The 230,049-nt window shown below is 66.9% G+C and carries 214 protein-coding genes and 1 tRNA gene (2 of these 215 running past the window's edge); 53 read left to right on the top strand and 162 right to left on the bottom strand.

Annotation, left to right across the window (positions count from 1 at the left end; translation table 11 throughout):
• Positions 1-237 carry the start of an alpha/beta fold hydrolase gene (locus LO931_RS06265; RefSeq protein WP_229052421.1) on the bottom strand. It extends 660 nt beyond the left edge of the window, so 237 of the gene's 897 nt are visible here — the first part of the coding sequence; it begins with the start codon at positions 235-237; its stop codon lies off the left edge, out of view.
• A 61-nt stretch (positions 238-298) separates the two neighbouring features.
• Positions 299-1,936: an AMP-binding protein gene (locus LO931_RS06270; protein WP_229052422.1), complete on the bottom strand. Its 1,638-nt coding sequence runs from the start codon at positions 1,934-1,936 to the stop codon at positions 299-301.
• A 215-nt stretch (positions 1,937-2,151) separates the two neighbouring features.
• Here LO931_RS06270 and LO931_RS06275 point away from each other — a divergent pair, with 215 nt between their 5' ends.
• A complete protein-coding gene (locus LO931_RS06275; protein WP_229052423.1) occupies positions 2,152-2,850 on the top strand; it encodes a molybdopterin-dependent oxidoreductase in 699 nt (232 codons plus the stop codon).
• Positions 2,843-3,481, top strand: a complete 639-nt coding sequence (locus LO931_RS06280) for a cytochrome b/b6 domain-containing protein (RefSeq protein ID WP_229052424.1) — start codon at positions 2,843-2,845, stop codon at positions 3,479-3,481. Before LO931_RS06275 ends, LO931_RS06280 begins: the two co-directional genes overlap by 8 nt.
• A gap of 41 nt (positions 3,482-3,522) precedes the next feature.
• On the opposite strand, the gene LO931_RS06285 is transcribed toward LO931_RS06280, so the two are convergent.
• A complete protein-coding gene (locus LO931_RS06285) occupies positions 3,523-4,188 on the bottom strand; it encodes an MBL fold metallo-hydrolase (RefSeq protein ID WP_229052425.1) in 666 nt (221 codons plus the stop codon).
• A 99-nt stretch (positions 4,189-4,287) separates the two neighbouring features.
• On the bottom strand, positions 4,288-4,881 hold the full coding sequence (locus tag LO931_RS06290; RefSeq protein ID WP_229052426.1) for a TetR/AcrR family transcriptional regulator: 594 nt from the start codon (positions 4,879-4,881) through the stop codon (positions 4,288-4,290).
• 109 nt (positions 4,882-4,990) lie between these two features.
• Between LO931_RS06290 and LO931_RS06295 the strand changes: the two genes are divergently transcribed.
• The 6 genes from LO931_RS06295 to LO931_RS06320 are packed head-to-tail and all read left to right on the top strand — an operon-like array spanning position 4,991 to position 11,760.
• Positions 4,991-6,193, top strand: coding sequence for a cytochrome P450 (locus tag LO931_RS06295; RefSeq protein WP_229052427.1), 1,203 nt, complete (start codon positions 4,991-4,993; stop codon positions 6,191-6,193).
• Positions 6,190-7,137 carry an MBL fold metallo-hydrolase gene (locus tag LO931_RS06300; protein ID WP_229052428.1) on the top strand — a complete coding sequence of 316 codons (948 nt, stop codon included), beginning with the start codon at positions 6,190-6,192 and terminating at the stop codon, positions 7,135-7,137. The genes LO931_RS06295 and LO931_RS06300 overlap by 4 nt, the downstream gene beginning before the upstream one ends.
• Positions 7,134-8,123, top strand: coding sequence for a fumarylacetoacetate hydrolase family protein (locus LO931_RS06305; protein WP_229052429.1), 990 nt, complete (start codon positions 7,134-7,136; stop codon positions 8,121-8,123). The genes LO931_RS06300 and LO931_RS06305 overlap by 4 nt, the downstream gene beginning before the upstream one ends.
• Positions 8,113-10,023 (top strand): acetoacetate--CoA ligase, encoded by a 1,911-nt coding sequence (locus LO931_RS06310; RefSeq protein WP_229052430.1) that lies wholly within the window; start codon positions 8,113-8,115, stop codon positions 10,021-10,023. The genes LO931_RS06305 and LO931_RS06310 overlap by 11 nt, the downstream gene beginning before the upstream one ends.
• A 3-nt stretch (positions 10,024-10,026) precedes the next feature.
• Positions 10,027-10,989, top strand: coding sequence for a PDR/VanB family oxidoreductase (locus LO931_RS06315; RefSeq protein ID WP_229052431.1), 963 nt, complete (start codon positions 10,027-10,029; stop codon positions 10,987-10,989).
• A 36-nt stretch (positions 10,990-11,025) separates the two neighbouring features.
• Positions 11,026-11,760 carry an SDR family oxidoreductase gene (locus LO931_RS06320; RefSeq protein WP_229052432.1) on the top strand — a complete coding sequence of 245 codons (735 nt, stop codon included), beginning with the start codon at positions 11,026-11,028 and terminating at the stop codon, positions 11,758-11,760.
• Positions 11,761-11,779: 19 nt separating this feature from the next.
• Here the strand turns inward: LO931_RS06320 and LO931_RS06325 are convergent, their stop codons facing one another.
• The 9 genes from LO931_RS06325 to LO931_RS06365 all read right to left on the bottom strand — a co-directional run bounded on the left by LO931_RS06325 (position 11,780) and on the right by LO931_RS06365 (position 20,202).
• Positions 11,780-12,562, bottom strand: coding sequence for an SDR family NAD(P)-dependent oxidoreductase (locus tag LO931_RS06325; protein WP_229052433.1), 783 nt, complete (start codon positions 12,560-12,562; stop codon positions 11,780-11,782).
• Positions 12,559-13,266 carry an ABC transporter ATP-binding protein gene (locus tag LO931_RS06330; RefSeq protein WP_229052434.1) on the bottom strand — a complete coding sequence of 236 codons (708 nt, stop codon included), beginning with the start codon at positions 13,264-13,266 and terminating at the stop codon, positions 12,559-12,561. Before LO931_RS06330 ends, LO931_RS06325 begins: the two co-directional genes overlap by 4 nt.
• Positions 13,259-13,996: an ABC transporter ATP-binding protein gene (locus tag LO931_RS06335; protein WP_229052435.1), complete on the bottom strand. Its 738-nt coding sequence runs from the start codon at positions 13,994-13,996 to the stop codon at positions 13,259-13,261. Before LO931_RS06335 ends, LO931_RS06330 begins: the two co-directional genes overlap by 8 nt.
• On the bottom strand, positions 13,993-14,979 hold the full coding sequence (locus LO931_RS06340) for a branched-chain amino acid ABC transporter permease (RefSeq protein WP_229052436.1): 987 nt from the start codon (positions 14,977-14,979) through the stop codon (positions 13,993-13,995). The genes LO931_RS06335 and LO931_RS06340 overlap by 4 nt, the downstream gene beginning before the upstream one ends.
• The gene (locus LO931_RS06345; protein WP_229052437.1) at positions 14,963-15,874 is read right to left on the bottom strand and encodes a branched-chain amino acid ABC transporter permease; all 912 of its coding nucleotides are present in this window, start codon (positions 15,872-15,874) and stop codon (positions 14,963-14,965) included. The genes LO931_RS06340 and LO931_RS06345 overlap by 17 nt, the downstream gene beginning before the upstream one ends.
• Positions 15,875-15,945: 71 nt before the next feature.
• On the bottom strand, positions 15,946-17,178 hold the full coding sequence (locus tag LO931_RS06350) for an ABC transporter substrate-binding protein (protein ID WP_229052438.1): 1,233 nt from the start codon (positions 17,176-17,178) through the stop codon (positions 15,946-15,948).
• Between the two features lie 684 nt (positions 17,179-17,862).
• Positions 17,863-18,519 carry a helix-turn-helix domain-containing protein gene (locus LO931_RS06355; RefSeq protein ID WP_229052439.1) on the bottom strand — a complete coding sequence of 219 codons (657 nt, stop codon included), beginning with the start codon at positions 18,517-18,519 and terminating at the stop codon, positions 17,863-17,865.
• Between the two features lie 396 nt (positions 18,520-18,915).
• Positions 18,916-19,803, bottom strand: coding sequence for an aldo/keto reductase (locus LO931_RS06360; protein WP_229052440.1), 888 nt, complete (start codon positions 19,801-19,803; stop codon positions 18,916-18,918).
• Between the two features lie 63 nt (positions 19,804-19,866).
• Positions 19,867-20,202: a hypothetical protein gene (locus tag LO931_RS06365; protein ID WP_229052441.1), complete on the bottom strand. Its 336-nt coding sequence runs from the start codon at positions 20,200-20,202 to the stop codon at positions 19,867-19,869.
• Positions 20,203-20,303: 101 nt separating this feature from the next.
• Here LO931_RS06365 and LO931_RS06370 point away from each other — a divergent pair, with 101 nt between their 5' ends.
• Positions 20,304-20,921 carry a TetR family transcriptional regulator gene (locus tag LO931_RS06370; RefSeq protein ID WP_229052442.1) on the top strand — a complete coding sequence of 206 codons (618 nt, stop codon included), beginning with the start codon at positions 20,304-20,306 and terminating at the stop codon, positions 20,919-20,921.
• Between the two features lie 104 nt (positions 20,922-21,025).
• Here the strand turns inward: LO931_RS06370 and LO931_RS06375 are convergent, their stop codons facing one another.
• Together LO931_RS06375 and LO931_RS06380 are read right to left on the bottom strand one after the other, a co-directional pair.
• Entirely contained in the window at positions 21,026-21,994 is a 969-nt protein-coding gene (locus LO931_RS06375) for an oxidoreductase (protein ID WP_229052443.1), read from the bottom strand.
• Positions 21,991-23,265, bottom strand: a complete 1,275-nt coding sequence (locus LO931_RS06380; RefSeq protein ID WP_229052444.1) for an NAD(P)/FAD-dependent oxidoreductase — start codon at positions 23,263-23,265, stop codon at positions 21,991-21,993. The genes LO931_RS06375 and LO931_RS06380 overlap by 4 nt, the downstream gene beginning before the upstream one ends.
• A 342-nt stretch (positions 23,266-23,607) precedes the next feature.
• Between LO931_RS06380 and LO931_RS06385 the strand changes: the two genes are divergently transcribed.
• The 4 genes from LO931_RS06385 to LO931_RS06400 all read left to right on the top strand — a co-directional run bounded on the left by LO931_RS06385 (position 23,608) and on the right by LO931_RS06400 (position 26,793).
• Entirely contained in the window at positions 23,608-23,922 is a 315-nt protein-coding gene (locus tag LO931_RS06385; protein ID WP_229052445.1) for a 2Fe-2S iron-sulfur cluster-binding protein, read from the top strand.
• Positions 23,923-23,999: 77 nt separating this feature from the next.
• Positions 24,000-25,208 carry a cytochrome P450 gene (locus LO931_RS06390; protein ID WP_229052446.1) on the top strand — a complete coding sequence of 403 codons (1,209 nt, stop codon included), beginning with the start codon at positions 24,000-24,002 and terminating at the stop codon, positions 25,206-25,208.
• Between the two features lie 58 nt (positions 25,209-25,266).
• Positions 25,267-26,064 carry an SDR family NAD(P)-dependent oxidoreductase gene (locus LO931_RS06395; RefSeq protein WP_229052447.1) on the top strand — a complete coding sequence of 266 codons (798 nt, stop codon included), beginning with the start codon at positions 25,267-25,269 and terminating at the stop codon, positions 26,062-26,064.
• A gap of 51 nt (positions 26,065-26,115) precedes the next feature.
• Entirely contained in the window at positions 26,116-26,793 is a 678-nt protein-coding gene (locus LO931_RS06400; RefSeq protein WP_229052448.1) for a nitroreductase, read from the top strand.
• Positions 26,794-26,856: 63 nt separating this feature from the next.
• Here the strand turns inward: LO931_RS06400 and LO931_RS06405 are convergent, their stop codons facing one another.
• The 5 genes from LO931_RS06405 to LO931_RS06425 all read right to left on the bottom strand — a co-directional run bounded on the left by LO931_RS06405 (position 26,857) and on the right by LO931_RS06425 (position 32,295).
• Positions 26,857-27,942, bottom strand: coding sequence for a CaiB/BaiF CoA-transferase family protein (locus LO931_RS06405; protein ID WP_255657841.1), 1,086 nt, complete (start codon positions 27,940-27,942; stop codon positions 26,857-26,859).
• A 25-nt stretch (positions 27,943-27,967) separates the two neighbouring features.
• Complete coding sequence (locus LO931_RS06410) at positions 27,968-28,423, bottom strand: MaoC family dehydratase (protein WP_304523496.1); 456 nt, start codon at positions 28,421-28,423, stop codon at positions 27,968-27,970.
• 61 nt (positions 28,424-28,484) lie between these two features.
• Positions 28,485-29,549, bottom strand: a complete 1,065-nt coding sequence (locus LO931_RS06415; protein ID WP_229052451.1) for an ABC transporter permease — start codon at positions 29,547-29,549, stop codon at positions 28,485-28,487.
• Positions 29,542-31,128 carry a sugar ABC transporter ATP-binding protein gene (locus LO931_RS06420; protein WP_229052452.1) on the bottom strand — a complete coding sequence of 529 codons (1,587 nt, stop codon included), beginning with the start codon at positions 31,126-31,128 and terminating at the stop codon, positions 29,542-29,544. The genes LO931_RS06415 and LO931_RS06420 overlap by 8 nt, the downstream gene beginning before the upstream one ends.
• 24 nt (positions 31,129-31,152) lie before the next feature.
• Positions 31,153-32,295, bottom strand: coding sequence for a substrate-binding domain-containing protein (locus LO931_RS06425; protein WP_229052453.1), 1,143 nt, complete (start codon positions 32,293-32,295; stop codon positions 31,153-31,155).
• Positions 32,296-33,001: 706 nt separating this feature from the next.
• On the opposite strand from LO931_RS06425, the gene LO931_RS06430 reads away from it, so the two are divergent.
• Positions 33,002-34,270, top strand: coding sequence for an acetyl-CoA hydrolase/transferase family protein (locus LO931_RS06430; RefSeq protein ID WP_229052454.1), 1,269 nt, complete (start codon positions 33,002-33,004; stop codon positions 34,268-34,270).
• Positions 34,271-34,292: 22 nt separating this feature from the next.
• Positions 34,293-35,498: an acetyl-CoA C-acetyltransferase gene (locus LO931_RS06435; protein WP_229052455.1), complete on the top strand. Its 1,206-nt coding sequence runs from the start codon at positions 34,293-34,295 to the stop codon at positions 35,496-35,498.
• 177 nt (positions 35,499-35,675) lie between these two features.
• Here the strand turns inward: LO931_RS06435 and LO931_RS06440 are convergent, their stop codons facing one another.
• Both LO931_RS06440 and LO931_RS06445 read right to left on the bottom strand, forming a co-directional pair.
• Entirely contained in the window at positions 35,676-36,224 is a 549-nt protein-coding gene (locus tag LO931_RS06440; RefSeq protein ID WP_229052456.1) for a nuclear transport factor 2 family protein, read from the bottom strand.
• A 78-nt stretch (positions 36,225-36,302) separates the two neighbouring features.
• Positions 36,303-37,130 carry an alpha/beta fold hydrolase gene (locus LO931_RS06445; protein ID WP_229052457.1) on the bottom strand — a complete coding sequence of 276 codons (828 nt, stop codon included), beginning with the start codon at positions 37,128-37,130 and terminating at the stop codon, positions 36,303-36,305.
• Between the two features lie 466 nt (positions 37,131-37,596).
• Here LO931_RS06445 and LO931_RS06450 point away from each other — a divergent pair, with 466 nt between their 5' ends.
• Together LO931_RS06450 and LO931_RS06455 are read left to right on the top strand one after the other, a co-directional pair.
• Positions 37,597-38,151, top strand: coding sequence for a flavin reductase family protein (locus LO931_RS06450; RefSeq protein ID WP_229052458.1), 555 nt, complete (start codon positions 37,597-37,599; stop codon positions 38,149-38,151).
• A gap of 114 nt (positions 38,152-38,265) precedes the next feature.
• On the top strand, positions 38,266-39,612 hold the full coding sequence (locus tag LO931_RS06455; protein WP_229052459.1) for an LLM class flavin-dependent oxidoreductase: 1,347 nt from the start codon (positions 38,266-38,268) through the stop codon (positions 39,610-39,612).
• Positions 39,613-39,960: 348 nt separating this feature from the next.
• Here LO931_RS06455 and LO931_RS06460 read toward each other — a convergent pair whose 3' ends face one another.
• The 9 genes from LO931_RS06460 to LO931_RS06500 form a co-directional block, all read right to left on the bottom strand.
• Positions 39,961-40,941, bottom strand: coding sequence for a nitronate monooxygenase family protein (locus LO931_RS06460; RefSeq protein ID WP_229052460.1), 981 nt, complete (start codon positions 40,939-40,941; stop codon positions 39,961-39,963).
• A gap of 85 nt (positions 40,942-41,026) precedes the next feature.
• The gene (locus LO931_RS06465) at positions 41,027-42,178 is read right to left on the bottom strand and encodes an acyl-CoA dehydrogenase family protein (protein ID WP_229052461.1); all 1,152 of its coding nucleotides are present in this window, start codon (positions 42,176-42,178) and stop codon (positions 41,027-41,029) included.
• A gap of 45 nt (positions 42,179-42,223) precedes the next feature.
• Positions 42,224-43,402, bottom strand: coding sequence for a thiolase family protein (locus LO931_RS06470; RefSeq protein WP_229052462.1), 1,179 nt, complete (start codon positions 43,400-43,402; stop codon positions 42,224-42,226).
• 26 nt (positions 43,403-43,428) lie between these two features.
• Positions 43,429-44,193: an SDR family NAD(P)-dependent oxidoreductase gene (locus LO931_RS06475; protein ID WP_229052463.1), complete on the bottom strand. Its 765-nt coding sequence runs from the start codon at positions 44,191-44,193 to the stop codon at positions 43,429-43,431.
• 43 nt (positions 44,194-44,236) lie between these two features.
• Complete coding sequence (locus LO931_RS06480; protein WP_229052464.1) at positions 44,237-45,004, bottom strand: crotonase/enoyl-CoA hydratase family protein; 768 nt, start codon at positions 45,002-45,004, stop codon at positions 44,237-44,239.
• Positions 45,001-45,867, bottom strand: coding sequence for an enoyl-CoA hydratase/isomerase family protein (locus LO931_RS06485; RefSeq protein ID WP_229052465.1), 867 nt, complete (start codon positions 45,865-45,867; stop codon positions 45,001-45,003). The genes LO931_RS06480 and LO931_RS06485 overlap by 4 nt, the downstream gene beginning before the upstream one ends.
• A gap of 38 nt (positions 45,868-45,905) precedes the next feature.
• Positions 45,906-46,682: a 3-oxoacyl-ACP reductase FabG gene (gene fabG, locus LO931_RS06490; RefSeq protein ID WP_370636076.1), complete on the bottom strand. Its 777-nt coding sequence runs from the start codon at positions 46,680-46,682 to the stop codon at positions 45,906-45,908.
• A gap of 64 nt (positions 46,683-46,746) precedes the next feature.
• Positions 46,747-47,931, bottom strand: coding sequence for an iron-containing alcohol dehydrogenase (locus LO931_RS06495; RefSeq protein ID WP_229052467.1), 1,185 nt, complete (start codon positions 47,929-47,931; stop codon positions 46,747-46,749).
• A gap of 30 nt (positions 47,932-47,961) precedes the next feature.
• The gene (locus LO931_RS06500; protein ID WP_229052468.1) at positions 47,962-49,218 is read right to left on the bottom strand and encodes an acyl-CoA dehydrogenase family protein; all 1,257 of its coding nucleotides are present in this window, start codon (positions 49,216-49,218) and stop codon (positions 47,962-47,964) included.
• Positions 49,219-49,321: 103 nt separating this feature from the next.
• Here LO931_RS06500 and LO931_RS06505 point away from each other — a divergent pair, with 103 nt between their 5' ends.
• Together LO931_RS06505 and LO931_RS06510 are read left to right on the top strand one after the other, a co-directional pair.
• Positions 49,322-49,954, top strand: coding sequence for a TetR/AcrR family transcriptional regulator (locus LO931_RS06505; RefSeq protein WP_229052469.1), 633 nt, complete (start codon positions 49,322-49,324; stop codon positions 49,952-49,954).
• On the top strand, positions 49,951-51,357 hold the full coding sequence (locus tag LO931_RS06510; protein ID WP_229052470.1) for a phosphotransferase family protein: 1,407 nt from the start codon (positions 49,951-49,953) through the stop codon (positions 51,355-51,357). The genes LO931_RS06505 and LO931_RS06510 overlap by 4 nt, the downstream gene beginning before the upstream one ends.
• 274 nt (positions 51,358-51,631) lie before the next feature.
• Here the strand turns inward: LO931_RS06510 and LO931_RS06515 are convergent, their stop codons facing one another.
• From LO931_RS06515 to LO931_RS06540, 6 genes are all read right to left on the bottom strand, one after another.
• Positions 51,632-53,467, bottom strand: coding sequence for a TRAP transporter large permease subunit (locus tag LO931_RS06515; RefSeq protein ID WP_229052471.1), 1,836 nt, complete (start codon positions 53,465-53,467; stop codon positions 51,632-51,634).
• A gap of 128 nt (positions 53,468-53,595) precedes the next feature.
• On the bottom strand, positions 53,596-54,636 hold the full coding sequence (locus LO931_RS06520; protein WP_229052472.1) for a TRAP transporter substrate-binding protein: 1,041 nt from the start codon (positions 54,634-54,636) through the stop codon (positions 53,596-53,598).
• A gap of 455 nt (positions 54,637-55,091) precedes the next feature.
• Positions 55,092-56,747 (bottom strand): class I adenylate-forming enzyme family protein, encoded by a 1,656-nt coding sequence (locus LO931_RS06525; protein WP_229052473.1) that lies wholly within the window; start codon positions 56,745-56,747, stop codon positions 55,092-55,094.
• A 47-nt stretch (positions 56,748-56,794) separates the two neighbouring features.
• A complete protein-coding gene (locus LO931_RS06530; RefSeq protein WP_229052474.1) occupies positions 56,795-58,654 on the bottom strand; it encodes an NAD(P)/FAD-dependent oxidoreductase in 1,860 nt (619 codons plus the stop codon).
• A complete protein-coding gene (locus LO931_RS06535) occupies positions 58,645-59,781 on the bottom strand; it encodes a CaiB/BaiF CoA-transferase family protein (protein ID WP_229052475.1) in 1,137 nt (378 codons plus the stop codon). The genes LO931_RS06530 and LO931_RS06535 overlap by 10 nt, the downstream gene beginning before the upstream one ends.
• Positions 59,782-60,132: 351 nt before the next feature.
• Positions 60,133-60,948 carry an enoyl-CoA hydratase/isomerase family protein gene (locus tag LO931_RS06540; RefSeq protein WP_229052476.1) on the bottom strand — a complete coding sequence of 272 codons (816 nt, stop codon included), beginning with the start codon at positions 60,946-60,948 and terminating at the stop codon, positions 60,133-60,135.
• A 228-nt stretch (positions 60,949-61,176) separates the two neighbouring features.
• Between LO931_RS06540 and LO931_RS06545 the strand changes: the two genes are divergently transcribed.
• Positions 61,177-61,617 (top strand): SRPBCC family protein, encoded by a 441-nt coding sequence (locus LO931_RS06545; protein WP_229052477.1) that lies wholly within the window; start codon positions 61,177-61,179, stop codon positions 61,615-61,617.
• A gap of 52 nt (positions 61,618-61,669) precedes the next feature.
• Here LO931_RS06545 and LO931_RS06550 read toward each other — a convergent pair whose 3' ends face one another.
• Complete coding sequence (locus LO931_RS06550) at positions 61,670-62,476, bottom strand: CoA ester lyase (RefSeq protein ID WP_229052478.1); 807 nt, start codon at positions 62,474-62,476, stop codon at positions 61,670-61,672.
• A gap of 34 nt (positions 62,477-62,510) precedes the next feature.
• On the opposite strand from LO931_RS06550, the gene LO931_RS06555 reads away from it, so the two are divergent.
• Together LO931_RS06555 and LO931_RS06560 are read left to right on the top strand one after the other, a co-directional pair.
• Positions 62,511-63,743: a CaiB/BaiF CoA-transferase family protein gene (locus tag LO931_RS06555; RefSeq protein WP_229052479.1), complete on the top strand. Its 1,233-nt coding sequence runs from the start codon at positions 62,511-62,513 to the stop codon at positions 63,741-63,743.
• Between the two features lie 78 nt (positions 63,744-63,821).
• Positions 63,822-64,499 carry a GntR family transcriptional regulator gene (locus LO931_RS06560; protein WP_255657767.1) on the top strand — a complete coding sequence of 226 codons (678 nt, stop codon included), beginning with the start codon at positions 63,822-63,824 and terminating at the stop codon, positions 64,497-64,499.
• Between the two features lie 332 nt (positions 64,500-64,831).
• Here LO931_RS06560 and LO931_RS06565 read toward each other — a convergent pair whose 3' ends face one another.
• The 5 genes from LO931_RS06565 to LO931_RS06585 form a co-directional block, all read right to left on the bottom strand.
• Positions 64,832-65,458, bottom strand: coding sequence for a maleylpyruvate isomerase family mycothiol-dependent enzyme (locus LO931_RS06565; RefSeq protein WP_229052481.1), 627 nt, complete (start codon positions 65,456-65,458; stop codon positions 64,832-64,834).
• Between the two features lie 808 nt (positions 65,459-66,266).
• On the bottom strand, positions 66,267-67,550 hold the full coding sequence (locus tag LO931_RS06570; RefSeq protein ID WP_229052482.1) for an SAVED domain-containing protein: 1,284 nt from the start codon (positions 67,548-67,550) through the stop codon (positions 66,267-66,269).
• On the bottom strand, positions 67,547-68,029 hold the full coding sequence (locus tag LO931_RS06575; protein WP_229052483.1) for a Mov34/MPN/PAD-1 family protein: 483 nt from the start codon (positions 68,027-68,029) through the stop codon (positions 67,547-67,549). The genes LO931_RS06570 and LO931_RS06575 overlap by 4 nt, the downstream gene beginning before the upstream one ends.
• The gene (locus tag LO931_RS06580; RefSeq protein WP_229052484.1) at positions 68,026-69,444 is read right to left on the bottom strand and encodes a ThiF family adenylyltransferase; all 1,419 of its coding nucleotides are present in this window, start codon (positions 69,442-69,444) and stop codon (positions 68,026-68,028) included. The genes LO931_RS06575 and LO931_RS06580 overlap by 4 nt, the downstream gene beginning before the upstream one ends.
• A gap of 162 nt (positions 69,445-69,606) precedes the next feature.
• The gene (locus LO931_RS06585) at positions 69,607-70,653 is read right to left on the bottom strand and encodes a nucleotidyltransferase (RefSeq protein ID WP_229052485.1); all 1,047 of its coding nucleotides are present in this window, start codon (positions 70,651-70,653) and stop codon (positions 69,607-69,609) included.
• A 310-nt stretch (positions 70,654-70,963) separates the two neighbouring features.
• Between LO931_RS06585 and LO931_RS06590 the strand changes: the two genes are divergently transcribed.
• The 3 genes from LO931_RS06590 (at position 70,964) to LO931_RS06600 (ending at position 72,614) form a co-directional block, all read left to right on the top strand.
• A complete protein-coding gene (locus LO931_RS06590) occupies positions 70,964-71,377 on the top strand; it encodes a hypothetical protein (protein WP_229052486.1) in 414 nt (137 codons plus the stop codon).
• A gap of 87 nt (positions 71,378-71,464) precedes the next feature.
• Positions 71,465-72,013, top strand: coding sequence for an excisionase family DNA-binding protein (locus LO931_RS06595; RefSeq protein ID WP_229052487.1), 549 nt, complete (start codon positions 71,465-71,467; stop codon positions 72,011-72,013).
• A 25-nt stretch (positions 72,014-72,038) separates the two neighbouring features.
• The gene (locus tag LO931_RS06600) at positions 72,039-72,614 is read left to right on the top strand and encodes a PIN domain-containing protein (protein ID WP_229052488.1); all 576 of its coding nucleotides are present in this window, start codon (positions 72,039-72,041) and stop codon (positions 72,612-72,614) included.
• Positions 72,615-72,714: 100 nt separating this feature from the next.
• Here the strand turns inward: LO931_RS06600 and LO931_RS06605 are convergent, their stop codons facing one another.
• The 4 genes from LO931_RS06605 to LO931_RS06620 all read right to left on the bottom strand — a co-directional run bounded on the left by LO931_RS06605 (position 72,715) and on the right by LO931_RS06620 (position 78,482).
• Positions 72,715-73,395, bottom strand: coding sequence for a DUF6629 family protein (locus LO931_RS06605; RefSeq protein ID WP_370636077.1), 681 nt, complete (start codon positions 73,393-73,395; stop codon positions 72,715-72,717).
• A gap of 179 nt (positions 73,396-73,574) precedes the next feature.
• On the bottom strand, positions 73,575-74,927 hold the full coding sequence (locus LO931_RS06610) for a hypothetical protein (protein ID WP_229052490.1): 1,353 nt from the start codon (positions 74,925-74,927) through the stop codon (positions 73,575-73,577).
• A gap of 183 nt (positions 74,928-75,110) precedes the next feature.
• Complete coding sequence (locus tag LO931_RS06615; RefSeq protein ID WP_229052491.1) at positions 75,111-76,967, bottom strand: FAD-dependent oxidoreductase; 1,857 nt, start codon at positions 76,965-76,967, stop codon at positions 75,111-75,113.
• 90 nt (positions 76,968-77,057) lie between these two features.
• A complete protein-coding gene (locus LO931_RS06620) occupies positions 77,058-78,482 on the bottom strand; it encodes an aldehyde dehydrogenase family protein (protein ID WP_229052492.1) in 1,425 nt (474 codons plus the stop codon).
• A gap of 172 nt (positions 78,483-78,654) precedes the next feature.
• Between LO931_RS06620 and LO931_RS06625 the strand changes: the two genes are divergently transcribed.
• Positions 78,655-79,254, top strand: coding sequence for a TetR/AcrR family transcriptional regulator (locus LO931_RS06625; RefSeq protein ID WP_229052493.1), 600 nt, complete (start codon positions 78,655-78,657; stop codon positions 79,252-79,254).
• A gap of 707 nt (positions 79,255-79,961) precedes the next feature.
• Here LO931_RS06625 and LO931_RS06630 read toward each other — a convergent pair.
• The 4 genes from LO931_RS06630 to LO931_RS06645 are packed head-to-tail and all read right to left on the bottom strand — an operon-like array spanning position 79,962 to position 84,986.
• Entirely contained in the window at positions 79,962-81,335 is a 1,374-nt protein-coding gene (locus LO931_RS06630) for an FAD-dependent oxidoreductase (RefSeq protein ID WP_229052494.1), read from the bottom strand.
• A 36-nt stretch (positions 81,336-81,371) separates the two neighbouring features.
• Positions 81,372-82,757, bottom strand: coding sequence for an FAD-binding oxidoreductase (locus tag LO931_RS06635; protein ID WP_229052495.1), 1,386 nt, complete (start codon positions 82,755-82,757; stop codon positions 81,372-81,374).
• On the bottom strand, positions 82,754-83,473 hold the full coding sequence (locus LO931_RS06640; RefSeq protein WP_229052496.1) for a hypothetical protein: 720 nt from the start codon (positions 83,471-83,473) through the stop codon (positions 82,754-82,756). The genes LO931_RS06635 and LO931_RS06640 overlap by 4 nt, the downstream gene beginning before the upstream one ends.
• 46 nt (positions 83,474-83,519) lie before the next feature.
• Positions 83,520-84,986 (bottom strand): MFS transporter, encoded by a 1,467-nt coding sequence (locus LO931_RS06645; protein ID WP_229052497.1) that lies wholly within the window; start codon positions 84,984-84,986, stop codon positions 83,520-83,522.
• A 217-nt stretch (positions 84,987-85,203) separates the two neighbouring features.
• On the opposite strand from LO931_RS06645, the gene LO931_RS06650 reads away from it, so the two are divergent.
• The gene (locus LO931_RS06650) at positions 85,204-85,809 is read left to right on the top strand and encodes a TetR/AcrR family transcriptional regulator (RefSeq protein ID WP_229052498.1); all 606 of its coding nucleotides are present in this window, start codon (positions 85,204-85,206) and stop codon (positions 85,807-85,809) included.
• Positions 85,810-85,816: 7 nt separating this feature from the next.
• Here LO931_RS06650 and LO931_RS06655 read toward each other — a convergent pair whose 3' ends face one another.
• Genes LO931_RS06655 through LO931_RS06680 form a run of 6 tightly spaced genes read right to left on the bottom strand, consistent with a single transcriptional unit; the run spans position 85,817 to position 93,565 of the window.
• On the bottom strand, positions 85,817-87,280 hold the full coding sequence (locus LO931_RS06655) for an aldehyde dehydrogenase (RefSeq protein WP_255657768.1): 1,464 nt from the start codon (positions 87,278-87,280) through the stop codon (positions 85,817-85,819).
• A 21-nt stretch (positions 87,281-87,301) separates the two neighbouring features.
• A complete protein-coding gene (locus LO931_RS06660; protein ID WP_229052500.1) occupies positions 87,302-88,399 on the bottom strand; it encodes a zinc-binding dehydrogenase in 1,098 nt (365 codons plus the stop codon).
• Complete coding sequence (locus tag LO931_RS06665; protein ID WP_229052501.1) at positions 88,396-90,807, bottom strand: AMP-binding protein; 2,412 nt, start codon at positions 90,805-90,807, stop codon at positions 88,396-88,398. Before LO931_RS06665 ends, LO931_RS06660 begins: the two co-directional genes overlap by 4 nt.
• Positions 90,794-91,552, bottom strand: a complete 759-nt coding sequence (locus LO931_RS06670) for a gamma-glutamyl-gamma-aminobutyrate hydrolase family protein (protein ID WP_229052502.1) — start codon at positions 91,550-91,552, stop codon at positions 90,794-90,796. The genes LO931_RS06665 and LO931_RS06670 overlap by 14 nt, the downstream gene beginning before the upstream one ends.
• On the bottom strand, positions 91,549-92,919 hold the full coding sequence (locus LO931_RS06675; protein ID WP_229052503.1) for a glutamine synthetase family protein: 1,371 nt from the start codon (positions 92,917-92,919) through the stop codon (positions 91,549-91,551). The genes LO931_RS06670 and LO931_RS06675 overlap by 4 nt, the downstream gene beginning before the upstream one ends.
• A complete protein-coding gene (locus LO931_RS06680) occupies positions 92,909-93,565 on the bottom strand; it encodes a hypothetical protein (protein WP_229052504.1) in 657 nt (218 codons plus the stop codon). Before LO931_RS06680 ends, LO931_RS06675 begins: the two co-directional genes overlap by 11 nt.
• A 156-nt stretch (positions 93,566-93,721) precedes the next feature.
• Between LO931_RS06680 and LO931_RS06685 the strand changes: the two genes are divergently transcribed.
• The 3 genes from LO931_RS06685 (at position 93,722) to LO931_RS06695 (ending at position 97,850) form a co-directional block, all read left to right on the top strand.
• Positions 93,722-95,167 carry an APC family permease gene (locus tag LO931_RS06685; RefSeq protein ID WP_229052505.1) on the top strand — a complete coding sequence of 482 codons (1,446 nt, stop codon included), beginning with the start codon at positions 93,722-93,724 and terminating at the stop codon, positions 95,165-95,167.
• Between the two features lie 92 nt (positions 95,168-95,259).
• Positions 95,260-96,774, top strand: coding sequence for an NAD(P)/FAD-dependent oxidoreductase (locus LO931_RS06690; protein ID WP_229052506.1), 1,515 nt, complete (start codon positions 95,260-95,262; stop codon positions 96,772-96,774).
• Complete coding sequence (locus tag LO931_RS06695; RefSeq protein ID WP_229052507.1) at positions 96,771-97,850, top strand: alpha/beta hydrolase; 1,080 nt, start codon at positions 96,771-96,773, stop codon at positions 97,848-97,850. Before LO931_RS06690 ends, LO931_RS06695 begins: the two co-directional genes overlap by 4 nt.
• A gap of 624 nt (positions 97,851-98,474) precedes the next feature.
• On the opposite strand, the gene LO931_RS06700 is transcribed toward LO931_RS06695, so the two are convergent.
• From LO931_RS06700 to LO931_RS06735, 8 genes are all read right to left on the bottom strand, one after another.
• Positions 98,475-99,716 carry a helix-turn-helix domain-containing protein gene (locus LO931_RS06700; protein ID WP_229052508.1) on the bottom strand — a complete coding sequence of 414 codons (1,242 nt, stop codon included), beginning with the start codon at positions 99,714-99,716 and terminating at the stop codon, positions 98,475-98,477.
• Positions 99,717-99,782: 66 nt separating this feature from the next.
• Positions 99,783-99,971 carry a cold shock domain-containing protein gene (locus LO931_RS06705; RefSeq protein ID WP_229052509.1) on the bottom strand — a complete coding sequence of 63 codons (189 nt, stop codon included), beginning with the start codon at positions 99,969-99,971 and terminating at the stop codon, positions 99,783-99,785.
• A 22-nt stretch (positions 99,972-99,993) separates the two neighbouring features.
• On the bottom strand, positions 99,994-100,740 hold the full coding sequence (locus tag LO931_RS06710; RefSeq protein ID WP_304523497.1) for a 3-oxoacid CoA-transferase subunit B: 747 nt from the start codon (positions 100,738-100,740) through the stop codon (positions 99,994-99,996).
• Complete coding sequence (locus LO931_RS06715; RefSeq protein WP_229052510.1) at positions 100,737-101,435, bottom strand: 3-oxoacid CoA-transferase subunit A; 699 nt, start codon at positions 101,433-101,435, stop codon at positions 100,737-100,739. The genes LO931_RS06710 and LO931_RS06715 overlap by 4 nt, the downstream gene beginning before the upstream one ends.
• 14 nt (positions 101,436-101,449) lie before the next feature.
• Entirely contained in the window at positions 101,450-102,235 is a 786-nt protein-coding gene (locus LO931_RS06720; protein ID WP_229052511.1) for an enoyl-CoA hydratase, read from the bottom strand.
• Positions 102,232-103,224, bottom strand: a complete 993-nt coding sequence (locus tag LO931_RS06725) for a nitronate monooxygenase family protein (protein WP_229052512.1) — start codon at positions 103,222-103,224, stop codon at positions 102,232-102,234. The genes LO931_RS06720 and LO931_RS06725 overlap by 4 nt, the downstream gene beginning before the upstream one ends.
• Positions 103,218-104,138, bottom strand: coding sequence for a patatin-like phospholipase family protein (locus LO931_RS06730; RefSeq protein WP_255657770.1), 921 nt, complete (start codon positions 104,136-104,138; stop codon positions 103,218-103,220). Before LO931_RS06730 ends, LO931_RS06725 begins: the two co-directional genes overlap by 7 nt.
• 2 nt (positions 104,139-104,140) lie before the next feature.
• Positions 104,141-105,325, bottom strand: a complete 1,185-nt coding sequence (locus tag LO931_RS06735; RefSeq protein ID WP_229052514.1) for an LLM class flavin-dependent oxidoreductase — start codon at positions 105,323-105,325, stop codon at positions 104,141-104,143.
• Positions 105,326-105,612: 287 nt separating this feature from the next.
• Here LO931_RS06735 and LO931_RS06740 point away from each other — a divergent pair, with 287 nt between their 5' ends.
• The 3 genes from LO931_RS06740 to LO931_RS06750 all read left to right on the top strand — a co-directional run bounded on the left by LO931_RS06740 (position 105,613) and on the right by LO931_RS06750 (position 107,363).
• Positions 105,613-106,152, top strand: coding sequence for a flavin reductase family protein (locus LO931_RS06740; RefSeq protein WP_229052515.1), 540 nt, complete (start codon positions 105,613-105,615; stop codon positions 106,150-106,152).
• Positions 106,153-106,225: 73 nt separating this feature from the next.
• Positions 106,226-106,720: an FCD domain-containing protein gene (locus LO931_RS06745; protein ID WP_229052516.1), complete on the top strand. Its 495-nt coding sequence runs from the start codon at positions 106,226-106,228 to the stop codon at positions 106,718-106,720.
• 31 nt (positions 106,721-106,751) lie between these two features.
• On the top strand, positions 106,752-107,363 hold the full coding sequence (locus LO931_RS06750) for a TetR/AcrR family transcriptional regulator (RefSeq protein WP_229052517.1): 612 nt from the start codon (positions 106,752-106,754) through the stop codon (positions 107,361-107,363).
• 13 nt (positions 107,364-107,376) lie between these two features.
• Here LO931_RS06750 and LO931_RS06755 read toward each other — a convergent pair whose 3' ends face one another.
• The 21 genes from LO931_RS06755 to LO931_RS06855 form a co-directional block, all read right to left on the bottom strand.
• The gene (locus tag LO931_RS06755; protein WP_229052518.1) at positions 107,377-108,231 is read right to left on the bottom strand and encodes a 3-hydroxyacyl-CoA dehydrogenase family protein; all 855 of its coding nucleotides are present in this window, start codon (positions 108,229-108,231) and stop codon (positions 107,377-107,379) included.
• Between the two features lie 30 nt (positions 108,232-108,261).
• The gene (locus tag LO931_RS06760) at positions 108,262-109,446 is read right to left on the bottom strand and encodes a thiolase family protein (RefSeq protein ID WP_229052519.1); all 1,185 of its coding nucleotides are present in this window, start codon (positions 109,444-109,446) and stop codon (positions 108,262-108,264) included.
• Positions 109,443-109,925: a MaoC/PaaZ C-terminal domain-containing protein gene (locus LO931_RS06765; RefSeq protein WP_229052520.1), complete on the bottom strand. Its 483-nt coding sequence runs from the start codon at positions 109,923-109,925 to the stop codon at positions 109,443-109,445. The genes LO931_RS06760 and LO931_RS06765 overlap by 4 nt, the downstream gene beginning before the upstream one ends.
• Positions 109,922-110,701 (bottom strand): enoyl-CoA hydratase-related protein, encoded by a 780-nt coding sequence (locus LO931_RS06770; RefSeq protein WP_229052521.1) that lies wholly within the window; start codon positions 110,699-110,701, stop codon positions 109,922-109,924. Before LO931_RS06770 ends, LO931_RS06765 begins: the two co-directional genes overlap by 4 nt.
• Positions 110,698-111,567: a 3-hydroxyacyl-CoA dehydrogenase family protein gene (locus tag LO931_RS06775; RefSeq protein ID WP_229052522.1), complete on the bottom strand. Its 870-nt coding sequence runs from the start codon at positions 111,565-111,567 to the stop codon at positions 110,698-110,700. The genes LO931_RS06770 and LO931_RS06775 overlap by 4 nt, the downstream gene beginning before the upstream one ends.
• Positions 111,568-111,578: 11 nt before the next feature.
• Positions 111,579-112,457 (bottom strand): 3-hydroxyacyl-CoA dehydrogenase family protein, encoded by an 879-nt coding sequence (locus LO931_RS06780; protein ID WP_229052523.1) that lies wholly within the window; start codon positions 112,455-112,457, stop codon positions 111,579-111,581.
• 87 nt (positions 112,458-112,544) lie between these two features.
• Positions 112,545-113,369 (bottom strand): enoyl-CoA hydratase/isomerase family protein, encoded by an 825-nt coding sequence (locus LO931_RS06785; protein ID WP_229052524.1) that lies wholly within the window; start codon positions 113,367-113,369, stop codon positions 112,545-112,547.
• The gene (locus tag LO931_RS06790; RefSeq protein WP_255657771.1) at positions 113,366-114,601 is read right to left on the bottom strand and encodes a CaiB/BaiF CoA-transferase family protein; all 1,236 of its coding nucleotides are present in this window, start codon (positions 114,599-114,601) and stop codon (positions 113,366-113,368) included. Before LO931_RS06790 ends, LO931_RS06785 begins: the two co-directional genes overlap by 4 nt.
• Positions 114,602-114,756: 155 nt before the next feature.
• Positions 114,757-115,500, bottom strand: coding sequence for a FadR/GntR family transcriptional regulator (locus tag LO931_RS06795; protein WP_229052526.1), 744 nt, complete (start codon positions 115,498-115,500; stop codon positions 114,757-114,759).
• 135 nt (positions 115,501-115,635) lie between these two features.
• Positions 115,636-116,394, bottom strand: coding sequence for an SDR family NAD(P)-dependent oxidoreductase (locus LO931_RS06800; RefSeq protein ID WP_229052527.1), 759 nt, complete (start codon positions 116,392-116,394; stop codon positions 115,636-115,638).
• Between the two features lie 11 nt (positions 116,395-116,405).
• A complete protein-coding gene (locus tag LO931_RS06805) occupies positions 116,406-117,548 on the bottom strand; it encodes an acetyl-CoA C-acetyltransferase (RefSeq protein ID WP_229052528.1) in 1,143 nt (380 codons plus the stop codon).
• 59 nt (positions 117,549-117,607) lie between these two features.
• Positions 117,608-118,342 carry an SDR family NAD(P)-dependent oxidoreductase gene (locus tag LO931_RS06810; protein ID WP_229052529.1) on the bottom strand — a complete coding sequence of 245 codons (735 nt, stop codon included), beginning with the start codon at positions 118,340-118,342 and terminating at the stop codon, positions 117,608-117,610.
• Between the two features lie 44 nt (positions 118,343-118,386).
• The gene (locus LO931_RS06815) at positions 118,387-119,991 is read right to left on the bottom strand and encodes a long-chain-fatty-acid--CoA ligase (protein WP_229052530.1); all 1,605 of its coding nucleotides are present in this window, start codon (positions 119,989-119,991) and stop codon (positions 118,387-118,389) included.
• Between the two features lie 82 nt (positions 119,992-120,073).
• Positions 120,074-121,198 carry an acyl-CoA dehydrogenase family protein gene (locus tag LO931_RS06820; RefSeq protein WP_229052531.1) on the bottom strand — a complete coding sequence of 375 codons (1,125 nt, stop codon included), beginning with the start codon at positions 121,196-121,198 and terminating at the stop codon, positions 120,074-120,076.
• Between the two features lie 26 nt (positions 121,199-121,224).
• A complete protein-coding gene (locus tag LO931_RS06825) occupies positions 121,225-122,385 on the bottom strand; it encodes an acyl-CoA dehydrogenase family protein (protein ID WP_229052532.1) in 1,161 nt (386 codons plus the stop codon).
• Positions 122,386-122,546: 161 nt separating this feature from the next.
• A complete protein-coding gene (locus LO931_RS06830) occupies positions 122,547-123,368 on the bottom strand; it encodes an SDR family NAD(P)-dependent oxidoreductase (protein WP_229052533.1) in 822 nt (273 codons plus the stop codon).
• Between the two features lie 50 nt (positions 123,369-123,418).
• Entirely contained in the window at positions 123,419-124,477 is a 1,059-nt protein-coding gene (locus LO931_RS06835) for an ABC transporter ATP-binding protein (RefSeq protein ID WP_229052534.1), read from the bottom strand.
• Positions 124,474-125,475 (bottom strand): ABC transporter ATP-binding protein, encoded by a 1,002-nt coding sequence (locus LO931_RS06840; protein ID WP_229052535.1) that lies wholly within the window; start codon positions 125,473-125,475, stop codon positions 124,474-124,476. Before LO931_RS06840 ends, LO931_RS06835 begins: the two co-directional genes overlap by 4 nt.
• Positions 125,472-126,356 carry an ABC transporter permease gene (locus tag LO931_RS06845; RefSeq protein ID WP_229052536.1) on the bottom strand — a complete coding sequence of 295 codons (885 nt, stop codon included), beginning with the start codon at positions 126,354-126,356 and terminating at the stop codon, positions 125,472-125,474. Before LO931_RS06845 ends, LO931_RS06840 begins: the two co-directional genes overlap by 4 nt.
• Before the next feature lie 14 nt (positions 126,357-126,370).
• Positions 126,371-127,312: an ABC transporter permease gene (locus LO931_RS06850; protein ID WP_229052537.1), complete on the bottom strand. Its 942-nt coding sequence runs from the start codon at positions 127,310-127,312 to the stop codon at positions 126,371-126,373.
• 13 nt (positions 127,313-127,325) lie between these two features.
• A complete protein-coding gene (locus LO931_RS06855; protein WP_229052538.1) occupies positions 127,326-128,885 on the bottom strand; it encodes an ABC transporter substrate-binding protein in 1,560 nt (519 codons plus the stop codon).
• Between the two features lie 192 nt (positions 128,886-129,077).
• On the opposite strand from LO931_RS06855, the gene LO931_RS06860 reads away from it, so the two are divergent.
• From LO931_RS06860 to LO931_RS06870, 3 genes are read left to right on the top strand one after another with little or no spacing between them, the layout of a single operon-like run.
• Positions 129,078-130,085: an NAD(P)H-quinone oxidoreductase gene (locus LO931_RS06860; protein ID WP_229052539.1), complete on the top strand. Its 1,008-nt coding sequence runs from the start codon at positions 129,078-129,080 to the stop codon at positions 130,083-130,085.
• A gap of 15 nt (positions 130,086-130,100) precedes the next feature.
• Positions 130,101-130,553, top strand: coding sequence for a MaoC family dehydratase (locus LO931_RS06865; protein WP_229052540.1), 453 nt, complete (start codon positions 130,101-130,103; stop codon positions 130,551-130,553).
• A gap of 22 nt (positions 130,554-130,575) precedes the next feature.
• Positions 130,576-131,652, top strand: a complete 1,077-nt coding sequence (locus LO931_RS06870) for a helix-turn-helix domain-containing protein (protein ID WP_229052541.1) — start codon at positions 130,576-130,578, stop codon at positions 131,650-131,652.
• 116 nt (positions 131,653-131,768) lie between these two features.
• Here LO931_RS06870 and LO931_RS06875 read toward each other — a convergent pair whose 3' ends face one another.
• From LO931_RS06875 to LO931_RS06925, 11 genes are all read right to left on the bottom strand, one after another.
• Positions 131,769-133,034: an ABC transporter substrate-binding protein gene (locus LO931_RS06875; protein WP_229052542.1), complete on the bottom strand. Its 1,266-nt coding sequence runs from the start codon at positions 133,032-133,034 to the stop codon at positions 131,769-131,771.
• On the bottom strand, positions 133,031-134,230 hold the full coding sequence (locus LO931_RS06880) for a branched-chain amino acid ABC transporter permease (protein ID WP_229052543.1): 1,200 nt from the start codon (positions 134,228-134,230) through the stop codon (positions 133,031-133,033). Before LO931_RS06880 ends, LO931_RS06875 begins: the two co-directional genes overlap by 4 nt.
• Positions 134,230-135,177 carry a branched-chain amino acid ABC transporter permease gene (locus LO931_RS06885; protein WP_229052544.1) on the bottom strand — a complete coding sequence of 316 codons (948 nt, stop codon included), beginning with the start codon at positions 135,175-135,177 and terminating at the stop codon, positions 134,230-134,232. Before LO931_RS06885 ends, LO931_RS06880 begins: the two co-directional genes overlap by 1 nt.
• Positions 135,137-135,844 carry an ABC transporter ATP-binding protein gene (locus tag LO931_RS06890; RefSeq protein ID WP_229052545.1) on the bottom strand — a complete coding sequence of 236 codons (708 nt, stop codon included), beginning with the start codon at positions 135,842-135,844 and terminating at the stop codon, positions 135,137-135,139. The genes LO931_RS06885 and LO931_RS06890 overlap by 41 nt, the downstream gene beginning before the upstream one ends.
• On the bottom strand, positions 135,841-136,614 hold the full coding sequence (locus tag LO931_RS06895) for an ABC transporter ATP-binding protein (RefSeq protein WP_229052546.1): 774 nt from the start codon (positions 136,612-136,614) through the stop codon (positions 135,841-135,843). Before LO931_RS06895 ends, LO931_RS06890 begins: the two co-directional genes overlap by 4 nt.
• A gap of 136 nt (positions 136,615-136,750) precedes the next feature.
• Entirely contained in the window at positions 136,751-138,043 is a 1,293-nt protein-coding gene (locus LO931_RS06900) for a nitrate/nitrite transporter (protein WP_229052547.1), read from the bottom strand.
• Positions 138,044-138,106: 63 nt separating this feature from the next.
• Positions 138,107-139,582, bottom strand: a complete 1,476-nt coding sequence (locus LO931_RS06905) for an aldehyde dehydrogenase family protein (RefSeq protein WP_229052548.1) — start codon at positions 139,580-139,582, stop codon at positions 138,107-138,109.
• Between the two features lie 24 nt (positions 139,583-139,606).
• The gene (locus tag LO931_RS06910) at positions 139,607-140,752 is read right to left on the bottom strand and encodes a zinc-binding dehydrogenase (RefSeq protein ID WP_229052549.1); all 1,146 of its coding nucleotides are present in this window, start codon (positions 140,750-140,752) and stop codon (positions 139,607-139,609) included.
• Complete coding sequence (locus LO931_RS06915) at positions 140,749-142,407, bottom strand: NAD(P)/FAD-dependent oxidoreductase (RefSeq protein WP_229052550.1); 1,659 nt, start codon at positions 142,405-142,407, stop codon at positions 140,749-140,751. The genes LO931_RS06910 and LO931_RS06915 overlap by 4 nt, the downstream gene beginning before the upstream one ends.
• Positions 142,404-143,345 carry an alpha/beta hydrolase gene (locus LO931_RS06920; protein WP_229052551.1) on the bottom strand — a complete coding sequence of 314 codons (942 nt, stop codon included), beginning with the start codon at positions 143,343-143,345 and terminating at the stop codon, positions 142,404-142,406. Before LO931_RS06920 ends, LO931_RS06915 begins: the two co-directional genes overlap by 4 nt.
• Positions 143,346-143,520: 175 nt before the next feature.
• Positions 143,521-144,669, bottom strand: a complete 1,149-nt coding sequence (locus tag LO931_RS06925) for a serine hydrolase domain-containing protein (protein WP_229052552.1) — start codon at positions 144,667-144,669, stop codon at positions 143,521-143,523.
• Positions 144,670-144,777: 108 nt separating this feature from the next.
• On the opposite strand from LO931_RS06925, the gene LO931_RS06930 reads away from it, so the two are divergent.
• Positions 144,778-145,218 (top strand): NUDIX domain-containing protein, encoded by a 441-nt coding sequence (locus tag LO931_RS06930; protein WP_229052553.1) that lies wholly within the window; start codon positions 144,778-144,780, stop codon positions 145,216-145,218.
• A gap of 844 nt (positions 145,219-146,062) precedes the next feature.
• Here LO931_RS06930 and LO931_RS06935 read toward each other — a convergent pair.
• Genes LO931_RS06935 through LO931_RS06970 form a run of 8 tightly spaced genes read right to left on the bottom strand, consistent with a single transcriptional unit; the run spans position 146,063 to position 155,378 of the window.
• On the bottom strand, positions 146,063-148,231 hold the full coding sequence (locus LO931_RS06935) for an alpha/beta hydrolase fold domain-containing protein (RefSeq protein WP_229052554.1): 2,169 nt from the start codon (positions 148,229-148,231) through the stop codon (positions 146,063-146,065).
• Positions 148,232-148,288: 57 nt separating this feature from the next.
• Positions 148,289-149,302 carry an NADP-dependent oxidoreductase gene (locus tag LO931_RS06940; RefSeq protein WP_229053102.1) on the bottom strand — a complete coding sequence of 338 codons (1,014 nt, stop codon included), beginning with the start codon at positions 149,300-149,302 and terminating at the stop codon, positions 148,289-148,291.
• Positions 149,302-150,456 carry an ABC transporter substrate-binding protein gene (locus LO931_RS06945; RefSeq protein ID WP_229052555.1) on the bottom strand — a complete coding sequence of 385 codons (1,155 nt, stop codon included), beginning with the start codon at positions 150,454-150,456 and terminating at the stop codon, positions 149,302-149,304. Before LO931_RS06945 ends, LO931_RS06940 begins: the two co-directional genes overlap by 1 nt.
• Positions 150,457-150,486: 30 nt before the next feature.
• A complete protein-coding gene (locus tag LO931_RS06950; RefSeq protein ID WP_229052556.1) occupies positions 150,487-151,200 on the bottom strand; it encodes an ABC transporter ATP-binding protein in 714 nt (237 codons plus the stop codon).
• Between the two features lie 23 nt (positions 151,201-151,223).
• Positions 151,224-151,982 (bottom strand): ABC transporter ATP-binding protein, encoded by a 759-nt coding sequence (locus LO931_RS06955; RefSeq protein ID WP_229052557.1) that lies wholly within the window; start codon positions 151,980-151,982, stop codon positions 151,224-151,226.
• The gene (locus LO931_RS06960) at positions 151,979-152,914 is read right to left on the bottom strand and encodes a branched-chain amino acid ABC transporter permease (protein WP_229052558.1); all 936 of its coding nucleotides are present in this window, start codon (positions 152,912-152,914) and stop codon (positions 151,979-151,981) included. The genes LO931_RS06955 and LO931_RS06960 overlap by 4 nt, the downstream gene beginning before the upstream one ends.
• Positions 152,911-153,756: a branched-chain amino acid ABC transporter permease gene (locus LO931_RS06965; RefSeq protein WP_229052559.1), complete on the bottom strand. Its 846-nt coding sequence runs from the start codon at positions 153,754-153,756 to the stop codon at positions 152,911-152,913. The genes LO931_RS06960 and LO931_RS06965 overlap by 4 nt, the downstream gene beginning before the upstream one ends.
• On the bottom strand, positions 153,753-155,378 hold the full coding sequence (locus LO931_RS06970) for a class I adenylate-forming enzyme family protein (RefSeq protein ID WP_229052560.1): 1,626 nt from the start codon (positions 155,376-155,378) through the stop codon (positions 153,753-153,755). Before LO931_RS06970 ends, LO931_RS06965 begins: the two co-directional genes overlap by 4 nt.
• Positions 155,379-155,531: 153 nt before the next feature.
• Between LO931_RS06970 and LO931_RS06975 the strand changes: the two genes are divergently transcribed.
• On the top strand, positions 155,532-156,818 hold the full coding sequence (locus tag LO931_RS06975; RefSeq protein ID WP_229052561.1) for a CdaR family transcriptional regulator: 1,287 nt from the start codon (positions 155,532-155,534) through the stop codon (positions 156,816-156,818).
• A 359-nt stretch (positions 156,819-157,177) separates the two neighbouring features.
• On the opposite strand, the gene LO931_RS06980 is transcribed toward LO931_RS06975, so the two are convergent.
• The 3 genes from LO931_RS06980 to LO931_RS06990 all read right to left on the bottom strand — a co-directional run bounded on the left by LO931_RS06980 (position 157,178) and on the right by LO931_RS06990 (position 159,612).
• Positions 157,178-158,428, bottom strand: coding sequence for a hypothetical protein (locus tag LO931_RS06980; RefSeq protein WP_229052562.1), 1,251 nt, complete (start codon positions 158,426-158,428; stop codon positions 157,178-157,180).
• A gap of 19 nt (positions 158,429-158,447) precedes the next feature.
• Entirely contained in the window at positions 158,448-158,810 is a 363-nt protein-coding gene (locus LO931_RS06985) for a hypothetical protein (protein WP_229052563.1), read from the bottom strand.
• 145 nt (positions 158,811-158,955) lie between these two features.
• A complete protein-coding gene (locus LO931_RS06990; RefSeq protein ID WP_229052564.1) occupies positions 158,956-159,612 on the bottom strand; it encodes a hypothetical protein in 657 nt (218 codons plus the stop codon).
• A gap of 602 nt (positions 159,613-160,214) precedes the next feature.
• On the opposite strand from LO931_RS06990, the gene LO931_RS06995 reads away from it, so the two are divergent.
• The gene (locus LO931_RS06995; RefSeq protein ID WP_229052565.1) at positions 160,215-160,715 is read left to right on the top strand and encodes a thermonuclease family protein; all 501 of its coding nucleotides are present in this window, start codon (positions 160,215-160,217) and stop codon (positions 160,713-160,715) included.
• 60 nt (positions 160,716-160,775) lie between these two features.
• Here LO931_RS06995 and LO931_RS07000 read toward each other — a convergent pair whose 3' ends face one another.
• A complete protein-coding gene (locus LO931_RS07000) occupies positions 160,776-161,102 on the bottom strand; it encodes a hypothetical protein (RefSeq protein WP_229052566.1) in 327 nt (108 codons plus the stop codon).
• 259 nt (positions 161,103-161,361) lie between these two features.
• Here LO931_RS07000 and mobF point away from each other — a divergent pair, with 259 nt between their 5' ends.
• Entirely contained in the window at positions 161,362-167,049 is a 5,688-nt protein-coding gene (gene mobF / locus LO931_RS07005; protein WP_229052567.1) for a MobF family relaxase, read from the top strand.
• A gap of 17 nt (positions 167,050-167,066) precedes the next feature.
• On the opposite strand, the gene LO931_RS07010 is transcribed toward mobF, so the two are convergent.
• The 25 genes from LO931_RS07010 to LO931_RS07140 form a co-directional block, all read right to left on the bottom strand.
• Positions 167,067-170,708, bottom strand: a complete 3,642-nt coding sequence (locus LO931_RS07010) for a hypothetical protein (RefSeq protein WP_229052568.1) — start codon at positions 170,706-170,708, stop codon at positions 167,067-167,069.
• Between the two features lie 246 nt (positions 170,709-170,954).
• Positions 170,955-171,608: a hypothetical protein gene (locus LO931_RS07015; RefSeq protein ID WP_229052569.1), complete on the bottom strand. Its 654-nt coding sequence runs from the start codon at positions 171,606-171,608 to the stop codon at positions 170,955-170,957.
• On the bottom strand, positions 171,596-173,032 hold the full coding sequence (locus tag LO931_RS07020; protein ID WP_229052570.1) for a type IV secretory system conjugative DNA transfer family protein: 1,437 nt from the start codon (positions 173,030-173,032) through the stop codon (positions 171,596-171,598). The genes LO931_RS07015 and LO931_RS07020 overlap by 13 nt, the downstream gene beginning before the upstream one ends.
• Positions 173,029-173,439 carry a hypothetical protein gene (locus tag LO931_RS07025; protein WP_229052571.1) on the bottom strand — a complete coding sequence of 137 codons (411 nt, stop codon included), beginning with the start codon at positions 173,437-173,439 and terminating at the stop codon, positions 173,029-173,031. Before LO931_RS07025 ends, LO931_RS07020 begins: the two co-directional genes overlap by 4 nt.
• 111 nt (positions 173,440-173,550) lie before the next feature.
• A complete protein-coding gene (locus tag LO931_RS07030) occupies positions 173,551-175,086 on the bottom strand; it encodes a peptidoglycan DD-metalloendopeptidase family protein (RefSeq protein ID WP_370636078.1) in 1,536 nt (511 codons plus the stop codon).
• Positions 175,086-176,588, bottom strand: coding sequence for an ATP-binding protein (locus LO931_RS07035; RefSeq protein ID WP_229052572.1), 1,503 nt, complete (start codon positions 176,586-176,588; stop codon positions 175,086-175,088). Before LO931_RS07035 ends, LO931_RS07030 begins: the two co-directional genes overlap by 1 nt.
• Positions 176,588-178,096 carry an SCO6880 family protein gene (locus tag LO931_RS07040; RefSeq protein ID WP_229052573.1) on the bottom strand — a complete coding sequence of 503 codons (1,509 nt, stop codon included), beginning with the start codon at positions 178,094-178,096 and terminating at the stop codon, positions 176,588-176,590. Before LO931_RS07040 ends, LO931_RS07035 begins: the two co-directional genes overlap by 1 nt.
• 36 nt (positions 178,097-178,132) lie before the next feature.
• Positions 178,133-179,632, bottom strand: a complete 1,500-nt coding sequence (locus LO931_RS17575; RefSeq protein WP_304523498.1) for a type IV secretion system protein — start codon at positions 179,630-179,632, stop codon at positions 178,133-178,135.
• Between the two features lie 3 nt (positions 179,633-179,635).
• Positions 179,636-180,472, bottom strand: coding sequence for a hypothetical protein (locus tag LO931_RS07060; protein ID WP_229052576.1), 837 nt, complete (start codon positions 180,470-180,472; stop codon positions 179,636-179,638).
• Positions 180,473-180,475: 3 nt separating this feature from the next.
• Positions 180,476-180,769 carry a hypothetical protein gene (locus tag LO931_RS07065; protein WP_229052577.1) on the bottom strand — a complete coding sequence of 98 codons (294 nt, stop codon included), beginning with the start codon at positions 180,767-180,769 and terminating at the stop codon, positions 180,476-180,478.
• Positions 180,759-181,556, bottom strand: a complete 798-nt coding sequence (locus LO931_RS07070) for a hypothetical protein (protein WP_229052578.1) — start codon at positions 181,554-181,556, stop codon at positions 180,759-180,761. Before LO931_RS07070 ends, LO931_RS07065 begins: the two co-directional genes overlap by 11 nt.
• Positions 181,556-181,801, bottom strand: coding sequence for a hypothetical protein (locus LO931_RS07075; RefSeq protein WP_229052579.1), 246 nt, complete (start codon positions 181,799-181,801; stop codon positions 181,556-181,558). Before LO931_RS07075 ends, LO931_RS07070 begins: the two co-directional genes overlap by 1 nt.
• On the bottom strand, positions 181,798-182,631 hold the full coding sequence (locus LO931_RS07080; protein WP_229052580.1) for a hypothetical protein: 834 nt from the start codon (positions 182,629-182,631) through the stop codon (positions 181,798-181,800). The genes LO931_RS07075 and LO931_RS07080 overlap by 4 nt, the downstream gene beginning before the upstream one ends.
• Positions 182,632-182,833: 202 nt before the next feature.
• Positions 182,834-186,133: a LysM peptidoglycan-binding domain-containing protein gene (locus tag LO931_RS07085; protein ID WP_229052581.1), complete on the bottom strand. Its 3,300-nt coding sequence runs from the start codon at positions 186,131-186,133 to the stop codon at positions 182,834-182,836.
• A 9-nt stretch (positions 186,134-186,142) separates the two neighbouring features.
• Positions 186,143-186,565 carry a TadE/TadG family type IV pilus assembly protein gene (locus LO931_RS07090; protein WP_229052582.1) on the bottom strand — a complete coding sequence of 141 codons (423 nt, stop codon included), beginning with the start codon at positions 186,563-186,565 and terminating at the stop codon, positions 186,143-186,145.
• On the bottom strand, positions 186,562-186,981 hold the full coding sequence (locus LO931_RS07095; RefSeq protein WP_229052583.1) for a TadE/TadG family type IV pilus assembly protein: 420 nt from the start codon (positions 186,979-186,981) through the stop codon (positions 186,562-186,564). The genes LO931_RS07090 and LO931_RS07095 overlap by 4 nt, the downstream gene beginning before the upstream one ends.
• Positions 186,978-187,373 (bottom strand): TadE/TadG family type IV pilus assembly protein, encoded by a 396-nt coding sequence (locus LO931_RS07100; RefSeq protein WP_229052584.1) that lies wholly within the window; start codon positions 187,371-187,373, stop codon positions 186,978-186,980. Before LO931_RS07100 ends, LO931_RS07095 begins: the two co-directional genes overlap by 4 nt.
• A 64-nt stretch (positions 187,374-187,437) precedes the next feature.
• Positions 187,438-187,629 (bottom strand): hypothetical protein, encoded by a 192-nt coding sequence (locus LO931_RS07105; protein WP_229052585.1) that lies wholly within the window; start codon positions 187,627-187,629, stop codon positions 187,438-187,440.
• A 17-nt stretch (positions 187,630-187,646) separates the two neighbouring features.
• Positions 187,647-188,543 (bottom strand): type II secretion system F family protein, encoded by an 897-nt coding sequence (locus LO931_RS07110; protein WP_229052586.1) that lies wholly within the window; start codon positions 188,541-188,543, stop codon positions 187,647-187,649.
• Positions 188,540-189,358: a type II secretion system F family protein gene (locus LO931_RS07115; RefSeq protein ID WP_229052587.1), complete on the bottom strand. Its 819-nt coding sequence runs from the start codon at positions 189,356-189,358 to the stop codon at positions 188,540-188,542. The genes LO931_RS07110 and LO931_RS07115 overlap by 4 nt, the downstream gene beginning before the upstream one ends.
• Positions 189,359-189,402: 44 nt before the next feature.
• A complete protein-coding gene (locus tag LO931_RS07120) occupies positions 189,403-190,605 on the bottom strand; it encodes a CpaF family protein (RefSeq protein ID WP_229052588.1) in 1,203 nt (400 codons plus the stop codon).
• Between the two features lie 95 nt (positions 190,606-190,700).
• On the bottom strand, positions 190,701-191,450 hold the full coding sequence (locus LO931_RS07125) for a hypothetical protein (protein ID WP_229052589.1): 750 nt from the start codon (positions 191,448-191,450) through the stop codon (positions 190,701-190,703).
• 3 nt (positions 191,451-191,453) lie between these two features.
• Entirely contained in the window at positions 191,454-192,152 is a 699-nt protein-coding gene (locus tag LO931_RS07130; RefSeq protein ID WP_229052590.1) for an SAF domain-containing protein, read from the bottom strand.
• On the bottom strand, positions 192,149-192,793 hold the full coding sequence (locus LO931_RS07135) for a hypothetical protein (protein WP_229052591.1): 645 nt from the start codon (positions 192,791-192,793) through the stop codon (positions 192,149-192,151). Before LO931_RS07135 ends, LO931_RS07130 begins: the two co-directional genes overlap by 4 nt.
• Before the next feature lie 275 nt (positions 192,794-193,068).
• Positions 193,069-193,668: a hypothetical protein gene (locus LO931_RS07140; RefSeq protein ID WP_229052592.1), complete on the bottom strand. Its 600-nt coding sequence runs from the start codon at positions 193,666-193,668 to the stop codon at positions 193,069-193,071.
• A gap of 260 nt (positions 193,669-193,928) precedes the next feature.
• On the opposite strand from LO931_RS07140, the gene LO931_RS07145 reads away from it, so the two are divergent.
• Together LO931_RS07145 and LO931_RS07150 are read left to right on the top strand one after the other, a co-directional pair.
• A complete protein-coding gene (locus LO931_RS07145; RefSeq protein ID WP_229052593.1) occupies positions 193,929-194,129 on the top strand; it encodes an AlpA family transcriptional regulator in 201 nt (66 codons plus the stop codon).
• Positions 194,130-194,275: 146 nt separating this feature from the next.
• The gene (locus LO931_RS07150) at positions 194,276-195,367 is read left to right on the top strand and encodes a site-specific integrase (RefSeq protein ID WP_229052594.1); all 1,092 of its coding nucleotides are present in this window, start codon (positions 194,276-194,278) and stop codon (positions 195,365-195,367) included.
• A gap of 27 nt (positions 195,368-195,394) precedes the next feature.
• Here LO931_RS07150 and LO931_RS07155 read toward each other — a convergent pair whose 3' ends face one another.
• The 3 genes from LO931_RS07155 to LO931_RS07165 form a co-directional block, all read right to left on the bottom strand.
• Positions 195,395-195,925 carry a hypothetical protein gene (locus tag LO931_RS07155; protein WP_229052595.1) on the bottom strand — a complete coding sequence of 177 codons (531 nt, stop codon included), beginning with the start codon at positions 195,923-195,925 and terminating at the stop codon, positions 195,395-195,397.
• Between the two features lie 5 nt (positions 195,926-195,930).
• The gene (locus tag LO931_RS07160) at positions 195,931-197,058 is read right to left on the bottom strand and encodes an ImmA/IrrE family metallo-endopeptidase (protein ID WP_229052596.1); all 1,128 of its coding nucleotides are present in this window, start codon (positions 197,056-197,058) and stop codon (positions 195,931-195,933) included.
• A gap of 204 nt (positions 197,059-197,262) precedes the next feature.
• A tRNA-Ser gene (locus tag LO931_RS07165) sits at positions 197,263-197,349 on the bottom strand.
• A 131-nt stretch (positions 197,350-197,480) separates the two neighbouring features.
• On the opposite strand from LO931_RS07165, the gene LO931_RS07170 reads away from it, so the two are divergent.
• Complete coding sequence (locus tag LO931_RS07170) at positions 197,481-198,689, top strand: S1C family serine protease (protein WP_229052597.1); 1,209 nt, start codon at positions 197,481-197,483, stop codon at positions 198,687-198,689.
• A 17-nt stretch (positions 198,690-198,706) separates the two neighbouring features.
• On the opposite strand, the gene LO931_RS07175 is transcribed toward LO931_RS07170, so the two are convergent.
• The 8 genes from LO931_RS07175 to LO931_RS07210 form a co-directional block, all read right to left on the bottom strand.
• A complete protein-coding gene (locus tag LO931_RS07175) occupies positions 198,707-199,678 on the bottom strand; it encodes a permease prefix domain 1-containing protein (protein WP_229052598.1) in 972 nt (323 codons plus the stop codon).
• Positions 199,675-200,016 carry a PadR family transcriptional regulator gene (locus LO931_RS07180; protein WP_229052599.1) on the bottom strand — a complete coding sequence of 114 codons (342 nt, stop codon included), beginning with the start codon at positions 200,014-200,016 and terminating at the stop codon, positions 199,675-199,677. The genes LO931_RS07175 and LO931_RS07180 overlap by 4 nt, the downstream gene beginning before the upstream one ends.
• Before the next feature lie 144 nt (positions 200,017-200,160).
• Complete coding sequence (locus LO931_RS07185) at positions 200,161-201,147, bottom strand: DUF916 domain-containing protein (RefSeq protein WP_229052600.1); 987 nt, start codon at positions 201,145-201,147, stop codon at positions 200,161-200,163.
• A 103-nt stretch (positions 201,148-201,250) separates the two neighbouring features.
• Positions 201,251-203,134, bottom strand: a complete 1,884-nt coding sequence (locus LO931_RS07190; RefSeq protein WP_229052601.1) for an alkaline phosphatase — start codon at positions 203,132-203,134, stop codon at positions 201,251-201,253.
• Positions 203,135-203,344: 210 nt separating this feature from the next.
• Entirely contained in the window at positions 203,345-204,205 is an 861-nt protein-coding gene (locus tag LO931_RS07195; RefSeq protein WP_229052602.1) for an aldo/keto reductase, read from the bottom strand.
• A gap of 70 nt (positions 204,206-204,275) precedes the next feature.
• Positions 204,276-204,881, bottom strand: a complete 606-nt coding sequence (locus tag LO931_RS07200) for a CE1759 family FMN reductase (RefSeq protein ID WP_229052603.1) — start codon at positions 204,879-204,881, stop codon at positions 204,276-204,278.
• Positions 204,878-205,987, bottom strand: a complete 1,110-nt coding sequence (locus tag LO931_RS07205) for an LLM class flavin-dependent oxidoreductase (RefSeq protein ID WP_229053105.1) — start codon at positions 205,985-205,987, stop codon at positions 204,878-204,880. Before LO931_RS07205 ends, LO931_RS07200 begins: the two co-directional genes overlap by 4 nt.
• Before the next feature lie 92 nt (positions 205,988-206,079).
• Positions 206,080-207,147: a GNAT family N-acetyltransferase gene (locus LO931_RS07210; protein WP_229052604.1), complete on the bottom strand. Its 1,068-nt coding sequence runs from the start codon at positions 207,145-207,147 to the stop codon at positions 206,080-206,082.
• A gap of 213 nt (positions 207,148-207,360) precedes the next feature.
• Here LO931_RS07210 and LO931_RS07215 point away from each other — a divergent pair, with 213 nt between their 5' ends.
• Positions 207,361-207,750, top strand: coding sequence for a hypothetical protein (locus LO931_RS07215; protein WP_229052605.1), 390 nt, complete (start codon positions 207,361-207,363; stop codon positions 207,748-207,750).
• A gap of 3 nt (positions 207,751-207,753) precedes the next feature.
• On the opposite strand, the gene LO931_RS07220 is transcribed toward LO931_RS07215, so the two are convergent.
• Entirely contained in the window at positions 207,754-208,716 is a 963-nt protein-coding gene (locus LO931_RS07220; RefSeq protein WP_229052606.1) for an MsnO8 family LLM class oxidoreductase, read from the bottom strand.
• A gap of 36 nt (positions 208,717-208,752) precedes the next feature.
• Positions 208,753-209,202 carry a nucleoside deaminase gene (locus tag LO931_RS07225; RefSeq protein WP_255657779.1) on the bottom strand — a complete coding sequence of 150 codons (450 nt, stop codon included), beginning with the start codon at positions 209,200-209,202 and terminating at the stop codon, positions 208,753-208,755.
• Between the two features lie 101 nt (positions 209,203-209,303).
• On the opposite strand from LO931_RS07225, the gene upp reads away from it, so the two are divergent.
• Both upp and LO931_RS07235 read left to right on the top strand, forming a co-directional pair.
• On the top strand, positions 209,304-209,945 hold the full coding sequence (upp, locus tag LO931_RS07230) for a uracil phosphoribosyltransferase (protein ID WP_229052607.1): 642 nt from the start codon (positions 209,304-209,306) through the stop codon (positions 209,943-209,945).
• Positions 209,946-210,032: 87 nt separating this feature from the next.
• Positions 210,033-210,353, top strand: coding sequence for a putative quinol monooxygenase (locus LO931_RS07235; RefSeq protein ID WP_229052608.1), 321 nt, complete (start codon positions 210,033-210,035; stop codon positions 210,351-210,353).
• Positions 210,354-210,477: 124 nt separating this feature from the next.
• On the opposite strand, the gene pntB is transcribed toward LO931_RS07235, so the two are convergent.
• The 5 genes from pntB to LO931_RS07260 form a co-directional block, all read right to left on the bottom strand.
• Positions 210,478-211,866, bottom strand: coding sequence for a Re/Si-specific NAD(P)(+) transhydrogenase subunit beta (gene pntB, locus LO931_RS07240; protein WP_229052609.1), 1,389 nt, complete (start codon positions 211,864-211,866; stop codon positions 210,478-210,480).
• Positions 211,867-211,869: 3 nt separating this feature from the next.
• The gene (locus tag LO931_RS07245) at positions 211,870-213,486 is read right to left on the bottom strand and encodes a Re/Si-specific NAD(P)(+) transhydrogenase subunit alpha (RefSeq protein WP_229052610.1); all 1,617 of its coding nucleotides are present in this window, start codon (positions 213,484-213,486) and stop codon (positions 211,870-211,872) included.
• A gap of 183 nt (positions 213,487-213,669) precedes the next feature.
• Complete coding sequence (locus LO931_RS07250; RefSeq protein WP_229052611.1) at positions 213,670-214,038, bottom strand: STAS domain-containing protein; 369 nt, start codon at positions 214,036-214,038, stop codon at positions 213,670-213,672.
• Entirely contained in the window at positions 214,035-216,344 is a 2,310-nt protein-coding gene (locus LO931_RS07255; protein ID WP_255657781.1) for a SpoIIE family protein phosphatase, read from the bottom strand. Before LO931_RS07255 ends, LO931_RS07250 begins: the two co-directional genes overlap by 4 nt.
• A gap of 91 nt (positions 216,345-216,435) precedes the next feature.
• Positions 216,436-217,230, bottom strand: coding sequence for an SDR family NAD(P)-dependent oxidoreductase (locus tag LO931_RS07260; protein WP_229052613.1), 795 nt, complete (start codon positions 217,228-217,230; stop codon positions 216,436-216,438).
• Positions 217,231-217,298: 68 nt separating this feature from the next.
• Between LO931_RS07260 and LO931_RS07265 the strand changes: the two genes are divergently transcribed.
• Complete coding sequence (locus LO931_RS07265; protein WP_229052614.1) at positions 217,299-217,760, top strand: SRPBCC family protein; 462 nt, start codon at positions 217,299-217,301, stop codon at positions 217,758-217,760.
• Between the two features lie 10 nt (positions 217,761-217,770).
• Here LO931_RS07265 and LO931_RS07270 read toward each other — a convergent pair whose 3' ends face one another.
• Positions 217,771-218,658 carry an enoyl-CoA hydratase-related protein gene (locus tag LO931_RS07270; protein ID WP_229052615.1) on the bottom strand — a complete coding sequence of 296 codons (888 nt, stop codon included), beginning with the start codon at positions 218,656-218,658 and terminating at the stop codon, positions 217,771-217,773.
• 119 nt (positions 218,659-218,777) lie between these two features.
• Positions 218,778-219,419, bottom strand: coding sequence for a hypothetical protein (locus LO931_RS07275; protein WP_229052616.1), 642 nt, complete (start codon positions 219,417-219,419; stop codon positions 218,778-218,780).
• A 131-nt stretch (positions 219,420-219,550) separates the two neighbouring features.
• On the opposite strand from LO931_RS07275, the gene LO931_RS07280 reads away from it, so the two are divergent.
• Complete coding sequence (locus tag LO931_RS07280; RefSeq protein ID WP_229052617.1) at positions 219,551-219,970, top strand: hypothetical protein; 420 nt, start codon at positions 219,551-219,553, stop codon at positions 219,968-219,970.
• 13 nt (positions 219,971-219,983) lie between these two features.
• On the opposite strand, the gene LO931_RS07285 is transcribed toward LO931_RS07280, so the two are convergent.
• Together LO931_RS07285 and LO931_RS07290 are read right to left on the bottom strand one after the other, a co-directional pair.
• Complete coding sequence (locus LO931_RS07285) at positions 219,984-220,766, bottom strand: SHOCT domain-containing protein (protein WP_229052618.1); 783 nt, start codon at positions 220,764-220,766, stop codon at positions 219,984-219,986.
• Positions 220,767-220,822: 56 nt separating this feature from the next.
• On the bottom strand, positions 220,823-221,767 hold the full coding sequence (locus tag LO931_RS07290; protein ID WP_229052619.1) for a 1,4-dihydroxy-2-naphthoyl-CoA synthase: 945 nt from the start codon (positions 221,765-221,767) through the stop codon (positions 220,823-220,825).
• A 54-nt stretch (positions 221,768-221,821) separates the two neighbouring features.
• Between LO931_RS07290 and LO931_RS07295 the strand changes: the two genes are divergently transcribed.
• Genes LO931_RS07295 through LO931_RS07305 form a run of 3 tightly spaced genes read left to right on the top strand, consistent with a single transcriptional unit; the run spans position 221,822 to position 223,662 of the window.
• Positions 221,822-222,178, top strand: a complete 357-nt coding sequence (locus LO931_RS07295) for a metalloregulator ArsR/SmtB family transcription factor (RefSeq protein ID WP_229052620.1) — start codon at positions 221,822-221,824, stop codon at positions 222,176-222,178.
• Positions 222,175-222,717: an SRPBCC family protein gene (locus LO931_RS07300; protein ID WP_229052621.1), complete on the top strand. Its 543-nt coding sequence runs from the start codon at positions 222,175-222,177 to the stop codon at positions 222,715-222,717. The genes LO931_RS07295 and LO931_RS07300 overlap by 4 nt, the downstream gene beginning before the upstream one ends.
• A 57-nt stretch (positions 222,718-222,774) precedes the next feature.
• A complete protein-coding gene (locus LO931_RS07305; protein WP_229052622.1) occupies positions 222,775-223,662 on the top strand; it encodes an SDR family oxidoreductase in 888 nt (295 codons plus the stop codon).
• Between the two features lie 128 nt (positions 223,663-223,790).
• Here LO931_RS07305 and LO931_RS07310 read toward each other — a convergent pair whose 3' ends face one another.
• Positions 223,791-224,447 carry an amino acid-binding protein gene (locus LO931_RS07310; protein ID WP_229052623.1) on the bottom strand — a complete coding sequence of 219 codons (657 nt, stop codon included), beginning with the start codon at positions 224,445-224,447 and terminating at the stop codon, positions 223,791-223,793.
• A gap of 55 nt (positions 224,448-224,502) precedes the next feature.
• On the opposite strand from LO931_RS07310, the gene LO931_RS07315 reads away from it, so the two are divergent.
• Positions 224,503-224,877: a DUF3817 domain-containing protein gene (locus tag LO931_RS07315; protein ID WP_229052624.1), complete on the top strand. Its 375-nt coding sequence runs from the start codon at positions 224,503-224,505 to the stop codon at positions 224,875-224,877.
• Here the strand turns inward: LO931_RS07315 and LO931_RS07320 are convergent.
• The gene (locus tag LO931_RS07320; protein ID WP_229052625.1) at positions 224,825-226,072 is read right to left on the bottom strand and encodes an FAD-binding oxidoreductase; all 1,248 of its coding nucleotides are present in this window, start codon (positions 226,070-226,072) and stop codon (positions 224,825-224,827) included. The genes LO931_RS07315 and LO931_RS07320 overlap by 53 nt on opposite strands.
• Before the next feature lie 161 nt (positions 226,073-226,233).
• Between LO931_RS07320 and LO931_RS07325 the strand changes: the two genes are divergently transcribed.
• Positions 226,234-226,725, top strand: a complete 492-nt coding sequence (locus LO931_RS07325; protein WP_229052626.1) for a hypothetical protein — start codon at positions 226,234-226,236, stop codon at positions 226,723-226,725.
• Positions 226,726-226,796: 71 nt separating this feature from the next.
• Here LO931_RS07325 and LO931_RS07330 read toward each other — a convergent pair whose 3' ends face one another.
• From LO931_RS07330 to LO931_RS07345, 4 genes are all read right to left on the bottom strand, one after another.
• Positions 226,797-227,402, bottom strand: coding sequence for a hypothetical protein (locus LO931_RS07330; protein ID WP_229052627.1), 606 nt, complete (start codon positions 227,400-227,402; stop codon positions 226,797-226,799).
• A 149-nt stretch (positions 227,403-227,551) separates the two neighbouring features.
• Positions 227,552-228,295: a hypothetical protein gene (locus tag LO931_RS07335; protein ID WP_229052628.1), complete on the bottom strand. Its 744-nt coding sequence runs from the start codon at positions 228,293-228,295 to the stop codon at positions 227,552-227,554.
• Between the two features lie 56 nt (positions 228,296-228,351).
• Positions 228,352-229,683, bottom strand: coding sequence for a cell wall metabolism sensor histidine kinase WalK (locus tag LO931_RS07340; protein ID WP_229052629.1), 1,332 nt, complete (start codon positions 229,681-229,683; stop codon positions 228,352-228,354).
• A gap of 7 nt (positions 229,684-229,690) precedes the next feature.
• A protein-coding gene (locus LO931_RS07345; protein ID WP_229052630.1) for a response regulator transcription factor crosses the window boundary here: on the bottom strand, positions 229,691-230,049 show its 3' portion. The gene runs 316 nt beyond the window's last position; the window shows 359 of its 675 coding nt (coding positions 317-675); its start codon lies off the right edge, out of view; the stop codon is at positions 229,691-229,693.

Raw genomic sequence — 230,049 nt, forward strand, 5'->3', positions numbered from 1 at the left:
CGCACCGATGTGGAACGAGCCGTCGGGCGGGACGTCGGTCGGCGCGTATCCACGCGTCCACGGCGCCACCACGCGATATCCCTCGGAGACCAACGCCTCGGCCACGGCCGTCCACGAGTGCGGCGAGTCCGGATAGCCGTGCAGGAGCAGGGCCACCGGATCGGTGGCCCGCCCCCACGACAGCACCGCGAAGTCCAGGTCGTCGCCGTGGAGCGTGGAGGGCTCGGGGAGGTTCACCCGACGCACGCTAGCCGCACCTCCCCCGCGCTGCAGTCCGTGCACGAGACCTCTCCGGGGGTCAGTCCCGCGGCGGCTCTGCCTCAGTCGTGCCGAGGATCGCCGGTGCCGCTTCGCGCATCTCGACCTTCCGGACCTTGCCGGTGATGGTCATCGGGAAGTCGTCGACGCAGTGCACGTACCGAGGCGTCTTGAAGTGCGCGAGTCGCCCCGCGCAGAACTCCCGGATCGCCGCTGCATCCGGAGGCGTCGCCCCCTCCCGCACGCGGAGCCAGGCCATGAGCTCCTCGCCGTACTTCGCGTCAGGCACCCCGATCACCTGGACGTCGATGACGTCCGGGTGCTGGAGGAGGAACTCCTCGATCTCGCGGGGGTAGATGTTCTCGCCGCCACGGATGACCAGGTCCTTGATGCGGCCGGTGATGCTGACGTAGCCGTCGGCGTCCATCGTCCCGAGGTCGCCGGTGTGCATCCAGCCGTCACCGTCGACGGCCTCGGCGGTCTTCTCCGGCTCGCCCCAGTAGCCGATCATCACGGAGTAGCCGCGCGTGCACAGCTCACCCACCTCACCTCGCTCCAGCGTCGCGCCGGTGGTCGGATCGACGACCTTGACCTCCAGGTGCGGGCCGACCCGACCGACCGTCGAGACCCGCTGCTCCAACGAGTCGTGAGGACGGGTCTGCAACGAGACCGGCGACGTCTCGGTCATGCCGTAGCAGATCGACACCTCGGCCATCCCCATCCGCTCGATCACCTGCGTCATGGTCTCGACGGGGCACGGCGAACCGGCCATGATCCCGGTGCGGAGCGTGTCGAGACCGGCCGACGCGAGGCCCGGGTCGTTCAGCATCGCGATGAACATGGTGGGGACCCCGTAGAGCGAGGTGCAGCTCTCGTCCGTGACGGCGCGGAGCGTGGCGCCGGGATCGAATCCCGGCGCGGGGATCACGATCGTCGATCCGTGGCTGGTGCAGGCGAGGTTGCCCATCACCATCCCGAAGCAGTGGTAGAACGGCACGGGCACGCAGACCCGGTCGTGCTCCGTGTAGCCGAGCAGCTCCCCCACGAACCATCCGTTGTTCAGGATGTTGCGGTGCGAGAGCGTCGCGCCCTTGGGGAAGCCGGTGGTCCCGGACGTGTACTGGATGTTGATGGGGTCGGTGGCCGCGAGGCCCGACTCGATCAGGTCGAGGTCGTCGACTCCGTCGCGGCCACCGGCAACGAGGTCGTCCCACGAGGCCGTGCCGATGAGCACGACGTCCTCGAGCGACGGGTGCTCGACCTGCGCTTGCCCGATCATCTCGACGTAGTCGGCGCCCTTGAACTCCCCGACCGCGACGATCGTGCGCATCCCGGACTGCCCCACGACGTAGGCCAGCTCGTGTGCGCGATAGGCGGGATTGACGTTGACCAGGATCGCGCCGATCCGCGCCGTGGCGTACTGCAGCAGGACCCACTCCGGGCTGTTCGGGGCCCAGATCCCGACCCGGTCGCCGCGCTCGACCCCGCGCTGCAGGAGTCCTCGGGCGATGGCGTCGACGTCGCGCAGGAGCTCCTCGTAGGTCCACCGCCGACCACTGGGGACGTCGACCAGGGCCTCGCGGGTGGCGTGCCGTGCCACCGTCTCGCGCAGGTTGGTGCCGATCGTGGTCTCGAGCAGGGGGGCGGCGGTGTCGCCGACCGTGTGGCTGGTGGTCATCTGCGAGTCCTCTCGTTCCGAGCGCGACAGCGGGTCCCGGCGTGAGTCGGGCAGGCCCCGTGCCCTGAGTCGACGCTAACCCGCATGTGGCCCGTGCGGGGATCGCCCAGCCGATCACCCGGGGCCGACCTACGCTGGGAGGACGCAGCCGTTGGCGCCCGCGGACCCGCTCCGCCCGATTCCCGCCGCACGTCCGGACCACGCGAGGAGGCCCCATGCCGAACACGCCTGTGGCCGACGAGGGCGCACCGATCGGTCGACGCGCGGTGCTCGGCCTCCTGGGGCTCGGCGCCGTCGGCGTCGTGACGGGTAGCTCGGTGCAGAACCGCCTGAGCCAGATGCTGGCGTCGGTGCAGATGCGGGACCCCACGGGCCTGACCTCGCAGATCCCGCTCGGTGACACGTGGCGCTACTACTCCGTGACCGGAGCCGTCGAGCCGCGCACAAGAGGGGACTACAACCTGAAGATCTCCGGGCTCGTCGACCAGCCGACCTCCTACTCCTTCGCCGACCTCGAGGGGCTTCCGCAGACCGAGTTCGACGACACGTTCCAGTGCGTGACCGGGTGGTCGGTGCCCGACGTGCCGTGGCGCGGTGTCCGCGTGAGCGAGCTGCTGGAGGCCGCGGCGCCGACCGACGAGGCCGTGGGCGTGCGCTACAAGTCGTTCGACGGCACCTACACCGTCAACATGACGCTCGAGCAGGCCCGCGCCAAGGACGTCCTGGTGGTGCTCGCGATGTACGACGCCCCGGTCACGCACGACCACGGCGGACCCGTGCGGATCTACTCGGGCTCGATGTACGGCTACAAGAGCACCAAGTGGCTCTCGGAGATCGAGGTCACCTCGAACAACGCCCCGGGCTACTGGGAGGACCGCGGCTATCCGCTGGACGGGTTCATCGAGGATGAGTGAGCCCGTGATCGCGTCCGTCGACGTCGACCGCTTCGTGCTGGCCGAGCGCCTCGTGCACCGCGTCTTCGCCGTGCTGACGATCGTCTGCATCGTGACCGCGGCGATCCTCTACAACGGCGCTCTCATGATGGCGGTCGGCCACCGCCACGTGGTCGAGACGATCCACGTGTGGTGCGGGTTCGCCCTCCCCGTGCCGCTGGTGCTGGGCGCCGTGTCGAAGGCGTACCGCACCGACCTCGGGATCCTGAACCGCTTCACCCGGGCCGACTGGCAGTGGCTCCGTAGCCCGTCGCGCCGTGACGGCACGATCCCCGTCGGCAAGTTCAACGCCGGGCAGAAGGTCAACTCCTGGCTCGTGGCCGGGTCGACCGGCGTCCTGCTGGGCACCGGCGTGCTGCTGTACTGGCCCGACCTGGTGCGCCTGTCCTGGCGAGCCGGGGCCACCTTCGTCCACGACTGGTTCGCCCTCGGGCTCGGGCTGCTCATCGTCGGCCACGTGGCCTACGCGATGCGCGACCCCGAGGCCCGCCGTGGCATGCGCACGGGGCGCGTCTCGCGCACCTGGGCGAAGGCCGAGCACGAGGCGTGGGCCGACGAGGTCACCCGCCGGAGGTCCGACGACCCGAGCTGATCGCGGTGGGCCCACGGCCGGGATGATCGCGAGCGAGTGACTCAGCGGCTGCCGCCCGCCCGCACCCGGTCGATGATCATGTCGATCCTCGACCGGCGGTCGGCAGCTCCCTCAACCGTCGCGAAGGGCGGACCGTCATCCGTCGTGCCCCAAGGGACCAGCACGTCGAACTCGAGCTCACGCACGAGCGACAGACTGTCCACGTAGGCGTCTCTAAGCGCCGGATCCAGCACGACGGCTTTCCACTCCCCGTGCTCGATCCAAAGGAAGTCGCCGGTGAACAGGTAGCGACACGTGCCGTTGTCCCAGAGGAACGAGGTCGTCCCGGCCGTGTGTCCTGGGGTCGGAATGACCTCCAGGTCACGTCCGATCCGCTCGGGCATGGAGAAAGTGCCGGCAATGTCGAGGTCGGAGCCCACCGCGTCGACGTCGTCGCGATGGATCCAGACGGGCACGTCGAGAGTGGGCTGCCCGTACATCGACTCGTGCTCGTGGCTCATGAGGAGACGTTGGGTCGGTCCGAGATCCTGGATCGCAGCGGCCGCCTGGGTCACGCCGGGCGAGTTGTAGACGATCACGTTCCCCTCGGACCGCCGCAGCAGATACGAGCGGAGGAGGACGTTGCGCTGGTAGGGCAGTCGTGAGGTCGGAGCGGCCAGCAAGCCCTCCGCGATGTCCACCAGGTCGTGCTCGTCCGCGGCTGCCATCCGGTCCCCCAGTTCGTCGGTCGACTCCTGTCACGTCGACGTTAGAACCTCACGTGAGGTTGAGGTCAAGAGCACTGGTGCCCGGGTCGCAGCAGGCCCTCAGCGCGGAGACGTCACGGCGGCGAGCACCAGTGCGATGGCCGTGTCGACGCGTTCGTGGAGGACCGTCTCCGGCTCGCGCACCCACCGGAAGACCGCACCCTGCAGGACGTCACTGAGCGCTCGCGCCGCGACCGCGATGTCCACCGTCCCGGGGATCTGACCGTTCTGCTGGGCGTTTTCGAGAAACGGCGTGACGTCCGACAACAGTTGCGACTCGTAGAGCGCCGGACCCAGCGCGGCGGTCCAGCCGAGCATCATCTGCCGACTCAGCTCCGGCTGGGACTCCACGGCCTCGCTGATGACCCGAAAGTATCCGCGCACCCCCTCCACCAGGTCGTCGCGAGTGAGGCTCTCGACCTCGGCGATCGCATGATCCGCGATCTGCCGAACCCACATCATCGGGATGTCGCCCTTGTTGGGGAAGTGGTTGAACGCCGTCCGCCGCGACGCGCCCGCCTCTGCTGCGATGTCTGCCATCGTCGTCTCCTCGTACCCCTGCGAGACGAAGAGCTTCGCGGCGGCGTCGAATAGCGACTTCCGGGTGCGCAGGGCGCGGGGATTTGAGAGAGGTTGCGGCGGGGTCACCACCATCGAACTCGTCCTCCTCGGGATCGGCTTGACTCGTTCTGCACTCGAGTGCACAATGTGACTCAGACCACTATTGCACCGAGGTGCAATCGATCTCTCCAGGAGGAGTGACATGGCCAACCTAGCGTCCACGACGGACCACACGGATCTGGACCCGTACTCGGCACAGGCCCAGGCAGACCCCTTCCCGTACTACGACTCACTGCGTGATCTCGGTCCGACCGTGTACGTGCCCGGTCGCGACGTCTGGCTCGTCCCCGGTCACGCGGAAGCCGTCCAGGTGCTGCGCAACCACACCGACTTCGTGTCCGGCGACGGCGTCACGTTCGAGGTGCCGACGACCCGCACGGAGCGTTACCCGCTGATCGAGAACGACCCGCCGCTCCACAACGTCATCCGCCGATCGTTGCAGCCTTCGTTCACCAAGACAGCGATCGAGGCATTCAGGCCCGGCGTGGAGTCGGCGGCGACCGCGATCGTGGACCGAGCCGTCAGCCTCCGCGAGTTCGACGCCGTCCAGGTCCTGGCCCAGGAGATGCCTGACCAAGCCATGACCCTGCTGACGGGCATCACCCCGCCCAGCGCGCAGACGCTGGCCGACTGGAGCGACGCCACGAGCCGCGGCGAGGAACCCGCCGGCACCGAGGAGCACGCCGCCCTCGTCATGGAGTCGATCACCTGGCTGGTCAGCGAAGGCCTGCCGAACATGCCCGAGCACTGCCTGGGCCGGCTGATCGTCGAGTCCGGCGGCAACGACGGCAACATCGACGGAGAAGGTTCGCACCGGCTGATGTCCTTGGCGTCTCTGTGGCTCGCAGGGATCGACTCCACCGGCGCCCTGCTGGGCAACGCGATCAACGCCTTCATCGACCACCCCGACCAGTGGGACCTCTTGCGTCGTCGACCGGACCTCATCCCGAACGCCGCCGAGGAGCTCCTGCGCTACGGCGCTCCGTTCCGAGCCTTCTTCCGGCGAACCCGCGCCGCCGCCGACATCGGCGGCGTCGAGGTGCCGCCCGGCGCCCGTGTCGCCGTCATGCTGGCGGCCGCGAACCGCGACCCGCGACAGTTCCCTGACCCGCACCGGCTCGACGTGACCCGCGAGAACGCCAAGACGCACCTGGCGTTCGGCAACGCCCTTCACGTGTGCCTCGGCTCGCCCCTGGCGCGCATGGAGGTCACCTCGTTGCTGACCGAGCTCACCCGGCGCGTGGAGCGTTTCGAGCGCGCGGGCGAAGCAGTTCGTAGCCCCAGCCAGACCGTCCACAAGTTCGAGACGCTGCCTGTCAGCGTCGTCCTCGCAGAAGGAGCATGACCGTGCAGTACGACAAGGGCCCCCACGACCTCGGCGGAGGCTGCTTCGCCTTCCTGCTCCCCGACGGCCACTGGGGAGAGAGCAACACCGGGCTGATCCGCGGCGACGGCGAGTCCTTGCTGGTCGACACCCTCTACGACCTCGCCCACACGCAGGAGATGCTCGACGCGTACGCCCCGCTGACGGCCGACCACCCGATCCGGACCCTGGTCAACACCCACTCCGACGGAGACCACTGGTTCGGCAACCAGCTGGTCGCCGGTGAGGGCGTCGAGATCATCGCCTCCCAGGCGGCCGCCGACCTGATGACGGAGCACAACGTCGTCGAGATGGCCGCGCTGCACGACCGGCACGACCACGTCGGCGACTTCATCCGCCCCATCGCGGCCGCGTTCGACCTCTCGGGCATCATCCCGACCCCGCCGACCCACACCTTCAGCGGCCACCTCGACCTGGTCGTCGGCGGGCGCGAGGTCAGCCTCATCGAGGTCGGACCGGCCCACACCGACGGTGACGTGCTGATCCACGCCCCCGAGGCCGGCGTCGTGTGGACCGGTGACATCGTCTTCATCGGCGGAGCTCCCCTAGTCTGGACCGGACCCGTCTCGCGCTGCATCGCGGCGGTCGACCCGATCCTGGCGCTTGATCCGAAGGTCGTCGTGCCAGGTCACGGACCCCTGACCGACGGTGCGGGCGTCAAGCGGGTGCGTGACTACCTCGAGCACGTCGCCACCGAGGCGACGCGACGGTTCGAAGAGGGCCAGACGGTCGAGGAGGCCGTGAAGTCGATCGACATGAGTGCGTTCGCCGACCTCTCGGAGCAGGGGCGCATCGCCGCCAACGTCCTCAACGTGTACGAGGAGCTCGACGCCGCACGCCCGCGCGCCGACCGCCTGGAGCAGTTCAGTCGTATCGCGGCCTACGAGCTGGGGGTCGAGGCGTGAAGATCGCGCGCATCAGCCATGACGGCGGCACCCGCGTGGGCATCGTGGACGAGGATCGCGTCCAGCCCTTGGCAGCCGACCTGGGCCTCACGGATCTGCTCGCGGCCTCCCCCGCCGAGCGCGACGAGATCGTCGCGCGCACGGCGGACGGACCCGTCCTGCCCTTGTCGGACGTGCACCTCAAGGCCTCCATCGAGCCCACGACCCTCCGGGACTTCCTGACCTTCGAGGAGCACCTGGAGGGAAGCCTCAAGATCCTCCACCAGGCCGAGCCGCACCCGGTCTGGTACCAGATGCCGGTCTTCTTGTTCTACAACAGCAACCAGGCCCTCGGGCCCGGTGAGACCGTCGCCGTGCCGCCGGGCTGTGAGCTGCTGGACTTCGAGCTCGAGCTCGCCGTCGTGATCGGCAAGGCCGGCAAGGACCTGACCCCCGAGCAAGCCGGAGAGCACATCGCTGGCTACACCCTCTTCAACGACTGGTCGGCCCGCGATCTCATGGCGCCGGTGATCCCCTTCGGCATGGGTCCCATCAAGGGCAAGGACTTCGCCAACTCCTTCGGACCGTGGATCGTCACGGCTGACGAGCTCGAGCCGTACCGACGCGACGACAGGATCGCGCTGGACCTCCATGCGGAGCTCAACGGGGTGCCGCTGCCGGCCGGCGGTGACAACTCGGTCAACATGGCCTGGTCGTTCGAGGAGATGATCGCCTTCGCGTCACGCGGCACCGAGCTCAAGCCCGGCGACGTGCTCGCCTCCGGCACCTGCGGAGGCGGCTGCCTGCTCGAGTACTGGGCGCACCTCGACACCGACCAGGTACCACCGCTGAAGCCGGGCGACGTGGTGACGCTGGTCGGCGAGGGAATCGGCGCCCTGTCGAACACCATCGTGGCCGGCACCGAGCCCGTCTCGCTCGGACGAGCGCGCAAGGCTCCCGAGCGACGCCAGCGGCAGTGGGCACCCGTGGTGAGCCATGACGACTGAACCCGTCATCACGGCGTTCACCCGGTTCGCCGGACACTATGGCGGTCCCTCGCCCACGGCGTCCTACGACGAGCTCTGGCGGTGGTCCGTCGACGACTCCACCGGATTTTGGAACGCCGTGAGCACCTTCTGCGGCATCGCCTGGGACACCTCACCGGACACCGTCACCGACGGTGCCCCCATGCCGGGAACCCGCTGGTTCCCGGGCGGGCGGCTCAACTACGTGACCCAGGTCTTCGCACAGCCTCGCCGCGGTGTGGCGATCGTGGGACACGACGAGACCGGCGCGATGCGCACCATCTCGTGGCCCGAGCTCGAGCGGCAGGTGCAGTCGTTGGCCGCGAACCTGGCCGAGCTCGGCGTCGACGCGGGTGACCGTGTGGTCGGCTACCTGCCCGACCGCCCCGAGGCGATCGTGGCCTTCCTGGCCGCGGCCAGCCTCGGAGCGGTGTGGGCCGGATGCGGCGCTGACCTCGCCGGAGAGGCCGCGCTCAGCCGTCTGGCTCAGCTCGAGCCGACCTGCCTCGTGGCCGCCTCCGGCTACCACCACCGTGGCCGCTGGGTCGACCGCACCGCGGACGTCGAGACCGTGCGACGCGGCCTGCCGAGCCTGCGCGCGACCGTGCTGGTCGGTGACGGCCATGCCGCGGACGACGCCACGCTCGCGTGGGACGCCGCCATCGCCTCCTCCGTGCGGCGGACCCCACTCGCTGTCCCTTCCGGACACCCGTTGTGGGTCCTGTTCAGCTCGGGAACGACCGGCCCTCCCAAGGGGATCGTGCACGACCACGCCGGCGTCGTGGCCGAGCACCTGAAGACCCTCCGCCTCCTCCTCGACATGAAGCCCGGTGACCAGTTCTTCTGGTACACGACGCTGAACTGGATGATGTGGAACCTGCGCCTCAGCGGACTTCTCTGCGGTGCCACCGTCCACTGCTTCGATGGGGCACCCACCCCGCGTGCCCTCTGGGAGGTCGCCGAGCGCGGACGGATCACACACCTCGGCGTGAGCCCCGGCTACCTGTCTGCTGGCCGTGAGGCCGGCATCCACCCGGCGTCCGAGTACGACCTCGGGGCGCTCCGACTTCTGGGCTGCACGGGTTCGGTGCTGACCGAGACCGTTCACGAGTGGGCCGTCGAGGAGCTCGGTCCGAGTGTCATGGTGGCCTCCACCAGCGGTGGCACCGATGTCGTCAGTGGCTTCGCCGGCGGGGTCCCGACCGTGGCAGGCCGCCCCGGCGAGATCACGGCCCGCTGGCTCGGCGTCGACCTCCAAGCTTGGTCGGCCGACGGCACGCCGCTGACCGACGAGGTCGGCGAGCTCGTCGTCACCCAGCCGATGCCGTCGATGCCCGTCGGCTTCTGGAACGACCCGGACGGGGACCGCTACCGCAGCGCGTACTTCGAGGAGTTCCCCGGCGTCTGGCGCCACGGGGACTGGGTCACGGTGACTGACCGAGGTTCGGTGGTCATCCACGGCCGGTCGGACGCAACGCTCAACCGTCACGGCATCCGCATGGGCAGCGCCGACATCTGCCAGGCCATCGAGGACCTGCCGGAGGTCACCGAGGCCCTCGTGGTCGGTGTCGAGGAACCGGACGGCGGCTACTGGATGCCGGTGTTCGTGACACTCGCGGATGGTCACCACCTCGACGACGCCCTCGCTGCACGCATCCAGGCCGCCGTGCGCGACAAGGTGTCGGCGCGACACGTCCCCGACGAGGTCGTCGAGGCGCCGGGCATCCCGCACACCCTGACCGGCAAGAAGCTCGAGGTGCCCGTCAAGAACGTCCTCCGCGGCATGACCGCCCCGGCCCAGGTCACCGCGATCGACCGACCCGACCTCATGGCCTTCTACCAACAGGTGGGCGACGACCGTCGCTCCGTGACAGTGAGGTGACCCGTGCCCACGCCCGAAACGCTGGACCTCGTCGTGACTCGCAAGGAGCCCGTGGCGGTCGACGTCGTCAAGCTCACCCTGGCTCGCCGGGACGGCGGCCCCCTGCCGACCTGGGAGCCCGGCGCGCACCTCGACCTGCACCTGGGCGACGACCTCGCTGTGGTCCGGCAGTACTCGCTGTGCTCGCAACCCGCTGACCGCACGTGCTACGAGGTGGCGGTGCTGCGCGAGCCGGAAGGTCGCGGAGGGTCGGCCTACGTCGTTGACCGCCTCAACGTCGGTGACACCGTGCCGGTGAGCCTGCCGCGCAACCACTTCGCACTCGAGCCCTCTCCACGCTACGTGTTCGTGGCTGGCGGCATCGGGATCACCCCGATGCTGCCCATGATCGAGGCGGCCGAGGCAGGCGGCGCCGAGTGGACCCTGCTGTACGGAGGTCGCACGCGGTCGTCGATGGCCTTCGCTGACGATCTCGTCGCGAGATGGGGGACGAAGGTGACGGTGCAGCCCGCCGACGAGCACGGCCTGCTCGACCTGGCCGCGCTCCTCGACGCACCGTCACCGGGCACGGTGGTCTACTGCTGCGGACCCGAGCCCTTGCTCCACGCGATCGAGGCCGCTTGCTGGTCCTGGCCCGCGGGTTCCCTGCACATCGAGCGATTCGCTCCAGCCCCAACATCGGACTCCGGCGTCGAGGACACGGAGTTCGAGGTCGAGTTCGCCCAGTCGGGCGTCACACTCACGGTGCCGGCCGATCGGTCGATCATGGCCGTCGCCGACGAGGCGGACATCCCCATCGTCTACTCCTGCGAGGAGGGCACCTGCGGCTCGTGCGAGGTCGCGGTCCTCCTCGGCGAGCCCGACCACCGCGACTCGGTCCTGAGCGCACAGGAGCGCGAGGCCAGCGCGACGATGATGATCTGCGTCTCGCGTGCCCGCTCGGCCCGTCTCGTCCTCGACGTCTGACGAACCACCACCCCCAGCACGAGAAGAGACATCACCATGCCTGCACACCTGCGAGATCGCCACGTCGTCGTCGTGGGGGGCGGGTCCGGCATCGGCCACGCCGTGGCCCACGCCTGCCTCGAGCTGGGAGCCGAGGTGACGATCGCCTCGACCAGTGCCGACCGGGTCGCAGCAGCCGCCGCTCGCCTGGGTCACCGGGCACGGCCCGCCACGGTCGACGTCACCGACGAGGACGACGTCCGCCGCTTCTTCGACGGACTCGCCCCTGTCGATCACCTCGTGACGACCGCCGGGGACTGGGGCGGCCAGCGGAGCCAGACGCTCGCCGACCTCGATCTCGAGGCCGGGCGCGCCATGTTCGACGTGCGCTTCTGGGGCGCGCTGGCCCTGGCCAAGCACGGCGCTGACCGCATCACGGCCGACGGCTCGATCACCCTCACCAACGGGATGATCGGAGCCAACCCACGGAAGGGCTCGCTGGTGTCCACCGCGGTCGCAGGCAGCATCGAGCACGTGGCACGTGCCCTTTCCATCGAGGTCTCCCCCGTGCGGGTCAACGTCGTGTGCCCGGGTGTCACCAGCACCGGCGGCTGGGAGACCTTGGCCCCTGAGGATCGGGAGGCCCGACGCGGCGCGATCGCCCGCACCCACCTGATCCCGCGCCCCGCCGAGCCGGACGAGGTCGTGCAGGCCTACCTGTACCTGATGCTCGGCGGATACACGACGGGTCAGGTGATCAGGGTCGAGGGCGGAAGCACCCTGGGCGGGTGACCGCCGCGTAGGTGACAGCTCACGTGATCGTGAACCCGCCATCGACGACGATCGTCTGACCGGTGACGTAGCCCGCCGCCGGCGAGGCCAACCAGACCGCCGTCGCTGCGAGCTCCTGCGGGTCGCCCGCGCGGCCCAGGATCATCCGAGCATGCAGGCTCGCGGCGTAGTCCGCGTCATACTGCTCGGTCATCTCCGAGGCGAAGAAGCCAGGGGCGATGGCGTTGACCCGGATGCCCCGCCTGCTTCCCCACTGCTGGGCGAGATCCCGGGTCAGACCGCTGACTCCCGACTTGCTGGCGGAGTAGGCGGCCTGGGGCAGGCCGGCCGTGGTGATGCCGAGGACGCTGGAGATGTTGACGACCGCACTGCCCGGCAGCATCACCTGGCCGCATGCCTGGGCCATCCAGTACGAGCCGTTGAGATTGACGTCGATCACCCGCCGGAACTCCTCGGCGCTCTCGCGAAGTGCCGGAACTGCCGTGCCGACGCCGGCATTGTTGATCAGGATGTCGACCCGACCGAACTCCTCCATCGCAGCGTCGACGAGGGCGCGGCAGTCGTCAGGGTCGGCGACGTCGGTGGCGACCCTGACGGTCCGCGATCCGATCGCCTCCACCTGGGCCGCCGTCGCCTCCAGACCGTCGACCCGGCGTGCGCCCAGCACGAGGTCTGCACCGGCCTCGGCGAAGGCTGAGGCGAAGTGCACGCCAAGCCCCGACGAGGCGCCCGTGACCACGACGACCCTGCCGTCGAGGGAGAACCGGTCGAGCACCCCGCCGGGCCGGTTCTTGGTGGTCACCGCGCCCCCAGGTAGGCCTCGCGCACGCGGTCCGAGCGAAGCAGCTCGGCACCGGTGCCGGCCAGGACGACCCGACCGTCCGCGAGGACGTAGCCGTGGTCGGACAGCTCCAGCGACCGCTGCATGTTCTGCTCGGCGAGCAGGACCGTCACCCCGGCCGCGGTCACCCGCTCGATGGTGGCAAACACCTCGGCCACCACGATCGGCGCGAGCCCCAGCGAGGGTTCGTCGAGCACCAACAGGTCGGGGCGGGAGACCAGCGCCCGTGCGAGGGCGACCATCTGCTGCTCGCCCCCGGACATCGTTCCCGCGAGCTGCCGCGACCGACTCGACAGCACGGGAAACAGGTCGAGCACCTCGTCGATCGCGCCGGCGGCTCGCGCCCGCGCAGCGCGGTGATGAAGGCCGACGAGGATGTTGTCGCGCACCGACATGTCCTTGAAGAGGCGGCGCCCCTCGGGCACCAGGGCGATGCCCAGGGCCGGGCGCTCGGAGGCCGCAGCGTGCGTGATGTCTCGGCCGTCGAACGTGACGGTTCCGGAGCCGACGAGTTGCATGCCCATGAGGGCCTTCACCAGGGTGCTCTTTCCGGCACCGTTGGAGCCGATGAGCGAGACGACGGCTCCTCGCTCGACCCGCAGGTCGACCCCGCGCAGCGCGGCCGCCTCCCCGTAGCTCACGACCAGGTCCTTCACCTCAAGCATCGACCTCTCCTCCCAGGTAGGCAGCGACGACCGACGGATCAGCCAGGACGGCCTCGGGTGAGCCGTGGGCGAGATTGCGTCCCCGGTCGAGCACGTACATGCGGTCGGCCAAGCTCGCGACGGCTCGCACGTTGTGCTCGATGTAGACGACCGCGACCCCGCTGTCCCGCAGAGACGCGATGAGCGACATGCCCTCGGCGGCCTCGGCCGGGTTGAGCCCGCCGAGCACCTCGTCGAGGAGGATCAGCCGGGGATCGAGCGCGAGCGCCCTGGCGATCTCGAGGAACTTGCGCTCGTGGAGAGTCAGGACGCCGACGGCTCGGTCACGGTGGGCGTCCAGACCGACCCGTTCCAGGACGAGGTCGGCCCGGTCCAGTGCTGCGGTCCTCGCGACACGGTCGCGTCCGAACATCATCGACATGGCGACGTTCTCGACGACCGTGAAGGAGCCGAGCGGGCGTGGCACCTGGAACGTCCGGGCGATACCCGCGTGGGCGCGGCGGTGCGGAGCTGAGCGGGCGATGTCGTGACCGGCGAGCTCGATCGTCCCCGACGAAACGGAATGGGAGCCCGCGATGCAGCTCAGCAGGGTCGTCTTGCCCGAGCCGTTCGGGCCGACCAGGCCAATAATCTCGCCCTCGCCGACCTCCAGGTCCACGCCGTCAAGGGCTCGGATTCCGCCGAACCGTTTGCTGACGCCGGCGCACTTCAGCAGGGGCGTCCCTGTCATCGCGCCTCCTCCTTCGCGAGCTGGGGCTTGCGGACCTTGACGGCAACCCCCGAGAGTCCGTGCGGCATGACGGCGATGACGACCACCAGGCTCACGCCCACGATGATCTGCGCCACCTCCGCTGAACCCAGTCCGAGTAGCGCTTCGCGCAGGGCGACCACGACGGCGGCGCCGACGACTGGGCCCCACCACCGCGACATTCCGCCGAGGATCGCCATCATGATGACGAACAGGGGGATGTGCAGTGCGAACACGGCACCCACCTCGACGTAGCCGAGGAAGACCGCCTGTGGCGCTCCTGCAAGACCGGCGATGGCGCCACTGACCGCGAAGGCCACCACCTTGTAGCGGTAGGTCGGCACGCCCAGGGACTCGGCGACGGACTCGTCGTCGCGGATCGAGCGCAGGGCCGCGCCCCACCGGGTCACGGACGTCACCGCGGCGGTGATGGCGGCAAGCCCCGCGAGCAGCGCCCCGACGACGAAGAGATGACGCGTACTGGCGCCGATCCAGGTGCCGTCGGTGTGCTCACGGACGAACACGCCCGTTCCGCCGTCGAGGAAGGAGGTGTTCGACACGATCGTCATGACGATGAAGGCCATCGCCAGTGTCACGAGCCCGAACAGGTCGCCAGCGAAGCGTGGCGACGAGAACACCGCGACGCCCAGGACCAGCGCGAGCAGGCCTGCCACCAGCCCGGCCGCGAGCAAGGCGACCACGAAGGGCGCTTCGGTCGATCTGAACACCGCGGCAGCCACGTAGGTCCCGATGCCGAAGAACACGCCGTGCCCGAAGCTCGCGTACCCGGTGTTGCCGGAGAACAGGCTCCAGCTGAGGGCCAGGACGATCCAGATCAGGAACTGGAATCCGAAGGTGACCGCGAAGCCCGAGCCAAGCACGGGAAGAAGGGCCAAGGCCGCGGCCACTCCAGCGGCGATCATCACCAACGGACGACGGAGGGACGGGTCAAACGAGAGCTTCACGTGCGGCTCCTGACGAGAGGCGGTCGCGGACCAGCTGGACGACCGGCGAGAGGGCGAGGAAGAGGAACAGGAGTCCGAACGTGACGGCGGGCGACCACTGGGGCGGGAACCACAGCGACCACGCGTTCTGGATCATCAGCAGGGCGACGGCCGCCACGAGGGCCCCGACGGGTCGGCCGAGGCCGCCGAGCAGGCTCGCCACGACGACGATGCCGATCCAGTTCAACGGCAGCCCGGGCGAGAGCGGCATCTTCAGCGCCACCACCATGCCGGCGGCCGCTGCGCTCGCGCCGACCAAGCCGGAGACGACCAGAGAGATGGGCAGGAGGCGCACCCCGAAGGTCTCGGCCACTCCGGGGTCCTGACGCATGGCCTGCACCCCCCGACCCCAGCGCGTGTACCGGAGCATGGCCGCGGCGCTGCCGACGAGGAGGAACGCGACGACGAGGGCCACGACGTCGATGGGGGCGACAGAGATCGATCCGACCTTCATGGACTGGGTCAGGTCGTCGGTCAGCCACGGGCGGAGGCTGAGCAGGTCGGGGCTCCAGATCATCGAGACGACGCTCTCGGCGACGATGAACAGGGCGAACGTGATCAGCAGGCTCGTGAACGCCTCGGCCTTGATCACGTGCAGGAACCACTGCAACGCCACTCCCACGACGAAGAAGACCGGCACGGTCACGGCCAGGGTGAGGAACGGCGACCAGAGCAGCTCGGTCACGAGCGTGTAGGTGAGGTATCCACCGATGAGGGTGAGGGAGAGGTGGGAGAAGTCGGCGACACCGAGGTGGCCCCACTTCAGGCTGAGCCCGAGGGCGATGACACCGAACAGGCAACCGACGAAGACCCCGTTGAGGAGAGTCTGCGTCAGGGCGAGGGTCGAGACCGTCATGACGGTCCTTTCGCTAGGGGCGGCGTGGTGGGAACGACCCACCACGCCGCGCGTCTCGAAGGCCGGGTTGCTCAGGGCGCGAGGTCGATGGGCGCACCCGCGACGTCCTCGGGCCAGACCAGGACGCGCTTGCCGTCCTGCACCTGAGTGACCCGGTTGAAGTCCTCGCCGTAGTTGTTGAAACCGTCGAAGGAGATGTCGCCGACAACCGTGCTCACCTCGTTCGCGTTCAACCACTCGATGATGGCCGCGTTGTCGACCCCGACCTCGTTCACCGCGGTGAGCAGGATCTGCCACGCAGCGAAACCTCCGGCCGCCTGGGTCTCCACGAGGGGGAACAACCCGTCCGCCTCCGCCGCCTCGCTGAACGTCACCGCCAGGTATCGAGCGATGTCGGTGTCTCCCAGCGGCGCATGGTTCTCGTAGATCGAGGTCAGCAGGATGCCCTCGACCTGATCACCGAGGTTGGCGATCGAGGCCGGCGACGGCGCAGCCGCGTAGACGGCGCGGGGCTCGTAGCCGATGGCGTCGAAGGCCAGGTAGATGTTCGTGACGTCAGCGCCGATCGCCCCCAGGTAGACCAGGTCCGGGTCCTCGCTGGCGATGCGCGTCGCGATCGAGCTGAAGTCGGTGGTGCCGAGGTCGTACTCGACCGAGCCCACGATGTTCTTGCCGTCCTCCTCGAGGGCTGCCTCGGCAGCTGCACCGTAGCTGAGGGTCGTGGGGAACTTGGCGTTCGCGAAGAAGATCGTCTCGGGCGGGGTGTCGCTGGAGTTGAGCGCGCCGAGCAGTGTCTGTGCGTACGCGTCGAACATCTTCGTCGGATCGGTCACGCCCGCGCCGAACTGGTGGGCCGGGAAGTGGTTCTCGCCGATGAGCTGTCCCGGAGCCCCGTTCGTGGCGGTCGGATACGCATAGCCCGCGCGGCTGACCGGGCCGGCGCCGGCCAGCGTCGACGCGCCGCCGTACGGGCCCATCACCAGGTCGACGCCTTCAGCGAGGAGCCGCTCGTAGTTCGAGGCCGCCTGCGCCGGCGAGGACTGGTCGTCCAGCACCTTCCGCTCCAGCGGGCGACCGTCGATCCCACCGCACTCGTTGACCCACTCGACGACGATCTTGCCGATCTCGTCGTGGACAAGCGCCGTGGGGGCGAGTGGTCCGGTCAGGCTGAGCGAGCCCCCGACCACGATCGGCTCCCCCGTGGGCTCGGTACCGGGGTCGCATTCCATCCCTTCGACCGGCGCCACGATCTCGGCGTCGGCCAGGTCGGACGTGAGGTCCTGGGAGTCGGATGCGTCCTGCACGCCGCCGCATGCAGCAACGAGAGCGATGAAGGTCGCCGCTGCGACGAGCCGTACGCGACGAGTGGGGGTAGTAGTCACGATGGTGGTTCCTTGTCAGTTCGCGAGGAGATCGACGGCCCGCGGGGGACGAGCGTCGACACCGCGACCTGCACTGCAGTGCAGAGTGGTGTATGTCACAGTGTGCACTCAAGTGCAGTATGCGTCAACCGCCGCTCCGCCAGGGCGATTGCAGGGGCCCATCAGTCGGCTCAGATGTCGCCCGGAGTTCCCGGAGATGTGGGCAAAATGTGGGCACGAGACCGGAGTCCTGATAGGGACCTACCGTCGTTGATCCCTGGAATTGCAGCCCGATGCCGTAATCCCAACCCGCCGATGGCGGTGGGATTGCAGCCCAAATCCACAAACGAGAGAACCCCCGAAACAACTGCAATTGCAGTATATTTCGGGGGTTCTCGTCACGCGGTGGCGGTGGGATTTGAACTCGTTATCGGCAGTTCTCTGACCTGCAGCGATGCCCGATACGGTCTGGACTCGCAGTCATTCTGCCTCACGCCGACATCGCCGGGTTCACGTCAGATCACGGACAAATGTGGGCAAAATGTGGGCACGGATCAGGTGGCTAGGACCAGCGAACGACTCGACGTGACCGGCCGGCCGAACCCGTTGACGTGACATGAGCGCCGATCACCAGAGTCCATCCTCAAGCACCTCCCGGATCATTCGCTCCGCGGCATCGACCTCGCGCGGTCGACGATGGTCGGCGAGGTCAGCAGCAACCATGAGGCGTGGCACACGGTCACGTACCAAGTCGCTCACCCTCAATACAACCTCGCCTTGACCAGGGTCGGCGGTCACCAACCAGAACTCATCGACGAGTGCCTCCAGCTCTCCCGGTCGGACGTACCCCTCCACCAAGCCTCCCGAGGAGACCCGCGAGTCCAGACTCGAGACCCCGGAGAGCCGCACACGCTTCGCCAGCTCGGTCAGCGACTCGGCTTCCGCGTGCCACCACCCGACGACACCCCGCGACCACATCCAGGCCTGGACGCGAGCGACCTGGTCACGCGAATCGGTCAGGGAGGTCAGGCGCCTTCGGAGCCGAGACCGTTCACTGGACTCCAACCAACCGGCGGGATCCCCGTCTGCCATCGCCGCAGCCGCCCACGAGACTCGCTCGGCCATCGGTCGTGACGGCATGGCGGACCACCGGTTGACCTCGGCCTCGGCGATCGCCCACTGCGACCCGACTTTCTCGGCTCGCACTCGGCCGGCCACGGCAAGCTGGCGAGCCCTGGTGACGGAGATCCCCACCTCGGCCGCAAACTCCGGGACAGACAGCATGGCCCTAATCTAGCGTTGCCGCTATATAAGTGTCTGCCGAAGCTCGAGCGCCTCGACGCTCCCACAGGCCCACGATCGGATTCGCAGAGACTCGCATCGTTCGGCGTGACTACCTCGGAGTGAGAGAGACGCCTTCATCCTGGGACGACAGGTCAGTGGCGCTCAGGCTGTTCTCGACAATGGCGTCCCCGACGGCTCGCACGAAGCGGTCACCGCTGGCGATCAGGTCGCCGTAGACCGACCGCCAGTCGCACGACTGCTCTCGCCAGGGTGCGCCCCAGACATGCCCGCCGCATCGGCCCTCCCTGCACCCTGCTGCCGGACGGCGGGGTGTCGAACCCGAGGCCGCGCTGATTCCGACCTGATGCGGCCCGCTCGCCAGCCGGTCCACCTGGATCAGTCCGGGATCGGGAACCCGAAGTTCTTCAGGTTCAGGGTGTTGGAGTCAGGGCCACCTCGCTCGCCAGTGTCGAGTCGGTCGATATTCTCGACCTCCTCGGCAGTGAGCTCGAAGTCGAAGACATCGAAGTTCTCGGCGATGCGGTGTGCTTTGACGGACTTGGGGATTGCGGAGAACCCATGCTCGATGTGCCACCGGAGAGTGATCTGGGCAGCGGTCTTGCCGTACTTCTCCGCGAGACCGACGATGACCTTGTCCTCTAGTGGATTAGCGGTCACGTCGTCGTTGTAGGTGTACGAACCGCCGATCGGCGACCATGCTTGCGTCAAGATGCCGTGCCGATCGTTGGCTTCGCGCCACGCCGGCTGTGTGAAGTAGGGGTGTACCTCGATCTGGTTGACCGCGGGCACGACAGTCGTGCGAGTGACCAGCTCGTCGACCTGCTCGGGATTGAAGTTCGAGATGCCGATCGCGCGAACCCGACCATCGGCGAGAAGGGTCTCCAGCGCCGTGTAGGCCGCGATCGTCTTGTCGAACTCGTCCGCCAAGGGCTGGTGGAGGATCAGGAGATCGATCTGATCGACATCCAGCTTTCGTCGGCTCTTCTCGTACCCGCGAAGGGTTGCCTCGTATCCGTAGTCCGACATCCAGATCTTCGTCTCGAGAAACACCTCCTCCCGACTGATCTCAGATCGCTTGATCGCCTCGCCGACTTCTCGCTCGTTGAAGTAGGCAGCCGCAGTATCGACGTGGCGATACCCCACCTGAAGGGCGGTGACGACCGCCTCGATCGTTTCCTCGGGGCTGCTCTGGTACACCCCCAGTCCGACTGCGGGCATATCGACACCGTTGTTCAGGGTGAGGGTGGGTTGCGTAGAGCTCATGAGTGTCCTCTTTGTCATCAAGATGGGGTGATTAGGGCTGGTCCGGTCTGCGTCGACGCAGGCTCAGCGCTGAACGCTCCGAAACGGCAGAAACTGGGTCTCGATCCCGTACTGCTCTCGGAACTCGTCGCTGACCTCGCCGAGCATCACGGCTGAGAGCATCTCCGTGGAGGCAGCGAAGTCTTCCTGCCCGGAAGCCGTCAGCTTCATGTGCTGGTGGATTGCCGCTTCGTCCACGTACGTCTCGTGCTGGTAATAGACCCCTTCGGGGGACCTGAAGAGCTCGTACCCAAGGACGTAGGGCTCGTGCTGTTCCGTCGTGGGCAGGACTTCGTCGAGGTAGCGCTGGAACCGCGCCTCGTCGATCACGCGATAGCTGAAGATGGCGTCGACGGCCATGGTGTCTCCTTTGAGAGCGTGCCAAACCAAGTAGTTTGGTCAACACTAACGCCCGCTGGCGGAAAGTCAAACCAAACGGTTTGGCGCGCTAGGATGGACTCATGCCCGCCCCCGCCGACGGTCGAGCCACCGCGAACCACAGCGACGGAACGAGGGCGCGGATCGTGGCCGCAGCTCTGGAAGAGTTCTCGCAACACGGGATCGCCGGCGCGCGAATTGATCGGATCGCCAAGCGGGCCAGGACGAGCAAAGAACGTCTCTACGCCTACTTCAGGAGCAAGACGGACCTCTACCAGCAGACCGTCGATCGGGAGCTCGTGGTCCTCGCCGATGTAGCACCCATGAATCCGTCGGACCTGCCGGCCTATGCGGGCGCACTCTTCGACTACTTCTCCGACAATCCCGAGCGCTTCCGTCTCATCGCCTGGGGCCGGCTCGAATCGGATTTCTCCCTCCCGGGCGCCAGGGACTCGTTCAACACCGTCATCCAGAGCAAGATCGCCCGACTGGCACTGGCCCAACAGGACGGTGACCTCAGCAAGGATTGGGATCCGATCGACATCTTGGCTCTCGTCAATCAGCTTGCTGCGACCTGGGCGTCGCAACCAGACCTGCAGTTCGCCGCCACCTCGGCGGCCCGCAACGTCGACCGCGCGGCTCGACGAGCGGCGGTGATCAGCGCGGTGCAAGCGGTGTTCCCGGCTCGTGCGAGCGGGTAGTCCGGCCATCGAGACCTCAGTACCGGTGATGCACCATCGCCATGTCGATCGCCCGCGTACGCGACGCAAGTTCGAACAGGACGTCACGTCTGAAGGCGAGAGCGTCATGGCGAGTCGCCGAACCCGTCCACTCCCGTGAGCTCCGCGGACAGCGTCCAGAGTCGCGCCGCTTCGCCAGGGTCGACAGCCCAGGTCGACACACCTCCACGCGGCTCATCCGTCCAGGGGCCGGCGACATTGCAGTCCTCCAGGTACAACCCGCCTAGGTCGTCAAGAGATTTTGAAGTTGCAGCCCACACCTGGGTGGCGGCACCTTGCTCAGGCGTCTTCTCGCCGGCGATCCGCTGGCGGACCCCGGCGCTGGTCACGCCTGACGCCTCCAGTTCAGCAGCGCTCAGGTGACGCGCCAGACCCGTGTGAACCACCCCAGGATGCAGCGAGAAGCTCCGTACGCCGCGGTCGCGACCAAGGCGGTCGAGGTGGACGGCGAAGAGGGCGTTGGCGGTCTTCGACTGTCCGTAGGCGGCCCATTTGTCATACCCATGGTCGAACATGACATCGCCCCAACGCATGGGCGACCGCGAGTGCCCGGCGGAACTGACGCAGATCACCCGTGAGCCAGAGCGGAGCAGCGGCCTGATGTGATTGATCAGGGCGAAATGCCCCAGGTGATTGGTGGCGAACTGCGCCTCCCAGCCCGGACCGACACGGGTCTCCGGGCAAGCCATGACGGCCGCGGACGTGATGACCATGTCGATGGCGGCGCAGGACGCGAGCAACTCTTGGCCGCATCTCGCCACGTCGGCGAGCGAGGACAGGTCAAGCTGGATGACTCTCGTCTGGGGAAGGCGCTCGAGCACGCGATGTGCGCGACGCTCGTCTCTCGCGGGAACGATCACGGTCGCTCCAGCGCGGGAGAGGGCGCGAGTCGTCTCGAGGCCGAGGCCCGAGTACCCTCCAGTGACCAGTGCGGTCCGCCCTCGCAGGTCGACGCCCCGGAGAACTTCGTCCGCTGTCGACTGAGCCCCGAACGGGACCGGCAGCCGCGGTTGGTCGAACTGTCCGGGCGTCACCTCTCGACTCCCACTTGTCGGCCGGTCGCGCCGACGTCGCGACGTGACTTCATGTAGAGCGCCACTGAGCCGTCAAACTCGTTGAGCATCGACTCGGAGACGTGGAGCTTCTCGCTCAGCATCTTGCGAGCGGCCATGTGCTCAGCGGCAGAGTTGACCGATTCGACGCACACAAGGCGCCCCTCGTCCGCGAAGTGGAGGACGGAGAATCGGCCCTCTTCCACACTGCCAACTGTGCGACGGATCGAGCCGTGTCCCGGTAGCCCTGCCGTCTGGACCCGCACGTCGTACTGGTGCGTCCAGAACCAGGGAGGGGTGTCATAGGGTGCGGCGGTCTCGCCAAGCAGTCGTCTCGCCAGGTACTTGGCTTGGTCAACGGCATTCTGCACGGACTCGAGCCGGATGGAGCCGCCTTCCTCTGTCGTGCTCGGAAACCGCGCACAATCACCGATCGCCGAGACGTGCGGGTCGCTCGCGGAGAGGTACTCGTCCACGACGACGCCGTTCGAAAGCTTCAGCCCGCTCCCACGGAGCCAGTCCTCATTGACCAGCACTCCGATACCGGCGACGACCACGCTCGCCGGCAGCCGGGTTCCATCGACCAGGCGAACACCGTCACCGACATCGCCTGGCTCCGATCTGAAGGAGTCCACGCGCGCGCCGAGGAGGAGCTTCACACCGTGGGCTCGATGCTGCCCCTCTAAATAATCGGCAATCTCGCTGGAAGCGACCCTCGACATGGTGCGATCTTCTGCCTCGAGGACCGAGACGCGATGGTCATGTCGGACCGCCGTGGCGGCGAGCTCAAGACCGATGAAACCGCCGCCAACGATGACGACGTCAGTCGGTGGACGGCCCACGAGCGCCGCGCGCAATTCCAGAGCGTCATCGAGTGTGCGGAGGAGCGACGCATCCTCGGCAGGCTCGCCGCCTGTGGCCAAAGCTCGCGCCCTCACCCCGGTTGCGACGACGAGGTGGTCGTAGTCGAGCTCGCTACCGTCCACCAGCTCCACTCGCCGCTCAACACAGCGCACACCTTTCGCGCGCACACCGGTCAGGAGCGAGATCTCCTTCTCGGCGTAGAAGCGGATCGGGCGCAAGGCCAGTCCCTCAGCGCCCTTGGTTCCTGAGATGAATTCCTTTGACAGCGGGGGCCGTTGGTACGGCGTGTGAGGCTCGTCGCCCACGAGGACGATCTGACCCTCAAAACCGCTCGTTCTTAGAGAAATTGCCGCCTGAGTTCCGGCCTGACCCGCGCCGACGATGACCACCTTCGCGTCCCGACTCAGGCTCGCAGGTGCGGAATCACTAGCGGTCGACACGATTTTTCCTTGTCTTTGCAGGGCAACTAAGAGGGCAGACGCTAGTCCTCAGGTATGGCGGGAGTCAACGATTAGCACCGATTCGGATGTCTCATTCTTTGAGACTCTCGCCATTGGTTGAACGACTGTTCTAGACCTCTAGGTATGATGTGTATCACAAATAGAGGTTGGTGGCTCCGATCTCCACCGCCCCTGCCGAGGCGGTCAGTAGATCGGCGTGTGAGCGCTGAGGGGCTTCCACATCGCGAGTCATCGGGCCCGCGCTCCAGACGAAAGGAGTTGTCGTTTCACATGCGGATCACAGTGACCGCCCGTTCCGGGGACATTCACTCACTCGACGGCGAGGTCGGGCTGACGTTGATGGAGGTGTTGCGGGATGCCGGCGTCGATGACGAGATCGGAACCTGCGGAGGTTGCTGCTCCTGCGCGTCGTGCCACGTGTACATCGAGGCAGTCGACGGCTCGCAGCTCCCCGATGTGGCCGATGACGAGGACGACCTCTTGTCTTCACTCGACGCCCGGACCACACGGTCCCGGCTCGCTTGCCAGATCGACCTTCCGGCCGACCTCGAATCCATCGACGTATCGCTGGCGCCCGAGGCCTGACTCGAGATCTACAGGCGCATCTCTTGCGACACCAACATCGGCGAGCGGCTACGCCGCCAGGACCTAGAGGAGATCTGATGAGTACAGAGACAGAGTTCGACCTTCCCACCAACGTGCCGCCCTCACTGGTTCGAGACCTTGACATGTATCGACTCCCGGGCTGGGAGTCCGACCCGCAGCTGGGGTGGACGGAGTTCAGCAAGGGAGGCGAACCCATCGTGTACTCGCCGCACAACGGTGGGCACTGGGTCGCCACGGTCCCGGAAGACATCCTCGGCATCTATCGAGACCACAAGAACTGGTCCAACTTCGACATCTCCGCGCCGAAGCATCCGGGCCCGCGCATGCCTCCCCTGGAGTCGGACCCTCCTCTGCACAGCTTCTACCGCAAGTCGATCCAGCAGCTGTTCACGCCGATGGCACTGCGCGAGATCGAGCCGCTGATCCGCCAGCTCTCCGTCTCCTACATCGAGGAGTTCTTGCCGAAGGGCCGGTGCGAGTACGTCACCGAGTTCGGACTGCCGCTGCCGATCACCGTCTTCCTCGGGATCATGGGAATGCCGATCGAGGACGGGTCCCGCCTCAACAGCTACCTCAACGGCGCCCTCACCTCGACCGAGATGGACGAGAAGATGGGCTACTTCGCTCAGATCGCGGAGTATGTGCACGGCCATGTCGAGGATCGCATTGCCGACCCTCGAGCAGATGGGCTGACTCGAATCACCGAGAGCCAGGTCCAGGGCCGGCCCATGACGCCGGAGGAGGCCAAGGCCATTGCCACGATGACGACACAGGGCGGTCTCGATTCGGTGGGGATGTTGCTCAGCTTCATCACGCTTCACCTCGCCGAGAACCCCGACGATCGCGCCTACGTTGCCAACCACCTCGACGACCTCGACCACGTGGTTGCGGAGCTCTCGCGTCGCTACTTCATCCCCAACGAGATGCGCACAGTCCCGACCGACCGCGAGTTCCACGGAGTGACGCTGAAGGCCGGCGATCTCATCGCCGTCAATCCGGCGCAGTACAACTTCAATGAAGAGCTGTTCCCCGACCCCGCCAAGGTCGACTTCAGCCGACCGAAGCAGACTCACATCACTTTCGGCGCCGGAGCCCATGCCTGCCCTGGCGCGAACCTCGCGACTCTCGAGGTCAAGATCTTCCTCCAGGAGTGGCTCTCTCGTATCCCGGAGTTCGAGGTCGACCCCGATCGACCGGCGCCCGTGAAGCGCTGCGCGCAGCTGCATGGCATCAGCGATCTGAACCTGCGTTGGCCCACCGCGTGATGCCGGAGTCGAACCAGCGTTTGAGGCGAACCTGGGACAGTGCGGAGGTTGACGTCACGTGTTCGTCGACAAGGTAGCCGTCGTCATCGGCGGGTCGAGCGGGATCGGATGGTCTACCGCGCAATCGTTTTCACAGCAGGGGGCCACGGTGGTCATCGCCGCCGCCGAGTCCGAGTCCGCCCTGGAAGCACGAGTCCAAGCGCTCGACTCCCCTCACCGGGGATGGGCCATGTCCTGCGACGTCACCGACCGCCGAGCGGTGAGCGATCTCTTCGAACACGTGGGCAACCGCGCCGGCGGCGTGGACATCGTCGTCAACTGCGCGGGCTACCACGCGATGACACCAGTGTTCGAGACGAACTCGACCGAGACCGATCGGCTCATCGGGGTGAACCTCATCGGAGGCATCAACGTGATCCAAGGCGCAGTCCAGGCGATGCATGGTCGAGGAGGTGTGGTGGTCGCAGTGACGTCGACCCAATCGGTCCTCGGGGAACCAGGTCAGGCGGTGTACGCCGCGACGAAGGCCGCCATCGCCCACTACATCCGATCTGTGACACCGGAGCTGCGTCGCACCGGGATCCGTGTCGTCGGATTCGCCCCCGGAGCGGTCGACACCCCCATGGTCGAAAGCGTCAGCAGGCCGACAACTCCCGAGATGTCCGCTTGGAAGGAACGGCTGGAGACGTACGACAACAGCAGTCCCGACGGCCGGTTCTTCCTGCAGCCGCAGGAGGTGGCGTCGGCGATCACCTTCCTCGCCTCCGACGGCGCGAAGGCCTTTCACGGCGTCAATCTCGTCGGAGACCAAGGTCGGACCTCGGCCCTGTTCGGTCTCCCGGACATCGAAAGCTAGCCGCGTGGTTTCCTGGAGCGCTCTCGACCAGCGTGAACCGCGGCCCTCGACATGACCACCTCCGAGCTCGACGCGCTGAGAACTCTGCTGACGAGACGACACAGCGTGCGAGGATTTCGGCCCGATGCCGTTCCTTCGGAAGTGATCGAAGCCGTGTGGACAACCGCATCCCGCACGCCGTCGTGGTGCAACACGCAGCCGTGGGAAGTGGTGGTGACCTCCGGTGACGCGACTCAACGCTTGAGAAGGACGTTGTCGGCCGCATTCGTCGACGGGACACCAAACCCGGACCTCGAGTTCCCAACCGCGTATCACGGAATCTACCGAGGCCGCCGACTGGAATCGGCACTCCAGCTGTACGGTGCCGTCGGCGTCGAGCGAGGCGACAGAGCCGCGTCGGCTGCTCAAGCCGGGAAGAACTTCAGCTTCTTCGGCGCGCCCCACGTCGCAGTCATCACCACCGAAACCGAGCTGGGCGTCTACGGGGCCGTCGACTGCGGGTTGTTCCTCAGCAACGCCCTGCTCGCCTTCGAGGCGCAGGGGGTGGGCGCGATCCCGCAAGCGGCGCTTGCCACCTACTCAGACATCATTCGCGAGCACCTCGGCATCCCCGACACCCGGCAGGTCGTCGTCTGCGTCTCCTTCGGGTGGGAGGAGACCGACGACCCTGCCAACCAGTTCCGCACCGCTCGGGCGGAACCGTCGAGCTTCGTCACCTACGCCACTTGACGCGCGGCGTCAGGCTGACAACCAGGCTCGGACCCGCTGCGCACAGCGCCGCGGTCGGATCCTTCAGCTCCACACCGCGTCAATAGATAGTTCGAACCTCGCCGGCTCCGGAGACGGAGCGACGCTGCGTGAGAAGCGAGGCGCCGGGTGGTGCTGATCCGCACCGCCCAGGTTGACGACGGAGCCACGCTCCACGACATGCGGATGCCGAGTCGCTTCCTCGAAGCTGAGGACTGGAGTCACGCAAGCATCGGAGCCGTCGAACACGGCCGACCACTCGTCACGCGACTTGCCTCGGAACGTGTCGGTGAAGACGACCCGCAGTTCATCCCACCGGCTCCGGTCGTACTGCTCGGGGAGGTCCCCGCCGGCAAGGCCCATGAGTCGGATGAACTCGCGGTAGAACTGCGGCTCGAGCGCCCCGACAGCCATGAACAACCCGTCGGACGTCTCGTAGGTGTCGTAGAAGGGCGCACCCGTGTCGAGCAAGTTGGTGCCCCGCTCGTCGCTCCACCGACCTTGCGCACGGAAGTTCCAGATCAGGTGGGAGAGAGCAAAGACACCGTCGACCATGGCCGCATCGATGACCTGCCCCTGACCCGACGACTGCCGTTCGTACAGCGCCGCGAGCACGCCGAAGAGCAGGAACATCGACCCGCCACCGAAGTCGCCGACCAGGTTGAGGGGAGGGATCGGACGGGCACCCTGCCGACCGACGGCGTTCAGCACTCCCGTCAACGCGATGTAGTTGATGTCGTGTCCAGCTGTGCTGGCCAGTGGCCCGTCCTGGCCCCACCCGGTCATGCGCCCGTACACCAGTGCGGGATGACGTCCGAGCATCTCCGTCGGCCCGAGGCCAAGCCGCTCGACGACCCCTGGTCGAAAACCCTCGAGAAGAACGTCACTGCGAGCGATCAGTCGCTTCACCTGTTCGAGCTCCGCCGGGTTCTTCAGGTCCGCGGAGATGATGCGGCGACCTCTCAGAGTGTGGTCAGCCTGGATGTCCTTGGTCGCGTCTCGACGGCGCACGCAAACGACGTCCGCGCCCAAGTCGGACAAGAGCGTCCCCGCGTGCGGCACGGGACCGATGGCGGCGAGCTCGACCACGCGAAGTCCGGACAGCGGGCCGGCGCCTCCGGGCGACCACATGTGCGACCCGTCACCGCCCTCGGAATCAACCACTTGTCACGCCCTCCTGCGACTCCTCGAACGCGTAGCGAACGAGACTGTCAGCGACGCATGCCGGCTTGGGTCGCCCGTCCACGGAGACCACGGTCCGGTAGGTCGCCTGGATTCCATCGGGCACGTCGCGGACTGCCGCGAGGGTGACCTCACCGCGGATGCGATCACCGCAGCGGACCGGGGAGGGGAACCGCACTCGATCAAGGCCGTAGTTGACGGCAAGCCGTTCGCCGGAGATCTGGTACGTCTGGCGAGTCAGCACCGGAAGCAGGGACACGGTCAAGAACCCATGGGCGATCGTCGCCCCGAACGGACCGCTCTTGGCTCGTTCCGGGTCGACGTGGATCCACTGGTGGTCGCCCGTGGCGTCAGCGAAGAGGTCGATGCGTTCCTGCGTCACCTCCAGCCAGTCGCTGACCCCCAGCACCTGACCAACCTGAGCTCGCATGTCTTCGGCCGATGTAAAGACTTTCACGCAGAATGCCCTCCGTCGCGTCCATGCATGTCAATCACCCTTTCTCGGCCCGCCGACGTCCGGCGTAGGCGGCAATGGCGACGGACGCGATCAGTGTCACGCCCTGGATGAGGTCGGCGATCCACGGCAGATCCGGGTACCGCAGCTGTAGACCCTTGACAGCGGTCGCCAGCAGGTAGAGCGCGATCAGCGTTCCGAACACGTTGAATCTGCCTGGCTGCACCTGGGTCGATCCCAGGAACGCAGCTGCGAATGCCGGGAGCAGGTACGGGTCACCCGCACCGAAGGATGCCGCGCCGAGCTGCATCGTCAGGACGATTCCTGCGAGCGAGGCGAGCAGGCCCGACACGATCAGGGCGCTCCACTGGACTCGCACCACTCGAATGCCGGCCAGCCGTGACGCCTCAGCGTTGGCACCGATCGCTCGGAGATACCGGCCCCATGGGGTGTGCTCGATCGCGAACCACAGCAGCAGTGCAATAGCCGCCAAGTAGTACACCGGCAGGGGGATCGACAAGAACTGAGACTGGCCGAACGAAATGAAACCCGGCGAGATGCCATCGATGAACGTCTGCCCCTCAGCGATCCAGTATGCGACCGCTGCGAGGATCGCCGAACTGCCCAAGGTGGCGATGATCGGTTCAACCCGTAGGACCGTGACAGAGACGGCATTCAGAGCACCCACGGTCGCACCCGCCAGGAGCGTGAGCACGACTGCCACGAGGGGATGGAAACCCATCTCTGCTTGCAGCCAACCGACGAGACTGATCGACAGAGCCATGGTGGCCGCAATGGACACGTCGAACACGCCGCTGATCAGGGACACGACGAGGCCGAGCGTCAAGATTCCTGCGATTGCCTGGCTGGCCAAGATGACCCGATAGTTCTGCGGCGCGGCGAAGCGCTCGTCGGAGAGCGTGAACAGGACGAGCAGAGCGATCAGGACGTACAGCCCGGCCAGGCTGGACAGCCGCAGCGATCCGACGCTCCACCGCGCCGGTCGCCGCGTGATGCCGACGCCACGGTCGAGGGTGTCAGGACTTTCTGCCGGGTCGCTGTGCCATCCATCGATCTGCACAGTCTCGGTTTCCTCAGGCATGCTCATCTTCTTTCTGGTCTGACTTGTCGTCAGCGAGACATTCGAACGCGAGCTCGGAAGCCGTGATCTCGCCCCTTGCGAATTGGCGTGCTACTACCCCGTCACGCATCACGAGAATGCGATCGCACAGGCGTACGAGCTCCTCCTCGTCCGAGCCGGCGACCACGACCGCGACACCTGTTGTTGCGGCGTCGTCGACCAATCGGTGGATGTCGGCCTTGGCTGCCACATCGACGCCTTGTGTCGGCTCGTCGAGCAGGAGGACTCTGGGTCGGCGGCGGAGCCACCGCCCGATCACCACCTTTTGCTGATTGCCTCCGGAGAGGCTGGCCAGCGGGGCTTCCGGTCCAGACGCTTTGACCTTGAGATCGCGAAACAGGTCGGCGCATTCAGCGGACTCCCTGGAGCGGCGCACGACTCCGAATCGCGCCACGCTGCGGATATCTCCCAGCATCAGGTTCTCCCGAACTGACATCTCGGCGACGACTCCGTCATCAAGCCTGGTCGCCGAGACGAATCCGACTCCACTGGTGACGGCGTGCTGTGTGTTTCGACGTTTCAACGGCGTGCCCTCGATCAGCACCGTGCCGTCGTAGTCGGATCCGCCGTAGACCGTCCGACACAAGCGTTCTCTGCCCGATCCCGTGATCCCGGCGATGCCGAGGATCTCGCCGCCGCGGACGTCGAACGAGATGGGACCGGAGGATCCGAAGCTCAGGTCACGTACTTCGAGGACGACACCGGCGGTCGTGGTGCCTGCGGCCGCAGTTCGATCCTTGTTGACCGTGGAGCCCGTCATCATCGTGATGAGGTTCTCCTTGGTGACGGTCTGGATCTCGGCCGTGTCCACCTTCCGTCCGTCTCGAAGGACCGTCACCCGGTCCGCCAGCGACATGATCTCGTCGAGATGATGCGAGACGTAGAGGACTCCGATGCCCTCGCCGCTGACACGGCGAACGAGGTGATGAAGCCGCTCGACGTCGGCGCGCGGCATCGTGGCGGTGGGTTCGTCGAGCACCAGGAGCGAAAGGTTGTCGGCGCCATGCAGTGCTCGCGCGATCGCCAGAGCCGTACGTTCAACGGGAGCGAGGCGTTCCACCGGTACAGCGAGATCGAACTCATGCCCGAGGCGTCGCACGCCGTCGCGGACGATCTGTCGATGCTGGCGCCAGCGAATTCGCGAGAGCGCGCCCGTGGGGTATCCAATCCCCAGGGCAAAGTTCTCGAGCGAGCTCAGGCGTCCGACCAGGCCGAGGTCCTGGTGGACGAATCGGATCCCTCGCTGGTGCGCGGACCCCGGGTCCCCCAGCTCCAGCGCGACGTCAAGAACCGTCGCTCTGGAGCCGGGGTCCGGGTGATGAAATCCACTCAAGATCTTGATGAGGGTGGATTTACCCGAGCCGTTCTGTCCGATGAGGGCATGGACCTCTCCCTGCCGAACATTCAGACTGACATCACTGAGGACAGGCGTGCCGCTGAAGGACTTGCCAACGCCCTCCAGTCGGAGAGCCGATGGATCTTCATCGGAGCTCCCGCGGCGGACAGATCCACCATCGGGCTCGTAGGTTGACGTCGACATCCCGTCCTCTTCCGGTGGCACTTGCTACTTCACTCCCCAGACCTCGAGGAACTGCTCACGGAAGTCCTCCGGAATCGCGAGGCTGCTGTCTGCACCCTCCGGCAAGTTCTCCTTCGTCAGCACAGGAGTCGGGTACTCGATCGCCGCGACGGGCTCACCGGTGTCAAGGACTCGCAGGACGGTGTCGACCATGACGTACCCCACGAACGGAAGTGAATTAAGCATCCACATCGAGTTGGTGCCGTTCTTCAGCGCACTGTAGGCCTGCGCATCCGGAGTGATGCCGGTGATCTTCACATCGTTCAAGCCAGCCTGATCCAACGCCGCGCGCAGTCCCGTGGCGATCACGGAGTCCTGGACCACGACGTAGCCGATGGACGGGTCCGCCTGCACCGAGGAGACGATCGCGGTCGTGGCAGCGGGAGTACCGACCTGCGCCAGCGGGAGCTCCTGATACTCGGCGGTGCAGTCCGAGCACGTCTCTTCGTAGCTCGCAACGAAGGAATCACCCATGGTCTTCAAGATGGGGTACGGCAGACCGACCATCAGCGCATTGGTGCTGCAACCCGAGTCATTGAGGATCCAGGCCGACATCGCCCTCGCCTTCAGATCGAAGTTATTGGCCGCGTTGAAGGTGCCGGCGTATCCGGTTGTGCCCTGAGGCTCGACATCTCCCGAACCCACCGCGACGATGACTCCAGCTTCCTCGGCCTTGGCCAAAGACCCGCTGATCGAGTCGAGATTGGTCCCCTGCATCACGATCGCCGTCGGCTTCTCGTCAATGGCCTCCTGCAGCTTCTCGTTCACGTCCTCGACCGAGCCGTCGTGCGAGATCACCTTGCCGGTCCAGCCGATGGCTTCGGCGGCCTCGACCGCGGACTCTGCAGGTCCGACATCGTTCGGGAGACTGCCGACCGCCAGCGCGATGATCGAACCGTCTGCGGTGGGTGCGGCGCCGAGCGCCGTGAACCCCTCAGCGATCTTCGTCGGAAGCGACGCATACTCGGCGTTTTGCTCCGCGGCGGCATCGATGCAGGCCTGATCTCCTCCACCGGACCCGCCACTCGCGCTGTCGCTGCTCGACCCGCAGGCGCTGAGCGCGAGGGTTGCCGTCAGCGTCATCGCCAGCCATCGCCAGCCCGTCCTGTTCAGCGGCACTCGATTCATTCGGGTGTTCCTTTCGTCGTGCGCAGCACCTCTCGGCGCCTCGGATGAGGCACCAGCACCCCCTGATCACGAACGTGACTCGGGTCACGTTGATGAACAGTCGTTACACTAGCCAGCGGCCTCAGCATCGTCAACACAGACGCGTAAATTTGCTGAGCAGCACGTTTCAAACCGAGTCTCGTGATGTCACAATCTTCTGGAACCTCAGCACTAAACGCCCGGCTAGCTCCGCCGCGACCGCGTCTGGAGCGAGCACGACATGGATCCGGCGCCGCGCACTTGAGGATCATTTGTTCGTCACCCAGTGAGGAAGAGCTTCCATCAGGCCGACACCCGACTCGACCAAGTCCACCGGCAGGAGCCATGTTTCCGGGCAATTTCGGCGCATCACGGACCGCTGATGAGCTCGAGCAGAATTCGCGCCGGCGTGCCGTTACCGCTAGTCGCGCCCAGCAGACTTCGTACCGAATGTTCTGCATACATACACATGTGGTGACGATTCTCGTGCTCACGTGATACCAGCAGTATCCTGCAATGACGGATATTTTTGACGCTCAGATGTCGAGCGCAAGACTTTGTCCCGAAGAAGACAGTTGATTCGAACGATCGTTTATACGAGACTGCACCACTGAGAGCGCCCGCAACCGCGGACCGAGAACTCGTCCGACTGCCATCCATGGCACCCGGCATCCAGTGACAGGACCGCATGTTGATGACGACAGCATCCGACCGAGACTCGATCGAACTTTCCTCGTACATCCGCGCCGGCGACATGGTCACGTGGGGTCAAGCGGCAGCCGAGCCCTCGGCTCTGATCGAGATCCTGATGGCGCAGAGGCGTCAGCTCGGCGGCATCAGGTGCTTCATCGGCATCACGAGCTCCGAAGCCATCACTGCCGACTGTGCTGACCACATCGAGTTCTCGAGCTTCACCGGCGGTCATGGATCGGCACGAAGCCTGAGCGACCGCGGCCTGCTGCGTATCCATCCCGTTCCGTACTCCAGCGTTCCTCGCCTGCTGAGCCACGGGGAGTCGAAGGTCGATGTCCTGCTCCTCCAGCTCGCACGGACAGCCGAAGACGGCGTCTTCAGCATCTCGGCTGCGCAGGACTACCTGATCGCCGCGCTGTCATCGGCCCGAGTCGTGATCGGCCAGGTCAACGCCCGAGCCGCTGCCACGCACGGCGACCGCACGATCGCGGCATCCGAGCTCGCCGCGATCATCGAGGTGGACGATCCAATCCCGAGCAGCAAGCCGCAGCCACCGTCGACTGTCGATCGCGCGATCGCGGCCGAGGTCGCATCGTGGGTCGAAGACTTCTCCACCCTCCAGATCGGGATCGGCCGTATTCCGGACGCCGTTCTCGAGCTCTTGCGCGACAGGAACGACCTGTCCATCCACTCCGGGTTGTTCAGCGAAGCGATGGCGACCCTCGTCACCTCGGGCGCGGTGAGCAATGCCCACAAAGGACGTGACCACGGCGCAAGCGTGGCGAGCTTCCTGCACGGTGGCCAGGACCTGCTGGACTTCGCCCACGCCAACCCGAGTGTCCAGCTCCGGCGGATTGAGTACGTCTACGACCCGGCTGTCCTCGCGAGCCTGCCGCGATTCGTTGCCGTCAATTCAGCCCTCGAGGTAGACGTGACGGGCCAGGTCAATGCCGAGTCCGTGGCTGGCCGATACGTCGGAACCGTCGGCGGTGCCGGCGACTTCCTGAGAGCGGCAGCACACTCGGACGGCGGTGTACCCATCATCGCTCTGCCGTCTGCCACTCGCACCGGGTCTCGGATCGTTGCTGCGCTCGACGGTCCCACCAGCACCGCGAGGTGCGATGTGGGCGTGATCGTCACTGAGCACGGCAGCGCCGACCTGAGAGGACTCCCGATCCGGGAGCGGATCGAGCGCATGATCGCCATCGCTCATCCCGATCACCGAGACGCCCTTGCGGACCAAGCCCAAGGCCTGAGGACCTGACCAGAAGATCAAGAGATACGGAGTGAGTGCAGTGAAGCGTGCAGCGATTGTTTCCCCCTTGCGTACACCTGTCGGCAAGTTCGGAGGTGCCCTTCGGGACGTTCCCGTCGAAGACCTCGCCGGAACCCTGTTCAAGGAGGTCATCGCCAGAACTGGTATCGACCCCCAGCGAATCGACGACGTCGCCATGGCGCAGTCGTATCCGAACTCGGAGGCGCCGTGCATCGGCAGATGGGCAGCCCTCCACGCCGGACTCCCGATCGACATTCCCGGATTTCAGATCGATCGCCGATGCGGCAGTGGACTCCAGGCGATCGTCACCGCGGCGATGATGGTCCAGACTGGGGCTGCCGATGTCGTGCTGACGGGCGGCGTGGAGAGCATGTCGCGTATCGAGCACTACTCCCCGAACATTCGCTGGGGCCAGCGGTCCGGTGACGCCCATCTGTACGACCGCATCGTGCGCGGGCGTGAGAGGTCGCAGCCAGAGCACCGGTTCGGCTACATCTCCGGAATGCCCGAGACCGCAGAGAACCTTGCCATCCAGTACGACATCGGTCGGGAGGCGTCGGACGAGTTCGCTGCTCGTAGTCAGCAGCGTGCGGCCGCGGCGTGGGAGAACGGACTGTTCGCTGAGGAAGTCGTGCCGCTGAGCGTGCCCCAGCGTCGGGGTGACGACGTCGTCGTCGACCGCGATGAAGGCATCCGCGCAGACACCACGATCGAGACACTCGCGAAGCTGCCGGTAGTTCGACCTGGCGGGACCGTCACCGCTGGCAATGCCAGCCAGCAGAACGATGCCGCCGCGGCATGCCTGATCGTCGCGGAGGACAAGCTCGATGAGCTCGGCCTCGAGCCCATCGGATTCCTCGTCGACTGGGTCGCGGTCGGGTGCGAGCCGGCGACCATGGGTATCGGGCCTGCCCCTGCAGTCCGGAAGCTCTTCCAGCGCACTGGCGTCTCCTACGACGACCTCGACCTGATCGAGATCAACGAGGCGTTCGCCGTGCAGGTTCTCGCCGTGATGGCGGAGCTGGGCTGGGAGGACCCCTCGAACATCAACGTCAACGGCGGTGGAATCTCACTCGGTCACCCCATCGCCGCGACCGGCGCACGCATCATGACCACCTTGATGCACGAGATGAAGCGCCGGGATGCCCGCTACGGGCTCGAGACGATGTGCATCGGCGGCGGACAGGGTATGGCGGCACTCTTCGAGTCCGCATAGCCCCGAGCAGACACACGAATGCGTGATGCCCTTCTGAGATCTTCAGAAGGGCATCACGCATTCCTGGTGATGACTACGGGGGCGTGTCGCGGAGGGCCGCTTCCCATCGACGGGACCTCCATGATGGTTCGCGCCGGCCAGCGTTCCGCGTACCGCGTCACGATGGATCTCGGCGCTTCACCACTCCTGGTAGATCGGGTCGTCAGGCGCCCAGTCGCCGAACTGTCCCTCGCCCTCGCGCAGCCACGACCAGTCCGGATCTGCAGTGACCGGGCGCGACCAGTCCCACGTGACGGTCCGGCGGAGGATCTTCCATTCCGAGCCACGTCGCTCGTAGAGGTCCTTGTATCGGCCCGCCGTGTGGAGCTCGCCGTCTGGCGTGCCCTCCACCTCGCTCTTGAAGATGGCGATCCCCCGGAAGTAGAGCTCCACCTTGGCTCTCGGACCGTCGATGTCAGCAAGGAAATTCCCGACGATGTGGTGGGTCCTCACCAGGTTCGACCGCATGCCGCAGACGAATTCGCACCACTCCGGCCCCGTTCCCTGAAAGTTGCCGTGGTCATCGGTGGAGTCCGGCCAATAGGTCGACATCATCAGCTCGTAGTCGAGCCTGTCGACAGATTGCACGTACCGCACCGCGTTCTCGTGGATCTTCGCTCGATCGATGACGGCGTCGATCTCCCTTGCTCGAATCAGCTCTGAGCTCTCCGGATTCGAATCTGACATGGAACACACTTCCTCACTCGTTGTTCGTGGTTGCGGCGTACTGCAGAGAGTTGAGTGCCGAGCAGTCGGTCGACGTCCTCAGGCCTGACCGTCTCCGACTTCCTCGGCCTCGATCAGGAACGGCAGCACTCGCTCGGCCACGTCCGCCGGCGAGTTCTCGCAGTAGAACATTCCGAAGGTGTCGTCCACGTGGGAACGGCTTGACGGGACCAAGCTGTGCGAGCGCAAGTGCACGTCGAGGGACGCATCGAACTTCCCGATCAGGAAGAAAAGGGGCCGGGTGGCCGACACGAGCTTCGCCATGGCGTCGTCGGTGAACACCGCCCTGTAGGCCCAGCTCCAGTCCTCTCCGGACTTGAGCATGGTGTGGACCACACGGTTCTTGATCTCAGCGGGGAAATCGAGGTAATGGGGTTCAAGCGTGAGAGCTCGGGTCCAGGCGGCCATGATCTGCGCGCCTTGAGTGGATGGCGGGTTGGGCCACACGAGAGAGTCGAGGTAACCGAGGCCTTCCGCCTCCGTCACGGCCACCATGCCATTCAGTGTCGCGCTCAGTGCGCGCTCGGGATGTCGGTGCACCAGTTCCAAGGCGATCGAGGCACCGGTGTGGTGCCCGAACGTGTGGAACCGCTCGAAACCGAGCTGGTCAAGCGCCTCGAGCATGATCCCGCTGATGAACTCGATCGTGGGCTCGCGGTCAGTCCGGAAGCTCTCGCCGTAGTTGGGCGTGTCGAAGGCGACGGTCGTGACTCGGCCGGCCAGTTCAGTCATCACGTTCTCGAACGACTCAGAAGTGTCTGCCGTCATGTGGAAGAACACCAGCGGCGCACTCACCGGCTCAGAAGTCTGCGACATCCGAAAGTGCACTTGCCCGTGCGACGTGTCGACGTAGCCCTTGGTGATCACGAGTTCTCCTTGAAGATCTGCCAGAAACGTTGATGTCCAACCGGAGTCGCGGAGCAGCGTCGCGCCGTGAGCGCGACGTTCTCCTGCTGCCGCACCGTCACGTATGCCTCGGTCATCGCTGACCACGACGGTCGAGCACATGTGAGCACGGCTAACCGCAGGCGTGGTGGTCCCAACCGAGCGTCGCGGCATGCCATTTGCGTCCGGCACCGTGCTTCATATCGGTCCGGATTGAACGATTGTTACGATACTGATCGCATTATGTGAAGTCAATGAACTAGTCGGGCCCCCGTGAGATCTGCCTCGGCAACCTCATTTTTCACCATGAAAGACAGGGTTATCGATCCGTCGAAGTCCAGGGGTGTGGTCGACGCCCCTCCACACGACCCCCAAGTTGACGTTTGGACTTGAATGAGCGTTCCACCTACCGTAATGTGCGTCACACCACATTTATGGGAGGTTCTCCGTGCACCAATTCGATCCGCTCGAGCTCAGGGTGGCCCTGCGGAACTGGCCCACCGGCGTCTCCGTCATCACGACCACGCATGAGGATCAGCCGGTCGGGGTAGTGGTGGGATCGTTCAGCTCCGTGTCGCTGGCACCGCCGCTCGTCGGCTTCTTCGTCGGTCAGACTTCAACGACCTGGCCGTCGATCGAACAGTCGGGAACGTTCTGCGTCAACGTCCTGTCCTCGTCGCAGACCGGCCTGGTGCAGATGTTCGGAAAGCCTGCAGCTTCGAGATTCGATGAGATCCGCTACTCGGCCTCGAGCCTTGGCGATCCGGTCATCGTCGGCTGCGTCGCCTCGATCGGATGCCGCATCGAGGATGTGACGGACGCGGGCGATCACTTTTTCGTCACGGGCCGAGTCGTCGATGTCGCCACAGATCCGCTGCAACAGCCCCTGCTCTTCGTCCACGGGGGCTTCAGCAAGCCGCGAGCGCTGGGTCAGGCGAACCCTGAACTCCCCTGCGCTTCCGTCTCGGAACTGGCCGATCTGTCTCAGCTCATCCTCAACTGAGCAGACAGGACATCCTCTGCAAGACCCCAGCGACCGGCGCGCGATGCCTCCGTCCTGGCACTCCCGTCACCCTCTGGACGTTCGGTCCTGAGCATCAAACAGAAAGCATGATTCATGGACAAGCAGGTACATCTCGCGGCGTTCGTCAATCCGTCGCACATGTCTCACAGCCACGCCAGCTGGAGGCATCCCCGCAGTCGCAATGACTTCCTCTCGCCCAAGCTGTGGCAAGACATCGGGCGAACGCTGGAACGCGGGCTCTTCGATCTTCTCTTCGTCGGCGACAGCCTCTCGATTCCCACTCGTTTCGGGGGAGGCGTCGACCGGGCCGTGGAACGTGGAACCCAGGCCGCAGTGATGATGGACCCGATGGTGATTCTCTCCGTCGTCTCGGCAGCGACGGAGCGCCTCGGACTCGCCGCCACAGCTTCGACCACCTACTTCAACCCGTTCGATGTCGCCCGTCGGTTCAGCACTCTGGACCACATGAGTCAAGGCCGATCCGGCTGGAACATCGTGACCTCCATCGGTGAGGGAGATGCCAAGAACTTCGGTGTCGACGAGCACCTGCCCCACGACGTTCGGTACGACCGAGCCGAAGAGTTCGTCGAGGTCGTCCACAAGCTGTGGGGTAGCTGGGACAAGGACGCCCTAGTCGTCGACAAGGACTCCGGGCAATTCGCCCGTCCTGGCTCAGTGCGGCCGATCGATCACTCGGGTCAGTGGTTCTCGGTGCGCGGACCGCTGAACGTGCCCCACTCGCCGCAGTCGCGTCCTGTGCTCATGCAGGCTGGATCCTCAGGGCGCGGGCGAGACTTCGCCGGGCGGTGGGCCGAGGCAGTCTTCGCTGTCGACCCGACGCCCGAAGGAAGGAAGAGCTTCTACAAGGACATCAAGGATCGCGCTGAGACCTTCGAACGCGGGCGAGGTGACGTCAAGGTGCTCCAGGCGTTCATGCCGTTCGTCGCCGAGACCGATTCCATGGCGAACGAGATCTACGCGTATCACAACGAGCTCGTTGATCCGGCGGACGGCCTCGTGGTCCTCTCCAACCAGATGGACCACGACTTCTCCCAGTACGACCTGGACCAGCCACTCGTCGATGTCGACGTCGAGGGACAGCAGGGAATGTTCGCCGTCCTCCAGCGTCTGAGCAAGCGCGACAACCTCACGTTGCGGGACGTCGGTCGCATGTACGCCGAGTCGGGACTGGTTCCCCCCCTGATCGGGTCGCCGGCCAGCGTCGCAGACATGGTCGAGGAGATGATCGACGGCGAGGAGACTGACGGCCTGATGCTGATCGCTGGCCACTCGCCGGGAACCTTCACCGACTTCGTCGACCTGGTGGTTCCCGAGCTCCAGAAGCGCGGCCGGTTCCGCAAGGAGTACGCAGGGCCGACGCTCCGCTCGCACCTCGGACTGGGCGAGCCGACCCTTCACCTTCCGCCCACCCGAGGGTGAGGGTCGCGATCCGCGCTCCGTATCCGAAGCCATCCAGACGCTGATGGACCCGCCACCTCGGAGGTAGCGGACTCATCGGCCACCAGGATGCACGTCCACGGCCGGCCTCGGTGGTCCGGAGGAAACTCCAGACCACCGAGGCCGGCCGCACCTGTTGATCAGGCTGGAGATCGCCTGAACTCGTCCCAGTCAGGTCGTTCGGCTCTCGATGAAGTGCGTCCGCCCAGCCGGCCAAGCCAAAAACCCTTGGCTGGCGGGCGCGACGGGCGGCATCGCGAAGGCATGCCCGCTCACGGAGGCGCCCGCTCAAGGCACGAGCAAGCGCTGCCCGGGAGGCAGGTGGCCGAACTACTCCGAGACGTTGCCGGCCCTGTCGAGTGCTTGGATCGCCTCAGCGACGATGCGCGGGATCAGGTCACCCACCGAAGGAATGTCGTCGATCAACCCCTGCACCATTCCCACACTCCAGACGCCTGCCTCCGGGTCCCCGTTCTCATAGACCGTGCGCCCTCGCGCCCCGTTGACGAGATGCCGCACGTCTTCGAACGCCCCGCCATTGGAGAGAATATCGACGACTTCCCCGCTCACACTGTTCTTGTGCACGCGGGACGTGTTGCTCAGCTGACGGAAGATCAGCTCCGTGTCATCCTCCGACGAGGACACGATTCGCTCCTTGATCGCGTGGTGGATCGGTGACTCGAGCGTGCACATGAACCGCGTGCCCATGTTGACTCCGTGCGCGCCCAGAACGAGCGCCGCCGCGAGACCTCGGCCGTCAGCGAAGCCACCCGATGCGATGACGGGGATGTCGAGCCGTCGAGTCGCTGCCGGGATCAGCACCAGCCCCGGCACGTCCTTCTCTCCCGGGTGACCGGCGCATTCGAAGCCGTCGATACTGACACTGTCGACTCCGACTGCCTGAGCTTTCAACGCATGGGCGACCGACGTGCACTTGTGGATCACCTTGATCCCGTGCTCCTTGAACTGAGCCATGTGCGGCTCAGGGTTTGCGCCTGCCGTCTCCACGATCTTGATGCCCGAGTCGACGATGACCGCACGAAACTCGTCGTAAGGAGGTGGAGTGATCGTCGGCAAGATCGTGAGGTTGACTCCCAGCGGCTTGTCGGTGATGGCCTGGGCCTTCTTGATCTCGTCTGCCAGGGCCCGCGGGTTGGGCTGCGTGAGCGCAGTGATCATCCCCAGGCCGCCGGCCTGGGAGACAGAAGCGGCGAGCTCAGCCCGCCCGACCCACTGCATGCCTCCTTGAACGATGGGATGTTCGATCCCGAAGGCCGTGGTGAAAGGCGTCGACAGACGGTTGCCACTCATGTTCTTCCTCATCTGATCAGTGCTCCGCTGTGATTCCGACGGGTCACGTAGTCGCCCGTCCTGCACAGCGGGAGAAGGTCACTTGCTAAGCAAGCAGGGACTTGCTGATGATCGACTTCATGATCTCGCTCGAACCGCCGTAGATTCGCGTCACCCTCGCGTCCGCGTAGAGCCGCGCGATGGGGTACTCCATCATGTAGCCGTAACCGCCGTGGAGCTGCAGGCACTTGTCCACGACCCTCGCCTGGAGCTCCGTGCAGTGCAGCTTGACGATTGCAGCGTCCGTCGCCGACAACGTCCCACGTGAGTGCTCGTCCAGTGCTCGGTCGATCAGCGCCTGGCCCGCCTCGATGTCGGTGGCGCACTCGGCGAGCACGAACTTGGAGTTCTGGAACGCCGAGACCGGTGTCCCGAAGGCGCGACGTTCCTGCGTGTACTCGACGGTTGCCGCCAGGGCGGAGTGGGCAGACGCCACCGATCCGACAGCAATGGAAAGTCGCTCCTGCGGGAGGTTGTGTCCGAGGTAGGCGAAAGCCTCACCCTCATCACCGAGCAAGTTCGATCCGGGGACCCGCACGTCGCTGAAGAAGAGCTCGGCCGTGTCCTGGGCCTTCAATCCGAGCTTGTTCATGTTCGGCCCGACCGAATAGCCCTCGCGGTCAGCCTCGACCACGAACAGCGAGAGTCCTGCTCTTCTCGCATCCGACTGATACGGGCTGGTTCGCGCGACCACCAGGACGAGGTCAGCATTGACCCCTCCGGTGATGAACGTCTTGGAGCCGTTCAGCACCCAGTCGTCGCCGTCCCGCTCGGCACTGGTGCGAATTCCGGCAACATCCGAGCCCGTCCCCGGTTCCGTGATGGCGATGGAGGCCATCAGGTCGCCGCTGGCCATTCCCGGGAGCCAGCGCTGCTTCTGCTCGTCGGTTGCGTAGCGCAGGAAGTAGGGGAGCACGATGTCCATGTGCACCCGAAGGGCGCCGAGGTTGACCAGGGCGTACATGGACTCCTCGGTCAGAACTGCCGAGAATCTGTAGTCGTCCTGACCGCCACCGCTGTATTCCTCGGGGACGGCCATTCCCAGAACGCCCATTGATCCCAGCTCGCGGTAGAACTCCTTGGGAACCTTGCCGGCGGCCTCCCATTCGATGAAGCGAGATGCCACCGACTCCCGGAGGAACTCGCGCATCACCCCCCTGAAGTCGTCCTGCTCCTCAGTGAAGACACGGCGCTGCAAGCTGACCCTCCTCGCCGATCCACCGTCGCGCACTTGACGGGGCGCTCACAGGGCCTCGATCACGGTGGCGTTCGCCAGACCGCCCGCTTCGCACATCGTCTGCAGACCGTAACGGCCGCCGGTGGACTCCAGCGTGTTCAGAAGAGTCGTCAGGATTCGAGTTCCCGATGCTCCCAATGCGTGTCCGAGGGAGATGGCACCGCCGCGGGGATTGAGCTTCTCGAGATCGGCCTCCAGCTCGGTGGCCCACGCCAGAGGCACGGGCGCGAACGCCTCATTGACCTCATAGACATCCAGATCTGCAATCTTCATGCCGGCACGGTCGAGCACCTTGCGGGTCGCCGGGATCGGACCCGTCAGCATGTACAGGGGATCGTCGCCGACGACCGAGAAGGCATGGAATCGTGCGCGCGGCTTCAACCCCAGCTCCTTGGCCTTCAACTCACTCATGATGAGCACCGCGGAGGCGCCATCGGTCAGGGGTGAGGAGTTGCCGGGAGTGATCTTCCACTCGATCTCCGGGAAGCGCTGGGAGATCGCTTCGTCCTGGAACGAGGGCTTCAGGCCCGACAGTCCCTCGATCGTCGTGGCGGAACGAATGGTCTCGTCCGCCGACACGCGACCTCCGGGCGTCTCCACGGAGAAGATCTCGTTCTCGAAGCTGCCCGCGTTGGCAGCCTCCGCTGCACGCTGATGAGATCGGAACGAGTAGTCGTCCAGCTGATGCCGACTGAACTTGTACCGGGCGGCGATGAGCTCGGCGGCAACCCCCTGATTGACCAGACCCTCCGGGTAACGCTTCTGCAGCAGATCGCTCGACCCGACGGCACCCTTCCGCGCCGCCAGGAGGGGGACGCGGCTCATCGACTCGACGCCGCATGCGATGACGATGTCGTAGGAGCCAGCCATCACGCCCTGCGCTCCGAAGCTGGCCGCCTGCTGGCTTGACCCGCACTGTCGATTGACCGTGGTTCCCGGCACCGTGTGGGGATAGCCAGCCGCGAGCCATGCCGTGTGGGCGATGTTTCCGGACTGGTCGCCGACCTGCTGGACGCATCCGCCGATGACGTCATCGACGAGCGCCGGGTCGATTCCGGTCCGCTCGATCAATGAGCGGAGAGTTTCGGCGAGGAGGTCGACGGGGTGGACATCTGAAAGTGCTCCACCCGGCTTTCCACGTCCAGCGGCGGTACGGACGGCATCAACGATTACTGCGTTCTCCATGAGAGCTCCTGACAAGAGTGATTGATTCAGCGGACGGCCATGCGGATGGCGCCATCGATGCGGATCGTCTCCCCGTTGATGTAACGGTTGTCGACGAGGTGGAGCGCCAGGTCGGCGAACTCCTGGGGATCCCCGAGGCGGGCCGGGTTCGGGACTGATGCAGCGAGCGAAGCCCTGATGTCATCGCGCAGTCGCCCCAGCAGCGGCGTGTCCATCAAGCCGGGAGCGATCGTGTTCACGCGGATTCCCTTGCGGGCCAGATCACGTGCCGCGACCAACGTCATTCCCACGATGCCTGCCTTCGAGGCGGCATAGGCGGTCTGGCCGATCTGGCCCTCGAATGCCGCGACCGAGGCCGTCAGGACGATGACCCCGCGCTCAGACTCCACCGGCTCGTTCTCGGCCATCACTGCCGCAGCTGCTGCAGAGACGTTGAAGGATCCGACCAGGTTGGTTTTCACCACGGCTTCGAAGAGGGCGCTGTCCCCCGGGCGCCCCTCCTTGTCGACCAGGCGGACCGCGCCACCACGGCCGGCGGTGTGGACGACGGCTCGGAGCGGCGCGATGCTGTTCGCCTTCTGCACGGCGGCGTTGACCTGCTCAGGTTCGGTCACGTCCGTCTCGACGAAGGTGACGCGGTCTCCGAGCTCATCCGCGAGAGATGATCCCGGCGACTGTGCGAGGTCCGCGATGATGACGTGGGCGTTCTGCTCGAGAGCACCCTTGACCGTGGCAAGCCCGAGGCCTGAGGCGCCTCCGGTGACCAGTATTGATTGATCCTGCAGCTTCATGTTCGATGTCCCATCGTGAGATTTGAATGAATGTGGTCAAACGTCAGCGGCCGAGCCACACCGGAGCACGCTTCTCGCGGAAGGCGAGCGCGCCCTCCTGCGCATCGGCCGAAGCGAAGACCGGCGACGCGACCGTTCGGCCGTCCTCGAACGCCTCGATCTGGGTCCACGCGGCCTGCTTGGCGATGATTTCCTTGGTGGCGCGGACGGCGAGTGGTCCGTTTGCTGCGATCCGTCGAGCAAGGTGGTGAGCCGCTTCCAGAGCGCCGCCCGCCTCGGTGAGCTCGCTGAGGAGCCCGTGTCTGTGGGCTTCGTCTGCCGTCAGCGGATCACCGGTGAGCGCCATCGTCATGACCACGGAGTAGGGCAACGTCTTGGGAAGCCGCAGGAGCCCGCCCGCCGCGGCGACCAAGCTGCGCTTGACCTCTGGCAGTCCGAAGCGAGCCGACGTCGACGCCACGATGATGTCGGAAGCGAGGGCAAGCTCGAATCCTCCAGCGAGCGCCCACCCCTCGACTGCGGCGATCAGCGGTTTGGCAGGAGGCTTCTCCGTCAGCCCTCCGAACCCTCGGCCCGGAAGAGTGGGCTTGTTGCCGGCCAGGAATCCCTTCAGGTCCATGCCTGCTGAGAAGGTGTCACCGGCTCCCGTCAGGATGCCGACGGTGAGCGAGTCGTCGTTGTCGAGGCGATCCATCGCCTCTGCAATTCCCTCTGCCACCTCATGGTTGATCGCGTTCTTCACCTCGGGCCTGTTGATGGTGACGGTCAACACACCGTCAGCGTCGGCCTCGGTCAGCACTACGTCCGTCATTGCACTTCGCTCTCCGCCGCGGCCATGACCGCGCCTTGGTGTTTCGATGTAGAGGGCACTTGGCGAGCGTGAGCGCTCAGGGCCCATCCGCCCGTGTAGAGCGGATCAGTCCGGTCGGCGAATGCACGACGCGCCTCGAAGATGTCGGTGGAGGCCGCATTGACGGCTAGCGCTTGCGCCTCGGCGGACAGGGCCTGTGCGTGCGAGCTCGTCGATCCGTGGTTCACCAGGTCGAGTGACTGCGCCAGGGCCACGGGCGGCATCTGAGCAAGCTCCCGGGCGAGGTCCGCGACCAGCGGATCCAGCTCGTCTGGCCCGACCGCCCAGTTCACGAGACCGCGATCGAGCGCCTCCTCCGCCCCGACGAATTCGCCGAGGAGCGTCAGACGCTTCGCGTGCTGCATGCCGACGGCGCGAGGGAGGGTCCACGACAGACCAAAGTCGAGAGAGAGGCCTCGCTTGCTGAACATGGTGGAGAACCGAGCGGTGGAGTCGGCGGCCACGAGGTCACATGCCAGGGCCAGGCCCCAGCCGGCGCCGACGGCGTTGCCACGAACCATCGCGATCGATGGCTTCCCCAAGTCATGAAGCAGTCGAGCAGCCTCGCCGACGAGCCTCATCGATCGGTACGGGTGCTCGTGGGCCGGCACGCCGCCCAGAGCTGCTCCTGCGCAGAAGCTCGGTCCGACGCCCGTGACGATCAGGACGCGAACCTCGTCGTTCTCACGCACCGAACGCAGTGCGTCAACCAGCTGGAGCCAACCAGCTCCGTCCATCGCATTGTGTCGCTCGGGGGCATTGAGCTCGATCTTCGCCACGGCCGACTCGACCGTGAGCACGACCTGTTCAATTCGAGATTCCATCGCTTCGCCCCTTCCTTTCGACTCCATCGGGCGCGCGGTCACATCAGTCGGCCGCCGCCGACCTCGAGCACGGCGCCGGTCATGTAGCTGGAAAGGTCGCTCGCGAGGAAGAGCACGACACCCGCGATCTCGCTGGGCTCCCCCGCTCGCCGCATGGGGATGGTCGTCTCTCGCTCGGCGAGGGCCTCGGCGGACATCGCAGCAGTCATCGGGGTGCGAATCAGGCCAGGCTGAATGGCGTTGACGCGGACGCCGTGATGCGCCACTTCCTTCGCACCGGCCTTCGTCATGCCCACCACCCCGGCCTTGGCGGCGCTGTAGTTCGTCTGGCCCGGGTTCCCCGACTTGCCCGACAGCGACGACATGTTGATGATCGATCCGGACTTCGCCTCTCGCATGATCGCCGAGGCGGCACGAAGCCCCAGCCACGTGCCACGGAGGTGCACCGTGACCACGGCGTCGAAGTCCTCGACGGTCATCTTCTTGAGCGACGCATCCCGCGTGATACCGGCGTTGTTCACCCACACGTCGAGGCGTCCGAGGGCCGTGGCGGCAAAGTCTGCCACCGCCGCGACACTGTGCTCGTCGGTGACGTCGCACTGCATGCCGACCGCGTCAAGGCCGGACCCCAGCTGGGCCGCCGCGTGCTGAGCGGCGTCCAGATCGATATCTGCGATGACGACTCGTGCTCCGTGCTCTCGCAAGAGCTTCGCGGACGCAAACCCGATGCCCTGGGCTGCTCCGGTCACGACGGCGGTACGCCCCGCGAGACTGGTGCTCGGTGGTGCTGATGTCATGGTGAGCTTTCTTTCCATAATTGAGGACGTCGCACTAGCGCGGCCGTAGTCCGCGCTGTGGTCCGTCAGGTCGTTGACCGGCCTAGAGCATGGAGCTCAGCAGGCTGGCAATCTCTTCTTGCGAGAGGTCTCTTCCGACCGATCCCTGCTCGTTGACCTGATCGGTCAGCGCGGGCACGGCTCCTGCGAGGTCTGCTTCCGAGATGTGTTCGTCGAACTCGGTCAGGCTCGTCGGCACGTCGAGCTCGCCGATCAGGGCAGCAATCGCGTCAACTGCTGCGTGGGCACGAGTGCGGTCACTCCCCGGAGCTGCTCCGACGGCATCGGCGATACGACCGAATCGGGCCGGGAAGTTCTCTGCCATGAACCGGGCAGCGTGGGGCAGCGCGATCGTGGACGTCACGCCGTGCGGGATTCCCCACCGGTAGCCGATCTTGTGTCCGATTGCGTGGGACAGCCCGTACCGGGTGTTGACGGCCAGCAGGTTCGACAGGCTGGCGCCCGTCTGAGCCATCGCGCGATGGTGGACACGCTCAGTTCCCGAAGAGCCGACGGACGGGGCAAGGTGCGTGAAGAGAACCTGGAGGGCCTCCTCGGCCAAGGCATCCGTGAAGATGTTGGCGTGTGAGGAGTACAGGGCCTCAATCGCGTGATCGATCGCCTTCACACCTGAGCTCAGCCACAGGAGGTCAGGCGTGGCCTCGGTCATCGCCGGGTCATGAATGATCGCCACCGGCCCGAGGGGGTATCCGATGACGGCAAACTTCGACCCGTCGTCCGCCGTGATGGCCGTGGCCGAGTTGTACTCGCCTGCCGAGAGGGTCGTCGGGATCGCAATGTGCGCCAGCAGCGGTCCGCTGAAGTCCTGAGAGCGCTTCTCGTAGTAGGAGACGGATGTCTCGGTGGTGACGTCGCGACCTGCGAGAACTGACGCAACGGCTGCCTTCGCCGTGTCGATGGCGCTTCCACCGCCGAGGCTGATCACGCAGTCGGCGTCACCCCTGACGATCTCGTCGACGACATCCCTCACGTCTTGAGCCTTGACGTGTTGCGATGCGCCTCGGTACACGCCGACGAGGCGATCCCCCACGATGTCGATGACCCGGTCGAGGAGGCTCGACGCTCCGAGAGACTTGCCGGTGACGATGACGCACCTGCTCCAGCCGTTCTGCTCGAGCTCGAGCGCCAAGGACTCCGCCTTGCCTTCTCCGAAGTAGATCCGGCGGACGTTCTCGAGGTCCAGGAAGCCCTGCATCGAATCCGTCATGTCAATCCCTCCCTCTCCTGAACACAGCAGTCACCGCGCAGACGTGCCGGCAAAGCCGAACAGCTGCCCGGCAACGCGGCGCATCTGGATCTCTTCCGATCCCTCGGTGATGCGATACCGCCGGTGGTGCCGATAGATGTGCTCGAACGGCAGATGACGGCTGTAGCCCATACCACCGTGAACCTGGATTGCTCGGTCGGACGCTTCGCAGACCAGGCGATTGGCTCGGTAGTTGCACATCGACACCTTGTCGGAGACCTGCATGTGCGACTTCTCGTCCAAGTCCTGGGCGGTGGAACGCACCAGGCCGCGGATCAGAGCGGCGTCCGTGTGCAGCTCGACGAGCGGGTACTGGATCGCCTGGCGCCGCGAAAGCGGCTGGCCGAAGGTGACACGTTCCTTCGAGTACTCGACGGAACGATCGATGCAGTACTGAGCTGCGCCAAGGCTCGACGCGGCCTGCCGAATCCGATTCTCGTGCACGAATCGTTGAGCGATGGCCAGCGCCTCGCCCTCCCCGCCCAGCATCGTCGAGGCAGGTACTCGGACGTCGCGGAGCTCGACCTCGCCGTGGTCCGTCGGCATGTTGAGGGTCCACCAGTAGTGCGACACGGAGAAGCCAGGAGTGTCGGTCGGCACCAGAAATGCGCTGATGCCCCTGGCGCTGCCACCCTCACCAGAAGTTCGCGCGAAGATCAGGTCGTGCGTCGCTCGGTGAACCGCTGTGTTCCACCGCTTCGCGCCGTTGATGATCCAGTCGCTGCCGTCCTTCACCGCCACCGTCTCGAGCCACGTCGCGTCGCTCCCGTGATCCGGCTCCGTCAGACCGAAAGCCGTCACCCGCTCGCCGGTGATGAGGGCCTCGCCGAACTCGGCCCTCTGCTCGTCCGTACCGAACTCGTTGATCAGGAGGAGGCCTGGGAAGTTCCCGATCACCGAGGACTCGTTCTGCAGGTCGTTGTGAAGACCCAGACCACGATGGGCCAAGTACTCTCTCACCACAGCCATCGCAAGGTTCGTGCCGTCAGAGCCCCCCAGCTCCTTCGGCAGCCCGTAGCGGAGGAAGCCGGCCGCGTCAGCGCGACGCTTCATCTCCTCTAGCAGTTCCTCCCACTCCGGACGCGGAAGGCCGTCACGGTCGAAGTCCGTGCGGGCCCATTCGCGGCGGTGGTCGAAAAAACGAATGTTGTCATCCGCGTGCATCAGTGGATCGATCTCGCGCTGAATGAACTTCTCCAGAGATTCACACAGGGAAACGATCTCTTCCGGCAGCTTCGCGGTATCCACAACATCTCCTTATTTGAACAACTGTTTTTGGACGATACGACTTCGCTGACACGAAAGTCAACCGTGACTTGAACAATTGTTCTGCGCGAGGCATGATGCTCCTATGCCGAAGCTTGTGACTCCGCGCGAGACGCCATCAACGACCGCCACGCTCCCCAGTGACGAGCCCACTGCAGCCCTTCTGATCTCTGCCGCAGTGGAACTGATGTCGAAGCGCGGATACCAGGCCACCTCGGTCCGCGACCTGGCGGAAGCCGCCGGCACGAGTCCCACGGTGATCTACCACTACTTCAACTCGAAGCACGATCTGCTGCTGACCATCCTGAATCGCAGCATGGATCGCCTGCTCGAGGGTGCTGAACAAGCGTTGTTCGAATGCTCGAACGATCCTGCGGAGCGTCTGAGCGCACTGGTCGAGGTGCATGTTCGGCTTCACGTGAACGCACCGCGCGAAAGTCTGCTGGGTAACACGGAGCTCCGTTCGCTCGAGCCGGAGGCCCGCGGCGTGATCATCACCAAGCGAGACGCGCACCAGCGCCTGTTCGACCGAACGGTCAAGCACGGTGTTGAGATCGGCGTGTTCTCGACGGAGTACCCGGAGGAGGCTGCACGAACGGTGACGGCCTCGTGCCGCTCCGTTGCGACGTGGTACCGACGCGACCGCGAGCTGTCGGTCGACCAGATCGTCGAGCGCTACCAGAGCCTGATGCTCAACCTTGTAGGTTTCCGCCGGTGAGGTCGACGGACACCGTTGACGGCGGGACATCGTTCGATCAGGCCTCGATGGCCGACAAGGCGCGGCTCCTCGAGGGCATCTTGGTCGGCGCAGGAGAGCTTTCGGGCCCGGTGAGCCGTCTTCGACGCCTGTCCGGCGGCGCCAGCCGGGAGACGTGGGCGTTCTCGGCGGGTGAGCGCGACCTGATTCTCCGCCGAGACCCGCCCACCGTCGCCGACCGGTCGACCATGGATCTTGAGGCGGACTGCCTGCGAGCAGCTGCCGGTGTGGGCGTGCCTGTTCCTCAGGTACTCGCCAGCGGGGCTGCCGACGGCCCACTGAACGCATCGTTCATGATCATGAACCATGTGTCCGGCGAGGCCGTTCCGCGTCGGCTCCTTCGCGATCCCGAGTTCGCCGTCGCCCGCCAAGCGCTGGCCCGAGAGCTCGGCGTCATTCTCGGTCGCATCCACTCGGTCCGACCGGACACCGTGCCTGCACTTCCGGAGTCAGATCCCCTGACCGACATTCGGACCGAGCACGATGCCTACGGTGAGGCCAGGCCGGCGCTCGAGATCGCGTTCCGGTGGCTGGAGGACAACCGCCCGGATCCACTGCAGCGAGTGCTCGTGCATGGCGACTTCCGCAACGGCAACCTTCTCGTCACTGGTCAGAGCAACAACGGGTTTCACGTCAACGCTGTCCTCGACTGGGAGATGGCCCATGCAGGTGACCCGCGAGAGGATCTCGGGTGGCTCTGCGCGAAGGCGTGGCGCTTCGGATCCGAGCGCCCCGTGGGTGGTTTCGGATCACGAGCCGACCTTCTCGACGGGTACTCCTCCATCTCCGGTCTTCAGTTCACTGAGGACGAGCTGCTGTGGTGGGAAGTTCTGGCCACTGCCACGTGGGCGGTCATCTGTCGACGCCAAGGGGAGTACTTCCTCGGCGGTGGAAATCCGACGATCGAGAAGGCGGTGATCGGCCGCCGTATCGCGGAGGCGGAGCACGACCTGCTCGTCAGCATCGGCGGGATCTCCGCGACTCAGCTGACCGATCCCCTTGACGTACACATCACCGGGAGTACCTCGCTGGTCCCGCACGGTCGACCCAGCGGTGACGATCTCCTGGCTGCGGTGCACCGATTCCTGATCGATTCTGCTGCTCCTGAGCACAAGTTTCACGCACGCGTAGCGGCGAACGCTGTTCAGATCGCGCGACGGGAGGCGCTGCTCGGGCACGAGCTCCACGAGGCGCATGTCCACCGCCTGGCACTGCTCGGGTGCGCGACCGATCAGGAACTCGTCGAGTCGATCAGGTCCGGAGCGCTCGAAGATCGCTGGATCGAGCTCATCGACATCGTGGGCCGTTCGGTGTCGGACAAGTTGCGGGTCTCGAACCCCTCGTACCTGAGCCAGCCGGCGTAGCGACGCCGCTCTGTCGGCCCCGGTGCCCACGACGGCATCCCGAGATTCTGACCTCGCGATCTGAGCCTCGTCCAGCGAACGGGGAGGCGCACGGCGGCGCTCCATCGCGGGCTTTCGCCATGTCGCACGTGGGCAGTGTCTCAACCCTTCGCTGACGTCATTGCTGGGAAATGAGGAGCCCTCGGGCGACGGTTTCCCGTCACCCGAGGGCTTCGTACCAGCTCAGCCGCTGCGTGGTCCAACCTCTCAGCGGCTGAGCTGCTCGCGGGTCAGATCACCCGATCCCGAACAGCCGCGGGACGGCCAGCGTGATGTCGGGGACGAGAATCAGCAGTGCCAGTCCGACGACCATCACGAGGAGGTAGCCATAAGCGGGGGCCAAGGCCTTTCGCAGATCCGCTTTCAAGATGGTCGCGGCGAAGTAGTAGCCCGCACCGATGGGCGGCAGATTCCCGCCGATCATGACGGCGATGAACATCAGGATCGCGTAGTGAACGGGATCGACCCCGAGAAGCAGTGCCTGTGGCATCAGCAGAGCCGGAAAAACCAGCAGGGCCGCCATACCTTCCATCAGCATCCCCAGCGGGATGAGAGCCATGACGGTGAAGAACAGGAACACGGTGGCGCTGCCGCCAGAGGCGTCCGCCATGGTGCGACCGATGCTCTGCGGGATCGAGGCGAATGTCGCGAAATGGACGAATCCCGAAGCCGTGGCGACGATGAACATGATCATGCCCGTCATGACGCAGGTCTCGATGCCGACCTTCCAGAGGGCACGCAGCCGCAGGCTCCGGTGGATCAGCATCTCGATGACCAGTACGTACAACACCGCGAGCGCTGACAGTTCCGTGGGGGTTCCCCAGCCGCCGACGATCCCGCCCAGCACGATCAGCGGCAGGCCGAACGCGAAGAGTGCCGCCTTGACCGCGCGCGCCCTCGAGCTCCAGTTTGCTTTCTCCCTGCGCGGGACGCCCTTGATCACTGCCCGCACGTAAACAGCAGCGAACAGGAAGAACCCGAGCGCCAGGGCCGGCAGGAACCCCGCGATGAAGAGTGTCCCGACCGAGATCTGGGCCCCGGCCGCGACGACAATGAGACCGATGCTCGGTGGCACCGTCGCGCCCATGACACATGCAGCGATCAAGATGCCGGTCGACTCCTCGCGAGACCACCCGTCCTCGATCATGGGCTCGCGCAGCACGGTTCCCACAGCTGCCACGTCTGCGGCCTCTGAGCCGCTGACCCCAGACATGCCGTACATGCTGCCGACCATGGTGTGAGCCACGCCGCCGCGGATGTGGCCCAGGAAGGCTCGGAAGACCGAGATGAGTCGACCGGTGCTGTCTCCAGATTCCATCAGCAGCCCGGCAGCGATGAAGAAGGGAATCGCCGTCAGGAGGAACTCAGCGGTATCTCCTGATGCTCGTCCGGCCATTCCCTCCAACGTATGAAGACCATCGGAGGACCACAGCACGCCGAGGGATGCCAGTCCGAAGCAGAAGGCCACCGGAGTGCCCAGAAGAAGCAGGACCAACATGACGACCAAGAAGGTCAGGAATGCTGTCCTCAGGTCCTGGAGATCGAGGAACAGCGCGTGTGCGAACAGGAGACCCGCCACGAAGATCGCAGAGCACAGTCCCCCGACAGCCACCGACTTCAGCGGACGTTTCATCAGGAGGTCCGCGCTGTAGATCAACATCAGGATCGCGCCAGCGATCAGCGGTATGGCCATGACGCTCAGCGGGATGGGCAGTCCGATGACGTTGCCCTCGGAAGCTCGGAAGTCGAGGACTCCCGCGTATCCCAGGACCGCCATGAAGGCGGCGCTCGACCAGATGGTGAATGAGTCGATGATGGAGACGACGCCGGAGGGCATGTAGTCCAGCAAGAGTCGCAAGGACCGGTGCTCACCCCGATGGAATGCCGTTGCCGAGCCCAAGAACACCAGCATGGACACGAGGTATCCGGTGACTTCCAGCCCCCAGCCCACTCCGATGTCAAAGCCAAACCTGAGTACAGGGATGGCCGCGACCAACAAGATGGCGGCGAGCAGGTGCGCGAACATCAGGAGCTCGGCGACCTTCTCCACCATGCGCAGCCGCGGATGCACCCCGGGTACCATTCCGAGCTGTGGGTCGGTCGACTCAGAAGAGGCGAGTTCCTCCAGGCTCGCAGCCAGTCCACCACCTCGCGTCGCAGACGGGCCGGCCAGATCCGCCTGCGTCCGCTCACCCTGCCTCACTGGGCCGCCTTCACCTTCTCGGCCTCATCCCTGAGCGCGTCGTACGTACCTGCGCCGTAGACCGAGTCGTAGTCGGGGAGGAAGTCCTTCTCGACGGCCTCGCGGAACGCCTCGATGTCAGGTTCGATGATCTCTCGCGAGTCGGAGCCCTCGAACTCTGTCCGGTACTCGGCCTCCTTCGCGATCGTCTCCTCCGTCAGCTGATCCCCCGCGTCGCGGAAGGCACTCTGGAGAACCTGCTGGTCGTCGGTCGAAAGCTTCGACCACGTTCGGTCGCTGATCGTCAGCGCGTTGAGCGGGATGCCGACGGGGATGTCGACGAGGTTCTGAAGAACATCATCGAACTTCGCCTCATAGAGCACAGGGAAGGAGAGGTACGCGCAGTCCGCGACCCCCGTTTGGAAGGCCAGGTAGGCCTCGGGGAACGGGATGGGGACCGCCGTGAAGCCCATCGCCTCAAACTGGTCGACCTGATTCTGCGTCTGCGCGATTCGCATCTTCACACCCGAGGCAGAGTCAGGGTCGGTGACCTCAGCGTTGCAGAAGATGGTGAAGGTCCCGGTGTACCAAGCGTCGACGAGCCTGACTCCCAGCTCTTCCTTCATCGGATCCCATACCAAGTCGTTCGCCACGTCTCCACGCATGGTCTCCTGCATCACGATCGGGTCGTCGAACAGGAACGGAGCCGCTTGGATCGCCAGGCTCGGCATCTTCGACTCCGGCAGCGTGCCGGCGCGCATGTCGAGGCTGCCTTCCTGAAGCGCCTCGTCCATCTCGGAGTCTGATCCGAGCTGACCCGCGGGGAACACCTGGATCTCGACCCGGCCATCCGTCTCGTCCTCGATCTGCTCGACCGCGCGCATGATCGCTTCGTGCTGAAGGCTGCCCTCGGCGAAGACATGGCCGAAACGCAAGGTGATCGTTTCACCGCCGTCCGAGCCACCGGAGTTTCCTCCGCACCCCGCAGTGGCGAGCGTCAAGCAGATCAGAACCATCGTTACACGACGAGTTCGATTGGCCCAGTTGGTGACAGTCATGGAGATCGTTCATCTCTTTCCTGAAATTGCAAGTCTTTAGGCTCGCAATGTGGATGCCCGTCCGAAACGCGATACTGCTGTGCAGAACGCTTGTTAAGTACGACGACTGTCCGAGAGTAAGCCGCATCACACGAACGGTCAAGACCCTTCGGTCCTGAGTCCGTAGAACGGCTCGAAGAGGCACGCTGATGTACCAGGACGCAGACCGGCGTCGTGACCGGCGCCATCCAGGCAGGGACCGCGGCCTCGACCACGCACTCTCGAGTCGTCGCTCGCTCACCAAACCTCGGACTCTGAGGAGTGCAGGTCGGGCGCGCAGACACGGCGAGGACTGGTGCCACGTCGGCCCGTCTGATCCGAGCTGGGTATGCCCGCGCGCGTCCGTCTGTCGCGTACATCGACAGCGCGTCAGCAGAGAAGTTCGGCGCTACTACCGGAGCGCCAGTCGATTCCTCCTACGTGCGGCGCGGTCGATCGAGCAGGCCTAGCTCCTCGAGATCCCACAGGACCTCGCCCGGCTCTCGCTTCACCAGCACATGCTTGAGAACCCGGCCACTGGCATTTCTCGGCAGCTCTGCCACCACTTCAACGAAACGAGGGACGGCGAAATGAGGAAGCCCGTCAAGCACGTGACTCGCAATGTCCAGCGGCGACAGCTCCAGACCGGACGTCACGACGATGCAGGCCTTGATGGCGTCGTCGACCTCGCCGGCGATCTGCACGGCGTGTACAGCGACGTCCTCGACGGCGGCATGCTTGACGATGACTTGCTCCACCTCGAAGGCTGAGACGTTCTCGCCGCGGCGGCGCATGCTGTCGGACTTGCGTCCGACGAACACGAGATACCCATCGTCATCCATCCGCCCGAGGTCCCCGGTGTGATGCCAGAGGTTGGAGCGGCACTTCAGTGATGCGTCGTCGCGGTTCCAGTACCCGTCGAACATGACACCAGGGAACCTCGGCCGCAGGACGATCTCGCCCACCTCATCAACCGGAAGCTCCTCGTCGAGGTCGTTGACGATGGCGACTTCTGCCCAGGGGTTGGCCCGACCTGCCGTTCCATCCTTCATGTCGTGCACGAGGTTGACCGTGACGCTGGACATCTCGGTCTGTCCGTACGTCTGCGTCAGGAGTGGTACGCCGAACCTCTCCTCGAACGCTCGCCGATCGGCCTCCGCCAACGGTGCCAGCATCATCAAGCGGAGGTTGTGCTCCTTGTCGAGCAAGCTCGGCGGGCGTCGCAGGAGTCCAACCGCGTAGAAGCCGACGCCGAGAAGCACCGTTGCACCGATGGCCCGGCACCGGTCAAGGAACGAGGTACCGGAGAACTTGCGGTCGAAGTGAATGGGGATACTGGCGAGCAGCGCGGCCATCAGCGGGATGAACGACGTCAGGTGGTACAGCGGGCTCACGCTGTAGAAGACGTCGTCGTCGGCCAGGTCGAAAGTGGCGATGCACTGGCGACCGAGATGGTGGAAGTAGCGGTGGCTCAGGACGCAAGCCTTCGGCAGACCAGTCGTTCCGGAGGTGTAGATCAGAGCGGCCGGCTCATCGACGCGTTGAACAGGAAGCTCCGCATCCAGCGTCGATGGGCGGCCAAGCTCCTCGTAGCCCGATTGGTCGATGGACGACAGTAGGTCAGCCTGCTCGAGAAGCACCACATGGTTGACGGCCGGCGTCTCGACCAGGATGGGATCCACGGTCGCCGCGCCCTCCGCATCCATCACCACCATGCTTGCCCCGGAGTCCGCCAACTGGTGTCGAAGTGGATCCCCCTTGAGGAATGCATTCAGTGGGACGATGATCGCGCCAGCACGCCAGCACGCGAACATCAGCTCGACCATGCGGATGGAGCTGCCGCAGAAGAACGCCACCCGATCGCCGGGCTTCACGCCACGTTCGATCAGCCCCTTCGCCTGGTCCGTTGCCTTTGAATCCAAGGCGGCGAACGTGAGGGCTTCGCCCTCGATGACGACGAAGGTTCGGTCGGGCGTGGCTTGCGCGGAACGGCGAAGCATCGTTCCCAGATCGCCCGGCGCATTGCCGACTTCCAGGTAACGCTGACGGAGGTCCGCCTCACCACGCGCCTCTCCTGGCACATCATTGAACATTGGCTCACCTGTCACTGAAGCAGTCATCAACGCTCTCACTTGTCTCGCTATCCGCCGAAGTAGTCACGTACGGGCGGGTTGTGCGCTTCGTCCCAGATGTCGATGATGCGATGAGGTCGCAGTGAGACGACTCGCGATCGCGAGCCCTTGAACCAGTTCGAGACGCCCGAGTTGTAGATCATCGGCGCGAGCTCGTCATCGAGCTCGCGATTCCAGGCTTCACATGCCTCAGGACGCACCTGCATCCACGACCAACCCTGATCGAACATGTGCCTGAGGCACTCCACGATGTACCGGATGTGCATCTCGGCGGTCATCGTTCCAGCGCCTCCGTGGCCGGCGACGGAGTTGGGGCCCCACATCAGGAACAGGTTGGGGCAGTCCGCGAGGGAGTAGCCTCGATATCCCTCGGGGTTCTCGTTGAGACGCTCGCGGATGTCGATCCCGCCCGACCCGCGAATCTCGATCGGCCACATCACCTGGTCTGCGACGAATCCCGTGGCGAACACGAGAGTGTCAGCGGCGATCTCTTGACCATCGACCACGACCGAGTTCGCGTTGACGTGACCGATTCGCGATGTCAGCAACGAGACGTTCGGTCGCTTGAGAGCGTCATACCAGCCGTTGTCGATGATCATTCGCTTCGAGAATGGCGAGTAGTCCGGGGTGACCTTTTCGATCAGGTCAGGCCGATCGGCCAGCTTCGAGTGGATGTAGTCCTCGAGATGACCACGCATGCGCTCGGTGAAGGCGTTGGCCGAGCGGTCCGGCGTCGGCCATTCCGGGTCGATCTTCAGATCGTCGAGCAGGTAGTCGCCCCACTCCCAGAACTGCTGCCACCTCATCAGCGCGCCGTACACCGGAACTTCGTGCAGGAACCAGCTGTCGACATCGTTCAGCTCACGCCCGCGGAGGCGGTGCGTCGTGATCCAGTGCGGTGTCCGTTGGATCACCACCACCTCGGCCGCCGTCTCCGACACCGACGGCAGGATCTGGTTGGCGCTCGCGCCGCCGCCGACCAGCACCACGCGCTTCCCGGCGTAGTCATAGTCCTCGGGCCACTCGCTCGAGTGGAAGATGTCCCCTCGGAAGTTCTCGAGACCCTCGACCTTCGGCATGTTCGGGTGGTGGAACATCGCAAAGGCGCTGATGACCACATTCGCTCGTACGACCTGTTCCGCGCCGTTTCCGTCCGTGTACTCGACGTCCCAGCGATGATCGCTGTCGCTCCATGTCAGACGCGTGACGCAGCTTCGCCCCACGAACTTGTCGTCGTAGCGATCCGCGATGGCCCGAAGATACGACCGCACCGCCGGCAGACCACTGAAGTAATCCGGCCACCCTTCGTCGGGCGTCGGCTGGAACGAGTACGAGTAGAGAAGGCTCGGGGTGTCGACCCGGGCTCCGGGATACGTGTTGGTGTGCCAGACCCCGCCCGGGGCGTCGTTCTTGTCGAGGACGACGAAGTTCTCGACTCCCACCCGCTCCAGCATGGCGGCCGCTGCGATTCCACTCAGTCCTCCGCCGATGACGACGACGGAAAAGTCCGCGGGTGTATCGAGAGGATCGATGTGCTGATCCGAACCAATCCCGGTCTCCCAACGGGCCAGGGAGAGGTACTCAGGCGGAACAGTGCTGCCTGCCCCCTTTTCCATGGCGGCCAGCATCACGTCATCGGACACGTTCTCCACTGCGCCGTTGTCGGGATGCTGCATCAGCAGATCGAGGACGAGCGACTCCAGCTTCTCCCGGTCACGCGGGTCATCCACCACGTCAGGGTCGCGCGCGACGAAGACCGCCAGGCTCGCCAGAACCCTGCGGTCCACTCGCGACAACGCGTACTTCAACTTCTGGATGTGATCGGCTGCCTCCACGGCAGCGACTGCTTCCTGGGCACTCATTCCCATGTCCCTTCCTGAGCGCTCGCCCCTGCGTCATCTCGCAGGGACGCCATGATGTCTTCGGTGTGCTCTCCCGGGAGCGGCGGCGAGGCCGGCTCGCGAACGCCGCTCTGCGAGAACCTCGGCGTCACCGCAGACTGGGTGACCCCGTCGATCGTGACGAGACTCTGCCGATGTTTGATCTGTGGATGCTCGCGCGCCTCGACGTACGAGAGCACTGGGGTGACGCACGCTTCGCGTTCGCGGAAGACCTCAGCCCAGTGGGCCTGCGAGTGCATGCGGAACGCAGCCGCCAGAGCGGCTTTGACTGCGGGCCATGTCGACTCGTCGTACTGACGCTCCACGTCCAGTGGTAGGTCCAGTCCCGAGAGCAGGCTTGCGTAGAAGCTGGGCTCCAGGGCACCGACTGCCATGTGACGACGGTCCGACGTCTCGTAGACCCCGTAGAACGGCGCGCCGCCGTCGAGCAGGTTGGTCCCGCGATCCTCAGTCCACATCGAGGCTGCGCTCAACGCATGCATCGACGTGAGCAGGTGCAGCGATCCGTCGACCATGGAGGCGTCGACCACCTGACCGACCCCGGTCTGCGTGGCCACGTGCAGTGCAGCCAAGACGCCCGCCACCGCGTACATTCCGCCAGCGGCATAGTTGCCGATGAAGTTGACGGGGATCTGTGGACTGGCACCAGCCTCGCCAATCGCATGCAGAACGCCAGATGCTGCGATGAAGTTGATGTCATGGCCGGGCGTCTGCGCATCGGGACCAGATTGACCCCAACCCGTCAGCCGGCCATAGACCAGTCGGTCATTCTGCTCGTGAAGGCTCTCGGGACCGATCCCTAGGCGCTCAGCGACGCCAGGGCGAAATCCTTCGACCACGATGTCGACGTCGCGAGCGAGGCGGCGCACTGCCGCAGAACCTTCGGCCGTCTTGAGGTCCAGCGAGACCGACCGCTTGCCCCTGTTGAGGAGGTCCAGCCGCGGCGGCCCGGGGAAGGCGATCGGCTTGTCCGCGCGGTCCACCCGAATGACATCAGCACCGAGGTCCGCAAGAAGCATCGACGCGAATGCTCCAGCGCCGAGGCAGCCAAGGTCCAGGACTGTCACGCCCTCGAGCGGTCCCATGGAACGCATGGATCTCCTCCTCAACGTCTCATCTTCACTAGAACGACAACACCGCATACTAAACAACTGTTCAACGCAGAACGCGAGTGCCGCTTATCGCCTTCACATAAACATCTGTCGATCGATCCGATATCGCGGCCGACATTGCCGATCGAGATGCCACCTCATGAGGTGCTGCTGCCCCCAACCAAAGGAAATGTGCCGCGCCACGCTCAGGCTTCGCACCTGCACAACGACGGGGCCCAGCCCCACTCCGCGTCGGGCGGACCATCAAGCTTCTCGCCATGACGTGCACTGTAACGCACGTTAAGTCCTTGTGTGGCGCAGCCCACGTTCACCTGAGTGGTCGCGGCGCGTCTGTCAGCGGTGCTCGTATCGCGGTGGTCGCTTCTCGAGGAAGGCTGCTCTCGCCTCGGACTGGTCCCGAGTCGTCGCCGTGAAGATCTGTTGGCGGTTCTCCAGCTCGATCGTCGTCGCAAGTGCTGGCGTCTCCAGGGCGAGCCACATGCCCTGCTTGGTCAGCTCGACGGAGGCTGGCGGGTTGAGAAGGATCTCAGCTGCCTTATCCAGAGCCGCCTGGAGCGCATCCTCGACCACATCCGTGACGAGTCCAATACGCTCAGCTTCCTGCGCATTGAAGCGCCGCCCCGTGAGCATCAGTTCATGGGCTCGGGACGCTCCCACCAGCCGCGGCAACAGCCACGAGACTCCCAGGTCGCACCCCGAGTACCCGGCCCGGATGAACGAGACCGCAAACACCGCGTCCACCGCCGCTACCCGAACATCACTGGCGCAAGCCATCGCCAGCCCCGCGCCTGCGGCGGCTCCGTTCACGGCCGCGATCACGGGCTGTGGCATGGAGTGAATCCGCGAGATGAGGCTCGAGATCTCGCGCTGCCGGTCGAGCATCGCGAGGGGCCGTCCCATGATGGTTTCACGGTCCGGATCTCCGTACCCGCGGAGATCGAGCCCGGCGCAGAACGCCCGGCCCGAGCCAGTCAGGATCACCACGCGCGTGTCTCGGTCGCTCGCGAGGGAATCCAGAGTCGCGAGCAGATCCCGCACGAGATGGACATTGAGCGTGTTGAGGTTCTCCGCGCGGTCGAGCGTCAGGACCACCACTCCGGGCTGCGGGCGATCAAGTCGCACCAGTTCGCTGTCGTTCGGGAGGTTCATCGTCGTTCTCCTGCTCGTGGCGGACGCTCTGCGTCGGTGGACCTCGTCGATCCGCGGACAGTACTCCTTCATGGAACGTACGTTATTTTCGACCAGCGTTCCTGCCCCAGGACCCCTGACTTGTGGCGTACCGACACCTTCCACTGAGGTGGAATGACTTGTAACATACGTTCAACCTGAGAAGCACCGGTGCGACACCCGACCGGTGAGCGAGGAAGGTGCTCAGACATGGCAGACCAAGAGATCAGCATCGTGCGCGTCATCGAGGCGCCCGCTGACGCCGCCTGGGCGGTGGTCTCGAACTTCGGCGGTCTCGCCACATGGAACCCCGAGGCCGTGGACGTCGCCGTCACCGGGGCCGGCACTGAGATGGTGAGACGTGTCAGCGTCACGAACGGGTCCGTGATCGAAGAGCGCCTCACGACTTTTGATTCCGGCGCTCGGCACATGGAGTACGTGGTCAGTGCCACGGAGCCACCATCGCCAGTCGCCGGCATGGTGGCGAGCATCGGCATCCATGAGACGAGCTCGGGGAGAGCCTGCGTGGAGTGGAAGGTGACGTTTCCCCCGTCGTCGCCCCCGAGCACCGAATCACTCGCGGCCGTACGCGAGAGCATCATCCGCCGAATCGGTTACCTGGGCGGCGCGGCGTCAGCGGTCGAGGGTTGATCAGGCGTGGGATTCGTGACTCGCGCATCCGCGACCAATGAGCAGCGGAATCTCAGCTCGACAATGCATCGTGCCGAGCGAGAAGGCGTCGCGCGCGAGCCAGCACTGGTGGATCGACCATGTGTCCGCCCACCGCAGTCGCGCCGTCACCGTCAGCGCTGAGCACTGACCGCGCCCACTGGAGGTCACCCTTCGACGGGGACATCGCGAGGTTGACCACGTCAACCTGAGCCGGGTGGATGCAAAGCTTCGCAGTTGCACCAAGGCGTCGGCCGTGCGCTGCTGCTGCCGCCACCCGGTCGAGATCCTGGATCTCCGTCGACACCCCGTCGATGAGCCCAGGGAGACCCGCGGCCGCGCTTGCGAGCACCAGAAGGGACCTGACGTACATCAGGGCCATGTCGTCGCTCGGGTCGATATCAAGCTCCGCTGCCAGATCGACGTTGCCGAGCGCGAGGCGGACCACTCCGTCCTCCTGCGCGATGCGCGAAGCGTTCGCGACTCCCTTCGACGTCTCGATCAGCGCCACCACGGAGAGCTGGCCACCCGAGATCTCCCGAACACGCGCGATGTCTTCGACCCGTTCCGACTTCGGAAGCATGACGGCAGCAACATGACTCGCAATGGCAGCCACGTCGCTCTCGAACTCGCGGGACCCCGAAGCGTTCACTCGCACGATGGCTGGCCCGTTGGTCGCGAGCCAGTTCGCCACCTCAGCACGGGCCAGGGCCTTGCGGTCCGGAGCCACGGCATCCTCAAGGTCCAAGATCACAGCATCTGCACCCGATGCCAGGGCCTTGGCGAACCTGTCAGGGCGGTCACCCGGAACGAAGAGGAACGAGCGAGCGAGATCAATCATCGCGTCCTACCTTTCATGCATTATTCTGAGTTTCATGCATGATCCTCTCACGCGCCGCACCCCGCGCGCGCCCGACCCGATCCCCGACGTCACCGCCCTGCCCCTCACGGGGATCACGGTCGTCTCCTGCGAACAGGCTGTCGCCGCGCCGTTCGCGACGCGACAGCTCGCGGATCTCGGCGCCCGCGTGATCAAGATCGAGCGGCCCGGCCAAGGCGACTTCGCCCGCGACTACGACACGACTGTTCGGGGAATGTCGAGCCACTTCGTCTGGCTCAACCGATCGAAGGAGAGCATTGCCCTGGACTTGAAGGATCCGGCCTCTCGGCCCGTGATGGACGCCCTCCTGGCTCGAGCTGACGTGTTCGTCCAGAACCTCGCCCCCGGCGCGGCGGAGCGGCTGAACCTCGGAGCCTCGGAGCTCCGGAGGCGAGACTCCCACCTCATCACGTGCGCCATCAGTGGGTATGGGTCCTCGGGTCCACTGCGCGACGCCAAGGCCTACGACCTCCTCATCCAGTCCGAAGCGGGGCTGGTCGCCATCACCGGCACGGAGGACGAGCCGGCGAAGGCAGGCATCCCGGCTGCCGACATCTCTGCTGGCATGTATGCGTTCTCGGGGATCCTGACGGCCCTGTACGACCGCGAACGCACCGGCCGCGGCCGTGCTGTGGAGGTCAGCCTGTTCGATTCACTAGTCGAGTGGATGGGATATCCGTTGCTCTACGCGGAGCACGGTGGCGCCGCACCTCGCCGTACCGGCACGAGCCACGCTGCGATCGCTCCGTACGGGACCTACCGAGCCGGAGACAGTACCGCCGTCGTTCTCGCCGTTCAGAATGAACGCGAATGGGATCGCTTCTGCGCGATCGTGCTGGACGACTCCTCCTTGGCTCATGACCCACGGTTCCGCACCGGATCGCTTCGGGTGGAGAACCGCGGCTCACTCGATGAGCTGATCGGAAATCGACTTGCCCTACTGACCGGTGAGCAGCTTCAAGAACGACTCGTCCGGGCGGAGATCGCGCATGGGCGGCAGCGAGAGCTCCACGATGTTCTCGTGCATCCACAGCTCGCAAGCCGGGAGCGTTGGCGTTTTGTGGACTCCCCCGTCGGTCCCGTCCGCACCACGCTCCCCCCGACCATCTTGAGTGGCATCGAACCGCGCATGGGTGCGATACCGGGCGTCGGAGACCACACATCTGCGATTCTCGCGGAACTCGGTCTTGGCGAGGTCGGCGACGACGATCGCTGCCCTCGCGCATGACTGCCGCACGCTTCGGCCGAGACTCCCGAACGCGTCGGTAGGCTGGCCCGACTGATCTCCCACGTATCGGAGCACCACGTGCCTTCGCCTCAGACGCCCCGCACGAAGCGCGACGACATCGTCGACGCGCTTCGACACATGATCTTCTCGGGCGACCTCAAGCGCGGAGATCGGTTGCGACAGGATGCGTTGGCCGACCACTTCGGAACGAGCATCACGCCGGTCCGGGAGGCTCTGCGAGTTCTCGAGTCCGACGGCCTTGCGATCTCCGAGCCCCACCGCGGTGTCCGCGTGGCTGCCTTGGACATGGCTCGCCTCGAGGCGATCTACGTGATGCGCCGATTGGTGGAGTCATATGCCATGCAACGTGCGTCCCTGCGAATCTCGGAGCTGGAGCTTCGGGCCGCCGAAGACTTCATCAACGAGCTCGAGAACGCGACAGCCGCTGGGGACGCCCCCGGAGCGCGCCGCCTGAACCGCGCCTTTCACTTCTACCTCTACGACCGGTGCGGCCTCCCGACCCTGGTCGACCAGATCACCGTTCTCTGGAATGCGTTCCCGTGGGACCTCATCCTGAGCTCTCCGCAACGCTCGAGCGTCTCGCAGCGAGAGCATCGAGAGATTCTTCGGGCGATGCGTTCGGGCGATCTCGAGGACGTCGCTCGAACCACCGAGCACCACATCGCGCAGGGCTTCGCAGCAGCCACGGCGCCGCTGGGCGGCAGCGTCACCAGCGACCCTTTCGACCTCACCTGATTCGTCCGACTTTGATGCTCCCGGGCCAAAGGTTGCTCGGGACCTGAGGTTCGATGCGGAATAGCGTCGCACCTGTTGCCTCAAAGTCTTCGGACGTTCCCGACCTGAAAGCAGCGCTCTCCAAGAAGCAGATCGAACCGGACGCGTTCCCCCGGTTCCAAGCGGGGACGCTTAGTGCTGACGACGGCGCGCCACCGCACGGGGACGTCGACATCGCCGCAGCGGTCCACTGCATCTAGCCGCGGACGGGGACGGGCCCCGCACCCAGGAGTACAGGGCCCCGTGAGACCGCAGACGACCTGTGGGCCGTTGAGGAGCCGGCTGAGCCTCGCTCAACTCACGCGGTCAACCAAGGTGGCGAGCCCCGGCCCCGACAACTCGTCGAGTGCGGCGGGCCTTCCGGCGATCGCCATCAGGAGGGACTCGCCCGGACCGGTGACCTCGTCACCAGGCCCGCGCGCCCAGTCGTGATCGTTCGCCACCAGTCGCAGGCCACGAGCGTTCCGCTTCGCCGGCAGCGTCGGAGCCTTCAGCGCGAAGTTCAGTGCCGGCAGCAACCGCTCTGCGGGGATCTCCCTGGGTCGGTCGAGTGCGCGTCGGATGTCCTGCTGATGGATCAGTCCGTCGGTCAGGGCGATGGCACCTTTCATGGCCGAGGTCAGCCCGCGCGGAGTCTCGCAGCGTCGGACGAGCTCGATCACCTCATCGTCGGAGAGGCTGGCGTGTCGGGCTACGGCCCACGCGTTGACCGAGTCGACCCGAAGACCGCCGCGGATGAAGGCCATCGGGAGCCCGGACCAGCCCAGGTCGTCGTAGCTCACGACGTGAATGGCGACCTCGCGGACCGACCAGCCGTCGCACAGCGACGGACGGTCCCATTCGCTATCGTCCAGCTCCTGCAGGAGTTGCACCAAGCTGGCTCGCTCGCTCTTGGCCAGCGCCGACATGTCGTCGGTCATAACTGTCCCTCTCAGCGAGCCTCGGACTCACCTGAGAATCGTCGCATCACTGAGCCTTCAACGGCAGGCGATCGGTAATCGGGAGTCGTCGTGGGCGTCTGTCGAGGTGTGTGGCACCACCGGGCGCCGCGCTCCAATCGAGGCGACGTCGACACCAAGAAGCTCAGTGTCGCCCGTCCGCCCCAAAACATCACCCTGCGCACGACGATTCCTCACCCCGCTTCCGCATTCGATCTCCAGACATGCTTTAGAGCAGTGCCGCTCCCTTGCGGCGCCGAGCTAGACCACGTCGCTAGACCTACACGTAGAAGTGATCCTCACCGGCCTCCAACGCCCTGATCGCGCACGAGTAGCTACGCGAGATGTGGGCAAAATGTGGGCACGAAAGTGCTTCGCCGCTCGAGGCAAACAGGTGCTACGCCCCGCGCTCGCAGCAAATTTCGACGGCCACTGTTCTTCAATGGCGGTGGGACTGCAGCCCATTTCCACCAACGAGAAGACCCCCGAAAACACTGCAATTGCAGTGATTTCCGGGGGTCTTCGTCACGCGGTGGCGGTGGGATTTGAACTCGTTCTTAGCAGTTCTCTGACCTGCGGCGATGCCCGATATCCCCTGTAATTACAGTGATTCCTCATCACATCGTCGGTGTTCGTTTCACGTCGGATCACAGACAAATGTGGGCAAAATGTGGGCACGGATCGGCTGGAGCACGCGTCAGCGGGCTACTCAACATCCTGCTGCCTACCAGTCTCGGAAGCCGACCGACGGAGGAAGCTCTGGTGCAGGTGGTCGCAACTCTGAGTCCCGTCAGTGGGATGCAATGACCTGATCGACAACGCCGTTGGGCGCAGACGGGCGGATCTTCAATGTGGGGACGTATCGGGGCCGGTAGTCGTTGTCTTCCTCGCTGGGATCACTGTCGTCCCACTCATAGGCAGTGATCCTCAGGGTGTTACAGAGCCTGGCCACCAGGACGGCGATCGCGAACGGGCACCGAAGCATGACGTGGACTTCCGCGTTGGCGTTGGACGCAGAAACTTCTCGGAGGTGGTAGGCCGCTTCGGCAGCGAGGGCTCCGGCGACGCCGGGATCAAGGAGTTCATCGCTGACCGGGCGAAGATGACGCCAAGCGGAGAGGGATTCGCCGCGCTCTCCGAGGTACCTGTCGAAAGCGGCACCGCTCTCCATCGAAAGTAGGTCGAGGTAGACAGCGACTTTCGGCCTGCCATCAGACTTGTGAGCGGGGTTCGCGCCGCTGTCCCTGATCTTGAGATAGGCGGGGTGCGGAAGAGTTGCTTCGCCGGCTCCGACCCACTTCTCGCCACTCTGGTCCACGACTTCCAGGTCACCGACCCTCGAAGACGGGAGCGCCGCTCCAAGTGCGAATGCGACAGAGAGGTGCGCGCCACCACTGATCTGCACACGCGTTGCCGAAGATCTGGTCACCGCGTCGGGGAGAAACCGGAGGACGTCCGCAAAGTCGGTCAGGCCTGGAACGCTAGGGAGGCGCTCATGAATGCTCGGACGCACTCGGATATCGAGTTCGCTACCGGTGCGGTCATAGACCTGCGGGGTGTTGCGTGTCTGGAGGCTGATGCTGAAGGTGTCGCCGCTGGCGTTCATTTCGCGTTGAGCAGCGATGCGGTGGAAGACGAGCCGTCCCACGAGCTCGATCAAACCCTCCCGATCCGTAGCCGATTGATCTACACCTGAGAGCGTTCCAGCGGGCTTTGCGAGAACTCGGTCTGGAGCCTTGTAATCCAGTCGTCCTGGTTCTCGCTCAATTCCGTTAGCTATGCCGAGCACGAACTGGGGTTGCTCGGAATGAATCTGGATGAGCCGGGGGGACTCGGTGAAGCGCACAATTTCGCTCTCTGCGACTTCGGGCGTGATGACAAGGACGGCGCCCGACAGCCCCGCGTCCATAGCTTGGACGAGGCGCTTCTCAGTATCACCGGGCGGAAGGTCGTCTCGATCGCGCCAGACGGGGATCCCCGCCGCCCGTAGGAGCCACGCGAGTTCGACAGCGATCTCGGAGCCGTCGCTCTGTCGGTACGAGATGAATACCGGGTCTGTCGGGTTGAGACTCATGTCGACTCCTGCTCGGCTGATGTCGGGAGGTTGCCCGTATGTCGGATGACGCAGAACCGAGGTTTAACGGCGACGATTCGACGCGCGTCGAGTACATATCCGGCTTCGGTACGTCGGAGCACGATCGACGTGGGGTTTGGTGTCAACGGATGGCGCATGGAGATGTAGGCGAGCGAGGCGAGGTCGGTAGGACTGGGGCCGACGTCACTCGGATGGCTGTGCCAGTCCCCGAGGTAGCCGATGCGCGGATCGTCGCGGCGGGCTGCGCGGACGGTCGCTTGCGTCGCGCCCTGCGGAATGCGGTAGTGGTGGCTGCCTCGGTCGCTGGTCGGAATCTCGATTGCTGACGTCACCCAGGGCTCACCCGTTGCGTGGACGCCGACGAGAATGCCGCCGGTCTCCAGCGGGTAGGACTTTTGAGCAGCTCGGGTCATCGCCATAACCGCCGATTCGACTATCAGGAGCTTCGGGTCCGTCATATGGCGTCGCCGCCGTTGGTCCCGGGACTGTCGAGGGTGCCCGGGCGGTGAAACGGAGCCGTCATGGCACGGAGGACAATGATCCGCTCGTCCGACCTTTCGCGGCGACCTGTCATGTAGTCGACGGCAGCGTGGGCGATGTCAGCAGCGGCCGCGAGGACACTAGTCGGCGGGGCGTTGTTGACCGGTGCCGTGCACCCGAGTTCAAGAAACCCTGAAGGCTCCGTCAGGTCCTCCGGCGGAAGTTTTAGGTAAGCGGGGTTAGCAGGACGTGCAGCGATGAGGGTGTCACCTTTGCCCTGACGCTGAACTCGCGCCAATGCGCCCTGATGAAAGAGTGCGCCAACGATGAGCGGCCTGTCTGTGCGGCGGCAGACTTCCGCCAATGTCGCGGTGACGTGGAAAATCCCGGTGCAGTCAATGACGAGGTCGACGCCCTCGAGAGCAGTCATCAAGCTGGTGGCGCCACCGGGAAGATTGTCGCCCGAAGTGACAGTGACCCACGGCGCGTGATCCTCCGCAGCGACGCTGACGCCAACGACTTTCCGGTATCCGACGGCATAGGTCGGGGCTACATGCCGGACCAGGTTGGCCGAGGTGAGGTCGTCGTCGTCATGGATGCGTAGGTTGCGCACCCCACTGCTTGCGAGGGCGACAGCCACATGCCCCCCGACAGAGCCCGCCCCTGCGATGAGAACGGTCTTGCCGGCGAGAAGATCGGAATCGGGGCCTGAGCGACGTCTTCGTGCGGTGACGTCGTTCGCGGACGCCGCCATGGCTTCCGCTTGAAGTTCGTCGCCCGCGCCGGCGATCAGCACTGCGACTGCATCGTGTTCCTTGTCGTGGCGGGGCCAGCCCAACACGATGAAGTCATAGCCGCCGCTCACCTCAGCGGCACCTACAGCGGCTCGGTTCGCCAAGCCTTGGGCGAGATCGGCGGATTGCTTTTTGGTGAGCGCCCGCGCGATGTCATCGAAGTGGCGCGGCACCGGCCCAATGTTGTTTCGCAGGTAGAAGGCTCCCTGAAGCGTCTCGCCCTCCTCGGACGAGGCGTCATTCTTGGGGGAGATGAGGAGGGTGCGACCCTGCTTCGAGGCAACGAGCGGGGTCTTGAAACCATTGGTTCCCTGCTCAACGAGATCGTTGAAGGGGAGTTCCGACCGCCACGCGGAGCGGTTGTCAAAGAGGACGTAGGCGTCCAGGGCGCGATCCTCGGTTCGAAATCCTTGCCTTGCTGCGGCGGCCCACTCATCGAGTCGCCTCCATAGCTGGCCTATGTCGCGACCCGCGACCTGTGCTGGATCGTCCTCCGCCCAGAGGCAGATCGTGCCGTCTGCGGCGTGATCTGCACGCAGGCCATCGACGATGACGTGCGCATAGCGGAGCGGCCACCCTTGGTAAAAGACGATGCGCATGTTGGTCGCCTGGGTCAGTGGGCGCATGCTTTCGCGCAACGGGCCGGTCCAAGTCGCCTGCGAGCTACCAGGCTTCGGCGAGAACCCTTCTCGCACTAGCGCAGCACAGAACCGTTCGAAAGCCGCATCATCATATGTGTCCATGGCGCCGGAATAACCGAATCAGGCGAAGCCGCGAGGATCGTTGCTGCCAACTGATCCCACGGCCGTGACGGCTCCGATGGCGAAACCGGCTGCGTCGCAACCGTCAGGCAACGGGAGTACCGGACCACGGTCATTCGTGCCGAGAATGTCTCGCCAGATTTTGGCGGCCCGGCACTTGCTGGATTCGAGGGCTTCGCGCCCCTGACGCGCAAGATCTTCGAGGCGCCATGCCGCGCCGTTCCACTGATCGGACGACAGTTCGGGCTGCATTCTTGTCCCGAATACCGGGTCGGCAAGACCCGTTTCCACGGCGCTCCGGAATTCGGCGGCAACTGCGTCGAAGGTGCTGATGAGCAGTTCAGCGTAGCTATCGCCGAGCACATCGCTGCTGTTCCACGCGTGGAAGCTAGCAACCTCGAATGCGAGGCCACCCGGACGAGCGTCGCCCAAATGAACATGGCGAACCTGACGCATCAGACGCACCACCGGTCGGTACGCGTTCGTTCCGGCGACGATCGGGGTCGCTGCGCTGACAGCGAGAGCATTCGTTTCGGTCGCGAACTGGACGGGGTTCGTCTGAATCCAGCGACTTTCGTCGGCCCGCCACAGATCTCGATCCCGGTTGGGGATACCCCAATGTCCGCTATCGCCCCACCTCACTGCAGGGACAGCGTCGACGCTGAACTGTTGATCTGCCGGCAGGTTCGGATTCGCGAAGTCGACCTTCAAGCTGCGGGGTTGTTCGGTGACCCGTCCGCCCGCTTCGATGTCTCCGTACTGATTGACCAAGACATTTCGGACCTGCTCGTAGATGATCTCCGGGTCGTGACGATTGGTGCGATTCTGCAACCGAAGGAAAATGTCAACGTCCTTGCCCGGGTACCGGGCAGTCTGGCGTGCGTAGGAGCCGATGAGGACAGAGTCGACTCCCCATTCCTTCAAGGTGGTGTCGGACTCGAGCAACTTGCGAACTTCGATGTGAGCTTCTTGCGCCCGTTTGGCCTTCTCGCCGTGCAGGGTGACGTTCCGAACAGCGTCCTCAAATTGCTGATGGAGTGTTTCCACGTCTCTCCCTTTCCTAGGCTCTTTCCAGACCGCGGTTCGAGACTAGTCATCGCGACCGACAACGCTGCCGGTCTGCTCCAAGAAGTTCCGTCAAGTCAACCGACCACGGTGGTGTCATCACTCGAACAATCCCGGCGTCACTCGCATCGGGGCGGACACCTTCGCTCCCTCGCATACGGATGACGACATTGTCATCCGGTCCACGCGAGATCCGCACGCACCGCACGGATCGATCCCCGAAACCACCGAGTAAGTCCGCTTCGCACCCGCGACCAGGTCGGGTGAGCCTGCGCCAGTGGATGATCGCCCGGTGGACTACACCGCGTTCTTCTCCGCATCCGTTGGTCTGGTGGTAGCCATCGTGATTGCTCTCGCGGCTCAAGGACTTGCGACAGGAACCACAAAGAAGGAGCGCGAAGCAGCGTTGCGCGAAAACTGCCTGGTCCTAGCGTCTGCGTCCGTCGCCGCCACGTTTTCCATGGTTGGTTTGGTTTCTGCTTCACATGACCCGACCATCGCTCTCCTCGTGGCCGGCGGCTTGACCCTTTCGTGGTCGGCGCTGATGGCGTCCTACTTCCTCTCTGCGCGTCAGCAGGTCGGCAAGTCAAAGTTGAAGCGAAAGTCCACGCGGAAGTACGTCATCGGTGGCCTCGCCGTTGGGGTCGGCACACCTATGGCTGTTTTCATTACCGCTGCATTCCTCACAGTCTTGGAAGCTGCCTGAACTGCGCCCAGCTCGAGTTCCCGCCACTTCTCGACGTTGCGAAAGTTACGAAATGGTTTACGATAGTTTCGTAACTAGGAGTCAACCATGACAGTACAGCCGCTCGAGCAACAGACCTACCTGCCCGACGACGCCAACGACGTCGCCGAGGTCCTGAGCTTCATCAATCGCCTCGAAGCCAAGACTGGAACCACGCCCGCGCCCCGCTACCTCATCAGCGGCCCCGGCGAGCACGAGCAAGTTGAGATCCCAGAGCACGCCTACCAGATCCTTCACCAGGTACTTCAGGCGATGCAGCGCGGGAAGGCGGTAACGGTCGCCCCGCAAAACACGGTCCTGACCACGCAGCAGGCCGCGGATCTACTCGGCGTCAGCCGGCCCACGGTCGTGAAGCTCCTCGATGCCGGACAGATCCCGTACGAGACTCCCGGCAAGCGTCGCCGGCTGGTCAAGCTTGACGATGTGCTCGCATACCGCGCGGTTCGTCGAGAGGCGCAGTACCAAGCGCTCATGGACACCGCAGCGGATTACGACGACACCGAGTCTGCCGAAGTGATGGCGTCGCGCTTGAAGAAGGTTCGCTCCGAACTGGGTGCCGCTCGCCGGGCAACCGCTCAGGCCACCAGCGCAGACTGAGCTTTGCCGATGTCAGGATGGACGTATGTTCGCGGCCGTCCTCGACACCTGCGTCCTCTGGCCGAGCCTGCAGCGCGACTTCCTGCTCTCGCTGGCGATCGAAGGTCTCTATCGGCCGCTGTGGAGCGAAGCGATCCTTGAGGAACTGCAGCGTCATGAGCAGCTGAAGCTGGTCGATCGCGGTATCGGCGAGACGGACGCTGCAGCTAAGGCCGACTTCCTGCTCGATCAGATGCGCTCCGCCTTTGGTGACGCGATCGTTCACGACTGGGAGGCTCTCGAAGGGTCGTTCGGCCTGCCCGACATCGACGACGAGCATGTCCTTGCCGCAGCCGTCGTCGGAGGCGCCGGAGCAATCGTCACCGAGAACTTCAAGGACTTCCCGTCCGATGCGGTGCCGTCCACGATCCAGATCATCAGCGCCCGTCACTTCGCCGCCGACGCCGTTGACGTGAACCCCGCAAGCGCCCTCCGCGCCCTCCGCCAGTTGTCCTCCCGTCACACCCGGACCCCGCACACCCCTGCAGAGATCCTCGACATCCTCGTCGCCCGCTACGGGATGAATGAGGTCGATGAGATCCTGCGTCCGCTCGTCGACTGACTTCTACCTGTCGAGCCCTGAATCCGCTCAGGGTCACACGAAGGCAGCGCCTCCCCCATGAAGTTTTATGGCGATCGAAGAAGATGCGGCTCGAGCGGTGTCAAGACCTTCTCTCCTGGCGCGTCCCACTGGCCTCGAAGAGTGCGTCGGCCGGCCCCGTGATGACACCTCGGATCCAGAGGTTCAGCAGCACGCTCGTGATCGCGGCCCACAGGCACCAGAGCGAGACAACGGCAGTCTGGTCGATCCAGACGAGCAGGGCGACCACCACGAGGTTGAGGGCGGCGAACCACTGTAGGCCAGTTGCTCGAGAGGCGAAGCCTGGAGCGCACGCGGCCACCACGTAGGCGAGGAAGGCGAGTTCGCCCATGGGCGCGCCGATGGAGTAGGCGATGTGATGGTGGTCGATCTCGGCCGAGACGCCGTCGGCCATTCCGATCCCGCCGAGTGCGGCAGCGATGACGCCGGCACCGACAAACGCGCGGTCGAGGAGCCTCGATCTTCCGGTGCCGAGGCGAAGGAAGGCGTAGGGGACCAGGATCGGGACGATGATGATGGCGATGAGGAGGTAGGTCCACGTCGCTACGTCACCAATCGAATCTGACACGTGGCCTTCGAGCTGCCACCAGACAAGGGTCTCGACCAGCTGGTGGGCGCCAAAGGCGAGCGGCAGGGTCGCGAGTGCGAGTTGATCTCGGCGCTTCACATGGCGCAACGCGTCGACTCCAACCGCTGTGATCAGCGTGCCGGCCACCAGATCCATCTCAGCCGAGAAGCACATTCAGTTGCCTTCCTCATGTTCCATGATTGGTTCGATTCCCGCCGGCGAGTGGGCTTGCCGTGGCCCGCAGGGGCTGGACGTCGTCGTTGCGCTCGAGGTGGCGGTCCTGAGCGTGCTCGGGACCGCCACCTCGGGCGCACCAAGGCCGTTACACGACCTTCGAAGGTGACCAGACGTCGCTACTGATCGGCGCGGTGTGCGCCAGTGACTGATGCGGCGGGGACCCGCTTGCGCCAGTCGATCGCGACGAGAGCAAGCCCGGTGGCCAGAAGCGCCAGCGCCAGTACCGCAGCGGTCGTCGCCCACGAGGACAGGCCGGTTGCCGGCAGATGATCGACCGCGGAGACGACGGATGAGTCATTCGCGGAGCCGGACCCGGAGTTCATGCCTCCGTCGTCACCGGGTGTCACGGGTGGGCCGGCGGTGGCATTGGCGAAGGTCACCGTGGTGCCACCGCTCAGGACCACAGCGTCAGATGCGCGGAAGGTGGCGTAGTGCTGGCACTCCCGCCCTTGGATAGTGTGCGGACTCTGGTTCCAGTGGAGCGCGAGCGGAGAAGCCACGTTCACCTCGAGGTCCACGCTCACCACCGCGACGTCGTCGTTGGTGACGCACAGGGTGACCGTCCGCGTCTGGTCGGGTTCACCGAGGATCGTCAGCTGCCCGTCGACCAGTTCCGCACCCTCGACGCCGGGGCAGATCTCGATGATCGGATCTCCGTCGACCTGGACAGCGATCGGCTGGTTGAAGATGTTCGTCTCCACCGCGACCTCGGCCGTGGCGCCCGTCGCGAGCGGCGCGGCGGGCCCGCTGACCGTCAGCTCGGGCGCTGCTGGGGCTTTCGCGAGGAGGTCGAGCTGAGCGGTGTCGTCGAGTGTCTCGGCGCAGGCGGCGGTCAGGTCGTCGTCGATGGTCCCATTGGCGATGTACTCGGCCTCCGAGACGCACCAGACGAGCGTCTGAAGCGCGGCTCGTTCGCTGCTGGTGCCGTCAGCCCTGGCGACCTGCGTGCCTCCCCAGTGGAACGGGCTCTCGAGATCGGTCACGTTGTAGGAGTAGCCGTTCTGGATCAGATAGCTGATCTGTCGCGTTTGGGACTCGGAGAGCCGGGGGTTGCCCTCCAGCGTCTCCAGCTGTCCGACCGGCGTGCCGTAGTGCGAGAGATTTCCGTCGACGTCGCTGCGGGCGCACGCCTCAGACAGGTAGTCGGTGCAGAACATCCATTCGGTCACTGGACCACCGGTGACGGCGTCGTACCTGACGGTGCACATCGGCACGAACGGGAACTCCCCGGCTCCTTCGTAGTCGTAGAGCACCACGGTGAGCCCGGCGTTGTACTTGTCCAGCCGGCCGGCGCCGACCGACGTCAAGTCACTGACGGGTCCCGCAGCCGCAGCCGGATCGAGGTTCGTCTCGCCGTCGCACGTAGCGGCGAACTGGGTCGCGGGCACGGGAGGCACGTCGGCGGCGGCGGACGACACTGCGCTCGCGGCCCCCAGGAGAACCGTCGGCACGACGATCGCGGCGAGCATCAGCCTCCGGATCACGTACCGATGGGGGGATGTGGTCATACGCATGAGAATTCCTTGCTTCGTGTGGCGGCCTGACACGAGTCGATCTCGACCGCGCTCCGATGCCATCGCTGGATATGTCGCAACGAGCCATGTGAGCTCGCCAAGTTACTCTAACAGACGGTAGAGCAATATCGGAGGCGTCTACTCCGTCCGGGACTGCATCAGGTAGGCGGCCCCACCTTCGAACATGGTGTGGTCGCGTCGCGCCTCGATGAACTGGTCGACCAGGGCTGCTGCGTCTGCGAATCGACCGGCGAGCGCCAGGCGCATCATCTCGACCTGCAGCTGTTCCTGTTCGACCATGTAGGCCAGGAACTCGTCACCCTGGCGTGGACCCCTCAGGCGCAGTCGGTCCAGTTCTCGGGCGTACTTGAGCGTCTCCGGCTGGGCGTACGTGAGGAATGGCTTGAGGATGAATCCCGGTGCGCGACTTGAGATCGCTCCGCGGATCCTGGTCCGGAGGCGGGGATCCGGGTTCATCCCCCACCGCAGCGCGGCCTCTCGGTAACGAGGAGCGTTGAACTGCTCGAGGCGGACGTAGCTCGCCCAGAAGACTCCGTCGGGCATCGTGGTTCGTCGCTTGGCGATGCCGGTGGTCGTGCTCAGGGCCCACGCTCGATTGGCTTGCTCGTGACGAAAGCCGCGCTTGAATTCTGGGGACAGTCCTGTGGCGGAACCGGCCGAGGCGGTCACTGATCCCGTCGAGGCGGGGTTCAGGGCGTCGGCCACCTCGAGCGCCGCGCGCTCACCGGCCTGGATGGCGCCCTCGAAGTATCCGGCGTGGTCGTCAGCCGACTCGGTCCCGGCCCAGTGGACGTGGCCTTCCGCCCTGGCGGTGACCGGCATGATCCCGGCTGTCGTGCCCGGCTCCGGGATCGACATGTATCCGCCGCCCGCGAACGGGTCGATGTGCCATGACTTCTCGTGCCAGCTCACCGGACTGAGCACGTCAACGCCGAAGTGCGGCGCGAGCGGCCCGAGCAGGAGCCTTCGGCGTTCCTCGGGTTCGAGGTCGTCCAACGCTCGCGCTTCGGGGCCGGAGACCAGGGTGCACAGGTGCCCGGGTCCACCGGGAGCAGTGGTGTCGAAGAACGCTCGCCCCGGGTTGTCCAGGACGAGCGCCTCGGCGCGGCCCGCGTCTCTCCAGAAGGGACGGTCGTAGACGGCGATGGCCTTGTAGACCGTGCCCATGTAGCTGTCACGCTCTGCTGACTGTCGTTGCGACGACAGAGGCGGGTGATGCTCGATCCGGGCAGCGATCGGCGGAGGCGCTGTGACGATGACCTTCGAGCAGTCGAGCTCCCAACCGCCGGCGTGGATCGTCACCCCGGCTTCGTCGCGGGAGATCACCGTCACAGGCATACCCGTGAGGACGCGATCTCCGAGCTCGGCCGCGAGTCGATCGACGATCCCGCCGATGCCTTCGACCAGCAGCGAGTCCTGCGCTCCACCGGTCGTCGACAACATCGTGCGCACCCCACCTTGCTGGCGAATCATGCGCGTCGCAGCGTGAATCGAGTAGCGGTCCACATCGGCGGTCCACGAGGTCAGGGCGATCACCTCGAGCAGGCGGCGCGAGGTTCGACCGGGCACTCGCCGCAGCCAGTCGGCCAGGGTCGTGTGGTTCCACCGTGCCGTTCGTCCGATGCGGGCCAACAGGGCCAGGCCCACCAGGGCCGTGGCGGCCGGCAGGATCGAGATCGACCCGATGAACTTCGAGCGGCCACCCACGATGACCATGGGCACTGGCGGGCTGTACATCTGGTATTGCTGCAGGTTCAGCTCGGCGGCGAGTGCCATGAGGCGGTGGTGATCGGCTCCGATCCACTGGCCCCCAAGATCGAGGCGCGATCCAAGCGTCGACGTCTCGGTGAGGGCGCGTCCACCGATGCGATCGGAAGCCTCCACGACCATCACGTCGATTCCGCGTCGGACCAGCTCACGCGCGGCGATCAGTCCGGAAACTCCTGCACCGACCACGATCACCGTCGCGCCCATGCTCGGGCCTGCGGGGGTCGCGCTGTCCGATGGTGTTGTGCTCGCCATGAAGAACCTTTCGAGATCAGACGGAGGAGATGAACTGATGGGTCAGCCGTGTCGCATGAGGCGCCGGCTCAGGGCCATGCCCAGCCGGCCGTACGGGGGCTGCGCCAGGCGGAGCGTGTCGGGCCGCAGTGGCTTGTCGAGCACTGGCTTGATGTGTGAGAAGGCCTGCCACGAGTAGGCGCCGTGGTACGAACCGATGCCGCTGGCGCCGACTCCGCCGAACGGCAGGCCTGTCGCCGCGACCTGGATGATCGCGGCGTTGTGCACCAGCGCCCCCGACGAGGTCTCCTCCTCGAACAGGCGACGGGTCCGACCCGAGGAGCTGAACACGTACAGGGCCAGAGGCTTGTCCCAGCCATTGACCACGGCGACCGCCTCGCGGGGGTCAGCGACCGGAAGGATCGGCAGGATCGGTCCGAAGATCTCCTCGCGCATCATCGGGTGATCGGCCCGCGGGCCCACCGCGGGATGAGGGGACTCGGGGAGAACGACGACCCTGGGTGCGATGTAGCGGCTGGGACGGTCCACATCCCCGCCGATGACCGCCTCGTCGCGATCGATCAGCGCTGCGAGGCGATCGAAGTTCCGCTGGTCGACGATCCGCCCGTAGTCGTCGCTCTGTCTGGGATCGGCGCCCCACAGATCGGCAATCGCATCGCGCAGTGCTGCCACCAGCGCGGGGACTCGGTCCGGCGTCGTCATGACGTAGTCCGGCGCCACGCAGGTCTGGCCCGCGTTGGAGAACTTCGCCCACGCGAGACGTCGAGCGGCCCGGTGCAGGTTGTCGTCGTCATCGAACCACGCAGGTGACTTGCCGCCGAGCTCGAGCGTCACCGGCGTCAGATGCTCGGCGGCTGCGCGCATCACGATGCGACCGACCGGCCCGCTGCCCGTGAAGACGATGTGGTCGAACCTCTGCTTGAGCAGCTCCGTGGTTTCGGGGACACCTCCTTCGACCGCTCGTACCACGCCGTCGGGGAAGTACTTCGACACGAGCAGCGCCATGAGTCTCGACGTGGCCGGAGTGAGCTCACTCGGCTTCAGAACCGCTGTGTTCCCGGCCGCCAAGATGCCGACCAGTGGCGCGAGCAGGAGCTGGACTGGGTAGTTCCACGGTGCGATGACCAGCACGACGCCCAGCGGCTCCGCCTTCAGCGACGCCCGCGCCGGCCTCAGGCTGAGGGGCAACGGCCCGCGCTGCGGGCGCATCCAACGCCGCAGGTGCCTCAGAGTGTGGTTGATCTCCGCGATGACGACGTTGATCTCAGCGGTCTGGGCTTCGCCCGGACCCTTGCGCAGGTCACTCCACAGCGCGAGCTCGACGTCGCGCTGATTCTCCAGCAGCATCGTGCGAAGCGCCCGCAAGGAGCCCAAGCGCGAGTCCACCGAGCGAGTGACGCCGGACTCGAAGAGTTGCCGAGCGTCGTCCACGACCGCCGGGATGGCGCGGGAAGCGGTCGTGCGCATTCGGTTGTCCTCATCGTCGAATCGGTGCCGCGCGTCCTCCCAGCCACGGCCCAAGCTCAACGGCCATCCCCGTTGATATACCGAATGTTAGATCTACTTGCTCGCGCTGTCCAGCCACGGGGGCCGAGATAGGCTGCGGGACGCACACGTGAGCGCCAGCGGAGAGGAACGCATGAGCGACGAACGCCCGGATGGCCGAGCCCTGCGCTACCAGCACCGCAAGGGTGAGATCCTCGAGAAGGTTCTCCAGTACCTCCTCGACGAGGGCCTCGACGGGCTGTCGTTCCGAAAGATGGCAACCGCGGTCGGCATCTCGCACGTCACCCTCCGGCATCACTTCGGCACGAAGGACGAGATGCTCCTCGAGGTCTTCGACCTCATCCGCGCCCGCGAGCCGGTGCCCGATGAGCTGCCCCAGGACATGTCCATCGAGGACGTGGTCCATGGGCTGTGGTCTTGGTGGACCGAACCGTCCAACTTGCGATACCTCAGCCTGATGTTCTCCGCCTACGGACTCGCGCTCCAGAAACCCCAGACCTACGACGGCTTTCTGCAGAGCACCATCCCTCACTGGATCGAGGACACCCGCCGCATCGGACTGGCAGCCGGGTGCCCCCCGGACCAGGTCGACGCGTACGCCACCCTCCTCGTGGCCCAGCTGCGCGGACTCCTCCTCGACCTACTGAGCACAGGCGACGAACCCCGGATCAATGACGCGCTGGCTCTCCTGACCGAGAACCTGCGCATCACACGGCTGACCTGGCAGGCCTGAGACCCCCGAGCAACAAGCCGACGCGTCGTCTACCAGTCGGCGAACCGAGGACCAGTCGCCGGCCGCGGCAATCGTCAGCTCCGCCTCAGACCGACACGACCTCCGAACCTCATTCGACTCGTGCCGCTGATCGCTGCGGCATCGCCGGAAAGCACGATGCGCTGGGGATGTGGGCAAAATGTGGGCACGAAGTCTGATGGCCGTTCGGCAGATCGGCGCCGTTTGCACTGTGGTTGCGGGCGATTCCGATAGGCCCATTTCCCTCATGGCGGTGGGATTGCAGCCCACAACCACAAACGAGAGAACCCCCGAAAACACTGCAATTGCAGTCGTTCTCGGGGGTTCTCGTCACGCGGTGGCGGTGGGACTTGAACTCGTTCTTGATGATCCTGTGACCTGCGGCGATGCCCGAGAACGACTGCAATTACAGTGATTGTGCCTCACTGGGATGTTGTCCGTTTCACTCCAGATCACGGTGAAATGTGGGCAAATTGTGGGCACGGAACTACCACTCACAATGGGCGATCACGGCCTATCTCCCGATGAGGGCAGCTCGTCGATCCCCTGCCGCCGAGCCTTGTCCTACCCATCAGTCGAGCCCCCCGCAGAAGCACCGTGTTCGCCCTCTTTCCGATCTACGTCACCATGAGGCAGCAGCGCAGGCGCCGCGGTGCCGAGCCAAGGACGACCCACAGCACCCCGGCGCGTCACTGAGCGCGGAGAGACTCTCCCCCCAGCACACGATCGACCTCGTCGGCGGCTCGTTCTGCGGCGCGGACCGCACCCTCGAGGTAGGACTCGAACTCGATCGAGGACTCTGCACCCGCCCAGTGAAGGCGGTCGATGGGGACCACGCCCGCGTCAGTGCAGCTGGTCATGACACCGGGAGTGCGGATGCCGGCGACCCCGGCAATCCACGGCTCGTCGATCCAGGACTGTTCGAGGTACTGGTCGAGGTCACGGGCCCTTGGTCCGAACAGCGTGACGAGGTCATCCACGAGAGCGCTACGGCGAGCGTCGAAATGATCGAGGGCGGCACCAGCGGCGTTCGGTGTCGTCCCGAGGAAGGTCACCAGGATGCCGATACTTCCGTCGGGCGGTGAGTTGTCGACCAGAAAGTGGGCCATCGGGAGGTCGGTCACGGCCGATCCGTTCAATCCGTCGTCGCGCCAGAACGGACGGTCGTAGACCGCGAAGATCTTCCTCTCGAGTCCGTTTCGCCAGGCTCGCTGGAGCTTCGCGCGTCGCGGTGGCAGCGGCGGTGTGAACCCGATGCCGTCCGCGTCTGCCGGCGTCATGGCGATGACGACCCGACGACAGCGAACGTCGCCCTTGGCTGCACGGATGGTCACGCCGTCCTCGTCTTGCTCGATGGCAGTGACCGGCGAGTTGAGGACCACGCCATCACCCAGATCCTGAACCAAGGCGTCCGCGATTGCCTGGGTGCCTCCGACGACGCGAAGCTCCTGGGCGCCGTCCTGGGTGTTCATCATGAACTCCACTCCGCCGGAAGTACCGATCTGGTGCAGGACCTTGAGCAGGGAGATCTCGTGGAGGGATTCGGAGAAGATGAGCTCGAATCCGAGGTCGAACATGTCTCTGGCCTCAGCGGTGTGGCAATGGCTGTCGAGCCAGCGGCCGAAGGTGATGGTGTCCCACAGCTTCGCCTTAGGTGCAGTCCACGGTTCTTCGGCGGGCACCTTCTTGGCCATGCGCTCGAGACGAATCTGGGCTTGCGCGAAGTCCGCGAGCGCGAGTGGCGCCATCGGCGGAATGGTGCCGGCGAAGGTTGTGCGTTTCCCCCGACGCAGGTAGACGGTCTGGCCGGCGGTGTAGGTCTCGAAGGTGGCGAGTCCCAGCTCGTCGAGGAGCTGGAGCAGCCGCGTGTGCAGGGACCCGATCCACTGGCCACCGGCCTCGGTGATGACGCCGTGGCCGATGTCGATGTTGCGCATGCGGCCGCCGACCCGGGGTGATGCCTCCAGCACGACGACCGAGTGCCCGAGATCCTTGAGCCGCTTCGCCGTCGTGAGACCCGAGAGTCCAGCGCCGATCACGGCGACATCCGTGGTGCGATTCATGAGCGTTGCTTGTCGCGCAGAGGTTGAGACACGGGGCTACCGGTGTCCTGCGTCGACATGGCGCGACGACGTTGACGTACGCGGCGACTCGAGGGCTCGCTGGGCGTTCCGGCGGCTGCCGTTGACCATGTCGTTGAACCGGTCGACCAACCAGATCATGCGCAGGCCCGTCCGTCCCATCATCATCGGTCTCGGGTAGCGAGGCTTCTCGTGCCACAGCACCTCGAGGTCGGCCGGCCGTGCTCGGTCCATGACGAGGTCCGCCATCATCGTGCCGACGTACGGAGCCTGGGCGAGTCCATGTCCGTTGCAGGCGATCGAGTAGTAGACGTCGTCGCCGACCTTGCCTGCGACGGGTAGCCACGAGGAGGTGATGGCGATCCAGCCGCCCCAGGCGCGCTCGACCTCGACGTCGTCCAGGCCGGGGAACCGCCGAGCGAACCCGCGTGCCAGTTCCGACACCAAGCCAGGGTCGGGCGTCTTCTCGGGCAAGGGATAGCTGGTCCCGCGCTCGAGCCGGCGCACGCCGAAGACGATCGTGTTTCGATCCGTGAGCCGGTAGTTCTCCATGATCGCGTGCTGGGTGACGAGTCCCATTCGGCTCGTCCATCCGAGGGCGGTGAGCCGATCAGGGTCGATCGGCTCGGTCTCAGCCTCGACGACGTAGATCGGCACGGAGAGGTTCTTGGGGGTGATGTCCCACTCTCCGGCGAAGGCATTGGTGGCCAGCACGACCTGCTTGGCGGTCACTTCGCCGTGAGGAGTTGTCAGCACTACGCCGCCGGGGACGCGGGCCATCGAGGTGACAGGACTCTGCTCGAACACCCGAGCATCTGTCCGGAAGAGCACCTGGCGCATGCCGAGACTGAACTTGCCCGGATTCATCACCCCGCCGATGACCTCGCGCATGCCGCCGACGAACCCCCGTGGGATACCGAGTTCCTCGCTCGTCCCCACCTCGACGTGACCACCGGAACGACGGACAATCTTCGCGACGCGCCGCACCCGACCCATCTGCCCGCGAGAGACTGCCGCGAAGGCGTTGCCATTCGCCTCGTAGTCGCAGTCGATCTCGTGCTCTGCGATGAAGTTCTCGACGTGACTAGCCGCATGCTCGGCCAATCGCATCATCCCGGGCATCTTCTTGCGGGACAGCAGGTTCAGAAGCTGGAGATCTCCGCCGGGCGCGCCGGCCAGCTGTCCTGCATTGCGCGAGCTCGAGCCGTGCCCGCAGAAGGCGGATTCCAGCAGGACCACGTCCTGTCCACGATCTGCAAGCCGCAGGGCTGTCGACATCCCGCTGATGCCGCCGCCGACGACGGCGACCTCGCACGTCAGATTTCCGTCCACCGCCGGCCGGAGGTCATGAGGAGTGTCGACCCAGCCCGTGAACGACTCGTAGGCCACTCGGTCGATTCTCATCGCGCACCTCCTTGCGGCGCCGCGGCCCGGGGAGCGCCGTGGTTGTTCGCTTCGGCTTCCAGACCGGTGGCAACGTTGTGCGCGTGAAGCGCCCGGTAGGCGTAGAAGTAGACGAACATCTGGAAGCCCCATGTCGACAGGGCCAAGATGTAGAACGTGGTGTGATGCTCGTCGTCCCCTGGGATGGGGAAGAAGTCGTAGATCACGGCGACCGCGGTCGCCGCCAGGCTCGCGACGGCCGTCGCGACGGCCCAGCCGCGGGAGCCAGCGCCCCACACGCGCCAGGCGAAGTAGGCGAGGAAGACTGCAGTGAGCAGATTGACGACGACGTAGAAAGTGGCCGGGCCGGCGTAGAAATCCGGGGAGCGGAACTGCTGCAGATAGAGACCGGCCGCGATCGCGAGGGCGAAGGCACCGATGTCGACGCCGAGTGCCGGCTTGTACCGGTGAGTGACACGCAAGAGCCCGAGCACCAAAATCAAGGTAATTCCGACGGAGCGCGAGAAGGCGTCGAAGAAGTAGGCGATGGAGTAGAGGAAGCTGTCCTCGTGGCTGCCGAGGAGCGCCCAAAGCAGGAAGTTCGAGCCCGAGGTTGCGACAACCATGAACTCGAGGCCGAGCAGGTAGTTGCCGTAGTGACGGATGAGCTTCCATCCATAGGTGAAGCCGGCGTAGATCATCCACGCATCGGCGGCGAGAAAGAGGAGGTCCTTCATGACAGGTGTCCTTCGGTGTGAGGTTCGATGAGGTGGAGGCGCGAGGTCAGGACGTCACGGCGACCGGTCGCCGAGCCGCCCGGTACCGGGCGACCACGACGGTGACGATCACGAGCACACCCAGCACTGCGGAGAGCCAGTAGCCGATGCCGTAAAGGCCTTCGGTGGCTACTTCGAGCCCGGTGCCAGGAACGGGGATGAGCGAGGCGCTGAGGTCGGCGCTAATGACAGCGGTCCCGATGGCGAATCCCACAGCCATGAAAGTCCCTGCTGCGCCAGCCGCCATACCGGCCTGCTCGACCGGGGCCGCTGACTGCACCATCGTGAAACCGGCCGCGTAGCCGATGCTGCATCCCAGACCCATGACAGCGGCGCCGACCAGGTAGTGCCACGGGCGGTCGTGAGCGACGGCGAGCCAAGCCAGTCCAGCGACGCTGAAGAGCGCGCCGATCACGAACACGACGACACCGTGGCCGTTGGCGACCGGGCGGTCGACCACGACACTGCCGACCACGAAGGTCGCCGCGAACGGCAGCATCAGCAGGCCGGTCTCCAGAGCGGACAGCCCGAGCCCATAGGCGTCGGTGGGACGGAGCGCTTCCGGGAGGACCTGGGCGTAGCTGCTCAAGAGCAAGAGGAAGGCGGAGTTGATCGCGGCGAACAGGGCAATGCTCACGCACGCGGCCGTCACGAGAGGAGCCCGCATGAGTCGCAGATCGAACACTGCCGTGCTCGAGCGACGCTCAGCACGGACCCACAGGACTCCACCCACAACGCCGATCACCAGGGGAATCAGCGCCGCGTTGCCCCAGACGAGCCCCTGGGTGAGCGTCAGCAGCACCGCCGCGACCCACCCGAGCATCCAGATCGTCCCCATCAGACCGATCCGTCCGTTGCGCTCGGCGGGCGGGGTGTGCGGGATCAGCATCGCGGCGGCAGCGACCGTGAGGACGCTGGCGACGGTGAGCACCATGAAGAAGCTGCGGAGCGACAGATTCTCGACGATGTACCCGCCTCCGATCATGCCAACGACGATTCCCGCCCCGGTCGCGATTACGAGGACCGCGACACCGACCGCGATGCCGCTTTCACCGAGGTTGCGTCGGAGAAAGCCCAGTGGCAGAAGCTGCGCGGCACAGCCGAAGCCCATGAGGACGCAGCCAGCCAGCAGCGTCGGATAGGAGTCGCCAGCGGCGGGGATGCCCGCGCCGACCGCAAGGACCGCGACGGCCGCGATCGACGCGTTCCGATCACCGTGCAGGTCCGCGAGTCGTGGAAGCAGGATGAAGCCGGCACCTCCGCCGAGCGTCAGCGCGGTGTAGAGCCACGTGCTCTGGGCCACCGTTGCCAAGCCGTACTGGCTCTGGATGACCGGCAGTAGTGGCGGCAGGACGAAGATGACGGCGTTCGTCAGGATGACGAGCAACGCCCCGATGCCGATAAGGGCATTCCGAGACGGCCTTTCGGTCGCGATGGACGAGCTGACCCTTGCCTGGTCTGGGAGGTGATTCATGGGTTCTCCGAGCTCTGAGGTCGCTGCCGCGGCCGGGTTGAGGTGGACCAATGCGTGATCCTCGTCATAGGCAACCACTTGTTGGTCATTTGATCAAGGTATTTGATCAAGTTGTTTGACCAACTTTGTCGATCCATCAAACAGGACTATTGCCGCTCTCCTGATACGGTCGTGGCGTCTGGGTCATCCGTCTCAGTCACGATCGGGAGGACTGCTCATGCCACGTATCTCAGCCGCTGATCGGCGCAGCGATTTCGTCAAGGCGGCGGTGGAGGTCATCGCCGAGCACGGCATCGATGGCGCGACGACGCGTCGTATCGCCGAGCAGGCCAACGCCCCGCTGGCGACGCTCCACTACTGCTACAACTCCAAGGAAGACCTCTTCGGCGACGTGTACACGTTCGTCGCGGAGCGCTTCAAGGAAGTAGCGGTGACGAGCGACCCGCACGGCGACGTCCCCGAGACGGCTCGCCAGCTGCTGCGCGGGGTCATGGAGTGCTACCTCGAGTCCGAGAACTTTGCCGCCACCACCCTGGAGCTCGTGAGCTGGGCGCGGCGGCAGCACGGCGACAAGGGGATCGGCGTCTATGACGAGGCGCTCGAGATCCTCCGGCAGTTGCTGCGAACAGCGGATTCCGCCGACGAGCTCGACGACAACGGTGTCGACGAGATCGCCTATGTGATCGCTACCCTCGCCGACGGTTTCGCCCTGAACTGGCTGACGTACGGCGATCCGTCCGCGGCCCAGGAACAGATGGCGGTCGTGACGTCGGTGCTCGACTCCTGGCTGTCCGCCCGGCTCAGTCCCGTCGGCGCCTCCTGAATCGGTGTCACAGCGGGAGGTCGGCTGAGTCGACTCCCACGACCCGGTCACCGCAGAAGACACGTACCGACTCGTCCGGCCCGTGTCCGCCGATCCCCGCCGGCCCCCAGAAGCTCTGGGCGGATCCATCGGCCAGGTCAGCGACCTTGGCGCCGTTCACCCTGACTTCTCCGGCGACGAGGCGTGCGCCGACCTCCATGGCACGATCGGTGTCGGTCCCGAAGACGTAGGCATCTAGTCCGGAGGGGGCAGCGTTGGCGATGCGGACTGCTTCCTCCTGGGAAGCCACACCATGGACCGACACGAGAGGACCGAACAACTCGGCGTTCGTCGACTCCGCGTCGGCGCCGACGGCGACGGTGGGTGAGAGGAAGAGTCCCGGAAGCTCGGGCAGGTCTGCCGGCTCGTGGATAGTCGCTCCTGCCTCTCGCATTGCGGCGACGCGCTGCTGAAGGGTGCGGAAGTGCGGGGCGTTGGAGATCGGGCCGACGTCGGTCGCCTCGTCGAGGGAGTGCCCGACTCGCAGGTTGGCGATGCGTGCGTTCAACGCATCGACCAGCGGATCGACCAGGTCGCGAGGGGCCAGCACCTTGCCCGGACCCTCGCACCACTGACCGTTCAGCTTGGTCATGCCCTCGAGGATGCCGTCTGCGGTCACGTCCAGGTCGGCGTCGTCGAGGACGATCACGGGGTTGTTGCCGCCCAGCTCGAGCTGGAGGACCGTGAAGTTCTCAGCTGCCGCGCGGGCGATGGCCCGACCCGCTGTGGGCCCGCCGGTGAATGAGATCACCTTGATTCTCGGGTCGCTGGTCAGCGTCGACCCGACGTCGCCGGCGCCGTGCACCAGCTGGAAGGCGCCGTCCGGCAGGTTGGCTTCGATGAAGCACTCCGCCACGAGCTGGGCGCTGGAGGGGGCGTGCTCGGACGGCTTCAGGATAACGGGACAGCCAGCCGCGATGGCGCTCGCGACCTTCGACGCGGGGATGAAGCTCGGCCCGTTCCAGGGCGTCAGGATGGCGGCGGGTCCCCACGGCACCTTCATCCGACGGACGTCGCGTCCCCCCGCGTCCAGCGCGGTGATGCGCGGGATCCGGAGGACCTCCTCGGCTGCTGCGCGCACGCGGTGTGGCAGGAACGATGCCACGACGCGCGTCGCGCCGATGGCGGTGCCGCTCGTCATCGCGTCGGCGCGGGCGATGTCCTCAGTCCGCTCCTCCAGCAGGTTCGCTGCGCGCTGGAGGGCATCAGCACGCTCGCGGCGCGTGGCCTCGTCCCACGGGCTGGGGTCGTACTGCTCAGCGGCGTGGCGCAGCGCCTCCTCGACATGCTCGGCCGGTGTCGTCACCGACGGGTGAAGATGCTCGCAGGTGTTCGGATCGAGGTTCCACGAGTCAGTGACGACGGCACACTCGCGCCACTGACCTGCGACATAGTTGCGAAGCCGGGCCGGAGTTTCGGGCACGGTGGACATGGGTCTCCTTGTGGGATCTGATCAGGATTGGATGTCGACGACGACACGTGTGACGTCGCCGGACGCCATCGCCTCGAATCCTTGGTTGATGTCGGCGAACGGGATGCGGCGCGACACCATCTCGTCGAGGAGCAGGCGGCCCTGCTGGTAGAGACGGGCGAGCTGTCGGATGTCCTCCCGCGCCTGACCGGAGCCCATGTAGGAGCCGATGAGGCGCTTCTCCGAGAAGAAGAACTCCGACGGCGTCAGGGTCAGCTCAGTGCCGCTCGGCGCGATGCCGACCAGGCACGCCGTTCCCGTGGGCCGGACGATCGCAAGGGCGGTGGCAGCCGTTGCCGCCGCGCCGACCGCCTCGAAGGCGTAGTCCACGCCGTCGCCCAACATGCTCCGGATCTCGGTCTCGACGTCCGAGACCGAGGCGTCCACGACGTGCGTCGCTCCGTACCCGCGCGCCGCCTCAAGTCGCTTCGGGTCACGGTCGATCGCGACGATCGCCGAGGCACCGGCGAGTCGTGCGCCTTGCACGATGGCGGAGCCGACCCCACCGCAGCCCACCACGGCGACCGTGCTGCCCGGCCGCACCTTCGCCGCCCGGAAGACGGACCCCACACCGGTGACGACGCAGCACGCCAGGAGGCAGCCGACATGTGAACCGACGTCGTCGGGCAGCTTGACCAGGGCGTTCTCGCGCATCAAGGTGTGCCGGGAGAACGCGCCGATGTCGCCCAGACGCGAGAGTGCTCGACCGTCCGATAGCTGGAAGGCCGGCCGAGGCCGGCGACGCACCTCCTCGGTCCGCTGGCACTGCGTCGACCATCCGGCCTCACAGTTGACGCATCGTCCGCACGAGGGCGTGAGGGCCCCGGTGACCCGGTCCCCTGGTCTCAGGCTGGTGACGGCGGAGCCGACCTTCTCGACCACGCCCGCGATCTCGTGTCCGACCACGACCGGGATGTCGCTCTCGACCGTGCCCGTCATGTAGTGCAGGTCGCTGTGGCACAGCCCGACCTGGGTGGTCTCGATCCGGACCTCGTGCGCCTCCGGGTCGTCGACCCGGATGGTCTCCAGATGAAGTGGTTCGTTCGGCGCGTGCAGGATGGCCGCCTGTGTCTCGATCATGTGGGTTCTCCAGGAGTGCGTTCAGTGGATGTGTTCGCCGCCCAGTAGGTCGCCACGCCGGCGCTGAGCGCACCGCTGCTCCAGGCCTCGTGGCCCGCGACGTCCTCACGAGCGAACGCGGACTCGATGTCCTCGAGCTGAGGCCGCAGCAGTGGCAGGTGCAGGGCGGTCATCGAGCCCGGTGGGTTCCAGCGGCGCGCGACGTCGACGGCGCTCTCGACGAGCCGGTCGTCGTCGACGATGTCGTCCAGCAGGCCGATACGCAGTGCTTCCTCGGCGTTGACGCGTTCCGAGCCGAGGACCATCCGCATCGCGTGCGACCCGACCAGCCGCTGCAGCAGGATGCTGGAGGCGTTCGAGATCGTCAGCCCGCGGGCGTTCTCAGGCTGGAAGTACTCCGCCTTCGAGGTGCCGATGCGGGAGTCGCAGCACAGCGTGATCTCGGACGCGCCTCCGACCGCGATGCCGTTGATGGCCGCCACGACGGGAACGCGCGTGGTCAGGATCGCCCTGGTGATGTCGTGGAAGCTCTCGAAGGCCTCGGCGAACTGGTCGTCGGTCGCAATCGTGACCGACAGGTCCTCACCGGCGGAGAACGCTCGGCCATCGCCGGTCAGCACGATGCCACGCACGTGCAAGCCCGCACCGAGCTCCCGGACGACGTTGGCCAGGCGTAGACGTGTCGCCACGTCGAGCGCGTTGAGCTTCGCCGGTCGCGACAGCGTCACGACCGCCACCTCGTCGACGACGCTCACGCGCACGCCGTCGCGGTCGGACGACAGTGCATCGCTTGCGTGCGCGGCCCGCTCGGAAAAGTCGAACTCAACACCCTGGCGATCTCCGGCCTGCGCCTTCAAGGTCGCCTTCGCGACCCGCTCCGACGGCGTCCGCGGCAGGTGGTCCACGAACTCGATGAAGCGAGGCACCTTGAACCGTGCCAGGTGCTGGCCTGCTCCCGCTCGGATCGACTCGGCAGTCAAGCGCGTGGGCTCGAGGCCCTCGGCCAGCTCGACGAAGGCCTTGACCTCCTCACCGAGCACCTCGTCGTCGACCGCGACGACGGCTGCGCCGAGAACTCGAGCATCGCGCTCGAGCGTCGCCTCGACCTCGACACTCGCGACGTTCTCACCGCCGCGGCGGACCATGTCCTTGACCCGGCCCACGATCGTCACCCGGCCGCAATGGTCCTGCACGACGACGTCACCTGTGCGCAGCCAACCGTCGCTGAGGACGGACTCGGTGTCGTCCGGCCTACCCCAGTAGCCGTCCATGAGCGGGCGGCCCTGAACGAGCATCTCCCCCGGCTCCCCCGAAGCAACATCTCGACCGTCAGCGTCCACGACACGGAGCACCTTGGTCGGAACAGGCTGACCCACCGCGCCGCTACCGACCGACTCGGTGTCACCGAAGGGCGTGAAGAGGTCGACGCCGGTCTCGGTCATCCCGTAGATCTCGCGCCAGGGTGCTCCCCACCGTTGCTCGAGCTCGGCGTGGAGCGCGGACGGGATGCCTGAGCAGAACACCATGCGCAGATCGTTGTCGAGGTCGTGCTCCGACGGCGGTTGCTTCAGGAGCAGGGTGGGCATGGAGCCCAGGACGTAGAAGAACGTGACGCCGTGTCTGCTCACGTCGCCCATGAAGCCGGACGCGGAAAAACGCGGTAGGACCACCAGCGGAGCTCCCGTCGTCAGTGCCAACGCCGTGTTCCATTGAGGGTCCATGTACGAGAACGGTTGCGCCGTGAGCAGCACGTCGTCCGGACCGAGGCCCGTCGCGGCTGCGCAGATCCAGGCCAGTCGTACCCAGTAGTCGTGCGTGAGCATGCAGGCCTTCGGGAAGCCCGTCGTGCCCGACGTGTACTGCAGGTTCGCGAGCGTGGAAGCCTCGGCGGAGAACGGCGGGAATCCGCCTCGACCGTCGCCGGCGAGGGCGTCGATCTCGGTGACGACCTGGGTCCCGGCCAGCTGAGGATCACCTGCGACCACGGACTTCACGAGCTCGGACCTTTCGAGGTCGGTCACCACCACGCGCGCTCCGGAGTCCAGCAGGACGTGCTCGAGGTCGGCCTTGCGGTACGCAGGATTGATCGGGACGGTGATCGCGCCCGCCTTCAGGGCTGCCAACCACACGACGGGCCACTGCACGACGTTCGGCAGCATGATGGCCAGCCGGTCGCCCGTCGCGAAGCCGTCGAGCTGTGACAGACGGTGCGCAACTTCCGACGACCAGGCGTCGACCTGTGCGAAGCTCCACGACTCGTCCCCGAATCGGAGGAACTCAGCCTGCGGGGTCTCGCTCACCCGCCGTGCGAGCAGAGCGGTAAGGGTCGCGATCTCGGGGTCGTCCCCTATGCGGGCGGCGCTCACCGCGGCTCGGTAGGCGTGGGCCCGCTTCTCAGACCCGTTCATGGATCGCTCCTTCCGCTGCGGCTACGACCCAGCGAAGTGCTGCGTCCTCGCTGCGCATCCACTCGGGATGCCACTGGACCCCGAGCACCGGACGGCCGGGGATCTCGATGACTTCAGGGACTCCATCCGCGGCACGACCTGTCACCACAAGTCCGTCTCCGCAGGAGGCGACCGCTTGGTGGTGCCACGAGTTCGTGAGCACCTGGTCTCCGAAGAGCTCGGCGCCCAGTGAGCCAGGCGTCATGCTCACGACGTGGTCGGCGTCTCCGTCCGTCGGCGCGGTAGCCGCTGACAGGTGACGGACCGAGCTCGGCGGCAGGTCGGCAACGAGCGTCCCGCCCAGCGCGACGTTCAGCACCTGCATGCCGCGGCACACCCCGAGCACCGGGATGCCCCGTTCGAGCGCGTACCGGACCAGGGCCAGCTCGTAGTCGTCCCGCTCGCGGTCGTGGACCATCGTGTCGGTGCGCGGATCGATGCCACGCACAACGGACTCATCCCCGCCCCAGCACGCCGGGTGGACGTCCTGGCCGCCGGTGATGACGACGCCGGACAACCACGCACACACGCCCGCGGGGTCGGTGTCATAGGTCAGGTTCACGGGGATCCCGCCGGCCGTCGCGACACGGGTGGCGAAGTCGGTCATGTGCGCGTCCACGCACTGGTCGCCGTACCGAGGATCGGCTCCGGCGATGAGACCGAGCCGGAACCTTCGGCCCGTCAGGCCGATGAGCGGCCGCCTCACGGGAACTCGAAGTAGCGTCGGGACTCCCACGCTGAGAGGTCAGCGTGCGGGTCGCCCCCCTTGGTGTGAAATTCCATCCACTCCCATCGCCGCGAGGCGATCCAGAAGTCGACGAACTCCTCGCCCAGGTAGGCGCGCAGGATCGAGTCCGATCCGAGGGCCTCGAAGGCCTTGGACATCGTGTCGGGGATGCGCGGGACGTCGCCGCCCGGAGGCAGGCACCACGCCATGTGGCTGACCTGGGCAGGTGGCTCGATGTCGCGCTCGATGCCGGCGAGCATGCCGGCCGCGACGACCGCCAGCGCGAGGTAGGGATTTACGTCGGCGCCGGGGACGCGGTACTCCAGACGGGAGTACTTCGGGTGTCCCACGATCGCTCGGACCGCTGCGGTCTTGTTGTTGACTCCCCAGCTGATCGTCGTGGGCGGACCGGTGAGATCGACCAGGCGCCGGTAGGACGTGATCTGCGGCATGATCACCGACGTTGCCCCGGCCATCGTCGCCAAGAGCCCGCCGACGGACTTCGTCATGAGCTCGGACGGTCCGTCCGCGGCGTGGAAGAGGTTCACGCCGTCGCGGCTCAGGGAGACGTTGACGTGGGCGCCTTGGCCGAACCCTGCCGTGGGCTTGGCCATGAAGCTGACGGTGTGTCCGCGGTCGAAGGCCACCTCGCGCATCACCTGGCGCGTCCGAACCCAGGCGTCAGCCAGGACCAACGGGTCCTGCGGGGCAAGGTTGAGCTCGGTCTGCCCAGCCGCGGCCTCGTCGGTCCACGCCTCCCAGACGATCCCCAGGTCGTCAAGGCGCGACACGACGGCCTCCATGTACGCGACCCAGTCACCGGAGCGCGCCAGGTGGTAGGTCGCACCCGTGCTCCCCCCGAGGGGTGTCAGGTCGCGGTACCCGCGGAGACGTGCGTCGTGGATCGACTCCTCGAAGAGCGTCGCCTCGATCTCCACTGCCGTCGTGACGGCCAGGCCGTGCTCGCCGAGCTGAGCGACGAGTCGGCGCAGCAGGTTGCGCGGACAGATCGGGACCGGCGACCCGTCCTTCAACCAGTAGTCGCCGATGACGGCGTCCAGACCCGGTCGCCATTCGACCATCGTGGACAGGTCGGGAACCATCTGGATGTCGTACAAGTTGCCGCGCCAGTCCGGGTACGCGTCACCGAAGACGATCTCGTTGCCGAGATCGATCGCGAAGAGGATGTCGGCAAAGGCGAATCCGGACTCGCGGCCCGAGGCGAACTTGGCCGGCGAGACGATCTTGCCTAGGAAGCTCCCATCGTGGTTGGTCGCTTCAAGACGCACGGAGCGTGAGCCCTCGGACGTGGTCGACGTGGTGGTCTCGGCGACGTCAGAACCCATAGCGAACCCTCCAGGAAGCAGCAGTCATGACGGACAGCTGTGCGAGCGTGCCCTTGATGGTCAGGCCCGACTCGAGAGCCGTGAAGATGTCGTCCACGCCGCTGAAGACCCCCGCGAGCTGGTCCGGGGATCCAGCGATGCCGTACTCGACCGGCCCCGCACCGAGGCGTAGCTCATCGACTCCGAGCGACCCGTGAGCCTGGACCACCAGGACGTCGGGGATGCCGGTGATGTCCCGCGTGCATTCCCAGAACTCGGCGGCGGTCTCCCGCCAGGCGCCCGGCGGTGCGGTCAGCGCGACGACGAGAGGCTCAGCAAGACTCGTGTTCCCTGATGGTGGCTGGACCGGGGACAGACGTGCGTTCAAGGCAACGGTCATGTCCGCATGCGGTTGCTCGGGAATCGCGTTGCTGACGCGCCACTCTCCCGGTCCGACGTGAATCGCGGCGAGCTGCGGAGTGTCGTGGGATCGGACGACGACCCACCCACCCGCCTGGGCATGGGGCTCGGGACGGTGCTCCTCGCACCACGTCCGGAGGCGTCGCGCGATGAGGCGAGCCATCGGGGTGGCGTCATCGTCGAGCACGACCCGATGCCTGACCGACCCGGGTTGAGGGCTGGTGAGCGGTGGTGCGGCCTGGTTCATGGCGCCGTCCCTTCTCGTCCTGCACGAGGCGTTCGACTCGTGACGGCTCGAACCTTGTCATACGACTAGGTCACTTGACAACCTTTCGGCCGATCTTCATCATCGAGCCACCCCACCGGGCCCACCGAGGACCGGGGTCTCACCAAAGGAACCGCCATGCCGACCATCCAGCCCGACCCCGACAACCCGCCCCACCAGCTCGCTCGCACGCTTGGCGTGCCGCAGATCGTCTTCATGGTGGTCGCCATGGCCGCCCCGTTGACGGTCGTCGCTGGCGTCGTCCCCCTGATGGTGGCGCTCGGCAACGGATCAGGCGTGCCGCTGAACTTCGTCTTGGTGGGCGCGGTGCTGCTGCTCTTCACCGTCGGCTTCTCCGCCATCACGCCCGAGATCGAGGACGCCGGCGCGTTCTCCTCCTACGTCAACAAGGGGCTCGGGAGTGTCGCAGGACTTGGTGCGGCCGCACTCGCCGTCACCACCTACGCCCTGCTCCTTGTCGCCGTATGTGCCTACCTCGGCGCGGCTTCCCGGTCAGCGATCTCCTCGCTGACGGGAGCCGACGTTCCGTGGTGGTCACTGACGGCGGCGTCCATCGCGCTCATCGCCTTCCTCGGGTACCGGAACATCGAGATGAGCGCTCGCGTGCTCGGAGCCCTGCTGGTCGCTGAGATCGCGGTGGTCGCAGCACTGGACCTCGGCATCGTCCTCCGCGGCGGTCACGAGGGCATCACGGCGAGCCCGCTCGGATGGGACGCGTTCACCCAGGGAGCCGTCGGCACCGGGATCATGTTCGCGATCTTCGGATTCATCGGTTTCGAGGCGACTGCCGTCTTCCGCTCCGAGGCCAAGGACCCGGACGTGACCATCCCGCGTGCCACCTACACGGCGGTGCTGCTGATTGCGGGGACCTACGCACTGTCTGCCTGGGCCGTCGTGAACGGCGCCGGGTCCGGGCGCGTCGTTAAGCTCGCTCAAACCGACCCCGAGGGGCTCGTGCCGACGCTGGCAGACGAGTTCGTGTCGACCTTCGCGCAGGACGCCATGCAGGTGCTGCTCGCCACCAGCTTCTTCGCCTGCGCCCTGACCGCTCACAACGTCGTCTCGCGGTACATCTTCGACCTGGGCTCGAAGGGATCGCTGCCGCGCCGCCTGGGACGCGCACACCCTCGTCATCGCTCACCACACGTGGCCTCGCTCGTCACCACGGCGGCGGTGTCGGCCGCGGTCGTCATCACGATCGCGACCGGCCTCGACCCGGTCCTGGAGGTGTACGCCTGGTTCGGCGGGGCGGGGACCCTCGGGCTCATCGCTCTGCTGGCCCTGACGTCGCTCGCGATTGCCATCCACTTCCTGCGCCACTCCGGGCGTGTCTCCGTCTGGCGCGGCATCGCGGCACCCGGTCTGGCCTCGGTCAGCCTCGTCGGAATCGCGGCACTGGTGATCGACAACTTCCCTCTCTTGATCGGCTCCAACGGGCTGGCCGTGACCTTCGGAGGCGTGCTTGTGCTGTCGTTCCTCGCCGGCGCGACCTGGGGGCTGGTGCGCCGCGTGCGAACTCCCGCCGCGACCTCGGCGCGTGACGACGGAGCGGGTGCGTCTTGACGATCGTGACCCGGGACACACATACTGAGTCATACGACTCGATCATTTGACCAACTTGAGCTTCTGCTCCCATCCCATCAAGGACGTGCACCATGAAGGACGCTCAGACCGTCGAGACCGCGGACATCGTCGTGATCGGCGCTGGCCTCTCCGGTGTCGGCGCCACGAAGTTCCTGGCCGACGACTTCCCCGACAAGAAGATCCTCCTGCTCGAGGGCCGCAACGCCGTCGGTGGCACGTGGGACCTGTTCAAGTACCCCGGCGTCCGCTCCGACGACTCGGTCCACACCTACGGCTATGGCTTCAAGCCGTGGATGCATCAGGACGCGATCGCGGACGGACCGCTGATCCGTGACTACATCTCCGAGACCGTGACGGACTTCGGACTCGACGACATGCTGCGACTCCGCCACCGCGTCACCTCGGCCGAGTGGTCGAGCACCGAGGGGTGCTGGACGCTGGGTGTCAGCGTCACGGACGACGACGGCACGGAGTCGACGAGGTCGATCGTCACGAAGTTCGTCTTCAGCGGAACCGGCTACTACGACTACAGCAATGCCTACGAACCTCGCTTCGAGGGACGCGAGGACTTCCAGGGGACGATCCTGCACCCGCAGCACTGGCCCGAGGACTTCGACTACAGCGGCCAGCGCGTGGTCATCATCGGCAGCGGCGCGACCGCCGTGACGATGCTGCCGGCGATGCTGAAGGGCGAGCGGTCGGCGGCTCACGTCACGATGCTGCAGCGCACTCCCAGCTACGTCGCCTCCGTCCCTCGAATCGACAAGACGGCCCAGCGACTCATGAAGGTTCTGGGGACCGAGCGGGGGTATGCCGCCACACGACGCAAGAACATCTGGTCCGACCACCTCATCGTGACCGTCCTGAGCAAGTTCCCCAAGTTCGGCCGCCGCCTCCTCCGGAAGATGACGGCCAAGCAGCTCCCGCACGACTTCGACGTCGACACCCACTTCGCGCCGCCGTACAGCCCGTGGGACCAGCGTCTCTGCGTCACTCCCGACAACGAGTTCTTCCGAGCCCTGAGCGACGGAAGCGCGGATGTGGTGACCGAGCAGATCGATCGGTTCACGAGCGACGGTGTCCTGCTGCAGTCCGGGCGATTGCTCGAGGCCGATGTCATCGTCACGGCGACGGGTCTGCAGATGCAGATGCTCGGCGGGATCGAGCCGACGGTGGACGGCGCACCGGTGACGTTCTCCGATCGGGTGCTCTACCGAGGTGCCCTGATCTCCGGTGTCCCGAACTGGGCGATGATGCTCGGCTACACGAAGGCGACCTGGACCCTGAGGATCGGCAACGTGGCCCGACTGGCCGCCGACATCATTCGCGAGATGGACGCGAAGGGCTACGACATGGCCACACCTGTCGCTCCCGAGGGGATCGAGACGCAGGACCTGTTCGATCTGTCCGCCGGCTACATGCAGCGCGCCCGCAACATCCTTCCGCGTCAGGGGACGACGATGCCGTGGCAGATGCACACGACGTTCGTGAAGGACAATCGCTTGTTCCGGGGTCGTCTGGTGGACGAGACCATCCAGTTCGCGACCAAGGCAGACGCGGACGTGACCGTCGGGGCCGCATCGTGAGCGGCCTGGGGCCGACGCCGTCACAACGCCTGCAACGCGCCATCGTGATCGCGATCAGCCGCGTCCCTGCTCCGCTGCTTCGCCTCGTGACGCGACCGCCTCGCAACCGCGACGGAGCTCGGATGGCGCCCGACGTGGCCCTGTTGATGGCGATCACCGCGTCCGGTGACGACTACAGCGACATGTCGCCCGCGGACGCTCGGCGAAGCACTGAAGGTGAGGCGGCCCTGTTCGGCGAGCGAGTCCGGCCGTGCGTGGTCGAGGAAGAGCTGGATCTCGGTGACGGCCTGCTTGCGACTCGGCTCAGCGACGGTCGGAGCAACGATGCCCTGATCCTTTTCTTCCACGGCGGCGGGTTCGTCCTGGGCAGCCGCTCCAGTTACCTGGCTCCTGCGCGACTGCTCGCTCAGGGAACGGGCGCGGACGTCGTGTCAGTCGAGTACCGACTCGCGCCGGAGGACCCGTTCCCCGCGTGCCATGAGGACGCGATCACTGCCTGGCGATACCTGGTCGAGCACGCGCGCCGTTGGGGGGTGGACCCTCGACGGATCGCCGTGGCCGGCGAAAGTGCCGGCGGCAACATCGCCGCGGTCCTGTCACAGGTACTTCGCGACGATGATGTCCGTCCTGTGCTCCAGGTGCTCATCCAACCGGTGACTGACATTTCCGTTCATCGCGCGTCTCAGGATGAATTCTCAGCGTCGCCGGCGCTGTCCGCCAAGCAGGTCGACTGGTTCATGAAGCACTACCTTCCCGAGGGCACCGATCACCGTGATCCTCGCGTCTCTCCCTTGCTCGCGGACGACCTCACCGGACTGCCCCCAGCCATCGTCGCCGTTGGTGGTTTCGACCCACTGCGCGATGACGGGCTGGCGTACGCGACCTCCCTGCTCAAGAGCGGCGTGCCCGTGCGAGTGGTGGAGGAGCCGGACAACGTGCACGGTTACATCGCTTTCACGGCGTTGAGTCCGACGAGCAAGCGTGCGACTCAACGCCTCGCGGAGGCGATCAAGACCGGCCTGGCCGGTAGTACAGGCGTCGGCTCGGCCGGTCCCACCACTCGCGGCGGACGCTGACCCTGGAACAGACCCGGGATCAGCCGGGCCAGACGTCGCACCCCCGCCTCAGCAGTTCAGCCGCGATCCGATCGAGACCCCGCGGCCAACTTTGCCGAACCCTCGCTGCCTGCGAGCACCCCCAACGATCTCCAAACGAGACCGCTGTCCACTGCGGCGCCGCAGGAAAGCCCTGTCGCGAGGACTACTCGCCGAGGCGATCGTTCGACCCTCTCCGAACGGCTCGATCGCACGAGATTCTTTGGAGTATGTGGGCAGAATGTGGGCACGAATCCGCCGCGGCACTCGGCGCAAGGTGAACCCGTGCCCTGCGCTTCCAGGCAAATACGGTGGAACTGTGGCGCCCATGGCGGTGGGACTTGACCCCACAACCACAAACAAGAAGACCCCCGAAAAACACTGCAACTGCAGTAACTTTCGGGGGTCTTCGTCACGCGGTGGCGGTGGGATTTGAACTCGTTCTTGGCAGTTCTCTGACCTGCGGCGATGCCCGGGATGGCCTGGAATTGCAGTTATTCTGTCTCACCTCGAGACTGCTCGTTTCACTCCAAATCACGGGCAAATGTGGGCAAAATGTGGGCACGGTGGCCGTTCTCCACGAACCCACGGTGGGTTTGACTGGGACTACGCGGGCAGTTCGCCGCAGCTCTCCGGATCGGGCACTAGGTATCGATCGCCGATATCCGTGTGGCCGCCCTGATTGAACACGTCTGTCGCGAGTCCACGCGCCGCCCGAATCAGTTCAGGTTCTGTACTTGGGTCCAAAACATCTGCGACCGAACTGAACCGATGCACCGGCTCAGCTGGCTCGACGAGGATCTCGCGGTGTTCGAACAGACGGATGTAGAACGGATCGGGCGCCTGGTGTATTTGCACACGAACGGAGAACTCGCCAAACACGTTGAGCATCTCGCTGGCCTTCGAGGCCAGCCACAGGCCATGAGCAATCCCTTCTTGAAGATCGTGAGGGTCTAGGTGCGCCCGAGGTAGGTCGCGCACCGCATCAATAGACAGAGCCCAGACAGTCGCCCCGCTATCTCGGATGCTCACGATCGATGTGGGCACGTCCAGTCCCTCGTCTCGGTCATACCAACGTCGCAGACCTGGCCGTGGATGGATCCAACCGAACGTCCGACCCATCAACGCCTTCACGGGGTTCGATTCCCGACTAGCTTCGACGACGGCCCTAAACTCCTGATTGCTCACCCGACCAAGGTGCAACGGTCGCGGCCGATGGGGGACAGCGCTCACCGTCATCCAGACCGACGACACGTCTCGCACCTGTGCCATCGCGTCCTCGGCAAGGTCTACGAGCTCGGCATCTACCTGCTCGCGCGCAGCCCGGCGATCTCGGTAGGCAGCATCGAGCTGCCGCTCTGACAAGAAGGTCGTCTGCGCCCCGTATCTCACTGGCGCCGTGAATGCAGGGCTGCCTCGCCTCGAGACGAGGTGCGGAGCGTCAGCGCTAGCGGGCACCTCGAGAAACACCACGACATTGCCGGAATCCACCTCGACCACCGGAGTGAATCTCAGCCCAGGTACTGGCGGTTGGATGGACGACCACGCCACCGCTTGCAACCTTCGCTGCTCGGCGTCGTTCCACACTAGGCTCGGCTGCACTGCCGTCGCGGCAGAAGAGCCACCTCCCTTTTCGGTGACCCCATAAACCAGAAGTCCGCCTCCGGAGTTCGCCAACGCACCGACGTCCTTCGCGAACTCGTCGAGCCCGCCCGAGTCTGGCAACGAGGCCTTCCATTCCAAATCGTGCCTTTCTTCAACCTCCGCCGCGATTGCATCCCGGACAAGGCCAAAGGTGATCGGTTCCGGGCCTACTCCCAACTCCCGATGTAGTGGGGTGAAGCGCATGGGTCGGCTCCTCTGTTATCGAAGGGGGACAGTCTGCCTGAACCGCGCTGGCTCCGGTCGACCAATTCAGAGCCGGCGGATGTTCTCGGCCACGAAGCCACCACCTGAACGAAGGACATCGAACTGCACCCGGACTCCCACCTCGGTGTCCTTGCTGTCAGTTCCGACGATCGATCCGGGCGTGAAGTAGAGATCGGGACCGCCGTCATCCGCGGCGACGCTGCCCCGATAGTCGAGGCGCTCGTAGGTCCGCACCGTCCCGCTGGCCTTGATCGCCCTACCCCCGTCCTGGAGTTGCACTCGGCGAGACCGCTCTGGGAGTTGCGCGATCTGCGCCAGAGTGACTCACCACTTGGGCATGTTCGGATTGCCACCGAGGCCCGTCACGAAGAGCCAGTCCCGTCGAGTTCATCAACCCAGCAACCGTGCAGCCGAAAGTCTCGATCACGAGCAGGCCGTCGGAGCGGACCTCAAAAACGCCGTGGTCGGTGTAGACGCGGCTGACGCAGGCGAGCCCGGTTGCGGGGTAGGTCAGTTCTGGGACGAGCTTGGATCTCCCGTCCTTTCCGAAGAGCGTCATCATGACGAGCACTTCCTTGGCGCCAACCGCGAGATCCATAGCGCCGCCGACCGCGGGGATCGAGTCGGGAGCTCCGGTGTGCCAGTTGGCGAGGTCGCCGGTCTCGCTGACCTGAAAGGCTCCGAGAACGCAGACGTCGAGATGGCCGCCGCGCATCATGGCGAAGGAGTCGGCATGGTGGAAGTAGGAGCATCCGGGGGTCTCGATGACGGGCACCTTGCCGGCATTGGTGAGGTCGGGGTCGATCTCGTCGCCGGTCGCGGCGCGGCCCATGCCAAGCATGCCGTTCTCGGTGTGGAGAACGACACCCGAGTCCAGGTCGAGGTGGTCGGCCACGAGGGTGGGCTGTCCGATGCCGAGGTTGACGTACGAACCGCGCGGGATGTCGGCAGCGATGCGTGCTGCTAACTGATCCTTGGTGAGCCGGGAGGCGGCCGTGCTCATGCTCGGTTCTTCTTGGTGCTGGCGGATCGGTCCAGGACGTGGTCGACGTAGATGCCGGGCGTGACGATGTTCTCGGGGTCCAGGGCGCCGGTCTCGACGACGCTGGCGACCTCGACGATCGTGGTGGACGCTGCGGCGGCCATGACGGGACCAAAGTTGCGGGCGGTCTTGCGGTAGACGAGGTTGCCCACCCGGTCGGCCCGATGAGCGGCGATGAGGGCGACGTCGGCCCTGATGGGCAGCTCGAGCACGTAGCCGCGACCGTCGATCGTGCGGGTTTCCTTGCCTTCGGCGAGCAACGTCCCGAACCCGGTGGGAGTGAAGAAACCACCGATGCCGGCGCCCGCAGCACGCATGCGTTCGGCAAGGGTGCCTTGCGGCACAAGCTCGAGTTCGACCTGGCCAGAGCGGTACAACTCATCGAAGACGTAGGAGTCGTGCTGGCGTGGGAACGAGCACACGACTTTGCGCACGCGGCCGGCTTTGAGAAGAGCGGCGAGTCCGGCCTCGCCGTTACCGGCGTTGTTGGACACGATGGTCAGGTCCCGGGGGCCGGCGTCGATGAGTCCGTCGATCAGGGTGACGGGCATGCCGGCCATCCCGAAACCACCGACCAGGATGGTGTCGCTATCTCGGACGACCGAGAGTGCGGCCTCGGCGCTGCCGTGAAACTCGACGTGCCGAACGGCGGACACCCCCGGACTGGGTGTCACCGGCCGAAGTCGGCAGGGCGACGGTTGAGGAAGGCGTCGACTCCCTCCGCAAACTCTGGCCCCACTAGAAGTGAGAGCTGACCGTCCCATTCTCGCCGCAGAGCATCGCCCAACGATCCGATCGTGGCCGCATTGATGGCTCGCTTCGTCAGCCCGAGTGCCGTGACCGGCCCCGCAGCGACACGCTTCGCGAGTACAGACAACTCGCTACCGAGATCGTTAGCCGCATGAACACCCCACACCAAGCCGACCTTCTCAGCCTCGCGGGCTGAGAGCCGGTCGGCGAGAAGCGCCAGTTGCAGCGCCCTGCTGCGGCCCAGGGACGCGGCCACGAGTGCAGTCGCACCACCGTCCGGCATGAGACCTATACGAGTGAACGCAAGGAGGAAGTAGGCCTCCTCGCTCGCAAGGACCAGGTCGCATGCGAGCGCGATCGAGACGCCCACGCCTGCCGCGGGACCATTGAGTCCGCAGATCACCACGGTTTCCATGCCCGTCAGGACCTTGACGACCTCATTTGCTGAGGCGAGCGTCGAGGTGTCGGGTCCATCGGCTTCGCTGTCGCCTTCCATTCCGAGATGGGCGCCCGAGCAGAAGGCCCTCCCCGCGCCGGTGAGAACCACGACGCGGACACTTGGACTGGCTTCGGCCTCTTCGAGCACGGTCCGCAGGACGTCCAGCATCGGCGCGCTGACGGCATTGAGCCGCTGGGGAGCTGACAGTTGGATCGTGAGGACTCCCCCGACCTGATCTGTCGTCACCTCAGCGGCGGCGACGCTCACGCGAGGGCCCCGGCGTCCGCAGACACGAAGCCTGTGAGGCGCTCGCGCACCACCTCTTCGGCCTCGGCAACGATGCGGCCGACAAGTTCGGTCGCCGACGGGATGTCGTGAATCAGGCCCTGCACGAGACCCACCGACCAGACGCCGGCGTCAATGTCGCCCGAAGAGTAGACACCCCTGCCGCGTTCACCGTTGACCAAGTGCCGGACGTCCTCGAAAGTACCCCCCGCATCGAGGATCTGGACGGCCTCACGACTCACGGCATTCGAGGCAACACGGGACGTGTTGCGAAGCGGTCGGAAGATTAGCTCGGTGTCGAGCTCAGTGGCCTCGACGATCCGCTGCTTCACGAGGGGATGGACCGGCGACTCCTGCGTACACAGGAACCTCGTCCCCATGTTGATCCCATCCGCGCCGAGCGCGATCGCCGCGGCAAGCCCGCGACCATCGGCAAAGCCACCCGACGCGATCATCGGAATCGTGACCTGAGCGGCTGCCGCAGGAATCAGCACCAGTCCTGGGACGTCGTCCTCCCCCGGGTGCCCGGCGCACTCGAATCCGTCGATGCTGACAGCATCCACGCCGACGCGTTCGGCCTTCACCGCATGGCGGACGCTGGTGCACTTGTGGATGACCTTGACCCCGTGGTCGCGGAAGTAGGGCATGTGCGGCTCCGGATTGGATCCGGCCGTCTCCACGATCCGCACACCGGCTTCCACGATCGCGTCGCGGTACTCGTCGTAGGGAACGGGCTTGATCGTGGGCAGGATCGTCAGGTTGACCCCGAACGGATTGTCCGTCAGTGCCTGGCACCGTGCGATCTCGTTGGTCAGGGCTTCGGGTGTCGGCTGCGTGAGGGCCGTGATCAACCCCAGTCCGCCACCGTTCGACACGGCGGCTGCGAGATCAGCGGTGCCGACCCATTGCATCCCGCCCTGGACGATGGGGTGGGCGATGCCGAACGTCTCCGTGAATCGGGTCTTCACCATCGTGGCGTCCCTGGTCCTTTCGTGATGGCGCCGGCCGGCGCTGATGTGGTGTTCGTAGGAGGTCCGGCGCGCCAGAACTGCTCGATGAGCGCGAACTCCCGCCGCGCGTGAGCTCTCCCGATCTCCGCGGCCTGCGGGCGCGACGACGGATCAAGGGCATTGGGTGCGACCTCTCGGTACTCCGGATCGGGCTCGATCACGAGTACCGACTCGCGCGGAAGCGGCACGAAGTCCGACGGCAACGAGGACCGACCGAACGGCTCAAGCACCAGTACCCGGTCGTGACCAACGGCGAGGTCGGCGTTCGAGCCTGTGCGGATGCCGCCGTCCATCAAGCGCCGCGCACCGTCGGTGACCGCAGGCCAGACACCAGGAATCGCACAACTGGCAGCCACCGCATCCACCAAAGCAAGCCCGCTGGTGCGGTCGATCTCGACCAAAGCACCGGTGCCGGCATCGACCGCGGTGAGGATCAGCCTCGCCGACGGCCATTCGTGGCGAGGCAGGCGACGGCGGATGATGTCCAGACGGTAGGCCTCAGTTGGAACGTCCGACGTGAGTGCATACCGACCGACACGCCGTCGCGCCTTGAACGGGTCGTCGCTCGAGGCCAGAAGCTCATCGATCTCGTCCAGCACCGACCGAAGGTCGACAGTCGGTGCTGGCTCGACACTCCCGCCGGGATCGAGCTGCGACGCCATCAGAACATCAATGCCGATGCCACTGGTGACCTGGGCCGCCACAGTCGCCCCGGCCGAAGTACCCACGACGAGATCAGCCCCCAGGGGATCGAGCCCGAGCTCGATCATCCCTGCGAGGAAACCTGTCTCCCAAGCGATGCCGGTGACACCACCTCCGCCGAGCACAAGCGCTCGGCTCGCCGGCCCCGTCGCGGGTCCTTCGTGATCAGCCATCGTCAGCCGACGGCTCCGCCGATACTGGGCACGAAGTCGAGGTCCTCGGCCGTGCCCCGATTGTGCTCGTGCAGCGGCGTCTCCATGGCGTGGACGGCCGGGAGAACCTCCTCTGCGAACAACTTCAGGCTCGCCTGGGCCTCAGGAGCCGGCTTCGCTCCGTGCGCCGGGTGCACGATCAGGTACTCCAGGCTGATGCTCTTCTGCAGTCGCTCGATCTGGTCGAAGATCTGCTCGGGCGTGCCGACCAGGCCAGTCTGCTTCACGCGGTGCGTGCCCTTGTTCTCGTCGACCTCCGCGTCCTGCTCGAAACGGGCTGCGTACTCCTCATAACCCTTCGTGTTGGCGAAGGACTCCGTCTTCCAGACCGCGTAGTGGTTGCGCGCCGCCCAAGTCTGCTGAGCGACGTAACGCCAACCCTTCTCGAGCTCCTCCTCGTCGGTCGAGCAGTGGAGGTAGAGCATCGTGGTCGGCTGGTTCGGTGCGAGACCCTTCTGGGCGCGAATGGCGTTGAACTTCGCCACCTGCGAGATCATCTGGTCTTCGCCCTCGGCAGCGACGAACAGCTGCCCCAGGCCGAGGTCCGCGGCCATGTCCATCGACGCCGGCGTGTTGAAGGCGGCCTTTGCGGTGTCCATGAGGCTGCCCTTGTTCCGCGCCTGCGGACGGACCTGCGTCTCAGGGATCTTGTAGATCTCGCCGTCATACTCGAAGGACTCCTGGGTGTCCGCGAGCCGCAGGATCTCGATGAGCTCGCGGAACCGGTCGCGCGACTCCTCGCGGTCAATGCCGAATCCGGCGTACTCGTGAGCGGCAACCCCGCGGCCGATACCCAGGTGGAGACGACGCCCGTTCAGCAAGGTGTCCAGCATGGCGATCTCGTGGGCCAGCTTCACGGGCTGCCACCATGGAGCAACGATGACTGCGGTGCCCATATCGATTCGCTCGGTGCGACCCGCCCAGTAGCTCAGCCACTGCAGCGGGTTGGACTGCATCGAATACGGGGACCCGTAGTGCTCGGCGCACCAGATCGAGTCGTAGCCGAGCGGCTCGACCATCGCGCCCAGCGCCAGGCTGTTGTCGACGATGGGGATGTCGGGGTTCACCGGGGGCTTGTTGTTGTCTCCGGCCAGGACGCGGTCCCAGTCCCGCTGGTTGTAGCTCGTCACCATGACGCCTACCTGCATGACTCCTCCTTTGCGACCTCTGGTCGCTTGATCGTCCGTCGATGTCGATGCAGATCGCATGACTGTCGAGGTGCTAACGAATAGTCATTAGGAAACACTACGTTCACGCGCTTGGCAACCATCGTCCGATCTTCGAGCATCCTGAGACCGCTGATTTGCCCTGTTTTCAAAGGGCAGATACGACTCCCGTCTCCGGGACGAGAGCCAAGAACTTCCCCTAACCCCTTGCCGTATGACGAATCACACGCTTAACTAATGAGCATTAGTTACGAGCGAGAGGCAGCTCCATGAACACCATCACCACCAAGTCCCACCCGACCCACCTCCTCAACGACGCGACGTTCCGCGAGGCCATGGGTCACTTCGTTACTGGCGTCACCGTCGTGACGACCGTCCACGACGGCGTGCCGCTCGGAGCGACGGTCAGCGCCTTCAGCTCCCTGTCGATGGAACCGCCGATGCTCCTCGTGTGCTTGAACCGCACGTCCGAGACCGGCACTGCCATTGCGGAGGTCGGCGACTTCACCGTGAACTTCCTGAGTGACAGCCAGTCCGACCTCGCCATGCGATTCGCGTCGCGATCCTCCGCAAAGTTCGATGGAGTGCCGCTGAACTCGGCCCCCGGACAACACCCCGTGCTGGACGGGGCACTGGGTTGGGTCCGGTGCAAGGTTGTCGACACGTCTTTTGGCGGCACTCACCGCATTCTCATCGCCCAGGCCGTCGCTGCCGGCGTCTCCGGCGGGGACCCGCTGACCTACTTCAAGGGTGGCTTCGGCGACTTCGCCCCGTGGGGCTCAACGGTCCGCGAGCGCGTCGGCGCGTGACTCACGAGCCCCGTTCGCGTGCGCCGCGGCGCTAACATCAAGGGACTCGGCACCACTAGGGGAGGCCAAGACCTTGAACACGAAGCTGACCGCCTCAGAGGAACGCAACCTCGCCCGCATACTCGACGCCCGATGCGCGCTCTCGCTAGGCGTAGTCGACATGGTCGTGCCCAACCTGCGTGACGAACAAGTCGCAAAACTTCGGACTGTTGCCGAGGCTGCGGTGCCCAGTCCGGCAACGACCGACGGCGTGATGGACCTCAGTGAGCTGACCGACACGGTCGTCCCCTTCAACGAGGTCCTGATCGGTCTGGCCGAGAATCACCTGCTGCTCGACATGCTTCGCAGCCTCAAGATCTCGGCCGCCTTCCGCCAGCTGCTCCCTGACGTGGGCGACGTCGACCTCCACGCTGCGTGGAGCGAGGGACGACTCCGAATTGTCGAGAGCCTTGAGGCCCGCGATCGTGATGCCGCCGCTGAGGCCGTCCGGGCCTACCACGCTGACGTCAAGCGTCGCTTCTTCGACCGCCACTCGGCCCGTGCCGACGACGGGCCGTCGGCGCCCTAGGGCGTCGGTGCGCAGGCAGTAGAGTCCCCCCATGCCTCCCGCTGATCCCGAGACGCGACGCGGCCGGCCGCTCGCCGGCGGCATCGAGCGAGTCCGAGAGGCTGCGACGAGCCTCTTCGCTCGTCAGGGCTACAGCGGCACCAACATGAAAGACATTGGTCACGAGCTCGGGGTACAGGCCCCCAGCCTCTACAACTACGTCGACTCCAAGCAGCAGATCCTCGACGAGGTCGTCCTCTCCTACGCACTCAGCCTGAGAGATGCAATCGCCAGCGGCCTATCGCTGGCCGACGATCCTATCGAGCAGGCTCGCCGCGGCGTCGAGGAACAGTCGCGCTTCAAGCTCGGTCACCACGACGCCATGGTCGTGGCAGATCGCGACGCCGTGCACCTGTCCGAGCCCGTCGCCCGACGCCTCACCGATTGTCACGACGAGATCCGCGAGCTCTGGACCGACGTCATCCGCCGCGGGATCGAGCAGGGAAAGATGTCCAGCTCCGACATCGATGTTGCGGTGGAGATCCTTATCGACTTGGCGAGCCCCCGGCAGGTACGGACGCTCTCGACGCGAGAGGGTGTATCGGCATCGAAGCTCGCTTACTGGTTCGGCGACTCTGCCGTGCAACTTCTGACGACTGCCTAGAAGCCCGAGAGCCTCACCACTCGAAGAAGCCCCGACCCGACTTCCGTCCCAGGTCGCCGCTCTCAACCTTGTCTCGCAAAATCTGGGGCGGCGTGAAGTGATCCCCCACCTCTCGCGCCAAATGCTCAGCGATCGCTAACCGCACATCGAGACCGACAACATCGGTGGTTCGAAGCGGCCCCATGGGGTGCTTGTAGCCGAGCGTCATGGCCAAGTCGATGTCCTCGGCTGATGCCACCCCACCCTCGACCATTCGCATCGCCTCGAGCGCGATCGCGACGCCAAGGCGGCTCGAAGCGAACCCGGGTGAATCCGTCACGACAATCGCTGTCTTGTGCAACGCCTCGACCCAGGCCCGGGCGCGGGTGACCAGATCGGTTGCCGTACTCGAGCCCTGAACGATCTCGACGAGCGCGCTCGCGGGAACCGGGTTGAAGAAGTGCAGACCGAGGAATCTGCTTGGATCCTCCAACCCCTTCGCAAGGTCGTCGACCGAGAGGCTGCTGGTGTTGGTGGCGATGACGGTGGCACTGTTCACGTGCTGCTCGACGACGTGGAGGACCTCGGCCTTGAGTTCCGGCACCTCAGGTACGGCCTCGATCACGAGCGCTGCATCCTGAAGAGCTGCAGCATCGACCGTGACCGCCAGACGGTCCAGGACCGCAGCTGCGTCCCCCGCGGGGATCAGGCCGCGGGCCTCAGCTTGGGCAGTGCTGGACTCCACTCGCTCGCGGGCGGCAGTTGCGGCGCCGGCGCCGGTCTCGATCACGGTCACGCGGCTACCGGCAAGCAGGAACGCGTGGGCGATACCGGCACCCATACGTCCGCCACCAAACACGCCGACGTGAGGGGGAAGTGCTGAGGACATGGGTTCTCCTGGACCGCGCGCGGTCATCGATCAGACAGTGGTGTTCTCGAGGACGACAGCCAAGGCCTGGCCGACGCCGATGCAGATACCGGCGACGCCCCACCGCTCACCCGAGTCGCGAAGACGGTGGGCCAGCGTTCCGAGCACACGCGCTCCCGAGGCGCCCAGGGGGTGGCCGAGGGCGATGGCCCCGCCCTTGGTGTTGACGATCTCCGGGTCAATCCCCCAGGCGTCGACGCAAGCGATCGACTGCACCGCGAACGCCTCGTTGAGCTCTACAGCGCCGACCTCGCGCCAGCTGATGCCTGCCGCCTTCAGGGCACGGCTTGCGGCGTCGACGGGGGCGATGCCGAAGTCTTGAGGGTCGAGGGCATGAACTCCCCGTCCCGCGATGCGCGCCAGGGGCGCTGCGCCGAGCCGCTCGGCTGCCGACTCCGCGGCGATGAGTAGTGACGAGGCGCCGTCGCTCAGAGGTGACGCATTGCCTGCGGTGATGGTTCCATCGGGCCGGAATGACGCCTTGAGACCCGACAGGGACTCAAGCGTCGTGCCAGGTCGGATGCTCTCGTCTCGGTTCAACTGCACCCCGGGTACAGGTGCAACGAGTCCCGCGTAGAACCCCGAGTCCCATGCGGCGCCGGCGAGACGGTGTGAGCGCTCGGCGAACCTGTCCTGACGTTCGCGACTGATTCCCAACCGGTCAGAAAGCAGTTCGTTGCATTCGCCGAGGCTCACAGTCCATTCCGACGGCATTCGCGGGTTGACCAGCCGCCATCCCAGCGTCGTCGACACAGCCTGCATGTCGCCCGGAGCGAAGGCCCTGGCTGGCTTGGGGAGCACCCACGGCGCCCGAGTCATCGACTCCACACCTCCGACGACCGCAATCTCAACGTCACCGGTCTCGACAGCACGCGATGCCATCATCGCTGCGTCCAGCGAAGAACCGCACAGCCGATTGATCGTGGTCGCCGGGACGCTCGTCGGAAGTCCGGCCAGGAGCACCGCCATCCGACCGACATTCCTGTTCTCCTCGCCGGCACCGTTCGCGTTGCCCCAGTAGACATCGCCGATGAGAGCCGGATCGAGATTCGGCGTCTTGCTCAACAAGGACGACAACGTCGCAGCTGCAAGGTCGTCTGGTCGGACCCCCGCGAGCCCGCCGCCGAACCGTCCGAACGGTGTACGAGTTGCCGCGTAGATGTGCGCCCCGGTCATCCGACGTCCAGCGGTCGGCGGGCGAGGAGCAGAGCAAACGTCCCGCGCTGGAGAAGGTCGTCGCCGGCGCCCACAAGGCGAACGTCGAACTCGACGATGCCTCGATCGCTCTTGGTGCGAGATGCCCGGTGAGACGTGACCTCGTACTCGACATGAACGGTCTCGCCGAAGGCGATCGGCGCCAAGAAGTTCCACTCCTTCACGCCAAGGAACGCGATCGAGGACTGGTCGAACTGCCCCGTCCGAGGCCACATCAATCCCAACGCGAAGGTCAGGCCGACCAGGCCATGGGCGACGCGGGTGCCGAAGGGCGTCTGGCGCGCGAACTCCTCGCTGGTGTGCAGAGGGAATCGGTCACCAGTCAGACCGGCGAAGTTGCCGACGTCGGCCTCCGTGATGGTGCGTGAGGCAGTCACCCACGACGTACCAACCGGGATATCGTCGAAGTACAGGTCGACGGGAGGGATCTGCGAGCTCACGAGTAGAACGTCTCGCTGTCGGGCTGGCGGCGCTCACCAAAGGCCTCGCTGAGCTCGTGGGCTTCACGGGTCTGCAGATAAAGGGTCAGGTGTTGGTCATGCGCCATCCGCGCCTGCCCGGAGACACCATTGTGGCGAGCCGAGAACGCGCCCTTCATGCCACCGATCGCCATGGGGCTACGAGTGGCAAGGTCTCGGGCGACCTCGAGCGCCCGGGCGCGAAGCTCACCTGCGGGCACCACCTCATTGACGAGGCCCATCTCCAGGGCTCGGTCGGCGGTGTACTTGCGGTTCAGGAACCACATCTCCTTGGCACGCTTACGTCCGATCGTGTCCTCCAGGTACCAACTGCCGTAGCCAGCGTCGAAACTGCCCACCGAGGGTCCGACCTGGCGGAAGACAGCGTTGTCGGAGGCGATCGTTAGGTCACACACCGTGTGGAGCACGTTCCCCCCGCCGACCGCGAAGCCGTTGACTGCGGCAATGACAGCCTTCGGAATCGTGTCGATGGCCTGGTAGATGTCAACGATCGGCAGGACCTGGGACTGGTCGAGTGACGTGATCGGGTCGTGCTCGCCGCCGATGCAGAAGAACTTGTCGCCCGCCCCGGTCAGGATGGCCACGCGAAGCTTCGGGTCGATCCGGAACTCCTGCAAGGCGCTGAACAGCTCCAAGCACGTCTGGTGACGCAGCTTGTTGCCGGCGTCCGGACGGTTGATCGTGATCGTGAAGACGGGACCGTCGCGGTCCACCAGGATGTCGTCGTACGTGGTCATGCGTTGTCCTTCCGGGGTTCGTTGATGCGAAAGCCGTGGCCGGTCTTGGCCCCGAGGTGACCGGCAGCCACCATGCGTCGCAATAGGGGTGGAGGCGCGTAGCGGGTGTCCCCCGTTGCCGCGTACAGAGCCGAGGTGCCTTGGAGGTGCACGTCGAGCCCTGCGGCGTCGAGCATCTCCAGCGGGCCGACCTTGTAGCCGAGTCCGAGCTTCAGGGCCAGATCCAGGTCTTCGGCGCTTGCGAGCTCGTCGTCGAGAGCTTGGATGACGTCGTTCAGGTACGGGAAGAGCATCGAGGTGACGAGGAACCCGGGACTGTCATTGACGACGATGGCCTCGGTCTTGTCCAGAGTCGACACGAATGTCACGAGGCTGTCGACAACGTCCTCGTGAGTCTCCAGGCCGCGGATCACCTCAACGACTGGGTGTCGGGGTGCCGGGTTGAAGAAGTGCAGGCCGGCGATTCGTCCGGGGTTCGGGAGCCCCGCCGCGAGGTCGGTGATGGACTGGGCGGATGTCGCAGACGCGATCGGCACGTTGCTGCCGATGACACCGGCAACGGACGACAAGACGTTCTTCTTGATGTCGAAGTCCTCGGTCACGGCTTCGATGACGAGATCGGCCGAGGCGACCTGGGCGAGGTCGATGGTCGCAACGATCCTGCTGAGGACCGCCTCTCGCTCGGCAGCTGAGCTGTCTCGGAGCGCGCCGTCACAAAGGGACTCCACAGCCGCGCGACCGCGGTCGAGCCGCTCCTGGTCCGTGTCGACGACGACAACCGACCGGCCCGAGGCAGCCAGGACCACGGCGATGCCGGTGCCCATCGTGCCAAAGCCAATCAGGCCCACCTGAGTGATCTGGTCCATGTCGTGTCCCTTCACGATCCGAACAGCTTCGTGTCGCCGTACTCGTAGAACCCGCGGCCTGTCTTGCGACCCAGGTCACCCGACGCGACCATGCGGTCGACCATCGGCGGCGGGAAGAAGCGCGGATCGCGCAGTTGCTCGTAGAGACGCGTCGCAACCTGCTGGTGGATGTCCATGCCGACGATGTCGAGCAGTCGGAACGGTCCCATCGGGTGCCCGACCGAGCCGAGGACCGCCGTGTCGATGGACTCCACTGTCCCCAGGCCGGCTTCCAGTGCGTTGATGCAGCTGTTCTCCCACGGGATGAGGAACCGGTTGACGATGAATCCGGGGCGGTCCTTCGTGATGACCGAGGTTTTACCCAGGGAGGTCATGAACTCGAGGGTGGCTTCGGTTGCCCAGGAAGCCGTGTGCCGGCCGTTGGCGACCTCGACGAGCTTCATGAGCGGTGCAGGGTTGCAGTAGTGGGTGCCCACCACACGCTCAGGGAGGCGGGATCCGGAGGCGACGCCTGTGACCGAGAGGGTAGAGGTGTTCGTGTGGAACAGGGTCCGGTCTGAGACCACGTCGTCGAGCTGACCGAAGACGTCCTTCTTCAGTGCGAGGTCCTCCCACACTGCCTCCACGACGACATCGCTTGGGCCCAGATCGGCCAGGTCGGTCGTGCCCACGAGCAGGGCCTTCGCTTCTGCTGCCTGTTCCGCGGTCAGTTTGCCGAGTCGGGCGCTGTTGTCGAGGAAGCCATTGACCGTGTCGATGCCACGAGCAAGGCCTTCCTCGGAGACGTCGAAGAGGACGGTCCGGTGTCCGGCGCGAACCATGACGATTGCGATGCCCGATCCCATGGTGCCTGCGCCGAGGACGGCGACAGTCCGCTGCTGCCCGCTCATCGCGGGGTCTCCGATGCGTGCGGTCGATCAATCATCGCGTGCCTCCATCGTTCGTGGTCCATCGGCTCATCGTTCTGCGGAGCGACTTCACGTTGCGTCCTCCTTGAACTTCGGAGGCCTACGTGTAAGAAATGCGTCCACGCCTTCGCTGGACTCGTCGCCCACGATCGCTAGGGCTGCTAGCCCCGACTCCAACGCCAAGGCCGCCTCGAGTGCTACGTCCTGACCCTCGCGAACAGAACGCAGGATTGCCTGAACGGCCCTCGGGCCCTGCTGCGCGATCGAGCGTGCTGTGTCGATCGCGACGGCCACAAGGTCTTCCGGAGCGACGGGAGGGACAGGGCTCAATCCAAGCTGGTAGGCGCGGTCGGCTGAGAGGCGATCCCCGGTGAGCATCAGGTGGGTTGCAGCCTGCCTCCCGATGAGGCGTGGAAGTCGCTGAGTGCCGCCGTAACCGGGGATCAGTCCGAGGCTCGCTTCCGGCAGGCCCATCGATGCCCGGGACGAGACGATCGCAAACGTTGACGCGAGGATCAGTTCGAAGCCACCGCCCAGCGCAAGCCCGTTTACAGCGGCGATGACGGGAATGTCCGCCTGCTCGATCTCGCGGAAGGCGGCTTGACCAGCGCGCATGTAGGCCTCGGCCTCGTCCGGTGTCAGGTCAGCGATTTCCCGCAGGTCGGCGCCTGCGCAGAAGGCCTTGTGTCCCGCTCCTGTGATGACGACGGCCCTGCACGTGTCGTCAGCAGCGGAGGCCGTGACAATCTGGCGTAGGTCCTCGATGACTTCGGCGTTGAGAGCGTTGTGTGCGTGAGGACGGTTGATGGTCACGAGGGTGACGAACTTGTCGCGTGCGACCAGCACGTCGCCCTCCCGCCCATCCTTCGCAGTATCAGGTTCTGCCGTCGTCATGATGCTTCCTCCCTGGGTGGCGCTACCTTCGTACCCGCAGACGATGGCGCGAGGTCGCGCGCTTCATCGGTCGTGTAGCCGAGCTCGGTCAGAACCCGCTCTGTGTCGGCCCCGAGGTCCGGGAAACGTTCGTTGCGAGGGTGGGGGGACGAGGCCAGCCGGAAGGGGCTTCTTACCGTCACCAAGGACCCGTCCGTTCCCGGCACGTCCATGAGCGATCGACGGGCAACGACTTGAGGGTCAGAGATGACTTCCGAGAGCGACTGGACCATCGCGGCGGGGACGCTGACGGACTCCATCACGCCGAGCCACTCTTCTGCCGTTCGCGTCGCGAGCACCTCGGCTATGCGCGCCGTGATTCGCGGGCGCTGCTCACGCCGTCCCGCGTTGTCGCGAAGTTTCGGCTCGGCGCCAAGATCAGCGAGGCCCGTTGCACCGCAGAATCGTTGCCACATCATGTCGTTACCGATGGCGATGACGATGACGCGGTCGGCCGTCTGGAACGGCTGGTACACGGCAAGGACGGAGTCGGTGCCGCCGCTCGGCGCCGGCTCCGGTTCGCCGGCTTGGAAGGCTCCGATTCGAGGTGCCATCATCGCGAGGTCGGTGTCCAGCAGTGAGACGTCGATGATTTCACCGCGTCCGTGCCGGGCCTGCCGCACGAGTGCCGCATTGATCGCAATGGCGGCGCACATTCCTGTGACGACGTCGGACAGGGCGGTGGAGACACGCTGTGGGGAGCGACCGGATTCACCAGTGACCGACATCAGACCTGATCTCGCTTGTGCGACGAGGTCGTAGCCGGGCAGATGGCTGTCGGGGCCGTCGAGCCCGAAGCCCGACATTGCGCAGTAAACCAACCGCGGGTGTTGATCGAGCAACGAAGCCCCGTCGATCCCCAACCGCTCGAGCTTGGTCGGATTCATGTTCTGGAGGAAAACATCGGCGGAGGCGATCAACCGCAACAGTGCCTCGCGTCCCGCGGGGTTTCGCAAGTCGAGCACGACGGAGGACTTGTTGCGGTTGGCTGTGGCGAACCACGCAGACGTGCCATCGACAAACGGGGGTCCCCATCCGCGGGCGTCGTCACCGCCGCCGGGCTTTTCCACCTTGATGACGGTCGCCCCGAGGTCTGCGAGATACATCGAGGCCGTTGGACCTGCGTAGGAGGTTGTGACGTCGACTACTCGCACACCATCCAGCGGTCGGTCGCTGCTCGGGGGTGCACTCATATCGCGTCTCCTGCCCTTCGCCGTGCAGGCAACCGTGGACCGGTGCCCGGCTCGTGGGCCCGCACAGGAACGTCAGCGGGCTCGCGGACAGAACTTACCCTACAACTTTAGACAGTTGAAGTGAAGTCCGACATTAACATTGCCACCGAGTATCGCTACGAAGTCGAGCCCGCGGCGATGTGCTTGCGAAGGTAGGTCAGGTGCTCGACGATCGCCTTCTCGCCGGCATCCCCGTCCCCCTCAGCGATCGATCGCAGGATCGCCTGATGTTGCTTGACCGTCTTGCGACCGACCTCGGGAGAGAGGTCGAGGTAGTGGACTGGCTCTGTGGCGTGGTGAAGCGCCGCGACCAGCGCCGCCAGGACCCGGTTCCCCGACGCAATAGCAATCAACGTATGGAACTGACGATCTAGGTCGGCAACTTCGGGATCGTCGACCGAGGCTGTCTTCTGCCGCTCGACGATCTTGGTCAGCTCCGCGAGCTGTTCGTCGGAACGTTGGGCAGCGGCCAGCCTCACCGACGGCACCTCGAGCTGCTGACGCACGTCGGCGACCTCGTCGAACTCGATGTTGCCGAGTGCCATGAGGTTGTCGACAGCCCCGATCACCGCAGCACCGATCGATTGGTAGTCGACCGACTGCACGAAGTTCCCTCCCCTAGCTCCAGGCACCTTCGTGATGAGGTGCTGAGAAGTGAGGACACGCAGCGCCTCGCGCAGGGTCGTGCGGCTCACGTTGAACTGACGCGCGAGCTCAGCCTCCGGGGGCAGGAGCTCACCGCTTTTGAGCTCACCCGAGAGGATGGCTTCCCTGATCGTGTCCTCGACCTGTTGCCGAGGTCGCATGACCTTCTGACCGATGACTTTGGGCGCGCTCGCGTCGTCAGTGTTGATCGTCATACCACTCCATCCTCCAACCAGGGCTGTCTAAGGTCGGATGTCAAACATCAGCGTTATCGTCGGAGCCTAACATCGAAAATGCCGACCCCGGCGATCTCATAACCGGGGATCCCTGCTTCTCCAGCAAAGCCCAACTCAGAAGACGGTCTGCCCGCCATCGACAGTGACAACTTCGCCCGTCATGAAGTTCGACGCAGGTCCCGCGAGCAGCACAACCCACGGCGCCATCTCGTCGGGGCGACCCATCCTGCGGGCCGGGATGGTGCGCAGGATCCTGTCATTGAACTCTTCGTTAGCCATCGCCGCTGCGCTCATGTCCGTCTCCGTGTAACCCGGCGCCAGCGCGTTGACCTGGATGTCGTGACGGGCCCACTCAACTGCCAGCGACCGCGTAAACCCAACGACTCCTGCCTTCGATGCCGAGTACGCCGCATGCCACGGGTAACCCTTCAGCGCGTAGTTCGATGCGATGTTGATGACCTTGCCGCCGCCTCCGCGTGCGATGAAGTGCCGACCTGCCGCCCTGCATCCCAGGAACACACCTCGGAGGTTGGTATCGACGATTGAGTCCCATTCCTCGAGAGTCAGATCGACCAGCGGTCGCGTCAGGATCACACCAGAGTTGTTGACCATGATGTCGACCTGACCGAAGTGGTCCACCGACTCCGTGATCAAACCGTCGACCGACGCCTCGTCCGTGACGTCGGTCGGGCGTGCCCACGCTTCGATCCCCAGGGACCTGGCTTCGTCGACCACTGCGTCGAGATCTGCGCGCTTTCGGGAAGCCACGGCTACGCGGGCGCCTTCGGCGCCGAGGGCCAGCGCGAAGGCCTTGCCCAGTCCACGACCGCCGCCAGTTACGACGGCCACCTTGCCCTGCAGGCTGTCACTCATGGAAACCCGCCTCAGATTCGTTCGATGATGGTCACGTTGGCAAGCCCGCCGCCCTCGCACATGCTCTGCAGACCGAACCGGGCCTCGCGGCGCTCCATTTCGTTCAGCAGGTCGATCATGATCCGGGTCCCGGATGCTCCCAGCGGGTGGCCAAGCGCGATCGCGCCGCCATTGACATTCAGGCGTGCCGGGTCAGCACCCAGTTCGTCGAGCCACGCCAACGCAACTGAGGCGAAGGCCTCGTTGATCTCGAACAGATCGATGTCGTCGATCGACAGCCCGCAGGCTTCCAAGGCATGCCTCGTCGCCGAGATGGGTCCGGTCAGCATCAGGACCGGATCGTCGCCACGCACAGTCAGCTGGTGGATGCGAGCACGGGGCGTCAGGCCATGACGGTCCACAGCATCCTGCGAGGCGATGAGCATCGCCGAAGCGCCGTCTGAGATCTGGCTGGCGACCGCCGCGGTCAGGCGCCCATCGGGGCGCAGGAGCTTCAGGCTAGCCAACTTTTCCGCCGTACTGTCTCGGCGAGGGCCTTCATCCCTCGACACTTCAGCGACCGGGACAATCTGAGGATCGAACCGTCCGGAGTCGACCGCTTCGATGGCTCGACGGTGACTCTCGAGCGCGAATTCCTCCATTCGTTCGCGGGAGATGTCCCACTTCTCGGCGATGAGGTCGGCCGCACGGATCTGATTGATCTCTTCGTGGCCGTAGCGCTTCTCCCATCCCACCGACCCCGTGAAGGGGTCGGAGACGGTGTCGGTGCTCCAGCTGGCTGAGATCGGAACTCGGCTCATGGTTTGAACGCCGCCAGCGACGACGAGGTGCTGTGTTCCGCTCATGACAGCCTGGGCCGCGAAATGCACGGCCTGCTGAGACGACCCGCACTGGCGGTCGATCGTGACTCCGGGGACGCTCTCGGGAAGACCAGCAGTCAACCAGCTGGTCCGCGCGATGTTGCCTGCCTGCATACCGATCTGATCGAGGCAGCCGAAGATGACGTCATCCACCAGCGACGGATCGATCCCGACTCGATCCACGAGCGCGCTCAGCACGGTCGCGCCGAGATCTGCGGTGTGCACGTCTGCGAGTCCGCCGTTGCGGCGTCCGACCGGGGTCCGGACACCATCGACGAGATAGGCCTCTGCCATGAGTTGCTCCTGCGGTTGGTCGCGCGTAGCCCGCGCGGCGGTGGATGGGCTGGTGGTGCTCAGATGGAGATGCCACCGTCGACAGGCAGGACGACACCAGTGACGTAGCCGGACTCCGTGGCGGCGAGGAACCCGACAGTCGAGCAGACCTCGGCCGGCTCCGAGAAGCGACCCATCGGGATCGTGGCTGCCAACTCCGCTGCTCGGTCGGCGGGGATCGAGTCGATCATGCGGGTCCGAGCATTCGGGGAGATGGCGTTGACGGTCACTCCGAACCGGGCGAGCTCCTTGGCCGTGGTCTTGGTGAAGCCGATGATGCCGGCCTTCGCCGTCGCGTAGTTGGCTTGACCGATGTTGCCGTGAAGCCCGGTGTACGAGGTGACGTTGATGATCCGTCCGTACTGCTGAGTTCGGAAGTGCGGGACGCAGGCGCGTGTGAATCGGAAGGTTCCGCCTGCGTGGACATTCAGGACGGCATCCCAGTCCTCGTCCGACAGCTTCCAGACGACGGTGTCGCGCAGGATGCCGGCATTGTTGACGAGGACGTCGATGCGTCCGGTCTCCTCGATCACCTGCCGGATCACGGCGTCGACGTCCTCCGTCGAGGAGACGTCGGCGCGGACCCCACGACCGCCGGTGTCGGCGGCGGCCTTTGACAGCGCCTCATCGTCGAAGTCGATGAGGTAGGTCGTGGCTCCCGCGTCAACAAAGAACCTCGCCATCTCAAGGCCGATGCCTTGTGCGGCGCCGGTCACGACGACGGTCTGCCCGGTGAAGTTGAACGTCATGCTCATGAGTGAGGTCTTTCTCGTCGGAGTTTCGGAGCGGGTCGGCGCGGTCAGGCGTCAGCGACGACGGCGAGGGAGGTCCGTAGCTGAAGCTTGGAGATCTTCCCCGTGGCGGTCTTGGGCAGCGCTGGGACCACGGCGATGTCGTCCGGGATCCACCACTTCGCGACCTTTCCGTCGAGGAAGGTCCGCATCTCGGTGGCAGTCATGGTGTGGCCCGGTTCGAGGACGAGGCAGGCCAAGGGACGCTCTCCCCAGCGCTCGTCGTCCTGCGCGATGACCGCTGCCTCGGAGATCGCCGGGTGGCTGACCAGGAGGTTTTCCAGGTCGGCAGAGGAGATCCACTCTCCGCCTGACTTGATGAGGTCCTTGACCCTGTCGACGATCGTCACCGCGCCACGCGGGTCAAGCGTCGCGAGGTCACCCGTTCGAAGCCAGCCGTCGTCGGTGAAGCCCTCCGACGCCTCACGGTTCAGGTACTGACCGGCGACCGTCGCCCCGGAGACCTGGAGCTCCCCCGCGGTGTCGCCATCCCACGCCACCTCGTTCGTGCTGCCCGGCGGGTCGACGATCCTGAACTGCAGTAGCGGGAGGGACGACCCCGGGCGACTCATGAGGTCGATGCGGTCGGGTCCCATCCCTGGGGCATCGGCCTGCGCGACGTACGTCGCGGCCGGGCTCGTTTCGGTCATGCCCCAGCCGCTGCTGAGGTGGACCCCGATGGTGCTTTTGTAGTGCTCGGACAGGCTCGTCGGGACTTTGCCGCCCCCGCAGATGAGGCTGCGAACCGACGAGAGGTCTTTGCCCTGCAGGTGGGGGGCCACGGTGGTCCACACCGTGGTGACCGCTGCGCCGAGTGTGATCCGGTCGCGTTCCATCTGCTCGGCCAGGCGTTCGGGTGCCGTAACGGGACCCGGAAGCGACAACGTGCTGCCGCACATGACCGCCGCGTACGGGTAGCCCCATGCATTGACGTGGAACATCGGGACGATGGGGAAGAGCACGTCCTGGCGCCGAATCGCGTAGCCGTCGGCCACCTGCAGCAGGAGTGCATGCAAGACGGTGGATCGGTGGTCGTAAAGAACGCCCTTCGGCAGCCCGGTGGTGCCGGATGTGTAACAGAGCCCACTTGCAGTGCGCTCGTCCTTGACCAAGAACGAGTACTCGGAGCCGAGCGCCGAAGCGATGAGTTGGTCGTAGTCCAGGATGCGCGGGTCATGCGGGATCGGGTCTGCGGTTCCGTCGTTCACGACGACGACGTGCCGAATCACCGCGGATCGCTCGAGGACCGGCCACACTGTTGCGAGCATCGACCGCTCGACGAAGGCGATCTCATCGCCGGCATCACGAAGGATGAACTCGATCTGCTCCGCAAAGAGGCGGTGATTCACGGTGTGCAGGACTCGGCCGGAGCAGGGGACGGCCAGGTACAACTCGAAGTGTCGCTGCGTGTTCCACGCAAAGGTCGCTACCCGAGCATCCGCTGAGACTCCGAGATCGTCGAGTGCCCTCGCCAGAGCATGCACCCGCTCGAGTGTCTCGAGGAACGTCATGGAGACCGGGCCGGCGTCGTATGAGGTGATGACGCGCGAGTCGGCGTACTGCCGCTCCATCCCCGGAAGCAGCTGCGGCAGTGTGAGCGGGCGGTCCTGCATCAGTCCATGCATCGCGCACCTGTCCTCTCGAGGTGGTCGGGCCGAGTGCGGAAAGCCGCACTCGTTGTTGGAGTCGCGTCGGTCATCCCAGGACGACCTTGTCGTAGGCGTCGATCCCCGAAGCGACCTGCTGCAGGTGTTCGAGCGCGCCACCTAGCCTGGCCTCGATCGCCATAAGGCGGGCTGCGTACTGGCCGATCACGTACTCCTCGGTGACACCGATCCCGCCATGTAGATGGATGGACTCGTGCCCGATGACACGGGCCGATCGGCAGACCTGCAGCGCGGCGCGGGAGGCGATCACTGGGTCGTCGCCGCCGTCCTCCAGGACTGCGACGGCGTAGAGGCTCATGCTGCGTGCCATCTCAACGAGCACGTGAAGGTCAGCCAGACGATGGGCCAGCGCTTGGAAAGTGACCAACGCTGTGCCGAACTGCTTCCGGGACCCGAGGTAGTCGGTGGTGATCCGCAGCGCTTCCTCCATGCTGCCGATCGCCTCGGCACACAGGGCCACCTGTTCGAGGGTCTCCACGCGCCGGAGCGCTGCGTCGGGATCGCCGAGCTCGATAGGCGTCGCCGGCGTGTTCTCGAGCAACAGATGGGCGCCCCTGCGGCGATCGGGCGTCCGGAAGGATGTCCTCGAAAGACCCTGCGTTGATCCGTCCACCATGAAGAACGCAAGATCGTCTCCCACCCGCGCGGAGGCCAGGTAGAAGTCGGCGACGTCCCCATGCTTGACCAGACGCTTCGATCCAGTCAGTGTCCAACCGTCAGCCGTCTCGGTCGCCGAAGTCGCGACAGCACGGTGCGGCCAACGGTCACCCCGCTCCTCGTGAGCCATCGCTCCGAGAAGGTCGCCGCTGGCGATGCCCTCGAGGGTTCCTTGCCATTGCCGCGGATCCTTGCTCCGCAGCAGAAGGTCGGCGGGGATCACAGCGGAGTCGAGAATTGGCTCGGGAGCCAAGACACGGCCGAGTTCTGTCATCACGGTGGCGACCTCAACGATGCCTGCCCCGGCGCCTCCGAAATCCTCGGGGATGGCCAACCCGAGGACGCCGGTCTCAGCCAATGACCGCCAGACGTCGGACGTCCAGCCGCGATCTGCGATGGCCGTCTCGCGAAGGCGCTCGATGTCGTAGTTGCGTCGGTAGAGCTCGCGCACGGCGTCACGCAGTGCCGTCTGCTCCCGGCTCAGGTTGAAATCCATGATGTCTCGCTATCGTCGTGGTGCGCTCAGCGACCGGTCAGGGTCTTGGCGATGATCATTCGCTGGACCTCGGAGGAGCCCCCGTAGATGCCGACCTTGCGTTGCGCGAGGTACGAGCGGATCGACCGCTGCGCCCATCGCGGGATCTCGTCGGACGGACCGTCCACCGCGAGGGCAGTGGGACCCGCGATGTCGGCGATCAGTTCGGTTGTCTGCTCCTGCAGCTCGCTGCCCCGGAGTTTCAAGATCGAGGCGATGGCGGCCTGATCGACGTCGCCCGACGTCGCCCGGAAGAGAGTCACCTCGAGCGCCGCGAGCTCGTTCTCCATCTCGGCGATCCGCGCGCGAAGCATCGGGTCATCAAGCAGCGTGCCCTGGCCTGCCGGGGTCTCGGCGGCTAGCCGCTTCGCCAGGGCGAGTCGGTTCTTGGACACGCCGACCCGGGCAACCCTGGTCCGTTCGTTCCCGAGCAGAAACTTGGCGTAGGTCCACCCGCGGTCCTGTTCACCGACGAGGTTCTCAACTGGAACTCGCACGTCGGAGAGAAAGACCTCGTTGACCTCGACGCTGCCGTCGAGCAAGGTGATCGGTCGAACGTTGATCCCCGGGCTCCGCATGTCAATGAGGAGGAAACTGATTCCCTCCTGACGCTTCGGGGCATCTGGGTTGGTCCGAACCAGGGCGAACATCCAGTCGGCATGCTGCGCCAGGGTCGTCCAGGTTTTCTGACCGTTCACGATGAACTCGTCACCGTCCCGCACGGCACTGGTCCGGAGCGAGGCGAGGTCCGAGCCGGCGTCCGGCTCTGAGAAACCTTGGCACCACCAGATGTCGAGGTTGGCCGTGCCGGGCAGGAACCGCGCCTTCTGCTCGTCAGTGCCGAACTCGCACAGCACCGGGCCGATCATGTCAACGTTGAACGTGAGGGGCTCCGGGACGTGCGCCAAGTGCATCTCGTCGAGGAAGACGTGCTCTTGCACCGGCGACCACTCGCGACCGCCCCAGGCAGCGGGCCAGCTCGGGACCGCGTAGCCGTGGGCGTTCAAGATTCGCTGCACGTCCGCGATGTCGTCCGGCTCGCGCGTTTCACCCGAGGCCGCCCGCTCGCGGATGTCCTTCGGGATTTGGGTGTTGAAGAACTCGCGAACCTGCTGGCGGAACGACGCCTCGTCGTTCGAAAGCCTCATGCGCATGTCGTCTCCGTCCTCGCGTCCAGCCGGACCAGCGGCACGCCCTCTGCGGCCGTCGAACTCAGTCGAATGTGAACATATCGTAGAAGGTTGGACATTTACAATCGGATGGGTGTCCCCAGCGATTCCCGGGCGGGCGAAGCGCCCGCCCCAGCCGGTTAGTACGTGGCGCGCCCGCCGCTCGCGTCGAACACCGAGCCCGTCGTGAACGTGAGGCGGTCCGAGCCGACGAAGGCGATGAGCTGTCCCAGTTCGTCGGGGTGCGCCTGCCGTCCCATCGGAATGAGCGCGGTGAGCTGCTGGTTCCGCTCCTCGGAGACTCCGCTTCGCGTGCTGATCCCGGTCGTGACCATGCCGGGGGTAACGGCATTGGCCAGCACGTCCTTGCGTGCCAACTCCTTGCCCAGAGACTTGGTCAGTCCAATGAGGCCTGCCTTCGCCGCGGAGTAGGCCCCTCCTCCCGCGTTGCCCTCCTTGCCAGCGACGCTCGCGACGTTCACGATGCGGCCGTATCCCGCCTCGATCATGCCCGGAACGGCTTCCACGATGCAGTGGTAGGCACCCATGACGTGGATCTCGAACATACGGCGCATGAAGTCGGGCGGCGTTTCCCACACCGGCCGGTTCGGTCCCGCGACGCCGGCATTGTTGACGAGAACGTCGACGCGTCCGAAGGTCGTTCGCACCTCGTCGAAGGCGGCCTTCACGCTGGGTTGGTCGGCGACGTCTGCGTGGAGCGCGAGCGCTCGGATGCCACGTGCCGAGAGATCCTTCACTGCGCGATCCGCCGCGTCCTTGTCCAAGTCGAGAATCGCGATGGACGCACCACCGTCGCCCATGATCTGAGCCGAGGCGAAACCGATTCCCTGTGCACCGCCCGTCAGGACGGCGACACGACCGGTGAAGTCGGGACCCCGGTGCCGGTCATCGGTCTGGTCAGTCATGATCTCGTCCTTCGTGTCGCGGGTGTTGGTGTTCACCTTGTCGTACCTTCCGTGGGTGGTGATCGATCAGCGATGAGCTGTTGCGCTCATGACGCTGGGGTGGGCGCGGCGAGGAGTTCGCGCGCACTGTTCCAGCGCTCTGCGGATTCGGTCCCTCGACCGGTGTCGGTGGGCAGGTGGCAGCGGGTGACCGCTCCCGAGGCAACCTCTACCGCTGGCGGAGTCTCGGTACGGCAGACCTCCATGACGAAGGGACACCGCGTCGCGAAAGCACATCCGGCCGGAGGGTTCCACGGGTCAGGCGGATCCGCGCGGACGTGGAGGCGACGACGCAACTCTGCGGATCGCTCCCCTCCTCGCGACCCGACCTGGGGTACCGACGCCAGGAGGGAGGCCGTGTAGGGGTGTTGCGGGTTCCGGACGACTTCATCGGCGGGCCCAACTTCGACGATCCGGCCGAGGTACATCACAGCGATCCTGTCGCTCATGCGCTGGACGACGGCGAGGTCGTGGCCGATGAAGAGGTAGGCCAACTGGCGGTCCCGGCGCAATCCCTGGAGCAGCGCGAGCACCTGCGCCCGGGTCGATACGTCAAGCGCGCTCACGGCCTCGTCCAGGATGATCAGGTCCGGGTCTGTCATCAGGGCGCGGGCTATCGCGATTCGCTGGCGCTGGCCTCCGGAGAACTCGTGGGGGTACTTGGTGAGGTCGGCCGCTCGAAGCCCGACCGCGGTGAGCATGTCGGCCGCACGTTCCGTGGCCGACGGCCCTCGTTCGAGACCGTGGACCGTCAGCGACTCGGTCAAGGTTGACCCGATGGACATCGAGGGATCGAGCGACGAGTACGGGTCTTGGAACACCATCTGGAATCGGCGCCTGAGTGCGCGCAGGTCCTTGCCCTTGGCGCGAAGGACGCTGTTCCCGTCGATGTCGATGGACCCGGAGGCAACGGGATTGAGTCCGGTGATGGCTCGCGCGACGGTTGACTTGCCGGAGCCCGATTCGCCAACGAGTCCGACCGCTTCGCCTGGCGCAATCTGCAGGTCGACCTCGTTCACGGCGTGCAGGACTTGGCGGGGACGCCCCAGTGCCCGCTGACGTACGAACTCCACCGTGACTCGCTCGAGATTCAGGATTGGATTCATCGTGCACCCTCCAGGACCAGTTCGTCGGCTCGCAGGCAACGGTGGGTTCGGCCGGCGCTGCGGCGCAGAGCCACCGGACCCTCCGTGCATGCGTCGGTTGCGAAGTCGCAGCGGTCCGCGAAACGACAGCCTGGGAACTCGCGGTCGACGCTCGGCACGCTTCCGGGGATGCCGGCGAACTCCCGAGTGGAATCGAGCGCGAGGATCGACGACAGGAGGCCGCTGGTGTAAGGGTGCTGCGGGGCGTTGAACACGTCAGCTGTGGGGGCCAGCTCCACCAGCTCCCCGGCGTACATCACGCCGACTCGATCGGCGACTTCTGAGACCACGGCGAGGTCGTGGGTGATGAGAAGGACGCTCATGTCCGATTCGGCTTGCAGTTCGGCGATGAGGTCGAGGATCAAAGCCTGGACTGTCACGTCGAGCGCTGTTGTCGGCTCGTCCGCGATGAGCAGCTCGGGTTCGCACGCGAGGGCCATGGCGATCATGGCTCGCTGGCGCATCCCGCCGGAGAAGTGGTGGGGGTAGCGCTCGGCGTTCCTGGCAGCCGTGGGGATGCCGACTCTCGAGAGCAGACTGACGGCACGGTCCCATGCGTCTCGCCGTGTGGCGCCGCGGTGCCGCCGGACGCTCTCGGCGATTTGCTCACCGATTGTGTAGGCCGGGTTGAGGCTGGTCATCGGCTCTTGGAAGATCATTCCGACCCGTGAGCCTCGGACCTGGTCGAGTTGTTTCGATGTCGCCCCGAGCAGGTCTGTCTTGCCCAGCCGTACGTGACCGCCACTGATGCGGGTACTGCGACGCGGCAGGAGTCCGAGGATGCTCATGGCCGAGACGCTCTTGCCCGATCCCGACTCTCCGACAAGGCCGAAGACCTCGTTCCGTCCGATGGTCAACGACAGGTCCCGCACGGCCGGCGACCACCCCGAGCCCGTGCGGAACTCGACCGTCAGATGACTGATGTCGAGTACGTGCTGGCCGGGCAGATCGATGCTCATGACTTCCGCTCCCGTCCGATGGAGTCACGGATGCCGTCGCCCAAGAGGTTGAAGGACAGCACCAGCAGGGAAATGAGCACACCAGCGGCGATCACCGGGACAGGGTGCTGCGACATCTGCGGAACCGATCGCCCGAGGACCGCTCCCCAGCTGGACTGCGGGGGTTGGACGCCCAGCCCGAGGAAGCTGAGCGAACCTTCCGCGAGGACAGCCGTCGCCATCGTCAACGAGACCTGGACGAGCAACGGCGACAAGGCGTTGGGGAGAAGGTGGCGCATCAGGATCCGGAGCGGGCTGCACCCGACGGTCTTGGCAGCGGCGATGTAGGTCTCGTTCAGCACTGCCAACCCGGCCGCCCTGGCCACCCTGAAGAGTCGCGGACCGTAGACGACGCCGATCGCGATCATCGCGTTCGTGAGGCCGGGCCCGGTGATGCCGATGATGACCACGGCAAGCAGGAGGGCCGGGAAAGTCATGATGGCGTCTGCGACTCGTGACAGGCACGCGTCGACCCAGCCGCCCGCGAACGCTGCAACGAGACCTGCCGGCACCCCGAGGACTACGGAGAACCCTGTCGCCTGCACGGCAGCCAGCAGTGTTGTCCGGCCGCCGTACAGCAGGCGGCTCAGTACGTCGCGGCCAACATCGTCGGTCCCCAGCGGGTGCCTCGCACTCGGGCCCTGGAGGGTGTCAGCCAGGACCCCCCGGTCGAAGGGGTACGGGGTGAGGAGCGGCGCGAGGATGCAGACGATCGTGATGACGACGACGAACACCAGGGCCGCAACGGCCAAGGGTTGCCGCCGGAAGCGGTCGATGCCACCGCCGCGGGTCATCTTCGGACGCGGTCCCTTACCGCGACCTTGGGACGCGGTGACGATCACGGATCGACTCCTGTTCATGCGCGCACCTTCGGGTTCAGCCATCCGTACGACAGGTCGATCAGGACGTTGACCAGGAGCACGATCATGGCGATGAAGATCCCGATGCCCAGGACCATCGGAATGTCGCGGGTGAAGACCGACTGCACCAGCAGTTGGCCGATGCCCGGAATGCTGAAGATCTGCTCGACGATCACGGTTCCGCCTAGCAGGCGCGCGATCTGGTTTCCGAAGACGGTGACGACAGGCATCGCCGCGTTGCGGCTCGCGTGCTTCAAGATCACCCGTGTACTGCCGAGTCCCTTGGCCCTCGCCGTTCGGACGTAGTCAAGCTCCAGCACGTCGGACACCGACGCCCGGATGTGTCGGGTGAGCTCTGCGGCGACGGTAGTGCCGAGGGTCAGCGCAGGTAGCACCAAGAGGTAGGCCCACTGAATCGGATCGTCGAACAGCGGCACGTAGCCAGTGGCATCGAACATTCCTAGTTGCAACGCCAGGACCAACACCAGGACGAGACCGACGAAGAAGTCCGGGAGTGCCACACCCAACGACGCGAGCAGGACGCCGATCCTGTCCCAGATCGTTCCGCGGTGGACCGCGGTGCCGACCCCCAGCGGGATGGAGATCAGCAGCGCCACGAGGAGCGATGCGACAACGAGGCTCAGCGTTGCCGGCAGGCGATCGGTGATCGCGTCGAGGACCGGCCGGCCCCCATCGAACGACGTCCCGAAGTCCAGCCGGACGAGTCCAGTCATGTACTCCCAGAACTGGACGATCAAGGGGCGATCGAGCCCGAGCTCGGTCCGCGTCGCCGCAATTGTCGCCTGGTCTGCGTCGGGTCCGGCTGCTGCCACGGCGGGGTCACCTGGGGTGATGTGGATCAGGAGGAATCCGATGACCGTGACCAGTACCAGGGTGATCAGCAGGATCCCGAGCCGTCGCGCAGCGAAGGTCAGCATTGGCCGCCCCCGCTCAGCTGCATCCGACGCCGACGGTCACGTCGCGCCAGTCGTTGGCGCTCGAGGCAAGGTACGGATTGAGCCCGGAGACGCACCCCTTCTTGTAGGCCCAGATGATGGGGCGATCGATGATGGGGACGGTAGCGGCGCTCTCGATGGTGATGCGGTTAGCCTCTTCGATCGCCTCTGCGCGAGCCGGGTCGTCGACGCTGAATCCCGACACGGCCTCGAGCGCCTCCGCCAAGTCTTCGCTGACGACCCCGCCCGGCGTGTAGGAGCCGTCCGGCCCGACGACGATCTCGAGCGTCTGGAGCGGATCGGCACGGCCGCCCCAACGCACCATCCAGATGTCGCCACCGCTGCCGTCCTGGAAGGCCGGGAGGCTCTGACTGATGTCCATCGTCTTGACGTCGAGGGTGATGCCGACGTCCTTCAGCTGCTGACTGACCACGTCGTACATCTGTGTGTAGTCGGAGAGGTTGAGGAGCAGGAACCCTAGCGTCAGACCATCGGGATAGCCCGCCTCTTCGAGGAGTGCGCGGGCCTTGTCCGGATCGAAGGGGTAGTCCTCCTCGGCGCCGTCGATGTGCCCCGGCTGCCCCTTCGGGATGAGCTGCACGGTTGGTTCGGTGGTACCGAAGCCCAGGGCCTCAGCGATCGACTCACGATCGATGGCGTACATCAATGCTTGCCGGACCAGCGGCTCCTCGAGGGCGCCCGACGTGTTCAGGTACATCGTCCACCGACTGCCGGACGGATTGATCTTGACCTCAAGTCCCGCGCCCTCGGCGGTGGCGATCTGCTGAGGCGTTACGCTGGCGACCGTTGCCTCGCCCGAGCGGACGGCGTTCAGACGGGTCGTCTCGTCGGTCACGTACTTCATCACCAGTCGCTTGGGCCGATCCTCGACCCCATCCCAGTAGTCGTCGTAACGCACCATCGTCGTCGACTCGTTCGGTGTGAACTCCTCGAGCACGAAGGGACCGGTCCCGACGGGGTCCATCTCAAGCCCGCGACCTCCGAGCGCAGCAGGGCTGATCATCATGCCGATCTGTGTGCCGAGTGCGTAGATGAAGCCGCCGTCCGGTGCGGTGAGAGTGATGACGACCTCGGTCGGTGAGGTTGCCTCGACCGAAGCAATCTGTGCCGCGGCGGCACGGAAGGTCGAGCCGACGTCGGCGTCCAAGGTCTTCGCGGTCTCGAGGTTCTCCTTCACTGCCGTGGCGTCGAAGGCTGTGCCGTCATGGAAGGTGACTCCTTCGCGCAGCGTGAGCGTCACGACGGTCAAGTCGTCGGAGTACGACCATTCCGTCGCGAGTTGCGGGACAGGTGCGCCCTCCTCATCGAACCCGATCAGGCGGTCGAACACGGCATAGAGCGGTGACTGGCTCGGACCTGAGTCGTTCTTCGCGGTTCGCGGATCCATGGTGCCGTTGGGCTGTGGATTGACTTCGAGCACGGTGATGGTGCCGTCGGGGTCCGGAGTGGAGTCGGAGCTCCCGCCCCCTCCACCGCACGCCGCGACCGTCGCGATACAGAGAAACGTCAGGGCCGTGAGCAGTCTCGAGCGCATGCCAACTCCTTGGGTCTACCGGGCGAGCGCCGCGGCACGGTGTGACCCTAGTCATACATGTCGGAGTCCGACAAGTCCTGACCAGTTTTTTTCAACTTTTTGTTTATTTGTTACTGTTGGACTTTTACATCATCATTCGATCCACGATGCTGAACCCACACGCCCCACCGACCGAAGGACCTGACGATGACCGTGAGCTTGCCCACTGAGATGCGCTGTGTCGTCGCCCCCGATCCCGGCGGCCCCGAGGCTGCTGTGATCGTGCGTCGACCTGTTCCGCGTCCGGGTGCCGGCGAAGTGCTGGTGCGAGTCCTCGCAAGCTCGGTCAGCCGTCCGGACACGATCCAGCGTCAGGGCCTCTACCCCCCGCCGCCGGGCGCCCCCGACGTTCTGGGCCTGGAGCTCGCCGGCGAGGTCGCCGAGGTCGGGGACGGCGTCGACGGCTGGAGCGTCGGTGACCGCGTATGCGCTCTGACGATCGGCGGCAACGCCGACTATGGGGTTGTGCCCGCCGAGCACCTGCTCCCGGTCCCCAAGGGGCTCACGATGATCGAGGCCGCGAGCCTGCCCGAGAACCTGTGCACCGCCTGGGACGCCATCGTGCGCCGAGGTCCGGTCCGCGACGGCGAGACCGTGCTCGTGCACGGCGGGTCCAGTGGACTCGGATCGATGGCGATCCAACTCACCCGTGCGCTCGGGGCGACCGTCGCCGCGACCGCGGGCAACGAGGCGAAGGTGGAGTTTTGCCGCCAGCTCGGCGCCGACCTGGCCATCAACTACCGCGAGGAAGATTTCCTCCCGGCGGTCAAGGCATGGACCGACGACCGCGGAGTCGACTTCATCGTCGACCTCGTGGGAGTCGACTACATGCAACGGAACCTCCAGGCGCTCGCTCTGGACGGCCGCCTCTCGGTTCTCGCGACGCTGTCATCGGAATCGATCGCCCCAGTCGACCTTCGCGTGATGCTGCGTCGGCGGCTCACGATCAAGGCTGCGACCCTCAAGGCTCGATCGGTCGACGAGAAGGCGGAGGTCATCCGCGGTCTTCGGTCCGACGTGTGGCCCATGCTCGAGTCCGGCGCGGTCAAGCCAGCACTCGACAGCACCTACCCATTGGAGCAGGTCGCCGCAGCCCACGCTCGCCTCGAATCGAGCCAGCACATGGGCAAGATCGTCCTCGACCTCACCGCGTCCTCTTAAGGTGTGGGTGCCCTCGTGCGCGTCTTTGACGGTCTCAGCGAGCTGACCTCCGCGGTCGGCACCGAAATCGGCGTCAGTGACTGGTTGTCAGTGACTCAAGACAGGATCAACCAGTTCGCTGAGGCAACCGGCGACCATCAGTGGATCCACACCGACCCGGTCCGCGCCGCGACCGGTCCCTTCGGGTCGACCATCGCCCACGGCTTCCTGACACTGTCGCTCGTCCCGGTTCTCGCCCAGCAGATCTATCGGGTCGATGGCGTCAGCGTCGCGGTGAACTACGGCACGAACAAGGTCAGGTTCCCGCAGCCGGTGCCCGTCGACGCGCGTCTACGCGCCCGCGCTGAACTGACGGACTCACGCTCGGTCAAACTCGGGACCCTGGTGACCGTGCGGTTTACCATCGAACTCGAGGGCTCGGCCAAACCGGCCTGCATCGTCGAGGCCCTGACTGTCTACGCAACGTAGCGACGACGGGAGGTGCCAAAACGTGGACGACTCTAGATCGGATCCACCAGGGTGGCCCTCGGAGTCGGAGATCATCGCCTTCTTCGATGGCCAGCTGCTTCAAGGCACGAGTCTGGACCGGCTGGTCGAACAGGCGGCGGCGCTCGTAGGCAGTGCTGTCGGTCGACGTCGCACCGATGGTCGTGGGGCGGCGCGGGACCCACGCGGCGGAACGCTATCGGTGGTCGCACCAGAAGGTGCAACGACCAACTCTGTCGCCACCGGCGGGCTCGTGTGGGTGGACTCCCCCACCGGGTCGCTCGCCGCGCACTTCCTTGATCGACTGGCGCTGACCGTGACGGTCGTGGAGCGATGGGGCATCTCCGGTGCCAGCGCCATCTCGCCCCCGATTGAGCTCCTCCTAGACCCCTCTTCGAGCGAGATCGCCCAGGGATGGGCTCGTAAACAACTCGGCCTGACCAACGGCGCGCTGGTACGGGTCGCGATCTGCAGTGGCCAAGCCGATCGAGTGGACGGCTTCGTCGCCATGCTGGGGGACGTCGAACGCGTCATCTCACGCACCACCCGCCGCGACAAGACGGTGGTGCTCCTCGCGGCTGCCGACACCGGACCGGTCGCCATCCCTGGAGTCCCGACCGGGGTGCGAGCCGCGCATGGGCGCGTCGTGGAAGCGGAACATGCTCCAACGGCCTACCTCACCGCGCGCGACGCCTACCGGTTCGCTCGGCCCTCGCCCCATGACCGGGGTCCGTACCAACCGGTCGCAGGAGTGTGGCTCGACGGCGGCCGACTGTCTGGTTTGGCGGCCTTGTGCCGGCTCGATCGCACGGACATCGAGATTGTCCCGGACGTGAAGGCTCTCGGCAGGCTGGCTGAGCAGCACGGGGAGCATGTCCTCCAGATGCTGGAGGCCTACGCGACGACGGACTCGCTCCGCAAGGCCGCGGCCCAGATCCATGTTCACCACAACTCGGTGACGTATTGGGTGCAGAAGGCCGAGAGCGAGCTTGGGTACTCCTTGACCGAGCCCTACCGTCGCGCACAGCTCTTCATTTGCCTGTGCCTGTACCGCCTGTGGAAGGACGACGGCGGGGAGTAACCGTCCCGCTCCCGCGAGCCGTACGCGAAGGAGGCAGGCACACGACCGAGCCCGAGAGTCTCGACGTGCGCCTGCCTCCTTGCTCCATGAGGAGCGGGGTGACCCGCAACCAGAGGTCAGTCCGCGGAGATGACCTCACCCACGGGGTCGAACTTCTTGGTCTCGGCGTTCCACGCGTACGGACGGAACGACTCGATGCCGAACGGGTCCGACTCGCCGTCGACCGAGAAGCTCACACCGTCGATGAACAGCGGCGCCTGGTAGTCCTGGGACTGAGCCGCCTTCATGATGCCGATACGAGACAGACCGTCATCCGAAGCCGCGGCCTCTTCGAGCGCGTTGACCGTGATGTCGGCCATCGCCCAGCCGCTGAGGACGTAGGACGACTTCGGGTCGGCGCCTGCGGCGGTCACGGCATCGACGTACTCCAGGACAGCCTCGTCGTCCTCGTACTCCTCGAGGATCGGCTCTTTGAACCACCGCAGGATCTCGACGCCGTCCGCGGCCTCACCTGCCGGCTCGAACACCAGCTTCGCGTCCGTGCAGTTGGACGGGACGATCACGAGTTCCGGCTTCCAGCCGGCACGACCGATGGCGTTCATCATCGACAGGCAATCAGTGCCGATGCCGCCGATGTTCAGCACCTTGGCGCCGGTCGCTTCAAGGGTCGACGCGGTGGTCGCCGGGTCGACGATCGGCTCGTTCTTGACGAGCTTGATGTCGGTGCCTTCGATGGCGGCCTCGAATGCCTCGGAGTAAGCCTGTCCCGACTCGTTCGGATTCGAGGCCATGGCGACCTCGACTCCGTCGGGGTAGCGCTCCTCGATCAGGCGAGCGATTGCAGCTTCCTCGATGGACGCCGCTGGGAGGTCCTGAGTGGTCCACGGGAACTGCACCGGGTCGTAGTACTTCGGCACGCTCGAGATCGCGTTGAGCAGCGGGACGCACTGCTCGTTCTGGTAGTCCGACATGGCGTCGACCTGGCCGCCGCCCAACGTCGACAGAACGTCGGCCTGGTCCTGGTCGATGAGTGCCTGGACGTTCGTCTTGGCGCGCTCGGGGGTGAATCCGTCGTCGCGCTTGATGACCGAGATCTCGACTCCGTCGATGCCACCGTTCTGGTTGGCAAGCTCAAAGCGAGCCTCTGCGCCCTGGAGCACCTGACCAATGGCCTGCGCGGCAGGACCGGACAGAGCTGCGGAGATGCCCACGACCAGCTCGTCAGTGATCTCCTCAGTGACGGCTGCGGGGTCGGCGCAGTTCTCGCTCGAGAGAGCGTCCTCTGCCGATCCGCTGGTGGTTCCCCCGGTGTTGGTGCCGCAGGCGCCGGCGAGGGCCAGGGTGATCGCCACTGCGACCACGCCGTACTTACTGGTTCTCATCGTGAACTTCCTTCACTGCTCGCATCATCTGAGTTCGGGCCGGGCGGCTGCTCGGCACCTCCTGCCGCCACCGACTTCTGGCCGGTCGCGTTTCCTCCCGAGTTCTGGGTCGACGTCGTAGGGCGCCGGGCTGCCGGGTGATCCGGCGGCACCACGCGCACGAAACGTCGGGCGATGATCTGCAACCGTCCCGCGATGCCCTCTGGCATGAAGAAGACCAAGACGATCAGCGTCACGCCAAACAGGACGCCTGAGATCGGTCCTGTCGTCCAAGTGCTTGTCAGCTCGGGCAGGAACACTGTGACGGTCGATCCGATCAGCGGACCGAGTAACGTCCCCGCTCCACCGATGAACATGGCCGTGATGAGCTCGATCGACTTCACGAGGGTGAAGGAGCCGCCGTCCGGCGACAGCGCTCCGACGTTCATTGCGAAGAGGCCGCCTGCGTAGCCGGTGATCGCGCCCGAGAGGCCGAAGGTGAGGACCTTCGTGCGGGCCACGTCGACGCCGTTGGACCTGATGGCGACCTCGTGGTCACGCACGCCACGCATGGCGATGCCCGTTCGGCTGCGCATGAGGTTCCGCACGAGGAGCATCACGACGACGAATGAGACGAAGGAGAGGCCGTACAACCACAGTCCGCGTTCAAAGCGGGTCAGACCGGTCCAACTCGGGGGCGTGAGGAATTGGGACCTGATGAGCAGGCCGGCGGCACCACCGGTGAAGTCGTCGAAGCGGCGAATGATTTCCGGGAAGGCGATGCCGAGCGCCAACGTGACGAGCGAGAAGTAGAGACCACGGATCCGTAGGGCGGGTACGCCCACGATGAGACCGACGGCGAATCCGAGTGCGGTCGCTATCGGCAGGGTCAGGATCGGCGAGTAGGCGTAGTCCAAGATCAGGATGCCGGTCGCGTACGCCCCCACCCCGAAGAGGGCGGAGTGGCCGATCGACAACAGGCCCGTGTAGCCGGTGGCCAGGTTGAGGCCGATGACGGCGATGGCCGTGATCAGGACGGCGGTCACCTGCGACATTCGGTAGACCGAGAGGGTCGTGCCGATGAGTGCAAGGCCGATGATCCCGGCAATGATGACGAGCACGACGATCCGGTAAGCGCGGCTGCCTTCGGCGAGGAGCACGGGGCTGCGCTCGGTTCGGGGCTCGGTCGCCCGTTCGCGGTCGGTGACTGTCGACATCACACACGCTCCAGTTCTTTGCTGCCGAAGAGACCGTTGGGCCGCACGACGAGGATGAGGACGATCAGGACCATCGCGGTGGTCTGCTGCATAGCGCCGCCGACGAGCGGGACGTAACCGGTGACCATGGCTTCGACGACGCCGATGATGAGTCCGCCGATCACGGCTCCGGCGAGGCTGTCGAGCCCACCCAGGAGTGCGGCGGCGCATGCTCCGATGAAGATCGGGAACATGGTCGTGACGGACAGCTGTTCGGGTGCCAGTGGTGTGGCGAGCGATCCGGCCAGCGCGCCGATCGCACCGGCGAGGCCCCAACCGAGCATCAGGATCCGGCTGGTGTTGACCCCGGTCAGTGCGGCGGATTCGGCGTTGTCGGCGACGGCTCGCATGTGCAGCCCGAGCTCGGTCTTAGTGAAGAGAAGCGTCATGAGGATGGTGACGGCGGCCAACGCGACCCAGGTGATGACTGTGTCGCCGTAGACGCGTGCACCGAAGAGCTCGAAGTAGTCTTCGAGGCCGTTGGGGACGATGCTCGGCATGACCTTGGTGTCAGTTCCCCAGATCAGCGCAACGGCGGCGTTGAGTCCACTGAAGAGTCCGAGCGCGACGATGAGAGTCGCGAGTTCGCTCTTTCTCTGCACGGGTCGGATCAGTGCTCGCTCTGCTGCGGCGCAGAGGACGAAGCCGGCGACCATGCCGGCGATGACCGCCGCCCAGACGGGCAGCCCTGTTCCGACGAGCCACCAGGCGAAGAAGGCGCTGAAGAGGGCAAACTCGCCCTGGGCGAAGTTCAGGGTTCCGGTGCTCCGGTAGACCATCACGAGGGCGAGGGCCAGGAGCGCGAAGATGGACCCGTTGGTCACACCAGCCAGGAGACGTTCGACGAAAAGTTCCATGGAGATCTCCTCAGTAACCCAGGTAGGCGCGGCGGAGCTCGGTGTCTTCACGAAACGACGCGGGCGTTCCGGAGCGGACCACACGCCCGACTTCGAGCAGGTAGACCGATGAGGCCAGGTCCATCGCGAGCTCGGCGTTCTGCTCGACGATGAGCATTGATGTGGCGTCTTCGCTGTTGATGTCGCGAAGGGTGGCGAACAGGTGTTGCACGATGCGCGGGGCCAGACCGAGGCTGGGCTCGTCGCAGAGCAGGACGCGCGGGCGTGCCATGAGGGCTCGGGCGACAGCGAGCATTTGCTGCTCACCGCCCGACAAGGTGCCTGCACGCTGGTCGACTCGTTCGGCAAGGACCGGGAACACGCTGGTCCACCGTTCGATGTCTTCCTCGATGGCTGCCCGGTCGCGGCGAAGCGCGGCTCCGACCCGAAGGTTGTCGAGCACCGTCAGGGTGCCCAGCGTTCCTCGACCCTGCGGGACCAAGGAGACTCCGGCGTTGACGACGTCGGCGGGCTTCGACCCGATCTCCACACCGTCGACTCGAATGCTGCCGCGTCGATCAATCAATCCGCAGATGGCGCGCATCGTTGTGGTCTTGCCGGCGCCGTTCGCGCCGAGAACAACAACGACCTCGCCGGCCGGCACCGAGATGCTGATGTCGCGGACCACGTCTGCCGCGCCGTAGCCGGCGCTCAGACCTGAGATCTCGAGGGCGCTCATGCTGCCTTGCCCAGGTAGGAGGCGACGACGTCCGGGTTCTCCTGCACCTCGCGCGGAGCGCCCTGGGCAAGGACTCGCCCGAAGTCCAGTGCGACGACGGAGTCGGAGATTCCCATCACTAGACCCATGTGGTGTTCGACCAGGAGCACGGAGAATCCAAGGGACCTGCTGAGGTCCTTGATCAGCACACCCAGTTCATCGACTTCGGAGTGGGTGAGTCCGCCGGCGGGCTCGTCGAGAAGAAGAAGTTGGGGCCGTGCGATCAGCGCCCTCGCGAGCTCGACGCGCTTGAGTGTGCCGAAGGGCAGACCATCAGCGTCCTCGAGTGCGACGTCGATCAGGTCGAGTCGCTCGAGCAGCTCCCATGCGTGCTGGCGGATCTCACGGTGAGCCCGGCGGGATGCCGGCAGGCCAAGCACTGAGGCGACGAAGCCTGTGTGCCCCAGCGCGGAGGCGCCCGACATCGTGTTCTCGAGCACGGACATCGATGGGAAGAGTGCGAGGTTCTGGAAGGTTCGTGCGATACCGGCACCGACGATGCGGTGTGGACGCATGGCAAGCAGGTCCGCGCCCTGGAACCGGATCGATCCGACCGTCGGCTCGTAGACCCGGGTGATGCAGTTGAAGAGGGTCGTCTTGCCGGCGCCGTTCGGTCCGATGAGCCCACAAATCTCACCCTGGCCGACGCTGAACGACACACCCGTCAGGGCGTTGATGCCGCCGAACGAGATGCCGACCTTCTCGATGTCGAGAACGTTCTGTGCAGTCACCGCAGTCTCCTGATCGCGCTACGTGCCACAGCACCCGTGTGCCGTGGCTCACACCATACAACTTTAGACAGATTATTTGAAGTCGAACATTTAAATCTCTGTACAGGTCTTCGAGATCGGTACGCGAGCGCTCAAATCAACGCGTTGAGGCGACCGACGCAGGCCGTCCAGGCCCATCGGCGTCGTGACGCAAGCTCCGACCGACGCGGTAGGCGGCGAAGGAGATCAGCACACCGACAATCCCGAGCCCCGCTCCCCCGAGCATCGCCAGGCTGTAGCTCCCCGTCAGGTCCCGGATCAAGCCCCAGAGCGGCAGCGCGGCCGCGAGCCCCACGGCGAACGCGGACAAGGCAAATCCGTAGACCACGGCGAAACGCTCCTGCCCGACAGCACGCAAGGTCACAAGCGGCAGGATGATCGTCGGCACCGACAGCGACAGCGCGGCCACCGGCAGCAAGAGGAACAACACGCCGCTTCCCAAGTCGCCGAACAGCGCGATCATCGGGAGTCCCAGGACGAATAAGCAGACCAACACGGTGTACAGCGCGATCACCCCGAGCCGGTCGTGGAGATAGCCGAGGATGGGCTTAGCGATCAGTCCACTGATCGAGTAGACCGAGACGAGCAGACCAGCTGTCGTCGCACTGACGCCGAGGTTGTCGTACACCGCGGGCTGGACGCTGACGAACGCGGACTCGAGGGCGAAGAGGAAGAACGCTGCTCCGAGCAGAGCGGTCACGATTGTGAACCCTCGCGTCAGGCGCCGCCCTCTATCTCGCGCGTCAGGTTCTGCCGACCCAGGTACCTCCGAAATGATCTCGGACGTTTCGCGCACCAGGAAGATGGCGGGGAGCACAGCAAACAAGACGACGAATCCGGCGATCGCCGTGAAGGCACCGGTGAATCCGAAGTTGGCGACGATCGGGGGGAAGACGAGGCCCCAGAGGAAACCACCGAACGAAAACCCAGTGGCCACGATGCCCACGACGGTCCCGCGCCGACTGTGGGTGTGCCAGACAGTGGTCAGGTGTGTGGCCACGAGATAGGTACACCCCGTCCAGGACACACCCAGAACGGCCGCCCAGGCGTAAAACGCTGCAAGGTTGGGCGCGAAACCCATCCCCACGAAGCTCGCAGCCACTCCGATGCTGCCGCCGATCGACATAACCCGAGCGCCGTGGCGTTCCAGCAACCGGCCTGCGTAGGTGTACACAGCGGCCGTCGACAGAGTGAAGACCGAGTACCAGATCAGGTACCTACCGGCACCCACGCCGAAGTGCTCGGTACCCGGCACCACCGTGAAGCCTGCAGCGGCAACGGTGGAGACCGTCACCATCATGCCGAAGGCCGCAATTGTGGCCATCAGTCGCTGGCTCCGGTACCGGCGATCGAGCACTGCGCTCGATCCATCGTGAGGAGTCGGGGTCATGGGCTTCCACCTCTGGTGCTGGGGTCGGTCGTGCTGGTCGTCACCGAGTCGACGTGCGGAATGTCAGGTGCGCTTGAGCTGGACCTGCTTCCACTCGAGCAGCTCCTCGACACCCGCGAATCCGCCCTCGCGTCCGATGCCGGACTTCTTGTAGCCGCCGAACGGAAGCTGGAAGGAGCCGCTCGAGAGGTTCACGCTGATGTTGCCGGCTTCAAGGCGAAGGGCGATCGGGATCGCACGGTCCTCGGACATCGTGAAGATTCCGCCCGCGAGTCCGAATTCGGAGTCGTTGGCCATCGCGATGGCTTCGTCCTCGGTCTCGTACGACTGCAGAGTGATGACCGGGCCGAAGACCTCCTCGCGCACGATGCGCATGTCGGAGGTGACGTCGGCAACTAGCGTGGGGCGGACGAAGTATCCCTGGTCCAGGCCCTCCGGTCGCCCACCGCCGGCGATGATCGTGGCGCCCTCCGCTCGGGCGATGTCGATGTACCGCTCCACCTTGTCGCGGTGTGACGCCGACACGAGCGGGCCGATGTCGGTGTCCGGATCGGAGGGATCGCCGACCACGAGGCCGTCGTAGTACTTGGCGAGCGCCGTACGCCACGCCTGCTCCTTCGCCTTCGGCACGAAGAGGCGCGAGTACGTCGTGCAGATCTGTCCGGCCTGGGCCATGGTTCCCGCGAACACGAGTGGGGCGTGCTCCGCCGGGTCGAGATCATCGAGGATGATTCCGCCTGACTTGCCGCCGAGCTCGAGGGTGAGTGCGGTGACGTTCTCGGCAGCGTCCTTCATGATCTCGATACCGGCCTCCGTGCTGCCGGTGAACGAGATGTAGTTGAACTCCGGTCGCTTGGTGATCGCTCCGAGTGACTCACGACGTCCGGGGAGGAAGCTGACCTGGCCGGCCGGGATCCCGGCGGCCTCGATCGCCTCGGCGAGGACGAAGCTGCCCAGCGGATTCTCCGTGGCGATCTTGATGACGATCGGGCAGGCGGTGAGGAGCGCCGGCGCCATCTTCACGACGGAGACGTAGAAGGTCGTGTTCCACGGCACGATCCCCAGGACCGGCCCGATCGGCTCTCGGACGAGCAATGCCTCGAGGTTCCCGACGGTCACCCGTTCGGGGTCGTCGGAGAGCCTCTCGACGTAGCCGATGTGCGCACGGACCAAGGCCGCTGCGCCGGCCGCCATGACTTGGCCGCTGCGGATCGTTCCTCCGAAGTCGTGCACGTACGCCTGCGCCACCCGGTCGGCTCGTGCCTCGATCTCGACCGCGAGACGCTCGAGGTACTCGGCTCGCTCGGCGTACGTGAGGTGTCGCCACGGGCTGTTCGCGAAGGCGTCGACCGCAGCCGCGATGGCACGGTCGACGTCTGCCTCCGACGCCTCGGGGATCGAGCCGATCACCTCTTCGGTGGTCGGATTGATGATATCGAGGCGGTTGCTGCTCGCGGGCTCGACCCACGCGCCGCCGATGAACAGCTGGTCCCGCGTGAACAGGTCGTCGTCGAGCTTGCGCTCGGTCGTGATTGTCATGGTGCTTCCTTCGGGAGTGCGAGTTCAGTGGTTGGCGATGACGCTTCGGGCCACGCCACCGCCGGTGAGCATGCGGGCGTAGCCGTCGTTGATGTCATCGAGTGCGATGTTCTGGGCAACGAGGTCGTCGAGGTTGAAGCGACCCTGCAGGTACAGCTCGGCGTAGTACGGGACGTCGACCTTGAAGTTCGACGAGCCCATCCACACTGCGCGCACGCTCGCGCCGCGGAGGATCTCGGCGCTCGGGAGCTCGAAACGCGCACCCGGGGCCTGCATGCCGACGATGTAGACGGTGCCGTCGCGGCCGAGCATCCGATATCCCTGGCCGAGCGGACCGGGCAGTCCGGTCATCTCGAAGGCGTGGTCGACACCGTGGCCCCCGGTGATCTCGGCCACCGCCTCCACCGGGTCGACGTCGCGGGCGTTGACACCGTGCGTGGCACCGAACTTCTTGGCGAGTTCGAGCTTCTCGTCCTGGACGTCGACAGCGATGATCTTGCGCGCGCCGACCAGGGCAGCCGCCTGGATGGCGTTGAGCCCCACGCCACCGGCACCGAACACCACGACGGTCTGACGCGGGCGCACCTCTGCGCACCGCATGACGACACCCGCACCCGTCGCCACGGCGCAGCCAAGGACGGCTGCGCGGTCGAACGGCACACGCGGATCGATTGCCACGAGCATGCTCTGGTGGACGATCGTCTGCTCGGCGAAGCTGCCAATTCCGAGGAACTGCCAGAGCGGCTCACCATCGGCTGTGGTCATGCGGGGAGGTGCACCAGCGGCGCGAGAAGCACGCTCGGGGTGCCGGCACCAGACAGGGCGGCCTTCGCGACAGTTGTCGCACTCTCCACACGACCCGAGGCCGCAACCGACCACATGGTCACCGATCGTGAACTCGGTGACACCCTCGGCCACCGCGACGACGACGCCGGCGAGCTCGTGACCGAGCAGTGCGGGGAACGGTGTCCCGCGATCCTCGGAGACGAAGTTCCAGTCGCTGTGACACAACCCTGCTGCCTTCACGTCGACCAGGACCTCACCGGGTTGCAGGTCGGAGAGACGGATCTGCGAGAGGGTGAACTGGTTCGCCGCGACGCGGTCCACCACTGCCGCCCGCACGTCTTGACGCGGTGCGTGTGTGGGCGCCTGGATCGTCGTGTCGGTCATGCGTTGACCCTTTCGGTCTCGCGGTCCGCGATCTCGCGGACAGCATGTGCGTGGTCGAACCCGGGGTAGCCGTCGGCGGCCACCGCGGAACAAGTCGTGCGGTAGGTGCTGAACCCGCCCAGGTATGCGAGGAATACGCGGGGCTTGCCGGGAACGTTGACGCCCATGTACCAGGACGCCGCCCGCGGATAGAGCGTGTGGCTGGCCAGTTCGGCCACCCGCTCGACCCAGTCCGCCTGCGCGGCCGCTGTGGCCTCCGTCCGGGTGATGCCTTCCCGCCGCAGGTGCTCGAGGTAGTCGGCGATCCACTCGACGTGGTGCTCGATCGAGGCCACCACATTGGTCAGCACCGCGGGGCTGCCCGGACCGGTGACGGTGAAGAGGTTCGGGAATCCGTGGACAGCGAGGCCGAGATAGGACGTCGCGCCTTCGGCCCAAGCATCAGCCAGGGGCCGGCCGTTGCGGCCGGTGATCTCGATGCGCTCGAGGGCACCCGTGACGGCGTCGAATCCCGTAGCGAGGACGATGGCATCGAACTCGTGCTCGTGGTCATCGACGACGATGCCATTTCGGGTGAAACGCTCGATCGGGTTCTCCCGGATACTGACCAGGGACACGTTCGGACGGTTGAAGGTCTCGTAGTACCCCGTGTCGAGGGCGAGCCGCTTCGTGCCGATCGGGTAGTCGTGCGGTTCGAGCAGCTTCGCGGTCGCCGGGTCCTTCACGATCTGGTTGATCTTGTCGCGTACGAACTGGGCGACGAACGCGTTGGCCTCCTCCGAGACCAGGGTGTCGTTCAGCGTTGCGGTGACGCCGAGCCCGGTGGTGCGCCAGCGGCGTTCGAGCTCGCCGCGTGCAAGCACGGGATCGACGTCGGCGAAGGAGCCCATGGGCTGCTCTCCGAGGATTCCTGCGCGGGTGTGGGTGGCGGCTTCCCGGAGCACTGGGTAGTTCGCCTTGGTGACCTGTCGCTCGCGGTCGGTCAGCGGCCGGTTGGCTGCCGGGACGGTGAAGGTCGCCGTCCGCTGGAAGACGGTCAGTTCGGCTGCCTGCTCGGCGATGAGCGGAATCGACTGGATCCCGGAGGAGCCGGTACCGATCACGGCGACCCGCTGGCCGGTGAAGTCGACGCCGCCCCGCGGCCAGCGACCGGTGTGGTGGATCGGACCGGTGAAGGTTTCCATGCCCGGGAAGCTCGGTTCGGACGGCACTGACAAGTTGCCTGTGGCCGCGATCAGGTACCTCGCCTCGAAGGTGGAGTCCTGGTCCGTCTCCACGACCCAGACGTCCCGGGCCTCATCGAAGGCCGCCGCCGTGACGGTCGTGTCGAACTCGATGCTGCGACGGACGTCCCAGCGCTCGGCGACGAAGTTGATGTACTCCAGAATCTCTGGCTGCGCCGCGTACTTCTCGGACCAGTTCCATTCCTGCTGGATCTCGTCGTCGGAGTAGGAGTAGAACTCCGACTCGAAGTCGCACCGCGCGCCCGGGTAGCGGTTCCAGAACCAGGTGCCGCCGACGTCCTCTCCGCGCTCGAGGACCTTGACGTCGTAGCCGAGCTCGTCGCGCAGCCGGTGGATCAGCAGCATTCCGGAGAATCCCGCCCCGATGACGACGACGTCGTGGCGCGAAGGTTCGGTGGTCGACTTGCTCATGACACTTCCTGTCTGTTCGTGAACACCGCGTTGCGGAGATACGCGGCAAGCCATTCGATGGCCTCGTTGCTGGCAGGCAGGACGTTCACCATCTGGAAGAAGGCGTGCATCTGCCCGTCAAAAAGTCGTTGCTTCACGGGTACGCCCGCCGAAAGAAGTCGTGCGGCGAACTCAACGCCTTCATCCAGAAGGGGATCGTGCTCTGCCAAGACCATGGCGGTCGGCGGGAATCGGGTCAGGTCATCGACCCGAATGGGACTCGCCCTCGGGTCGCTCCGATCCGCGGTGCCGAGGTAGTGGTCGAGGAACCAACGCATGCTGTCGCGAGTGATGAGCTGTTGATTCTGCGGGTCCACGTACGAGGGTCGACCGCTGTCCGTGTCGGTGACCGGGTATATCAGGAGCGCTGCGGCGATCTCGAGGCCCACATCGGCTGCACGCAACGCGGTGTTGATGGCGAGGTTGCCTCCGGCGCTGTCGCCCGCGACGACCCAGGGCTCTGCGCTTCCCGGGACGTCGGCGAATTGGCTTGTCGCCCACTGGAACGCGTCCCAGGCGTCATCGACTGGACCGGGAAACGGGTGCTCCGGCGCGAGCCTGTAGCCGATGAGGATCACTGTCGTGTCCGCTGCGGCCGCGAGGGTGCGCGCGAGGGTGTCGTAGCCGTCGATCTCGCCGAGGACGAAGCCGCCCCCGTGGAAGTAGATGACCGTGCCTCGCGGGCTGTCCGACGGGATGAAGATCCGTGCGGGAAAGGTCCCTCCGTCACGTGCCGGTACAGGCACATCGACGACCCGGTGCATCTCGGGGCCGCGACCGAACACTTCCCATGCACCGGCGCCGGCGGCCCGTGCTTCAGCGGGCGTGGAATCGACCAGGGGTCGCGTGCGGTTCTGCGCGATCGCCTCGAGCAGCTGCTGCGTCGACTGGTCAATCACGTGCTGCCCGCCCACTTTCACGCCGAGCGCGTTCGTGGCGCATGTCGGCTTCGTCTACATCGGTGTGACCCAGCCCACTGGCTGAGGCCCACTCAGTATCGAGACCCGGACGGTTGCAAAGCATTGGTCAGATGGCACACATGTGTGACCCACGTCGCGCCAAATGGCAGACGGACTACGACAACGCCTCGTAGATCGCCGCGATGTAGGCGTTCGAGCGGTCAGAGCCGATGATGCCGGGAGCCATCTTGTTCATGGCGTACGCGATGGTCACTCCGTCGTCGGGGTGCATCACCACCATCGAGCCACCCCACCCTCCCCAGAAGCAGGTCCGCCTGCCGTTGTCCGGGATGGAGGGAACTGTCTGCGGCTCCGGTAGGGCGAATCCCAATCCCCATCGCAGCGGAATGCCGAGCACCAGGTCGATGCCGTTCGCTTGCTCCTCGAAGATGCGGTCGATCGTGTCCGGGCTGAGCATCTTGGTCCCATCGACGACGCCGCCACGGGAGATCGGAGACAGCGTCCTCGCCAATGACCGCGCGTTCCCGTGACCGTTGTGGGCGCCCATGTCGGCTCGGCGCCAACCGAGTGTGTTGGCTGCCCTGGCGTCGCCGACCGGTCCGGTGAAGGTCTTGACCATCGGGTGATCGGGCGGGAGGGCGCTGAGGTCGAAGTCAATCGGCGGCGGAGGGATGATCTCGGCGACCCGGGGGTCGTCGGCTTCAACGACGCCGATCTGGAAGTCGGCTCCGAGGGGAGCCGCGATCTCTGTTCGGACGAACTCCTTCAGTGTCATGCCCGTGACTCGTCGCACGACCTCTCCGACGAGCTGTCCCAGGTTGCACGCGTGGTATCCAGAGGCGGTACCTGGCTCCCACCACGGCGCCTGACGCGCCAGTTGCTCCGTCGACCGCTCCCAGTCGTACATGTCCTCGATCACCCACGGCGTCTCCCAACCGGACACCCCGGAGGTGTGAGACATGAGGTGCCTGACCTCGACGGATCCCTTGCCGTTGGCGGCGAACTCCGGCCAGTACTCGGCGACGGGAGCTGAGAGGTTGATCAGTCCGCGGTCGGCCAGCAGCAGCGCTGCCATGTTGGTAACGGGCTTGGTCGAGGACCACACATTGACGATGGTGTCCTCGCGCCATGGCCGCTCGCGCGCAGCGTCCGCGTAACCGCCCCACAAGTCCAAGACCGTCTCGCCGTGAATGTCCACGTGGAGGGAGAGGCCTAGTTCCTCGCCCGACTGGAGGTTGTCGCCCACCAGCTTCTTGACATGCGCGAAGCGCGGATCGGCCGTGCCGTGGAGTTCGTCGGACATCGGGGCCCTCCTGGGGCTCGAGCATAACCGTGACCGCTGTCACGGCCGGCACAGACTAAGACGAACAAGACACACGGTCAAGAGTTGGACTGTTACAGTCGGACTTTTATGACCTCGGTATCAGACCTACCCACTACGCACCCGCGCCAGGTCGTCGCAATCGTGCTGCGCTGGCACCAGAAGGTCGGCCTCTTCCGCAGAAGCCAAGCAGTCGGACACGATCGCGGACTCTGGCACTGCATCACCGGATACATCGACCCCGGCCTCGACCCGCGGACGCAGGCCCTCCTTGAGGTTCACGAAGAGACCGGACTGCGTACCGTCGACCTTGCCGCACTCCACACCGGTCCGACACTGCAGATCGGCGACACGGGTGGTCACCAATGGATCGTGCACACCTTCGTCGGCGAGACCATGCATCGCAGGCTGCAGCTCAACTGGGAGCACGATCGGTACCGGTGGGTTAGTCCACGCGCAGTGGGTCGGTACACCACCGTGACTTGGCTCGACGAGGTCATTCAGGCGGTGGGCGCGGAGGCGCGCACCTGAAAACTGCGCAGCACCGTCGGCGTCGCAGCATTGCTGCTCGCGGTAGCGCTCGCCCAATACCGTCAATACCGCAGATTCGACGACCTGAGTCCGGGCGTCCGCGGCCGGGACGACGCAGGCCGTCCGCTCGAGGTCCGCAGTGACGAGCGCGACGACTGATTGAGCAAGATGCCTACCGCGAGACTCGTTCGGTATGCCGGTCTCCTGAACAGTGCGCGTGACGGGGCCGATGACGCAGGCCGCATCAATCGGGCTCTGCGCGACGTTTCGCTGATACCCACGCCCGGGACGGTGGACGCCCGCCCGGGCGGACCAACTGACACCTCAATGACTTTCCGTCCGACACTTCCTCACAGCGCCTCCCGTTCTCGGCACCCGCAGACCTACCGTGAGCTCGTCAAGGGCGCGTAGCGGACGAGGCTTCTGGGGCACCCACGATTTGATCGGTGCACAGATCTAGCCCACACCACACCCCGCTGCCCGCGATGAAACAGGTTCTCCCATCGCTTCTGAGCTTGGCGCCCGCGAGGTCGTCCTTGTCGACTCCCTCCCCCGCAACCACATGGGCAAGGTCCAGAGGAAGCAGCTCCTATCGAACTGACTCGTGAGAAGTTGAACCCACTCCGCGAGACGCCCTCAACGCCAAGGACGAAGTCCCTCCTCCGAGACGCGTGGACCATGCGCGTGTCCCGACCTCGAATGGACGGGCTGTCGGCTGAAGTCCGATGACTTAACGTGCGAACTCACTTCGCACCACGCAGACCCGACCAGTCAGCCCTGCATGACCGTCACTCGTCTCGCCCTCCTCGGGCACCGAGTGTGGGCGCAGCTCCGAAGCAGGGCCTCATCGGCCACCTACGCGGGTCTGCCCGACGCGCAGGCCCGCCGGAGCGAGCTCCGCGGCCCAGCGTGAGCCAGCAGCCAGAGTCGTCGCAGCTTCGGGAAGGAAGGGGAAGAGCGTGTACACGTGCACCGAGTCGTCCACCAACTCAAGTGTCACGTCCGCGCCCGCCGCCTTCGCCCGCTCGGCGAATCGCGTGGTGTCGCTCTCGAGAACCTCTCCACGGACCGCCGAGAGATAGAGCGGCGGCAACCCCGAAAGGTCGCCGAACAAGGGTGACACCATCGGATCGGTCGGCTCATGGTTCTGGAAATACGAGGCGCCCAGGACCGTCAGTGAATCGCGGTGGGAAGCGGGGTCCTCCCCTGAGTACCTGAGCACCGATGGTCCGCTGAGCGTCAGGTCCGTGAATGGACAGACCGCGAACACTCCTGCCGGGGCGGGAAGTCCTGCTCGGTCGAGGCTCTGCGCGAGCGCGAGCGCGATACCGCCCCCCGCCGACTCGCCGCTCAGGATGATTGTCCCCGGATCGACCCCCCGGGCGAGCAGCCCCCGGTAGGCGGCGAAGGCGTCGTCGATGGCAGCGGGATAGGGATGCTCGGGCGCGAGCCGGTAGTCGACCGTGAAGCACTCGGCATCGAACGAGGCCGAGAGACGGCCGGCGTACTCGAGGGAGCTGCCCGCCGACCCGAGGACGTACGCACCTCCGTGGAAGTGCAACAGGGTCCGCCCGGGATCGGTCACCGCCGGTGCTGCGACGCGCAGCGTCGGGACACCGTGCAGCTCGATCGACGTGACGTCGAGGTCCGGCGGGCTCGGGAACTGCGTGCGCAGGAACCGGTCGTAGGCGGCACGTTGACCCGGATGACCCGCCGCGATGTCCTCCTGACCGATCGCGCCTCGCCACAGGTCGAAGGCCCTCTGGCTCTCCGGTCGCTTCATGCGCACGCCTTCCTTGGCCGAGCTCAGTCCGATGACGTCACCGACTGGCTGGTCCATCGCCGCGACCGGGTCGTGACCCCACGCGAACTCCCACGAGGTCTGCGCCAACGGGTCGATCCGCTGCATGCCCTTCCAGCGCCCGTTGCGTGCCCGCACGGAGACCTCGTCGGGCTCGTGCGCCATCTTCACGGCGAAGCGTGCGCCGGCCTGGATGCGCGTCGTGCGGGGTTGGCGACGGCGCTCGTACTCGATCAGGGCCTCAGCGATGCCGGAGGACCCGTGCCGCTCCAGGCAGACTGCCAACGTCCACGCGTCCTCCATCGCCTGGCACGCGCCCTGGGCCAAGTAGGGCACCATCGCGTGCGCGGCGTCGCCGAGCAGGGTCACGCGACCCTGCGTCCAGGTGGGAATGGGATCGCGGTAGTACATGCCGGTGATGAAGGTGGAGTCGATCGCCTCCAGCATCCGCCGGACCTTGGGCTCGGCACCCTCGAAGGATCGGAGCAGCTCGGCGGTGTCGCTGGTGTCGGTCCACGACTCCCGGTGCACCTCGGGAGCAGGGACGGCGGCGAGCACGCTGTAGAGGTCCTCGCGCACCCAGTACGAGATGATGTTCCGCTGGACCCCGAACCAGTTGTTGCCCGCGACTGGCAGATCCAGTCCCTGGAGTCGCTCACGGGGGATCAGGGCACGCCACATCAGGATGTTGGCGAACTGCTTCTCCTCCGGCCCCACGATCAGGTCGCGCACCACCGAGTGGATGCCGTCAGCACCGACGACCGCATCGCCGCGGATCAGCTCTCCCGACGCGAGCCGGACCGTCACGCCTTCGGCGTCGTGGTCGACGCCGGCCACCGCCGAGCCGAGGCGGACGCATTCTTCCGGAAGCGCGTCGCGCAAGATGTCGACGAGGTCCGCACGGTGGACGTTGTACATCTTGGCGCCGTACCAGTCGGCGGCCGTCGCGCCCAGGGGTGCGATGTACAGGAGCTCGCCTGTGGCCAGGTCCCGGTAGTCGTACCGTTCGGGCACCGTCGCCACCTTGGCGAGCGCTGGCTCGAGGCCCAGCTCCCGCATCACGATCGTGCCGTTGGCCGCCACCTGGACGCCGGCCCCGATCTCGGTGAGCTCGTCGGCCCGTTCAAGCACGAGGACGTCGATTCCGTGGTGTCGCAGCGCCGCAGCGGCCGTCAGGCCGCCGATGCCGCCGCCGACGATGATGATCTTCATACGTAAGTCCTTCTGGGGAGAAGTGAAAGGAGGTCGACGGTTTTCGCGTCGACCGAGTCAGGACGTGCTGTCGCGCACCTGGAGGACGAGCTTCCCGGTGTTGGCGCCTTGATAGAGCGCCAGCAGCGTCTGGCCGAAGGCGTCCACGCCACCGTCGACCACGGTCTCCCGCGCCACCAGGGTGCCGTCCGCGATCCAGCCAGCGATCTCGCGCTCCGCTTCCGCGAACTCGTCCTCGTGATCGAAGATGACAAACCCGGTCATGGAAGCGCGGGCGACCAGAAGCGACATGTAGCGCCGCGGGCCGGGTGGCAGCGTGGTGCTGTTGTAGCTGGAGACGGCACCGCACAGGACGATCCGTGCACCGCGGGCCAGGTTCGCCAGTCCCGCGTCGAGGATCTCGCCCCCGACGTTGTCGAAGAAAACGTCTACCCCTTGCGGGGCCACGCCGCGCAGAGCCCGGCTCACGTTCTCGGAGCGGTAGTCGATGGCGTGGTCGAATCCGAGGTCGAGCAGCCACTGCCGCTTCTCCTCCGTCCCGGCCAGCCCGACCACCGTGCACCCCATCGCCTTCGCGATCTGTCCCGCGACACTGCCGACGGCGCCCGCCGCGGCCGATATCAGCACGGTCTCCCCTGCCGACAGGCGTCCGATCCTGAGCAGTCCGACGTAGGCGGTCATGCCAGGGATGCCCAGCGCCCCGAGCCAGGTCGGTGACTCCGCCGTTCGCGTGTCGATCAGCCGCACGCCCTGGCCGTCGCTGATCGCGTGCTCACACACGCCGAACATCCCGGTGACCGTGCTCCCCACGGGAAACCCGTCGTGGCGGGAGGCGACGACCGTCGCCGCCGCGTTGGCCCGCATCGCGTCGCCGATGGCGACGGGCTCCAGGTAGGAACGGACGTCGTTCAGCCAACCGCGCATGCCTGGGTCGACGGAGACGTAGTCCACAGCGACGACGAACTGTCCCGGTGCCGGGTCGGGGACCGAGCGGTCGAGAACCTCCCAGGTCGAGGCGTCGGGAAGCCCGCTCGGGCGTTCACGCAGGATGACGTCCCGCGAGGGCCACATCACTCGACCCCCACGAACTCGCCATCGACGGCGTGCGTCCACACGAGGACGTCTGCGGTGTGCGCGTTGCGTCTCTCGGGACCGAACGTGCCCGGCGTCTTGGTGAAGGTTTCCATCTCGATCCCGGACTCCCACGCCTCGACGATCGCGTTCCCGTCGGCGGACGGACCAGCCTCGCGCAGCGCCGCGACCACCATGGAGGCCGCGCCGGCGCCGCCGAGCTCGGGGAATCCACCGACCGGTTCGATCCCAGCCGCCTCGAGAAGCTCGTACAGACCCGTCTGATTCTCGAGCACAGCAGCACTGTCGATGATGTTGGCGACCGTGAAGCCCTCGGCCGCGGGACCCGCCGCCTCCAGGATCGCGTCCTGCGCCAGCGACATGCCACCGAAGCCGGGCACGTCCAGACCGATGGAGTCGGCCGCGCGCAGGAATCCCGAAGCCAGTCCCGTCGCGGAGACCGCCACGAACACGGCGTCCGGATCGGCGTTGCGCAGGCGCGACGCTTGCGCGGAGACGTCCGTGGCGTCGAGCGGTGCGCTGGCGGTGGCGACGATCTCCACGTCCCTGTTCTCCGCAGCCAGCTCCTCGAACAGCTCGGCACCGTACTGGCCGAGCGCGTCCTCCTGGTGGAACACGGCGATGCGGGTGTGTCCCTCTGCCACCATGCGGTCGAAGATCGCCGGAATCATCTCCTCGTCCCCGACGGTCGCCAGGAACGTGTACGGCCCGCTGATGCCGACCGCGGTGTTGAGGCCCAGGATCGGCACCTCCGCCGCGGTTGTCACGGCGCTCATGGCCTGGGTGGCGCTGCCGGTGGTCGAGCCGATGATGGCCACGACGCCCTCGTCGACCAGTGACTGCGCCGCCGAGGCGGCTTCTGTCGGGTTGGTCTTGTCGTCCTCGACGATCAGCTCGATCTTGCGGCCGTCGATCCCACCCTGGTCGTTGACGTCGTCGATGTAGGCCTCAGCAGCGTCGCGTTCCGGGATGCCGAAGGGTGCAGCCGGCCCGCTCAAGGACAGGACGACGCCCACCTTGATCGAACCGCCCTCGTCGTCGCTGGATCCTGCTCCGCAACTGGCGACGAGCAGACTGGATGCTGCGACGGCTGCGGCGACGTGCGTGAAGCGGATGATGCGTCGGTGTTGCATGGTGTCCTCCGGTTGGTGGGTCGAACGAGGTCAGTGAGTTCGGGGCTCGCCGGGGGGCGGTGCCGTCGATTGGAAGTAGGAAGCGAAGACTCGTTCACGGTCGTCGAGCTCTGCCGCCGGTCCGTGGTGGACGAGAGCACCGGAGCTCAGGACGAGGAAGCGGGTGCAGAAGGTCCGGATAAAGGCCGCATTCTGTTCCGCGACCAGTACCGCGATGCCCTCGTCGCGAATGCCCAGCAACGCCGTCGCGATGTCGTTCATGACCTTCGGTGCAAGCCCTTGGCTGGGCTCGTCCAGGAGAAGTACGTGCGGATCGCCCGCGAGCGCTTTCGCGATCGCGACCATCTGCTGCTCGCCGCCGCTCAGCGTGCCCACGCGAGCGCCGGATCGACGCGCGAGGAACGGGAAGAGTGTGACGCTGCGTTCAACCAGCTCGGCTCGGCGCGCCCGCGGCGCCAGGCGAGCTCCGAGCAGGAGGTTGTCACGAACCGACATCGGTCCGAACACCCCACGGCCCGTGGGCACGAGGGCCAACCCGCCGCGGGCGCGGCCGCTGGCAGACAACCGCGAGAGGTCCCGTCCCATGACGTGGATCTGACCGTCGCCGGCGACACGCCCGGCGAGGGACTCGAGCAAGCTGGACTTCCCGGCGCCGTTGGGGCCCAGCAGGCCGACGATCTCGCCCGTTGCCGCTTCGAGGTCCACGCCGTGGACGACCCGGAGACTGCCGTGGCGCGCGGTCACTCCACGCACGGTCAAGGTGTCTGTCATGCCGTGGCCCCGAGGTAGCTGTCCACGACTGCACGATTCCCGGCGATGGCCTGTGGAGTACCCGTGGCCAGCAGGCGACCACGATCTAGGACTGTCACCGTATCGGCGTGCTGTCGCACGAAGGCGAAGTTGTGTTCGATCAGGAGCACGCCGAGTCCGTGTGCGGCGAGGCCGCGAATCGAGCTCCCGAGCAACTCGAGCTCGGCCCCGCCGAGTCCGGCTGCCGGTTCATCGAGCATGACGTACCTGGGCTCCAGCAGGGTCGCTCGAGCCACTTCCACCAGACGCAGCTGCCAGACGGGGATCTCAGACCCACGCCGCTGGAGGACGTCGGTCAGTCCGAACCGCTCGGCCGCCTCATGGACGGCAGTGACATCTCCGCGTTCCTCGCGTCGGCAGCGGGGGGTGCGCAGGACGCTGCCCGGAAGCCTGGTGCGATTGAGACGGTGGCGAGCCATGGCGATGTTGTCGGCGACCGAAGCGTCCGGGTCGATCCGCGGAGTCTGGAACGTCCTGGCGATCCCCCGACGGGCCCTGCGGTGCGCCGAGGATCCCTCGGCCGCGATCCCGTCGATCCAGACGGTTCCACGATCGATGGCGACAAATCCGGTGAGGCAGTTCACCAGGGTTGACTTCCCCGCGCCGTTGGGTCCGATGAGACCGGTGACCTCACCAGGTTCGACGTGCACAGAGGCGCCGTCGAGTGCTTGTACGCCACCGAAGGCGACGTGGATGTCCGTGGCCGTCAGGCTCATGCGGAGGCCTTCTTCCTGAAGGGCGAGACCGGCGTGCTGCGGCGGATGCCGAGCAGACCCCGAGGTAGGAGCACGATCGCGGCGATGATCAAGAGCCCGTAGAACAGACCGGCGAGGTCCTCTGACGGCAGCAGGTCGAGCGCCAGCACCACGACGAGTGCTCCGACGACCGGGCCCACCGGCGAGTAGCGGCCTCCGATGACGGCCATCGCCAGCGCAGCGATCGACATCTCGATCGAGAGTGACTCGGGCGCGAGGTAGCCGCTGGAGTGCGCGAAGAGGAATCCGGCGAGGCCGGCGACGGCGCCGCTGAGGGCGAAGACCGCGCTCAACCGCACCGGCACGGCAACACCGAGGGAGCCCGCGAGGACCGGGTCGCTCGCGGCACCACGCACGGTCCTCCCCTCGGCTGAGGTGCTGATGTTCGTGGCGATCAGCACCACGAGGGCCACGACCGCCCAGACGACCAGGTGAGTTCCTTCGCGCGAGTCCAGCGGCGCGGGAGCCTCGATTCCGGGTAGTCCGATGTAACCACCCGTCAGATCCCCCCCGCGGGTCAGCGCGAAGTGGACCAGCTCGCCGAACAACAGGGTCGCCAGCGCGAGTGCCAGTGCGGACAGACGGACCAGGAGACGTGCGAGCACGTAGGCGAGTCCGGCCGCCAGGGCCATGGCAAGCACCATCCCTGCCCAGGGGTTCCACTCGTAGCGCGTGGTGACGATCGCGGACCCGTAGGCCCCCACGGAGGCGAACGCCGCCTGGCCGAGGGACAAGATGCCCGCCTGGCCGTAGCTGATGCCGACCGAGAGGGCCAGCAGCGCGTAGATGCCTGCGACTCGCGAGAGCTCGAGCGAGGACGGGTCGGACTGGATGAGGACCAGGGCGAGACCGGCACCGACGAGCACGACGGTCGGCCAAAGCAAGGACTTCACGGCCGGACCGTCCTGTCGTCGAAGTCGAAGACGCCGCTGGCCAGGACGATGAACACGAAGAGCACGGGCACGGCAGGCCCGATTCCCGCCGGCGCATAGCCCGAGCCGAGCGCCTCGACGACACCGATCGTGAGTCCGCCCAACACCGCCGTGACGGGGCCGCGAAGTCCGAAGAGGATCACCGCGCCGATCGCCGAAAGCGTCAGGCCGAGTCCGAACTCGAACGAAAGACCACTCGTCATGACCAGGAGCGCTCCGGCCAACGCCCCGAGCATCCCTCCGAGCACGAACACCAGCGACTGCAACCGGCTGACTCCGATCCCGACCAGGGACGCGTCAGCAGGGGAGGCCGCGGAGGCGCGCATCGCCCGACCGAGGCCCGTGTACCGCAGGACCACCACGATCAACCCGAGGATCACGGCGACGGCGGCGAAGTTCAGGAAGACCTGCGGATTGATCCGAACTCCGCCGATCTCGATCGGAACCTCGAAGTTCGCCTGGAACGCCGGATCGATCCCGAAGATGGCCTGGGCCAGTGACCCCAGGGCGATCAGCACCCCGACACTGACCAGGCCCGGCGCCATGGGATCGGTCGCCCCGAGGCGACGGAGCGTCACGAAGAGCGCAGCTGAGACCAGGCCGCACAATGCGCCCACCCCGAGGGCCAGCGCAAGGCCCGTCGAGCGGTCGCTGGCGGTGGCGAAGGCCATCCCCCCCATGACGGCGTAGCCGCCGATGGCGAGGTCGAGCGTGTGGGCGGTCAACCACACCAAGCTGAGCGGGATCGCGATCAGGGCGTACAGCGCCCCGAGGGCGAGGCCCTGGACGACGAACTCGATCATCGCGCCTCCTCTGCACGTGGGTTGCCGATGGCGCCTCGCGCGCGACTCCAGGCGGGCGGGACTTCGATCCATGCCCCGTCCGTGAGCCCGTCGCGCAGCTCGCGCTTCAAGGTCTTGCCCGCGGCGTTGCGCGGTAGCGCAGCGGTACGCAGGTGGAGCCGCTCGGGCACCTTGAAGGCCGCGACATTCGTCGCCACGTGCTCGATGACGGTGCGTGCCTCAAAATCCGGTCCCGGGACGATCACGGCTCCCACCCGCTCGCCCAATCTGGCATCGGGGATGCCAACGACGACCGCGTCCAGCACTCCGGGAGCGGCGAGTAGCGCGCTCTCGACCTCGACGCTGAAGACGTTCTCGCCCCCGCGGTTGATCATGTCCTTCAATCGGTCAACCAGATAGATGCGACCATCGGCGTCGATCCGGCCACCGTCGCCGGTGCGCATCCAGCCCTCGACCGTTTCAGGCGGTCGCAGACCGTCGGAGGCCCAGTACCCGCGGGTCACTGTCTGACCACGGACCACCAGCTCGCCAACCCCGCTGCGGGGGTCGGCATCCAGGATGCCCACGTCCATGGCTGGCACGGGGTAACCGATGGAGTCGGGGTGCTGGAGAGCCTCGTCACCCATGATCACGGTGGCCAGGGAGCTCGTCTCGGACATGCCGAAACCGTTGGCGATGACTGCCCCCGTGAAGCCGTCCGCGATCATCGCGACCAGCTCGGGTGAGACGGGCGCTCCGCCGTACACGGCCCACCGGACGCTCCGGACCCGCGATGGCGAGAACGAGGGGTCCCGCACCAGCGCGTAGTACAGCGCCGGGACCAGCACCAGGAAGTTGGCTCGGTGGCGCTCGACGAGGTCGAGGTACTCGGCCGCCTGGGGTGCGGCCTGGATGACAACTGTGCCACCGACCAAGAGGGTCACGATCATCTGTCCGCTGCATCCAGTGACGTGGAACAACGGCACGGCCGCGACCGTGGTGACCTGGCCCTCGTCATGTGACGGCAGACCGAAGGTTCGTCGCACCGACTCCACGACGGACAGCAAGGCCTCGTGGGAGGAGGTCGCTCCCTTCGGACCGCCCGTGGTGCCGCTGGTGTAGAAGATGGCCGCAAGGTCGCGCCCCGCCACACTCGAGTCCCAGATGGGGTCGCCCAGAGGGACCTCGTCGATCGATCGGAACACCCGCGCGGGGTCGCAGTCTCGCAGGATGTGCTCGAGCTCGGCGGGTGAGAGCCGTGTGTTCAACGGGGCGGCGATCGCTCCCGCCGCCATAATCCCGAAGAAGATTTCCACGAAAGCAGCGGAGTTGGAAAGGACCAGCGCGACTCGGTCGCCCGCCGAGACGCCCTCGCTCCGGAGTCCGCCCGCGATCCGCTGCACGCGATCCCACAGTTCCGCGTACGTGATCTCGCGTCCATCCACGTCAACCAACGCGAGCCCGTTGGGATGCGTCTCAGAGCAGTTCCGGAGCGCATGCAAGACCGACCGCGGCAAGGTCTCATAGCCAACCGCGCCGTCAGATCGGCGCAGGACGCCAGAGGCGCCCCCGGTTCCGTCCTGCCCGCGAGTGATCGGGAAGATGACGCCGCCGCTCGCGACAGCCGGTTGGGTGTGATGCATGTCATATACGGTCACGGTCAGGCCGCCGAATAGATACGGACGTCGGAACAGACTCCACACGGACGTTCTTGTTCGAACTCACAAATTCAGTCCAGGGCGCGCTCGCGGAACGATCGGACACCGCCGCCGCGGGGGACGCACTAGTCTTCCTCGATGCAGCAGCACAGCTCCGGCCCGCCATCTCGCCTAGGTGACCTCATCGAGGATATGCTCGGTTCACTCGACGTCCTGGCCGTACGCCTGCGCGACCGACTCTTCGAGGAGACCACGGGCTACCAGTTGCTCGACCCCGACGCCATCCTGGTGGAGTTCGCAGCCAACTTCGAGAGCGTACTGAAGTCGTGCCGGCCCGACGCTGCTGGACCCTCGCCGAAGGACATTGCGGAGGCCGAGGCGAGGGGCGCTGATCGTGAGCGTCGGGGGATTCCGCTCGAGGACGTGCTCCGTGGTTGGCGAGTCGGGGTGGAAATCGTCTTCGAGCACGCGCAGGCGGTCGTGCAGGAGTTCGGCAGGTCCCCGGAGCTTGTCATCGATTTCACGCGGGCAATCCTGCGATCGTCGGACCTCTACACTTCCGCGACGGCACGGGGACATCGTCACGCCGAGCTCGAGATGACTGTGGCCTCCATCGAACGACAGGTTCGCCTCGTCCGACAGATGCTGCTGGAGGAGGGATCTGCAACTGAGTCCCTCGAGCTGTTGGATGCGGTCGGACTACCGGCACAAGCGCAGATGCGGGCGTTCTGCGCACCTCACGAGTCACCGAGCGGACGGTCCGAAATGGCTCGATGGGTGGGGATGGACCGGCCCGACCGGCCCCCGCTCGGCATCGTGGCGGCCGTCGAGCAACACCTCATCGGGTTCTTCGTCACGATGCCTGCTCAGGCCCCAACCCTCCTCACGGCGGTGGGATCCTCGGTCGACCGTATCGACCTCCCCCGATCCTTCCGCGAAGCCCGACGAACCCTTCGCGCGGCGGTCGCCTGCGGGATGACGCCGGGACTGGTGACCCCCGACGACCTAGGGCTGATGCTCGCTGTTCACGACGATCTCGACGTCCGGGAGACGATGTCACGTCGCTACCTCGTACCTGTGCTGCAAACGCACGCGGGCGAAGCGGTGCTCGAGACAGTTCGATCCCACTTCTCCCATCGGCAACAGGTACACCAAACTGCTGCGGCGCTGTTCGTCCACGCCAACACCGTGCGATACCGCCTCAACCGGTTCGAGGAGCTCACTGGCGCGGACCTGCGTGACGCTTGGACGATCGCTGAGGTGGCGTGGGCGCTCCGCTCCCACGCCCTCGAGGATGGCAAGCCAGTCACGCCGGGCCGGGACCCGCGCCCGGGCTCGCCGCTGCCCGCCGGGCGACCCCGATCCGCGAATCCGCGACGCCGACGTCAGGGAGAGTCCGAGAACGACGATCTGACGTTCAAGTAGGCTCGCCGATGGTATTTCGTGATGGGTTGACGGGCGTCGCCGTGTGGTCGACCGGACAACCCGGGAACGTGACCTCACCCGTTTCGTTCGCTGCACTAACCGCAGCGAACGCCGGAGGCCCATCACGCGGCTGAGATGTCACGCGACATGTCGACAGATGTGGGCAAAATGTGGGCACGGGTCGGAGGCTCCCGCCCCTGACGGATGGCAGCAATCCCTGCCATGTCAGCCGTTTCTGGTGGCCGGCACCTGGCAATGGCGGTGGGATTGCAGCCCATCGGCGCAGCTCGACCTATCCGATTGCCCAGTACGACTCGTCCGTTTCACGGAACCTCCGGCGGCCGCAATGCCAGACGGCGTCAGCGGTTGGGCGCCGGGGAAGCGCCGGGTTGCGTGGGGACTGGGACGGGGAGCCGCCCCGTCGCCGGAGCAGCCGGTGCCTGTCCGGTCCGCGCGGCCGACCGGTAGAGGGGATCCAGTGCAGCCGATCGACGAACGGCCTCAACAGAGGCGCTGTACGCCAGATCGAGGGGTTCGCGGATGATCCCGCGCGCCGGCTGCGGGAGGATGATGGCTCGCGCCTGGTGGAGATCAGCGGCCGAAACCAGGGAACCAAGATTGCCGTTTCGAGGTACCCGGTCCCGGAGCTGACGGTTGATGGCTCGGGCCGGAGCCATGAGTTCCCGATCATCAACGAGGTCCCGCGCGGCGGCGGTGAGTCCCATCGAGGTGGCCAGGTGTGCCGTGAACGATTCGAAGATGTCGATGTCCTCAGCGCGTGAGGTTGGTGACGCGAGATCAGCGAACTGGGACCGGACGCCTTCGCCGACGGTCAGCAGGTCTGTAGACGGCAGGGCATGGCCGAAGCTGAAGTCGCCGGCCACCTTCGCGACGTCTCGCCAGGCAGTTGCTGCTCCGGCGATGGCGGGATCCATCCGGTCGGCGGTGAGGTGGTCGATGACGCCGAGGGAGTGCGCTCGCGCTGTCGCCGCGCGGAAGGCGTCGAAGGTTGCGACTTCCAGGGTGGCGACGTGATGCAGGGTGACTGTGGACCTGTCGGACATGAGTGCGCGATGGGCCAGAACGTCCCACCGTCCGAGGGCGACGGCAAGCGAGTCAGCCGGGGTGTCCGGTCGGAGGGAACCGGTCAGCGCGAGCGTCTCGATCGCCTTGAGCCTCTGCGACACGACTCGTGCGGCGGTCTGCTCGGCCGTCGAGTCCGCTACCCGGCGAAAGGCCAAGTCGAATGCGTGATCTCGTGCGCGTTCGGACACCAACTCGGATCCGATCCACAGCACAGCAGTCAGGAGTCGCTGCGCCGTCTCTACATCGGTGGAGGAGTCCGGGGGCGTGGCACGGGTCGCTGCGACCAGAGCGGTGTGCACCGGCTCGAGAGCGGGACTGGGATTCGCGTTTCCTGGCCACGACTTGCTCTGCTCCGAGGACGCCATTGCGGCGGACATCAGGGAGATCCGTTCAACGGTGCGGGTCGGGTCAGGTGCCGGCAGCCGGTCGTGAGCCGCGTGGGCAGCCTTCGCGACTAGCACCCAGCCGCGCACGAGCTCTCCTGCGTCGAGGCCACTGGTGGTCCGCGCCCGGAGCATGTGCATCTGGGCGTCCTTGAGGTGGTCAAGTGAGTTCGGCATAGCGCGCCATTCCGTTCACGACTCTGCCGATGCTCACGAGAACCAGCTCGAGCTCGGTGCCTGGCCCTGCGGCGACCAGATCCAGGAACTCCTGCGCCAAGGACTCGAGGTCATCTCTGTTCCCCGCAGCCTCGTTGTCTGGCACGGCGAGCTCCTGACCGGCCCACTGGCGAAGTCGCTGGCACGCCGCGAGAGCGTCGTAGGAAAGGATCGAAACCTCCGACGTGACATGGAGGTCCTGTCCGGTTGCATTCCACTGGGCGGTCTCGTGGTGGATGGCACCGAGTGTCTTGATGAGCCGGTAGGCCAGGTCGAAGACGTGCGGATCTCTGGTGGTAGCGGTCATGCGACGATTCCTTCGCTCGGCATTTGGTGCCTTGAGCGTGCGGTGTGCCGACGTCGGAGAGCGAGTAGGACCTTGTGACCTGTGGACGGCAGCGGCTGTGCACTTATGTGAACCGCGGTCGCCTGCATCGCTTGCCGCGCGGTCGTCACGGAGTCACCCCTCGACTCGTCACCGATGTCGTCACGCGAGCGGGCTGATGCTCGGGTACGCAAGGAGCACGGTGCCGATCGGCGAGGCTGGCGATGCTCAGGTTCTCGGCGATGTCCAGGCTTGCTATGTCGACGCCCAAGGATCGCGCAACCATCGGAAGATCCTCACCGAGGCGGTGAGCCCCGCGGCGCGCATCGTCCAGCGACCTCGATGTCTGCTGCAGTGAGCGATTCAATCGCTCCGGCAGCCACGGGTCGGCCGGCGAGGCAGTGACAGCTGGCTGCAGGGAACGCGCGGCGTCATTGATCGCGAGCTGGACGCTGCGGGTTTCTCGAGCGCTCTGCAGGACCACCCCGATCATGGTTCGTGCATGGGATGCATCGATCTCGCCGGAGATCGCGCTGGCGAGGTAAGCATTCTCGGCTACCTCCAGCGCCGGGCGGATCGGTTGCGTCAGATCACGAAGCGAACCGGACAGCAGGCGTCGCAGATCATCGGCACGGTCGATCACGAGCAGGCCGACGTCAGATCGATCGCCCATGCGCTCGACCTCGAGCAGTTCTTCGTACGCGATCGTCAGGCGTCGTCGCAATTCCGACGTCACGGTGTCGACCTTCTCGATGCGGATGCGAGCTTCATACAGATCGTTCATCAGTGCCTCCTGAGTCTTGTCACACCCGCACGGCCCGAACACGAAGTGCGAGTGATCAGCTCGCTCGAAGCATCAACACGAAAGATCAGTCCGTCTCGCGCTTCCTCTGCGGCTACCGAAGACACACCGGAGTCACGTAGTCGAACAAACGTTCTACTATGCCCGAGTGGGGATGAACCCGAACCGCTTCGACCGCTGGCCAAAGCCAGACCGGGTCCGACACGTCTGGGTCTACGGCCCAGCCCGTGCCGATCGTCCGCACCAGGGGCTCGTGCTCGAATGGACGCGAAGGTCGCGACTGGAGGGCATAGGTGGTCTGGGTCATCGACAGAGGCGAGACCTCCGCCGGCGAACCGCCGTACATCGTGGCCTGGGTACCGCGCAAGCTACTCGGTCCAGTCCGATCGGACCCGAACGAAACAGGTCCTCACCGATCGCGTCACTAGAGCTGACGCCTGCTACTCGCTAAGCAAGTCGCACGATGGCACTTCGAACTGTCCTGCAGCTCGTCGACCGAATAGAGGAGGTTGCGCGGAACCAGTTCGAAAGAGCTCACAAACGAGCGTCGAGTTGGTGGACCTCACCAGAGGCAGGATGACGACATGAACCTCGTCCGTGCCGCTGCGGCCGCCGTCGCACTTATCGGCATCGTCGGATGCAGCCTCGTGGAACCGACCGACGAGACTGGGTCAGCAGAGGTCGTCGCGGTTGACCGGGTCGTCGATGGAGACACGGTGTGGGTCACGACCGCGGCCGGACAGTCCGAGAAGGTCCGCATACTCGGGATCGACACCCCAGAGCTGTCGCCACCGGCCGAGTGCTGGGGGTCCGAAGCGACCGCCGCGTTGACGCAAGCAGTCTCGGGAGAGGGCGTCACGGTCGAGCTCGTAGCTGACCCGATGGCCGACGACCGCGACCAGTACGGGCGCCTCCTGAGGTATGTCGAGGTCGACCAGGTCGACGTCGGCCTTCGGCTCGTCGAGCAAGGTCATGCCTACCTCTACCGCGACGCTGACAACCTCACCCGCACAGCCGCCTATCAGGACGCGCGCGATTCGGCGCAAGACGGGCAGACCGGACTCTGGGGAGCCTGCGACCGTTAGCGGCCCCTTCATTTCCGCGCCGCGCGTCCTCGCCCTTGGGGCCAAGACCGCATTGGCCCCTCACGGAGAAACCTCCACTTCTAGCGCGACCCGCGGTTCAGCAGCCTCTGCGCGGGCCCGCAGTCGCTTGGCTTCGCCGGGGGACAGGCCCGGCACCCACTCGCCGACTTCAGACACCGGGACATGCTCGTCGCGCGTCAACTTCGACACCGCATTGCCAGCGATTAGGTCCAGCGAGCGAACCAGCTCGTCACGCTCCTCTAGCGCGATCGCCGCCTCAACACCGAGCGCGGACCTGCGCTTCTCGGCCGCCGCACGCTCGCGACGAAGAACCTCCTGAGCTTCAAGCGCTTTCGCTCGCGCCTGCTGCCGGACCGATCGACCCATGACCTTCTCCTCACCCCGGGCTGCTTCCGCTCCGCAAAGCCCTGCGAGCCCTCTCGGTGATCATCCGAACCCGATCATCTTGTCGCGATCTCTGGGCGACGTCGACCAAAGCCGACGTTCCAAAACGCCGGCACTTCCCGACCCGATCCCCAGAGCGCACCGCCCCGAACCTCGATCGCATCCACGAACCTCCACACACCTCTTGCATTTCCGGTAGTTGAATCGCACACCACCGATCACCGCGACCACCATCACGGCCATGCGGGTCATGACCATGTCGATTCACAAGCTGACGGCGGGGTCGGGGTACGACTACCTGACACGCCAAGTCGCTGCGATGGATGCGACCGAGAAGGGCCACACGTCGCTGGCGACGTACTACACCGACCACGGCGAGACCCCGGGCCAGTGGATGGGCTCGGGGATGGCCGGCATCGACGGCCTGGACGCGGGCGACCCCGTCACGGCCGAGCAGATGAAGGCGCTATTCGGCTACGGGTTCCACCCGCTGGCCGACTCCCGGATCGCCCAGCTGACCGACTCGGCATCGACCGCCGCCATCAGGCGGGCCCGCCAGCTGGGCACGCCGTTCAAGGTCTACGAGGCGGACGTCCCGCCGTACCGGATCGAGGTCGCCCGCCGCCTGGAGGACCTCAACGTCGCCGAAGGGCGGCCGCGTGAGGCCGTGGTGTCGCTAGAGGAGCGGGCACGGATGCGCACCGAGGTGGCGCGCGAGTACTTCGTGCGCGAGCACGGCCGTGAGCCGGTCGACGCCCGCGAGCTCGCCTCCGCCGTCGCGCTGTACTCCCGGCCCAAGACCACCGCGGTGGCTGGGTACGACCTGACCTTCTCGCCGGTCAAGTCCGTCTCAGCCCTGTGGGCCATCGCTGACCCGTCGACGTCGGCAGCGATCGAACGAGCTCACAACGCCGCCGTCAAGGACGCGCTGGCTTTCATCGAGCGAGAGGCCCTGTACACACGCACCGGCACCAACGGTGTGGAGCAGGTCGACGTCCGTGGCCTGGTCGCCACGGCGTTCACCCACCGCGACTCGCGTGCCGGCGATCCCGACCTCCACACACATGTCGCGATCGCGAACAAGGTCCAGACCGCCAAGGACGGCAAGTGGTTGGCCATCGATGGACGGCTGATGTTCCAGGCCACTGTCGCCGCGTCGGAGACCTACAACACCGCCCTCGAGCGTCACCTTGAGTCCTCGCTCGGTGTGCGTTTCGAAGATCGAGAGAACATCGACCGACGCAAGCGACCGGTGCGCGAGATCGTCGGGGTCGACGCACGGTTGAACGAGCGCTGGTCGACCAGGCGCCAGAGCATCGAGGAACGTCGTGACGTCCTGGTCGCGAAGTTCCACGCCGACCACGGCCGCCCACCGACCGCGGTCGAAGCCGTACAGCTCGCCCAGCAGGCCACGCTCGAGACGCGCGACGCCAAGCACGAACCGCGCTCGATGCCCGAGCAGCGTGCCCAGTGGGCCGAACAGGCGGCCGGTGTTCTCGGTGTTAGGGGCCTGGAGCAGATGGTCACCACGGCGCTTCGCCCCGCGCCGTTGTCGGCGCAGGCCGCCGCCGATCGCCGCGTCGACGCGGCGCGGATCGAACGCGTCGCCGGTCGCGTCGTCGAGGGTGTGCAGGACCGGCGGAGCACCTGGAACCGCTGGAACCTCCTTTCTGAGGCGCAGCGTCATGTACGCCGTTCCGACGTGCGGGCCGACCAGGTCCAGCACCTGGTGAACCTCGTGGTCGACCAGGCGATCGCCATCTGCCAGCCCTTGGGTGTCGTCGACGAGTCGGTCACGGAACCGGAGCAGCTGCAGCGACGTGACGGCGCCAGCGTGTACACCGTCGTCGGTGCCGAGCTGTACACCTCGCCGCGCATCCTGGCCGCTGAGCAGCGCATCGTCGAGGCCGCAGGGGTCCGCGACCGGCACCGCGTGGCTCCGGTCGACGTCGACCTCGCGCTCCTGGAAAGCGCCGCCACCGGCGTCGAGCTCAACTCCGGCCAGGCCGCGATGGTCCGGGGCATGGCCACCAGTGGCGCCCGCGTCCAGCTGGGGATCGCGGCAGCCGGTACCGGCAAGACCACCGCGATGCGGGTTCTGACCCGTGCTTGGGAGGGCCCCGGCGGCAACGTCATCGGCCTAGCCCCGTCGGCGGCTGCGGCCGCAGCGCTGCGCGAACAGACCGGCACCACGACCGACACCCTCGCCAAGCTCGTCGACTCCCTGCAGCGCGGCACGGGAGGCGCCCTGGTCGACCAGATCGGCGCCGGAACGCTCGTGGTGATCGACGAAGCCGGCATGGCCGACACCCTGAGCCTGGACACCGCGATCACCGCGGTGCTCGAGCGCGGCGCCTCGGTGCGCCTGATCGGTGATGACCAGCAGCTGGCCGCGATCGGTGCCGGCGGCGTCCTGCGCGACATCGGCGACCGCCACGGCGCGCTCAGGCTCGCCGAGCTGATGCGCTTCTCCGACCCGGCCGAGGGCGCGGCGACCCTGGCGCTGCGCGAGGGACTTCCCGAGGCCTTCGGCTACTACTTCGACACCAAGCGCGTCCACGTCGGCGACGTCGCCACGCTGACCGACGAGATCTTCACCGCCTGGCGCAGCGACCGCGCTGACGGCAAGGACGCGGTCATGCTGGCACCCACCCGGGACCTGGTCGCCGAGCTCAACGCCCGGGCACGCGCGGCGCGCCTGGGCGACACCGGCGCGGTCCCCGACCGTGAGCTGCGGCTGGCCGACGGCAACAGTGCTTCGGTCGGTGACGTCGTGCTGACCCGCAACAACGACCGCCGACTGCGGATCTCGGCCACCGACTGGGTCAAGAACGGCGACCGGTGGCGCGTCGATGAAGTGCGCGGCACGGCACTGTCGGTGCGGCACGTGGAGACCGGTCTGCGGGTGCTGCTCCCGGCGAACTACGTCGCCGAGCACACCGAACTGGGCTACGCCTCCACCGTTCACACTGCCCAGGGCATCTCGGCCGACACGATGCATGGGCTCGTGACCGGTGACCAGACCCGCCAGCAGCTCTACACAATGATGAGCCGCGGCCGCCACGAGAACCATGCCTACGTCGTGGTCGCCAGCGACGGCGACGCGCACGGACTGATCCGTCCCGAGGCCCTCCGTCCGCCCACGGCCGGCGACGTCCTGACTCAGGTCCTGGCCCGCGATGAGTCCCCCCTCTCGGCCACCACACTCCTCGCGCAAGCCAACGCCCCGGAAGCTCGCCTGCAGAGGGTCACCGCGAAGTACGCCGACGCCATCTACGTCGCCGCCGCAGACCTCCTCGGTGACGACGTCGTCGCTGGCATTGAAACCCAGGCCGAGGTCCTCGTTCCCGGCCTGGTCGACGAGCCGGCCTGGCCATCGTTGCGCTCCCACCTGGTGCTGCTCCAGGCGCAGGGCGCCGACGCGATCGGCAAGCTCGCCGACGCCGTCGCGGCGCGTGACATCGAGTCGGCCGACGACCGCGCTGCGGTGCTGGACTGGCGCCTCGACTCCACGGGCCGGCGCGGCGCCGAGCCGGGGCCGCTGCCGTGGCTGCCGGCCGTCCCTGCTCGGCTCGCGGAGGACACCTCTTGGGGCACGTACCTCGGATCACTCGCCGATGAGATCCAGAAGGTCGCGGTCGAGGTGCACGCTGCCACCACCGAGGCGGACTCCCCGGCCTGGGCGCGTCACGCCCGCCTCTCGCCCACCACGGCGATCGCCGGCGACATCGCTGTCTGGCGGGCCGCCACCGGCGTCGACGAGGCCGACCGGCGTCCGACCGGCCCGCGTCAGATGCAGAAGTCAGCGGTCCTCTATCAGCGCGAGCTCGACACGCGCTTGGACGCAGGTCGCCGTCCGGCGATGGACGAGTGGGGCCCGGCGATCCATGCCCTGCACCCGCGTTCGGACTCCTTCACTCCCCTGCTCGCTGAGCGCCTGGCCGCGATCAACCGGTCCGGCGTCAACGCCGCCGACCTGCTGGGCTGCGTGGCCGCGGAAGGTCCGTTGCCCGACGAGCACGTGGCCGCAGCGCTGTGGTGGCGCATCGCCCGGCACTTGTCGCCGGCGGTCGCGGCCGAGCAGAACTCCGGCGACGGCCGGGTGGCTCCCGACTGGGCCGATCTCCTGCACGAGCACCTCGGCGTCGAAGAGGCGTCCAACGTGACGTCGTCGCCGTGGTGGCCGACGCTGGTGGCCACGGTCGACCAGGCGCACGAGCGTGGGTGGCCGGTCGAGCAGCTGCTCGACTTCGCCAAGACCAGCGACGTCGAGGACCTCGACCTGGCCCAGGCGATGATCTGGCGCATCGCCCTCGTAACGGACCCGCCGCCGGAGCACGACTACGACGTCCCCGAGGAGAACCTGCCGCCCGAGGACCTCCATGAGCTGGACCCGCTCGAGTTCGACCACGACCACGACCACGACCACGACTACGAGCTCGAGGTCGACGTCGACGTCGACGAGCTGGACGCTGCGGCGCACGACCGCGAGCTCCTGGAGCCGGCCGGAGCGACTGGGTCGGGTCTGGACCGGATGATCGACCGGGCGTGGGAGCTGCAGGCCTCCCCCGTCCCGGTCCAGCGCATCAACGCCGTCAACGCCGCCGCCGCGGACTACTTCGAGAGCCAGTTCTCCGGCTCGTGGGCTCAGCTGCACGTGCACGAACGACTCGGTGTCGACCTGGCCGGCGACGAGCGATTCCGCCCCGGCTACGCCCCGGCCGGCTGGACCAACCTGGTCGACCACCTGCGCGGCCGCGGCTTCACCGCCAGTGAGATGCTCGCCGCCGGCGTCGCCAAGGAAGCCTCCAACGGGCGCGTGATCGACCGACTCCGCGACCGCGCCGTCCTACCCGTCATCACCGACGGACGGGTCATCGGGTTCGTCGGCCGACGCAACCCCGACGCCACCGACGACCTCGCCGGACCGAAGTACCTCAACTCCCCCGACACCGTGGTGTTCCACAAGGGTGCCCAGCTCTATGGAATCGCCGACGATCACGTGGCCCACGGAGCGGCGCCGGTGCTCGTCGAGGGACCCTTCGACGCGATCGCCGTCACGATCGCCTCCGGTGGCGCGTTCGTCGGAGTCGCGCCGCTCGGCACGTCGACGACCGAGGAGCAGGCCGCCCAGCTCGCCGGCCTGCACGCCACCCCGTTGGTGGCCACCGACGGCGACCTTGCCGGGCGGATCGCCGCCGAGCGCGACCTGTGGCTGCTCGCCCCGCACCTGGTCACGCCACGGGTCGTGCCCATGCCGGTCGGAGCCGATCCGGCCAGTCTGCTCGAGCAGCGTGGTCCGGCCCAGCTGGTGGCGCTTCTGCAGCAGCACCGCGACCTCGCCGCACTTTTGGTCGACGAACGCCTCATCAACCTGTCCGACCCGAGACAACGGAGCACCCAGGCAGCCGAGGTCATCGCCGTCATGGCACCCGAGCAATGGGAAGGGCTCATCGCCACCACCGCTTCAGCTGGAGCGCTGGACGCTGACCAGTTGCGCACCGACGTCGCCTCCGCGGCGCGCGCTTTCAACGGGGACCAGCAGCATTACTGCACCGAGAAGCTCGGCAACATCCCTCATGTTCGTCAGCGGCTTGAGGGCCATCAGAAGGCACGCCCGGCCGACCGTTGGGCCGCGCTCGGTCGCTCCCTCGACGGCCGACTGACCACCGGCAAAGACTGGCCGGCAACCGCGACCATGCTGCAGCAGCTCCACGAGCGGGGCATCGACGTCGAGAAGGTCGCACGACTGGCAGTCACAGCTCGGCCGCTCGGCCCGGACCCCTCACGCGACCTTCGGTACCGCCTCGCCGAGCATCTCGATAGCTCGCCGATCACAAGCCCAGCGGTTCCGCGCACGGCGCCCGCCCTCCGTGCGGAGGATATTCGCGGTCCGCGCCAGCGGCCCGGTCGAGTACCGCGCCGATGAGCCGCACCGGAGTTTAGTTAGCGACGACCTCGGGCAGCGATCATCGTCGCTTCGTGTTTGTCGGGCTTGTCGAGGTACCGAGCCCAGTGAAGCAGCAGGTAGGCGCCGGCCGAGTCATTGAACTCGTTGGCCACAAGTTCGTGCATGAACTTCAGAACGTCCTGCAACGGATCTACGGCCTTGAGGTGCGTCGCGGACACGCGGATCGCCCGAATAACTAGCGGGAGTAGTTCAGGAGTCATCCACGGTCTCGCGATGACCGTGCCGACTAGACGGGCAAGGTTGCGGCCTCTGCCTTCCGGCGTGGTCTCAAGACGACCGAAGCCGACGCCGGCAGCCGAGATCCAGCCCGCGAGCGCCGACTCGGAGCGCTCCGCGTTCTTTTCAGTGCCGCGGTGGAAGAACTCAAGTACGGGCTCTTTAGCCATCCAAGTGTCGGGAAGAGTCAAAGCGTTCGCGGCGCCTCCCGGATTCCAGTCGTCCATCGATGCGGCGAGGTCGAACACGTCTGGCTCGAACTCGAGCGCGACGTGGAAGTCACTGACAAGGCACGACTTCGCCGCAAGGGATTCGTCAGAATCGAGAACGCCTGCCTCCTGGGAAGCAACAACGAGATCGACCGTCGAGAAGGCCAGACAACCCTTCTGACGGGCGATGCTGGCGAGGACCAAGTCGTCGCACCAGAAGGCAAGCTCGTGGCTGATGGCGTAGTCGACTGCGCTCAGCCACGCTCCGTCCATATCGAGGTCCTCGAAGTTCGCCACGCGCCACTCGCGACGTTGAGTGCGCGTCAACAGTTCGACGAGATCGGTCGCCCGTGTCGCCCGAGCCTCCGCGACCTCGATAGGAAGTTCGTAAACCCGCGGATGCTCCTGTCCCACATCCCAGGTCACGCCAGCTGTCGACCGTGACGCCAGCGAACGCTGGGCCAGGCGAGCATCGCGAAATGCGGCAGCCGTGGTCTCAATCCTGGCAAAACCCGCCAGAAGCGTGTCGCGCGTGCCGGCCGGCATCGCGCATAGCGATACGGCTGCCGTGGTGTCGAGCACGACGGGACCGGCTCCCACCTCAGCGAGCCGCTCCTCGGCGGTGTCGCGAGTCGTGCCAGCCGGATTGCTGAAGACGAGTCCTGATGCTCGATTGATGACGATCTCGGCGTAGGACTTTCCGGAGACTTCGGACGCCAGTCCAACGGGAAGCTGGGCTGTCGTGATCTTCTCGTGAAGGTCCTCGAGCATCGGGTCCGGTGGGCCCTGCATCAACTCCTCGATGCCACGCAACGGGTTCTCAGGATCGATCGACACTTCGCGTAGCACCGGGCTGTCCGGGAACCGTCCAACGTACTCCTGAGTCAGTTCGCGCAGACGCGCCACATGACTGCTGTTCTCGTCCTGACCGCTGTCCTCGTCCAGGGCCGCGCTCGACCGACCAAACATCAGAACGGTCAGGAACACGCCCGCGACTTCCTCGTCGTCGCGCCATCTATTGAGCTCGTCAAGCGCGCGAGGTAGGAAGTGCGGGCTGAGGTCAGCTTCAGAGAGCAGCCGGATCCAGTTCTTCGCCTCGTCAGCAGTTCGAGGCCGGATGGGGCGCCCATTTCGATTCAGAGCGTCGAAGGCGGCGGCGGGTTCGCCGCGCAGACCCAAGCAGTTAACCAAGGCCCACCGTGCATCGTCGTTGTCGGGAGCCAGCGCCGTCATGCGGCGCGCAACGTCGAGCCGTTCGTTGTCGCGCCCGAGTGCGTCGAGGGCACGAAATTCGATCGCGCGGCACTCGAACTCGCCGGACCACTCGGAACCCGCCATGGTGTAAGCCCGTCGGCACGCGTCCACCGCGGCGTCATAGTCACCCGCATAGGCGTACCGATCCGCGCTCATTTTCATGAGAAGAGCGTGATCCCAGCGCGCCGCGGCTTCCTCCAATACATTCGCGGCGTCCGCGTACGTTCCCAGCGACGAGAGCTCCTGCGCGAGTAGCACGGCGATCTGTTCGAACTTGTGCGCATTTGCCCGCAGCTTCGTCAATCGCTGCCCAGGCGTCGTGGCCATTGCGTCGTGAATCGCCCGGATCTCAACCACCTGCTCTTCGAACTCGACCCCGAGCACATCAATGTTCGGCAGCGTTAAGCCCAGCGGAGCAAGGGAGCGGGCAACTTGCAGTTGCGCGCGAGTGTCTTCAGCGAGATCCCATGCGGACAGCCAGTGAGACTCCGCTTCAGCCGCACTCTCGGAGTGGGCCGCGAGATGCCCGGCCACAAACTCCTTCATGAAGGGGTCGGCGATGTCAGCGAGCAACCCGGTCGCTTCCGTGACTCGGCCCGTCATGGCTGCTAGAACAGCCGCCTCTTGACGGACACGCAGATCACTGGCCTCCGCCTGTGTTGCTTCGCCAGCGTCGCCAGATTGTGTCAGCTCCCATGTCCGGTTCATGTCCCCCGAGAGCACCGAAGACTTGATCGCGACAACGACGGCCTCGCTGCTATCGCCACCCCACTGCCGCCGAGTGTCGCGTGCCTGCAGCGCTAGCTCGAGGGCACGGGCAAAGTCCGCCTGACGGCTAACTGTTCGTCCGCGATAGCCGCGCGACAAGAGCAACTCCGCCAGGAGCAACTTGTTTCCGCTCGCCTCGGGTAGTTCGGCGCAGATTTCTTGAAGCAACGAGATGGCTAGACCGTGCGCTCCCTGGCCTTGAGCGGCATGCGCTCTAAGTGTCGACCGCAAGGCCGCATCGTTGCGAGACTTCGCATCCCAGTCTGAAAGAAGGCTCTCCGCGTCGGACCAACGACCTGACCTCAGAGCTCGGATTGCTTCACCCAGAGGGTGTGTCGACGAGACCCCACCGAGCAGCTCTTCGGCTTCGGCTGGCCGCGCGTGCGTGTCGTCGATCATCAAGGCCGCGCGTGCTAACCAGTAGTCAGTTTCCGCCACTCCGAGGTCGACACCCCGCCGGATGAAGAACACGGCGGTCTCGGTGCGGCCGTAATTACTGGCGACCAGGCCGAGCCAACACCAGCCCACGCCAGGCGCCTTCTGAAGTTCTGTCGGGGCTTGCGTGCGCCATGCATCGAGCGTTCCACCTCGATCGTGCGAGAGGACGAGGTGATGAACCAGCGACTGCACCTGTGGCCACTCGCCGACCAGGACGGTGGCCTCCTCAGCCCGCCATTGCTGCAGACGTACCAGATCTTCCCCGAAAACTTGGGACGGACCCAGCTGCTCCATCATCCGCTCGAACCCGGCTTCGATCCTCTCGTTCGTCCCCTGAGACGTTGCGGTCACGAGCTGCTGCGTTCGCGAAGCGGCGGCGGCCGTTGCCTGCTGAGGGCTGATTGCGAGAAGGAATTGTTCGCATGCGATCTCGAGCACGGTGACCGCGTCCTGGACCCGCGAATCATCAGAACCGGTCAACTCCTGCGCGAGAAGTCGCACGCCATCGACGAGCGCCTGCGACTCTCCGCTCATCAGGTATCTCTGTACGCCGGCATCGGCCAACCAGGCACGGATGATGCGCGGATCGATGTCGATGCTTCGAGCCCTAGCGAGTTTCGATGTCCGGCGAGCAATACGTCGCCGTTGTGACTTGCTTTCTAGGAGCGCTTTGAACTTTGTGGCAGCCGCCCCTCCCGTGAGTTCCGCGAGGAAGCCGAGCGCGACTGACACTCCTGCGTCTATCACGATGGCGACCTCCATTAGGTCGTTGGCGGTAGTAGGTCGAGACCGAGATGCTCCAAGTCAGCGTTAACACCCTTACAGATGGTCCCGACAAGTTCGTGAAGCGGCGGACTACCGGACAGACCACGGCGAGGAATGCTTGGCCGAGGACAGTGGACGCGCCATCAGGAGCTTCGCAGCGCTACAAGACAGTCAAACTGCAGCCAGCCGGTCGAACCTTGCGATCCAATACTCTCAGTCCAAAAGTTCACCTGTTTCTGGGTCAACCACGCTGAGACGCGGAGCGCTCGGTGCTGACGCTGTTTCATCCGCCTCGACGCGCGAGGTTCGAACGTCGCCCGCGTAGGCCTCGGTGCGCTTGCGCAGCTCAACGTCCGAGACGTGGTTCAAGTAGCGACTTCGCGAGGGCCATGGGGTGTGCTGGCGCTCGCAATGGGACTGCATTCTTGCGCGCATTCGCTCGAGAAACGCTGGAAATGTATACCGGTGCCACTCCTCGATGAGATCGCTGCTGAGCGCTTCATGGACCCGGTGTCGCTGGTCGGCCAACACTGCGAGCTCGTGAATCAGGTGAGGGTGGCGAGGCCAGCACGCTGGGATGATCCCGGTCGGGTCGAAGACGTACTCATGGTTGATCCACGCCGCGACGCGGTCCAGCCACTTCCAAAGGTCGATGCGCAGGACGGGGTCGGCGCATGTCGCAGGCAGCCACGGACGCGGGAGATCTCTGACGTTCCCCAGCGCGGCGATTTCTTCTGGTCGGCCATTGGCGGCGACGGACAGCTCACGATAGGCAAGCCGTACCCGCGGAGGAGGCTTCGGGAACGGCCAGACCAAGCGACCGTCTTCGACTGCCGGAACCTCGCGTTCTGTGCTCATGTGGGCCACCCGCCGAGTCCTCGACGCTGCGACTCCACAAGCGCCGCCGTGGCGCGCGCGGCGGGGTCGATCCGGTGGTGACGAGCGGACTCGACACGAGTTCGTGCTTCTTCCTGTGCCCGCAGGAGCTCCCGGCCCGGGGCGCCGTCGATGCAGCGCTGCAGCTTGGCCAGCACGGGTCGGCCGTTCTCGGCGATGATCAGCGCCTGGCGTTGCTCGAGCTGGCGGATCTCGGCGCCGGTCAGAATGGGGATTTCGTCGCTGCTGCTCGAGCGGCCGGCCATTGCCCCGCTCTGCCAGTTGAACCGGGTCACCCGGACGGGGCCGAGCATGTCGGAGACCTCCTGGTTGAAGGAGACGTCCTTGGAGCCACCGAACAGGGCTAGGACGTTTGTCAGGCCGAAGAGGGCTCGGGCTTCCTGCTCGCCGAAGATTGCCGCCAGCTGTCGCCACGTCTGGGCGGCGTAGATGAAGGACAGGCCGAGCGCGCGCTCGTTGGCCATGCGGGTGCGCAGGGTCGGTAGCGGTGCGGTCGAGGGGAGCTCATCGAGCACCGCCGCCATCGGCGGGCACAACCGCCCGTGAGGTGACTTGTTGGCGAGCTCGAGGGCGGTGTCCAAGACGTGTTCGGCCACGGCCGTCATTAACGGTGACGCCGACGCGTAGGGGTCTTCTCGGCCGAGGAGGTAGATCGTGCCGCCGCGGGCGATGATGTCGAGGACGTCGGTGGCACGTCTCCCCCGTCCGGGGACGCACCGTCGCCGGATGTCGCCCTGGAAGAACAGCGACATCGCCTGCTGGATGGTCGTGGCGGTGTTGCCGGCGGTCCGGTCGTCACCACGCAGTGCCCCTAGCAGGAGCCCGTGCCAGAACGGTGCGGCGTGGGGGTGATCGCGCAGGATTTCTTCGGGTTCGGTCGCGGCGCGGGGGTTGGCGACCCACTCCAGGACGTCGTCGAGGCCGCGGCCGCTGAGAGCGGCGGCGTGGAAGAACGCCTGGATGACCTTGGACGCCTCGGCGGCGTAGAACCGTGCCGCGTCGTCGGTGTGCGAGGAGCCCTTGACGGTGCCGGCGGTGAACGCCTTCGCTCGCCGTTCGGCGAGCATCGGGTCGACGCACCCGGCGACCGGGTCGAAGACGAACTCCGGCAGACCGGGCGCGAGACCGAACGGATCCAGCACCACGCACGGCCGGTCGTCGACCGAGCGGGCGTCGATCGTCAGCAGCAGGTCCTCGACCTTGGTCAGCGTCACCAGGGCGGCGCCGGGCGCGCCGAGCAACGCCGGCACGAGCACGTCGAGCGTCTTGCCCGAACCCTGAGGGCCGATGACTCCGGTGGTGCGGTCCCACGGCACCCACAGCTCCTTGCCCGTGCGTGGCTCGTGGGCCTTGCCGAGCTTCCAGCCGACCTGTGTCGGGTCGAACGTCTTCATCGCCGGACCCTTCCGGGTGCGGTGTGCAGATCGGGTCGCACGATGTGGGCGTGCTTGCGTAGGCGGGTCAGGCCGAGGACCTGGTCGACCTCGACCGGCGTGGCCATGCCCTTGATGCGCCCCGACCCGAAGCGGCGCAACGTCAGCACCGCAGCCCATGTCGTGGCCACGAGGACGACGAGCTCGAGGAGGATGACCCAGATGATGACCGAGTTGCCGGAGGCGTGGTTGGCCGGAATCTCGGCCAGGCCAGCGGTCGGGTCACCGGTCAGGATCGCCGGCAGGCTGGTGAAGATCGCCCGCGACTCCGGGAACGCCCACGGAGCCCCGGAGAACCAGTTCGCCACCGCCCTGGCCACGTGCACGGTGACGATCAGCACGAAGCTGACCACGATCACGACCCCCACGGGGATCTCCCACGACCACGGGTAGGGGTTGGACCGCCTGTCCTGCTGCAGGTTCGCCATACTCCACAAGGCCCAAAACCCGCTCTCGGTGATCACTCCACCGACTGCTCATTAGGCGGGGGCGTCGACGTTTCCGACGCGCCAGATCTCGTAGATGTTCTTGCCCGTCGAGCTGTAGGGGAAGTTCCCGACGCCCGTCTTGGTGCTGCGGGCGTCGATCGTGGTCTGGGTGGCGGGGTCGTTGACGATCACGACGTGGCCGACCTGGTTGGGCCCCAGGTAGGAGTCCCAGAAGATCAGGTCCCCGGGGCGCTCCTGGCCAGGCTCGACACGGAACCCGTTGCCCTGCGCGAGCCAGTCGCGCTGCGTGCCGGCGGTGCGGGGCATGTTGATGCCAATCTGCTTGAAGGCCATCTGGACCAGGCCCGAGCAGTCGAACCCGGCAGGTCCGGTGCCGCCGAAGATGTAGGGCTTTCCGGCCTGGGCGTTGGCCCAGGTGAGCACGATGGCCGCTCGTGGGCCTGCTAGTGGCGACAGGCTGGGGTCGCCGTTGCCGCTGCCGTCACCGCAGTTCTCGACACTGCCCATGACGGTGCCGCCTCCGTAGGCGTGCGCGTAGGTCAGGACGTCGTTGACGTACCAGTCGGCGTGGTTGTAGGCGAAGATCGCGTCCCGCACGCCCTGCTCTCCCTTGGAGACGCCGCTGGCGGTCAGGTAGTTCGCAGCCGAGTAGATGCTGTCGGCGGTGTTGGTGATGTCCGCGCGGCCGTCGCCGTCGCCGTCGACGCCATACTTGGCGAACGTGGCCGGCATGAACTGCATCGGTCCCTGGGCGCCGGCGCTGGAGACGCTCGTCAGCGCGCCGTGGCGGGTCTCGATCATCCCCACGGCCGCGAGGACCGTCCAGGGCATGACGTACTTGTCGGTCGCAGCGACGTAGAGCTGGCGCATGTTCTCGGGGATGGGTGCGGCCGGGGTGTGTGATGAATGCTTGACCGGTGTGCCCGGCGCCGGCAGAGGGAACCCGATCCCGGCGCTGGCGTCGTCGACGGCTGGTGGAGGTGCTGCGACGGTCTCGACGGGCTGGCGTCCGTCCAGGACGACCCCCTGGGCGGCCATCCACGGCTTGGGGTCGATCGCTTGTCCGTTCTGTCGGACCTCGAAGTGCAGGTGGGCGCCGCTGACGTCGCCGGTGGCGCCTTCGACCCCGACCGGGGTGCCGGCCTGCACGCTCTGGCCGACCGCGACTGACGGGGTGCGTGCCAAGTGTCCGTAGCGGGTCTGGATGCCGCCCCCGTGGTCGATGAGGACCTGGTTGCCGTAGCCGCCGCGCCAGCCGGCCTCGGTGACCGTGCCGCCGGCGGCCGCGACGATCGTCTTGGAGCCTGTGGCCACCAGGTCGATGCCGGCGTGCATCTTGTGGACGTTCTGGGTGGGGTGCAGTCGCATTCCGAAGGTGCTGGTGATGCGGTGGGTACCGGTCATCGGGGGGCGCCAGGCGCCGGCGGTCACCGCGACCGGTCCCCCGCACGACGTCGAGGCGATCGCCGCTGGCGCGATCGCGCCGCCGGCGATCAGTGCCACGGCGACCAGCGGCATGACGAGCACGGCCACGAGGGCCATGCCGATCCACCCTGCGGACTTCATCAGGCTGCGCCGGCGAGGTTCTCGTTGGTGAACGTCAGCTGGTGCTCGGCCGGGTGGAGGACGGTCTGCACCTGGTACAGCTGATCGCCGACGCCCCAGAGCGCCCGCCCCTTGCCCTGCATGCCCCACCCCGTGACGAGGTTGCGGGCGATCTGCCCGAGCCCGAGCAGCTGCTCGAGCTCGTTGGCGACGCCCTGGTCCTGGCCGTGGAGGATCTTGATGTCGACCAGGTGCAGGAGGTCCTTGGCGATCGTCTGCGCCTGGCTGCCCGCGCTGCCGGCCGACAACAGGTCCGACGGCTTGTGGGCGACGGCGAACTGGATATCGCCGTCGCGGCGCGACAACCGCAGGTCGGCATCGAAGCTCTTAACGGCCTCCACTCCGAGGCGCAGCTGCTTCCAGGACTCGTCGCGCACCACGACGCGCATGTCACCGGGGGCCGCGAGCTCGCGCATCCCTCGCCCCCAGGAGTTGAGGCAGGTCAGCGCGATCCCGGTCGCTTCCTCACCCAACGGCTCGAGGCGCGACAGGCTGAGCGACTGGATCGGTGCCGTCCAGTCGATGTCGATGTTGGTGTGGCCGTCGAACAGACCCGCGAGCGCGCCGGTGACCAGCTGGGCCAGCGCGTCGCGCAGCAGGCGGGTCTCGTCGAGGAAGTGCCGCTCGGACTCGTACCGGGTCGAGGCGATCAGCTCGGGGGTCGGGCTGTCGAGCAGGTGCCACAGCTCGGCGATCGTCGTTTCCTTCAGCCGGGCGCTGCCGCGGTCGTAGCCAGTGAGGGTCTCCAGCGCCCGCTTGATGACCACTTCGTCAGAGGGGCCGAACGGCACGTGCTGGGCGCCGACCTTCTGCGATCCGACCAGGCCTCGCACGAGGGTCAGCCACCTCGAGAACACCACGGCGGAGCGCTCCTTGGCCTCGGTGGCGTCCAGCTGGTCCCATCCCTGCCCCAGCGGGCCGAGAGCCAGCGGGTTGATCCGCGTCGACATGCCGGGGCCGATGCTGAACGGTTCGACCCCGAACGCCCGGCACAGCGGCTCGTACTCGTCCTTCGGATCACCCAGGATCAGGGTGCGGTACCCGAAATCCATCATCCGCAGGCAGAACGCCTTGGTCGTGGCGGACTTGCCGCGCCCGGGCTTGCCGAAGCTCATGATGTTGGGGTTGGTGACCGGGATCGAGTCGTCGAGCACCCAACCCATCGGGTCGGCGTAGAATGCCGCACCGGAGAGTTGGTCGATGCCCATCTGCGCCCCGGTGGGCGGCAGACCGGGTGTGGAGATCCACGGCCACAACGCCGGCGTCTGCTCCGACGTCATCTGCCACCGCAGCACCGGAGCCCGGCTGGCCGACCAGCCCCGGTCGCGCTGGAAGCGCCCGGCGCGAGGGGCCGGGCGGAACAGGCGAGGCTCCTTCACTGTCTCCTCGACCACCGCGGCGGCGGGCAGCTCGTGACCGAAGTCCGACAGGAGTCGGCCGATGTCACGTCCCTTGGTGCCCATCAGTTAGTCCCCCTGGCCAGCGACACTCCGAGCGGGATCGTCGAGGCCGCGAAGGCCACGTCTTGGGCCAGGTCGAGTCGGAGCGGCGACAACCCGGCACGCCTGATCGAGGAATCCAGGCGACGGCCAGCTTCGCCGGCGCGCACCGTCTTGGGCACGGTCACCGTGGCCACGGCGTATGGCTGGGTCAGGGCGCTGCCGCGGGCGAGCTTGGTGTCGAGCCGGCGCACCTTGTCGGCGTCCTCGCGCTCGCGCGCCCGCTGTTTGACCTTGCCCTTCTCGCGCAGACCGTCGGCGATGTCGGCGCCCCACTCGCTGTTGCGGGCCTTGGTCTCGGCGCGCGCCTGGTCGAGGATCGGGAACGAGACCACCAAGCTGCGCCGTTCTCCCGGTTCGGTGGGGGTGATGATCGGTGCGAGCGCGCCCATCAGCATCCCCTTGTCGGGCAGCTTCAGCGTCGAGGAGACCGAGTTCCAGGCGTCGTGCGAGTAGTGCCGCACGACGCTGTCGGCGCCCGACGGTCCCGCCAGGGCCCACGGCACGTCGGCGTCGACCCGGGTGTCGTGGGCGGCCGCATCGAGTGCGTTGACGATGCTCGCGCGATCACCTGGGGCGAACCCGGTCCGGCACGCGGCCGCGAGCGCAGGCGAGGTCAGCCAGCTCACCTCGGTCATTCCGACCGAGGACTTGAGCTGTGCCTCGACCTCGCCGGCGAGCATGTACAGGCTCTGGGCGCGCCCGGCCAGACCGCCGCCGGCCTCCTGGGCTTCCTTGGCCAGGCGGCCCTCCGGGACCACGAACGTCACGAACGCCTCGGTGCGCACCGTGCCGCTCGAGAGTGCCTCCTGGAGCTCGTCGTTGATTCGGCGAGCCAGTTGCGGTCCACCGTCACGGCGGTGCTTGCTGACCCACTGGGTGCGCTCGGCGCCGTCGTCGGGGACCGTGCGGATGGTGACCAGCAGCTCGTCGATGAGCTCGGTCCGTGCGCTCATCTCGATCAGCTCGGCCAAGCCCAGTCCGTGCCGGTGACGGGTCGACGGCTCGGCCATGCCGATCCCGGGGTGCACGATCGCTGCCGTCATCGCCCACGTGCGGGTGGAATGGTTCTGGATGATCGCCAACCGTGCCTGTTGCGGACCTCGCGGAGCACCCTCGTGGATCTCGACACCACTGAGCGGCCCCGGCAGGTCGGGAACGGCCAGAGCCGTCTCCTGGCCTCGCGCGGCGCGGGAGCGGAACCGGGTCCGTCCCGCCATCGTTCCGAGCGTGAACGCGGCCAGTGAGACCAGCCATCCTGTCGCGGACCGACCCTTGACGGGCACGACGACCAGCGCGATCGTCAGGGCGCCGAGGAAGGCCAGGGCGAGGGATTCGAGCACCGCTCCGCGGGAGAGGGCGATGATGGCCGGGAACGCCGCGGCGGTCACCGCGCCGACCTGGAGCCCGGAGAGGCCGAAGAACCAACCGACCCGTGCTCGGCCGTAGTCGTTGTAGACGGTTGCGCTCATGGTGTCCTGCTTTCGTTGGTCGTTGTTGTCGAGAGGTCAGGCGACCGGGGGGATGCCACCGGCGGCCGCAGCTCCGCCGCCACCTGCCGCACCGCCGCCCGCGGCACCACCGCCTGCAGCACCGCCACCACCGGCACCACCACCGCCTCCGGGTGCGCCGCCACCGCCTGGTGCTCCCCCGCCTCCGGGGGGTTGCGAGCTGGGCGGGCTCGGCGGTGCCGGCGGTGCGGGCAGCTGACCGCCGCCCCCGCCGCCCTGCGAGGAGTTTTCGCCATCGCCGTCGGTGTCGGCGGTGTGGCGCTGGTCGGGGTTGAACTGGCGAGACCCGCCCTGCTGGTCGGGGAAGTAGTCGCCGCTGCCGACCGCGGTCTGGTTCATCTCGTCGGCGCCGACCGACGAGAGCTTGCCCGATGCTGAGGTGAGCGCCTGGATGCCCTGCCCGTAGGCGCCGAGCATCTTGCTGATGCCGCCGGTCATCCGCGCTGACGTCGCGTCGCTGCCCGACTGCTCGCCCTGCGACTGCCCCGAGTCCGACGACGACGAGGCCGCCGAGCTCTGCCCACCACCGGACTGGCCGCCGAGCAGGCCACCGAGACCGCCGGCGGCGTCCAGGCCGGCGCGCATGGAGGCGCCGCTGCTCGTGCCGGGGTCGACGAACGCCAGCAGCCGGAACAGCACGACCGGGGAGCCGATCGAGATGACGATGATGACCACGGCCGGCAGGGCCGTGCCGAGGGTCTTCTCGGTCGAGTCGGCGAACCCCTGGCCGACGCCGGCGGTCAGCTGCACACCGATGCCGAGGATCAGCACGCTCAGGACCGGGGTGAGGGCGGCGGCGTGGAACCAGCGCACCGACTTCCAGAACCAGGACTTGCCCGACTCCGAGACTAGGCCGGCCGCCGAGATGACCGACGTGCCGCCGAGGACCAGCAGGGCTACCGCGCGCATGAGCATGATGACGAAGTGGCCGATCGCCGCGACCCAGAGGAAGATCCCCATGACACCCAGGACCGTGGCGAGGGCGACCTGCATCGAGTCTGAGGCGGCGTTGCCGTAGCCGAGCGGATTCCACTCCGACCAGTTGTCGATGTTCAGCATCGACTTCATCAGAGCCTTGGTCAGGCCTCCTGCAGCGGCGACGATGGCCACGGAGTACGCGATCCAGCAGAACCAGACGCCGATGAACTGGCCGGCGCCGAGCAGGACCCGGCCTAGGCTCTTGCCGTCACGGCGGAACACGGCCACGCCGATCTGCGCGACGGCCATGAGGGTGACCAGGGTGGCCGCGACCCAGAAGGTGGTCTTGTAGACCTCCGCGGCGGGTCCGTTCTCGCTGAGGTCGGGGGTCATGAAGTAGTCGACCGCGCTCAGGCACAGGCGCAGGATCCACAGGCCGGAGTCGAAGATGGCCCACATGATCCCCACCCAGGCGCTGGCGGCGACCTCACCGATGGCGTCGCCGGCGATACCGAATGGGTTCAGGGGTCCCAAGAAATCCAGGGGGCCGGCTGCAGGTTGCACGAGTGCGGAGCGCATGGGTCAGTCCTTCTGCTCGAGGGTGCGCCAGCCCGCGTCGAGGCTGCGCTGAGAATCAGGCCAGGTCGACGGGGCCACGGCCGGTGTGGGGCCGGCGGCGATCTCCCACCGGGTGCCGTCCCACTGCATCCGTTCGCAGTGGCCGAACCCGAAACGGGTCTCCTTGGCCAGCGAGATCTGCACGTCGAACAGGACGCATGCCAGGACCCAGTCGTCGCCGTCGGTGCCCTTGATCTGGCCGGCGACCGGGAGGGCGCTGGTCTCGATCGTGGGGTCGCCGTTGGTGGTTCCGGCTGAGGCGTGGAACGCCTGGATCGACTGAGCGATCGGCCACGAGAGGTAGTCCGCCTTGGGGTCGGACCAGCTCTCGAAGACGAAGCGCGCGGCTTCGGTGTCCATGGTGGGAAGCGCCGCGGTGACGATCGAGGTCAGCTGGGCCACCGCCCCCTCCGGGGTGTGGGGGTAGCCGGTGGGCACATCGGCGGTGCCGGTGCCGGTGGCCCCGGGCATCGTCAACGTCTTGGCCGGCTCGAGCGAGGGCGCGGCCGGGCGAAGGTCGGCCTCGGTGATCTCGAGCATCGGCGCCGTCGCCACGGCGTCGCGGTAGCCCTCCCCGCGGACCCCATCGGGTCCGGCCGGGAACTCCTCGGCAAGCTCGGCGACGTCAGGTGAGTCGGGCTCGGTCGCCGAGGCCACGATGCGCACCGTGGCGTATCCCAGGCCGAGCACCAGGAGCAGAGCCAGCGCCACGGCGCCGGCGAGGAGGGTGCGCAGTCTCTGACGCGACCAAGGCTCGATCACCGCCGCCGACGCGTAACTCTTGCTTCGCTTGGCGAACATGGTTCACACGCAGCCGTCGCCGAGGATCGCCTGCAGCATGCCGGGAACGATCAGCAGGGCGATCGCGCTGATCATGACCACCACGACGGAGATGACGCCGACCTTGGAGGCGTGCGCCATCGCGAACATGCGGCCGCCGACGACCGCGCCGATTCCGACGAGCGCGGCGACGCCCATCATGATGATGACGCCCCACATGACGTAGCCCTGCACCTGGTCGACGTGGACCTGGGCACCTGGCGGAGCGATGGGGCATACCTGCGTCACGAGCTGGCTGCCGAGAGACTTAACGGACATGAGAGTTTCCTTCCGGAGGGTGAGTAACAGCGGTGAGAACCGACTTCGCCGCCCGCAGGACTGCGGGGGGTAGGGGGGCGCGATCGAGGCCGGAGATCGCGAGGTGGCGGTCGTACGGGATCGTGTGGAGCCGCCCGCTGTGAACCAGTTGGGTCACTGCTCCGGTCGCGGCGGTGGTGACGGCCTTGGGCCACTTCTTGCGGTCGGGTCCAACGACGACCACGTGTACGTCGTCGTCGTCGCGGCCGCACACGCCGAGCGCGGTGTCCAGGGCGCGCATGCCGGGCGCCGTGGCCGACGTGGTCAAGAGCAGCGGGTGCGAAGTGAGTGCGTCGCAGATCCACGAGCTCGTCGACAGGATGCGGGTCAGGTCCCAACCGGCGTCGACGACGGTCAACGCACGCTCGGTCGGTGCCGGCGCGGGGACGTCCTGGGGACGTTCGTAGGAGTTGGTCGTGCGCTCGATGAGCACCTGGTCGCGGTGGCCCTGGCGCCAGCCGGTCTCGAGTACGCCGAGCTCAGCGGTGGTGGCGTCAGCCAGTCCGGTGGTGTGCATCGGTCCGGCCTCGACTAGGCGCACTTCGATGCCGGCGGCTTCGGCGATCGCCGTGGCGGCGACGGTGGCGCCCACCCGCGCTCCGGCGCCGGCGACAACCAGGACGGCTTCGGTGGGGTCCCATGCCTCGGCCACCGCGGTGCGGGTCCGCTGACCGGGGAAGCCCGTTCGGTACTCACCCGCCTCGAGCGCGGCCGCGGCTCGGCGGACCTCGTCGACGGAGTACGCCATCAGAGACCGCCACCCATCGCGCGGCTGCGGCGAACGATCTCGCTGCGCAGTGCCGGAGCACCCAGTCGGGACAGTTGAGCCTTCGCGGCGCGCGCCGCTTTGAGCCGGCTGAGTGCGCCGTCGAGGTCAGCTAGGGCGGGTCCCTCTTGCGCTGCCGTATCGAACAGCGCGTCGATCTCGTCGTGATCGCTCGACATTGTCATCACCTCGCAGCGCAGGGCCACGGCCTCGGATTCGGTGATCACGCTGCGGCCAACCCATCGGGTGCGCTGGCAACGAAACTGGTCAGCTGCCGGAGGCAGCGTTGAAGCCGCCTGCGGACGGTGACCTCGTGGACGCCGAGCCGATTTGCGACGACTGTGGCTGCGGCTCGACTGCCGAGTCCGCAAGCTTCGCGACGTGCTGGCGCTCCGTGGGTGCATTCGAGTTCATCGGTCGCAAGAGCGATGTCCAGCAGCAGCTCGGTATCGGCTGGCGTAATGACGCCCGCCTCGGTGGCGTCGGCCAGCAAATCCAGGAGCTCATTTGCGGCGGCGAGTGGTGACGTCTGGGTCTTCTCGACCGCGACCTCCCACGCCGTCCACTGCGGGGCCCACGGGATCGCGGCCGCCCAGGCACGGTCGGCACGCCGACATCCCTCGCCGAAGCCGAGCTCTGCCTGGACCTTGCGGCGGACGACACGCAGAACGCTTGGCGCAATCGGGGCTGGTTTCTCCCACTGAACTTCACGACAGGCGACCCAGAGCGCACTTGCGGTAAGCCCGTCGACTTTGTCCGCCGGTGCCGGCGACGTGGATTGGCGCGCGATCGACGTTGCTCCGGGGATGAGTAGCCAGGCGAGGATGGTGGCGGCCGTCGGTTCATCGTGACCCCGTGGGGAGCCGAGTCGGGCGAGGGCTCGAAGCACGTCGTCCGTCCGGGGATCTCGAGTCCACGACCAGGCGCCGAGCTCGTAGAGCTCGACACCGATGTCGAGTCCAGGCTCCAATCGGATCCAGTCGTGCCAGCGATCGCGGGCTTCACGAAGGGCCGGGGTCGCATTCGATTCGACTCCCAGGATGGTGGCGATGTTCATGTCGGTTCCTTCCTTGCTGCGGGTAGCAAGGAAGGAACCGTGAGGACGTCACCTCTTTCGCACCCCCCACGCCTCGAAAACGAGGGGGTACGTAGGGGGTACGTTCACGTTTGTGCAGGTCAGGGCACGTACCCCCGAAAGTTGAAAAAACTTCCCGGTAGCTCTTCCCCGGGGGCTTAAAACGCCCCTGCGAGACGACAGATCAGATCGCGCGACGCAGCAGGGCTGGGTGGTCCTGCAGGACAGCGGCGGTCCGGGCGGGCAGTTCAGTGGGGGCGTCGCCGTCGTCGCTGCGGTTGCAGATCTGCTCACGGACGAGCCGGACAGCCTCGTCGGTGTGGCCCTCGGCCTCGAGCACCGCCGCCAGGTCCAGGCGCGACATCTCCTCGTCGGGGGCGGCCAGTAGAGCGATGCTGACGACCGTCCGAGCCGACGCGGTGTCGCCTCGGGTGAGCATCTCGATGACGACCATGTGAGCGACGTCGGCGATCGCGCAGATCGCGTGCTGGTCGAGCCGGACACCCCCGTGCATCCACCCCCATCCGGTCGGGCGGAGCTTGTCGAACGGTTGACCACTGACCAGGCCGAGGGCCTTCACGAGGTCGTCGACACCGTCGGGTCCACGGCTCTCGCCACGGGTGCGCAGGCGGCGGAACAGCTCGAGGTCGATCAACGCGTCGACGACCTGGTAGACGCCGGCGCCTCGGTACGCGGCGGCCGGAGCCTCGCGCGCATCTGGGAGGTACTTCGCCCCGGTCTGCGGGTCGGTGCCGAGCCAGTCGCGCAGGCGGCCGATGTCGGTGCGGGTGCGCGCCGGGGTGATGTCGAATGCCTCCGCGACCTCGTCGGTCGTGGCGCCATAGGGACGCGTGGCGAGGTAAGCGAACATCTCGGTGTAGAACGGCCGGCGCTTGTCCAAGGGCGCTCCGGCGGTCTTCGCCGACACCGACCCAAGCAGACTCAACCGGGGTCGCACCACGGTGTCGGAGTTCCACTCCGCCAGGTCCTCGTCGAGTCCTGGGTCGGCGTCAGCGACCTGGTCGCGCGTACGCAGAGACACCTTCGGTGCCAGTCGGCTCAGGTCGTCCTCGGTGGTCGTGGCCGCCGACCAGTACGTCTCGTCCGGCTCGGGAAGGATTGACTCCGACAATTCGATCGCGGCCGCCGAACGGTCGATGCGGTGCTCATCGCGCAGGGCACCGGTGGTGGTCATGAGGTCGGCCCACGGGTCGTCGCCCTCGAGCTCGGGGGCGGGCTCGTCGACCGTGACCTCTCCGTGCGTCAACAAGGTGGCGCACCCACCGGCCTCGGCAGGGGTCAGACCGACACCGTCCAGACGCAGGTTCACCGCAGGCACCGTGAGACGACCGAACGCGTCGACGCGGACCTCCATGCCCTGATCGGCGTGCTCGGCGGTCACCAACAGCGAGCTTCCGGTGCGGCCGCGCTGCGACTCCAGGAGGCCGGCGAACTGGTCGAGCTCGTCGACGTCGGCCGGACCACCGACGATCACTAGCCGTGAAGGCCACGTGTCGGGATCGGTGCCCGCCGCACGCGCCGCCGAGGCGTCGCGGTCGCCGGAGGCGTCGAGGCGGGTGGCGGTGTTGACCGCCGTGGCGACGGCCTCGGCCGCGGCGCGGGCGTAGTCGTCGTGGCAGCTGATCCGCTCGGGGTTGATCGGTGCCAGCTCGCCGGCGATACCCAGCAGGTCCAACGCGGTGTGGCGCGACCAGGGGTTGCACGCGATCTCAGCGGCGACGTAACGGGCGAAGTCCTGTACCTTCTGCGGGTCGCCGGTGACGGTGACCGCCTGGCCCTCAAGGTTCAGCAGCCAGATCCCGTCGTCGGTGTCGGTGCCGATGGTCACCAGCAGCGGCCACGGGGACGGGTCGTCGAGCGGGTCAGGTCCGATCGAATCCAGGTCGGCCGACCGGTCGAGGATCCAGAGCAGGGAGTCCTCCGAGGTCGCCCAAGGCTGCGGCGCCTCGGCCGGAGTGCGCAGGTGCAGGGCGATGTCGGCGGGGGTGATCTCCACGGCCGCGATGTCGGGGGTCTGCTGGTTCGCGGCGCGCAGGTGGGCGGCGGTGCGGCGCAGAACCTGGTCGACCAGCACGATCAGGTCGACTGGTTCGGCCCCGGCCGTCGCGATCGAACGTTCAGCCTCCCGCGCGATCGCGGTGGGCATGGCCAGCACGAGACCAGGTCTGCGTGAGCGGTGCTGGGTGCTGCGTCGCTGGCGCAGCGCCAGTAGAAGTCCACCGGCGAGCAGCGCACCTCCACACGCCATTGACGGCCAGACCCAACCGGGCAGGGAGCTGTCGTCGGCCGCGTCGGCCTCGGTCGAGACCGTGTCCAGCTCGCCGTGGTCGGCCGGGGTCGGATTGGTGGTCTGGGGGGCGGGAGGCGGTGGCGCCGGGCTGCTCGGGACGGTTCCCTGCGATCCCGTCATGACGCCGGGGGCCGCGAGGACCTCCGGAACGGCCTCCAGCGCAGCCTCGTCCGGCACGACCACCTCGGGCGCCGGAGCCGGTTCCGGTTCGGGGGCGGACGACGAGTCCAGCTCCGGAGCGGGAGCAGGCGCCGGGTCGGGGGCAGACGCCGGTGCGGGCGCGGGCTGAGGGGTCTGGACTTCGGAGGGAGCGTCGGGAATGTCGAGGACCTGACCGGGGTAGATCAGATTCGGGTCGGTCAGCGCGATGGGCTGCTCCAGGTGCTTGGACGCCTCGAAGATCTCCGGGTATCGGCCTGGGTCACCGAGCTCGTCGGCGGCGATCTGCGACAGAGTGTCACCGGCCTGCACCGTGTAGTCGACGGCTGCAGTTGCCGGTGCCGTGGTGGGTGCATGCGAAGCGGCGGTGCTGGGCAGCTGGAGGACCCATCCGGGGCGCAGGAGGCTGGCGGAGGCGAACGTCGAGCCGTCGACCATCGTCAGACCGTCGTTGAGCTGGGCGATCTCGGTCCACCGCTCGGCATCGCCGAGGTGTGTCTGCGCCAGGGCCCAGAGCGTGTCCCCACGTTCGACGACGACCTCAACGGTCGCCGGAGCCGGGTCGACCGCGGGCGTCTCGGTCCCCGCTTCGGGTGTTGCTTCGGCTGCCGGCGTGACGGCCTCGGGTGTCTGCGACGGAGACCGCGTCGGTACTGGTGCGGTGTTGGCCTGCACGGGCGACGGCAGCAGCGGAACGCTGACGAACGCGGCGACGACCAGGCCGATCATGGTGCGGGCGAACAGGGTCTGGACGCCGAACGCGCCGGGTGTGCGGTTCAGCTGGTGCGACTTCGCGGCGGCCACGATCTCGAGCGCGATGCACCAGCAGGTCTGCAGCCAGAACGCCCACACGATCAGGGAGAGCAACTGGATTAACACGGCGTCGGTCAGCTGCATCCCGAGGCTGAGGTCGTCGGGGATCGGTGATCCCACGAACGCCACAAGCAGCAGCGGTGTGCCGATGATGATGGCGCCGAGCAGCATCAGTGCGCCGAGAGCCTTGATCCACTTCATGGTCGTCTCCTAGAGGCCGTCGGCATCGATCGACTCGGCCGTCCCCGTGCCTGAAATCGAGATCGACGTCAGGCCGGCCAGCGCAAGGATGTTGGTGTTGGTCTGACCCTTGAGGGTCACGCTCACGCGGCCACCGGTGATCGTGATGGTCGCCGGCGGGGCGCCGACCGAGCGCAGGTAGGCGTCCGCTGCAGCGCGCGCCCGGGCCGGGTCAACAGAAGGGCGGCCGCCGTCGCGTAGCGAGTCTTGGTTGAGGGCGTCGGCGCCGACGCGGGCGGCCTGCTCGGCCTGGTTGGTAAGCGTGCGGCGGTCGCCCAGCGCCGCGCCGCCGTCGACGACCAGACCCGCGGCGGCGAGCATGGCCACGGTCATCAGCACGATGAAGAGCGCTGTGGTCCCGCGCTCGTCGCGGGGCGTCGTGGGATCGTTCATTTGGACCGGTACTCCTCGATCGGGACCGTCGCGGTGCCGGTGAAGTTCTTGGTCCCGGGCAGTCCGCTGATCGCGACGTCGCTCAGGTCGGCGATGCACGTGACATCGGCACGGACCACGCCTCCGGGCTGGTAGCTCGAGACGTCGACGTTGACGGTCAGCTGGGCACACGACAGGCCACGGTTCTGCAGGGACGCTCGGACGGTCTCCTCGCCGCGGCCGGCCGCCAGGGAGGTGTTGCGTTCCAGCGACGCGGCTCGCGCGGCCTCTCCGGCGAGGTCCTCGACGTCTTGGTGCGCGGACGCGATCCGTCCGAGACCGACGACGAACAGGAAGATCGCGAACAGCAGCGGGGTCAGCACGACGAACTCCGCCGTGCTGGCTCCCTCATCTGAGCGGCGCCGGCAGCGGCTCATGGGGTGTCGCTTTCCGGGGGCACGTACCGCTCGACGGGCCCGGTCGAGGTCTCGACGATCTTCGGGCTGATGCCGGGCAGGAAGTTCAGCGCGGTGCCGGTGATCCGGACCGTGACGGTGGTGGCCGTGCGTTCGACTTCCACCGTGCGATCACTCAGCACGTCCGGGCCGAGCGTGTCCATGGCTCGCGTCGCAGACGACTGCCCGGAGCTCTCGGTTCCGTCGTAGGCGGCGGCGGTCGACATGGCTTCCTGGGCGGCGGCCTCGGCGACGTTGCGCGCGTGGAGAACGATCCCCAGCTGAATGATGCCCATGACGAACAGGAACATCGTCGCGGAGATCACGAGCGACGATGCGATGCTGCCCCGATCGTCTCGTTGCTTCACCGTCACGATGGCCCCTCGGTCATGGTTTCGCTGCCCGTCCACCACAAGGCCCTAAAGGGCCTCTCGGTGATCACCCCAGGTCGATTCCGTTTGCCTCGCTCATCAGCTTGGCGGTGATGATGACCCCGACGGCGACCGCGGCAGCAGCCAGCAGTCCCATCCAGATCACCTCGGAGGCGACTCCGCGCTCGTCGTGGCGCATTTTCTCGGGGCTCAGATACGAGAGCATCCAGGCTGCGATCATGCTCAGCTGAGTGTTCATGGGTGACTCCCTTGTTCTTAGATCGCCATCACGGCCGCGACGGCGGGGTATCCGAGGAACAGCAGGAAGCTGAATCCCAGGAAGAGTTGGGCGTTCGTGATCGAGTTCGAGGCGCGTTCGGCTGCACCTTCGGCCTCGGCCAACTGACGGGCGCGGGCGGTGGCCGCGCGGGCGCGCAGGGATTCGCGGACCTTTGCTCCGTCGTCGGCGACGAGGCTCAGCGCGGACCCCAAGTCGCGCAGTTCCGCGACGTCGACGCGCTCGCCTAGCTCGCGCAGTGCCTCCCACGGCGTGGTGCCGGAGTAACGAGCCAGGGCCAAGGCGTCGGCGATCACGTCGAAGGACCAGCCTCGGCCGAGCTGCGAGGCGGCGGGCAGCGCCTCGGGCACGCCGCGACCGCCGGCCAGGGCCATGGAGACCAGGTCGAGGTAGCAGGCCATCGCCCGGCGCAGCTCGTCTCGCCGCACGGCAGCCGCAGTCGCCACCGAGGAGTTGGGAAGCATCGCGAAGCCGACCGCCAAGGCCAGACCCAGCAGCAGCGGAACGGACAGGCCCGTGCTGACCCCGGCCGCGTTGACGACTAGGCCCACCAGCAGCGGCAGGCTCAGACCGAACCCGGCCATCGCGAGCATGGAGACCAGGTGCGCCTCGAGCGGACGGTCCAGCAGGGCCAGGTTCGCGCGGAGCTTCGGCACCGCGAATCCGTTGCGCTCCAGCAGGACGGTCAACCACCGCCCGAGCCGGTCCTTGAACGGCTCCTGGATGTCCTGGTTAGCGGTGATGGTGCTGGGACGGCGCGAGTCGATCGCTGCGACTGCGGCGGCGAGGTCGCGCCGAGGCGGCACCACGGCCCACACCAGGGCGAGCAGTCCCACTCCCCCGGCGGCGCCGACGAGCAATGCGGCGATCATCATCGGCCCGCTCCGGTCTGCTCGAGCACGAGGTCTTCCGGGCGAGCCAGGAACCGCTCCGGCAGATGGATTCGTGAGGAGCGGCGGATCCAGGCGAACCCGCCGATGAAGCAGCCCAACACCAGGACAAGCATCATCTGCCCGACTGGGCTGTTGTAGGGCTCGAGGTAGTCACGCGCGAGCAGCGACACTCCCCCAGCGAACGCGAGCGTCACGCCGACGATCGTCAGCGAGTCACGTCGCAGCGTCTTGCGGCCTTCCTCGACCCGGGTGCGCATCTCCAGCTCGGAGCGCGCGGTCTCGGCCAGCGCGGTCAGGGTCCTTGTCAGGCCCGAACCTCGCAGGCGGGCGTTCATGATCAGTGCCGCCACGACTAGGTCGACCGAGGGGTCGTCCAAATCCTCGCCGAACGCGGCCAGGGCTTGCGGCACGGGCACGTGGGCGCGCAGGCGTCCGACCAGCCGGTTCAGCTCCGTTGCGATCGCGGGCGGCGCGGCTTCGGCGGAGGCGATGATGGCCTGCTCCAGGCCGACCGCGGCCGCCATGGTGTCGCGCAGCGACTCGGTCCAGATGGCCACCGCCTCCAGGCGTGCCAGGTGTGCGCGACCCTCAGCCTTGCTGCCGAACAACGCCGGCCACATCCAGGTCACCGCGCCGGCCGCCGCGGCGGCGACCGGCCAACGGGCCAGTATCGCAACGACGATCACCGCGACCGCCGACTTCCAGAGCCGGTGGCGAGCTGCGGTCAGGCGGGTGGTCGTGCGCGACGGCAGTGGCGGCGGGGACCAGCCGAGCCATGCCGCCACGGCGAGGGTCACCCCGCCAGCCAGGCCTGCCCCGATCAGGAGTCCGAGGACGCTCATCAGGAACCGTCCCCGTCGTTCCAACCGGTCGCGCGCAGACGTTCGGCACGCTGGACCGGCACGTTGTAGTTCCGCACCGCGTTGCCGTCGGCGTCGGAGGTGAACACCTCGGAGGCGGAGACACCGATCTGCTCGTCGTACCCGTTGACCTCCAGGATCGTCCGGACCCGGCGGACGCCGCCATGGGTGTCTCGGCCGACGAACACGACGAACTCCACCGCGCCGGCGATCATCTCGTGGACGACCTGGCGTGGCAGACCCTCGGCCTGTTGGGCGTAGCTGCTGATGCGGTTGAAGCTCTCGCGGGCGCTGTCGGCGTGGATGGTCGACAGGGAGCCGTCGTTGCCCTGGCTCATCGCGTTGAGCATGGGCACGATCTCGTCGCCGAGGACCTCACCGACGATGACCCGTGACGGGTTCTGACGCAGGGTGCGCTTGACCAGTTGCGCCATGGTGATCCCGCCGGCGCCCTCGGTGTTGGCCGGGCGCGACTCCAGGGCCAGGCAGTTCGGGTGGCGTTCGCGGTCATCGCGCAGGCCGAGCTCGAGCGCCTTCTCGATGGTGATGATGCGTTCGCGTGGGTCGACCTCGGCCGCCATCGCTCGAAGGAGAGTGGTCTTTCCGGCGTTGGTTCCACCAGCGATCACTACGGAGAACCTTGCGGCGACGATCGCGCGCAGGAAGTCGGCAGTCTCGTGGGTCAACGTGCCGAGGCCGACCAGGTCGTCCAGGTCGACCTTCTGGAACCGGTGCCGGCGGATGGAGACCGCAGGGCGTTCCGCGACCGACTGGACCGCCGACAGGCGGCTCCCGTCAGGCAGTGTCAGGTCTAGCTCGGGGTTCGCCGCGTCGAAGGGTCGCGACGACAGGCCGCTGAAGGACGCGAGGGTCTGGATCATCTCGATCAGCTCGGCATCGTTGGCGGCGACCGGTTCCCCGCGTTCGGGGTAGTCCGCGCCCGCACGGCTGATCCAGACCTCGTCGGCCCCGTTGATGTCGATGTTCTCGATCGCGTCCTCATCGAGGAGACGTTGCAGCCGGCCCGCACCGAACATGCGCGCGTAGATGGCCTCGGAAATCTCGTCATCGGCGTCGGCATCCAGCGGTTGAAGCCCTTCGGCCATACGGCTCTCAGCATGACCGCGCAGGACCTCGGCGATCATCTGCCGGGCGAGCTGCTGCTCACTGGCCGGGGAGAGCACCGGCTGGCCGGCCTGGCGGCGTTGCGCCCGCTGGGTCTGCAGCCGGTCTCCGACCTGCTGCTGCAGGCGGGCGACGAGCTCGCTGTCCAGACTCATCAGTGGACCTCCAGTCCTGCGGTCGCGAGCAGGTGTTCGGCGGCCGTACGGGCACCGCGCACCAGCTGAGAGGTGCGGCCACGCCCGGCCGGGGACGCCCCGCTCTGCAAGGCCGTGAGCCCGGGATGATCCAGGGGCAAGTGCGTGGTGGGGGCGACGATGACGCCGGCCTGTGTCAGGACGTCGTCGACGTCGCGGCCGTCCGCGGCCGCGGACCGGCTGGGGCCGACCATCAGCGGGGCCGTTCGCCCGCCGGCAACGGTCACATCCAAGAGGTGCGCTCGGGTGTGCAGGATCGACTCGACCGCGCTGGCCATCACCGGGACCCGCACGTCGGCCGAGACCAGCAGCGGCATCGTGGAGGCGTCGTGGCCGAGTCGGCCGATGTCGGCGATCACGTCAACGTCGGCCGAGGCGGCGGTCACCGCGAGGCGGCGCCACATGTCCCCGATGCCGCGAGCCTGGGCAGGCAGCTGGACACCCGCGACGACCTGCACGCCACAGGCCAGCGGCTGGGACCACTCCTGCAGAGTCGACTCGCGATCGCCACGGGTCGCGGCCGCGAAGCCCAACAGGTTCGGGCTCGAGGCCACCGATCCGCCGGATGCCCCCCGGCACCGGTACGCCAGGTCGCCTCCGGCGGGGTCGGCCTCAAGCAGGATCACCGGTCGCGGCCACACCGCCGCGAGCGCGAGCGCCGTCGACGTCACGCCGGGAGCGCCCTTGGCCGAGTACAGGACAGTCAGCACGTGTCAGTCCCCCGCTGCTGCGGTCTCGACCACGGCCACAAGCCCCGCCGCGGAGTACGCGGCGATCGTGGAGGCGTCGTCCTCGTCGACGACGACCGTGACCAGGACCGTGGCACCTTCGGTGGCCGATCCCTGCACGTCCAGGACCTCAGCCTCGCGGGCGAGGATCTGCGGGGCGTCCAAGGCGGTGCTCGCGCCCAGGTCGACCGTGCCGCTCGGCACCGCGACCACACTGACCAAGTCGCCAGCACCGAGACCGGCCGACGGGGCACGTGCCGCGTCCAGGCTCAATCCGACCGTCGCTCGACCGTCACCGGGGACGGGGTCACTGGTGACCATCGAGTCAGTGACGATCTGCCCGGCGACCATGTCCACCGTCGCCGTGGTGCCCACGACCGTGTCGAGCGCCGAGACCAGGATCGCGCCGTCGACGCCGCCGACAGATTTGCGCTCGAGATCCTTCTCGGTGATGACCTGTCCCTTGGCGACGTCCTCCTTGACAGCGAGGACGTCGGTACGGTCACCGAGCTGCGAGAACAGCACCGCGCCGGCCAGGGCCGACCCGGCGATCATCAGACCGGCGACGGCCAGAAGACCACGCCGCCGAGGCAGCGCCCGAAGACGCCGGTCGTCAATCCGTCGACCCGACAGCACGCCCTCCCGGCTACTCGACGAAGGCGGCGCGGGCGTGCGAGTGCTCATGACTTCCTCTTCTCATCGGGCAAGACGTTGACCGACTGACGCTCCCCCACGACCAAGTTCGCGGTCCCCGCAGGGCCGTCGACCTCACCGAGAGAGCCCGCAGCCGCCAAGCAGTTACCAGCGCACGTCCAGTTGACGCGCCAGGTGATCGCAGCCGAGACCGGCCACGCCCCGTTGGGTTGGAAGTCGCTCACCCGCGTGTACTTGTAGGAGCACGATGTCGTCGATCCAGGCGGCATCTGACCGACCTTCCAGACGCGGCCCGCGTCGTAACAGACCTTCGAGCCCGGGCCCATGTTCCAGGTCACCCAACGCGGTTCGATCGTGACCGTCACCGACGTCGCGCCGGCCGTGACGGTGTTCGTCAGTGGAGCCCACTGCCCCAGTGGCATCCACATCCACGTGTCCAAGCCGACGTAGGACTTCGCCGGCGGCGCCGGAGCCAGCTGCACCGTCGGCGTCGTCAGTTGCACCGCGCCGAAGGCCTGCTGCGCCAGCTCAGCAGGGTCAGGCGGCGCGGCCTCACCGTTGGCCACGTAGATCCATAACTGTGGGTTGTCATCGCACGCGTAGAAACGGCCTGTCTCAGGCGTGCCGCCCGACGTCGCCCATCGCGGGTCGTCGGCAGCAGGCTGATCCATTGCAAACAGGTAGCAGTCGTTTGCCGGAGACCAGCGCGCAGAGCCAGAGGTGCACGGGATGGCCTCGCCCGTCGAGCGAGTGCACTGCGTCGGTCCGCCGGTGCCGGGTGTTCCGCCGCCACCCGGATTCCCGCCGTCACACACCCGCGTCTTCACAGTTCCGGTGTTCGGGTCTACGTAGGTCTCCTGACCGTTCACACATGCCGCCTGCGCCGAGGGAGCCCGCACCAGAACAGAGGTAAAAGTCAGTACCGCGAGAAGCGACAGCCCCAGGCTCAATCGGCAGAGAGATCGCATGACGCCTCCGCGTCGGCAGAGATGCCACTGACCTTCCAATTGCCCGCCGTGTCTCGCTGCAAGCCGACGTACTGCTCGTAACCCCCGACGAGGGGTTGCGGCTGCTCGACACCCCCGATGTAGTCGGTGATCTTGCTCGGGTCGATACACCGGGTGATGGTGACCAAGGCGTAGCTCTCGGGCGTCACGGTCACCTCGGTCGGCGTCGTCGTCGCGTCCCATCCCGGTTCGTACGCCGACGTTCGACCTTCAGCCTCGTTGGCGATCGCCGCGTCCCAAACGGTCCGCCAGCCAGCGTGGTTGTCCTGGAGATACTGCAGCTGTTCTGGCGTCGCCTTACCGACCTCGACGAAGCTCTCGATCTTCGCGTCGTACGCGTGTAGGAAGTCGATCGCCCCGTAAGCGGCGTCGACTTGGTCCTCTGTCAGGCCGTCCTCCCACGAAGGAGCGGGCGTCGAGGTCGAGCCGGACGACGGCGACGATGACAGAGCCCCCTCGTCCTGACAGCCTGCGAGGAGAATAGCCGCAAGAAGCAGCGTTGTGAGACCGCTGAGACGATTGAAGGACCGTCGATTCATACGCACACACCCCCCGGTGCCTGTCTGCGTTGGCTACATGCTTCACCTAGAAGCGCTGACCTTTCAACCCTTAATGCCCAGGTTCAGCCGCTGAGTGATCAGTTTCCTGATTGTGGAAATCGGGATCTGTCCACACGTCACGCCTTCGTGTCGACCAAGTGGGGTCCGATGCGGTGCGCAAATCGCCTACGAGCAAACGATCACCCGATGCCCGGAACTGGGCCGTGAGGGGTGACCACTACTCGTGATGGAGACGAACCATGACAGAACCGATGATCGAACAGCTCCTGTCGCCGGGCTACCTCGCGGAGCATCTGGGAGTCAGCGAAGGACAACTCGCCCAGATGCGATACCTCGGCACCGGGCCCACTTACGTCAAGGTCGGAACGCGCGTTCGGTATGCGCTTGCAGACGTCGAGGAGTGGCTCCGCGGCCACCGCCGTACTCAGACCTCCGGCTGATGCCCAGGCGAACATCCACAAAGCTGAGACTGCGCTACTTGTCCACAGGCGCGCGAGTGGCCCTGATCCGGGAGTGTCTCAATGCATAGCGTCGGCGAGACCGGGCGTTAGCTCTCAGATGCTCTTGGGCACGAGGAGGTATTGCGATGGCGACGATCACCGCGTACGAGACCGGTCACGGCAAGCGCTACCGCGTCAGGTACCGCACGCCTGACAACCGTCAGACCGACCGGAGGGGCTTCCGGACGAAGCGTGAGGCCGAGGAGTTTGCCGCCACGGTGACGGTCTCGAAGCTTCGTGGCGAGTACGTCGACGCGAGCCGGTCAAAGATCACGGTCGCGGAACTTGGCGAGGCCTGGCTTGAGCGAAAGACCACCGTGAAGCCGTCGACTTGGCGCACCCTCGCCAGCGCATGGCACGTGCATGTCGAGCCACGGTGGGGTCTCACGCCGGTGTCGCGCATTGAGTTCACCGCTGTCCAATCGTGGATCACCGAGCTGCACAGGCGTGGTCTTAGCGCGACGACCGTCAAACGAGTGCTCGGTGTCCTCTCAGGGATCCTCGACGACGCGGTCAGGGACCGGCGCATCATGAGCAATCCCTGCCGCGGGATCTCGACTCCGCGCAAGGTCTCGAAGGAGCGTGTCTACCTCACGCACGAGCAACTCCATCGGTTTGCCAACGAGTGCGGCAACCACAAGACCTTCGTGCTGGTGCTCGGCTACTGCGGTCTTCGCTGGGGCGAGGCCATCGGACTTCGAGTGAAGGATGTAGATCTTCAGCGTCGACGCCTGAACATCAACCAGAACGCCGTCGAGATCGGATCGCGTGTCGAGGTCGGCACACCGAAGACTCACGAACGACGATCGGTGCCATTCCCGGCGATGCTGGACGCGAGCATCCGTGAACTGTGCGACGACAAGCACCCGGACGACTACATCTTTACCGGAGCCGAGGGTGGTCTCATGCGACGCACCCGCAGCGACATGGGAAGCGGTGGCTGGTTCGCTGGGGCAGTCCGACGAGCGAAGATCGCTCGAATCACCCCGCACGACCTCCGGCACACTGCAGCGAGCCTCGCGATCTCAGCCAGCGCCAACGTGAAATCAGTCCAACGAATGCTCGGTCACAAGAGCGCCGCGATGACCCTCGACATCTATAGCGGCCTGTTCGACGACGACCTCGACGCGGTCGCGACCGCGCTGGATTCGGCAGGTGCCAAGTACATGCACCCCTGATCCTGAGGCGCTACCCCACGCGACGGTTCAGAGCTCGTTTAGGGACCTGGGCACACGCAGCGAACGACCTACCGATCTCATCTGCTCCAGCAGCGCGAAGCCCACGGGCCTCGTCACAATCGACCCGGCAACCGCATCTCTAACAAGATCGACGGTCTCCCTGGTCGCGATCCGCCTGAATTTTGCGTGCTCAAGCGAGTCTCTATCATCACTAATCCAGACCGCACCACTGAACTCCGAGCGCTCTTCGATGACGAAGCAAGTCTGGGCTTCACCAAGATGCTGGGTTGGACGCCGCGCGCTACCGCCCATCAGTTGACGACGAATGACGTCGATCCGACGGATCTCCTCCGCATCTGAGACTTCGATCGCGTCGCCAAGCCATCCTTCATTGGGGATCGACGCCAGTTGCGGGTGGAATGGCGCGGAGTTGGCCGCTTCAGCCTTTACCGCTTCACACCATCGGCCGTTGCCGTCCAAGACCTGCCGGAGAACGTCCAACCGTTCAACCGCGGCGAAATTGCAGAGGACGGTGTTATCCGGGAATAGGTAGGTCACGTTGATCAGGCAGCGTCGCGTGGATTATCTCCGTCATCGAGCGCGTCCAGCGCAGCTCGAACTTGGTCTACCGGGCGCCTCGCTACGCGGGCAAACATCCGGAGTGATGTCTTTTCGCCCTCATAGGCCGCAAGCGCATCCGCCAATAGCGCTACCGGGGGTCTCGGCGATGAGCTGAAAGCGATCAGTTGCTGGAGGTCCTCGGCTCTTCCGATCGTCCGCGCGCAATCGGCCAAACTCATCGAGCCAAGCGACACGCGCTCGGTGTCCACTATCAACCCAAGGTTCAGGAGTCGCCAGGACAAGCTCGATGGCGAGACCAGTAACTTGAATGCCAACTCCGCAAAGTGCTCGCGCACACCGACGGGCTTCGTTTCAGCGAAACCAGTCAACACGTCCACTGGCATCAAGAAGGAAGCAGCGAAAGCGTTGGCCCTCACCTCCGAGGGTTGCTTCTTGCGCTGCGGATCGAAAATGTTCTCGTCTACGTGGAGACCCTGATCATCCTCCGACAATGCATGGCATAACTCATGCGCCAGCGTAAAACGCTGACGCGCCAGGTTCTCAGAAGCAGCAACTACGATCAGCGCCGATGTCTCGTCACGCCATGTGAGCCCGTCGCAACCGCTTGGAACGTTCTCGATCGCGACGTCTACACCGAAGGCCTGCTCCACAAGTGAGCACAACTGAGCTGTAGATGCCCCCACGTGGGAGTCGCCCTCGTTAAGCAGAGCAAGCGCAAGCTGCGCCATTTGCTCTCCCTGCTCGTACCAGAGACCACTACCTCCGCGGCCGATGTCCGGAACTGCGTGAGCAAAGCCAAGGGTTGAAAGTACTCCGCGAACTTCCGCGAACTCCTCGGCGAGGTCAATGGCAGAAGAAAGACCGACTCCCGAACTCGATCGGGCAGCCAAGGCGGCCCGGCGTTCTTCGAGGCCGAGCAACCAATCGACGGTCGTACCGAAGTGCTCGGCTATCTCCGCCAAGTCCAAGGACGTGAAAGCACGACGCCCGGACAGAGACTTTGAGAGGCGTGTCTCATCAATCGAAAGATGCTTCGCTAGCTCTGTCTGCGACTCAGAGTGATGGTCCAAGAGCGTGCGGACGCGCGCCGGAATTTCAGTGACGTCCATGCTCTAAGCGTATGAGATGCTTGCCAAAATCGCAAGTGTGCGATAAGTCTCCGGTGTTCCGAACTCTCCACATAGCCAGCCGCATGCTGACCGGGCGCCCCTTCGGAGAAATGTGGGCAAAATGTGGGCACGGAGCGCTTGACGATGAACGAGAAGACCCCCGGAACGCTGCAATTGCAGTTGTTTCCGGGGGTCCTCGTCACGCGGTGGCGGTGGGATTTGAACCCACGGTGGGTTTGACCCCACACATCATTTCGAGTGATGCACCTTCGGCCGCTCGGACACGCCACCGCCGAGGATCTTACGTCAGGCGCGCCCTGAGGCCGAAACGGGGTCGATTCGCGGCAAATCTTGCGGATCGTCACAGGATCGCCATAGGAGGGCGCGGTTACCTGGAGGTACCGATGACGAGGAGCCCTGACGTGAACGACGAGACGACACCCCGGTCCGACGAGCAGCTCAGCCCTGTACCGCCGCCCCCGAGCGCTGCCTTCACCCCACCCCCGCCGCCCCCGGCCCCCGCGCCGCCTGCCGCGTCGAACCACCGCCGCGGCCTCGCGATCGCCGCGGTCGGCCTGGGTGCCGCGCTGGTGATCGGCTCCGGCACCGCGGGCCTCGCCTTCGCGATCACGGAGGCGCGTCACGACTCCAGCTCGTCCGTCGCCGCCCCCGGCATCACGAACCTCGTCCCGAGCGACGAGGGCCAGACGCAGAACGCCAGCTCGCCCGCCGCCGACGCGACCGACGAGCAGGAGCAGGGTCTCGTCTACATCAACACCGTCGTCGGCTACGGCGACGGCGGCGGCGCGGGCACCGGCATGATCCTCACCGAGAACGGCACCATCCTCACGAACCACCACGTGATCGAGGGCGCCACCAGCATCGAGGTCGAGGTCGTCAGCACGGGTGACACCTACCAGGCCGACGTCGTCGGCTACGACGACACCGCCGACGTCGCCGTGCTGCAGCTGCAGGACGCCTCCGACCTCACGCCGGTCTCGCTCGACACGAGCCAGGACGTCGCGGTCGGCGACGCGATCACCGCGGTCGGCAACGCCAACGGCGACGGCGGCGCGGCCAGCGCCGCAGCGGGCGTGGTCACCGACCTCGACCAGAGCATCACGGCGCAGTCCAGCTCCGGCGCCGAGGAGCTGACCGGCCTCATCGAGGTCGACGCCGACGTCGTGGGTGGCGACTCCGGCGGCGCGCTCTACGACGAGGACGGCGACGTCGTCGGCATGACGACCGCGGCCTCCTCGGGCCAGGCCGACATCGTCGGTTACGCCGTCCCGATCCGCGACGCCCTGCAGACCGCGAAGCAGATCGTCGGCGGCCTCGAGTCCGACACGATCCACATCGGCGACAGCGCCTTCCTGGGTGTCCAGCTCGATCCCCAGTCGCAGACCCCGCTCGTCGCGGGAACCATCGAGGACACCGCCGCGGCCGAGGCGCAGATCGCCGCCGGCAGCACGATCACCGCGCTCGACGGCACCGCCGTCAACACCCCCGAGGAGCTCTCCGGACTCATCGCCGAGCACGCCCCCGGCGACAGCGTCACCCTGACGTGGGTCGACGGAGCCGGCGCCGAGCACACCGCGACGGTGACGCTCGGGACCGGCCCCGTCGGCTGACGGACCGCGCCCGGGGCTCAGGCCCCGGGTGCGCGGGTGGCCTTCCGGTTCTTCACGACCGCGTCGATCACCGTGCCCACCTCGACCGCGATCGTCACCAGCACGGTGCCGAGGTTGATGCGGTCGAGCACGGTCGGGGTGATGTCGAGCGCCTGGACGAATTCCGGGCTCAGGAGCATGTCGTTGGCCGCGAGGTAGATGAACGGCACAGCCCAGGCGAGCGAGATCAGGATCGTGCCGGCGACGACCGGCCAGGTGAAGCGGCCGATCCGGAACTTCACCACCTCGAAGACCATCGAGACGACCAGGACGCCGATCAGCAGCGGCAGCCAGAACGACCACAGGTCAGGGTCGAGCACCGGCACGTCGTCGCCGCTGGGCCCCTCGACCCACGAGCGGAAGTGCTGGAGCACGAGCACGGCGATCACCAAGCCGGTGAAGAAGACGCCCGCGATCATGTCGGCGAGACCGATCTGCTGGCGACGCGGCACCTCGGGCAGCCGGTCGATGCTCCACCCGGGGATCTTCGCGTCGACGTCGACGCGCTCGAGGATCGCGAAGGCGAGGGTCGTCCAGAACACGACCTGCACCGCGACCTCGAACGCCGTGCCGATGCCGTGCCCGATCACGCTCGCCGGGTCGTCGGTGGAGGCGAGCTGCGCCAAGGCCACGATCACGCCGACGGTGGCCGGGATCCAGATCAGGCCCAGCAGGGTCAGCCGGCGCCAGAGCAGGAAGTAGCGCGGCCCGATCAGGTGCAGGGGCTGGTTGCCGTACTGCGCGGCCAGCGCCGACGGGTCACCCAGCTCGGTGAGCACGTCGCGCTCGGCCTCGGCCGGGTCCTCTCCGGCCTCGACCCGCCCCGCGATCATGTCGTCGATCGTGGCGGTGAGCTCGCGCGAGATGTCGTCCCGCTTCTCCTCGCTCATCCACCGGGTCGTCGCGTGGACGTAGCGGTCGGTCAGGGTGTTCGTCTGGGTCGTGGTCATGAGGCGTTCCCCTCGGTGAGTCGGTTCACGGATGCACGCAGCGCGTCGAGGTCGGCCAGCATCGCCGCCAGCACGCGCTCGCCCTCGGGTCCGGTTCGGTAGATCTTGCGCGGCCGCGACGCCGTGGTGTCCCACTCCGCGGTCAGGAGCTTCTGCTCCTCGAGCCGGCGCAGCAGGGGGTAGAGCGTGTTGGCGTCGACGGCGATCCCGGCGTCGCCCAGCGTCTGCAGCAGGGCGTAGCCGTACCCGGGCTCCCGGAGCGCCGCGAGGCTCGCCATCACGGCCGTGCCGCGACGGAGCTCCTGCAGGTGCCCGGGGAGTACGTCGTCCTTTGTCATGCGTTCGACATTACTGTGTGTCACACACTATTGCAACAGCGACAGATGGCGGATCGAGCGCCAGAACGCCCTCCGCCGCGCAGGCTGAGGGCGTTCTGGGGAGGGCGCTCTGGGCGACAAGCTCGCTCGTGACCACCAACAAAGTCACTCGCGAGAGGTAACAAGGTCTCTCGCGAGCGGTACGTCGGTGGGGGTGGGGCGGTTGCGGGTGCGGGTGCGGTAGGTGAGGGCGGCGGCGAGGAGGGCGAGGAGGAGCAGGCCGGTCCAGGGGATCGCGAGGCCCCGGAAGTCCGCGGTGGTCGCGCCGGGAGCGGTGACCTGGTCCTCGCCCACGACCAGGCCCGCCGCCTCGACCGAGCCCGACAGGTAGAGCGTCGGCCAGGCGTCGAGCTCGACGACACCCGTCGCCGAGTCACCGGGCAGCAGCTCGTCGACCGTCACGAGCTCCTCGGTCGAGCCGAGGCCGAACAGCCCCGAGGCCTCGACCCGAGTGCCCGCGCCGACGCGAGCGTTGCCGGTGTTCTCGATCTCGTAGCGCACCGTCAGCGTCCCCGGCGCGAACGGGATCCACGACGAGCTGTAGTCCGTGTCGGTCACGTCGACCGACAGCGCCGGCTCGATCTCGCCGGCGACCTGCAGGTGCAGGCGCACGCCGACCCGGTGCGTCACGGTGACGTCGTCGCCGCCCGCGCTCAGGGCGACCGCGATGCCGGCCGGGTGGTCGCCCGGGGTCGCGTCAGCCGGCACGTCGATCGTCACCGGCAACACGCGGGTCTCCCCCGCGGCCACCGCCACCGTGCCGCCCTCGGCGAGCCCGCCGATCGTGATCCATCCGCCCGAGTCGGCAGGTTCACCCGTGGCGATGTCGAACGCGCCGTTGTCGCCCAGCAGCCCGTCGCCCGCGACAACGGTGAAGGCCGCCGGCTCGCTGCCGAGGTTGGTGACGGCGATGTGGTCGCTCACGCTCGCGCCGGGATCGACGACGTGCCGCAACGAGATGCGCTCGTCGGGACCCGCGGCCGTCGCGGGTCCGACGCTCCACTCGGTGTCGGCCTGGCTGGGCGCCGCCGTCAGGCCGACGCCCACGAGGGCGAGCAGCAGGGCGACGAGGGTGGAGGTCGTGCGGAGCATGGACGGTCCTTGGTGGGAGGAGTGGGGTGGAACGGAGCGGACGCCGGAGCGGAACCCTGGTGTGGTTCCGCCCCGGCGCCGCGAAGGACTCAGACCTTGTGGGTCAGTCCTTCGGGAACAGCGTCAGCGTGATCTCGCTGCCGTAGCGACCCGCCTCGGCGTCGGCCGGGACCGACAGGTCGAGGTCGGCGTCGACGGTCGTCGTGCCCACGCGGGACAGACGGTCCGACTCGGCCAGCGTGGCCGGAGCCTCGAGCGTGGCGGTGCCGCCGGCAGTCGCGCCGCCCTGCGAGGCGAGCACGCGCGGCAGCCACGACAGCGCGTCGGCGCCGAACGAGCGGTTGCCCGCGACGAACGACGTCGCCGAGCCGGACAGCGTCCATCCCTTGCCCTGCGCCTGCGCCTCGTTGCGCGAGTCGTTGACCAGGACCTCGGGCAGCTTCGCGCTCTGCTCGCTGCCGTCGCCCTCGAACGCGATCGTCGAGCCGGCGCCCGGGAGCGCGAGGCTCAGCTGGCCCGCGGGGGTCAGCGGGATGGTCGCCTCGAGGCCGTAGCCCGCGGTGCTCGCCGACTCGGCGTGACCGATGAGGTCGAAGATCGTCTTGCCCACGTCGGTGTTGTCGAGGTACGCGCCGCGCACCAGGTCCCAGCTCGCCGCGCGGTCCTGGAGGACCTCCGAGCCCGCACCCTTGGCGAAGAACGGCACGATCGCGTTGGTGTGACCACCGGAGTGCCACGAGACGTTCGGCAGCGCGCCGGCGTCACCGGTCAGCGGCGTCCAGCCCGTGCCGGGGCCGGCACCCGGACCGGCGAGGTAGCCGGTCTCGTGGTCGGCCGTGACGATGACGAGCGTCTCGTCCCAGCTGCTGTTCTCCTCGACCCACGTGTTCACGGCCTCGACCGTGTCGTTGAAGCTGACCTGCTCCTCCACGAGACGCGTGGTCTGGTTCGCGTGGCCGGCCCAGTCGACGGCGCCGGCCTCGACCATCAGGAAGAAGCCGTCCTCGTCGGTCTCGAGCACGTTCAGCGCCGCCTTCGCCGCGGTCGGCAGCGAGGGGACGTCGGTGTTGGCCGGGTCGCTGTACGGAGCGACGTCCTTGTTGGCCAGGCCCGGACGGTTGTACTGGAACGTCTCGGCCACGCGGGCGAGGCCGAAGAGCTTTTCGGGCACGTTCTGGCCATTGGCGACCTGCTCGAACTGGTTCTTGCTGTCGATGAACGTGAACGGCGTCTGGCCACCGACGAGGCGGGTGAAGTCGTTCTGCGAGATCCACGAGCCCGAGCCGAAGTGCGACGAGCGCGAGCGGTTGGCGTCGGTGTAGTTCGGGTGGCCGCCGCCGATGATGACGTCGGCGCCGCTGTCGATCATCTCGGTCGCCAGACCGTGGTAGTCGTTGCGGTTGCCGTTGTGGGCGATGAACCCGGCCGGCGTCGCGTGGTTGAAGGGCACGTCGGTCACGAGGCCGACCTTCTTGCCCGCGGCCTGCGCCTGCTCACCGACCGTCAGGAGCCGGTTGCCCTGCGGGTCGAAGCCGATCACGCCGTTGTTGGTCTTGACGCCCGTGCCGAGCGCGGTGGCGGCGGCAGCGGAGTCCGTGGCGCCGGAGCCGACCCAGCCGAAGTCGCTCCAGGCGCTCTCGGTCACGTAGTCCGCGCGGCCGTTGGCCGAGTAGTGCGACAGGCCCACCTGGACGGGGTAGGAGTCGTAGACCTCGGACGGGTTCGCGTCGCTGTGCGTGACAGCGCCGGTGGCCGGGTCGACGGTGACCTGCTGGTAGCTCTGGCCGGTCTCGTAGAGACGCGCGGCGTCGAACTGGTTGTAGCCGGCACCGTCGGAGATCAGGACGATGACGTTCTTGGGTGCCGAGGGGGCGGCGGGCGCCTCCTGGGCGGTGGCGGAGACCAGCGGGGCGACGCCGACGGCGAGCCCGGCGATGCTGGTCAGGACGATCCGGCGGGTGTTCCGCCCGAACGCGCTGTGGTTCATCGGTTCCTCTTCTGTGGGGATGGGCGAACTTCAGACACGGCTCGGGGGAGCTCCCAGACGCACCGGAGGGCGGTGCTCAGACCCCCCGAGCACGCGCCCACGCTGTCGAGCGGAGGGAAAGCAGAACCCCCCGGTCGGCGACCGGGGGGTGAACTACCTGTGGGTACGCATAGAACCCTGGGTTCGACGCGCAACCATCGGCAGCGGCTCTCAGACGGCGGCGGTCAGCGCCTCCACCTCGTCCGCGCTCAGCTCGAGCGCCGCGGCGGCCACGTTGTCCTCGAGGTGGTCGACGCTCTTGGTGCCCGGGATGGGCAGCACGACCGGCGAGCGGTGCAGCAGCCAGGCCAGCGCGAGCTGGGAGGGGCTGGTGCCGTGGTCCTTCGCCAGCTCGGTGAGCGGGCCGTCGCTCGCGGAGAGCTGACCCGTCGCGAGCGGGAACCACGGGATGAACGCGATGCCCTGAGCGGCGCAGTGGTCGAGCAGGTCCTGCGCGTCGCGGTGCGCCAGGTTGTAGAGGTTCTGCACCGAGACGATCTCGGCCGTCTTCTGCGCCTCCTTGAGCTGGTCGACGTCGACCTCGCTGAGGCCGATGTGCCGCACCTTGCCCTCGTCCTGCAGCTCCTTGAACGCGCCGACCTGGTCGGCGATCGGCACCTCGGCGTCGATGCGGTGCAGCTGGATCAGGTCGATGCGCTCCAGGCCGAGGCGGCGCAGGCTCAGCTCGACCTGCTGCTTCAGGTAGGCCGGGCGACCGACCGGGATCCACTCGCCGGGTCCCGTGCGGGTCAGACCGGCCTTCGTCGCGATCACGACGTCGTCGGCGTAGGGGTGCAGGGCCTCCTTGATCAGCTCCTCGGAGACCGTGGGGCCGTAGGAGTCGGCGGTGTCGAACAGGGTCACGCCGAGCTCGGCCGCGCGGCGCAGCACGGCGATCGCCCCGTCGCGGTCCTCCGGCCACCCCCAGACCCCGTCGCCCGTGATCTGCATGGCGCCGTAGCCGAGGCGGTTGACCGTGAGGTCACCACCCAGCGTGAAGGTGCCTGCGGCGGATGCGGTGGGCTGGTTCATGCTCGCTCCTCGAGATTGGGGTACGTCAGGTCCAACGTGCCCGGCGCGAGGATGCTTCCGCCCGTGCGGTCTAGTCGCGGCGCGGGTCCGAGATGCTCAGCATCGTCTCGCTGAACAGGTCGATGTCGTCGCTGGAGGAGCGGCCCGATCCGGTGCCGCCGAGCAGCGAGAGCAGCTCGTCCACCGCGCGCTCCACGCGTGACGTCAGGGCCCCGGAGCCCTCGCTGCCCCAGTCGTGCGGGGAGGCGAAGACGCCCGTGGGCACGACGACGCTCTGCAGGTACGCGAACAGCGGACGCATCGCGTAGTCCAGCGCCAGCGAGTGCCGCGCCGTGCCGCCGGTGGCGGCCAGCAGCACGACCTTGCCCACCAGCACGTCCTGCTCGAGCGCGTCGAAGAAGGCCTTGAACAGACCCGTGTACGACGCCTTGTAGATCGGGGTCACGACGACCACGCCGTCGGCCTGCGCCAGCAGGTCGTGCACGTGCTGCAGCCGGGGCGACGCGAAGCCCGTGATCGACGCGTCGATCACGTCGTGCGACAGGGGCCGCAGCTCGACCGACTCGATCGAGACCTGCGCGTCGGCCCGCCCGATCGCCGAGGCGATCTGCTGGGCGAGCAACGTGCTGCTCGACGCGTCGCTCACCCCCGCCGAGACCACGACGACCCTCGTCATGCCGACACCTGCTCCACACCCTCGGTCGCGTTCGCCGCGTCACGAGCCGCCACGCGGGCGGCGTGGGTCGGCGCGTCCGGCACGTCGGCCGGACGACGCGCGTCGAACTCGGCGCGCAGGGTCGGCAGGACCTCGCCGAGCAGGTCGAGCTGCTCGAGCACGATCTTCTGCGGAAGACCGGCGTGGTCGACGAGGAACAGCTGGCGCTGGTAGTCGCCGAAGAAGTCCGCGAACGTCAGGGTCTTCTCGATGAACTGCTGCGGGCTGCCGACCGTCAGCGGCGTCTGCTCCGTGAAGTCCTCCATCGACGGGCCGTGGCCGTAGACCGGGGCGTTGTCGAAGTACGGACGGAACTCGTTGACCGCGTCCTGGCTGTTCTTGCGCATGAAGAACTGCCCGCCGAGACCGACGACGGCCTGGTGCGGCTCGCCGTGGCCGTAGTGCGCGTAGCGCTGGCGGTAGAAGTTGATCAGCCGGATGTAGTGCTCCTTCGGCCAGAAGATGTTGTTCGCGAAGTAGCCGTCGCCGTAGTAGGCGGCCAGCTCGGCGACCTCGGGCGTGCGGATCGAGCCGTGCCACACGAAGGGCGCGACGCCGTCGAGCGGGCGGGGCGTGGCGGTGAAGCTCTGCAGCGAGGTGCGGAACTTACCCTCCCAGGTCACGACGTCCTCCTCCCAGAGGCGGCGCAGCAGCTGGTAGTGCTCGATCGTGAGCTCCACGGCCTTGCTGCCGTCGTAGCCGAACCACGGGTAGACGGGCGCGGTGTTGCCGCGGCCGAGCATCAGGTCCATGCGGCCGTCGACGAGGTGCTGCAGCGTGGCGTAGTCCTCGGCGAGCTTGACCGGGTCGTTGGTCGTGATGAGCGTCGTCGACGTCGAGAGCAGGATCTTCTCGGTCTGGGCGCCGATGTAGGCGAGCGTCGTGGTCGGGCTCGACGGCACGAACGGCGGGTTGTGGTGCTCACCGGTCGCGAAGACGTCGAGGCCCACCTCCTCGGCCTTCTTGGCGATCTCGACCGTGTTCCGGATGCGCTCGTGCTCGCTGAGCGTGGTGCCCTGCACGGGGTCGCGGGTCACGTCGCCGACGGTGAAGATGCCGAACTGCATGCTGGTCATGGTGCGCTCCTACGGAAGGTTGTACAAGTTTCAACCACATTGACCGCGTGATTCATTCCCGATGCCTCTATTGTCCCGCACGGTCACCGCGCGTGCTTCTCCCAGGACCCTTCGTGAGCCATCGCACGAAAGCCCATCGCCTCGTTGACCGTCAGCATCGGCCTGTTCTCCTCGGCGTTGAATGTCAGGACCGTGGAGGTGCCCGGCGCGTGCCGGCGCAGCTCGTGGAGATTGCGCACCTTGAGACGCAATCCGAGCGCGTGGCCGCGGTGCTCCGGCAGCACGAGGGTGTCCTCCTGGAACGCAGGGCGGTCGTCGGCCGGGACCTCGATCTCGGTGATGCCCACCAACCGCCCCGACGGCCGGTGCTCGGCCACCACGGTCAGGAGCACGCGGCCGCGACGCCGCTGGCGCGCGTCACGGTCCTGCACGTCGCCGGCGGTCCAGACGGTCTCGGAGACCGTCAGCTCACCGGACGGCACCGCCGTGCTCATCGCCGTCTTGAGCACCGCCACGTCCTCGAGCCACGGAGGCGGAGTGGCCCCCACCCAGGCGTGCAGCGCGAACTCGTCCTCCACCGAAGGGATCTCCGGCATCGTGACGTCAAGGTCGAGCCGGCTCACCCGCAGCACCTGCTCGAGCCGGTACCCGTGCGCCAGGAGGAACCGGGCCCCGGGATCCGCTGCTGGCACGTCGCCGAACCCGGTCGGGGAGGCGAGGCGCTCACCGCCCTCGGACGCTCGGTGCGCCACGTCGACCTGCAAGACCGCGCGTCCCTCGGCAGCCGCCATCCGCTCCACCTCGGCCAGCAGCGCCGACCCGATGCCGGCCCCGCGGTGAGCAGGCAGAACGTCGACCAGGGTGCGGGCCACGGCGCTGCCCTCGTCACTCGGGAGGATCACCAGGCCACGACCCACCAGCTCGCCGCCCACCCAGGCGCCGACGTGGAGGTACCGCCGCAGCGCGGTGTCGGTCAGGGCGGGCAGCAGCTCCTCGACCGAGAGGTTCAGGGCCGACGTGCCCATCGTGTCCGCCTCGACGGCGTTGCGGAGGGCGACGAGCTCGCGGAACTCGGCGTTCGCCGGCGCATCCGCGCCCACGGCGACATCGGCCGTGATCGGACGGATATCGGGACTGACCGCGGCGCTCATCCCTCGACCATGCCACCGCGGGGCGGGCCGGCCACGACTGCCGGGCCTCCGGGTGCGTCGCGACCCACGCGTCGAGGGCCTCGTCACTCCGCGGGGCGTCTCATCCGGCCGCTCGTCCCCAGCGCCTGTTCGTCCACAGGCCAGACCGCGGAGGTCACGAGGTGTCCTCCGCGGCCCCTACCGTCGAGGCCATCCCCGCTGCACACTGGAGGGATGGTGGTCATGGACGCCGAGCAGCTCGTCACCCTCGTGACGTTCCTCGCCACGTCCCTGGCCGTCGTCGCGTACCTGCGCCACGGCCTCACGGAGCTGGGCGACCGCATCGACCGGCTCGAGCAGAAGTTTGACGACAGGATCGACGCGCTCGAAGCCAGGCTCGACGCCAAGATCGACGCGGTCGACGGGAAGTTCGACGCGAAGTTTGATCGCGTGTACGCGAAAATCGACCACGTCGAGGACTCGCTGCGGGCCGAGATGCGCGCCGGGTTCGCCGCGATCGACTCCCGGTTCGTCGTGCTCGAGGGCCGGGTCACAGCACTCGAGGCGCGGGTCTACGACCTGGCCACGCGGCTGCCGGCCCTCGGCGCCCCCACCGACGCCTGACCCCTACCCCACGACGTCGCGCAGCAGGCGGTCCGACTCGAACAGCGCGTCACGGTCGTGCGTCGAGGTCGACGCCATGAGCTCGTCGGCACCGGTGCGCGCTGCGAGGTCGGCGAGCGCCGCCCGCACCGTGGCGGGCGACCCGGCCACGGCCTGGTCGAGCGAGCGCTCGACGCGGCGGCGCGTCTGCTGGGACCACGGCTGCTCACGGATCGCCTCGACCGACTCCAGTGCGGGGAACGCACCGGTCTCGCGAGAGCGCGCCATGGCCCACGCCTCGGGCAGCGCGAGCTCCTTGGCGGTGGCGTCGTCGGCCGCCACCGTGACGTCGAGCGAGACCGTCACGTGCGGCTCGGCTGCATGCCGACTGGGGCGGAAGGCACGCCGGTAGCCGCCCAGGACGTCGTCGAGCTCGTCGCCCCACAGCACGGGTCCTCCCACCACGACGGGCAGGCCGAACCGCGCCGCCACCTCGGTGCCGCGGCCCGTCGCGAGCAGCGAGACCCGCACCGGATCGACCACGGGGTGGGCGGTCACGGCGGCGGTGCCGGCCACCAGGTCGAGCAGCTCGACCAGGTCGCCCTCGTAGGTGTCGTACTCCGTCGCCCGCAGCGCAGCCCGCACGGGAGGCGTGAAGCCGAGCGACCGGCCGACGCCCAGGTCGACGCGGCCCGGGTGCAGGGCCTCGAGCATCGCGAACTGCTCGGCCACCACGAGCGGCTGGTGGTTGGGCAGCATCACGCCGCCGGAGCCTATGCGGATGCGGGACGTCGCCGCGCCCACCGCCGCGAGCAGCACGGCCGGGGCGCCGCTCGCGATGCCTGGCACGGCGTGGTGCTCGGCGACCCAGAACCGGTCGAGGCCGAGCTGCTCGGCGTGCACGGCACGCTCGACCGACCCGGTCAGGCCCTCGGCCTCGGGGCGGCCCGCGCGGGTCCGGGAGCGGTCCAGCAGCGAGAGCCTCACACCTGGGTCAACGGCGCTCGGACGACGGCTGTTCCCTCAGCGCTGCGCTGCGAAGAACTCCCGGAGCAACGCCCCGGACTCCTCGGCCAGCACCTCCGACACGACCTGCGGGCGGTGGTTGAGGCGACGGTCGCGGACGACGTCCCACAGCGAGCCGACGGCTCCGGCCTTGTCGTCCCAGGCTCCGAAGACGAGCGTGCCGACGCGGGCGGCGACGACCGCCCCGGCACACATCGTGCACGGCTCCAGCGTGACGACGAGCGTGCAGCCCTCGAGGCGCCACTCGCCCCGGGCGCGGGCCGCCTCCCGGATCGCAACCACCTCGGCGTGGCCCGTGGGGTCGGCATCGCGCTCGCGGGTGTTGCGTCCGCGGCTGATCACCGTGCCCTCCGGGTCGAGCACGACCGCACCCACGGGCACGTCGCCGGTCGCCAGGGCGGCACGCGCCTCGTCGAGCGCGAGTCGCATCGCCGCCACGTGGTCCATCCCCCGATCGTCCCAGAACCCCGGGCCTGTCCGGTGGCTGAGGTGCGAGTGCCGCCTGCGGCGCGAGCCTCGAGGCCTCGTCAGCCACTACCCTCGGACCCATGCAGGTCCACGTCGCCGACCATCCGCTCATCTCGCACAAGCTCACCGTGCTGCGCGACGAGCGCACCGACTCCCCGACCTTCCGGCGTCTCGCCGAGGAGCTCGTGACGCTGCTCGCCTACGAGGCGACGCGTGACGTCCGGGTCGAGCCGGTCGAGGTGCGCACGCCGGTCGCGGCCGCGACGGGGGTCAGGCTCTCCGAGCCGCGGCCGCTCGTCGTGCCGATCCTGCGGGCCGGGCTCGGCATGCTCGAGGGCATGCAGCGCCTGCTGCCCACCGCCGAGGTCGGGTTCCTGGGCATGATCCGCAACGAGGAGACGCTCGAGGCCGACACCTACGCGGAGCGTCTGCCGGACGACCTCTCCGGTCGCCAGTGCTACGTGCTCGACCCGATGCTCGCCACGGGCGGGTCGCTGGCCGCGGCGATCGGCTTCCTCGTGAAGCGCGGCGCCGACCACATCACCGCGGTCTGCCTGCTCGCCGCACCCGAGGGCATCGAGCGCATCGAGCGCGAGCTGCAGAGCATCGGCGTTCCCGTGAACCTCGTGGTCGCGGGGGTCGACGACCGCCTCGACGAGAACGGCTACATCGTTCCCGGCCTCGGTGACGCCGGCGACCGTCTCTACGGTGTCGTCGACTGATCGCGCTCCCGCGCGCGTTCCCACGTGCCGCCGCACCAACCGCCTGACAGTCTGAGGACGAAACATCCCGCAGACGAAAGGCCCCTCATGATCGTCATCACCGCCAAGTTCCGCGTGAAGGCCGAGCACGCCGACAACTGGCCCGAGATCGCCCGCGCGTTCACCGAGGCGACCCGCGCCGAGCCGGGGAACCACTGGTACGACTGGTCGCGCAGCATCGAGGACCCGCAGGAGTACGTGCTGCTCGAGGCCTTCGACGACGACGCCGCCGGAGCGCACGTGAACAGCGACCACTTCAAGCAGGCGCAGGCCGACCTGCCGCCCTACCTGGAGGAGACGCCGCGCATCATCAACGGCGTCCTGCCGATCGACGGCTGGTCCGAGCTCGGCGAGCTCGCGGTCGACTGAGCACTGCTGGCTGAGCTGAGGTTTCGAGGCTCGGCCGCGAACGGCCTCGCACCTCAACCACCGGTGGTTGAGGTGCGAGGAGCTCCAGCGACGAGCCTCGAAACCCTGCCGGCCCGGAATCGGGTCAGAGCGCGCGGAGGATGTCCTCGACGCGGTCCTTCGCGTCACCGAACAGCATCTGCGTGTTGTCGCGGAAGAACAGCGGGTTCTGCACGCCCGCGTAGCCGGCGGCCATCGAGCGCTTGAACACGATGACGTTCTCGGCCTCCCACACGTGCAGCACGGGCATGCCGGCGATGGGGCTGCTCGGGTCCTCGGACGCGGCCGGGTTGACCGTGTCGTTGGCGCCGATGACCAGCACGACCGACGTCGACGCGAAGTCGTCGTTGATCTCGTCCATCTCGAGCACGATGTCGTACGGCACCTTGGCCTCGGCCAGCAGCACGTTCATGTGGCCGGGCAGACGACCTGCGACCGGGTGGATGCCGAAGCGCACCTCGACGCCGCGCTCGCGCAGCTTCTTGGTGAGGTCGGCGACCGGGTACTGCGCCTGCGCGACCGCCATGCCGTAGCCCGGCGTGATGATGACGCTCGAGGCGTTCGTGAGCAGCTCCGCGGTGTCCTGCGCGGTGATCTCGCGGTGCTCGCCGTACTCGGTGTCGTCGCCGCCCTTGGCCTCGATGCCGAAGCCGCCGGCGATGACGGAGATGAACGAGCGGTTCATCGCCTTGCACATGATGTAGCTCAGGTACGCACCCGACGAGCCGACGAGGGCGCCTGTGACGATCAGCAGGTCGTTGTTGAGCAGGAAGCCCGCCGCGGCGGCCGCCCAGCCCGAGTAGCTGTTGAGCATCGACACGACGACCGGCATGTCGCCGCCGCCGATCGAGGCCACGAGGTGCCAGCCGAGCGCCAGCGCCACGATCGTCACGAGGATCAGCAGCCACAGCGCGGGGCTGATGACGAACCAGACCGTCAGCACGACGAACAGGCCGAGGGCACCCAGGTTCAGCAGGTTCTTGCCGGGCAGCACGAGCGGCGCAGAGCTGATCTTCGCCGACAGCTTGAGGTTGGCGACGATCGATCCCGTGAACGTCACGGCACCGATGAACACGCCGATGAAGACCTCGGCGTTGTGGATGTCCTCCAGCGACTGCGACGGGAACGAGCCGTGCTCGAGGTAGCCGTTCCAGCCGACGAGCACCGCGGCGAGGCCGACGAAGCTGTGCAGCAGGGCGATGAGCTCGGGCATGCCGGTCATCTCGACGATGCGGGCTCGCCAGAGGCCGATCGCGCCACCGATCGCGACGGCGACCAGCAGCAGCACGATGCCGAGCGCCTCGGCGCCGTCGATCGCGGCGATGATCGTGGCACCCAGGGCGATCGTCATGCCCGCGATGCCGAAGACGACGCCCGACCGGGCGGTCTCGTGCTTGCTCAGTCCGGCCAGGCTCAGGATGAAGAGCAGGGCCGCGACGATGTAGGCCGCTGTGGCGGCAGATTCGACAGTCATGGATCAGCCCTTCGAGAACATGCTGAGCATGCGTCGGGTCACGGCGAAACCGCCGAAGACGTTGATGCTGGCCAGCAGCACGGCGACGAACGCGAGCAGCTGGATCGCGAGGTCGTCGCTCGTGATCTGCACGAGGGCGCCGACCACGATGATGCCGCTGATCGCGTTCGTGACGCTCATGAGCGGCGTGTGCAGCGCGTGGTGCACCTTGCCGATCACGTAGTAGCCGATCACGATCGAGAGCACCAGCACGGTGAAGTGCTGCGGCAGCGGCTGCGGCGCGAACGCGTTCACGAGGAACAGCGCGAGCACGCCGACCGCGATCAGCAGGCCCTTCGCGAGCGGGGTGGCCTTGGCCTTCTCCGGCACCGGCTCGGGAGCCTTGGCGGGGGCGGCAGCCGGGGCCGCGGAGACCTGCACGGCCGGTGGGGGCCACGTGGTCTCACCGTCACGCACCACCGTCACGCCGCGCTGCACGACGTCCTCGAAGTCCAGGACGAGGCGGCCGTCCTTCTCGGGCGTCAGCAGCTTGAGCAGGTTCACGAGGTTCGTGCCGTAGAGCTGCGAGGCCTGCGTGGGCAGGCGGCCCGCCAGGTCGGTGTAGCCGAGGATCGTGACCCCGTTGGCGGTGACGACCTTCTCGCCCGCGACGGAGCCGGCGACGTTGCCGCCCTGCGCCGCGGCCATGTCGACCACGACGCTGCCCGGCTTCATCGAGGCGATGTCGGCCTCGGTCAGCAGGCGAGGCGCGGCGCGGCCGGGGATCAGCGCGGTCGTGATGACGATGTCGACGTCGGCGGCCTGCTCGGAGTAGATCTCCGCGGCGCGGCGGTCGTAGTCCTCGCTCGTGGCCTTGGCGTAGCCGTCGGTCGACTCCTCGACCTCGACGTCCACCTTGAGGTACTCGCCGCCGATCGACTTGACCTGGTCGGCGACCTCGGGGCGCGGGTCGGTGGCGCGCACGACGGCACCGAGGCTCGACGCGGCGCCGATCGCGGCCAGGCCGGCCACGCCGGCGCCCGCGACGAGCACCTTCGCCGGCGGGACCTTGCCCGCGGCGGTGACCTGGCCCGTGAAGAAGCGGCCGAACTCGTGGGCGGCCTCGACGACGGCGCGGTAGCCCGCGATGTTCGCCATCGAGCTCAGCACGTCCATCGACTGCGCGCGCGAGATGCGCGGGACGGCGTCCATCGCGAGCACCGTCAGGCTGCGCTGCGACAGCGCGGCGAGGAGCTCGGGGTTCAGCGCCGGGGCGATGAAGCTCGCCACGACCGCGTCGTCCTTGAGCTGGGCGATCTCCCCCGTGCTCGGCGCGTTGACCTTCAGCACCACGTCGGCGCCCCAGGCCGTGGCCGTGTCGGTGACCTCGGCTCCGGCCTCGGCGTACGCGTCGTCGGTGAAGGCCGACTTCGCGCCGGCCCCCGACTCGACGACGACGCGGTAGCCGATCTTGACCAGCTGGACGACCGTGGCCGGCGTTCCCGCCACCCGGGTCTCGCCGGGCGCGGTCTCCGTGACGACTCCGATGACGGAGCCGATCTCGGGGCCTGCGCTGCTATCGGGTGCTGTGTCAGGTGCCGCGCCGGGCGCGGTCTCCTGCGACTCGATCTCGTCTGTCATTCGGCGAACGTTACCCGTTTGTAATCGGGGCCGGACGTCGGTGCGACGCGCGTCACACGCCGAGCGTCACGGAGGGCCGGATCCGCGGCTGCGGTGCGTCGTCCACAGCCTCGTCGCCGACGAGGTGACCCTGTCGGCGCCCACGCCGAGGGTGGCGTTCCTCGGGTGGGCCGGTGTGCTCCGTCAGCTGGAGCGCAGGGCCGACTCGAGGTCCGGGTGGATGTCGAAGACGTCCTCCATGCCCGTGATCGTCAGCACCCGCTTCACGACGGAGTTGGCGCCGGCGACCCGGAACGAGCCGGCGTCGCGCACGACCTTCCAGGCTCCGACCAGCGCGGCCAGGCCTGAGGAGTCCATGAAGTCGACGCGGGTCATGTCGACCACGACGTCCTCGTTGCCCGAGGGCAGGCCCTCGAGCAGGTCGGTGCGCAGACGCCTCGACGTCTCCAGGTCGATGTCCCCGACGAGACCGAACACGACGCGACCGTCGCGCTCCTCCCGCGAGACGGTGAGGGGAGCCCGACTCGTGTCGTCGGCGGGTGGTGCACTCATGAGCGGTCCTTCGGGTCGGGCGGTGTGTTGACGGAGGGTGCAGGAACAGAGGTGCGGCGCAGGGCAACGACGGTCAGGTCGTCGTCCATCGTGCCCGGAACGGCCTCGAGGAGTCCATCCACCCAGTCGACGAGTGGTCGGTCACGATGAACCTCGGCAGCACTGGTGCGCAGCTGGTCGACGGACTCGTCCAGGACGACGCCCCGACGTTCGACCAGGCCGTCGGTGAACAGGAGCAGCACCTCGCCCGGCGCCAGCACCAGCCGGTCGGTGCGGGCGTTGCCGAGGGCTGCCCCGAGGAGCGGACGACCGGTCGTGGGCTGCTGCTCGACCGCGCCGGGGCGAACCACGAGAGCTGCCGGGTGACCGGCATTCGCCAGCTCGACCGCGCCCGAGGCCAGGTCGACGACCCCCATCAGCACGGTGGCGGTGCGGCCCGGGAGCACGTCCGCGACGAAGTGGTCGAGCCGGTCCAGCGTGGCCGCCGGCGAGTAGCCGTCGATGGCGTACGCGCGCAGGGCCGTGCGGATCTGGGCCATCGCGGTCGCCGCCTCCACGCCGTGGCCGGCGACGTCGCCCACCACGAGGCACACGCGTCCGCCCGGGAGGTCGAAGACGTCCCACCAGTCGCCACCCAGCTGGATGTCGGCCGCGGGCCGGTACCGCGCCAGGAGGTCGAAGCCCGGCAGCTCGGGCGCCTCGTCCGGCACGATGGCCCGTTGCAGCGACTCCGCCACGGCCATGTGCTCGCGAGAACGACGCACGAGCTCGTGCGAGACGGTGCTGCGCAGGCGGTTCGCGACCTCGAGCTGCCACGGCTCCCACGGCTGGCTGTGGTCACGGACGACCTCACGCCACCGGTCGAACGACTTGCGCGGGCTGAGTCGCACGTCAGGCCCCTCGGCAGCGGCGAGCTCCTTGTTGCGCGGGTCACCGCCCCAGTCGACGACGTGCAGCTGGGCCGGGCGCACCCACATCATCCAGCGGTCGGCGCTGTTGCTGATGACGAGCGCACCGGCTGCGGTGTCGGAGACCGTGGCGAGCGTCGGGTCGAGCTCGGCCAGGTGGTTCGAGGCCGTGGCCGAGCCGTCGTCGGAGCGCAGCAGCGCGGCGATGCGGTGCAGGTCCTCCGGCGCAGGCACGACCCCCGCGGTCAGCAGGCGGTCGTTGACCCACACGGCGGCACCTCCGGCACCCACCAGGTCGAGCGTCGCGGGGTCGGCCATCATCACGTCGTGCACCGGGCTGCTGTCGGCGCCGAGGCGGGTGACCAGGGCCGAGAGCTCGGTCGTGGCCAGCAGCTCGTCGATCCGGCTGTCGGCCCGCTGGCGGTCCTCGATCAGCTGCGACCCGGTCTGGCCGAGGAACTCGGTGGCGCTGCGCACGTCGAAGGAGACGTGGTGCGGACCCGAGTAGTGGTGGCACGCCACGAGGCCCCAGAGGCGTCCCTCGGAGATCATCGAGACCGACATCGACGCCGTGACGCCCATGTTGGTCAGGTACTCGACGTGGATCGGCGAGACGCTGCGCAGCGTCGAGTGCGACAGGTCGAGCGGTTCGCCCGTCGACGGGTCGAGCACGGGGTCGAGCGGCACCGGGGTGTAGCCGATGTCGGCGATCAGCCGTGTCCAGTTGACGGTGTAGAGGCGGCGCGCCTGCGCCGGGATGTCGGTCGAGGGGTAGTGCAGGCCGAGGAACGAGTTGAGGTCGGGCCGCCGGTCCTCGGCGACCACCTCACCGTTCCAGAGCTCGTCGAAGCGGTACACCATGACGCGGTCGAAGCCCGTCAGCGTGCGGATCTCGGTGGCCAGCTGGTCGCACAGCTCGGTGACGGACCGGGCCTGCGCGAGGCGGCCCACCGCGGTGCGGGCGGTGCGGTACGACACGACCTGGCCCGCTCCGCCGACGGGCTCCAGCTCCACCACGATGCGGTCGCCCGAGTGGTGCACCACGACGTCGACGGCCGATCGCCCGAGCAGGCCACCCCCGGGCACCCGCACGCGACGGGCGACGAAGAGGTCGTCGTCGGCGATGGCCTGGCGCACCGCGGCGGCGGCCTCGCGTCCGATCACGTCGTGCAGCTGCTGGCCACGCACCTCGTCGACGGTCCGGCCCAGCATCTCCGGCGCGTTCGCCGAGACGACCTCGACCCGCTCCGCGACGTCGGCGGCGAGCAGCAGACCGTGCGGCTGGATCGCGCCAGGCACGTGGATCGGCTCGCGGTCACACGTGCTGAGACTTGGTGTCTCGTACGCCGGCGTGTGTTCCGACAGGGGGAGGCTCACAGGGTCCCTTCGAGTCTTCATCCGCCTGGGTGCACAACCGGTAGCTTGATCTTAGGCGGTCGAGGTCTGTTCGTCAGCACCCGTGCCCCTCACGGGGTCGCGGACCGACCCGTCAGGGCAGGATCGAGTCGACGTATCCCCCGTCGACCCGCACGGCTGCACCCGTCGTGGCCGAGGCGAGCGGCGAGGCCAGGTACGTGACGAGGTTGGCGATCTCCTCCGGCTCGATCAGGCGCTGCAGCAGCGAGGCGGGCCGGTGCTTGATCATGAACTCGCGCTGCGCCTCCTCCCACGGGAGGTCGTCGCCCACGAGCTGCCGGACGAACTCCTCGACACCGCCGGTGTGGGTGGGTCCCGCGATGACGGAGTTCACGGTCACGCCCGTCCCGGCGGCCTCCTTCGCGAAGCCGCGCGAGACGGCGAGCAGGGCCGTCTTGCCCGTGCCGTAGTGGATCATCTCGGCCGGGATCGCGACGGCGGAGTCGCTGGCGATGTTCTGCACTCGCCCCCATCCGCGCTCGATCATCCCGGGCAGGTAGCTGCGCGTGAGTCGCACTGCGGTCAGCACGTTGACCTCCAGGAAGCGCCGCCACTCGTCGTCGTCGATCTCGAGCGCCGGGCGGGCCTCGAAGATGCCGAGGTTGTTGATCAGCACGTCCAGGTGTGGGACCGTCGCCAGGAGTGCAGCGGTGCCCTCGTCGGTCGTGACGTCGGCCGGCGCCTCGATCACGGCGGTCGCGCCGCTCTCGGCTCGGACCGTCTCTGCCGCCGCGGCGACCTTCTCCGGCGAGCGTCCGTTGACCGCGACGACCGCCCCGGCGCGGGCGAGGCCGATCGCGATCGCCAGCCCGATTCCCTGGGTCGATCCGGTCACGAGTGCGGTGCGTCCAGCGAGGTCGATCTGCATGCTCGCCACGGTAGCCCCGCGCCGCGACTCGGCTTGCGGGCTCACCACCCCCGACGCACGGTGGAGGCATGACCGACACGACACAGCTGACCGCGACCCGCACGATCGACGCCTCGGCGGACACCGTCTTCGAGGTCCTCTCCAACCCCGAACGTCACGCCGAGATCGACGGATCCGGATTCGTCCGCGGCGACGCCGTCTCCGACCGCATCACGGCGACCGGCCAGGTCTTCACGATGAACATGGCCGGCGACCACATGGGCGGCGAGTACCAGACCGACAACCACGTGACCGGCTACGACAAGAACCACCTGCTCGCCTGGAAGACCGCGCCCGCCGGCACCGAGCCGCTCGGTTGGGAGTGGGTCTGGGAGCTCGACGCCCAGGGTCCCGACCAGACCGAGGTCACGCTGACCTACGACTGGGGCAAGGTCGACGATCCCGAGCTGCTGAAGAAGATCTCGTTCCCGCTCGTGCCGCAGGAGAACCTCGAGGACTCCCTGAACCTGCTGGCCTCCGTCGTCGCCTGACGACTCCGAGTCAGATCCCGTCGGGGCGCTGCGCCGGGCGCTCGACGACGTCGGGGAGCTGGGACGGCACGCCCATCGGGAACTGCGGCGTGCGCTTCTCGAAGAACGAGCCGATGCCCTCGGCCAGGTCGGCGCTCTGGAACCGCTCGGCCAGCGCGCGCGACTCGGCGGCGTGGGCGTGCCAGGGCGAGTCGACCTCGAGGCCACGCCAGAGCATCTGCCGCGACAACGAGACCGAGACGGGCGAGGTGTTGTCGGCGATCTCACGCGCGATCTCGAACGCCTTCGCCTCGACGTCCTCGTCGGCGACGACGTGGTTGGCGAGTCCCGAGGCCAGGGCCTCCTCGGCGCCCACGAGGCGTCCGGTCAGGACCCATTCGAGGGCCTTGCCCGGCGCGACCACGCGCGGGAGGAACCAGGTCGACGCCGCCTCGGGCACGAGGGCGCGGCGGTTGAACACGAAGCCGTAGCGGGTCGACTCCCCGACCACGCGCACGTCCATCGGCAGCGTGAGCGTGGCGCCGATGCCGACGGCCGAGCCCGACACCGCCGCGACGACCGGCTTGAGCGACTGCGCGATCGCGAGCGCCGCGAAGCCGCCGGAGTCGCGTTCGACGCCCGTGATGTCCCCCGCCGCCTCGGCGAACTCGTCGGCACCACCCAGCGACCCGGTGAGGGCGGCCTCGAGGTCGGCACCCGCGCAGAAGTGCCCGCCGCTGCCGGCGACGACGACGGCCCGGACCGCGTCGTCGGCATCGGCGGCCGTGATCGCCTGCGCGATGTCGAGCGCCATCTGCTTCGTGAACGTGTTGCGCTTCTCGGGGCGGTTGAACCGCACCGTCGCGATGTGGTCGGCCACGTCGTAGTCGAGGTTGGCCAGTCGCAGGCTCTCGCTCATGAGGTCTCCTGTGAGAACGTCCGCGGGTCCGGGTGACCCGGCACGGTCAGACGTGACCGTACCGCGCCGCCGCTACCCCGACCAGGCCGGCAGCGCGGTCGGGAAGCGACGGACGAGCCTCAGCGGCGGGCGACCCGGTCGACGCGGTGGTGGTAGCGCTGGCCGACCGCTCCACCGAGGGCGGCGAACACGAGCGTCACGAGCACGACGGCGATGCCCGCGATGACGGCACCCCCGGTCAGCTCGTCGGTCGAGATCGGGATGCGCGGCAGGTCGACCCGCTCCAGCACGTTGTAGCGCGAGCCGAAGGCGGCGCCGAGACCGATCGCGACGAGCGTGACGACCAGACCGATCACCCAGACGCCGATTCCCTGGCGCACGCCGTCGAAGCGCGACATGCGCCCGGCCACGTAGCCGCCGGCGTAGTAGGCGATCGCCAGCATCACGAGCAGCACGATGGCCGTGGACAGGCCGATGGTGCCGGCCGCGCGCTCGGCCTCGGACTGGGTGACCTCGATGGTCGAGTCCAGCCCGGCGAGCACCGCGCCGACGATGCCGGCGAGCAGCACGGCCACGCCGATCGCGACGATCCACCCGAAGAACGCGGAGCCGATGTTGAGACCACCGAACTTGTCGCGGGCCCGCTCCTCACCGACGACGGTCGCCGTGTGGTCGCGGGCGTGGTCGTGGCCGGTCCCGTCCGACCTGTCGGCGGGATGCTCGGGCGTGGGATCTGCCGCGTGGTCGACGTGCCTGGCCATGTCGTGCTCCTGTCACCTGCGAACGGCCCGAAGGCCTTGATCGACGGGGGTACCCGTCCGCACGGCGGACCAAACCACCCAGGTCCGTCCGCGCAGCGCCCTAGTTGCTGCGCGCTGGCACGATCAAGAGCGTGACTCGACGACTGCCGGTGCTGCTGCTCCTTCCCCTCCTCGCGCTCGGCGCGTGCTCTGAGGTCGAGGACGCCGTGAGGGACACCGCGTCGGACGCCGGCTCCCGCGTCGGCTGCGAGCTCGCCCAGCCGGCCGTCGACGAGGGCCGCGCCTTCGTGGAGCGCGTCGCCCAGGACATCGACGCCGATCCGGCGGCAGCGCAGCAGGAGCTGAGCGCTGCCCGCGAGGCGCTCGAACTCGCCGCCCCCACCCTCACCGGGGAGCTCCGCGACGCGATCGACCAGGCGGCGGCCGCGGTCGAGGAGCTCCGCGCCGAGGCTCAGGCCGTGGCGGACGGCGCGACCGTCGACGACCAGGTCGTCCAGGCCGCCCAGGCGGAGTACGACGCCGCGGCCCAGGAGCTCACCGGCATCTGCTGAGAGGGCGGACGCGTCACAGCGCGTCGAGGATCCTCCGGCGCTGCTCGGCGTACTCCTCGTCGTCGACCGAGCCGGCGGCGCGGAGCTGGTCGAGCGCTGCCAGTCGCCCTGCGACGTCTCCCGAGGTCGCGGCACTCCCGCTGCCGGGAGCACTCACGGGCTCGGACCAGAGGATCTCCATCGCGGTCGCATCCTGCGGACCCGCGACCCGGGCGCGGAACCCGTCGCCCACCCGGAGGGCCCCGATGGCCGTGTACGGGACGGTCGCCTTCTTCGTGACGTCGTAGGGGTCCAGCCCGCTCGAGGCGTCCGGCTCGACCTGCAGCTCGAACTCCAGGCGCGGGCGCTCGTTGATGAAGGTGCCCGTCTCGCGGACGGCGCGGATCCAGATGGTGGCCGGGGTCGCGGCGTTGCCGGCTCCCGGGCCTGCACTCACTGCACTGCCCAGGACGAAGAGCGCTGCCGCGAGAACTCCGACGGCCGTTGCCGTGCCTCCGACCACGATCGGCAGCCACCTCCAGCTCGCGTCCTCCGCAGCGATGCCGATCTGCAGGATGCCGACGACCAGGGAGGGCACGCCGATGAGGGCCCAGATCAGCGAGCCGAGGGCGAACGTCCGTCGGTCCACGACCGGCTTCGCCTCGCCCTCGTCCGACATCGATGCCCGGAGGCGGCCTTGGTGTCGACGTACGACCGGGCCCAGCACGACCCAGTAGAGGCCGATGCCGACCAGGCCGGAGATCCCCAGCCACAGACCGATCACGACGGTGACGGCGCCCAGGGCAGCGAGCTTCATCTGCGGAGCGTACTCACCCGCGAACGCGCCTGTCTCGCCTTCGCCGACGCCGTCGCTCAGTAGTACCAGGGGAACTCGGACCAGTCCGGGTCGCGCTTCTCGAGGAACTGGTCGCGTCCTTCCTGCGCCTCGTCGGTCATGTAGGCCAGGCGCGTCGTCTCGCCCATCAGCACCTGCTGGCCCACGAGGCCGTCGTCGATCATGTTGAACGAGTACTTGAGCATGCGCTGCGCGGTGGGGCTCTTGCGGTTGATCAGGCGGCCCCACTCGAGCGCCGTCGCCTCGAGCTCGGCGTGAGGCACGGCGCGGTTGACGACGCCCATCGCGACGCCGTCAGCGGCCGAGTACTCCTGGCCGAGGAAGAAGATCTCGCGCGCGAACTTCTGACCGGCCTGGCGAGCGAGGTAGGCCGAGCCGAAGCCGCCGTCGAAGCTGCCGACGTCGGCGTCGGTCTGCTTGAAGCGCGCCTGCTCGGCGCTGGCGAGCGTCAGGTCGGCGACGACGTGCAGGCTGTGCCCGCCACCCGCGGCCCAGCCGGGCACGACGCAGATGACGACCTTCGGCATGAAGCGGATCAGGCGCTGCACCTCGAGGATGTGCAGGCGACCGAGACGGGCCTTGTCGATGGGGCTGGGCTCCTCGGCTCCGGTGTCGCTGCTCGTGGCCGAGACGTCCTCGTACTGGTAGCCCACCTTGCCGCGGATGCGCTGGTCGCCGCCGGTGCAGAAGGAGTGCTTGCCGTTCTTCTCGCTCGGTCCGTTGCCCGTCAGCAGCACGCAGCCGACGTCGGCCGAGGTGCGCGCGTGCTCCAGCACCCGCAGCAGCTCGTCGACCGTGTGGGGCCTGAACGCGTTGAGGATGTCCGGGCGGTCGAACGCCACACGGACCGTGCCGTGGGCCTTCGCGCGGTGGTACGTCAGGTCGGTCAGGTCGTCGAACCCGGGCACCTCGTCCCACTGCTCGGCGTCGAAGGTGTCGGACACGAAGGGCAGCGCGCTCATGACCTTGAACCTAGTGCTTGCCATATTGGTAACAACAGAGTTACCTTTCTCGACATGGACGTGTTCTCGGCGATCGCCGACCCGCTGCGGCGCGAGCTGCTGACGCGGCTCGCGGCCGGGCCGGCGCGCGTCGTCGACCTCGCGGCCGAGCACCCCGTGTCGCGCCCCGCGGTGAGCCGACACCTCAGGATGCTCACCGAGGCCGGTCTGGTCGTGGCCGACGACGTCGGCCGCGAGCGGCACTACCGGCTGCTCCCCGAACCGTTGGTCGAGGTCCGCGCCTTCGCTGCGAGCCTCGAGCGGCGGCCCCCGATCCCGGAGTCCGCGCTCGACGCCCTCGACACCGAGGTCCGCCGCACGTCGCGCGAGCGTCGCCTCGCCGCACCCACCCACACCGAGGAGTCCGCATGAGCGCCACCCCGACCGGCTACCTGTCCCGCAAGGGCGACCGCGACTCCGTGTCGTGGGAGCGCACCTTCCGCGCACCCATTGCCGACGTCTGGGCGTCGATCACGGAGCCCGAACGGCTCGAGCGGTGGATCGGCACCTGGACCGGCGACCCGGCGGACGGGTTCGTCATGTTCGCGATGACTGCCGAGGGCGAGGACGTCCAGGCCCAGCGGCACGACATCCTCGCGTGCGAGCGACCGACGCTGCTGCGGGTCGAGTCCGTCGATGAGTACGGCTCGTGGTTCCTCACGCTCGAGCTCGCCGAGGCGGACGGCGTGACGACGCTGACTTTCAGCCAGGTCGTGGTCGACGCCGCGTCCATCGAGAACGTCGGTCCGGGGTGGGAGTACTACCTCGACCGGCTGGTCACGGCCGAGACCGACGGCGACGTCGAGAGCGTGGCCTGGGACGACTACTACCCCGCGCAGCGCGAGCACTACGTCGCGCTCGCCGAGACGATCGAGCCGGGCGTGCGTGCGCGGCTCGACCAGCCGACGTGACGCGATCGACGTGACACCGGGAGTGACACGTTCACATACCGTCGGTATCTTGACGGGATGAGCACACGTTTCAGCGGCAAGGTCCTGGTCGTCACCGGCGCGGCACGCGGCATCGGGGCGGGAGTCGCCCGGGCCTACGCAGCCGAGGGCGGGCGGGTCGCGCTGCTGGGCCTGGAGCCCGAGCTGCTGGCCGCCGTCGCCGACGAGATCGGTGAGGCCGCCGCGTGGTGGGAGGCCGACGCTCGCGACGGTGCCGCCATGGCCGCCGCGATCGACGCGGCCGCCGCCCATTTCGGTCGCATCGACCACGTGCTCGCCAACGCCGGCATCGCCTCCTACGGCACCGTCCGCCAGATCGACGAGGCCTCGTTCGAGCGGGTCGTCGACATCAACATCAACGGCGTCTTCCGCACGCTGCACCCGTCGATCCCCCACCTGGTCGAGACCAAGGGGCACGCGCTCGTGGTCGCCTCGCTCGCGTCGTTCGGCAACCTCGCCGGTCTCGCGTCGTACAACGCGTCGAAGGCGGGCGCGGAGTCGCTGGCGCTCGTGACCAACCAGGAGGTCGCGCACCTCGGCGTGCGCGTCGGCGTGGTGCACCCGGGCTGGATCGACACCGACATCGTCCGCGGCGCAGAGCACGACCTGCCGACGTTCCGCACCATCCGCAAGAAGCTGCCGTACCCGGCCAACTCCACGACCGACCTCGACGACTGCGTGGCCGGCATCATCCGCGGCTTCGCGAAGCGCAAGACCCGCGTGTACATCCCGCGCGGCGTCATCGTGGCCAACTGGACGAAGTCGCTCGTCAACTCACCCCTCGGGGCGTCCGTCGTGCTGCGCATCGCGAAGAAGCACGTGCCCGACCTCGAGTCCGAGGTCGCCGCACTCGGCCGCTTCCAGCACGCGCACGTCCCCCTCACCGAGGCCAAGCCCGCCGACTGACCCCTCGCGAGAGACTTTGTTACCGCCGGCGAGAGACCTTGTTGGTGCACAGGAGTGACGAACTCTCTCCTGTGCACAGACAAACCCGCTCGCGAGGGGTAACAAAGTCTCTCGCGAGCGGTAATTCGTCAGGGGGTCTGGACGCTGGAGGCCAGGGAGACCATGTGGCCCAGGCGGGCCAGCTCGGAGGCGAGGAAGTCGGGGCCGCCGTGGCGGCCGACGACGATCGTGACGCCTCGCCCGTCGCGCAGCCGGCCCGGAGCCGCCGCGAGCACCGTTGACGCCCATGCCTCGACGTCGGGCAGCGTGGTCGACTCCGCCAGGTCCAGCCAGCCGGCCGCCTGCGGCACGTCGCCGTTGTCGATCCGCGGCGCCGTCGGCGAGGCACCCAGCACCACGAGCGCCTCGTCGCCGACCCCCAGGGCCAGCGCCCAGTCGACGCGGAACGTCTCGGGCATGACCTCGACGAGCCGCGCGATCGCTCGCGACGGGTCCTCGGTGAACTCCTCGACCGCTTCCAGGTCCATGCTGAGGTTCACGCCGGCGTTGTAGCGCGAGATCCAGTGGACGCGCACGCCCTCGAGCTCGTGGCACGCCGTGATCAGCGTGTCGGGCATGACGGTGGGCGGGAGCTCCAGCAGGACGTCGTCGAGCGCCTTGCCGTCAGCACGGTGCTCGACGATCTCGATCGCCTCGATGTCGGCCCCGGCCGAGCCGAGCGCCGTCGCCAGGGCACCGAGGGAGCCCGGGACGTCGGGCAGCTCGACGCGCAGCAGGAAAGCCATGTGCGCATTCTCACCCACGGCCATTACGCGTGTGTGTCGCAGGTAGCGTGACGGAGTGACTCAGGTTCAATCCGCCACTCGCACCGTGTTCCGCGTCGTCGCCTTCGCCGAGGCCCTCAGCTGGGCTGCACTGCTGGTCGCGATGTTCTTCAAGTGGGTCGTCGCCGCCGATCCGCACACCGGCGCCGAGGGCGGAGTCCCCATCGCCGGCCCGATCCACGGCGTGGTCTTCGTCGTCTACGTGCTCGCGACCCTCGTCGCCTGGCGGGTCTTCGGCTGGTCGTTCAAGACCCTCGTCGTGGGTCTCGCCTGCTCGATCCCGCCGTTCGCGACCGCGATCTTCGAGATCCAGGCCGACCGTCGGGGTCTGCTCGGCGTCAGCGCAGCGGATCGAACGCCGACAGCAGCGGGTCCGTCGACCCCTGCATGATCCGGTCGGCCACGAGCCGACCCGTCAACGGACCCAGGGCGATGCCCCACATGCCGTGACCGCCGGCCACGTGCACGCCGGGCGTGCGCGTCGGCCCCACGAGCGGCAGGCCGTCGGCCGTGCAGGGCCGTGAGCCGACCCACTCGTCGGTGCGTGCGTCCCAGTCGACGCCGCGGAGCATGGGCCGTCCGGCCTCGACGATCGCCGAGACGCGGCGGGGGTCGAGCGGGGCGTCCGGCCTGCGGAACTCCATCATTCCTGCGACCCGGAACGCGTCCTCCGCCCCCGGCGGGCCGAGCGGCGTGCACGCGACGCGCTGGGTCGGGAAGTACACCGGCCCTCGCGGCTGGCTCTCGGGGTGCACCGTGAACGAGTAACCACGACCCGCCTGCACGAACGCCTTTACCCCGTGCGGCCGGGCGAGGTCGGAGATCCAGGCACCTGCCGCGATCACCACCGCGTCGGCCTCCAGCACGCCCGCCGAGGTCGACACGACCACGCCACCACCGCGAGCGGCGGTTCCGGTGACCGAGGCCGTGAGCACCTCCGCCCCGCGCGCCTGGACGGCGTCGGCCAGCGACGACACGTAGCGCACCGGATCGATGAACCGCTGACCCGCGAGGCGGAGCCCCGACGTGACAGCGTCACCCAACGCCGGTTCGGCCGCGTGGACCTGCGCCTCGTCGAGCAGCTCGTACTCCGTCACCCCGCCGAGCGTCGCGACGTTCTCGAACTCCTCGACCAGGACCGACCGGTCCTTCTCGCTGCGGAACGCGGCGAGGAAGGGGTCTGCCTGCTTCGTCGGCTCGTCGATCGCGAGCGCGTCGAACGCGTCGAGCGCGCGGGCGTTCGCCACCGCGAACACCTCCATCGCCGCCCGCCACCGGCCCGGCGTGCAGTGCCGGGTGAAGTCGAGCAACCAGCGGAGCAGGCGTGGATTGAGGGTCGGCGGCACGTAGACGGGTGAGGACGGCTTGAGCGTGGCCAGAGCTCCACTCGCCAGGATCGCCGGATCGGGCAGCGGCAGCGTGAGCGCCGGAGCGAGCCATCCGGCGTTGCCGCGCGAGGACCCGGCCAGCACGCCCGTGCGGTCCACGACCGTGACCCGCGCGCCGTGCTCCTGCAGGAACCACGCGGTGGCCAGTCCGACCATGCCCGCACCGACGACCACGACGTGGTCCGACCGTTCCGTCATGAGCACCTCCCCTTCCCGGGAGGCTACCCGCGCCAGGCACCCTCCAGCACGACCGACGCTGCGCGCCCCATCGCGCGGCCCCGCGTCCAGCTCGCGAGATCGGTCAGGGTGCGGATGCCGAGCCTCCCGTTAGGGTCGAAGAAGGACCACGAGGAGGAAACATGCCGCTGCGCCGCAAGAAGAAGACCGTGCGCGACCAGATCGAGAACACCTACGAGGACCTCCGCGCCCAGGTCGCGAAGAACGCCCCGATCCTGCGTGACCAGGTCGTCGACCAGGTCACCACCAAGGCTCCGATCGTCCGCGACCAGGTCAAGTCCAAGCTGCACGAGGGAGCCGACGAGCTCCGCACGCGCCTGCCCGAGCTGCACGCCTCGCTGTACGAGCGTCTGCCGGACGACGTCACGGACCGCCTGCCGGAGGGCGCCAAGCCCAAGAAGAAGAAGTCGAAGCTCAAGAAGGTCGCGGTGGTCGGACTGATCGCTGCCGCCGGCGGCTTCGCGTACTCCAAGCTCAAGGGCAGCTCGTCCGCCCCGGCCTACACGCCGCCGCCCTCGGGTGCCGGCGCGGACGTCACCCGGCCCGGCCCGACGGCCGTCCCGGACGAGGTCGACAAGCTCGCCGACGGCGCTGCACCCGACGCCGTGAAGTGATCTGACCCGAGCACGACGAAGGGCCGCACCCACCGGGTGCGGCCCTTCGTCGTGTCCTGGGGGACGAACGATCAGTCGTCGGTCTCGGAGCCGATGACCTGGAAGTCCTGGTCCAGCTCGAGCTCGACCGAGGGACCGGAGGTCGGCCGGACCTCCACGGTGTAGCCGTTGTCGTCGGAGCCGATCTGCACGACCTCGCCCTCGACGCTCGCCGTGGCGGCCTCGACGATCGCGGTGACCGCGTCGGCGGTCAGGCCGCGGTCGTCACCGTCACCGTCACCGTCCTGCTCGACCACGCGGGCGCCGGAGGCGTCCACGAAGACCTCGTACTCGCGGTCACCCTGGATCTCGATGCGCCAGTCGCCACTCGCCTGCTGCTCGATCCCGACGACCTCGCCGTCGGCGGCGGTCAGGGCCTCGTCGACCGCGGCGATCATGGCGTCGACGTCGGTGTCGCCCGTGGCGCTCGAGGAACCGCTGTTGCTGGAGGCGGACTGGAAGGCGACCGGCTCGTCGTCACCGGTCAGGGCCAGCGTGAGGGCGACGCCGGCGCCGGCGGCCAGGACGACCGCCGTGGCGATGCCCGCGATGACCAGGCCCTTGCGACGGCGCGGGGCCGCGGCCGGCTCGGAGGAGGGGGAGGTGGGGGGCGTGGGGATGGTGGCGTCGTTGCTCATGACTCCACTCTGATGGCCGGGTGCTGAAGCCACCCTGAAGCGACCTGAAGGCGTTCTTCAGGAACCGAGAACCGCTGCAACGCCAGGCATGACGAAGGGCCGCACCCGGGTGGGTGCGGCCCTTCGTCGAGTCCCCGGCAGGGGCGGTGTCAGTCGTCGTCGCCGTCGTCGTCGTCGCGGTCCGTGCCGACGACCTGGAAGGACTGGTCGAGGTCGAGCTCGACCGTCGAGCCGGAGCTCGTGCGGATCTCGACCGTGTAGCGGTTGTCGTCGGACTCGACCTGCACGACGCGGCCGGCGGTGTTGGCGTTGGCCGCCTGGACGAGCGCGGTCACCGAGTCGGCGGTCAGCGGCAGGTCGTCGCCGTCATCGTCGTCGTCCTCCTCCGTCACGCGGGCTCCGGAGCCGTCGACGACGACCTCGTACTCGCGGCCGCCACCCTGCACGTCGACGCGCCAGGTGCCGGGCGAGCGCTCCTCGATCGCGACGACGTCGCCCTGCGCGACCGTGAGCGCCTGGTTCGCGGCGTCGATCATGCCGTCGAGGTCGGTCTCGTCGCTCGCGGCCGTGGCGCCGCCGTCGCTCGGACCGTCGAAGCCGTTGCCGTTGCCGCCGTTGGTCTGACCGTTGCTGGAGGTGTTGAAGCCGGTCAGGTCGTCATCGTCGTCATCCGACAGGGCGAGGGCGAACGCGGCGCCGACGCCGGCCGAGAGGATCACGGCGGCGGCGACACCGGCGATGACCAGGCCGCCGCGGCGACGCGGAGCCGGGGCTGCTGGGGCGGCCGGCGCGGGCGCGGGCGTCAGCTGCTCGGGGGCCGGCTGCGCCGCGGCCGGCTGCTCGGGGGCGTCGGAGTTCTCGGGGCTCGTGGGGGGCGTGTTCTCGTTGCTCATGCCTCCACTCTGGAGGTCCGACGCTGAAGCCAACCTGAAGCGACCTGAAGCCGGCTTCAGGCGGGGTCGGTGTCCCAGCCGTCCCACACCGGAAGGCGCACCGTGAAGCGCGCGCCGCCGCCGGGAGCCTCGTCCACCACCACCGTGCCGCCCCCCTCGGTCACGACGGCCGCGACGATCGCCAGGCCGAGGCCCGATCCGCCCTCGTCGCGCGCGCGGCCGTCGTCGAGGCGCACGAAGCGGTCGAAGATCCGCTCCCGCTGGTCGACCGGGACGCCCGGACCGTCGTCGGCCACGACCAGGTACGCGCCGTCACCGTCACTGCCCGTCGCCACGCGGACGCGTGAGCTCGTGTGCCGCATCGCGTTGGCCAGCAGGTTGCGCACGACCATCGCGAGCCGGCGCTCCTGGCCGGCCACCTTCGTGGGGCGCACCGCCGAGGAGTCCACGACGACACCGGACGAGCGGAACGCGGTCAGCTCGCTCAGCACCAGGTCGTCGAGGTCGATCTCGCCGCGCTCCTGCTCACCGCCCTCGGCGACCGTCGCCAGCACGAGCAGGTCGTCGACCAGGGTCTGCAACCGCCGGCTGGCCGAGTCGACGACGTCGGCCAGCTCACCGGGCGCCAGGTCTCCCGGGTGCGTCCGCGCCAGCTCGGCGTACTGCCGCAGGGTCGCCAGCGGCGACCGCAGCTCGTGCGAGGCGTCGGCGACGAAGCGCCGCTGCGCCTCGGAGCCCGACTGCAGGCGGTCGAGCAGGGCGTTCATCGTGCCGGCCAGGTCGGCGATCTCGTCGCGGGTCGGGGGCACCTCGATGCGCCGGTGCAGGTCGCTGGCCCCGATCGCCTCGACCTCGCGGCCGATGTCGGCGACCGGCCGCAGGGCGCGGGAGGTCGAGAACCAGGCCAGGATCGCGACCAGCACGAGCAGCGTCGGCGCGACGCCGACGAGCACGGTCTGAGCGGTGCGACGCGACTCCGTGTCGTCGTCGTAGGCCCGCGCCACCCGCACGTGCAGCTCGGTGTTCGGGACCAGCAGGTCGACCACGTAGTAGCGCGTGCCGTCGATCGTGGCCGGGCCCGACACGTTCGGCACCGTGAGGTTCGCCGCGCCTCCGCCGGCGGCGGCGACACGGTCGGAGGCGTCCACGACCTGCACGAGCGACTCGCCGTCGTACTCGGTCACGACGGGGAGCCCGTCGATGGCCACCCGGTCGGCGAGCACCTCGGCCGTGGTCTCCGCGAGCTCTCGGGTCTGACCGTCCGCGCTCCAGCGCATGACCAGCGTGAAGCCCACGATGACGACCCCGAGCACCACGGCGATCGCGAGCGCGGAGGCGATCGCCGATCGCGCGCGGACGGATCGGCCCCTCAGGAGCGGCAGCGCCATGGCCGCCTCAGCCCTGCACGTTCCAGAGGTAGCCGGCTCCGCGCACGGTCTGCAGGCTCGCGCGGCCGAACGGGCGGTCGAGCTTGCGACGGACGTGCCCGACGTAGACCTCCACGATGTTCGGGTCGCCGTCGAAGGCCTCGTCCCAGACACCCGCGAGCACGTCGAGCTTGGAGACGACCTGCCCCGCGCGGCGCAGCAGGAACTCGGCGACGGCCAGCTCGCGGGTCGTCAGCGGGACGGGGGTGCCGGCACGCGAGATGGTGCGCGCGGCGGGGTCGAGCACGACGTCGCCGACCTCCAGGACGGCCGGGCGCTCCGGGGCGCCTCGCCGCGCGAGGGCGCGCAGCCGGGCCACGAGCACCG

The sequence above is a fragment of the Aeromicrobium sp. Leaf350 genome, from assembly GCF_916858655.1.
Lineage (GTDB): Bacteria > Actinomycetota > Actinomycetes > Propionibacteriales > Nocardioidaceae > Aeromicrobium.

Bases quoted from the DNA above. Each gene is read 5' to 3' on its own strand.
- LO931_RS06565 (WP_229052481.1), bottom strand. From the start codon at position 65,458: ATGACCGACGACATGTCGGCGCTGGCCAAGAGCGAGCGAGCCAGCTTG.
- LO931_RS07200 (WP_229052603.1), bottom strand. From the start codon at position 204,881: ATGACGAGGGTCGTCGTGGTCTCGGCGGGGGTGAGCGACGCGTCGAGC.
- LO931_RS06800 (WP_229052527.1), bottom strand. From the start codon at position 116,394: ATGAGTGACAGCCTGCAGGGCAAGGTGGCCGTCGTAACTGGCGGCGGT.
- LO931_RS07090 (WP_229052582.1), bottom strand. From the start codon at position 186,565: ATGAACGATCCCACGACGCCCCGCGACGAGCGCGGGACCACAGCGCTC.
- LO931_RS07110 (WP_229052586.1), bottom strand. From the start codon at position 188,543: ATGATGATCGCCGCATTGCTCGTCGGCGCCGCCGGGGGAGTGGGACTG.
- LO931_RS06880 (WP_229052543.1), bottom strand. From the start codon at position 134,230: ATGTCGACAGTCACCGACCGCGAACGGGCGACCGAGCCCCGAACCGAG.
- LO931_RS07150 (WP_229052594.1), top strand. From the start codon at position 194,276: ATGGCGACGATCACCGCGTACGAGACCGGTCACGGCAAGCGCTACCGC.
- LO931_RS06775 (WP_229052522.1), bottom strand. From the start codon at position 111,567: ATGGACCAGATCACTCAGGTGGGCCTGATTGGCTTTGGCACGATGGGC.
- fabG (WP_370636076.1), bottom strand. From the start codon at position 46,682: ATGGAAAGAAAGCTCACCATGACATCAGCACCACCGAGCACCAGTCTC.
- LO931_RS06455 (WP_229052459.1), top strand. From the start codon at position 38,266: ATGGACAAGCAGGTACATCTCGCGGCGTTCGTCAATCCGTCGCACATG.
- LO931_RS06975 (WP_229052561.1), top strand. From the start codon at position 155,532: ATGCAGCAGCACAGCTCCGGCCCGCCATCTCGCCTAGGTGACCTCATC.
- LO931_RS06420 (WP_229052452.1), bottom strand. From the start codon at position 31,128: ATGTCGACGTCAACCTACGAGCCCGATGGTGGATCTGTCCGCCGCGGG.
- LO931_RS06470 (WP_229052462.1), bottom strand. From the start codon at position 43,402: ATGGAGAACGCAGTAATCGTTGATGCCGTCCGTACCGCCGCTGGACGT.
- LO931_RS06330 (WP_229052434.1), bottom strand. From the start codon at position 13,266: ATGCTTGAGGTGAAGGACCTGGTCGTGAGCTACGGGGAGGCGGCCGCG.
- LO931_RS06990 (WP_229052564.1), bottom strand. From the start codon at position 159,612: ATGAACGATCTGTATGAAGCTCGCATCCGCATCGAGAAGGTCGACACC.
- LO931_RS06740 (WP_229052515.1), top strand. From the start codon at position 105,613: ATGAACACCATCACCACCAAGTCCCACCCGACCCACCTCCTCAACGAC.
- LO931_RS06625 (WP_229052493.1), top strand. From the start codon at position 78,655: ATGAGCGACGAACGCCCGGATGGCCGAGCCCTGCGCTACCAGCACCGC.
- LO931_RS06700 (WP_229052508.1), bottom strand. From the start codon at position 99,716: ATGCGCTTCACCCCACTACATCGGGAGTTGGGAGTAGGCCCGGAACCG.
- pntB (WP_229052609.1), bottom strand. From the start codon at position 211,866: ATGACTGTCGAATCTGCCGCCACAGCGGCCTACATCGTCGCGGCCCTG.
- LO931_RS07190 (WP_229052601.1), bottom strand. From the start codon at position 203,134: ATGAACCACAGCGCGTTCGGGCGGAACACCCGCCGGATCGTCCTGACC.
- LO931_RS06850 (WP_229052537.1), bottom strand. From the start codon at position 127,312: ATGCTGACCTTCGCTGCGCGACGGCTCGGGATCCTGCTGATCACCCTG.
- LO931_RS07335 (WP_229052628.1), bottom strand. From the start codon at position 228,295: ATGAGCAACGAGAACACGCCCCCCACGAGCCCCGAGAACTCCGACGCC.
- LO931_RS06365 (WP_229052441.1), bottom strand. From the start codon at position 20,202: ATGGCCGTCGACGCCATCTTCAGCTATCGCGTGATCGACGAGGCGCGG.
- LO931_RS06910 (WP_229052549.1), bottom strand. From the start codon at position 140,752: ATGACCGACACGACGATCCAGGCGCCCACACACGCACCGCGTCAAGAC.
- LO931_RS06780 (WP_229052523.1), bottom strand. From the start codon at position 112,457: ATGAGCGGGCAGCAGCGGACTGTCGCCGTCCTCGGCGCAGGCACCATG.
- LO931_RS06545 (WP_229052477.1), top strand. From the start codon at position 61,177: ATGGCAGACCAAGAGATCAGCATCGTGCGCGTCATCGAGGCGCCCGCT.
- mobF (WP_229052567.1), top strand. From the start codon at position 161,362: ATGCGGGTCATGACCATGTCGATTCACAAGCTGACGGCGGGGTCGGGG.
- LO931_RS06295 (WP_229052427.1), top strand. From the start codon at position 4,991: ATGGCCAACCTAGCGTCCACGACGGACCACACGGATCTGGACCCGTAC.
- LO931_RS06710 (WP_304523497.1), bottom strand. From the start codon at position 100,740: ATGAGCACGGCCGCCTCCCGGCTCACCAAGGATCAGTTAGCAGCACGC.
- LO931_RS07250 (WP_229052611.1), bottom strand. From the start codon at position 214,038: ATGAGTGCACCACCCGCCGACGACACGAGTCGGGCTCCCCTCACCGTC.
- LO931_RS06805 (WP_229052528.1), bottom strand. From the start codon at position 117,548: ATGGCAGAGGCCTATCTCGTCGATGGTGTCCGGACCCCGGTCGGACGC.
- LO931_RS07160 (WP_229052596.1), bottom strand. From the start codon at position 197,058: ATGGACGTCACTGAAATTCCGGCGCGCGTCCGCACGCTCTTGGACCAT.
- LO931_RS06965 (WP_229052559.1), bottom strand. From the start codon at position 153,756: ATGATCGAGTTCGTCGTCCAGGGCCTCGCCCTCGGGGCGCTGTACGCC.
- LO931_RS06345 (WP_229052437.1), bottom strand. From the start codon at position 15,874: ATGACGGTCTCGACCCTCGCCCTGACGCAGACTCTCCTCAACGGGGTC.
- LO931_RS07205 (WP_229053105.1), bottom strand. From the start codon at position 205,987: ATGCAGTTCGGCATCTTCACCGTCGGCGACGTGACCCGCGACCCCGTG.
- LO931_RS07000 (WP_229052566.1), bottom strand. From the start codon at position 161,102: ATGGGTCGATCGGTCCGGCAGCAGGCGCGAGCGAAAGCGCTTGAAGCT.
- LO931_RS06630 (WP_229052494.1), bottom strand. From the start codon at position 81,335: ATGAATCGCACCACGGATGTCGCCGTGATCGGCGCTGGACTCTCGGGT.
- LO931_RS06555 (WP_229052479.1), top strand. From the start codon at position 62,511: ATGCATGATCCTCTCACGCGCCGCACCCCGCGCGCGCCCGACCCGATC.
- LO931_RS06355 (WP_229052439.1), bottom strand. From the start codon at position 18,519: ATGCTGTCTGTCCCGGAGTTTGCGGCCGAGGTGGGGATCTCCGTCACC.
- LO931_RS07270 (WP_229052615.1), bottom strand. From the start codon at position 218,658: ATGAGCGAGAGCCTGCGACTGGCCAACCTCGACTACGACGTGGCCGAC.
- LO931_RS06275 (WP_229052423.1), top strand. From the start codon at position 2,152: ATGCCGAACACGCCTGTGGCCGACGAGGGCGCACCGATCGGTCGACGC.
- LO931_RS06875 (WP_229052542.1), bottom strand. From the start codon at position 133,034: ATGAGAACCAGTAAGTACGGCGTGGTCGCAGTGGCGATCACCCTGGCC.
- LO931_RS06475 (WP_229052463.1), bottom strand. From the start codon at position 44,193: ATGAAGCTGCAGGATCAATCAATACTGGTCACCGGAGGCGCCTCAGGC.
- LO931_RS06890 (WP_229052545.1), bottom strand. From the start codon at position 135,844: ATGAGCGCCCTCGAGATCTCAGGTCTGAGCGCCGGCTACGGCGCGGCA.
- LO931_RS06280 (WP_229052424.1), top strand. From the start codon at position 2,843: ATGAGTGAGCCCGTGATCGCGTCCGTCGACGTCGACCGCTTCGTGCTG.
- LO931_RS06540 (WP_229052476.1), bottom strand. From the start codon at position 60,948: ATGAACCTCCCGAACGACAGCGAACTGGTGCGACTTGATCGCCCGCAG.
- LO931_RS07105 (WP_229052585.1), bottom strand. From the start codon at position 187,629: ATGAACACTCAGCTGAGCATGATCGCAGCCTGGATGCTCTCGTATCTG.
- LO931_RS06640 (WP_229052496.1), bottom strand. From the start codon at position 83,473: ATGAAGGACCTCCTCTTTCTCGCCGCCGATGCGTGGATGATCTACGCC.
- LO931_RS06580 (WP_229052484.1), bottom strand. From the start codon at position 69,444: ATGCGCATCGTCTTTTACCAAGGGTGGCCGCTCCGCTATGCGCACGTC.
- upp (WP_229052607.1), top strand. From the start codon at position 209,304: ATGCAGGTCCACGTCGCCGACCATCCGCTCATCTCGCACAAGCTCACC.
- LO931_RS07310 (WP_229052623.1), bottom strand. From the start codon at position 224,447: ATGGCTTTCCTGCTGCGCGTCGAGCTGCCCGACGTCCCGGGCTCCCTC.
- LO931_RS06600 (WP_229052488.1), top strand. From the start codon at position 72,039: ATGTTCGCGGCCGTCCTCGACACCTGCGTCCTCTGGCCGAGCCTGCAG.
- LO931_RS06645 (WP_229052497.1), bottom strand. From the start codon at position 84,986: ATGAATCACCTCCCAGACCAGGCAAGGGTCAGCTCGTCCATCGCGACC.
- LO931_RS06655 (WP_255657768.1), bottom strand. From the start codon at position 87,280: ATGTCCACCGTGCCCGAAACTCCGGCCCGGCTTCGCAACTATGTCGCA.
- LO931_RS07215 (WP_229052605.1), top strand. From the start codon at position 207,361: ATGGTGGTCATGGACGCCGAGCAGCTCGTCACCCTCGTGACGTTCCTC.
- LO931_RS06530 (WP_229052474.1), bottom strand. From the start codon at position 58,654: ATGGGAATGAGTGCCCAGGAAGCAGTCGCTGCCGTGGAGGCAGCCGAT.
- LO931_RS06915 (WP_229052550.1), bottom strand. From the start codon at position 142,407: ATGAGCAAGTCGACCACCGAACCTTCGCGCCACGACGTCGTCGTCATC.
- LO931_RS06605 (WP_370636077.1), bottom strand. From the start codon at position 73,395: ATGTGCTTCTCGGCTGAGATGGATCTGGTGGCCGGCACGCTGATCACA.
- LO931_RS06930 (WP_229052553.1), top strand. From the start codon at position 144,778: ATGACCTCGGTATCAGACCTACCCACTACGCACCCGCGCCAGGTCGTC.
- LO931_RS06770 (WP_229052521.1), bottom strand. From the start codon at position 110,701: ATGACCACGTACGACGACATCCTGGTGGACCGCGACGGTCCCGTCTTC.
- LO931_RS07140 (WP_229052592.1), bottom strand. From the start codon at position 193,668: ATGAATCGACGGTCCTTCAATCGTCTCAGCGGTCTCACAACGCTGCTT.
- LO931_RS06690 (WP_229052506.1), top strand. From the start codon at position 95,260: ATGAAGGACGCTCAGACCGTCGAGACCGCGGACATCGTCGTGATCGGC.
- LO931_RS07130 (WP_229052590.1), bottom strand. From the start codon at position 192,152: ATGAGCACTCGCACGCCCGCGCCGCCTTCGTCGAGTAGCCGGGAGGGC.
- LO931_RS06945 (WP_229052555.1), bottom strand. From the start codon at position 150,456: ATGCAACACCGACGCATCATCCGCTTCACGCACGTCGCCGCAGCCGTC.
- LO931_RS06725 (WP_229052512.1), bottom strand. From the start codon at position 103,224: ATGGTGAAGACCCGATTCACGGAGACGTTCGGCATCGCCCACCCCATC.
- LO931_RS07290 (WP_229052619.1), bottom strand. From the start codon at position 221,767: ATGAGCGCGCTGCCCTTCGTGTCCGACACCTTCGACGCCGAGCAGTGG.
- LO931_RS06505 (WP_229052469.1), top strand. From the start codon at position 49,322: ATGCCGAAGCTTGTGACTCCGCGCGAGACGCCATCAACGACCGCCACG.
- LO931_RS06300 (WP_229052428.1), top strand. From the start codon at position 6,190: ATGACCGTGCAGTACGACAAGGGCCCCCACGACCTCGGCGGAGGCTGC.
- LO931_RS07095 (WP_229052583.1), bottom strand. From the start codon at position 186,981: ATGAGCCGCTGCCGGCGCCGCTCAGATGAGGGAGCCAGCACGGCGGAG.
- LO931_RS06570 (WP_229052482.1), bottom strand. From the start codon at position 67,550: ATGAGTCTCAACCCGACAGACCCGGTATTCATCTCGTACCGACAGAGC.
- LO931_RS07020 (WP_229052570.1), bottom strand. From the start codon at position 173,032: ATGAAGACGTTCGACCCGACACAGGTCGGCTGGAAGCTCGGCAAGGCC.
- LO931_RS06415 (WP_229052451.1), bottom strand. From the start codon at position 29,549: ATGCCTGAGGAAACCGAGACTGTGCAGATCGATGGATGGCACAGCGAC.
- LO931_RS06820 (WP_229052531.1), bottom strand. From the start codon at position 121,198: ATGGATTTCAACCTGAGCCGGGAGCAGACGGCACTGCGTGACGCCGTG.
- LO931_RS06575 (WP_229052483.1), bottom strand. From the start codon at position 68,029: ATGACGGACCCGAAGCTCCTGATAGTCGAATCGGCGGTTATGGCGATG.
- LO931_RS06335 (WP_229052435.1), bottom strand. From the start codon at position 13,996: ATGACAGGGACGCCCCTGCTGAAGTGCGCCGGCGTCAGCAAACGGTTC.
- LO931_RS07060 (WP_229052576.1), bottom strand. From the start codon at position 180,472: ATGTTCGCCAAGCGAAGCAAGAGTTACGCGTCGGCGGCGGTGATCGAG.
- LO931_RS07175 (WP_229052598.1), bottom strand. From the start codon at position 199,678: ATGACCACGACCCAGACGAACACCCTGACCGACCGCTACGTCCACGCG.
- LO931_RS06790 (WP_255657771.1), bottom strand. From the start codon at position 114,601: ATGAGTGCACCCCCGAGCAGCGACCGACCGCTGGATGGTGTGCGAGTA.
- LO931_RS06925 (WP_229052552.1), bottom strand. From the start codon at position 144,669: ATGTCCGACGAACTCCACGGCACGGCCGATCCGCGCTTCGCGCATGTC.
- LO931_RS06970 (WP_229052560.1), bottom strand. From the start codon at position 155,378: ATGCATCACACCCAACCGGCTGTCGCGAGCGGCGGCGTCATCTTCCCG.
- LO931_RS07040 (WP_229052573.1), bottom strand. From the start codon at position 178,096: ATGAGCGCAACCGTCTACAACGACTACGGCCGAGCACGGGTCGGTTGG.
- LO931_RS07065 (WP_229052577.1), bottom strand. From the start codon at position 180,769: ATGTCCGTTAAGTCTCTCGGCAGCCAGCTCGTGACGCAGGTATGCCCC.
- LO931_RS07210 (WP_229052604.1), bottom strand. From the start codon at position 207,147: ATGAGCGCCGCGGTCAGTCCCGATATCCGTCCGATCACGGCCGATGTC.
- LO931_RS07325 (WP_229052626.1), top strand. From the start codon at position 226,234: ATGCCGCTGCGCCGCAAGAAGAAGACCGTGCGCGACCAGATCGAGAAC.
- LO931_RS06410 (WP_304523496.1), bottom strand. From the start codon at position 28,423: ATGCGAGCTCAGGTTGGTCAGGTGCTGGGGGTCAGCGACTGGCTGGAG.
- LO931_RS06370 (WP_229052442.1), top strand. From the start codon at position 20,304: ATGCCCGCCCCCGCCGACGGTCGAGCCACCGCGAACCACAGCGACGGA.
- LO931_RS06980 (WP_229052562.1), bottom strand. From the start codon at position 158,428: ATGCACATGCTCCGGGCGCGGACCACCAGTGGCCTCGACGCAGGAGAG.
- LO931_RS07185 (WP_229052600.1), bottom strand. From the start codon at position 201,147: ATGCTCCGCACGACCTCCACCCTCGTCGCCCTGCTGCTCGCCCTCGTG.
- LO931_RS06430 (WP_229052454.1), top strand. From the start codon at position 33,002: ATGTTGATGACGACAGCATCCGACCGAGACTCGATCGAACTTTCCTCG.
- LO931_RS06635 (WP_229052495.1), bottom strand. From the start codon at position 82,757: ATGAGAATCGACCGAGTGGCCTACGAGTCGTTCACGGGCTGGGTCGAC.
- LO931_RS07285 (WP_229052618.1), bottom strand. From the start codon at position 220,766: ATGAAGCTCGCTGCCCTGGGCGCCGTCACCGTCGTGATCGGTCTGTGG.
- LO931_RS06650 (WP_229052498.1), top strand. From the start codon at position 85,204: ATGCCACGTATCTCAGCCGCTGATCGGCGCAGCGATTTCGTCAAGGCG.
- LO931_RS17575 (WP_304523498.1), bottom strand. From the start codon at position 179,632: ATGCGCTCCGCACTCGTGCAACCTGCAGCCGGCCCCCTGGATTTCTTG.
- LO931_RS07295 (WP_229052620.1), top strand. From the start codon at position 221,822: ATGGACGTGTTCTCGGCGATCGCCGACCCGCTGCGGCGCGAGCTGCTG.
- LO931_RS06755 (WP_229052518.1), bottom strand. From the start codon at position 108,231: ATGTCCTCAGCACTTCCCCCTCACGTCGGCGTGTTTGGTGGCGGACGT.
- LO931_RS06685 (WP_229052505.1), top strand. From the start codon at position 93,722: ATGCCGACCATCCAGCCCGACCCCGACAACCCGCCCCACCAGCTCGCT.
- LO931_RS06750 (WP_229052517.1), top strand. From the start codon at position 106,752: ATGCCTCCCGCTGATCCCGAGACGCGACGCGGCCGGCCGCTCGCCGGC.
- LO931_RS06285 (WP_229052425.1), bottom strand. From the start codon at position 4,188: ATGGCAGCCGCGGACGAGCACGACCTGGTGGACATCGCGGAGGGCTTG.
- LO931_RS06550 (WP_229052478.1), bottom strand. From the start codon at position 62,476: ATGATTGATCTCGCTCGCTCGTTCCTCTTCGTTCCGGGTGACCGCCCT.
- LO931_RS07035 (WP_229052572.1), bottom strand. From the start codon at position 176,588: ATGGGCACCAAGGGACGTGACATCGGCCGACTCCTGTCGGACTTCGGT.
- LO931_RS06835 (WP_229052534.1), bottom strand. From the start codon at position 124,477: ATGAATCCAATCCTGAATCTCGAGCGAGTCACGGTGGAGTTCGTACGT.
- LO931_RS06405 (WP_255657841.1), bottom strand. From the start codon at position 27,942: ATGTGGTCGCCCGGAGGCGCCGGCCCGCTGTCCGGACTTCGCGTGGTC.
- LO931_RS07195 (WP_229052602.1), bottom strand. From the start codon at position 204,205: ATGAACCAGCCCACCGCATCCGCCGCAGGCACCTTCACGCTGGGTGGT.
- LO931_RS07265 (WP_229052614.1), top strand. From the start codon at position 217,299: ATGACCGACACGACACAGCTGACCGCGACCCGCACGATCGACGCCTCG.
- LO931_RS06620 (WP_229052492.1), bottom strand. From the start codon at position 78,482: ATGCGCACGACCGCTTCCCGCGCCATCCCGGCGGTCGTGGACGACGCT.
- LO931_RS07180 (WP_229052599.1), bottom strand. From the start codon at position 200,016: ATGACAAAGGACGACGTACTCCCCGGGCACCTGCAGGAGCTCCGTCGC.
- LO931_RS07225 (WP_255657779.1), bottom strand. From the start codon at position 209,202: ATGGACCACGTGGCGGCGATGCGACTCGCGCTCGACGAGGCGCGTGCC.
- LO931_RS07330 (WP_229052627.1), bottom strand. From the start codon at position 227,402: ATGAGCAACGACGCCACCATCCCCACGCCCCCCACCTCCCCCTCCTCC.
- LO931_RS06480 (WP_229052464.1), bottom strand. From the start codon at position 45,004: ATGACGGACGTAGTGCTGACCGAGGCCGACGCTGACGGTGTGTTGACC.
- LO931_RS07320 (WP_229052625.1), bottom strand. From the start codon at position 226,072: ATGACGGAACGGTCGGACCACGTCGTGGTCGTCGGTGCGGGCATGGTC.
- LO931_RS06360 (WP_229052440.1), bottom strand. From the start codon at position 19,803: ATGAGCTCTACGCAACCCACCCTCACCCTGAACAACGGTGTCGATATG.
- LO931_RS06615 (WP_229052491.1), bottom strand. From the start codon at position 76,967: ATGGGCGCGACGGTGATCGTGGTCGGTGCAGGAGTTTCCGGACTGATC.
- LO931_RS06310 (WP_229052430.1), top strand. From the start codon at position 8,113: ATGACGACTGAACCCGTCATCACGGCGTTCACCCGGTTCGCCGGACAC.
- LO931_RS06440 (WP_229052456.1), bottom strand. From the start codon at position 36,224: ATGTCAGATTCGAATCCGGAGAGCTCAGAGCTGATTCGAGCAAGGGAG.
- LO931_RS06385 (WP_229052445.1), top strand. From the start codon at position 23,608: ATGCGGATCACAGTGACCGCCCGTTCCGGGGACATTCACTCACTCGAC.
- LO931_RS07080 (WP_229052580.1), bottom strand. From the start codon at position 182,631: ATGAACATCGCCACCATCCTGGGAGTCGAATCGAATGCGACCCCGGCC.
- LO931_RS06665 (WP_229052501.1), bottom strand. From the start codon at position 90,807: ATGAACGGGTCTGAGAAGCGGGCCCACGCCTACCGAGCCGCGGTGAGC.
- LO931_RS06955 (WP_229052557.1), bottom strand. From the start codon at position 151,982: ATGAGCCTGACGGCCACGGACATCCACGTCGCCTTCGGTGGCGTACAA.
- LO931_RS07300 (WP_229052621.1), top strand. From the start codon at position 222,175: ATGAGCGCCACCCCGACCGGCTACCTGTCCCGCAAGGGCGACCGCGAC.
- LO931_RS07255 (WP_255657781.1), bottom strand. From the start codon at position 216,344: ATGAAGACTCGAAGGGACCCTGTGAGCCTCCCCCTGTCGGAACACACG.
- LO931_RS07340 (WP_229052629.1), bottom strand. From the start codon at position 229,683: ATGGCGCTGCCGCTCCTGAGGGGCCGATCCGTCCGCGCGCGATCGGCG.
- LO931_RS06825 (WP_229052532.1), bottom strand. From the start codon at position 122,385: ATGAGGCTTTCGAACGACGAGGCGTCGTTCCGCCAGCAGGTTCGCGAG.
- LO931_RS07275 (WP_229052616.1), bottom strand. From the start codon at position 219,419: ATGGCCAGGCACGTCGACCACGCGGCAGATCCCACGCCCGAGCATCCC.
- LO931_RS07070 (WP_229052578.1), bottom strand. From the start codon at position 181,556: ATGGCGTACTCCGTCGACGAGGTCCGCCGAGCCGCGGCCGCGCTCGAG.
- LO931_RS07260 (WP_229052613.1), bottom strand. From the start codon at position 217,230: ATGCAGATCGACCTCGCTGGACGCACCGCACTCGTGACCGGATCGACC.
- LO931_RS06940 (WP_229053102.1), bottom strand. From the start codon at position 149,302: ATGTGGCCCTCGCGGGACGTCATCCTGCGTGAACGCCCGAGCGGGCTT.
- LO931_RS06995 (WP_229052565.1), top strand. From the start codon at position 160,215: ATGAACCTCGTCCGTGCCGCTGCGGCCGCCGTCGCACTTATCGGCATC.
- LO931_RS06495 (WP_229052467.1), bottom strand. From the start codon at position 47,931: ATGACGGATTCGATGCAGGGCTTCCTGGACCTCGAGAACGTCCGCCGG.
- LO931_RS06795 (WP_229052526.1), bottom strand. From the start codon at position 115,500: ATGACGATCAACACTGACGACGCGAGCGCGCCCAAAGTCATCGGTCAG.
- LO931_RS06270 (WP_229052422.1), bottom strand. From the start codon at position 1,936: ATGACCACCAGCCACACGGTCGGCGACACCGCCGCCCCCCTGCTCGAG.
- LO931_RS06900 (WP_229052547.1), bottom strand. From the start codon at position 138,043: ATGACCCCGACTCCTCACGATGGATCGAGCGCAGTGCTCGATCGCCGG.
- LO931_RS06460 (WP_229052460.1), bottom strand. From the start codon at position 40,941: ATGAGTGGCAACCGTCTGTCGACGCCTTTCACCACGGCCTTCGGGATC.
- LO931_RS06610 (WP_229052490.1), bottom strand. From the start codon at position 74,927: ATGCTCGCCGCGATCGTCGTGCCGACGGTTCTCCTGGGGGCCGCGAGC.
- LO931_RS06520 (WP_229052472.1), bottom strand. From the start codon at position 54,636: ATGACTGTCACCAACTGGGCCAATCGAACTCGTCGTGTAACGATGGTT.
- LO931_RS06810 (WP_229052529.1), bottom strand. From the start codon at position 118,342: ATGAGCATGACGTTCAACTTCACCGGGCAGACCGTCGTCGTGACCGGC.
- LO931_RS06735 (WP_229052514.1), bottom strand. From the start codon at position 105,325: ATGCAGGTAGGCGTCATGGTGACGAGCTACAACCAGCGGGACTGGGAC.
- LO931_RS07235 (WP_229052608.1), top strand. From the start codon at position 210,033: ATGATCGTCATCACCGCCAAGTTCCGCGTGAAGGCCGAGCACGCCGAC.
- LO931_RS06905 (WP_229052548.1), bottom strand. From the start codon at position 139,582: ATGACAATCACGACCGAGCGCAAGCTCGACGACGACCTGTTCACGCGG.
- LO931_RS06535 (WP_229052475.1), bottom strand. From the start codon at position 59,781: ATGCGTTCCATGGGACCGCTCGAGGGCGTGACAGTCCTGGACCTTGGC.
- LO931_RS07305 (WP_229052622.1), top strand. From the start codon at position 222,775: ATGAGCACACGTTTCAGCGGCAAGGTCCTGGTCGTCACCGGCGCGGCA.
- LO931_RS06425 (WP_229052453.1), bottom strand. From the start codon at position 32,295: ATGAATCGAGTGCCGCTGAACAGGACGGGCTGGCGATGGCTGGCGATG.
- LO931_RS07145 (WP_229052593.1), top strand. From the start codon at position 193,929: ATGACAGAACCGATGATCGAACAGCTCCTGTCGCCGGGCTACCTCGCG.
- LO931_RS07135 (WP_229052591.1), bottom strand. From the start codon at position 192,793: ATGGATCAGCCTGCTGCCGACGACCCGCGATGGGCGACGTCGGGCGGC.
- LO931_RS06595 (WP_229052487.1), top strand. From the start codon at position 71,465: ATGACAGTACAGCCGCTCGAGCAACAGACCTACCTGCCCGACGACGCC.
- LO931_RS06390 (WP_229052446.1), top strand. From the start codon at position 24,000: ATGAGTACAGAGACAGAGTTCGACCTTCCCACCAACGTGCCGCCCTCA.
- LO931_RS07085 (WP_229052581.1), bottom strand. From the start codon at position 186,133: ATGAAGTGGATCAAGGCTCTCGGCGCACTGATGCTGCTCGGCGCCATC.
- LO931_RS06525 (WP_229052473.1), bottom strand. From the start codon at position 56,747: ATGTTCAATGATGTGCCAGGAGAGGCGCGTGGTGAGGCGGACCTCCGT.
- LO931_RS06400 (WP_229052448.1), top strand. From the start codon at position 26,116: ATGACCACCTCCGAGCTCGACGCGCTGAGAACTCTGCTGACGAGACGA.
- LO931_RS06935 (WP_229052554.1), bottom strand. From the start codon at position 148,231: ATGAAGATCATCATCGTCGGCGGCGGCATCGGCGGCCTGACGGCCGCT.
- LO931_RS06680 (WP_229052504.1), bottom strand. From the start codon at position 93,565: ATGAACCAGGCCGCACCACCGCTCACCAGCCCTCAACCCGGGTCGGTC.
- LO931_RS06485 (WP_229052465.1), bottom strand. From the start codon at position 45,867: ATGGAATCTCGAATTGAACAGGTCGTGCTCACGGTCGAGTCGGCCGTG.
- LO931_RS06660 (WP_229052500.1), bottom strand. From the start codon at position 88,399: ATGATCGAGACACAGGCGGCCATCCTGCACGCGCCGAACGAACCACTT.
- LO931_RS06855 (WP_229052538.1), bottom strand. From the start codon at position 128,885: ATGCGCTCGAGACTGCTCACGGCCCTGACGTTTCTCTGTATCGCGACG.
- LO931_RS06760 (WP_229052519.1), bottom strand. From the start codon at position 109,446: ATGACCGGGGCGCACATCTACGCGGCAACTCGTACACCGTTCGGACGG.
- LO931_RS07245 (WP_229052610.1), bottom strand. From the start codon at position 213,486: ATGACAGACGAGATCGAGTCGCAGGAGACCGCGCCCGGCGCGGCACCT.
- LO931_RS06840 (WP_229052535.1), bottom strand. From the start codon at position 125,475: ATGAGCATCGATCTGCCCGGCCAGCACGTACTCGACATCAGTCATCTG.
- LO931_RS06320 (WP_229052432.1), top strand. From the start codon at position 11,026: ATGCCTGCACACCTGCGAGATCGCCACGTCGTCGTCGTGGGGGGCGGG.
- LO931_RS06985 (WP_229052563.1), bottom strand. From the start codon at position 158,810: ATGACCGCTACCACCAGAGATCCGCACGTCTTCGACCTGGCCTACCGG.
- LO931_RS07030 (WP_370636078.1), bottom strand. From the start codon at position 175,086: ATGAAGTCCGCAGGGTGGATCGGCATGGCCCTCGTGGCCGTGCTCGTC.
- LO931_RS06675 (WP_229052503.1), bottom strand. From the start codon at position 92,919: ATGGGTTCTGACGTCGCCGAGACCACCACGTCGACCACGTCCGAGGGC.
- LO931_RS06785 (WP_229052524.1), bottom strand. From the start codon at position 113,369: ATGACGACGGCAGAACCTGATACTGCGAAGGATGGGCGGGAGGGCGAC.
- LO931_RS06290 (WP_229052426.1), bottom strand. From the start codon at position 4,881: ATGGTGGTGACCCCGCCGCAACCTCTCTCAAATCCCCGCGCCCTGCGC.
- LO931_RS06815 (WP_229052530.1), bottom strand. From the start codon at position 119,991: ATGCAGGACCGCCCGCTCACACTGCCGCAGCTGCTTCCGGGGATGGAG.
- LO931_RS06730 (WP_255657770.1), bottom strand. From the start codon at position 104,138: ATGGCTGATCACGAAGGACCCGCGACGGGGCCGGCGAGCCGAGCGCTT.